The organism is Streptomyces sp. NPDC001401 (genome assembly GCF_042895385.1).
Lineage (GTDB): Bacteria > Actinomycetota > Actinomycetes > Streptomycetales > Streptomycetaceae > Streptomyces.
Genome location: NZ_JBIAWI010000007.1, coordinates 1 through 229,037 on the forward strand (window position 1 = coordinate 1; position 229,037 = coordinate 229,037).

Annotated in this window: 192 protein-coding genes and 10 pseudogenes (1 of these 202 running past the window's edge); 103 read left to right on the forward strand and 99 right to left on the reverse strand. The window is 70.9% G+C overall.

The window, feature by feature from the left end; all coding sequences use genetic code 11:
• Window positions 1–159: pseudogene (locus ACFY10_RS23445) on the forward strand (electron transfer flavoprotein subunit alpha/FixB family protein); the annotation flags it as partial.
• 58 nt (window positions 160–217) lie between these two features.
• Here ACFY10_RS23445 and ACFY10_RS23450 read toward each other — a convergent pair.
• Complete coding sequence (locus tag ACFY10_RS23450; RefSeq protein ID WP_390667128.1) at window positions 218–1,105, reverse strand: endonuclease/exonuclease/phosphatase family protein; 888 nt, start codon at window positions 1,103–1,105, stop codon at window positions 218–220.
• 117 nt (window positions 1,106–1,222) lie between these two features.
• Here ACFY10_RS23450 and ACFY10_RS23455 point away from each other — a divergent pair, with 117 nt between their 5' ends.
• Window positions 1,223–2,527 carry a DUF6986 family protein gene (locus ACFY10_RS23455; RefSeq protein ID WP_390667129.1) on the forward strand — a complete coding sequence of 435 codons (1,305 nt, stop codon included), beginning with the start codon at window positions 1,223–1,225 and terminating at the stop codon, window positions 2,525–2,527.
• Window positions 2,528–2,623: 96 nt separating this feature from the next.
• Window positions 2,624–4,528, forward strand: a complete 1,905-nt coding sequence (locus ACFY10_RS23460) for a protein kinase (RefSeq protein WP_390667130.1) — start codon at window positions 2,624–2,626, stop codon at window positions 4,526–4,528.
• Between the two features lie 33 nt (window positions 4,529–4,561).
• On the opposite strand, the pseudogene ACFY10_RS23465 reads toward ACFY10_RS23460, so the two are convergent.
• Window positions 4,562–5,305: pseudogene (locus ACFY10_RS23465) on the reverse strand (hypothetical protein); the annotation flags it as partial.
• 7 nt (window positions 5,306–5,312) lie between these two features.
• Window positions 5,313–6,362, reverse strand: coding sequence for a LacI family DNA-binding transcriptional regulator (locus ACFY10_RS23470; RefSeq protein WP_390667131.1), 1,050 nt, complete (start codon window positions 6,360–6,362; stop codon window positions 5,313–5,315).
• 249 nt (window positions 6,363–6,611) lie between these two features.
• Between ACFY10_RS23470 and ACFY10_RS23475 the strand changes: the two genes are divergently transcribed.
• Window positions 6,612–7,559 (forward strand): ROK family protein, encoded by a 948-nt coding sequence (locus ACFY10_RS23475; protein WP_390667132.1) that lies wholly within the window; start codon window positions 6,612–6,614, stop codon window positions 7,557–7,559.
• 54 nt (window positions 7,560–7,613) lie between these two features.
• Here ACFY10_RS23475 and ACFY10_RS23480 read toward each other — a convergent pair whose 3' ends face one another.
• Window positions 7,614–9,635 carry an NPCBM/NEW2 domain-containing protein gene (locus tag ACFY10_RS23480; protein ID WP_390667133.1) on the reverse strand — a complete coding sequence of 674 codons (2,022 nt, stop codon included), beginning with the start codon at window positions 9,633–9,635 and terminating at the stop codon, window positions 7,614–7,616.
• 267 nt (window positions 9,636–9,902) lie between these two features.
• Between ACFY10_RS23480 and ACFY10_RS23485 the strand changes: the two genes are divergently transcribed.
• From ACFY10_RS23485 to ACFY10_RS23535, 11 genes are all read left to right on the forward strand, one after another.
• Window positions 9,903–11,171 (forward strand): ABC transporter substrate-binding protein, encoded by a 1,269-nt coding sequence (locus ACFY10_RS23485; RefSeq protein ID WP_390667134.1) that lies wholly within the window; start codon window positions 9,903–9,905, stop codon window positions 11,169–11,171.
• Window positions 11,172–11,190: 19 nt separating this feature from the next.
• The gene (locus ACFY10_RS23490) at window positions 11,191–12,108 is read left to right on the forward strand and encodes a carbohydrate ABC transporter permease (RefSeq protein WP_390667135.1); all 918 of its coding nucleotides are present in this window, start codon (window positions 11,191–11,193) and stop codon (window positions 12,106–12,108) included.
• Window positions 12,105–13,037: a carbohydrate ABC transporter permease gene (locus ACFY10_RS23495; protein WP_390667136.1), complete on the forward strand. Its 933-nt coding sequence runs from the start codon at window positions 12,105–12,107 to the stop codon at window positions 13,035–13,037. Before ACFY10_RS23490 ends, ACFY10_RS23495 begins: the two co-directional genes overlap by 4 nt.
• A 79-nt stretch (window positions 13,038–13,116) precedes the next feature.
• Complete coding sequence (locus ACFY10_RS23500) at window positions 13,117–14,100, forward strand: TIGR01777 family oxidoreductase (protein ID WP_390667137.1); 984 nt, start codon at window positions 13,117–13,119, stop codon at window positions 14,098–14,100.
• Window positions 14,097–14,300, forward strand: a complete 204-nt coding sequence (locus ACFY10_RS23505) for a hypothetical protein (RefSeq protein WP_390667138.1) — start codon at window positions 14,097–14,099, stop codon at window positions 14,298–14,300. The genes ACFY10_RS23500 and ACFY10_RS23505 overlap by 4 nt, the downstream gene beginning before the upstream one ends.
• Window positions 14,301–14,451: 151 nt before the next feature.
• Complete coding sequence (locus ACFY10_RS23510; protein WP_390667139.1) at window positions 14,452–15,495, forward strand: NUDIX domain-containing protein; 1,044 nt, start codon at window positions 14,452–14,454, stop codon at window positions 15,493–15,495.
• A 242-nt stretch (window positions 15,496–15,737) separates the two neighbouring features.
• Window positions 15,738–17,555: an ABC transporter family substrate-binding protein gene (locus tag ACFY10_RS23515; RefSeq protein WP_390667140.1), complete on the forward strand. Its 1,818-nt coding sequence runs from the start codon at window positions 15,738–15,740 to the stop codon at window positions 17,553–17,555.
• A 69-nt stretch (window positions 17,556–17,624) separates the two neighbouring features.
• Window positions 17,625–18,611 (forward strand): ABC transporter permease, encoded by a 987-nt coding sequence (locus ACFY10_RS23520; protein ID WP_390667141.1) that lies wholly within the window; start codon window positions 17,625–17,627, stop codon window positions 18,609–18,611.
• Window positions 18,604–19,524 (forward strand): ABC transporter permease, encoded by a 921-nt coding sequence (locus tag ACFY10_RS23525; protein ID WP_390667142.1) that lies wholly within the window; start codon window positions 18,604–18,606, stop codon window positions 19,522–19,524. The genes ACFY10_RS23520 and ACFY10_RS23525 overlap by 8 nt, the downstream gene beginning before the upstream one ends.
• A gap of 17 nt (window positions 19,525–19,541) precedes the next feature.
• Window positions 19,542–20,651, forward strand: coding sequence for an ABC transporter ATP-binding protein (locus ACFY10_RS23530; protein WP_390667523.1), 1,110 nt, complete (start codon window positions 19,542–19,544; stop codon window positions 20,649–20,651).
• Entirely contained in the window at window positions 20,648–21,721 is a 1,074-nt protein-coding gene (locus ACFY10_RS23535; protein ID WP_390667143.1) for an ABC transporter ATP-binding protein, read from the forward strand. The genes ACFY10_RS23530 and ACFY10_RS23535 overlap by 4 nt, the downstream gene beginning before the upstream one ends.
• On the opposite strand, the gene ACFY10_RS23540 is transcribed toward ACFY10_RS23535, so the two are convergent.
• Window positions 21,694–22,749: a protein kinase family protein gene (locus tag ACFY10_RS23540; protein ID WP_390667144.1), complete on the reverse strand. Its 1,056-nt coding sequence runs from the start codon at window positions 22,747–22,749 to the stop codon at window positions 21,694–21,696. The genes ACFY10_RS23535 and ACFY10_RS23540 overlap by 28 nt on opposite strands.
• Window positions 22,750–22,885: 136 nt before the next feature.
• Window positions 22,886–24,241, reverse strand: a complete 1,356-nt coding sequence (locus ACFY10_RS23545; RefSeq protein WP_390667145.1) for a dipeptidase — start codon at window positions 24,239–24,241, stop codon at window positions 22,886–22,888.
• Between the two features lie 132 nt (window positions 24,242–24,373).
• Here ACFY10_RS23545 and ACFY10_RS23550 point away from each other — a divergent pair, with 132 nt between their 5' ends.
• Complete coding sequence (locus ACFY10_RS23550; RefSeq protein ID WP_390667146.1) at window positions 24,374–25,624, forward strand: geranylgeranyl reductase family protein; 1,251 nt, start codon at window positions 24,374–24,376, stop codon at window positions 25,622–25,624.
• On the opposite strand, the gene ACFY10_RS23555 is transcribed toward ACFY10_RS23550, so the two are convergent.
• Window positions 25,614–26,063, reverse strand: a complete 450-nt coding sequence (locus ACFY10_RS23555) for a nitroreductase family deazaflavin-dependent oxidoreductase (protein WP_390667147.1) — start codon at window positions 26,061–26,063, stop codon at window positions 25,614–25,616. The two genes, ACFY10_RS23550 and ACFY10_RS23555, sit on opposite strands and share 11 nt — an antisense overlap.
• Before the next feature lie 185 nt (window positions 26,064–26,248).
• Here ACFY10_RS23555 and ACFY10_RS23560 point away from each other — a divergent pair, with 185 nt between their 5' ends.
• From ACFY10_RS23560 to ACFY10_RS23570, 3 genes are all read left to right on the forward strand, one after another.
• The gene (locus ACFY10_RS23560) at window positions 26,249–26,935 is read left to right on the forward strand and encodes a TetR/AcrR family transcriptional regulator (RefSeq protein WP_390667148.1); all 687 of its coding nucleotides are present in this window, start codon (window positions 26,249–26,251) and stop codon (window positions 26,933–26,935) included.
• 93 nt (window positions 26,936–27,028) lie between these two features.
• Window positions 27,029–28,264, forward strand: a complete 1,236-nt coding sequence (locus ACFY10_RS23565; protein ID WP_390667149.1) for a sensor histidine kinase — start codon at window positions 27,029–27,031, stop codon at window positions 28,262–28,264.
• Complete coding sequence (locus ACFY10_RS23570) at window positions 28,261–28,926, forward strand: response regulator (protein ID WP_390667150.1); 666 nt, start codon at window positions 28,261–28,263, stop codon at window positions 28,924–28,926. Before ACFY10_RS23565 ends, ACFY10_RS23570 begins: the two co-directional genes overlap by 4 nt.
• Here the strand turns inward: ACFY10_RS23570 and ACFY10_RS23575 are convergent.
• Together ACFY10_RS23575 and ACFY10_RS23580 are read right to left on the reverse strand one after the other, a co-directional pair.
• On the reverse strand, window positions 28,887–29,171 hold the full coding sequence (locus ACFY10_RS23575; protein WP_390667151.1) for a DUF6332 family protein: 285 nt from the start codon (window positions 29,169–29,171) through the stop codon (window positions 28,887–28,889). The genes ACFY10_RS23570 and ACFY10_RS23575 overlap by 40 nt on opposite strands.
• 73 nt (window positions 29,172–29,244) lie before the next feature.
• A complete protein-coding gene (locus ACFY10_RS23580; protein ID WP_390667152.1) occupies window positions 29,245–30,729 on the reverse strand; it encodes an MFS transporter in 1,485 nt (494 codons plus the stop codon).
• Between the two features lie 86 nt (window positions 30,730–30,815).
• Between ACFY10_RS23580 and ACFY10_RS23585 the strand changes: the two genes are divergently transcribed.
• The gene (locus ACFY10_RS23585) at window positions 30,816–31,208 is read left to right on the forward strand and encodes a MarR family winged helix-turn-helix transcriptional regulator (protein WP_390667153.1); all 393 of its coding nucleotides are present in this window, start codon (window positions 30,816–30,818) and stop codon (window positions 31,206–31,208) included.
• Here the strand turns inward: ACFY10_RS23585 and ACFY10_RS23590 are convergent.
• Window positions 31,195–31,935, reverse strand: coding sequence for a maleylpyruvate isomerase family mycothiol-dependent enzyme (locus ACFY10_RS23590; protein WP_390667154.1), 741 nt, complete (start codon window positions 31,933–31,935; stop codon window positions 31,195–31,197). The genes ACFY10_RS23585 and ACFY10_RS23590 overlap by 14 nt on opposite strands.
• 74 nt (window positions 31,936–32,009) lie before the next feature.
• A pseudogene (locus tag ACFY10_RS23595) lies at window positions 32,010–32,222 on the reverse strand (two-component system response regulator); the annotation flags it as partial.
• Window positions 32,223–32,413: 191 nt separating this feature from the next.
• Between ACFY10_RS23595 and ACFY10_RS23600 the strand changes: the two are divergent.
• From ACFY10_RS23600 to ACFY10_RS23610, 3 genes are read left to right on the forward strand one after another with little or no spacing between them, the layout of a single operon-like run.
• Window positions 32,414–33,013: a sulfite oxidase-like oxidoreductase gene (locus ACFY10_RS23600; protein WP_390667155.1), complete on the forward strand. Its 600-nt coding sequence runs from the start codon at window positions 32,414–32,416 to the stop codon at window positions 33,011–33,013.
• Between the two features lie 2 nt (window positions 33,014–33,015).
• A complete protein-coding gene (locus ACFY10_RS23605; RefSeq protein WP_390667156.1) occupies window positions 33,016–33,741 on the forward strand; it encodes a ferredoxin reductase in 726 nt (241 codons plus the stop codon).
• Between the two features lie 12 nt (window positions 33,742–33,753).
• Window positions 33,754–34,077, forward strand: a complete 324-nt coding sequence (locus ACFY10_RS23610) for a DUF6510 family protein (RefSeq protein ID WP_390667157.1) — start codon at window positions 33,754–33,756, stop codon at window positions 34,075–34,077.
• Window positions 34,078–34,350: 273 nt separating this feature from the next.
• On the opposite strand, the gene ACFY10_RS23615 is transcribed toward ACFY10_RS23610, so the two are convergent.
• Window positions 34,351–34,959: a TetR/AcrR family transcriptional regulator gene (locus tag ACFY10_RS23615; RefSeq protein ID WP_390667158.1), complete on the reverse strand. Its 609-nt coding sequence runs from the start codon at window positions 34,957–34,959 to the stop codon at window positions 34,351–34,353.
• Between the two features lie 154 nt (window positions 34,960–35,113).
• Between ACFY10_RS23615 and ACFY10_RS23620 the strand changes: the two genes are divergently transcribed.
• A complete protein-coding gene (locus ACFY10_RS23620; RefSeq protein WP_390667159.1) occupies window positions 35,114–35,875 on the forward strand; it encodes an SDR family NAD(P)-dependent oxidoreductase in 762 nt (253 codons plus the stop codon).
• A gap of 172 nt (window positions 35,876–36,047) precedes the next feature.
• On the opposite strand, the gene ACFY10_RS23625 is transcribed toward ACFY10_RS23620, so the two are convergent.
• The 9 genes from ACFY10_RS23625 to ACFY10_RS23665 form a co-directional block, all read right to left on the reverse strand.
• On the reverse strand, window positions 36,048–36,596 hold the full coding sequence (locus tag ACFY10_RS23625; RefSeq protein WP_390667160.1) for a hypothetical protein: 549 nt from the start codon (window positions 36,594–36,596) through the stop codon (window positions 36,048–36,050).
• A 92-nt stretch (window positions 36,597–36,688) separates the two neighbouring features.
• Window positions 36,689–37,879, reverse strand: a complete 1,191-nt coding sequence (locus ACFY10_RS23630; RefSeq protein ID WP_390667161.1) for an Ig-like domain-containing protein — start codon at window positions 37,877–37,879, stop codon at window positions 36,689–36,691.
• Window positions 37,880–38,067: 188 nt separating this feature from the next.
• Entirely contained in the window at window positions 38,068–39,234 is a 1,167-nt protein-coding gene (locus tag ACFY10_RS23635; RefSeq protein ID WP_390667162.1) for an MFS transporter, read from the reverse strand.
• A gap of 116 nt (window positions 39,235–39,350) precedes the next feature.
• Window positions 39,351–41,048: a protein kinase gene (locus tag ACFY10_RS23640; RefSeq protein WP_390667163.1), complete on the reverse strand. Its 1,698-nt coding sequence runs from the start codon at window positions 41,046–41,048 to the stop codon at window positions 39,351–39,353.
• 198 nt (window positions 41,049–41,246) lie between these two features.
• Complete coding sequence (locus ACFY10_RS23645; protein WP_390667164.1) at window positions 41,247–42,398, reverse strand: ABC transporter substrate-binding protein; 1,152 nt, start codon at window positions 42,396–42,398, stop codon at window positions 41,247–41,249.
• Between the two features lie 83 nt (window positions 42,399–42,481).
• On the reverse strand, window positions 42,482–45,007 hold the full coding sequence (locus ACFY10_RS23650; protein WP_390667165.1) for an ATP-binding cassette domain-containing protein: 2,526 nt from the start codon (window positions 45,005–45,007) through the stop codon (window positions 42,482–42,484).
• A gap of 12 nt (window positions 45,008–45,019) precedes the next feature.
• Window positions 45,020–45,889, reverse strand: coding sequence for a branched-chain amino acid ABC transporter permease (locus ACFY10_RS23655; protein WP_390667166.1), 870 nt, complete (start codon window positions 45,887–45,889; stop codon window positions 45,020–45,022).
• A 163-nt stretch (window positions 45,890–46,052) separates the two neighbouring features.
• A complete protein-coding gene (locus ACFY10_RS23660; protein ID WP_390667167.1) occupies window positions 46,053–47,411 on the reverse strand; it encodes an FAD-dependent oxidoreductase in 1,359 nt (452 codons plus the stop codon).
• Window positions 47,412–47,523: 112 nt separating this feature from the next.
• Window positions 47,524–48,525 (reverse strand): NAD(P)-dependent alcohol dehydrogenase, encoded by a 1,002-nt coding sequence (locus ACFY10_RS23665; protein ID WP_390667168.1) that lies wholly within the window; start codon window positions 48,523–48,525, stop codon window positions 47,524–47,526.
• Between the two features lie 127 nt (window positions 48,526–48,652).
• Here ACFY10_RS23665 and ACFY10_RS23670 point away from each other — a divergent pair, with 127 nt between their 5' ends.
• From ACFY10_RS23670 to ACFY10_RS23750, 17 genes are all read left to right on the forward strand, one after another.
• Window positions 48,653–49,447: an SDR family NAD(P)-dependent oxidoreductase gene (locus ACFY10_RS23670; protein ID WP_390667169.1), complete on the forward strand. Its 795-nt coding sequence runs from the start codon at window positions 48,653–48,655 to the stop codon at window positions 49,445–49,447.
• 118 nt (window positions 49,448–49,565) lie between these two features.
• Entirely contained in the window at window positions 49,566–50,699 is a 1,134-nt protein-coding gene (locus ACFY10_RS23675) for an acyl-CoA dehydrogenase family protein (protein WP_390667170.1), read from the forward strand.
• A gap of 104 nt (window positions 50,700–50,803) precedes the next feature.
• Window positions 50,804–51,592, forward strand: coding sequence for an enoyl-CoA hydratase/isomerase family protein (locus tag ACFY10_RS23680; RefSeq protein WP_390667171.1), 789 nt, complete (start codon window positions 50,804–50,806; stop codon window positions 51,590–51,592).
• Window positions 51,577–51,948: a Zn-ribbon domain-containing OB-fold protein gene (locus ACFY10_RS23685; protein WP_390667172.1), complete on the forward strand. Its 372-nt coding sequence runs from the start codon at window positions 51,577–51,579 to the stop codon at window positions 51,946–51,948. The genes ACFY10_RS23680 and ACFY10_RS23685 overlap by 16 nt, the downstream gene beginning before the upstream one ends.
• On the forward strand, window positions 51,945–53,093 hold the full coding sequence (locus ACFY10_RS23690; protein ID WP_390667173.1) for a thiolase family protein: 1,149 nt from the start codon (window positions 51,945–51,947) through the stop codon (window positions 53,091–53,093). Before ACFY10_RS23685 ends, ACFY10_RS23690 begins: the two co-directional genes overlap by 4 nt.
• Before the next feature lie 31 nt (window positions 53,094–53,124).
• Window positions 53,125–54,336 carry an acyl-CoA dehydrogenase family protein gene (locus tag ACFY10_RS23695; RefSeq protein ID WP_390667174.1) on the forward strand — a complete coding sequence of 404 codons (1,212 nt, stop codon included), beginning with the start codon at window positions 53,125–53,127 and terminating at the stop codon, window positions 54,334–54,336.
• The gene (locus ACFY10_RS23700; protein WP_390667175.1) at window positions 54,333–55,304 is read left to right on the forward strand and encodes a phosphotransferase family protein; all 972 of its coding nucleotides are present in this window, start codon (window positions 54,333–54,335) and stop codon (window positions 55,302–55,304) included. The genes ACFY10_RS23695 and ACFY10_RS23700 overlap by 4 nt, the downstream gene beginning before the upstream one ends.
• A 30-nt stretch (window positions 55,305–55,334) precedes the next feature.
• A complete protein-coding gene (locus ACFY10_RS23705) occupies window positions 55,335–56,549 on the forward strand; it encodes an acyl-CoA dehydrogenase family protein (RefSeq protein WP_390667176.1) in 1,215 nt (404 codons plus the stop codon).
• On the forward strand, window positions 56,546–57,322 hold the full coding sequence (locus tag ACFY10_RS23710) for an SDR family oxidoreductase (RefSeq protein ID WP_390667177.1): 777 nt from the start codon (window positions 56,546–56,548) through the stop codon (window positions 57,320–57,322). The genes ACFY10_RS23705 and ACFY10_RS23710 overlap by 4 nt, the downstream gene beginning before the upstream one ends.
• The gene (locus ACFY10_RS23715) at window positions 57,319–58,089 is read left to right on the forward strand and encodes an SDR family NAD(P)-dependent oxidoreductase (RefSeq protein WP_390667178.1); all 771 of its coding nucleotides are present in this window, start codon (window positions 57,319–57,321) and stop codon (window positions 58,087–58,089) included. The genes ACFY10_RS23710 and ACFY10_RS23715 overlap by 4 nt, the downstream gene beginning before the upstream one ends.
• Entirely contained in the window at window positions 58,086–58,949 is an 864-nt protein-coding gene (locus ACFY10_RS23720) for an enoyl-CoA hydratase/isomerase family protein (RefSeq protein WP_390667179.1), read from the forward strand. Before ACFY10_RS23715 ends, ACFY10_RS23720 begins: the two co-directional genes overlap by 4 nt.
• Before the next feature lie 504 nt (window positions 58,950–59,453).
• Window positions 59,454–60,080 carry a TetR/AcrR family transcriptional regulator gene (locus ACFY10_RS23725; protein WP_275774759.1) on the forward strand — a complete coding sequence of 209 codons (627 nt, stop codon included), beginning with the start codon at window positions 59,454–59,456 and terminating at the stop codon, window positions 60,078–60,080.
• Window positions 60,081–60,176: 96 nt separating this feature from the next.
• The gene (locus ACFY10_RS23730; protein WP_390667180.1) at window positions 60,177–60,527 is read left to right on the forward strand and encodes a nuclear transport factor 2 family protein; all 351 of its coding nucleotides are present in this window, start codon (window positions 60,177–60,179) and stop codon (window positions 60,525–60,527) included.
• Window positions 60,524–60,904, forward strand: a complete 381-nt coding sequence (locus tag ACFY10_RS23735; protein ID WP_390667181.1) for a hypothetical protein — start codon at window positions 60,524–60,526, stop codon at window positions 60,902–60,904. Before ACFY10_RS23730 ends, ACFY10_RS23735 begins: the two co-directional genes overlap by 4 nt.
• Window positions 60,905–60,941: 37 nt before the next feature.
• Window positions 60,942–61,262 carry an EthD family reductase gene (locus ACFY10_RS23740; protein ID WP_390667182.1) on the forward strand — a complete coding sequence of 107 codons (321 nt, stop codon included), beginning with the start codon at window positions 60,942–60,944 and terminating at the stop codon, window positions 61,260–61,262.
• A gap of 46 nt (window positions 61,263–61,308) precedes the next feature.
• Entirely contained in the window at window positions 61,309–62,862 is a 1,554-nt protein-coding gene (locus tag ACFY10_RS23745; protein ID WP_390667183.1) for a class I adenylate-forming enzyme family protein, read from the forward strand.
• The gene (locus tag ACFY10_RS23750) at window positions 62,859–63,911 is read left to right on the forward strand and encodes an MBL fold metallo-hydrolase (RefSeq protein WP_390667184.1); all 1,053 of its coding nucleotides are present in this window, start codon (window positions 62,859–62,861) and stop codon (window positions 63,909–63,911) included. Before ACFY10_RS23745 ends, ACFY10_RS23750 begins: the two co-directional genes overlap by 4 nt.
• A 21-nt stretch (window positions 63,912–63,932) precedes the next feature.
• On the opposite strand, the gene ACFY10_RS23755 is transcribed toward ACFY10_RS23750, so the two are convergent.
• Together ACFY10_RS23755 and ACFY10_RS23760 are read right to left on the reverse strand one after the other, a co-directional pair.
• Window positions 63,933–64,682 carry an SDR family NAD(P)-dependent oxidoreductase gene (locus ACFY10_RS23755; RefSeq protein ID WP_390667185.1) on the reverse strand — a complete coding sequence of 250 codons (750 nt, stop codon included), beginning with the start codon at window positions 64,680–64,682 and terminating at the stop codon, window positions 63,933–63,935.
• Between the two features lie 46 nt (window positions 64,683–64,728).
• The gene (locus ACFY10_RS23760; RefSeq protein ID WP_390667186.1) at window positions 64,729–65,532 is read right to left on the reverse strand and encodes an SDR family NAD(P)-dependent oxidoreductase; all 804 of its coding nucleotides are present in this window, start codon (window positions 65,530–65,532) and stop codon (window positions 64,729–64,731) included.
• 134 nt (window positions 65,533–65,666) lie between these two features.
• Here ACFY10_RS23760 and ACFY10_RS23765 point away from each other — a divergent pair.
• Both ACFY10_RS23765 and ACFY10_RS23770 read left to right on the forward strand, forming a co-directional pair.
• Window positions 65,667–66,095, forward strand: a pseudogene (locus tag ACFY10_RS23765) (CHAD domain-containing protein); the annotation flags it as partial.
• A gap of 246 nt (window positions 66,096–66,341) precedes the next feature.
• A complete protein-coding gene (locus ACFY10_RS23770; protein ID WP_390667524.1) occupies window positions 66,342–67,124 on the forward strand; it encodes a VOC family protein in 783 nt (260 codons plus the stop codon).
• 136 nt (window positions 67,125–67,260) lie between these two features.
• Here the strand turns inward: ACFY10_RS23770 and ACFY10_RS23775 are convergent, their stop codons facing one another.
• The 6 genes from ACFY10_RS23775 to ACFY10_RS23800 form a co-directional block, all read right to left on the reverse strand.
• The gene (locus ACFY10_RS23775) at window positions 67,261–68,178 is read right to left on the reverse strand and encodes an ATP-binding cassette domain-containing protein (RefSeq protein WP_390667187.1); all 918 of its coding nucleotides are present in this window, start codon (window positions 68,176–68,178) and stop codon (window positions 67,261–67,263) included.
• A gap of 8 nt (window positions 68,179–68,186) precedes the next feature.
• Window positions 68,187–69,263 (reverse strand): ABC transporter permease, encoded by a 1,077-nt coding sequence (locus ACFY10_RS23780; RefSeq protein ID WP_390667188.1) that lies wholly within the window; start codon window positions 69,261–69,263, stop codon window positions 68,187–68,189.
• A complete protein-coding gene (locus ACFY10_RS23785) occupies window positions 69,263–70,267 on the reverse strand; it encodes a sugar ABC transporter substrate-binding protein (protein ID WP_390667189.1) in 1,005 nt (334 codons plus the stop codon). The genes ACFY10_RS23780 and ACFY10_RS23785 overlap by 1 nt, the downstream gene beginning before the upstream one ends.
• A 287-nt stretch (window positions 70,268–70,554) precedes the next feature.
• The gene (locus tag ACFY10_RS23790) at window positions 70,555–71,826 is read right to left on the reverse strand and encodes a sugar ABC transporter permease (RefSeq protein WP_390667190.1); all 1,272 of its coding nucleotides are present in this window, start codon (window positions 71,824–71,826) and stop codon (window positions 70,555–70,557) included.
• Window positions 71,827–71,830: 4 nt separating this feature from the next.
• Complete coding sequence (locus ACFY10_RS23795) at window positions 71,831–72,613, reverse strand: ATP-binding cassette domain-containing protein (RefSeq protein ID WP_390667191.1); 783 nt, start codon at window positions 72,611–72,613, stop codon at window positions 71,831–71,833.
• A 39-nt stretch (window positions 72,614–72,652) separates the two neighbouring features.
• Window positions 72,653–73,741 (reverse strand): substrate-binding domain-containing protein, encoded by a 1,089-nt coding sequence (locus ACFY10_RS23800; protein WP_390667192.1) that lies wholly within the window; start codon window positions 73,739–73,741, stop codon window positions 72,653–72,655.
• 251 nt (window positions 73,742–73,992) lie between these two features.
• Between ACFY10_RS23800 and ACFY10_RS23805 the strand changes: the two genes are divergently transcribed.
• Complete coding sequence (locus ACFY10_RS23805) at window positions 73,993–76,527, forward strand: SpoIIE family protein phosphatase (protein WP_390667193.1); 2,535 nt, start codon at window positions 73,993–73,995, stop codon at window positions 76,525–76,527.
• A gap of 44 nt (window positions 76,528–76,571) precedes the next feature.
• A pseudogene (locus ACFY10_RS23810) lies at window positions 76,572–77,605 on the forward strand (sugar ABC transporter substrate-binding protein).
• 13 nt (window positions 77,606–77,618) lie between these two features.
• Here the strand turns inward: ACFY10_RS23810 and ACFY10_RS23815 are convergent.
• The 6 genes and pseudogenes from ACFY10_RS23815 to ACFY10_RS23840 form a co-directional block, all read right to left on the reverse strand.
• The gene (locus ACFY10_RS23815; protein WP_390667194.1) at window positions 77,619–78,743 is read right to left on the reverse strand and encodes an arabinogalactan endo-beta-1,4-galactanase; all 1,125 of its coding nucleotides are present in this window, start codon (window positions 78,741–78,743) and stop codon (window positions 77,619–77,621) included.
• Window positions 78,744–78,892: 149 nt separating this feature from the next.
• Window positions 78,893–80,170: a carbohydrate ABC transporter substrate-binding protein gene (locus ACFY10_RS23820; protein ID WP_390667195.1), complete on the reverse strand. Its 1,278-nt coding sequence runs from the start codon at window positions 80,168–80,170 to the stop codon at window positions 78,893–78,895.
• Complete coding sequence (locus ACFY10_RS23825) at window positions 80,167–81,195, reverse strand: hypothetical protein (protein ID WP_390667196.1); 1,029 nt, start codon at window positions 81,193–81,195, stop codon at window positions 80,167–80,169. Before ACFY10_RS23825 ends, ACFY10_RS23820 begins: the two co-directional genes overlap by 4 nt.
• Entirely contained in the window at window positions 81,192–82,586 is a 1,395-nt protein-coding gene (locus ACFY10_RS23830; protein ID WP_390667197.1) for a vWA domain-containing protein, read from the reverse strand. The genes ACFY10_RS23825 and ACFY10_RS23830 overlap by 4 nt, the downstream gene beginning before the upstream one ends.
• Window positions 82,587–82,707: 121 nt before the next feature.
• Window positions 82,708–85,052, reverse strand: a pseudogene (locus ACFY10_RS23835) (tetratricopeptide repeat protein).
• A 40-nt stretch (window positions 85,053–85,092) separates the two neighbouring features.
• The gene (locus tag ACFY10_RS23840) at window positions 85,093–86,418 is read right to left on the reverse strand and encodes a serine protease (protein ID WP_390667198.1); all 1,326 of its coding nucleotides are present in this window, start codon (window positions 86,416–86,418) and stop codon (window positions 85,093–85,095) included.
• A gap of 329 nt (window positions 86,419–86,747) precedes the next feature.
• On the opposite strand from ACFY10_RS23840, the gene ACFY10_RS23845 reads away from it, so the two are divergent.
• Window positions 86,748–87,305: a DUF1062 domain-containing protein gene (locus tag ACFY10_RS23845; protein ID WP_390667199.1), complete on the forward strand. Its 558-nt coding sequence runs from the start codon at window positions 86,748–86,750 to the stop codon at window positions 87,303–87,305.
• A 48-nt stretch (window positions 87,306–87,353) separates the two neighbouring features.
• Here ACFY10_RS23845 and ACFY10_RS23850 read toward each other — a convergent pair whose 3' ends face one another.
• Window positions 87,354–92,567 (reverse strand): family 43 glycosylhydrolase, encoded by a 5,214-nt coding sequence (locus tag ACFY10_RS23850; RefSeq protein WP_390667200.1) that lies wholly within the window; start codon window positions 92,565–92,567, stop codon window positions 87,354–87,356.
• A 199-nt stretch (window positions 92,568–92,766) separates the two neighbouring features.
• Here ACFY10_RS23850 and ACFY10_RS23855 point away from each other — a divergent pair, with 199 nt between their 5' ends.
• The 6 genes from ACFY10_RS23855 to ACFY10_RS23880 all read left to right on the forward strand — a co-directional run bounded on the left by ACFY10_RS23855 (window position 92,767) and on the right by ACFY10_RS23880 (window position 100,732).
• Window positions 92,767–94,182, forward strand: a complete 1,416-nt coding sequence (locus ACFY10_RS23855) for a phytoene desaturase family protein (protein ID WP_390667201.1) — start codon at window positions 92,767–92,769, stop codon at window positions 94,180–94,182.
• Between the two features lie 103 nt (window positions 94,183–94,285).
• The gene (locus ACFY10_RS23860) at window positions 94,286–96,721 is read left to right on the forward strand and encodes a SpoIIE family protein phosphatase (RefSeq protein ID WP_390667202.1); all 2,436 of its coding nucleotides are present in this window, start codon (window positions 94,286–94,288) and stop codon (window positions 96,719–96,721) included.
• A gap of 2 nt (window positions 96,722–96,723) precedes the next feature.
• Window positions 96,724–97,659, forward strand: coding sequence for a LacI family DNA-binding transcriptional regulator (locus ACFY10_RS23865; protein ID WP_390667203.1), 936 nt, complete (start codon window positions 96,724–96,726; stop codon window positions 97,657–97,659).
• A 64-nt stretch (window positions 97,660–97,723) separates the two neighbouring features.
• A complete protein-coding gene (locus ACFY10_RS23870; RefSeq protein WP_390667204.1) occupies window positions 97,724–98,968 on the forward strand; it encodes an ABC transporter substrate-binding protein in 1,245 nt (414 codons plus the stop codon).
• Window positions 98,965–99,885, forward strand: a complete 921-nt coding sequence (locus tag ACFY10_RS23875; RefSeq protein ID WP_390667205.1) for a carbohydrate ABC transporter permease — start codon at window positions 98,965–98,967, stop codon at window positions 99,883–99,885. Before ACFY10_RS23870 ends, ACFY10_RS23875 begins: the two co-directional genes overlap by 4 nt.
• Window positions 99,886–99,904: 19 nt before the next feature.
• Entirely contained in the window at window positions 99,905–100,732 is an 828-nt protein-coding gene (locus tag ACFY10_RS23880; RefSeq protein ID WP_390667206.1) for a carbohydrate ABC transporter permease, read from the forward strand.
• A 2-nt stretch (window positions 100,733–100,734) separates the two neighbouring features.
• Here the strand turns inward: ACFY10_RS23880 and ACFY10_RS23885 are convergent, their stop codons facing one another.
• From ACFY10_RS23885 to ACFY10_RS23930, 10 genes are all read right to left on the reverse strand, one after another.
• Window positions 100,735–101,436, reverse strand: coding sequence for a gamma-glutamyl-gamma-aminobutyrate hydrolase family protein (locus ACFY10_RS23885; protein WP_390667207.1), 702 nt, complete (start codon window positions 101,434–101,436; stop codon window positions 100,735–100,737).
• A complete protein-coding gene (locus tag ACFY10_RS23890; RefSeq protein WP_390667208.1) occupies window positions 101,433–102,923 on the reverse strand; it encodes an aldehyde dehydrogenase in 1,491 nt (496 codons plus the stop codon). The genes ACFY10_RS23885 and ACFY10_RS23890 overlap by 4 nt, the downstream gene beginning before the upstream one ends.
• Entirely contained in the window at window positions 102,923–104,413 is a 1,491-nt protein-coding gene (locus ACFY10_RS23895; RefSeq protein ID WP_390667209.1) for an APC family permease, read from the reverse strand. Before ACFY10_RS23895 ends, ACFY10_RS23890 begins: the two co-directional genes overlap by 1 nt.
• Window positions 104,414–104,731: 318 nt before the next feature.
• Window positions 104,732–105,361 carry a TetR/AcrR family transcriptional regulator gene (locus ACFY10_RS23900; protein ID WP_390667210.1) on the reverse strand — a complete coding sequence of 210 codons (630 nt, stop codon included), beginning with the start codon at window positions 105,359–105,361 and terminating at the stop codon, window positions 104,732–104,734.
• 41 nt (window positions 105,362–105,402) lie between these two features.
• Window positions 105,403–106,248, reverse strand: a complete 846-nt coding sequence (locus ACFY10_RS23905) for a fumarylacetoacetate hydrolase family protein (protein ID WP_390667211.1) — start codon at window positions 106,246–106,248, stop codon at window positions 105,403–105,405.
• 10 nt (window positions 106,249–106,258) lie between these two features.
• Window positions 106,259–107,206, reverse strand: coding sequence for a 3,4-dihydroxyphenylacetate 2,3-dioxygenase (locus ACFY10_RS23910; RefSeq protein WP_390667212.1), 948 nt, complete (start codon window positions 107,204–107,206; stop codon window positions 106,259–106,261).
• The gene (locus tag ACFY10_RS23915; protein ID WP_390667213.1) at window positions 107,199–108,659 is read right to left on the reverse strand and encodes an aldehyde dehydrogenase; all 1,461 of its coding nucleotides are present in this window, start codon (window positions 108,657–108,659) and stop codon (window positions 107,199–107,201) included. Before ACFY10_RS23915 ends, ACFY10_RS23910 begins: the two co-directional genes overlap by 8 nt.
• A 98-nt stretch (window positions 108,660–108,757) precedes the next feature.
• Window positions 108,758–109,570, reverse strand: a complete 813-nt coding sequence (locus ACFY10_RS23920; RefSeq protein ID WP_390667214.1) for an acetoacetate decarboxylase family protein — start codon at window positions 109,568–109,570, stop codon at window positions 108,758–108,760.
• A 14-nt stretch (window positions 109,571–109,584) separates the two neighbouring features.
• Window positions 109,585–110,793 (reverse strand): NAD(P)/FAD-dependent oxidoreductase, encoded by a 1,209-nt coding sequence (locus tag ACFY10_RS23925; protein WP_390667215.1) that lies wholly within the window; start codon window positions 110,791–110,793, stop codon window positions 109,585–109,587.
• Window positions 110,794–110,795: 2 nt separating this feature from the next.
• On the reverse strand, window positions 110,796–110,984 hold the full coding sequence (locus ACFY10_RS23930; protein WP_390667216.1) for a ferredoxin: 189 nt from the start codon (window positions 110,982–110,984) through the stop codon (window positions 110,796–110,798).
• Window positions 110,985–111,152: 168 nt separating this feature from the next.
• On the opposite strand from ACFY10_RS23930, the gene ACFY10_RS23935 reads away from it, so the two are divergent.
• Together ACFY10_RS23935 and ACFY10_RS23940 are read left to right on the forward strand one after the other, a co-directional pair.
• Window positions 111,153–112,508: a glutamine synthetase family protein gene (locus ACFY10_RS23935; RefSeq protein WP_390667217.1), complete on the forward strand. Its 1,356-nt coding sequence runs from the start codon at window positions 111,153–111,155 to the stop codon at window positions 112,506–112,508.
• A 16-nt stretch (window positions 112,509–112,524) separates the two neighbouring features.
• Window positions 112,525–113,808, forward strand: coding sequence for a cytochrome P450 (locus tag ACFY10_RS23940; protein ID WP_390667218.1), 1,284 nt, complete (start codon window positions 112,525–112,527; stop codon window positions 113,806–113,808).
• Between the two features lie 4 nt (window positions 113,809–113,812).
• Here the strand turns inward: ACFY10_RS23940 and ACFY10_RS23945 are convergent, their stop codons facing one another.
• The 3 genes from ACFY10_RS23945 to ACFY10_RS23955 form a co-directional block, all read right to left on the reverse strand.
• On the reverse strand, window positions 113,813–115,984 hold the full coding sequence (locus ACFY10_RS23945) for a GH92 family glycosyl hydrolase (protein ID WP_390667219.1): 2,172 nt from the start codon (window positions 115,982–115,984) through the stop codon (window positions 113,813–113,815).
• A 164-nt stretch (window positions 115,985–116,148) separates the two neighbouring features.
• A complete protein-coding gene (locus ACFY10_RS23950) occupies window positions 116,149–117,597 on the reverse strand; it encodes an arabinose isomerase (RefSeq protein WP_390667220.1) in 1,449 nt (482 codons plus the stop codon).
• 37 nt (window positions 117,598–117,634) lie between these two features.
• Window positions 117,635–118,933 carry an MFS transporter gene (locus ACFY10_RS23955; protein WP_390667221.1) on the reverse strand — a complete coding sequence of 433 codons (1,299 nt, stop codon included), beginning with the start codon at window positions 118,931–118,933 and terminating at the stop codon, window positions 117,635–117,637.
• Between the two features lie 250 nt (window positions 118,934–119,183).
• Here ACFY10_RS23955 and ACFY10_RS23960 point away from each other — a divergent pair, with 250 nt between their 5' ends.
• Window positions 119,184–123,146: a glycosyl hydrolase gene (locus tag ACFY10_RS23960; RefSeq protein WP_390667222.1), complete on the forward strand. Its 3,963-nt coding sequence runs from the start codon at window positions 119,184–119,186 to the stop codon at window positions 123,144–123,146.
• On the opposite strand, the gene ACFY10_RS23965 is transcribed toward ACFY10_RS23960, so the two are convergent.
• Window positions 123,129–124,151, reverse strand: a complete 1,023-nt coding sequence (locus tag ACFY10_RS23965; protein ID WP_390667223.1) for a LacI family DNA-binding transcriptional regulator — start codon at window positions 124,149–124,151, stop codon at window positions 123,129–123,131. The two genes, ACFY10_RS23960 and ACFY10_RS23965, sit on opposite strands and share 18 nt — an antisense overlap.
• 250 nt (window positions 124,152–124,401) lie before the next feature.
• Between ACFY10_RS23965 and ACFY10_RS23970 the strand changes: the two genes are divergently transcribed.
• Window positions 124,402–125,877, forward strand: a complete 1,476-nt coding sequence (locus tag ACFY10_RS23970; protein WP_390667224.1) for a glutamate--cysteine ligase — start codon at window positions 124,402–124,404, stop codon at window positions 125,875–125,877.
• 61 nt (window positions 125,878–125,938) lie between these two features.
• Here the strand turns inward: ACFY10_RS23970 and ACFY10_RS23975 are convergent, their stop codons facing one another.
• Complete coding sequence (locus ACFY10_RS23975; protein ID WP_390667225.1) at window positions 125,939–127,117, reverse strand: FAD-dependent monooxygenase; 1,179 nt, start codon at window positions 127,115–127,117, stop codon at window positions 125,939–125,941.
• Between the two features lie 115 nt (window positions 127,118–127,232).
• On the reverse strand, window positions 127,233–128,972 hold the full coding sequence (locus ACFY10_RS23980) for a sigma-54-dependent Fis family transcriptional regulator (protein WP_390667226.1): 1,740 nt from the start codon (window positions 128,970–128,972) through the stop codon (window positions 127,233–127,235).
• 133 nt (window positions 128,973–129,105) lie between these two features.
• Here ACFY10_RS23980 and ACFY10_RS23985 point away from each other — a divergent pair, with 133 nt between their 5' ends.
• The 15 genes from ACFY10_RS23985 (at window position 129,106) to ACFY10_RS24055 (ending at window position 144,620) form a co-directional block, all read left to right on the forward strand.
• Entirely contained in the window at window positions 129,106–129,465 is a 360-nt protein-coding gene (locus ACFY10_RS23985) for a VOC family protein (protein ID WP_390667227.1), read from the forward strand.
• Window positions 129,466–129,586: 121 nt separating this feature from the next.
• Window positions 129,587–131,344, forward strand: a complete 1,758-nt coding sequence (locus ACFY10_RS23990) for an FAD-dependent oxidoreductase (RefSeq protein WP_390667228.1) — start codon at window positions 129,587–129,589, stop codon at window positions 131,342–131,344.
• 17 nt (window positions 131,345–131,361) lie between these two features.
• Window positions 131,362–132,228 carry an intradiol ring-cleavage dioxygenase gene (locus ACFY10_RS23995; RefSeq protein ID WP_390667229.1) on the forward strand — a complete coding sequence of 289 codons (867 nt, stop codon included), beginning with the start codon at window positions 131,362–131,364 and terminating at the stop codon, window positions 132,226–132,228.
• A gap of 31 nt (window positions 132,229–132,259) precedes the next feature.
• Window positions 132,260–133,171, forward strand: coding sequence for a YceI family protein (locus tag ACFY10_RS24000; protein WP_390667230.1), 912 nt, complete (start codon window positions 132,260–132,262; stop codon window positions 133,169–133,171).
• A 102-nt stretch (window positions 133,172–133,273) separates the two neighbouring features.
• Complete coding sequence (locus tag ACFY10_RS24005) at window positions 133,274–134,173, forward strand: SCO3242 family prenyltransferase (RefSeq protein WP_390667231.1); 900 nt, start codon at window positions 133,274–133,276, stop codon at window positions 134,171–134,173.
• On the forward strand, window positions 134,170–135,024 hold the full coding sequence (locus ACFY10_RS24010; RefSeq protein WP_390667232.1) for a sugar phosphate isomerase/epimerase family protein: 855 nt from the start codon (window positions 134,170–134,172) through the stop codon (window positions 135,022–135,024). The genes ACFY10_RS24005 and ACFY10_RS24010 overlap by 4 nt, the downstream gene beginning before the upstream one ends.
• A 95-nt stretch (window positions 135,025–135,119) precedes the next feature.
• A complete protein-coding gene (locus ACFY10_RS24015) occupies window positions 135,120–135,854 on the forward strand; it encodes an EboA domain-containing protein (RefSeq protein WP_390667233.1) in 735 nt (244 codons plus the stop codon).
• Entirely contained in the window at window positions 135,854–136,708 is an 855-nt protein-coding gene (locus tag ACFY10_RS24020) for a TatD family hydrolase (RefSeq protein ID WP_390667525.1), read from the forward strand. Before ACFY10_RS24015 ends, ACFY10_RS24020 begins: the two co-directional genes overlap by 1 nt.
• A 7-nt stretch (window positions 136,709–136,715) precedes the next feature.
• Window positions 136,716–137,900 (forward strand): metabolite traffic protein EboE, encoded by a 1,185-nt coding sequence (gene eboE, locus ACFY10_RS24025; RefSeq protein ID WP_390667234.1) that lies wholly within the window; start codon window positions 136,716–136,718, stop codon window positions 137,898–137,900.
• Window positions 137,897–139,294 carry an alkaline phosphatase family protein gene (locus ACFY10_RS24030; protein WP_390667235.1) on the forward strand — a complete coding sequence of 466 codons (1,398 nt, stop codon included), beginning with the start codon at window positions 137,897–137,899 and terminating at the stop codon, window positions 139,292–139,294. Before eboE ends, ACFY10_RS24030 begins: the two co-directional genes overlap by 4 nt.
• A 45-nt stretch (window positions 139,295–139,339) precedes the next feature.
• The gene (locus tag ACFY10_RS24035; protein ID WP_390667236.1) at window positions 139,340–140,536 is read left to right on the forward strand and encodes a cytochrome P450; all 1,197 of its coding nucleotides are present in this window, start codon (window positions 139,340–139,342) and stop codon (window positions 140,534–140,536) included.
• Window positions 140,537–140,642: 106 nt separating this feature from the next.
• Window positions 140,643–140,795: a hypothetical protein gene (locus ACFY10_RS24040; protein WP_390667237.1), complete on the forward strand. Its 153-nt coding sequence runs from the start codon at window positions 140,643–140,645 to the stop codon at window positions 140,793–140,795.
• A gap of 154 nt (window positions 140,796–140,949) precedes the next feature.
• Complete coding sequence (locus tag ACFY10_RS24045) at window positions 140,950–141,909, forward strand: LysR family transcriptional regulator (RefSeq protein WP_390667238.1); 960 nt, start codon at window positions 140,950–140,952, stop codon at window positions 141,907–141,909.
• A 173-nt stretch (window positions 141,910–142,082) separates the two neighbouring features.
• Complete coding sequence (locus ACFY10_RS24050; RefSeq protein ID WP_390667239.1) at window positions 142,083–144,044, forward strand: collagenase; 1,962 nt, start codon at window positions 142,083–142,085, stop codon at window positions 144,042–144,044.
• A gap of 315 nt (window positions 144,045–144,359) precedes the next feature.
• Window positions 144,360–144,620, forward strand: a complete 261-nt coding sequence (locus ACFY10_RS24055) for a hypothetical protein (RefSeq protein ID WP_390667240.1) — start codon at window positions 144,360–144,362, stop codon at window positions 144,618–144,620.
• Between the two features lie 344 nt (window positions 144,621–144,964).
• On the opposite strand, the gene ACFY10_RS24060 is transcribed toward ACFY10_RS24055, so the two are convergent.
• Window positions 144,965–145,258, reverse strand: a complete 294-nt coding sequence (locus ACFY10_RS24060) for a hypothetical protein (protein WP_390667241.1) — start codon at window positions 145,256–145,258, stop codon at window positions 144,965–144,967.
• Window positions 145,259–145,510: 252 nt separating this feature from the next.
• Here ACFY10_RS24060 and ACFY10_RS24065 point away from each other — a divergent pair, with 252 nt between their 5' ends.
• Both ACFY10_RS24065 and ACFY10_RS24070 read left to right on the forward strand, forming a co-directional pair.
• Window positions 145,511–146,269, forward strand: coding sequence for an IclR family transcriptional regulator (locus ACFY10_RS24065; protein ID WP_390667242.1), 759 nt, complete (start codon window positions 145,511–145,513; stop codon window positions 146,267–146,269).
• A 113-nt stretch (window positions 146,270–146,382) separates the two neighbouring features.
• Complete coding sequence (locus ACFY10_RS24070; RefSeq protein WP_390667243.1) at window positions 146,383–147,543, forward strand: PP2C family protein-serine/threonine phosphatase; 1,161 nt, start codon at window positions 146,383–146,385, stop codon at window positions 147,541–147,543.
• Between the two features lie 64 nt (window positions 147,544–147,607).
• On the opposite strand, the gene ACFY10_RS24075 is transcribed toward ACFY10_RS24070, so the two are convergent.
• Complete coding sequence (locus tag ACFY10_RS24075; protein WP_390667244.1) at window positions 147,608–148,735, reverse strand: Gfo/Idh/MocA family protein; 1,128 nt, start codon at window positions 148,733–148,735, stop codon at window positions 147,608–147,610.
• Window positions 148,705–149,415, reverse strand: a complete 711-nt coding sequence (locus ACFY10_RS24080; protein WP_390667245.1) for a ThuA domain-containing protein — start codon at window positions 149,413–149,415, stop codon at window positions 148,705–148,707. Before ACFY10_RS24080 ends, ACFY10_RS24075 begins: the two co-directional genes overlap by 31 nt.
• A 216-nt stretch (window positions 149,416–149,631) precedes the next feature.
• On the opposite strand from ACFY10_RS24080, the gene ACFY10_RS24085 reads away from it, so the two are divergent.
• Window positions 149,632–150,543, forward strand: coding sequence for an expansin EXLX1 family cellulose-binding protein (locus tag ACFY10_RS24085; RefSeq protein ID WP_390667246.1), 912 nt, complete (start codon window positions 149,632–149,634; stop codon window positions 150,541–150,543).
• A gap of 42 nt (window positions 150,544–150,585) precedes the next feature.
• Here the strand turns inward: ACFY10_RS24085 and ACFY10_RS24090 are convergent, their stop codons facing one another.
• Window positions 150,586–151,431 (reverse strand): class I SAM-dependent methyltransferase, encoded by an 846-nt coding sequence (locus tag ACFY10_RS24090; RefSeq protein ID WP_390667247.1) that lies wholly within the window; start codon window positions 151,429–151,431, stop codon window positions 150,586–150,588.
• A gap of 74 nt (window positions 151,432–151,505) precedes the next feature.
• Between ACFY10_RS24090 and ACFY10_RS24095 the strand changes: the two genes are divergently transcribed.
• On the forward strand, window positions 151,506–151,937 hold the full coding sequence (locus ACFY10_RS24095; protein ID WP_390667248.1) for a helix-turn-helix domain-containing protein: 432 nt from the start codon (window positions 151,506–151,508) through the stop codon (window positions 151,935–151,937).
• Window positions 151,938–151,971: 34 nt separating this feature from the next.
• Here ACFY10_RS24095 and ACFY10_RS24100 read toward each other — a convergent pair whose 3' ends face one another.
• Window positions 151,972–152,361, reverse strand: coding sequence for a winged helix-turn-helix transcriptional regulator (locus tag ACFY10_RS24100; RefSeq protein ID WP_390667249.1), 390 nt, complete (start codon window positions 152,359–152,361; stop codon window positions 151,972–151,974).
• A 148-nt stretch (window positions 152,362–152,509) separates the two neighbouring features.
• On the opposite strand from ACFY10_RS24100, the gene ACFY10_RS24105 reads away from it, so the two are divergent.
• The gene (locus ACFY10_RS24105; protein ID WP_390667250.1) at window positions 152,510–153,355 is read left to right on the forward strand and encodes an NAD(P)H-binding protein; all 846 of its coding nucleotides are present in this window, start codon (window positions 152,510–152,512) and stop codon (window positions 153,353–153,355) included.
• Window positions 153,356–153,425: 70 nt separating this feature from the next.
• Here ACFY10_RS24105 and ACFY10_RS24110 read toward each other — a convergent pair whose 3' ends face one another.
• Window positions 153,426–154,559 (reverse strand): S1 family peptidase, encoded by a 1,134-nt coding sequence (locus tag ACFY10_RS24110; RefSeq protein ID WP_390667526.1) that lies wholly within the window; start codon window positions 154,557–154,559, stop codon window positions 153,426–153,428.
• Between the two features lie 296 nt (window positions 154,560–154,855).
• Between ACFY10_RS24110 and ACFY10_RS24115 the strand changes: the two genes are divergently transcribed.
• Genes ACFY10_RS24115 through ACFY10_RS24135 form a run of 5 tightly spaced genes read left to right on the forward strand, consistent with a single transcriptional unit; the run spans window position 154,856 to window position 158,774 of the window.
• The gene (locus ACFY10_RS24115; protein ID WP_390667251.1) at window positions 154,856–155,026 is read left to right on the forward strand and encodes a hypothetical protein; all 171 of its coding nucleotides are present in this window, start codon (window positions 154,856–154,858) and stop codon (window positions 155,024–155,026) included.
• A gap of 58 nt (window positions 155,027–155,084) precedes the next feature.
• Window positions 155,085–156,365, forward strand: coding sequence for an ABC transporter substrate-binding protein (locus tag ACFY10_RS24120; RefSeq protein ID WP_390667252.1), 1,281 nt, complete (start codon window positions 155,085–155,087; stop codon window positions 156,363–156,365).
• A complete protein-coding gene (locus ACFY10_RS24125) occupies window positions 156,362–157,306 on the forward strand; it encodes a carbohydrate ABC transporter permease (protein WP_390667253.1) in 945 nt (314 codons plus the stop codon). The genes ACFY10_RS24120 and ACFY10_RS24125 overlap by 4 nt, the downstream gene beginning before the upstream one ends.
• Entirely contained in the window at window positions 157,303–158,163 is an 861-nt protein-coding gene (locus ACFY10_RS24130) for a carbohydrate ABC transporter permease (RefSeq protein WP_390667254.1), read from the forward strand. The genes ACFY10_RS24125 and ACFY10_RS24130 overlap by 4 nt, the downstream gene beginning before the upstream one ends.
• A gap of 5 nt (window positions 158,164–158,168) precedes the next feature.
• Window positions 158,169–158,774, forward strand: coding sequence for a hypothetical protein (locus tag ACFY10_RS24135; protein ID WP_390667255.1), 606 nt, complete (start codon window positions 158,169–158,171; stop codon window positions 158,772–158,774).
• 84 nt (window positions 158,775–158,858) lie between these two features.
• Here the strand turns inward: ACFY10_RS24135 and ACFY10_RS24140 are convergent, their stop codons facing one another.
• From ACFY10_RS24140 to ACFY10_RS24185, 10 genes and pseudogenes are all read right to left on the reverse strand, one after another.
• Entirely contained in the window at window positions 158,859–160,415 is a 1,557-nt protein-coding gene (locus ACFY10_RS24140; protein ID WP_390667256.1) for a metallophosphoesterase, read from the reverse strand.
• A gap of 128 nt (window positions 160,416–160,543) precedes the next feature.
• A complete protein-coding gene (locus ACFY10_RS24145; RefSeq protein ID WP_390667257.1) occupies window positions 160,544–160,966 on the reverse strand; it encodes a VOC family protein in 423 nt (140 codons plus the stop codon).
• Between the two features lie 66 nt (window positions 160,967–161,032).
• Window positions 161,033–161,923, reverse strand: a complete 891-nt coding sequence (locus ACFY10_RS24150) for an AraC family transcriptional regulator (RefSeq protein WP_390667258.1) — start codon at window positions 161,921–161,923, stop codon at window positions 161,033–161,035.
• Window positions 161,924–161,956: 33 nt separating this feature from the next.
• Window positions 161,957–164,233, reverse strand: a complete 2,277-nt coding sequence (locus tag ACFY10_RS24155; protein WP_390667259.1) for a Tat pathway signal sequence domain protein — start codon at window positions 164,231–164,233, stop codon at window positions 161,957–161,959.
• A gap of 178 nt (window positions 164,234–164,411) precedes the next feature.
• Window positions 164,412–164,555 (reverse strand): hypothetical protein, encoded by a 144-nt coding sequence (locus tag ACFY10_RS24160; RefSeq protein ID WP_390667534.1) that lies wholly within the window; start codon window positions 164,553–164,555, stop codon window positions 164,412–164,414.
• Window positions 164,556–164,589: 34 nt separating this feature from the next.
• A pseudogene (locus tag ACFY10_RS24165) lies at window positions 164,590–164,799 on the reverse strand (SAM-dependent methyltransferase); the annotation flags it as partial.
• 64 nt (window positions 164,800–164,863) lie between these two features.
• Complete coding sequence (locus tag ACFY10_RS24170) at window positions 164,864–167,245, reverse strand: ATP-binding cassette domain-containing protein (RefSeq protein ID WP_390667260.1); 2,382 nt, start codon at window positions 167,243–167,245, stop codon at window positions 164,864–164,866.
• Window positions 167,246–167,336: 91 nt separating this feature from the next.
• Window positions 167,337–168,623: an MFS transporter gene (locus tag ACFY10_RS24175; protein WP_390667261.1), complete on the reverse strand. Its 1,287-nt coding sequence runs from the start codon at window positions 168,621–168,623 to the stop codon at window positions 167,337–167,339.
• A 186-nt stretch (window positions 168,624–168,809) separates the two neighbouring features.
• The gene (locus tag ACFY10_RS24180) at window positions 168,810–169,559 is read right to left on the reverse strand and encodes a YqjF family protein (RefSeq protein WP_390667262.1); all 750 of its coding nucleotides are present in this window, start codon (window positions 169,557–169,559) and stop codon (window positions 168,810–168,812) included.
• A gap of 79 nt (window positions 169,560–169,638) precedes the next feature.
• Window positions 169,639–170,694: a LacI family DNA-binding transcriptional regulator gene (locus ACFY10_RS24185; RefSeq protein ID WP_390667263.1), complete on the reverse strand. Its 1,056-nt coding sequence runs from the start codon at window positions 170,692–170,694 to the stop codon at window positions 169,639–169,641.
• Between the two features lie 192 nt (window positions 170,695–170,886).
• On the opposite strand from ACFY10_RS24185, the gene ACFY10_RS24190 reads away from it, so the two are divergent.
• Window positions 170,887–171,939: a cellulase family glycosylhydrolase gene (locus ACFY10_RS24190; protein WP_390667264.1), complete on the forward strand. Its 1,053-nt coding sequence runs from the start codon at window positions 170,887–170,889 to the stop codon at window positions 171,937–171,939.
• Window positions 171,940–172,017: 78 nt separating this feature from the next.
• Here the strand turns inward: ACFY10_RS24190 and ACFY10_RS24195 are convergent, their stop codons facing one another.
• From ACFY10_RS24195 to ACFY10_RS24205, 3 genes are read right to left on the reverse strand one after another with little or no spacing between them, the layout of a single operon-like run.
• Complete coding sequence (locus ACFY10_RS24195) at window positions 172,018–172,836, reverse strand: SAM-dependent methyltransferase (RefSeq protein WP_390667265.1); 819 nt, start codon at window positions 172,834–172,836, stop codon at window positions 172,018–172,020.
• Window positions 172,837–172,886: 50 nt separating this feature from the next.
• A complete protein-coding gene (locus ACFY10_RS24200) occupies window positions 172,887–173,147 on the reverse strand; it encodes a DUF397 domain-containing protein (RefSeq protein WP_390667266.1) in 261 nt (86 codons plus the stop codon).
• Window positions 173,144–174,022: a helix-turn-helix domain-containing protein gene (locus ACFY10_RS24205; RefSeq protein WP_390667267.1), complete on the reverse strand. Its 879-nt coding sequence runs from the start codon at window positions 174,020–174,022 to the stop codon at window positions 173,144–173,146. Before ACFY10_RS24205 ends, ACFY10_RS24200 begins: the two co-directional genes overlap by 4 nt.
• Before the next feature lie 188 nt (window positions 174,023–174,210).
• On the opposite strand from ACFY10_RS24205, the gene ACFY10_RS24210 reads away from it, so the two are divergent.
• The gene (locus ACFY10_RS24210) at window positions 174,211–174,651 is read left to right on the forward strand and encodes an ATP-binding protein (RefSeq protein ID WP_390667268.1); all 441 of its coding nucleotides are present in this window, start codon (window positions 174,211–174,213) and stop codon (window positions 174,649–174,651) included.
• A 21-nt stretch (window positions 174,652–174,672) separates the two neighbouring features.
• Here the strand turns inward: ACFY10_RS24210 and ACFY10_RS24215 are convergent, their stop codons facing one another.
• On the reverse strand, window positions 174,673–175,911 hold the full coding sequence (locus tag ACFY10_RS24215) for a PP2C family protein-serine/threonine phosphatase (protein WP_390667269.1): 1,239 nt from the start codon (window positions 175,909–175,911) through the stop codon (window positions 174,673–174,675).
• Window positions 175,912–176,160: 249 nt separating this feature from the next.
• On the opposite strand from ACFY10_RS24215, the gene ACFY10_RS24220 reads away from it, so the two are divergent.
• A complete protein-coding gene (locus ACFY10_RS24220) occupies window positions 176,161–176,973 on the forward strand; it encodes an SAM-dependent methyltransferase (protein ID WP_390667270.1) in 813 nt (270 codons plus the stop codon).
• Between the two features lie 14 nt (window positions 176,974–176,987).
• Here the strand turns inward: ACFY10_RS24220 and ACFY10_RS24225 are convergent, their stop codons facing one another.
• Window positions 176,988–177,389 (reverse strand): hypothetical protein, encoded by a 402-nt coding sequence (locus ACFY10_RS24225; protein WP_390667271.1) that lies wholly within the window; start codon window positions 177,387–177,389, stop codon window positions 176,988–176,990.
• 73 nt (window positions 177,390–177,462) lie between these two features.
• Window positions 177,463–177,885, reverse strand: coding sequence for a hypothetical protein (locus ACFY10_RS24230; RefSeq protein WP_390667272.1), 423 nt, complete (start codon window positions 177,883–177,885; stop codon window positions 177,463–177,465).
• A gap of 221 nt (window positions 177,886–178,106) precedes the next feature.
• Between ACFY10_RS24230 and ACFY10_RS24235 the strand changes: the two genes are divergently transcribed.
• On the forward strand, window positions 178,107–178,949 hold the full coding sequence (locus ACFY10_RS24235; RefSeq protein ID WP_390667273.1) for an SMP-30/gluconolactonase/LRE family protein: 843 nt from the start codon (window positions 178,107–178,109) through the stop codon (window positions 178,947–178,949).
• A 9-nt stretch (window positions 178,950–178,958) separates the two neighbouring features.
• On the opposite strand, the gene ACFY10_RS24240 is transcribed toward ACFY10_RS24235, so the two are convergent.
• Both ACFY10_RS24240 and ACFY10_RS24245 read right to left on the reverse strand, forming a co-directional pair.
• Entirely contained in the window at window positions 178,959–180,131 is a 1,173-nt protein-coding gene (locus tag ACFY10_RS24240) for an acyl-CoA dehydrogenase family protein (RefSeq protein WP_390667274.1), read from the reverse strand.
• A gap of 106 nt (window positions 180,132–180,237) precedes the next feature.
• Window positions 180,238–181,416, reverse strand: coding sequence for a CdaR family transcriptional regulator (locus ACFY10_RS24245; protein ID WP_390667275.1), 1,179 nt, complete (start codon window positions 181,414–181,416; stop codon window positions 180,238–180,240).
• 205 nt (window positions 181,417–181,621) lie between these two features.
• On the opposite strand from ACFY10_RS24245, the gene ACFY10_RS24250 reads away from it, so the two are divergent.
• From ACFY10_RS24250 to ACFY10_RS24270, 5 genes are all read left to right on the forward strand, one after another.
• Window positions 181,622–182,551 carry a substrate-binding periplasmic protein gene (locus ACFY10_RS24250; protein ID WP_390667527.1) on the forward strand — a complete coding sequence of 310 codons (930 nt, stop codon included), beginning with the start codon at window positions 181,622–181,624 and terminating at the stop codon, window positions 182,549–182,551.
• A 9-nt stretch (window positions 182,552–182,560) separates the two neighbouring features.
• The gene (locus ACFY10_RS24255) at window positions 182,561–183,316 is read left to right on the forward strand and encodes an amino acid ABC transporter permease (RefSeq protein ID WP_390667276.1); all 756 of its coding nucleotides are present in this window, start codon (window positions 182,561–182,563) and stop codon (window positions 183,314–183,316) included.
• Complete coding sequence (locus ACFY10_RS24260; RefSeq protein WP_390667277.1) at window positions 183,313–184,107, forward strand: amino acid ABC transporter ATP-binding protein; 795 nt, start codon at window positions 183,313–183,315, stop codon at window positions 184,105–184,107. The genes ACFY10_RS24255 and ACFY10_RS24260 overlap by 4 nt, the downstream gene beginning before the upstream one ends.
• On the forward strand, window positions 184,104–185,369 hold the full coding sequence (locus tag ACFY10_RS24265; RefSeq protein ID WP_390667278.1) for an NAD(P)/FAD-dependent oxidoreductase: 1,266 nt from the start codon (window positions 184,104–184,106) through the stop codon (window positions 185,367–185,369). Before ACFY10_RS24260 ends, ACFY10_RS24265 begins: the two co-directional genes overlap by 4 nt.
• A gap of 63 nt (window positions 185,370–185,432) precedes the next feature.
• On the forward strand, window positions 185,433–185,774 hold the full coding sequence (locus tag ACFY10_RS24270; protein ID WP_390667279.1) for a hypothetical protein: 342 nt from the start codon (window positions 185,433–185,435) through the stop codon (window positions 185,772–185,774).
• A 19-nt stretch (window positions 185,775–185,793) separates the two neighbouring features.
• Here the strand turns inward: ACFY10_RS24270 and ACFY10_RS24275 are convergent, their stop codons facing one another.
• Window positions 185,794–187,173, reverse strand: a complete 1,380-nt coding sequence (locus ACFY10_RS24275) for a Tat pathway signal sequence domain protein (protein ID WP_390667280.1) — start codon at window positions 187,171–187,173, stop codon at window positions 185,794–185,796.
• Between the two features lie 354 nt (window positions 187,174–187,527).
• On the opposite strand from ACFY10_RS24275, the pseudogene ACFY10_RS24280 reads away from it, so the two are divergent.
• Window positions 187,528–188,454: pseudogene (locus tag ACFY10_RS24280) on the forward strand (glycoside hydrolase family 16 protein); the annotation flags it as partial.
• A 29-nt stretch (window positions 188,455–188,483) separates the two neighbouring features.
• Here ACFY10_RS24280 and ACFY10_RS24285 read toward each other — a convergent pair.
• On the reverse strand, window positions 188,484–189,194 hold the full coding sequence (locus ACFY10_RS24285; RefSeq protein ID WP_390667281.1) for a type 1 glutamine amidotransferase: 711 nt from the start codon (window positions 189,192–189,194) through the stop codon (window positions 188,484–188,486).
• Between the two features lie 142 nt (window positions 189,195–189,336).
• Here ACFY10_RS24285 and ACFY10_RS24290 point away from each other — a divergent pair, with 142 nt between their 5' ends.
• Window positions 189,337–190,056: an HAD family hydrolase gene (locus ACFY10_RS24290; protein WP_390667282.1), complete on the forward strand. Its 720-nt coding sequence runs from the start codon at window positions 189,337–189,339 to the stop codon at window positions 190,054–190,056.
• Here the strand turns inward: ACFY10_RS24290 and ACFY10_RS24295 are convergent.
• The 6 genes from ACFY10_RS24295 to ACFY10_RS24320 all read right to left on the reverse strand — a co-directional run bounded on the left by ACFY10_RS24295 (window position 190,013) and on the right by ACFY10_RS24320 (window position 196,527).
• Window positions 190,013–190,270: a hypothetical protein gene (locus tag ACFY10_RS24295; protein ID WP_390667283.1), complete on the reverse strand. Its 258-nt coding sequence runs from the start codon at window positions 190,268–190,270 to the stop codon at window positions 190,013–190,015. The genes ACFY10_RS24290 and ACFY10_RS24295 overlap by 44 nt on opposite strands.
• Before the next feature lie 229 nt (window positions 190,271–190,499).
• Complete coding sequence (locus tag ACFY10_RS24300) at window positions 190,500–191,072, reverse strand: MarR family winged helix-turn-helix transcriptional regulator (protein ID WP_390667284.1); 573 nt, start codon at window positions 191,070–191,072, stop codon at window positions 190,500–190,502.
• A 79-nt stretch (window positions 191,073–191,151) separates the two neighbouring features.
• Window positions 191,152–192,855: an amidohydrolase gene (locus ACFY10_RS24305; protein WP_390667285.1), complete on the reverse strand. Its 1,704-nt coding sequence runs from the start codon at window positions 192,853–192,855 to the stop codon at window positions 191,152–191,154.
• Window positions 192,856–192,904: 49 nt separating this feature from the next.
• The gene (locus ACFY10_RS24310) at window positions 192,905–193,903 is read right to left on the reverse strand and encodes an ABC transporter permease (RefSeq protein ID WP_390667286.1); all 999 of its coding nucleotides are present in this window, start codon (window positions 193,901–193,903) and stop codon (window positions 192,905–192,907) included.
• A complete protein-coding gene (locus ACFY10_RS24315) occupies window positions 193,900–195,468 on the reverse strand; it encodes a sugar ABC transporter ATP-binding protein (protein ID WP_390667287.1) in 1,569 nt (522 codons plus the stop codon). Before ACFY10_RS24315 ends, ACFY10_RS24310 begins: the two co-directional genes overlap by 4 nt.
• A 9-nt stretch (window positions 195,469–195,477) precedes the next feature.
• The gene (locus tag ACFY10_RS24320; RefSeq protein ID WP_390667288.1) at window positions 195,478–196,527 is read right to left on the reverse strand and encodes a sugar ABC transporter substrate-binding protein; all 1,050 of its coding nucleotides are present in this window, start codon (window positions 196,525–196,527) and stop codon (window positions 195,478–195,480) included.
• A gap of 252 nt (window positions 196,528–196,779) precedes the next feature.
• Between ACFY10_RS24320 and ACFY10_RS24325 the strand changes: the two genes are divergently transcribed.
• Window positions 196,780–197,835 (forward strand): response regulator transcription factor, encoded by a 1,056-nt coding sequence (locus ACFY10_RS24325; RefSeq protein ID WP_390667289.1) that lies wholly within the window; start codon window positions 196,780–196,782, stop codon window positions 197,833–197,835.
• Window positions 197,832–198,773 carry an LLM class flavin-dependent oxidoreductase gene (locus ACFY10_RS24330; RefSeq protein WP_390667290.1) on the forward strand — a complete coding sequence of 314 codons (942 nt, stop codon included), beginning with the start codon at window positions 197,832–197,834 and terminating at the stop codon, window positions 198,771–198,773. The genes ACFY10_RS24325 and ACFY10_RS24330 overlap by 4 nt, the downstream gene beginning before the upstream one ends.
• 315 nt (window positions 198,774–199,088) lie before the next feature.
• On the opposite strand, the gene ACFY10_RS24335 is transcribed toward ACFY10_RS24330, so the two are convergent.
• The 3 genes from ACFY10_RS24335 to ACFY10_RS24345 are packed head-to-tail and all read right to left on the reverse strand — an operon-like array spanning window position 199,089 to window position 201,436.
• Window positions 199,089–200,234: an RNA polymerase sigma factor gene (locus tag ACFY10_RS24335; protein ID WP_390667291.1), complete on the reverse strand. Its 1,146-nt coding sequence runs from the start codon at window positions 200,232–200,234 to the stop codon at window positions 199,089–199,091.
• 8 nt (window positions 200,235–200,242) lie between these two features.
• Window positions 200,243–200,656, reverse strand: a complete 414-nt coding sequence (locus tag ACFY10_RS24340) for a YciI family protein (RefSeq protein ID WP_390667292.1) — start codon at window positions 200,654–200,656, stop codon at window positions 200,243–200,245.
• 42 nt (window positions 200,657–200,698) lie between these two features.
• Window positions 200,699–201,436, reverse strand: a complete 738-nt coding sequence (locus ACFY10_RS24345; protein WP_390667293.1) for a TetR family transcriptional regulator — start codon at window positions 201,434–201,436, stop codon at window positions 200,699–200,701.
• A 113-nt stretch (window positions 201,437–201,549) separates the two neighbouring features.
• Here ACFY10_RS24345 and ACFY10_RS24350 point away from each other — a divergent pair, with 113 nt between their 5' ends.
• Window positions 201,550–202,761 carry a cytochrome P450 gene (locus ACFY10_RS24350; protein ID WP_390667294.1) on the forward strand — a complete coding sequence of 404 codons (1,212 nt, stop codon included), beginning with the start codon at window positions 201,550–201,552 and terminating at the stop codon, window positions 202,759–202,761.
• Window positions 202,762–202,807: 46 nt separating this feature from the next.
• Here ACFY10_RS24350 and ACFY10_RS24355 read toward each other — a convergent pair whose 3' ends face one another.
• A complete protein-coding gene (locus ACFY10_RS24355) occupies window positions 202,808–204,169 on the reverse strand; it encodes a pyridoxal phosphate-dependent decarboxylase family protein (RefSeq protein WP_390667295.1) in 1,362 nt (453 codons plus the stop codon).
• A gap of 117 nt (window positions 204,170–204,286) precedes the next feature.
• Between ACFY10_RS24355 and ACFY10_RS24360 the strand changes: the two genes are divergently transcribed.
• Window positions 204,287–204,781 carry a MarR family winged helix-turn-helix transcriptional regulator gene (locus ACFY10_RS24360; protein WP_390667296.1) on the forward strand — a complete coding sequence of 165 codons (495 nt, stop codon included), beginning with the start codon at window positions 204,287–204,289 and terminating at the stop codon, window positions 204,779–204,781.
• 179 nt (window positions 204,782–204,960) lie between these two features.
• Here the strand turns inward: ACFY10_RS24360 and ACFY10_RS24365 are convergent, their stop codons facing one another.
• From ACFY10_RS24365 to ACFY10_RS24380, 4 genes are all read right to left on the reverse strand, one after another.
• Entirely contained in the window at window positions 204,961–206,589 is a 1,629-nt protein-coding gene (locus ACFY10_RS24365; protein WP_390667297.1) for a protease pro-enzyme activation domain-containing protein, read from the reverse strand.
• A gap of 139 nt (window positions 206,590–206,728) precedes the next feature.
• On the reverse strand, window positions 206,729–209,662 hold the full coding sequence (locus ACFY10_RS24370; RefSeq protein WP_390667298.1) for an AAA family ATPase: 2,934 nt from the start codon (window positions 209,660–209,662) through the stop codon (window positions 206,729–206,731).
• 64 nt (window positions 209,663–209,726) lie between these two features.
• Window positions 209,727–211,172, reverse strand: a complete 1,446-nt coding sequence (locus tag ACFY10_RS24375) for a DUF2079 domain-containing protein (RefSeq protein ID WP_390667299.1) — start codon at window positions 211,170–211,172, stop codon at window positions 209,727–209,729.
• A gap of 373 nt (window positions 211,173–211,545) precedes the next feature.
• Window positions 211,546–212,613 (reverse strand): glycerophosphodiester phosphodiesterase family protein, encoded by a 1,068-nt coding sequence (locus tag ACFY10_RS24380; protein WP_390667300.1) that lies wholly within the window; start codon window positions 212,611–212,613, stop codon window positions 211,546–211,548.
• 412 nt (window positions 212,614–213,025) lie between these two features.
• Between ACFY10_RS24380 and ACFY10_RS24385 the strand changes: the two genes are divergently transcribed.
• The 3 genes and pseudogenes from ACFY10_RS24385 to ACFY10_RS24395 form a co-directional block, all read left to right on the forward strand.
• The gene (locus ACFY10_RS24385; RefSeq protein ID WP_390667301.1) at window positions 213,026–214,141 is read left to right on the forward strand and encodes a GNAT family N-acetyltransferase; all 1,116 of its coding nucleotides are present in this window, start codon (window positions 213,026–213,028) and stop codon (window positions 214,139–214,141) included.
• Between the two features lie 133 nt (window positions 214,142–214,274).
• A complete protein-coding gene (locus tag ACFY10_RS24390; RefSeq protein ID WP_390667302.1) occupies window positions 214,275–215,258 on the forward strand; it encodes a S1C family serine protease in 984 nt (327 codons plus the stop codon).
• A 921-nt stretch (window positions 215,259–216,179) separates the two neighbouring features.
• Window positions 216,180–216,359, forward strand: a pseudogene (locus tag ACFY10_RS24395) (alpha/beta fold hydrolase); the annotation flags it as partial.
• Between the two features lie 6 nt (window positions 216,360–216,365).
• On the opposite strand, the gene ACFY10_RS24400 reads toward ACFY10_RS24395, so the two are convergent.
• From ACFY10_RS24400 to ACFY10_RS24420, 5 genes and pseudogenes are all read right to left on the reverse strand, one after another.
• A complete protein-coding gene (locus ACFY10_RS24400; RefSeq protein WP_390667303.1) occupies window positions 216,366–216,914 on the reverse strand; it encodes a hypothetical protein in 549 nt (182 codons plus the stop codon).
• Window positions 216,915–217,078: 164 nt separating this feature from the next.
• Window positions 217,079–218,589, reverse strand: a pseudogene (locus ACFY10_RS24405) (amidohydrolase).
• Between the two features lie 41 nt (window positions 218,590–218,630).
• Window positions 218,631–219,284 carry a hypothetical protein gene (locus tag ACFY10_RS24410; RefSeq protein WP_390667304.1) on the reverse strand — a complete coding sequence of 218 codons (654 nt, stop codon included), beginning with the start codon at window positions 219,282–219,284 and terminating at the stop codon, window positions 218,631–218,633.
• A 140-nt stretch (window positions 219,285–219,424) separates the two neighbouring features.
• Window positions 219,425–221,269, reverse strand: coding sequence for a glycoside hydrolase family 15 protein (locus tag ACFY10_RS24415; protein WP_390667305.1), 1,845 nt, complete (start codon window positions 221,267–221,269; stop codon window positions 219,425–219,427).
• 100 nt (window positions 221,270–221,369) lie between these two features.
• Entirely contained in the window at window positions 221,370–222,149 is a 780-nt protein-coding gene (locus ACFY10_RS24420) for a DeoR/GlpR family DNA-binding transcription regulator (protein ID WP_390667306.1), read from the reverse strand.
• A 150-nt stretch (window positions 222,150–222,299) separates the two neighbouring features.
• Here ACFY10_RS24420 and ACFY10_RS24425 point away from each other — a divergent pair, with 150 nt between their 5' ends.
• Together ACFY10_RS24425 and ACFY10_RS24430 are read left to right on the forward strand one after the other, a co-directional pair.
• Entirely contained in the window at window positions 222,300–223,181 is an 882-nt protein-coding gene (locus tag ACFY10_RS24425) for an SIS domain-containing protein (RefSeq protein ID WP_390667307.1), read from the forward strand.
• 48 nt (window positions 223,182–223,229) lie between these two features.
• Window positions 223,230–224,114, forward strand: a complete 885-nt coding sequence (locus ACFY10_RS24430; protein ID WP_390667308.1) for a ketose-bisphosphate aldolase — start codon at window positions 223,230–223,232, stop codon at window positions 224,112–224,114.
• On the opposite strand, the gene ACFY10_RS24435 is transcribed toward ACFY10_RS24430, so the two are convergent.
• The gene (locus ACFY10_RS24435; RefSeq protein ID WP_390667528.1) at window positions 224,115–225,248 is read right to left on the reverse strand and encodes a methyltransferase; all 1,134 of its coding nucleotides are present in this window, start codon (window positions 225,246–225,248) and stop codon (window positions 224,115–224,117) included.
• Window positions 225,249–225,328: 80 nt separating this feature from the next.
• On the opposite strand from ACFY10_RS24435, the gene ACFY10_RS24440 reads away from it, so the two are divergent.
• Together ACFY10_RS24440 and ACFY10_RS24445 are read left to right on the forward strand one after the other, a co-directional pair.
• The gene (locus tag ACFY10_RS24440; RefSeq protein WP_390667309.1) at window positions 225,329–225,994 is read left to right on the forward strand and encodes an alpha-ketoglutarate-dependent dioxygenase AlkB family protein; all 666 of its coding nucleotides are present in this window, start codon (window positions 225,329–225,331) and stop codon (window positions 225,992–225,994) included.
• Between the two features lie 36 nt (window positions 225,995–226,030).
• The gene (locus tag ACFY10_RS24445; RefSeq protein WP_390667310.1) at window positions 226,031–227,272 is read left to right on the forward strand and encodes an ROK family protein; all 1,242 of its coding nucleotides are present in this window, start codon (window positions 226,031–226,033) and stop codon (window positions 227,270–227,272) included.
• Between the two features lie 398 nt (window positions 227,273–227,670).
• On the opposite strand, the gene ACFY10_RS24450 is transcribed toward ACFY10_RS24445, so the two are convergent.
• Window positions 227,671–229,037: the 3' portion of a YncE family protein gene (locus tag ACFY10_RS24450; RefSeq protein WP_390667312.1), read on the reverse strand. Its footprint extends 541 nt past the window's final position; 1,367 of the gene's 1,908 nt are visible here — the last part of the coding sequence; its start codon lies off the right edge, out of view; its stop codon occupies window positions 227,671–227,673.

The following is a 229,037-nucleotide window of genomic DNA, read 5'->3' on the forward strand; positions in this document are numbered from 1 at the left end:
ATCCAGCACCGGGCCGGCATGCAGACCTCGAAGACCATCGTGGCGGTCAACAAGGACGCCGAGGCCCCGATCTTCGACCTGGTCGACTACGGCGTCGTCGGCGACCTCTTCGACGTCGTCCCGCAGCTCACTGAGGAGATCAACGCCCGCAAGGGCTGATCACCCCAAGGCCGGCCGAGGCCCCCGCGACTGCACGAACAGTCACGGGGGCCTCGGCTCATTCCAGGCTCAGCGAGGCCCGCACCGGCAGGTGGTCGCTCGGGAACTGCCCGTGGGCGGAGAAGGTGGCGACCGACGCGTGGTCGACCGAGACGCCGGGCCCGACCAGGATCCAGTCGATGCGGTCACCGTCGCGCGTGAGCGGCTCGTAGCCGTGGAACGTGCCGTACAGCGGACCGCGCTCGGCGGCGGCGTCCCAGGCGTCGGCGAGGCCGGCGCCCAGCATCGTCTTGTGGACCGGGTTCTCGTGGGCCACGGCATTGAAGTCGCCGGTCACCACGATCGGCAGGGAGCGGTCGAGGCCGCCGATCCGCTGGGCGATGAGCGAGGCGCCGCGCACGCGCGCGTACTGGCTCCTGTTGTCGAGGTGGGTGTTGAGGACGTAGAACTCGTGCCCGTCGCCGCGCAGTTCACGGAAGCGGACCCAGGTGACCATCCGGGGGAATGCACCGCCCCAGGTGTTCGAGCCGATCAGCTCCGGGGTGTCCGAGAGCCAGAAGTGCTCGTACTCGACCGGGGCGAGCCGTCGGGTGTCGTAGAAGACCGCCATCGACTCGTCGTGGCTGCCGCGCTTGCGGCCGGTGCCGATCCACTCGTAGTGCTCCAGGTCCGACTGGATGTCGCGCAGCTGCTCGTAGCGGCCCTCCTGGGTGCCGATGACGTCGGGGGCGGCCCTGCGTAACAGGGCGCGCATCACGGGGCGGCGGTCGGCCCAGCTGTTGGGCTCGTCGGTGCTCGCGTAGCGCAGGTTGAAGGTCATCACCTCCAGGTGTCCCCGGGGTCTGGCTGTCGAGACCGACGCCATGCTCGACAGCGGCACGGTCAGTGCACCGGCCACCGCGACGCGGAGTCCCACGCGGCGCGTCACCCTCTTGGTGTTCGACATGTGCTCCCCTCCCCTCGCGAGTCAGGATGAGGGGTGGTGTTGACCAGGGGGAAGACCGCAGATAAGTTCATTCTACGGATTGTTGATTCCGTAGAGCGGAAAACAGGAGGGTGTGGGATGGGCCAGGGCCAGCAGGAGAAGGTGGCGACGAGCCTCGCGGGCGCGATCAGCGAGGAGATCAGCGCCTCTCTCGCCCCGGTCGACGCCGAACTGGAGCGCCGCTACCCCGGGGACCCCGGCACCCGCCAGCCCGTCCACACCGTCTACGTCCCCGGTGACGTCTTCGCCGCCGACACCATCCGCTCCTGGGGCGACCAGGCCCTTGCCGCCCTCGACGAACACGCCCCGGACGCCGCCTCCTTCGCCGCCGTCCTCGGCCTGTCCGACGAACTCGCCGAACCCGTCTACGCGCGCGTGCGCGCCAAGCTGGAGCGCGAGCCCATCGAGGACCTGCGCGTCGACTTCGAGGACGGCTACGGCCCGCGCCCGGACGCCGAGGAGGACGAGGCGGCGGCCCGCGCGGCCCGGCTGATCGCGGAAGCGTACGCGAAGGGGACGGCGGCCCCGTACATGGGCATCCGCATGAAGTGCATGGAGGCACCGGTACGCGACCGGGGCATCCGCACCCTCGACATCTTCCTCAGCGGTCTGATGGAGGCCGGCGGGCTGCCCGACGGACTGGTGCTGACGCTGCCCAAGGTGACCTACGCCGAGCAGGTCACCGCCATGGTGCGGCTGCTTGAAGCCTTCGAGAAGGCGCGCGGGCTCGAGCCCGGCCGGATCGGCTTCGAGATCCAGATCGAGACCAGCCAGTCCATCCTCGCCACCGACGGCACCGCCACCGTCGCCCGCATGATCCAGGCCGCCGAGGGCCGCGCCACCGGACTGCACTACGGCACCTTCGACTACAGCGCCTGCCTCGGCGTCTCGGCCGCCTACCAGGCCAGCGACCACCCGGCCGCCGACCACGCCAAGGCGATCATGCAGGTCGCGGCGGCGGGGACCGGGGTACGGGTGTCGGACGGCTCGACGAACGTCCTGCCGGTGGGCCCGACGGCCAAGGTGCACGATGCCTGGCGCCTGCACTACGGCCTCACCCGCCGTGCGCTCTCCCGCGCCTACTACCAGGGCTGGGACATGCACCCCGGCCACATCCCCACCCGGTACGCGGCCGTCTTCGCCTTCTACCGCGAGGGCTTCGAGCAGGCCGCCGCCCGGCTCGCCCGGTACGCCAACCGGGCCGGCGGCGACGTCATGGACGAGCCCGCCACCGCCAAGGCCCTCAGCGGCTATCTGCTGCGCGGCCTGGACTGCGGTGCGCTGGACATCGCCGAGGTCGCTCGGGTGACCGGCCTGACCCGGGCCGGTCTGGAGGGCTTCGCGGCACCCCGGCGCGGCGACCTCACCGTCTCCGCCAAGTAGCGGGCCTGTCCCAGCGGTCCCCGGCGGCTGGCGTTGTCACTCCTGCCCCGTAGTCTGTACGGCACGCATTGACGGGTCACAGGAACGGGGCGGGCGGTGTCTTCGGGGGAGACCTCCAGGGAGAACAACCAGGCTGACGGGACGGGGCGGTTGCTGGCCGGGCGCTATCGCGTCATCGCCCAGCTCGGGCGCGGCGGCATGGGCGTCGTCTGGAGAGCCGTCGACGAGGTCCTCGGCCGTGAGGTCGCCGTCAAGGAACTGCGCACCTACACCGACGCCGGCGGGCCCGAACTCGCCGACCTGCGGCTGCGGATGCAGCGCGAGGCCCGCGCGGCGGCCCGGGTCCGCCATCCCGGAGTCGTCGCGGTGCACGACGTGACCGAGGTCGACGGCCGCCCGCTGATCGTCATGGAGCTGGTCGACGGGCCGTCCCTGGAGCAGGTGTTGCGCGAGCGCGGCTCCCTCGACCCGGTCGAGGCAGCCGGCATCGGTGCCAAGGTGATGGACGCGCTGGCGGCCGCCCACCGGGCCGGCGTCCTGCACCGAGACGTGAAGCCCGGCAACATCCTGCTCGAGGGGTCCGGCCGCGTCGTCCTGACGGACTTCGGCATCGCGGCCATGGAGGACCCGGGCGACGGCGCCGCCACCCACCTGACCCGCAGCGGTGCGCTCGTCGGCTCCCTGGACTACCTGGCGCCCGAGCGGGCGCAGGGCGCCGACGCGAGCCCGGCCTCCGACGTCTGGGCGCTGGGAGCCACGCTGTACGCGGCCGTCGAGGGCTCCTCGCCCTTCCGCCGCACGTCGACGTACTCCACGCTCACCGCGATCGTCACCGAGCCCCTCCCGGAGCCGGAGCGCGCGGGCCCGCTCACCTCCGTACTCCAACAGCTGCTGGACAAACGGCCCGACACCCGCCCGGAGGCCGAGCAGGCGCGTGCACTGCTGCAGGCGGTGGCGGACGCGGGCGCCACGGACACACCGACGGCGGCCTTGCGCGGCGGCGCGGCGCCGAGGGCGGAGACGGAGCCCAGCGTCCCCTCGCTGCCTCCGGGGTTCGTGATGCCGGGGGCGTCCGGTGCCCAGGGGACGGCGCCGGCGGCGCAGGGATCCGGTTCCGCTGAGCAGCGCGGGCCGGCGGCGCCCGACTCCGACTCGGCCGGCCGGCCCGACCAGGCGGCGCCCGGCTTCGACCCCGCGCCGTACGCCGGGCACGCGACGCCGGGATTCGGCCCGCCCGCGCCGCAGGACCCGGCAATGTACGTGGCGACGGCCCCCACCGGGCCCATAGCCCCTTCGACCTCCTCGCGCCGCAAGGGCCGCGTCCTGCTCGCCGCCGCGGCCGTCACCGTCGTCCTCGCGGCGGCCGGGGGCACCGTCGCCCTGGTGAACTCGGGGCACACGGAAGCGAACGCGCGCCCCTCCTCGTCCAGTACGGGCGCCCAGGCGTCCGCGTCCGTCTCCGATCGCACAGACTCCGATCACTCGGACGGCCCCAAGCCGACGGAAAAGGGCGCCAAGAAGACCCCGACGCCGACGAAGACGGCCGGCGAGAAGGGCGGGGCCACGCCCACAAGCCGTGCCTCGGCTTCGTCCACGGGGAATTCCTCGGGTGGCGGCACCACCGGAGGCGGTACCACGGGCGGCACGTCCTCAGGCGGTACCACCGGGGGCGGCAGCGGCGGTACGACGGGCGGTGGAGGGGGCGAGACCACCGCGGCACCGGCCTGCACCTCCATAGGCGGCGGCAAGTACAACTGCACGGTCTGGCGCACCGCCAAGTCCTACACCGCCTCCGGCACCGAGGTCGGCGTCCTCGGCGCGGGCACCAACTACTTCTACTGCCAGCAGAACCTGGGCCGCCGCGAGACATACGACCAGTGGACCAACGTCTGGTGGGCGAAGACGGACGACGACAGCGGCAACACCAACGTCTACGTCAGCGACGTCTACATAAAGGGCGGCGACAACGATCAACCGGTCCCCGGACTCCCGGTCTGCTGACGTCCGCCGCGTCCGTGACGCTCAGACGTCCGCCACGTACCGCTCCAGCCCCGACACCGTCACCAGCTTCTCCTCGGCGAACACCCGGGTACCCCGCTCGCACAGCGCCGCGTCGGCGCGCGCCCGCGCGCAGAACTCCTCGGGTGTGGCACCGAACAGCTCCCTCAACCGGGCCGATCCGGCGAGGAGTTCGGTGAGCAGCGCCCGCTGGGCGAGATGCCCGCGCGGCGCCCCCGAACCGTCGCGCAGGACTCCGCGGCGATTGACGTAGATGTACGCACCGGGCAGCCGCGTACCGTCCTCCAACTCGATCCGCACCTGCGGCACTTGCAGCCAGGCGCGCCGGTAGTTGCCGTACCTGAGCGGCACGCCCTCGCTCGCATCGATCACCGCGAGTTGCCCGGCGTCCAGCCAGGTCACGAACAACTCCCGTACGGTGCCGGGCGCGTCGACCGGTGATGCGGACACGTATCCCAGGCGGCTGATGTGCGCGGAGACGCCCACCTCGATGCCTGTGACCCGGGCGCGCACCATCGGGATGGGCGAGGTGATTCCGGACTCGTGCATTTTGTGGCGCAGTTGGCCCGGGCAGGCGTTGGAGCCGACCGCCAGGACGGGGACGCGGTCCTCGTGCACCAGGCGGTCGAGGGGCAGGAACCGGTCGCCGTCGAGGAGCCCGGACTGCTCAGGCCAGGCTCCCGGGTAGAGCAGCGGGTGGTCACGCGGGGCCAGAGCGAGGCCCAGCGCTTCGAGGCTGTGGTCCGCTTCGCTCTCCACGGGCGGCTCAGTCCGCCGGCGGCAGCTCGCCCGAGCCGCGGGTGATCAGCCGGGTCGGCAGCTCGATGCGCTCCGGGGTGAGCAGGGTGCCGTCCAGCTGGCGGAAGAGGCGGTCGGCGGCGGTGCGGCCGAGGGCCGCCGCGTCCTGGGCGACGACGGTGACGCCCGGCTGCAGCAGATCGGCGAGCTCGAAGTCGTCGAAGCCGACGAGGGCGACCGGACGGGGCTGCTCGGCAAGGACACGGACCACGGTGACCGTCACCCGGTTGTTGCCCGCGAAGACCGCGGTGACCGGATCGGGGCCCAAGAGCATCTCCTCGGCGGCCCGGCGCACCCGCTGCGGGTCCGTCACGCCCAGGGACATCCAGGCGTCCTCGACCGGGATGCCCGCGTCCTCCATGGCGGCCCGGTAGCCGCGCAGCCGCTCGGCGGCCGTATGGATGCGGGGCATGTCGCCGATGAAGCCGATCCGGCGGTGGCCGTGGGCGATGAGGTGGGCGACGCCGTCGCGGGCGCCGCCGTAGCTGTCGGACAGGACGACATCGGCGTCGATCTTCCCGGCGGGGCGGTCGACGAACACCGTGGCGACGCCCGCCCTGATCTCGGGCTCGAGATAGCGGTGGTCGTCACCGGCCGGGATGATCACCAGGCCGTCCACCCGCCGCGCGCACAGGGCCAGCGCGAGCTCCTGCTCGCGGTCGGGGTCCTCCGCGCTGGAGCCGTTGATCAGCAGGGCGCCGTGCGCGCGGGCCACCTCCTCGACCGCGCGGCTGAGGGGGCCGTAGAACGGGTCGGCGAGATCCTCCAGGACCAGGCCGATGCTGGCGGTGCGGCCCTTGCGCAGCACGCGCGCGCTGTCGTTGCGGCGGAAGCCCAGCGCGTCGATGGCCTCCTGGACGCGGCGCTCGGTCTCCGGGGTGACGCCGGGCTCGCCGTTGACCACGCGGGAGACGGTCTTCAGGCCGACTCCGGCGCGCGCCGCCACGTCCTTCATGGTGGGACGGTTGCCGTAACGCGTTCCGGGGAGGGGGGCTGATCGGCGAGCGGTCTCGGGCACGATGCGCTGTCCTGTCCTGTCTCGTCCACGGGTCTCGTTCCCGGGGGATGCGTCGGACCATGAGTTTGTATGAGGATGTGGCGTCGAGCATAGAGCCTGGACAACGTTGTCATATGCACGAGAGACTGTCCACCGCAATCTCCGGCCTGCGCCCCCACCGCCAGACCGGCCCGTTCATCTCCGTACTTGAAGGGGGAACTGTCCCCCGGCCGACGGAGATCCGATGGTTTTCGGGGAGATCCGACACCGATGCAGACCGACCTCGTGGCAGCGCTCGACATCGGCGGCACCAAGATCGCCGGAGCGCTGGTGGACGGCCACGGCCAGATCCTGGTACGCGCTCAGCGTGCGACGCCCGCGGAGCAGGACGGCGAGACCGTGATGGGTGCCGTGGAGGAGGTCCTCGGCGAGCTGACCGCCGCACCCCTGTGGGGCCGCGCCACGGCCCTCGGTATCGGCAGTGCGGGCCCGGTGGACGCCTCCGCGGGCACGGTGAGCCCGGTGAACGTGCCGGGCTGGCGCGGCTACCCGCTCGTGCGGCGGGTCCAGGACGCGGCCGGAGGTCTGCCGGTCGAGCTGATCGGCGACGGCGTGGCGATCACCGCGGCCGAGCACTGGCAGGGCGCCGCCCGCGGCCACGACAACGCGCTGTGCATGGTGGTCTCCACGGGCGTCGGCGGCGGCCTGGTCCTCGGCGGCCAGCTGCACCCCGGCCCCACCGGCAACGCGGGCCACATCGGCCACATCAGCGTCGACCTGGACGGCGACCCGTGCCCCTGCGGCTCGCGCGGCTGTGTGGAGCGCATCGCGAGCGGCCCCAACATCGCCCGCCGCGCCCTGGAGAACGGCTGGCAGCCCGGTCCCGACGGCGACACCTCCGCCGCCGCGGTGGCCGCCGCCGCCCGCGCCGGCGATCCGGTCGCCGTGGCCTCCTTCGAGCGCGCCGCCCAGGCGCTGGCCGCCGGCATCGCGGCCACCGCCACGCTCGTCGAGATCGACATCGCGGTGATCGGCGGAGGCGTGGGCAAGGCGGGCGACGTGCTGTTCACACCGCTGCGCAAGGCCCTCAGCAACTACGCGACGCTGTCCTTCGTGCAGCGCCTGGAGATCACGCCGGCCCAGATGGGCACGGATGCCGGACTGGTCGGTGCGGCCGCGGCCGCGCTCGCCAGGCGGGCGGACACGGCCGCGGTCTGAGGGGCGTCTGCAGCAGGAACGTTCACGCGTGCTGCTCGGCCCGTCGGCGCGGGCTCAGCAGGTCAACTGTGCGTTCGCCCAGTCCGCATGGTCCGAGTCGATGCCGTCGCCGCCGTCGGTGACGACCAGGCGGACCACCTGGGCGCCGGTCACGTCAGCGGTGAGCGGCTGGGCGGGCATCGCGTTGGTCAGCACGCCGGTCGAGGCGACCTTGGTGCCGTCGGCCCAGACCTCGAAGGCGACGGTGCCATTGGCGCCCTTCTCGTCGTCGACGCCGACATCGGCGGTGACCGACTCGCACTCCTTGCCGGTGTAGTACGCGACGGCGCTCTCCGCGTGGACGCCGAGACCCTTGCCGTACACCACCCCGCCGATCGTGAGGGGATGACCGTCGCCCGCGGCGCTCTCCCCGTTGCTGGTGTTGCGCTCGACCGGACCGTAGCCATTGGTGGCCGACAGCCATGGCAGGTCGCCGAGTCCGGACGTCCCCGATGGCGGTGGCACGACCACGGACGCACTCAGCGGGACCGCGCTGTCGACGCGGGCACCGGCCGGCGAGCGGTAACTCGCCCTGAGCGTCAGGTCGTACGACCCCGTCGGCGTCCCCGCAGGCGCGGTGACCGACCACTTGGTGCGCAGGGAGCGGCCGGTCGGCAGCGAGGCGGCCGTGGTCCGTGAGGTCGCCTCGAGGGCCCAGCCCTGGGGCCCGGTCAGCGAGACGGACACGTGTCTGGCCGGCGTACGCCCCAGGTCGGTGACCGTCGACGTCAGCGCGACCGCCTTGCCCGCCTCGACCAACGGGCTGCCGTCCAGGCCGAGTTCGACGGCGGGCGGGTGCGCGTCCCAGTCGGGATCGGCGGAGACCCGTACCAGGACCGTTCCGTGCGCCGGTACGGTCGCCGAGATGGTGCCGGCGGTGTTGTAGCTCTGGTGCTGCCACAGGTCGCGCAGGGTGTAGGCGTCGGCGGCGGGCAGGCCCACGGCCTTGGCGGTCGTGCTGATGCGCTGGGCGGTGCCGGACTCGTTGAAGAGGGCCACCGCGCGGCTGCCGTCCTTCATCTCCTTGGCGACGACCCAGCGCCCGCCTTCGGAGGAGACGACCGTGCCCTGCTTGCCCAGCGGGTCCTGGTCGACGGCGACGACCTCCTTGTTGTCGAGGATGTCGAAGGTCGCCTGGGAGGCCTTGCGCAGGTCGGAGCCGATGAGGAGCGGGGCGGCCATGACGGACCACATCGAGAAGTGCGAGCGGTACTCGGTGTCCGTCATGCCTCCGTTGCCGACCTCCAGCATGTCGGGGTCGTTCCAGTGCCCGGGTCCTGCGTACGGCGCGAGCGGCAGGTTCTTCTTCAGGATGGACAGCATCGAGCCCCAGTTGTCGCTGATGTCACCGGTCGTGCGCCACAAGTGGCCCACGTCGGCCGCCCATTCCCAGGGTTTGTTCTCGCCCCATTCGCAGATGCTGTAGACGATCGGCCGACCGGTCGCCTTCAGGGCGTCGCGCATGGTCGTGTAACGCAACTTGGCGTCCACGCCCTGGTTATTGCAGTTGTCGTACTTGACATAGTCCACGCCCCAGTCCGCGAACTGCCGGGCGTCGCTGTACTCATGACCGAGCGCGCCCGGGAAACCGGCGCTGTTGCATGTCTTGGTGCCCGCGCTGGTGTAGATGCCGAGCTTGAGCCCCTTGGCGTGCACATAGTCGGCGACCGCCTTGATCCCGTTCGGGAAGCGGACCGGATCCGGTACGAGTCTGCCGTCCGCGTCCCGGGCCGGCAGGGCCCAGCAGTCGTCGAGGTTGACGTACTGGTAACCGGCGTCCTTGAGGCCTTTCTCGACGAAGAGGTCCGCGATTCCCTTGACCATGGACTCGTTGAACTCGGCACGGCAGTGCGTGGAGTTCCAGTTGTTGAAGCCCATCGGAGGGGTGAGGGCGAGGCCGTCGGCCAGGGTGGGCGCGACAGGCCCGGTAGCGGGTGCCGCCATGGCGGGCGCGGCGAGTCCGGCCGCGCACAGGAGTCCTGCGGTGAGCGCTCCGACCACTCTTCGGCGGGTTGTGCGGGTGTGAAGGTGACGCATCGTTACGTTCCTCCGAACACGCGAAAGGTGGGATGACGTCATGTCCGCGTCATCGGTGCGCGTTTACGGTAGGACGTGTCGGACTGTGTTGGAAGAGAACAGGTAACGGTTGTTCGATATGCCGTCAGAACCCTTGACGCCGAGGCCAGGTGGAGGTGAGATCCAAGCCACGCGTTCGGTTGTGTTGGGTGGCACTCCTGGGAGGGGCACATGGCACAGTCATCGTTCCAGCGGGTTGGTCCAGCCCAAGGATGGGCAGGTCATCCGATGTCCCGGCGAAATCTCTTGCGTGGTGCGGCTCTTGGCGTCGGCGCGGTCACGCTGCCCGCTCTCCTGTCGGGGTGCGGCGAAGGACCCGGCGGCAACAAGAAGGAAGTCACGGTCGGCTCCAACGCCTCGGACCCCGTGCCGAAGACGGCGTACGCGGCCGCGTTCCAGGCGTACCAGAAGAAGACCGGAAAGAAGGTGAAGGTCAACACCAAGGACCACAACGACTTCCAGGAGAACATCAACCGCTATCTGCAGGGCAGCCCCGACGACGTCTTCATGTGGTTCGCGGGATACCGCATGCAGTACTTCGCGGAGAAAGGCCTGTTGACCGAGATCAGTGACGTCTGGAAGACCTTCTCGGGTTTCTCGGACGCCTTGAAGGCGCAGTCCACGCACGACGGCAAGCAGTACTTCGTGCCGTACTACTACTATCCGTGGGCGGTGTTCCACCGTAAGAGCCTCTTCCAGCAGAAGGGCTATCAACAGCCCACGAAGTGGGACGAGTTCATCGCGCTCGCCAAGCAGATGCAGAAGGACGGCAATCCGGTCGCGTTCTGCGACAAGGACGGCTGGCCCGCGATGGGCACTTTCGACTACATCAATCTGCGGCTGAACGGATACGACTTCCACAAGTCCCTGATGGCGGGGGAGGAGTCGTGGACCGACACCAAGGTGAAGAACGTGTTCGACACCTGGCGCGAACTCATGCCGTACTACCAGAAGGGAGCCCTCGGCCGGACCTGGGAGGAGGCCGGGCAGAGCCTGCAGCAGCGCAAGACCGGCATGGCGGTCTTCGGCATGCCGCACCCCGGCACCCAGTTCCCGGCGAAAGAACGCGACGACATCGACTTCTTCGCCTTCCCCGAGATCGACCCGCAGTGGGGCCAGGAGTCCGTCGAGGCGCCCATCGACGGATTCCTCATCGCCAAGAAGTCCAAGAACCTCACCGGCGCCAAAGCCCTGCTGAAATGGCTCGGCAAGCCCGAGGCCGAGGACGTCTACCTCAAGTACGACCCCAACAACGTGGCGGTCAACTCCGGCGCCGACACCTCCAAGTACAGCGCCCTGCAGAAGAAGTCCGCGCAGCTCGTCTCGGGCGCCAAGCAGATCTCGCAGTTCCTGGACCGCGACACCCGGCCCGACTTCGCCTCGACCGTGATGATCCAGTCCATCCAGGACTTCATCGGCAATCCGAAGGACGTCGACGGGCTGTGCAACAGCATCGAACGGCAGAAGAAGACCATCTTCTCGCAGCCCGTCGGCTGATCACTGGGGGAGTTGTTCCGTGGCGCTCACCTTCCCGCGACGCGCCGGACGACGGCGGCGCCTGAGGCGGTTCACCCGCCGTGACGTCGCCGTCCTCGGCCTGCTGCTCGGCATTCCGGTCCTGCTCGACATCGCCATCGTCTGGGGCCCGACGCTCGCGTCGATCGGCCTGTCCTTCACCGCCTGGGACGGGATCGGCGACATCCACTGGGTGGGCCTGGACAACTACAAGAACCTCGCCGACAACTACCCGCCGTTCTGGCCGGCGGTCCGCCACAACATCATGTGGCTGCTGTTCCTCGGCCTGATCGCCACACCCTTCGGCCTCTTCCTGGCCGTCCTCATCGACCGGGGCGTCCGCTTCAGCCGCTTCTACCAGTCCGTCCTCTACATGCCGGTCGTGCTCTCGCTCGCCATCGTCGGCTTCATCGCCCAGCTGATCCTCGGCACCGACCAGGGGGTGGTCAACACCATCCTCAACAACCACGACGACCCGATCGACTGGCTGGGCAACTCCCACCTCAACATCTGGATGATGATGATCGCGGCGAGCTGGCGGCACGTCGGCTACGTGATGATCCTCTACCTGGCCGGACTGAAGTCCGTCGACCCGCAGCTGAAGGAGGCGGCGGCCATCGACGGCGCGAACGAACGCCAGACCTTCTTCCGCGTGGTCTTCCCGACCATGCGCCCGGTCAACGTCATCGTCGGCGTCATCACGGTGATCGAAGCACTACGGGCCTTCGACATCGTCTACGCCGTCAACAAGGGCCGCAACGGCCTGGAACTGCTGTCGGTCCTCATCACCGACAACATCATCGGCGAGGCCAGCCGGATCGGCTTCGGCTCGGCCATCGCGGTCGTCCTGCTCGTCGTGTCCCTCGGATTCATCGTGACGTTCCTGGTCCAAGAGCTGCGAGGTGCGCGCGACCGATGACGGCAGACATCCGCACCACCGCGTCCACCGTGCCCCGCCGCCGGGCCGCGGCACCCGCCCGCAGCCCGAAGCCCCGCCCCCGGCGCGGCCGTTGGGGCGTGCACATCTTCCTGACGGCGGTCTCGCTGGCGTTCATCGCGCCGCTGCTGCTCGCCGTCTACGCCAGCCTGCGGCCGTACGAGGAAACCGCGCAGCACGGCTACCTCTCCTGGCCGAAGCACTTGTCGTTCGACTACTACCGCCGGGCCTACACCGAGTCCGGCATGGGCAAGTACTTCACCAACACCCTGCTGATCGCTGTCCCCGCCGTCATCGTCACCCTCTTCCTTGCGGCGTTCGTCGCGTTCGCGGTCTCGCGCCTCAAACTCCGCGGCGGCATCGTCCTGTTGATGTTCTTCACGGCAGGCAACCTGCTCCCGCAGCAGGTGATCGTGACACCCCTGTACGTCCTGTTCAACAAGATCCCGCTCCCGTGGTGGATGTCCGACTCGCTGACCATGTACGACTCCTACTGGGCCGTGATCCTCGTCAACATCGGCTTCCAGATGGGCTTCTGCGTCTTCGTGCTCGCCAATTTCATGCGCACCCTGCCCCAGGAGATCCTGGAGGCGGCGATCGTCGACGGCGCGGGCGTGTGGACCCAGTTCTGGCGCATCACCCTTCCCCTGTGCCGCCCGGCCCTGGCGGCCCTGGCCACCCTCGAGTTCACCTGGATCTACAACGACTTCCTCTGGGCCCTGATCTTCATCTCGAACCCCGACAAGCTGCCGATCACGTCGTCGCTGAACAACCTGCGCGGGCAGTTCTTCACCGACTACAACCTGCTGGCAGCGGGCTCCGTCCTGGTCGCTCTCCCGACGATCCTGGTGTTCCTGTTGCTGCAGCGGCACTTCATCGCGGGGCTGACGCTGGGGTCGACGAAGGGATAGGGGAGAGCCGGCAGCAGCTTTTGAACGTGTTCAAGTTTCCGGGTTAGGCTTCCGTCACGCAAAAAAAAGGGGGAGCCTGATGAAGATCGTCATTCCCGGGGGAACGGGACAGGTCGGCACGGTCCTGCGGCGCGCGCTGGCGGCCGCCGGTCACGACGTCGTGATCCTCACCCGGCGGCCGGTGCGCAAGGGCGAGGTCCGCTGGGACGGCGAGCACCTCGGCCCCTGGGCCGAGGAAATCGCCGGCAGCGACGTCGTGATCAATCTGGCGGGGCGCAGCGTCAGCTGCCGGTACACCCCCGCCAACCTGCAGGCCATGATGGACTCCCGGGTGAACTCCGCGCGGGTCGTCGGAGAGGCGATCGCGGCCGCCGCGCAGCCGCCCCGTGTGTGGCTCCAGATGAGTACGGCCACGGTGTACGCCCACCGCTTCGACGCACCCAACGACGAGGCGACCGGTGTGATCGGCGGCAGCGAGCCCGGCGTCCCGGGCTACTGGGCCTACAGCGTGGAGATCGCCAGGAACTGGGAGCGGGCACAGGAGGACGCCGACACGCCCCGCACCCGCAAGGTCGCCCTGCGCTCCGCCATGGTGATGAGCCCCGATCGCGGCGGAGTCCTCGACGTCCTGCTGCGGCTGGCGCGGATCGGCCTCGGAGGCCCGGTCGCGGGCGGTGCGCAGTACGTGTCCTGGATCCATGAGCGCGACTTCGTCCGCGCGGTGGAGTTCCTCGTCGACCGGGAAGACCTCGACGGGCCGGTGAACCTCGCCGCTCCCGGACCGCTGCCGCACCGCGCCTTCATGCGCGCCCTGCGCACCGCGTGGGGCATGCCGGTCGGCCTGCCCGCCACGCGCCGGATGGCGGAGCTCGGCGCCTTCGCCCTGCGCTCGGACACCGAACTCCTGCTGAAGAGCCGCCGGGTCGTCCCGGGCCGCCTGCTCGACGCGGGGTTCGCCTTCGAGCACGCCCGGTGGCCGGAGGCGGCCGCAGACCTGGTGCGCCAAGTGCGCGACGGACGAGGGCGTGACCCGCGCGCGGTTTCACAGTTGAACCGGGCATGAAGAAACGCAGCATGCTCGCCATCGCCTCCCTCGCCACCGGGTTCGTCGTCGCGGCCATCACCCCCTCGCAACACGGTGACCACCAGGTGGTCGGTGATCACCAGACGCTCGGCGACCTGAGCGTCGAGGACACCGCCGGCACGGTCACCGACATGACCGGCGACGACGGCCTCGCCGGTCCCGACAAGGCCCTCGGCTAGTACGGGCGACGCGGTCGAGGTCCGGTTCGCGGCGCCGGTGTCCCTGTGGAGGGGGCGCCGGCGCTTCCTTTTGTGCGCCCTCAGCTGGGGCTGGTTTCCGTGGCAGGGTGGAGCGGGCAAGCCACAGGGGGCCAACAGAAGAGGGGGACCTGTGACCGTCGTCTGGATCAACGGCGCGTTCGGTGCGGGGAAGACCACCACCGCACGGGAACTGATCGAACTGATCCCGAACAGCACGCTCTTCGACCCCGAGGTGATCGGCGCAGCGCTCGCACACCTGCTGCCGCCCAAGCACCTCGCCGAGGTCGGCGACTTCCAGGACCTGCCGATCTGGCGACGTCTCGTGATCGACACGGCCGCCGCGATGCTCGCCGAGCTGGGCGGAACCCTGGTGGTTCCGATGACCCTGCTGCGCCAGGAGTACCGCGACGAGATCTTCGGCGGCCTCGCAGCACGCCGTATCTCCGTCCGACACGTGCTTCTCGCTCCGGCGGAAACGATCCTGCGGGAGCGAATAGCCGGGCGGGAGGTGCCGCCCGACCTCCCGGACGGCGAGATACGGGTACGGCAGTGGTCGTACGACCACATCGAGCCGTACCGTGCCGCCCTCGCGTCCTGGCTCACCGCCGATGCCTATCCCGTCGACACCGGGGCCCTCACTCCGTATGAGAGCGCGGTCCGTATCGCTGAGGCCGTCAGCGCCGGCGAGGTAGTGGTATGTGACATAGTACAGACGCCCGAACCGACCGCCGAGACGCTCGCCGCAGGCGTCCTCCTCTTCGACGAGCAGGACCGCGTCCTCCTCGTGGACCCCACCTACAAGGCCGGCTGGGAGTTCCCCGGCGGTGTCGTCGAACCCGGTGAGGCCCCCGCCCGCGCCGGGATGCGCGAGGTCGCCGAGGAGACCGGCATCCACCTCGACGAGGTCCCCCGCCTTCTGGTCGTCGACTGGGAGGCACCCGCACCCCCCGGCTACGGCGGTCTGCGCCTCCTCTTCGACGGCGGTCACCTCGACTCCACCGAGGCGGCACGGCTCCTGCTGCCCGGGCCCGAGCTGCGCGGCTGGCGGTTCGTCACCGAGGAAGAGGCCGCGGAGCTGCTGCCGCCGGTGCGCTACGAGCGGTTGCGCTGGGCGTTGCGGGCGCGCGAGCGCGGGGCGGCGCTGTATCTGGAAGCGGGCGTCCCGGTCGGCTGATCTTCTGCCGACTCCCCGCGATGGCGGCGTGATCTGTGCGGTTTCTGAGTGGTTATCAGGCGACTTTGCCCGGCGGAGGGAGTTCCTGGGGCAAAGCGAGGGTGAATTGTCGCCGTCCCGGTATGAACAGGAATCTGAAAAAGGTACACGCGAGTTCTACCGTCAGTGCGCAGCTCAGCTCTCTCGCGGCCGCTCGGCCGCCTCGACAAGGCCGCGGAGCCTCCGTCGGCCGGAGGAGGGACATGCGCGCGCAATCATCGGCCCTCACAAGGGGACTTGCTCTTGCCGCCGGGCTCGTGCTGGCTCTGGCCGCCTGCAGCAGCAGTGGCGGCGGGGGCGGCTCCAACAAGGGCGGCTCGGCCGGGCTTTCGTCGTGCAACACCCGGGGCAAGGCCAACACCTGCAACTCCGCCGCAACCAAGTCCGGCGGAACGTTCACCTATGTGCTGGAGAAGAACATCCAGCAGTGGAACATCCAGGACACCAACGGGAACACCTTCGAGAACGGCGAGGCGCTCGAGGTCGTGCTGCCCCAGGTCTTCGTCCCGCTGCCGGACTTCACCGTCGCCGTCAACAAGGACCTGGTGACCTCGGCGACCCAGACCAGCAGCAGTCCGCAGACCCTCGTCTACAAGATCAATCCCAAGGCGGCCTGGAACGACGGCACCGCCATCACCGCGGACGACTTCGTGTACTACTGGCGCACCAACGACGGCAAGGACTGCCCGCCGCCGCCCGCGAGCGACAGCACGCAGACCAAGGGCTGCCTGCCGCAGAGCACAGCCGGATACGACCGCATCAAATCGGTCACCGGCTCCGACGGCGGCAGGACCGTCACCGTCGTGATGGCCAAGCCCTTCTCCGACTGGAAGCAGCTGTTCGGCGCCGGCTATCCGCTGTATCCCGCCCACATCGCCGAAAAGCTCTCCGGTGCCAAGGCGGGCGACGCCGCACACATGACGGCCGCCCAGATGGCCCAGGGCTGGCAGTACTTCCAGAAGAACCCGCCCACCAAGTACCCGACGGCGGGCCCGTACAAGATGACGCAGTGGGTGGACAACGACCACGCCACCTACGAACCCGACCCCAAGTGGTGGGGCACGGCCAAGCCGTCCCTGCAGCGGCTGATCTTCAAGGTGATCTCGGACGCCACCCAGGAGCCCATCGCCCTGCGCAACAACGAGGTGCAGGCGATCTATCCGCAGCCCGAGGTGGACCTGGTCAACCAGGTCAAGTCCATCCCGAACGTCACCTACAACATCGGCAACGGTCTGCAGTGGGAGCACTTCGACCTCAACCTGCACAACCCGGTGCTCGGCAAGTACCCGGCGCTGCGCCAGGCGATGTTCACGGCGATCAGCATCAAGGACATCATGGCCAAGACCGTGAAGCAGTTCGATCCTTCGGTGAAGCAGCTCGGCAACCACAACTACGTTCCCGGACAGGCCGGTTACCAGGATCTGGTGACCGCCACCGGCCAGGGGTCGGGTGATCTCACCAAGGCCAAGAAATACCTGACCGACGCCAAGTTCACCGGGGTCGGCACCGCGCTGAAGACACCGGACGGCAAGGCCGTCGGACCCTTCAACTGCCGCTACACCACCGGCAACCAGATCCGGCAGAGCGAGTGCCAGATCCTGCAGAGCGACCTCGGGAACCTCGGCATCAAGGTCACCATCAAGCCGATCGGCGCCGCCGACCTCGGCACGGTGCTGGCCGGGCACCAGTACGACATCATCGTCTTCGCCTGGGTCGCCTCGCCGTTCCCGACCGCCAACGCCCAGCAGAACTGGGTCACCGGAGGCGGCGGCAACTTCGGCGGCTACAGCGACAAGAAGGTCGACTCGCTGATCGCCGAGGCGGTCGGCACCACCGACCAGTCGAAGGCCGCCGCCCTGCTCAACCAGGCGGACAAGATCATGGTGGATGCCGCCTACGTCCTGCCGCTGTACCAGAAGCCGACGTTCCTCGCCGTCCAGACGCGGTTCGTGAACATGCGGAACAACTCCACGAACGTGGGACCGCCGTACAACACCGCCGAGTGGGGCCTCAAGAAGTAACCCGATCGCACCCCTCAAGCCCGGTCCCGGAGACCCCGGGACCGGGTCCCGCCCGCGAGAGAAGACCGCATGCTCGCCTACACCGTGCGCCGCATTCTCGTCTCGATCCCCGTGCTGATCGCCTCGACGTTCATCGTGTTCCTGGTCGTCGTGAACGCCGGCGACCCGGTCGCCAACTTCGCCACCTCACGGCAGCCCCGGCCGAGCCAGGCGGCCATCAACGCGTTCGCCCGGCACATCCACGCCAACGAGCCCGCCGTGCAGCGCTACTGGAACTGGATCACCGGAGTCCTGCACGGCGACTGGGGCCCGTCGGTGCAGCCCAACCTCGACATCGGGCACGACCTGTTCACCCGCTTCCGCGTGACGGTCACCCTGGTCGCCGCCGCGATGCTCATCGCCCTGGTCCTGGCCGTGATCTTCGGTGTGTTCAGTGCGATCCGCCAGTACACCGCCGCCGACTACACCGTCACCTTCTTCGGCTTCCTCTTCCTCGCCATGCCGGTGTTCTGGTTCGCGGTGCTGCTCAAGCAGGCCGGAATCTGGTTCAACGAACAGACCGGCAGCCAGTTCCTGGGCACCATCGGCGAGAAGTCCCCGTACCTCGAAGTCGACACCACCTGGAACGAGTTCACCGACCGCATCGGCCACCTCGTGCTGCCCACCATCACCCTGGCCCTGGTCTCCTTCGCCTCCTGGACCCGCTACACCCGCGCCTCCATGCTGGAGGTCCTGAACAGCGACTACGTCCGCCTCGCCCGCGCCAAGGGGCTGCGCCGGCGCACGGTCATGGTGCGGCACGCGCTGCGCACCGCCCTCATCCCCCTGGCCACCGTCACCGCGCTCGACATCGCGATCATCCTGGGCGGCGCCGTGATCACCGAGACGATCTTCCAGTGGCACGGCATGGGGGAGATGCTCGTCGAGTCGGCCGCGACCGTCGACGTCTACCGGACCATGGCGTGGCTGCTGCTCTCCGCGGTCGTCGTCATCGGCTTCAACCTCCTCGCCGATCTCCTCTACGCCGTACTCGACCCGAGGATCCGCTATGACTGACACCGAGGCAGCCGGATCCGCGGGCACGCAACTGCCGCCCGCCGAGCGCGAGTTCACCGTCAGGCAGCGCACCCAGACCCAGCTGGTGCTGCGCCGCTTCCTGCGGCACCGGGCCGCCATGGCCAGCCTGGTGGTCTTCGTGCTGATCCTGCTGTGGGCGTTCATCGGCCCGCACCTGTGGCACTACTCGTACCAGAAGTACACACCGGACAACTCCCAACCCCCGTCCTGGAAGCACCCGTTCGGCACCAACGCCTCCGGCTACGACGCCTACGCCCAGGTCATGCGCGGCACCCAGACCTCGCTGAAGATCGCCATCCTGATCGCGCTCGGCTCCACCTTCGTCGGCGCGATCTGGGGCGCGGTCGCGGGCTTCTACCGGGGCTTCGTCGACTCGTTGATGATGCGCATCGCCGATCTTGTCCTGACGCTGCCGCTGTTCGCGATCGCCCTTGTCATCTCCTCCCGCAGCGGCGGCTCCTGGTACTGGATCGCCGCCGTCATCGCCGGGCTGACCTGGGCGTACGTGGCTCGGGTGGTGCGCGCCACCGTACTGTCGTTGCGCGAGAAGGAGTTCGTGGAGGCGGCGAAGGCGCTCGGCGCCTCGGACGCGCGGATCATCTTCCGGCATCTGCTGCCCAACGCGCTCGGCCCGATCATCGTCAACGCGACCGTGCTGGTCGCCACCGGCATCCTCACCGAGACGGCCCTGTCCTTCGTCGGCTTCGGCGTCCAACCGCCCGACACCTCCCTGGGGCTGCTCGTCTCCCAGGCGCAGACGGCGGTCGACACCCGGCCCTGGCTCTTCTACATCCCCGGCGCGTTCATCATCGCCATCGCCCTGACCATCAACTTCATCGGCGACGGACTGCGCGACGCCTTCGACCCCCGGCAGCAAAGGGTGCGCCAGTGACCACCAGCAGCCATGGCATCCAGGAGGTCCCGGTCACCGACTCGGTGCTCGAAGTCGAGGACCTCAGCGTGGAGTTCCCCACCGAGGACGGTCTCGTACGAGCCGTGCGCGGCGTCGGCTACCGCCTCGACCGCGGCGACTCGCTCGGCATCGTCGGCGAGTCCGGCTCCGGCAAGTCGGTCACCGCGCTCGCCGTGATGGGACTGCTGCCGGCCACCGCCCGGGTGCGCGGCTCGGTCCGCTTCGAGGGCACGGAGCTGCTGGGTCTGTCCGACGCGCGCCTGTCGGACCTGCGCGGCAGCGGCATCGCGATGATCTTCCAGGACCCGATGACGTCGCTCAACCCGGTCTACTCCGTCGGCTACCAGATCGCCGAGACGCTACGACGGCACAACCCCGACCTGAAGTCCCGCGCCGCCCGCACCCGGGCCGTCGACCTGCTCGGCACGGTCGGTATACCCAGCCCCGAGCGGCGCGTCGACAACTACCCGCACGAACTCTCCGGCGGCATGCGCCAGCGCGTGGTCATCGCCATCGCCATGGCCAACGATCCCGACGTGATCATCGCCGACGAGCCGACCACCGCCCTCGACGTCACCGTGCAGGCGCAGATCCTCGACGCCCTGGAGACCGCCCGCGCCGAAACCGGCGCCGCCCTCGTGCTCATCACCCACGACCTGGGCGTGGTCGCCGGGCACAGCGACCGGGTCGCCGTCATGTACGCGGGCCGCATCGTGGAGACCGGCTCCGTCGAGGACATCTTCTACACCCCGCGCATGCCCTACACCCTCGGCCTGCTCGGCTCGCTGCCCCGCATGGACCGCGAGGAGGAACGCCTCACCCCGATCACCGGCTCCCCGCCCTCCCTGCTGAACCTGCCGCCCGGCTGCCCCTTCGCCCCGCGCTGCCCCCTGCGCCGGCAGGCATGCGACGCCACGGAGCCCGCGCTGCGCAAGGCCGGGCACGACCTGCACCTCAGCGCCTGCCACTTCGCCGACGAACTCGTCGACACCGGCGCCGCGGAGGTGTTCGACGCGGTCGGAGCCGACTCCGAGGCGCTGGCCCGCTTCGCCGACACGACGACGCCCTCGCCCCACTCGACGAACGCCGAGGAGGACTCCGTATGAGCGCCCCCGCACAGGCCGCCGCCGCGCCCCTGCCCCCGCTGCCCGGGCACGGCGGAACCGGCGAACCGGTCCTCCAGGTCCGCGACCTCGTCAAACACTTCCCGGTCATGTCCCGGGGCGTCGTACGCCGCCGCGTCGGCGAGGTGCACGCCGTGTGCGGAGTCTCCTTCGACCTCTTCCAGCACGAGACGCTCGGCCTCGTCGGCGAATCAGGCTCCGGCAAGACGACCACCGCACGCACCATCCTGGGCCTGGAGTCCGCCACCTCCGGCCAGGTCCGCTACCGCGGCACCGAACTGACCGAACTAAGCAGACGCAGGATGCGCCCGCTGCGCCGCGAACTCCAGATCGTCTTCCAGGACCCGTACGCCTCCCTCGACCCGCGCATCAACGTCCACGAGATCGTCGCCGAACCCCTGCGCATCCACGGACGTTACGACGCCCGCGGCAAGGACGAGGTGCGCGAACTGCTGCGTCTGGTCGGCCTCAACCCCGAGCACGGCAACCGCTACGCCCACGAGTTCTCCGGCGGCCAGCGCCAACGCATCGGCATCGCACGGGCGTTGGCGCTGCGCCCCAAGGTGATCGTGCTGGACGAGCCGGTGTCGGCGCTCGACGTGTCGATCCAGGCGGGCGTCCTCAACCTGCTGATGGACCTGCAGAGCGAACTCGGCCTGTCCTTCCTCTTCGTCGCCCACGACTTGTCGGTGATGCGCCATGTGGCCGGCCGGGTGGCGGTCATGTACCTGGGCCGCCTGGTCGAGATCGCCCCCGCCCGCCGCTTGTTCACCGCCCCCGCCCACCCCTACACGCAGGCCCTCGTCTCCGCCATCCCGCTCCCGGACCCGCGCAAGGAGCGCGCCCGCACACGCATCCTCGTGCAGGGCGACATCCCCAGCCCGGTGCGCCCACCGAGCGGCTGCCGCTTCCGCACCCGCTGTCCCAAGTTCGCGAACCAGCTGACGGAGAGCGAGCGCGAGGCCTGCATCGAGGAGGTGCCCGCGCTGATCGACCGCGGCGGCGGGAACCCTGTGGCCTGCCACTACGCGGAGAGCGTGGAACTGCTGTAGGCGAGCCGCAGGTCCTCGTACGGGTAGGGGGTCTGCCTGCTCTCCGTGCGCAGCCGGCGGAAGAAGCCGTTGAGGACGGCGGTCAGGGGTGCGTCGCGGGCGATGATCGCGGTGGCGGCCTCGGGGAGGCCGTCGGTGTGCGCCCCGATCGCACAGGCCCGCACAAAGGCCTCCCGCTCCTGCCGGTCGTATCCGTACAGGGCGGTGACGAGCCAGTTCACCAGGTGGGCCCGCGAGTAGACGAGGTCGTAGTCGCGGTGCCGGTCGAAGAAGGCACGCTCCTGCCGGGAGAGCCGGAACCGCGGGCTGAACGCGAGGCCGTAGTCGACGAGGTAGAACTCCTCGCCGTCCGTGACGACGTTCTGGAAGTGCAGGTCGAAATGGAGCAGTCGGTGGCGGTGGAGGAACGCGGTCAGCGCCCCCAGCCACTCGTCCACCCGTGTACAGGTCCGGTCCGCGTCGTCGGTGCGCACCTGCGTGTCGAGCCAGTCGTGGAGAGTGTGCGGAAAGTACTCCAGGAACAGCGTCAGACTCGCCGACGCCGTCCGCAGGGCCTCGATGCGCTCGCGCACCTGCGGGCCGCCGCCCCAGTAGGCGACCACCTCTTCCACGTCGGCCAGCTCCACGGGAAGGGGTTGTACCGCATCCGGCAGGACCCGCCAGTGATGCATCAGCGGGAAGCCCGGGAAGCCGTCGGCCAGCACCCAGTTCGTCGTCATCGTGTGCACGGCCAGCTCGCGCCAGACGCTGCCGAAGCCCGGGCCGCCGATGCCGTAGTGGCAGAAGGACGGCAGCTCGAAGATGTCCGCCGTGGACCGCGTGTTCTCGGGCAGCCGCTCGATGTCCGTGACCGGCACCCGCTTCACGAAGACCCGGCGGCCGTCCACCTCGACCAGCGTCGAGCGCCCCCCGATCCCGACGCCCAGCGGTGTCCCCGACGCCACGAGGTCCGCCAGCTCGCGGTCGCTCAGCAGGGCCAGGAAGGTGGCGAGGTCGGTGTGGGCGGCGCGGCGCGTGGCGGAGGACATGACCTCCATGGTCAGGGTGACAGCCGTCGCGTGTCCGCCGATCCGCCGCGATTTTCCCGGACCGACTCGGAGTCCGGTCGGCAGGGTGCCGGAGGGCTCCGTCCGAAGACGAGGCCCTCCGGCACCGGCAGCGTGGTCAGCCGGCCGCGTAGTTCCGCAGAAACAGGGCCTCTGCCACCGACAGGCGTTCCAGTTCCTCGGGCGAGACGCTCTCGTTCACCGCGTGGATCTGGGCCTCCGGCTCGCTCAGGCCGATGAGGAGGATCTCCGCCTGCGGGTAGAGGGAAGCAAGGGTGTTGCAGAGGGGGATGGAGCCGCCCTGGCCGGCGTACTGCATCTCCTGTCCGGGGTAGGCGACGGCCATCGCCTCGGCCATCGCCGCGTACGCCGGGCTGGTGGTGTCGGCGCTGAACGCCTGGCCCTGGCCGACCTGTTCGGTGTGTACCCGGGCGCCCCACGGGGTGCGCGCCTCCAGGTGGGCCTGCAGCAGCTTGGTCGCCTCGGCCGCGTCCACGCCCGGCGGCACGCGCAGGCTGACCAGGGCACGGGCGCCCGCGTGCACCGACGGGGTGGCGCCGACGACGGGCGGGCAGTCGATGCCGAGGACGGTGACGGACGGGCGCGCCCAGATGCGGTCGGCGACCGAGCCGGAGCCGATCAGCTGCACGCCGTCCAGCACCTTGGCGTCCTGGCGGAACTGCTCCTCGTCGTACTGCAGGCCCTCCCAGCGGGTTTCCGGGGTGAGCCCGTCGACGGTGGTCGAACCGTCCTCCGCGCGCAGCGAGTCCAGTACGCGGATCAGCGCGCCCAGCGCGTCGGGCGCGGCGCCGCCGAACTGGCCGGAGTGCAGGTTGCCCTCGAGGGTGTCTATCTGCACACGGACGAGGGTCATGCCGCGCAGGGTTGAGGTGACCGTCGGCAGGCCGACGCGGAAGTTGCCCGCGTCACCGATGACGATCGTGTCGGCCGAGAGGAGGTCGGGGTGCTGTTCGGCGTAGCGCTCCAGGCCGCCGGTGCCCATTTCCTCCGAGCCCTCGGCGATGACCTTGATGTGGACGGGCACGCCGCCGTTCGCCTTCAGGGCGCGCAGCGCGAGCAGGTGCATGATCACGCCGCCCTTGCAGTCGGCGGCACCGCGCCCGTACCAGCGGCCGTCGCGCTCGGTCAGCTCGAAGGGCGGGGTGGTCCAGGCGGCCTCGTCCAGCGGCGGCTGCACGTCGTAGTGGGCGTAGAGCAGGACGGTCTTCGCGCCCTCGGGGCCGGGCAGGTAGCCGTAGACGGACTGTGTGCCGTCGGGGGTGTCGAGAAGGGCCACGTCCTGGAACCCCTCGGCGGTGAGGGCGTCGGCGACCCAGTTCGCGGCGCCCTCGCTCTCGCTCTTCGGGAACTGGTCGAAGTCCGCCACCGACTTGAACGCCACCAGTTCGGCGAGCTCCGCCTGCGCCCTCGGCATCAGCGAGGCGACGGTCTCGGCGACCGGATTCGACGACATGGGCACGCTCCTTGTGGGTGCGACGTTGTACGTGTGGGTATCGGGATCCTCCCACAGCGGCCTGCGGCGACGTCCGCCGTAGGATGCGGGGGACAGGTGCGGCAGCAGCTTGATCGGGAGCATTAGACCATCGTGAGCAGCGAGAACTCTTCGGCGGACGACGTGCAGCGGGTGTGGGACGTCGTCGTGGTGGGCGCGGGACCCGCGGGGGCCTCGGCCGCCTACGCGGCGGCGGTCGCGGGACGCAGCGTGCTGCTGCTGGAGAAGGCGGAGCTGCCGCGCTACAAGACATGCGGCGGCGGGATCATCGGCCCCTCGCGCGACTCCCTGCCGCCCGGCTTCGAGCTTCCGCTGCGGGACCGGGTGCACGCGGTGACGTTCTCCAACAACGGCCGTTTCACTCGCACTCGCCGCTCCAAGCACATGCTGTTCGGGCTGATCAACCGGCCCGAGTTCGACCAGCAGCTGGTCGAGCACGCGCAGAAGGCGGGCGCCGAGCTGCGTACGGGTGTCACCGTGCAGCGCGTGGAGCAGCACGGCTCGGCGGTGCCGGACCGGCGCACGGTCGCCGTGTTCCTGCAGGGCGGCGAGACGCTGCTCGCGCGGGCCGTGGTGGGCGCGGACGGCAGCGCCAGCCGGATAGGGGCGCACGTCGGGGTGAAGCCGGCCCAGGTGGACCTGGGCCTGGAGGCGGAGATCCCGGTGCCGGAGACCGTCGCGGAGGACTGGAAGGGACGGGTGCTCATCGACTGGGGGCCGATGCCCGGCAGTTACGGGTGGGTGTTCCCCAAGGGGGACACGCTCACGGTCGGTGTGATCTCGGCGCGCGGTGAAGGGGCGGCCACCAAGCGGTACTTGGAGGAGTTCATCGGGCGGCTCGGCCTCGCCGGGTTCGAACCGAGCATCTCCTCCGGCCACTTGACCCGCTGCCGGGCCGACGACTCGCCGCTGTCGCGCGGGCGGGTGCTGGTGTGCGGGGACGCGGCGGGGCTGCTGGAGCCGTGGACCCGCGAGGGCATCTCGTTCGCGCTGCGCTCGGGGCGGCTCGCGGGGGAGTGGGCGGTGCGGATCGCCGAGGCGGCCGACGCGGTGGACACCCGGCGCCAGGCGCTGAACTACGCGTTCGCGATCAAGGCGGGGCTCGGCGTCGAGATGAGCGTCGGCAAGGCTCTGCTGACGGTGTTCGAGCGCCGGCCCGGCCTGTTCCACGCGGCGCTGACCGGGTTCCGGCCGGCGTGGAACGCGTTCAGGGACATCACGCGCGGATCGACGTCCCTCGCCGAGATCGTGCGCACCCATCCGATGGCCCAGCGCGCCCTGACCGCGCTCGACCGGCGTCCGGTGGGTCCGGCGGGCGGCGAGGCCACCGAGGTCAGCTCTTGACGGTGATCCGGAAGACGGGGTGGTCGGGGGCGATGCGGCGCAGCTCGGCGTCGGGGGAGTCGGGGCCGACGCCGTTGAAGAACACCCCGACCTCGGCCTTCCAGCGCTTGAGGTAGGCACGCAGCAGCGGGACCTTGTCGTCGTCGCTCACCTCGGTCGCGGTGAACGCGTCCACGTGCTTGCCGAGGTGCAGTTCGCCGCCGCCCGCCGCACGCATGTTGTGCGTCCACTGGACGTGACCGCGCGGGGCGACCAGGTACTGCTGTCCGTCCACGACCAGCAGGTTGACCGGGGTGGTCCGCCACTCGCCGCTCTTGCGGCCGCGGACCGCGAGGACCCGGGAGCCCCAGATGCTGATCCCGCGTCGGGTCATCCACGCCACGGCGCGGTTGAAGACGTTGACGGTGAACCAGCCGGGCTTCTGGACGTGTGTGGACATGAGAACCCCCATCGAGTGAAAGAGCGTCGCTCGCTTTTGTGAGCACTGCTCTCGCTTGAGGAAGAGTCTGCACTGGATCGGTGATCCATTGCAAGAGCAGTGCTCTCTTTTTTGTTCGGCGCTCTCTTTTTGGTTCGCTGCTCTTCTTTGTGTGCACCGCTCTCGTTTCATGGGAGACTGCTCCCATGAGCACTGCACACAGCGCCCGCGCCCGAGCCAGGATCGAGGTCACCGCGGCCATCAAGGAAGAGGCGCGCAGACAACTCGCCGCCGAAGGCGCTGCCAAGCTCTCGCTGCGTGCCGTGGCACGGGAACTGGGCATGGTCTCTTCCGCGCTCTACCGCTACTTCCCGAGCCGCGACGACCTGCTGACCGCCCTCATCATCGACGCGTACGACTCCGTGGGCGCGGCGGCCGAGGCGGCGCACACCGCCGTGGCCGACGCCGGCCCCGTGCAGCGCTGGACCAGCGTGTGCGAGGCCGTACGCGAGTGGGCCCTCGCGCACCCCCACGAATACGCGCTGATCTACGGTTCGCCGGTCCCCGGCTACACCGCCCCCGACACCACCATCCCGGCCGCCGCCCGCGTCGGCCTCGTCCTCATCGGCATCGTCCGCGAGGCCCGGCAGGGCCCCGGCGTGGCGCTGCCCGCTCTCCCCGCCGAACTGCTTCCCGAGGCCGAGCGCATGGCAGCCGACTTCGCCTCCGACCTGCCGCCCGCCGTTGCACCGGCCCTCGTCGCGGCCTGGGCCCAGCTCTTCGGGCTGATCGGGTTCGAGCTGTTCGGCCAGTTCAACCGGGTCGTCGAGGACCGGGCGGCGTTCTTCCGGCATGCGGCGGGGCAGCTCGCCCTCGGGGTCGGGCTGAGGTAAGCCGGGGCAGGGCGTCGTACTTCGCGGGGAGTACCTCTGATCACCACGCCCGGCGGACGCCCCGCGCGCCCGGTGACGTCTAGCGTGGCGGTCATGGACGAGCAGCATGGGCGCGGGGGCGGGCCGCCGCAGTGGTGGCGGCACGGGCCGCCGTGGATGAACCGCTGGGGCGACGAGCACCGGGTGGCCCGGTGGCCGTGGCGCTCCACCGTGCTGATCACCGTCTTCGTGCTCGTCGGCTCCCACTTCGCGGCGCACCAGCAGGAGGGTTGGCGCGCCGACCTCGACGTCTTCGCCCGCGTGCTGCTGCTCGTCGGGTCGGGGCTGCTGCTGTGGCGCCGGCGGTATCCGGTGTTCGTCGTGTTCGGCACGGCGGCGGCCGCGATGGTCTACCTGGGTGCCGGGTACGCGTACGGGCCGGTCTTCTTCGCCGTCGCGGTGGCCGTCTTCAGCGCGATCGTCGCGGGACACCGGCGGGCCGCCTGGGGCGCTCTGGCGATGCTGTGGGCCGGGCACATGCTGGTGGCCCACTGGCTGTACCGCTGGCTGCCGCCGTCGAGGGACTCCGCGGCCGCCTGGGCGCAGGAGGCCGTGATCGCCGCGTGGGTGGCGGCGATCGTCGCGCTGGCGGAACTGGTCCGGATCCGGCGCGAGCAGTGGACCAGAGAACGGGCCGAGCGGGCGCAGGCGGCGCGGCGGCGGGCCGACGAGGAGCGGCTGCGGATCGCCCGGGAACTGCACGACGTCCTCGCCCACAGCATCTCCGTGATCAACGTCCAGGCGGGCGTCGGCCTCGCCCTCCTCGACACCGACCCCGAGCAGGCGCGCACCGCGCTCACCACCATCAAGGCCGCCAGCAAGGAGGCGCTCGGCGAGGTCCGCCAGGTCCTCGACACGCTCCGCACACCCGGAGACGCGCCGCGCGCTCCGGCGCCCGGCCTCGACCGGCTGCCCGAGCTGGTGGAACAGGCGGCGAGCGCAGGTCTCACGGTGGACGTCGAAGGGGAGCCTCCCCGCCTCGCGCCCGGCACCGACCTCGCCGCCTTCCGCATCGTCCAGGAGGCACTCACCAACGTCGTACGGCACTCGGGCTCACGCCACGCGCGCGTGCACGTCGACCACGACGAGCGGACACTGCGGCTGCGCATCGACGACGACGGGCCCGCGACCGGCGCCGACGCGGGCGGCAGCGGCAACGGTCTGGCCGGAATGCGGGAGCGGGCCGCCGCGCTGGGTGGCACGATCGAGGCGGGCCCGCGCACGGACGGCGGCTTCCGGGTGCTCGCCGTACTGCCGTTGACGGTCAAGGCGAAGGAGGACGACCGGTGATCCGTGTACTGCTCGCCGACGACCAGTCCCTGGTGCGCGCCGGCTTCAAGGCGCTGCTCGACGCACAGCCCGACATCGAGGTGGCCGGGGAGGCCGCCGACGGCGAGGAGGCGCTGCGCAAGGTGCGCGAACTGCGCCCGGACGTCGTCCTGATGGACATCCGCATGCCGACGCTGGACGGCCTGGCGACGACCCGCCGGATCACCGACGAGGAGGCGCTGCAGGGCGTCAAGGTGGTCATGCTCACCACCTTCGAGCTCGACGAGTACGTCTTCGAGGCGATCCGCTCCGGCGCCTCCGGCTTCCTGGTCAAGGACACCGAACCGGAAGAACTCCTGCGCGCCGTAAGGGCGGTGGTCGAGGGCGACGCACTGCTCTCACCGGGCGTGACCCGCCGTCTGATCGCCGAGTTCGCGGCCCGCTCCAAGGAACCCGCGGCCGAGGACGCACTCGGCGAACTCACCGAGCGGGAACGGGAGGTGATGGCCCTGGTCGGCATCGGCCTGTCCAACGAGGAGATCGCCCGCCGTCTGGTCGTCAGCCCCCTCACCGCGAAGACCCACGTCAGCCGCACCATGGTCAAGCTGGGCGCCCGGGACAGGGCCCAACTGGTCGTCCTCGCCTACGAGTCGGGGCTGGTGCGGCCGGGCTGGCTGGGCTGAGCGCCGCGCCGGAAGCGCACCAGGACGCTCACGGCCCGGACGACGAAGACGATGGGCGCGAGCGTCAGACCCACCCGCAGCAGCAGCGTGGACAGCAGGTCCGGCAGGTCGAAGAGCAACGCCGGTCCGGCGACGGCTCCGAAGACCACTCCGGCTGCGAACACCGCACTGACCAGCGCGTAACCGATCTCCACGGTCATCGCGTCCTGCTCGGCCTTGCGGCGCCGTCCCCCGTACTCGTCCATGCACCCAGTCTCACAGCGGTGCGCCCGGCGGAGCAAGCAGGCCCCGCCGGGCGCACACAGGGGAGGCGTCCCCCTAGTCGCGTACGGTTACGCGCTCCGCCTCCAGAGATGTGGACTTGGCGACCACGACGGACTGCTGCGTACGACGGGTACGCAGGCCCGTGAGCGTGATCAGCAGCCCGGCGACGGCGATGCCCGTCACCACCACCAGCCCGGGCCGGTAGCTGTCCAGCACGGCCTGCGGGGTGGCGTGTTCGGGGGCTCCGGCGGTGACCACCGCGGTCACGACGGCCAGGAAGATGGCGCCGCCCACCTGCACCGAGGTGTTGAGCAGCCCGGAGACCATGCCCTGCTCGTGGTCCTCGACCCCGTTGGTGGCCTGGATGTTGAGCGAGGGGAAGACCAGCGCGCAGGCCGCGCCGATCAGCAGCATCGACGGCAGGATGACGGCGGCGTAGACGGGGTCGAGGTTCACGCGCAGGAACAGTGCGTATCCGACGACCATCAGCGCGAAGCCCGCCGCGATCAGCCGCTGGGTGCCGAACCGGTCGACGATCGAGCCGACCTTCGTCGAGGACACCGCCACCAGCGCCCCGGCCGGCAGGAAGGCGAGCGCCGTGTGCAGCGCCGACCAGCCGAGCAGCGACTGCATGTACAGGGTGACCAGGAACTGGAAACCGACGTAGGAGCCGAAGAAGGCCATCGCGCCGAGCTGGGCACGGATCTGGCTGCCGGAGCGCAGCACGCCCAGCCGGATCAGCGGACCTGCCGAGCGCCGCTCGACGAGCACGAACACGGTCAGCAGTACGGCGACGGCCAGGAAGGACAGCAGCGTGCGGGCCGACGCCCAGCCGACCTGCGGAGCCTGTACGACGGTGAACACGAGCAGCAGCATCGACGCCGTGCCGATGACGGCCCCGGGGATGTCGTAGCCGTTGTGGTCCTTCTCGCGCTCGCTGCGCGGCAGCAGCTTCAGGCCCGCCACCAGCGCGATCAGGGCGATGGGCGCGGGCAGCAGCATGGTCAGGCGCCAACTGGCCTCGGTGAGCAGGCCGGAGAGCACCAGACCCATCGAGAAGCCGGTGGCCGCGCAGGTGGTGTAGATGGACAGGGCCCGGTTGCGCAGCGGGCCCTCGGCGAAGGTCGTGGTGATGATGGACAGGCCGGCGGGCGCGGTGAAGGCCGCGCTCAGGCCCTTGATGAAGCGGCTGGCGATCAGCAGCGGACCCGAGTCGACGAGCCCGCCGAGCAGTGAGGCGAGCGCGAACACGCCCAGGGCGATCAGGAAGACCTGGCGCCGGCCGAGCAGGTCGGCGGTGCGTCCGCCGAGCAGGAGCAGACCGCCGTAGCCCAGGATGTAGCCGCTGACGATCCATTGCAGCGCCGAGGTGGAGAGATCGAGGTCGGAGCCGATGGACGGCAGCGCGACGCCGACCATCGACACGTCGAGCGCGTCCAGGAACATCGCGGCGCAGAGCACCAGCAGGGTGCCCCACAGCCGGGGAGTCCAACGAGCCGCCGAGGACGGGGCCGCAGGGGTGGTGAGCGGAGAGGTCATGAACACAGACACTACATGCGCATGCATCGAATGCAAATGCATTTAATTCCGATGCAATAATTCTGTTTCTCTGCTACGGTGCGCGGATGGTGGCGAAGAAGGCCGAACAGGCGCTCGTGGACCAGTGGCGGGACATCCTCGCGCTGCATGCCCGCACCCAGTGCGAACTCGATCGCGCACTGCATCAACACGGCCTGTGCGCCAGCGACTTCGAGGTGCTGGACGTGCTGTCCGGCGACTCCTGCGCCTATCGCGTGCAGGAGATCTCCGAGCGGGTCCATCTCAGCCAGAGCGCGCTGTCGCGGCTGATCGCCCGGCTGGAGAAGGACGGCCTCGTCGAGCGCGCCATGTGCCAGGAGGACCGGCGGGGCGTCCGTGTGGCGCTCACCCGGAAGGGGCGCACGCTGCACGGCGAGGTGCTGCCGGTGCAGCGTGCGGTGCTGACGCGGATGCTGGCGAGCGACCTCAGCTCCAGGTGACGGCCGACCTCTCGCGCCACAGCGCGGCGGTGGCGGGATCCCCGGTCACGTTCGGGAACGGCAGCCGGTTCCACAGCGCCAGGTACAACTGCGCGGCGGGCCCGGTCACTTCGCAGTCGGCGTCTCCTGCCGCATCCCGCGCGGCCACGGGCGGCTCCTGGGACAGCCGTACGGTCCACACCGCGCCGTCCGTGTCCGTCGCCCGTACTCGCAGTACTCGCGGTTCGTCGCTGCGGACCCTGCTCCTGGAGCGGGCGTGGAAGCCGCGCAGCAGCTCGTCGATGCCGTCGGCCGCGAAGCCGGCGTCGATCCCGGTCTGCGCTCCGCCTCGCGCCGACTCCGCGTCGATCCGGTGCACGGTGGTCTCGTGCGCCTGCCGCCGGGCCCAGAACGCGAGCGGGGACGGCGCCGGCAGGAAGTGCCAGCACTCGACCTCGGGCGAGGCGGAGGCGAGGGTGTCGACGAGGTACCGGTGCCCCTCGCGGAACCAGGCCAGCAGTTCGCTGCCGTCGAGGTCGGGCAGCCCGCCGTCGGGATGGTAGGAGGTGTGCCCCTCGGCGACGAACGCGGCCGCCCACCGGTGCACCATCCCGGTGTGCCGCACCAGGTCCTTCACCTGCCAGTCCGGGCAGGTCGGCACCTTGGCACCGGTCCCGGCCTCCTCGGCGGCCGCGGCCAGCACCCGGCCCTCCCGGTTCAGGATCTCCACGAACTCGGCTGTCTCCATGAGGCGAGTGTGCCGGATGGAGCGCGGTCGAAGGGAAGTGCGCGGCCGCGCACTCGGCCGCGGACAGGGTGCCGTAGGGCGCGGCCCGGGGCGGGGGAGAACGCTCCGGCGAGTACCCGGTCGACGTCGGCCGGGCCGCGGACGACCGTGCCGAACGGGCGCCCGCGCTGGGCGGCGTACCGCTCCAGACCGGGTTCGAGGTCCTCGTAGTCGAAGGGTTTGAGCAGGTGGTCGACCATGCCGCGGCGTACGGCCCCGCGCACCGCGTCGGCTGCGCGGGCAGCACTGGTGCAGTGCTTCGACGGCCTCGATGTTGTCGGTATTCGCCAGGGCGCGGACGCCTGCCGCCCACGCAGGAGGTCGGCCGTCTCGCCGAACGGCATGCGGGCCCGGGAGGAGCGGCTCATGATGGGGGACATCCGGCTGTCTCGCCCTCGGGGCCCTCCGAGGGCTCCGAGCCGAGGAGATCGATGACGTCATGAGCTCCTTCTCACCCGGTTTCCGCGGGCGGGCCCGTTCCCTGGCGGACCGGCTGCCTCCCGGCCAGTACCCGACCGAGCAGTTCCCGGTGCTGTCCGCAGGGCCGACCCCACGCGTGTCCACCGACACCTGGGCCTTCACCATCGCCACGGAGACCGGGGAGACGTACTCCTGGACCTGGGCGGAGATGATGGCCCTGCCGCAGCAGGAGACGGTCACGGACATCCACTGCGTGACCCGCTGGTCCAAGTTCGACACCCCGTGGCGCGGAGTCTCCCTCGACGCCTTCTTCGAGGACGTCGAGACGTCCGCCGACTTCGTCGTCGCCCACAGCTACGGCGGCTACACCACCAACCTCCCCCTGGAGGACCTCCTCGACGGCAAGGCGTGGATCGCCCACACCTACGACGGTTACCCGCTCTCTCCGGAACACGGCGGCCCGGCCCGCCTGCTCGTGCCGCACCTGTATCTCTGGAAGTCGGCCAAGTGGGTGCGCGGACTGCGGCTCACGCACGAGGACGAGCCCGGCTTCTGGGAGTCCGTCGGCTATCACAACTACGGCGATCCCTGGCGCGAGCAGCGCAACTGGGGAGACTGACCATGGCCACCGCCACAGCTGTCGCCTGGCGCCGGGCCCGCCTCGACGAGCGCCGCCCGCAGACCGCCACCGCCCGCTCCCTGCTGTTCACCGTGCCCGGCTGGCCCGGCCACCTGCCCGGCCAGCACGTCGACGTGCGCCTCACCGCCGACGACGGCTACCAGGCCGTACGCAGCTACTCGCTGGCCGCGCCCGCCGACGGCGACCGCATCGAACTGGGCGTGCAGACCGTGCCGGACGGGGAGGTCTCGCCCTACCTCGCCGACGAACTGCCGCCCGGCGCCGAGGTGGAGGTGCGCGGCCCGCTCGGCAACTGGTTCGTCTGGCGCCCCGAACAGACCGAACCGACGCTGCTCGTCGCGGGCGGCTCCGGAGTCGTCCCGCTGGCGGCCATGATCCGAGCCCACCGGGCGGCACGCTCGACGAGCCCCTTGCACCTCCTGTACTCCGTCCGCACCCCCGCCGACATCTGGTACGGCGACGAGCTCACCGACCACCGCGCTCCGCACGTCGACGTCCGCCTCCTCTATACGCGTCAGGCCCCACCGGGCAGCCCCCGAGCGGCCGGGCGCCTCACGTCGGACGACCTGGAGAAACCGACGGCCCGCCTCGAACCGACCAGCCCCGTCTACGTCTGCGGCCCCACCGGCTTCGTCGAGACGGCCGGCAACCTGCTCGTCGACCTGGGCCGAGACCCCGCCACTATCCGCACCGAACGCTTCGGCTGACCGGAGGTCCCGATGGCAGACGACACCGCCCACCTCGACGGCAACTGTCTCGCCGGCCCGCTCTCGGAGATCCTCTCCGTGGAGACGACCACGGCCTGGTGGCGCTGCCCGGAGTGCGCACAGTCCGGCCCCCTCGCCCAACTCCACGTCTACGGCCCGGAACCGGGCCTGACCGCCCGGTGTCCCGGGTGCGCGTACATCGCCCTCCGGCTGGTCAAGGAGGGGGAGTACGTCTGGCTGACGTTGGGCGGCGGGACCGGGGCGTTTCGCTTCCGGACGGCGTGGAGCGGGCCTGATGCGCGTCCCCTCGGATCGCTCACGGCCAACGGCCGGTGAGGGATCCCACAAATGAGCCGACCGCTGGCGCGAGGGCGCCGGGCGGGTTATCGTCAACAGGTAGAACGACCGGTCTTCCTACCGCTTCGTCGGCGCCCTCTCGGCGTCCCTTCTGCAAGTCGAACAGAGAAGAAAAAGCTCCATGAAACCCTCCATGCAGCCGATGCGTTCCAGGACCAGGGCGGCTCCCGCGGTCAAGCCCCACGCCGGCCGGGACACCGCACGTCGTCGACGAGCCGCCCCATCCGGGATCGGTGCGCGACCCCGGCGGGTTCAGCCTTCCGACCGGATCAGCCGGACCGCGTCCAGCAGGGTCTTGTGGGCAGCCGTGGAGTCGTCCAGGTACCCGGCGGCCATCGCGCCGTCGTACAGCATCAGCAGTGCACCGGCGGCCGACTCCGCATCGGTGTGGCCGAGCCGGGTGAGCAGGTCCTGGAAGAGGCCGCGGATCCAGTCCCGGTGGGAGGTCACCAGGCTCCGGACCGGATGGCCGGCGTCCGGGTACTCGGCGGCCGCGTTCAGGAACGGCGATCCGCGGAAACCGCGCTCGCGGGCGTGCTCGGCGATCGCCTCGAAGATCAGGTCGATCGCCTCCGCGGGCGGGTGCGCGGCGGCCAGCGGTTCGGCCACCTCCTTGTAGTAGGCGTCCTTGGTCAGCAGATACGCCACGACCAGGTCGTCCTTGGCGGCGAAGTGCCGGTAGAAGGTCGCCTTCGTCACCCCGGCCTCGGCGATCAGCCGCTCCACACCGATCGCGCGTACACCCTCGTAATAGAACAGCCGCGACGCGGCCCGGACCAGGCGCTCGCGCGGCGGCAGCTCTCCCTCGATCGTGGTCTTCCGATGCTTGGCGTCGGTGCTCTTCTGCCCAGTGGTGCTCACTTCCCCATTCTGCCCTCGGCCGGGCACTGAGTGGCCTCCACCCCCCGTACGGCCCTCGCCGGCAGGGCCTTCTCTCCCTGTCCCGCACGGCCCCCAGCAAGGTGGCCGCGCTGTTTATCGAACATCGAATATCGACTATCGAAAGGCTTGAACGATGACTCGTCGTCTCGAAGGAACTGTCGCCCTGGTCACCGGGGCCTCCAGCGGCATCGGCAACGCCACCGCCCTGGAACTCGCCCGGGAGGGCGCCGCAGTGGCCGTGGTCGGACGGCGTGAGGACCGGCTTGCCGACCTCGCCGCCGAGATCTCCAAGGCCGGCGGACAGGCCCTGGTGGTGCCTGCCGACATCACCACCCCTCAGGCCGCCGCGGAAGCGGTCGAGCGGACCGTCGAGAACCTGGGCCGCCTGGACACCCTGGTCAACAACGCCGGCCTCATGCTGCTCGGGCCCGCCCCGGGCGCGGACCTGAACGACTGGCAGCGCATGATCGACATCAACCTGATGGGCCTGATGTACACCGCCCACGCGGCCGTCCCGCACCTGGTCAAGGCCGCCGCCGAGGAGCCGCGTCGGGTCGCCGACATCGTCAACATCGGCTCGCTCGCCGGCCGCAACGCCTACGCCATGTCCGCCGTGTACAGCGCCACCAAGTTCGGCGTCGGCGCCTTCAGCGAGGCGCTGCGCCAGGAACTGGCACGGCAGCACGTCCGCGTGTCCGTCATCGAGCCGGGCAGCGTCGACACCGAGCTGCGCACGCACAACCCGGACGTCATCCAGCGGCACATCGTCGCCGCCCTGGGCGACATCGAGCGGCTGCAGAGCCAGGACATCGCCGACACCGTCGGCTACATCGTCACCCGCCCCCGGCACGTGGCCGTCGCCGAGCTCCTCGTACGCCCCACCGAACAGGCCTGAGCCCCAGGCCGGAGGCCCACTCGGAGGCCGGCGGGGGGCGCGATGGACGAGTTGCCGAAGTCCGAGCAGGTCGCCGGGATCGTCGCGGAGCACACGGTTCTGGCGGCCGTTCAGGCCCACCCCGGGGAGCGGAGCGTGCTGGTCGTCCGCAGCCAGGAGTCAGTTCCCGGGCTCAGCCCTGTGTCGTGTACGGCACCACACTCACGTGCAGGGTGAAGGCGGCGCGCGGCGCGCCCGCCACGTCCGGGGCCTTCGCCAGTGCGGTGATCTCGGCCGCACCGCCCCGGGTGCCGGCGCACCGCAGCGAGGCGTGGGCCGTCCCGTCGGCGTCCAGCCGCCATCCGGAAGCCACGACGAAGACCGGCGCGGAACTGTGCACGGCCGTCCACCGCTTGTCGTCCACCCGGGGCCGCAGGACGAGGGACACCACAGTCCCGGGCCGTACGCACAGCCGCTGTTCGACCGCGTCACCGGGGGCGACGCTGATCTCCGTATGCCCGGCGGCACAGTTTCCTGCCGGAGTCGAAGGCGCCGTGGCCGACTTGCTCGGGCTTGCCCCGGACGGGCTCGCGGACGGGCCCGTCGGTGCAGTGGAGGACGGCTGCGCCGAACTGCTCCCGGACGCCGACGCCGCTCCCGAGGCTCCGCCGCCCGCCGACGTGCCGCACGCCGCCAGGGCGACCATTCCGGCGATCATCCATGCGCCGGCCCACCACCGCATCCCAGTACCTCCCGACCCGCTGTTCCCGATACCAGCATCCCGCGGAACCCGGCCGGGAGCGGCGGGCCGCCGTCATGTTCCGGTGCGGGGCTCTAGTTCAGGGCGCTGCCCTTCTTCCAGGCGGTCCAGGCGACGTTCCAGTCGCCGTAACCGTTGTTGGCCGCCACGGTGTCGACGGAGTGGACGACGGTGACCGGGTCGCCGAGGTCGACCCGGCCGTAGAACCACTCGGCGTCGCTCGTGCTCATGCCGATGCAGCCGTGGCTGCCGTTGACCACGCCGAACTTTTCCGCGTTCCAGGGCGCGGCGTGCACGTAGGTGCCGGACGTGGTGAGCTGGACGTCCCACTTGACCGCGCCCAGGTTGTACGCCTCGGGGCCGAAGATACGGACGGTCGAGGAGTCCATGCGGATGGTCGGCACCTTGCCCAGGACGACCATGGTGCCGTTCCAGGTCTCGTAGCCCTTCTTGCCGCTGGAGACCTTCAGGGTGCGCAGTGTCCTCCCGTTCCTCGCCACCGTCATCGTTTTCGTCGTGACGTTCACCGTGCTCGTCACGGCATCGCCGATGAGGAAGTTCACGACGCGGTCCTGGGTGCCGTAGACCCCGCCGCCCGCGTTCACGCCTGCCAGGTCCATGCGCAGCGTGACACGGGTGCCGGGCTGCCAGTACCTCTCGGGCCGGTAGTCGATGCGGTCCTTGCCACTGCGGTCCTTCATCCAGCTCCAGGCGCCCTGGACCGCAGGGGAGGCGGTGACCTGGAGCTTCCGCTCGACTGCCGCCTTGTCGCGGATGGGCTTGTTGAAGGTGATCGAGACCGGCATGGCGATGCCGACCGTCATGCCCTTGTCGGGGTGGTACTCGCCGACGAAGCCGTTCTTCGGCGCCTCGGTGGTGAAGGAAGCGGTCTTGTCGAGGGCCGATCCGCCGTCCGCCTTTCCGTTCGCCCGCACCGTGTAGGTGGCGCCCGGGGCGAGCGGTGTGGTCGAGGTCCACACGGACCTGTCCTCGGACCAGATGCCGGAGAGCCGGCCCGGGCCGGGTGAGACGACCTCGACGGAGGTCAGGGACCCGCCCCGTGCGCGCACCGTCACCTTCTGCCCGACCGGCACATTCCCGCTGCCGGCCTCGGGGTGCACGACTATCGCGGGCGGTCCGCCCTTGTCGCCGCCGTCCGCCCCGCCGCCGGAGCTGCACGCGGCGAGAAGGACGGCGGCGGCCGACGCGAGCGCGAGCGGAGGTGCGGTCCGGCGGCCCAACTGTGCCGGCAGGCGCTGTCGCATGGGACTCTCCCCTTCCCGAAGGGCTGAGTTGCGTTGCTTCGTAGCTTTCCTGGTACCCCGGGAAGGCATCCGGCCGACCGGCTCATCGGGTGACTGCTCAAGGATGACTGCTTGGGGTGGTCGCCACCTGCGCCCTTCCTGGGGCCGCGATTCGACCGGGGCGCAGACGGCGGGCGCCGGCCGCCGAGTCATCCGGTGGCCGCGCCGCGCGTCACCAGTCCGACGAGCGCGGCGGCCGCTGCCAGCACCGCGACGCTGGTGAGAGCGGTGGGCAGGGAGAACCAGTCGGCCATGAAACCGATCGCGGGCGGGCCGAGGAGCATGCCGCCGTAGCCGAGGGTGGAGGCGATCGCGACACCGCTGGGGCCGGCGAGCATCCCGGCGCGTTCGACGGCCACCGGGAAGAGGTTGGCGAGACCGAGTCCCGTGACGGCGAAGCCGATCTGAGCCGCCCACAGCGACGGCGCCAGGGAGCCGGCCAGCATGCCGAGCGCGGCGGTGGTGCCGCCCGCGACCACGGTCCGCGTACGGCCGAGACGCTCGAGCAGGGTCGTTCCGGTCAGCCGCCCGACGGTCATGGCGAGCGCGAAACAGGAGTAGCCCGTCGCCGCGACTCCCGCGGAGGCGCCCAGGTCCTGTTCGAGGTGCAGTGCGCCCCAGTCGGCCATGGCCCCCTCGCCGTATGCGGTGCACAGGGCGATGAGCCCGAAGACGACGACCAGCCCGCGGCCACGGCCGTCGAGGCGGCGCGGACTGCCGTGCCCGGCCCCGCCTGCGGGCTCGGGCGGCTTCGGTGGCTGTTGACGCAGCAGCGAACGTCCCGCCATGGCCGTCACGAGAAGCCCGATGAAGGTCAGACCGAGGAGGTGCCGAGTGGCGGACAGATGCCCGGCGACCAGCCCACCCAGCCCGGCGCCGAGCATGCCGCCCAGGCTGAAAGCGGCATGGAAGCTCGGCATGATCGGCCGCCGCAGGGCGGCGACGAGGTCGACGGCCGCGCTGTTGAAGGCGACGTTTATGCCGCCGTAGGCGGCGCCGAAGACCAGGAGTACGGCGCCGAGTGCGACGGCCGAGTGGGTCAGCGGCGGCAGGGCGACGCTCAGGGACAGCAGGATGCCGCAGATCACGGTGACGGCGTGGCTGCCGTAGCGGCGGCACAGGCGTCCGGTGAGCATCATCGTGATCACGGCGCCGGCGGAGACGCCGAGCAGGGCGAGCCCGAGGGCGCTGGCGGAGGCGCCGGTCTGTTCCTTGATCGCGGGGATGCGGACGACCCAGCCGGCGAAGATGAAGCCGTCGAGGGCGAAGAAGACGGTGAGGGCGATGCGCAGGCGGCCGAGGGTGTTGCCCGGCACGGCACTGTGCGTTCGGACTTTGTTTATTATCGGCACAAAATCAGGTTAGGTGGGGGCGAGGGACAGGGCAAGGAAGTTGTCGGATGCACCTGAGCGGGAGCCAGGGGCCGCCGGCATCACTCCGTGCTGCGCAAAGCGGTCCAGGTCTCGTGCCCCACGATGCCGTCGGCGTCGACCCCCTTGTCGCTCTGGAAGCTCTGCACCGCATACTCCGTTCCGGGACCGAAGTCGCCGTCCACGCCCGTGCTCCCCACGCTGTAACCGCGCTTGACCAGCATGCACTGCACCTGCAGCACACGGCTGCCGCTGTCCCCCTGGCGTGTGCGTCCGTTGCCGGAGTAGTAGGTGCAGTCGGAGATCCAGGGCGGGGCTGCGCGCTCGGTGGGCGTGCTGCTCGGGGACGCGGCGGGGTCGGCGGCGGTACTGGGCTCGGTGGCAGCGGCCGAGGGCGCGGTCGTACGGCCGGTGCCGGCGGAGCCGGAGACCTCAGGACCCGAGGAGGCGGCGTCGGCGTTCGCGGCACCGTCGGCCCTCTTGCCGGACACGGACGTCCGGTCCGAGGCCCCGGACACCGGCGACAAGGGGGCATCACCGGGCCTGGTGCCGACGCCGTTCGTCGCACCGGCCTCCGGGGAGGGAGGGGAGGAAGCGGTCGCCGGGGCGTCCTGGCGGGCGAGCAGGAAGCCCGCTGCGGCCACCATGCAGAGGACGACGCCCGCGGCGACGGCCAGCCTCGGCTTCTTCCGCTCCCAGATGCGGCCTCCCTCCGCGGGTAAGTGCCGCGGTGGTGCGACGGCGGACGGACCTGCCGCCTCCGTCTGCGGTCCGGTACCGGGCGGGGCGGGTCTGCGCAGCACCTCGTACGCCCGCTGCCGGGCCAGCACCCTGCCGCCCAGCGGCTCGGGCCAGACGGACGTCCCGGTGTGTGGCTCGGCCGCGTCGATCAGGTCCTGCGGAATGGGCCGCCGCCCGGGCTCCTTGGCCAGGCAGGCGGACAGCAGCGAGCCGAGTGCCGCGTCCGCCGCCGAGATCTCACCGATCAGCTCCGGATCCGGTTCTTCGAACGCCACCCGGTGCATCACATCGACGCCCGTGCCGTCGCCGAAGGGGGCACGTCCCGTCGCCGCGTAGACCAGCGTCCCGGCCAGCGAGAACACGTCAGACGCCGTGTCGCACCTGCCTGTCCTCAGGTGCTCCGGCGACATGTAGGCCGGAGTTCCCACCCGGTTGCCCGTGCCGGTGAGCGCGCTCGCGTCCACGGCCTTCGAAAGACCGAAGTCGATCACGTACGCGCCGCGGATGCACAGCAGTACGTTCGACGGCTTCAGATCCCGGTGCACGATCCCCGCGGCGGCCAGGCCGGCGAGCGCCCGGCCCAGCTCCGCCACCAGTCGCCAGACCCCCGCAGGCTCCAGGGCGCCGCCCTCACGTACGGCATCCGCCAGATCGAGGCCCGGCAGGTACTCGGTGGCCATCCACAGCAGTTCGTCCTGGAAGCCGGTACCGCACAGCCTCGGCGTGTGCGGGGTGCGGACCTGGGCGTGCACCGACGCCTCACGCTCGAACCGGCGCCGGAAGTTGGGGTCGTCCGCGTACTCCGGTCTGATCACCTTCACCGTGACAAGATCGGGGCTGTCCGCCGCGGGGCGTGCCAGATAGACCCGTCCCATCCCACCGCTGCCGAGCAGCGCCAGCGGCACGTAGGGGCCGATGCGGCCCGGGTCGCCGGGGCGCAGGGGTGAGGCACCGGTCTGCCGCAGTGCGGCGGCCTCGCTCGTCGCCGAGTCCGGTGGCACCGGCCGCTGTTGTGACACGGACCCCCCGAAGTGATGTTCGGCGTACGTCAGTTCGCCCCCAAGAGGAGACGAGGCTAACCCAGCCCTGGCGTGCGTTCAGGGTTTCCGTCACTTCCGTCATCCGGGTCTCGTGGGATGGCTTGTTCCTATCCAGAGGGAAGAGGCCGGCGCAGGGCCCCCGTGTCACGCTGCGGCCCCGGGTGCCGGGGCGGGCTCTCAGCCGCGTGCCGGGGGCGTGTAGAAGTCGCCGACGGATGTCCAGGCACCGTTCTTCACGACCACTCTCTGCACGCTGCGGGTGCCGAGGTGACTGCTCGCACTGAAGTCCATGACCGGCGACACCCCCGGGTCCACCTTGCTCGCCTTCTGGTACGCGGCGGTGAGGGCCTGGGACGTGACAGGCCCCTTGATGGTCTTCGTGATCTCGGCGAACACCTTCGCGTTGCTCCAGCCCCACAGGGCGAGGAATCCGGCGGCCTGACCGGGCTCGTACTTGGCCATCGCGGTCCGGAACTCCTTCACCGCGGGCTCCTTGTCGGAGGGCGCCTTCACCAGTTGTACGGCCTTCAGGCCCTCGGCGGCGTCCTTGGCCAGGGCGATCGTCGACTCGGCGGCCACTGGCGCGTAGGCGTAGGTGGGCAGCGAGAGCCCCTGGAGCTTGGCCTCCTTGAGGAAGGCGGCCGCCTCGGGGGAGGTGAGGATCACGACCACAGCCTGGGGCTTCGCGGCCTTCACCTTGCTGATCACGGGTGTGTAGTCGGTGGTCTGGTACTTGACCGGCAGCCGGTCGACCTCGACCGAGGGATCCACCTTCTTCGCGACGGGCTCCACCTGCTTGGCCACGTTCACGAACGCGGCCGGGTCACTGTGCACGACGAGGATCTTCTTCGCGCCGTCCTGCACCGCCCAGGCGGCGACCGCCGCGGCCTGGTCCTCGTACAGGGTCTGGGTGCCGAACAGGCCGGGCCGCGGCGGCTTGTACCAGTTTTCGGTGCCGCCCACCTCGTTGAGGACCGGCACCTTGGACTGGTTGAGGACGAACGGGAAGGCCGCCTCCGCCTGGGAGGTGCCGTTCGCGTTGACGATGGCCACGACCTTGTCCTGGCCGACCAGTTCACGGGCGATCTGCACGGTCTGCTGCGGGTCGGCCGCGTTGTCCTTGACTGTCCACTTGACCTTGCGTCCGTTGATGCCGCCCTGGGCGTTGAGCATCCTGAAGTACGCGTCGGCGCCCGCCTTCTCGGCCACGCCGTACGTGGCCGTGGCGCCGGTGAGGGGGAGCCACGCGCCGATATGGATCTCAGAAGAGCTGCCGGTGGCTCCTGCGGAGTCCTGACCGGCGCACGCGCCGGCGGTCAGTGCCACCACGGCAAGGACGGCTGTTGCCCCAGCCGAGCGGCGGGAATTTCTCATTGTCCGGAACACGGTCCACCTCGTTCACAACGGGATTGTCAATTCACTGGAGAAGTCCGGGCGTTGGCCGCCGCGGTCGTGGCGGCCGCGTCCAGACCGCCGCTGAAGTACGCCGCTTCCGCCGCAGCCGCGAACGCCTGGTCGCCAGGCCGGCCGTGGGCCGCGATGACGCCCTCGTGCAGCACGGCCACCTCGTGGCACACGGACATGGCGCGGCTGAGCAGCTGTTCGAGCAGCACGACGGTCAGGCCGTCGTGGGCGAGCGTGGCCAGCCGGTCGTAGACCTCGTCGACCAGGGCGGGGGCCAGTCCGAGCGCCGGTTCGTCGACGATCAGGACGTCCGGCGCGACGATCAGGGCCCGCGCGATGGCGAGCATCTGCTGCTCTCCGCCGGACAGTCCGCCCGCGGAGGCGGACAGCCGCTCGCGCAGCCGGGCCGGCAGCCACTGGACGGTCTCCTCCAGCCGTTCGCGCAGCGGTGCACCGGTGATGCCCGCCGCGTAGGCGGCGACTTCGAGGTTCTCGCGCAGGGACAGCGTCTTGAACAGGGCCCGCCCCTCGGGCGCCAGGCTGGTGCGGACGGCTCCGCTCAACTCCCTTTCTCCACGGGCCGGTTCGAGCGAGCCGTGCAGGATGCCGGCCAGCGTGCTCTTGCCCGCTCCGTTGGCGCCGGCGATACCCAGCACGACCCCCTGGCGGACGTCGAGGTCGACGTCGCGCAGGGCGACCACACCGCCGTACGTGTGGCGGACCCCGTGGAGGCGGATCATGCTCCGCTCGCCCACCTGCTCGGGCGGCCGCGTCCTGCCCTCGACCGTTCCCAGGTAGGACGACCGCACCTTCGGGTCCTGCAGAACGGTGTCCGGGCTGCCCTCGCCGATCGTGCGGCCGAAGTCGAACGCGAGCACCCGGTGCGCGACGGAGAAGAGGTCGTCGAGAACGTGGTCGATGACCACCACGGCGGTGCCGTCGGCGTGCAGCCGCCTGATGTGCCGTGCCAGCAGCGCCCGTTCGCCCGCGTCGAGGCCGCCGAACGGCTCGTCCAGGATCAGCAGTTTCGGATGCTCGGCCATCGCACGCGCCAGGTCGAGGCGCTTTTGCAGGCCGAACGGCAGCTCCCCGGGCCGGCGGTCGGCCACGCCCGCGAGACCGACGGAGTGCAGCAGCCGCGCGACCTCCGCCCGGTCCTGGGCAGTGATCCGGCGACGGGTGCACAACACGTTCTCCGCGACGGTGAGTTCGGAGAAGACCTCCGCATGCTGGAACGTGCGGCCGATGCCCAGCCGCCGCCGAGCGGTCGCCCTGGCCCGGAAGAGGGGCTGCCCCGCGAAGTCGGCGGTACCGCTCACGCGGCCATTGCCCGTCAGACCCGACAATGCATTCAACAGGGTTGTCTTACCAGCCCCGTTGGGCCCGATGACCGCCAGGATCTCGTTCTGCCGCACGGACAGCGAGGCGTCCTCCAGAGCCTTGAGTCCGCCGTACGAGACCGACACGTGCTCCAGGTGCAGCAGGACGGGGCCGTCGCCCGAGGGCACCAGCGGCGTGACATCCGTGAACTCATCGGCAGGCAGTGGTACTTCGGCGTCCGGCCCTCGCCGTACCCGCCGTAGGAGGCTTCGCGCGGGCTTGGCGAGGAACGGTACGACCCCGCCCGGAAGGAACAGGAGCACCGCGATCAACACGAGGCCCTGCACGACCGGTTGGGGCATTCCGACGGCGGACGACAGGGAGGGGTTCCAGGTCAGGTAGATGCCCCCGGCCACGGCGCCGGCGATGGTGCCGACCCCGCCGAGCACGCACGCCGCGATCAGCGAGATGCCGAAGGCCAGCGAGAACGGATCCGGGCTGACGAACCCGGTCAGCAGACCGAGCAGCACGCCCGCGAAGCAGGTTGCCGCCGCGCTCACCGCGAACGACAGCGACGACTGCGCCTCCGGAGCGATGCCGATCGTACGGGCGGCCAGGGGATGCGACTTGGCGGCCACCAGCCGCATCCGCAGCCCCGAGGAGGCGGCCGGAACGGCCAGTGCGAGTACGACGGCTGCGGCGCCGACCGCGAGGTACTGGGCCTCGGTGCCACCACCCAGGAGGGTGCCCAGACCGAGGGCGCTGCGCAGCTGGACGACCGGTACTCCCTGGTCGCCGCCGGTCACGCTGCTCCAGCGGTTGATCAACTCCAGGGTCACCGTGGTGAAGGCGAGGGTCAGCAGGGCGATGTAGAGCACCGAGAACCTGGCACCCGCGTACCCCAGGAAGGCGCCCAGGACGGCACCGGTGGCGACGGCCCCGAGGACCACCGCTTCCAACGGCCAGTCGTGGCCGCTGCCGTACGCCGCGAAGTAGGCGCCGATGGCGAAGAACGCGGGGTGGCCCACGGACCAGATGCCGGACCAGCCGGCGAGCAGGCCGACCGACAGCACGACGATCGTGTACACGGCCGCGAGGCCCACCGAGTACATCTGGTACGCGGGGATCGCGCCGGAGGCCATGAACGCCATGAGCACCGCGCCGGCGGCCGGGCCCAGGGCGGCCCTGGCCAGGAGGGAACGGTTGAAGACCATGGATGCGACCCCTCAGACCCGTTGGAAGGTGCGGGTGCCGAACATGCCCTGGGGGCGGATCAGCAGCACCAGCACGGTGAACGAGAACACGAACGTGTCCCGGAAGCTGGCGGAGACGTAGTTCGCCGCCATGTTGTCCAGGACGCCGATGGTCAGCCCGCCGAGGACGGCGCCGTACATGCTGGTCAGGCCGCCCAGGAAGATTCCGGCGAAGGCCCGGAACAGGGGCGCGACCAGCGCGGTGGGCACCAGGCCGGACCGCGGCGCGTACAGACAGGCGGCGAGCGCGGCGAGACCGAGGCCGAGGGCCCAGGAGATCCTGGCGAGCCGTTGCGAACTCAGCCCGACCACGCGGGCGGTGTCCGCCGACTCGGCCGCGGCGCGCATGGCCGAGCCGAGCGTGGTGCGGGCGAACAGATAGCCGACCAACGCCATCGCCACGGCGGCGACGGCGATCGTCACCAGGCTCTGGACCGGCACCGCGGCGCCCGACCAGCGCACCGACCCGTCGACCAGGTTGGGGAAGTCCTTGGGCTGGTCGCCCCAGATCGATCCGGCCGTGCTCTCCGCGATCAGGGACACGCCCATCGTCACGACGAGCGCGGAGAACAACTGCCCCTGCCCCAGCGGTCGGATCACCGTCTCTCGCACCACCAGGCCCGCGGCAACGGTGATCACGACGGCGGCAAGGATGCCGAGCACCGTGGCCACACCACGGTCGTGGAGCGAGAGCGCCACGTACAGGCCCAGGGTCGCGAGCGACGCCATCGCGAAGTTCACGACGTCCGTGGCCCGGTAAATGATCACCAGCCCGAGACCCATGAGGCCGTACACGGCTCCACTGGCCACACCGCTGACCAGGACAAGCAGGAACTGACTCACAGTCCCTCCCTCGGGAAAGGGCGCGTTCGCGCCACGCATGCGAGAAGCATGATCACCTCACGAACTGCAGAGCTAAAGTGAACTCACTTCAGTAAGCTAGGCACTCCGGTGCCGGGCGGGCAAGCCTCGTGCACGGGATTTGTGCCGAGCGGCCGACCGGGGGTCAGTGACCGACGGTCGTCGGGGTCTCGGTGAGTGCCGTACGCGCCGCCGCCAGGCCGAAGACCAGTGCCGGTGCGAGCCCACCCGCGTAGGCGCGCCGGTACAGCCCGCCCGCGTCCGCGCCGGCCGCGAGCAGGCCGGGTACCGGAGCCGGTCGGTCCGAGTCCGCGGACAGTACGTGCGCCCCGGCGTCGATCAGCAGGCCGCCGAACGTGAACGTGATCGCCGAGGCCGCCTCGACGACGTAGTACGGCGGTTCGTCGAGCGGTCGGCGGTCGAGCAGCCGACCGGGCGTCGTTGCGCCGTCCGTGTCCACGGTGGCATTGAACTCCTCGATCCGGTCGCGGATCGTCGCGCCGGGATAGCCCCACTCCTCGGGCATGGACGCGAAGTCCTCCAGGCTGTCCGCCACAGCGCTTCGGGCGCCGGCGCGATGGCACAGCTGGAACTTGTCCACGCCGGGGATGCCCTCCACGTACGAGGCGCTGATCCACTCCCGATGTACGTGTGCGTCGGCGACCAACAGGCCGCGGGCGCCCGGGCGTTCCAGCAGCGCCATGGTGGTGAGATGGTCCCCGACCGTCTCGTCGACGAAGCGCTCGCCGGTGGTGTCGAACAGCAGGGCGTGCTCGCTGTAGTAGAGCGCCAGGTCGACGAAGCGTGCGGGGTCGGCCAGGGAGACGCCCGCAGGCATCAGGTGCCCGTAGAACCCGGCGTCCTTCTTGCCGAACGCCGCGCCCGCGCTGCGCCCGAGCTTCAGGCCGTCGCCCCGGCTGTGCGGGTTGGCCCGCAGGCCGATGTCCGCGGCCCGGGGGTGGACGTGCTCGGCGCGCAGGCCCGGATCCCCTTGGAAACCGCCGGTCGCGAGCAGGGTCCAGGCGGCCTCGATCCGGCGCCGGGATCCGTCCGGCAGAAGGCAGTCGGTACCTTTGACCACGCCGTTCTCCGACACGAGGGAGTGGGTCCGGGTGGAGGTCAGCACCTCCTGGCCGCGGTCGCGGATCAGCCGCTCGCACGTGTCGAGGTAGTGGTTCGTGTCGACCTGGTGACCGCGGCCGAAACCGAGCACGGGCACCGGCGGCCGGCACTCCACGCCCAGCGACCGGATCCAGGCCACGCCGTCGGCGAACCCGTCCACCAGGGCGGTGGCCAGCTGAGGGTCGCCGTCCGGGTTGACCCGGTGCATCTCCTCGACCGTGGGGGTCGTCCATACGAATCCGGCGAAGCGCGCGGAGCCGCCGGTGCGTTCCGCCTTCTCCACCAGAACCACCGAGCCGCCTTCCGCGGCCACCCGGGCGGCGGCCGAGAGGCCGGCCATACCGCCGCCTATCACCAGCAGATCCACTGTCTCCGCATCCATAGCGGGTCCCACCGCCTTCGTGTCGCCGAGTGGAACAAGACGCTAATTGAACTCACTTCTGGAGTCGAGAGGGTGGCGGGCGCGGGGTGTGACGGTACGGGTTTCGGCCGGATCAGTCGGGGACCAGAACAGCGCGGCCCCGCACGTCGCCGGAGCGGAGCCTCGCGATCACCTCCACCGCGTCGGACAGTGGGAACTGCTCGACATGCACCCTCAGGGAGTCCTTGAGCGCCAGGGCGATGACCGCTTCCAGCTCGGGCAAGGTCCCCCAGAACGGCAGCGAGATCCGCGTTCCGGGAGGGAGCGCGCCGGGCTTGCGGACCGTGAGTTCCCCGCCGCCGCTGCCCACCACGGCCAGCTCTCCGCCCGCCCGCAGCACGTCCACCGCGAGCTTCAGACTGGAACGGCTGCCGACGAAGTCGAGCACGGCCACCGCACCGACCCCGTCCGTGCGGCCCCGCAGCACCGCCGCGGTGTCGGGCCGCAGGAGCGTTCCGAAGTGCGCCCCGCACTCGTCGGCCAGGGCGAGCGCCTCCTCCCGTACGTCCACGGCCAGCACCTGCGCGGCCGTCGTGGCGCGCAGTATCTGGATGGCCAGATGCCCCAGGCCGCCGATGCCGAGGACGACCACGCTCGCCCCTTCGTCGAGGGAGTGTCGAACCGAGGCCACGGCGTGGTGCGCGGTCAGGCCGGCGTCCGACAGGGGTGCGGCCTGGACGGCGGCCAGGTCGCCCACCGGGACCAGCAGCCGCCCGGACGGCACGAGCATCAGGTCCGCCATCCCGCCGTCCCGCCCGAGTCCCGCCCCCGTGCCGACGCGGTCGGCGTCCAGAGTCGCGCGCCGGTCGCAGTAGTTGTCCGCGCCGGCCGCGCAGCGTGCGCAACTCCCGCAGCCCCAGGGTCCGTGGACCACCACGCGCTCGCCGACCGCCGGCCCCACGGCCAGCGGGCCGCGCTCCACCACCCGGCCCGCGACCTCGTGTCCGAGGGTGAAGGGAATCCGGTACGGGAGGTCGCCTGGGCGGGCGTCGATGACGTGGAGGTCCGAACGGCAGAGGCCGGCCGCCTCCACCTGGATCAGCACCTCTTCGGCTGTGGGGGTGGGGCGTTCCACCTCGGTGAGGATCGGTGGGCCGCCCCACCGGGTCAGTCGTACTGCTCTCGTCCTGCCTGTTGACATACCTGGGACATTAACAAAAATGAAGTCAGTTCAGTAGATGGCTGTGAGGTGGTGGTCGTGCATGGATGGTGAGCGCGTGGGGCGCTTCGACGGGCAGGTCGCCCTCGTCACGGGCGCGGGATCCGGCATCGGCGCGGCGGTCGCCCGGCGACTCGCCGCACAGGGGGCCGAGGTGTGCGCCGCGGATGTCGACGGCCCGGCGGCGCAGGCCCTCGCGAAGGAGCTGCCGGGAGCGCGTTCCCTGACCGTCGACGTGGCCGAACCGGCGCAGGTCGACGAGGCCTTCGACGAGGTCGTACGGCGGCACGGGCGGCTCGACATCGTGGTGCACGCGGCCGGAGTCGACGACCCAACCGCCAAGGAGTGGATCGCCGAGGCCCTGGTCGCGGACCGGCCGCCGGAGGTGACGGCGCGGCTCGGCGACGACGCCTGGCGGCGCGTGATGCGCGTCAACCTGGACGGCACGTTTCATGTGCTGCGCGGCGCTTTGCGGGTCATGGTGCCGCACCGGTCCGGAACCGTTGTGACCGTGGGCTCCTCGTCGGCCTTTGACGCACAGGCCGGCTATCCGCACTACGCGGCCTCGAAGGCCGGGGTTCATGCGCTGAGCCAGTCAGTGGCCAAGGAGGCGATCGCGTTCGGGGTTCGCGTCAACACGGTGGCGCCGGGGCCGACGGAGACGGGGATGGCGGCGCGGACGCCTGCGGCGCTTCGGCGGGGGTTTGCCGATCCGCGGGTTCGTCCGTATGCGACGGCGGAGGAGATCGCCGACGTTGCGTTGTTCCTGGCGAGTTCTGAGGCGGCGAATCTCGTGGGGGCCGTGCTGCTTGCGAATGGTGGGCGGTTCACGGTGTGAGGAGCCAACTCGGAGTGGTCGGCTGCGGGTTGTTGGTGGCTGGTCGCGCCCACGCGGCGGAGCCGCACGATGACACAGCCCCGCGCCCCTTAGGGGAGTTCAGGCGAAGGAGGTTTGGATGTTTCGGCCCGATGGTGATCCCGCGCTGCTCCTGGAGACCGATGAGCAGCGTCAACTGCGGGTGGTCCTACGGGACTTGCTCGGCGAGGCCTGCGGGCCCGAGGAAGTTCGCAAGCAGGCCGAGAGTCCGCGCGGATACGACCAGACGCTCTGGAACCGCCTCGCCGGCGAGATCGGAGTGCATGGGCTCGCCCTGCCCGAAGAGTACGGCGGGGCCGGGTACACCTTTGCCGAACTTGCCGTTGCGCTGCAGGAGGCCGGGCGCGTGCTGTGTCCCGCGCCGCTGCTGACAACGGTCGTACTCGCCGGACACGCCTTGCTCGACAGCGGCGACCGGCAGACCTGCGCGCGCTGGCTTCCGGGTATCGCCTCGGGCGCGCTCACGGCAACGGTCGCCGGATTCCTGCACCCCGCCGATGTGACGGCCGAGCGCGGTCCCGACGGCTGGGTACTGCGCGGAGACGCCGACTTCGTGCCCGACGGAGCAGGCGCCGATCTGCTGCTGGTCGCCGCCCGCGCACCGGACGGGGAGCGGCTGTTCGCCTGTGAGCCGGACGGCGCCACCTGCGAGCGCAAGGCTCGTAGGGTCCTCGATCCCACGCGCCGCCAGGCACTCGTCCGCTTCCGGGGAGCGCCTGCCGAACCGGTCGGTGAGCCCGGGCAGGCGGCGGGAGTCGTCGACGCCGTGCTCGACGCCGGTCGGGTGGCTCTGGCGGCCGAGCACGTCGGAGGCAGTGCGCACGCCCTGGACGCGGTACTGGCCTACGTGTCCGAGCGGACCCAGTTCGGACGCGCCATCGGCTCCTACCAGGCCGTGAAGCACCGGCTGGCCGATCTGCTCCTCGAGATCGAGGGTGCGCGGTCGGCCTCGGCCTACGCGAGCGCCTGCCTTGCCGGAGGTGCGCCGGAACTGCCCGTGGCCGCGAGTGCCGCAGCCGTCGCCTGCACCGGCGCCTACCGCCTCGCCACCACGGAATACGTGCAGCTCCACGGCGGAATCGGCTTCACCTGGGAGCATCCGGCCCATCTCTATCTGCGCCGGGCACGGGCCGACGAGGCGCTGTTCGGCACGGGCGACGACCACCGTCTGCGCCTGGCCGGCCTGCTCGGCCTCACCGGCCGTACCGGCTGATCACGCACCGGCGGATCGGAGCGGTCACTGCCTCCCGATCCATTGACAGGGGCATCTGTCCGCCCACAGAATCGAACTCAATTCAGTTCAGTTTGGAGGAGCTCATGGCAGTCGAAGACGAGATCCAGTTCGAGCGGGACGGGCATGTGGCGCGGGTCTGGCTGAACCGGCCGCACAAGAAGAACTGTGTGACCGTGCCGATCCTGAACCGGCTGGACGAGATCATCACCGAGGTCGACGCGGACCCCGAACTGCGCGTGCTGGTGCTGCGCGGGCGCGGCAACACCTTCTGCTCCGGGTTCGACCTGGACAGTCTCAAGGCCGACTTCGTCGGCAGGTCCAACGCCATCGACGTCGCCGTACTGTCGGCGAAGGTCTGCGACCGGCTCTACTCGATGAAGACCCCGTCCATCGCCGTCCTCGAGGGCCATGTCACCGCGGGCGGCTTCGAGTTGATGATCTCCTGCGACTTCGCGATCGCCGCGGACGACGCCCTGATCGGTGACTTCCACATCCGGCGCGCACTGTTCGGCGGCGCCGGCCCGATCTACCGGGTGCCGCGCATGATCGGCGTCCGCAAGACCAAGGAGCTGATGCTCACCGGCAAGCTGCTCACCGGGGTCGAGGCCGCCGAGTTCGGTCTCATCAATTCCTCGGCGCCCGCCGACAAACTCGACGCCACGGTCGAGGAGTTCGCCGACCAGCTCATCGACAAGAGCCCGTTCACCATGTGGATCACCAAGATGACCATCGACCGGAGCCTCGACGCGGACATCCAGTCGCTGATGGTCATGGAGCACCTCGCGGTCGGCGTGATGCTCAACTCCGAGGACGCGGCGGAGGGCGTGGCGGCGTTCCTGGAGAAGCGGGAGCCGCAGTGGAAGGGCCGCTGAGCACCGCGGAGGAGACCGGGAGCCGGCTGCGCGGCTCCCGGTGCACCGACTGCGCGGTGGCCACCTACCCCGCCGACCCGGCGTGCCCGCGCTGCGGGGGGCCGGCCCAGCCGGTCGTGCTCTCCGGCGCGGGGACGCTGTGGACCTGGACCGTGCAGCGGTACGCGCCCAAGTCGCCGCCGTACGTTGTGCCCGCCTCGGGATTCGCTCCGCTCACTGTCGGATACGTCGAACTGCCCGAAGGAGTACGGGTGTTGGCCGTCCTCGACATCCGGCCCGAGGAGGCGGAGATCGGTATGCCGCTCACGATCACGGCGGGGGACGGCGTGCCCAGGGCCGCGGGAGTCGCCGTATGAGCGGCGAGGAGGTGCTCGTCTGCGGCGCCGGGATCACCTCCTTCGGCCGTACGGAGGCGAGTGGCCGGCAGCTGGCCGTGCAGGCCGTGCGGTCCGCTCTCGCCGATGCCGGACTGCCGTGGTCCCGGGTACGGGCCGCGTACGGCGGGAGCGATGCGGCCGGAAACGCCGACACGCTGGTCGCCGAACTCGGCCTGACAGGCGTGCCGTTCACCAATGTGCGCAATGGCTGCGCGACCGGCGGCAGCGCGTTGGTGGCGGCCGTGAACGCGATCCGGTCCGGGGCGGCGGACGTCGCCCTGGCCGTCGGTTTCGACAAGCACCCCCGCGGCGCCTTCGACCCGCGGCCCGCCGACTGGGGGCTCGACGAGGCCTACGGCCGCGACGGGCTGATGGTGACCACGCAGTTCTTCGCCATGAAGATCCAGCGGTACATGCATGACCACGGCATCAGCGCACGCACCCTCGCGCTGGTCGCCGAGAAGGCGTACGCCAACGGAGTGCTCAACCCGCACGCCTGGCGTCGCAAGCCGCTCGACGCGGACGAGATCCTGGCGTCCGGGATGGTCAACGACCCGCTGACCCGGTATATGTTCTGCTCGCCCGGCCAAGGTGCCGTGGCCCTGGTCCTGTGCAGCCGCGCGGTGGCCCGCGAGCTCGGCGGAACGCCGGTCGCGCTGCGGGCGGCGGTCGTGCGGACCCGCCGCTTCGGCTCCTTCGAGGTGTTCAGCCCCTGGGCACCGCCCGGGACACCCACGAGCGTGAGCGCCGATGCTGCTCAACTCGCCTTCGAGGAAGCCGGGTTGGGACCGCACGACATCGACGTGTGCCAGTTGCAGGACACCGAGAGCGGTGCCGAGGTGATGCACCTGGCCGAGTGCGGGTTCTGCGAGCACGGCGAGCAGGAGTCGCTCATCCCGTTCGGGGCGACCGGGATCGGCGGCTCGCTGCCGGTCAACACCGACGGCGGGTGCATCGCCAACGGCGAGCCCATCGGCGCCTCCGGACTGCGCCAGGTCCACGAGGTCGTGCAGCAGTTGCGCGGCCGTGCGGGCGAACGGCAGGTGCCGGGGGATCCGTCGACCGGCTTCACCCATGTCTACGGGGCACCGGGCGTCAGCGCCTGCACCGTGCTGACCCGCTGACAGACCGTGCTGACCCGCTGAAGGGAGGATCATGGACGGCATACCCGGCCCGGACGAGTTCCGTGCCAAGGCCCGCAACTGGTTGACCGGCGTGGCGAAAGAACGCGCCGCACACCAGGAATGGGGCCGCGGCGACGACTCGGTGGCCGTCTTCGAGAACTGGACCGAAGCCGAGGAGCGTGCCCACACCGACCGTATACGGGACTGGGAGCGCACCCGGTACGACCAGGGCTGGGGCGCTTTCGGCTGGCCGTCCGAGTACGGAGGGCGTGAACTGCCTCCGTACTACGAGCAGTTGTACCGTGCCGAGGAGGACGCCTTCGACGTTCCGCGGCGCACCGAGATCTTCCCGGTCACCCAGCAGCTGGTGGCACCCGCCATCCGTATCTGGGGCACGGAGGAACAGAAGCGCCGCTGGCTGCGCCCCATGCTCCGTACCGACGAACTCGCCTGTCAGCTCTTCTCTGAGACGGAGGCGGGTTCCGATCTCGCAGCCGTCCGTACCCGGGCCGTCCGGGAGGGCGATGGCTGGATCCTGCGCGGCCACAAGATATGGACGTCCGGTGCCCGGGTCGCCACCTGGGGTGTGGCCGTCTGCCGTACCGATCCCGAGGTGCCCAAACACGCGGGCATCACGGTCTTCCTGGTGAGGATGGACGCTCCCGGCGTGACCGTACGCCCCATCCGGCAGATGACCGGCGGCGCCAGCTTCAACGAGGTCTACCTGGACGACGTGTTCGTCCCGGACACCGACCGGCTCGGTCCCGTCGGCGAGGGCTGGCGGGTCACCCTCACCGTGCTCGCCGCCGAACGCCTCGACTCCGGCGGACTCGGCCTGGACAACGCCGATCGCGCTCTCGACCTCGCCCGGCACCTGCCCCGCCCGCTCACCGGCGGCGAACAGCAGCAGGCGGCCGACCTGTTCGTCCGTGCCCTGGTCCAGCGGCTGATCGGACTGCGTGTGACGTCGGCCCTGGCGGCCGGTCGTGAACCGGGCGCCGAGGCCTCGGTCGGCAAGCTCCACGCCACCGCGACCATGCGCGCCACCACCGACCTCGTCCAGCAGCTCCTCGGGCCGCTCCTGGCCGCCGACAAGGGGGAGTGGGGCACGTTCGCCTGGACCGAGCACCTGCTCGGCGCCCCCGGCTACCGCATCGCCGGCGGCAGCGACGAGATCCAGCGCAACATCCTGGCCGAACGGGTGCTCCGGCTGCCCAAGGAGCGCAAGGGGGCGGGCAGTTGAATACGACGACCGAGGTGAACGAACTCGGGCGACGGGTCCGCGATCGGCTCGCCGAGCGACACCCTGGCGAGCCGTTCGGCGACCTGCGCACGCTGCCCGGCGGCCACTCCGGCCTCACCTATTCCATCGCGGCGGGACCGGTCTCGTACGTGGTGAAAGCGGTCCCACCGGGACAGCGGCCCGTCGGTCGCAACGACGTGCTGCGTCAGGCCCGGGTGCTGCGCGCGCTCGCCGGATCACCGGTGCCCGTGCCGGGTGTCGTCGCCGTCGACGAAGGCGAACCGGCCTGGTTCGCCATGGAGTTCGTGGACGGCGAGGCGATCGAGCCGGTCCTCGACGAGCACCGGCTCGATCCGGGGCTGTGCCGGGCCCGGATGCTGGCCCTGGCCGACGTGTTGCGGGATCTGCACGGCACGACCGGAGCGGAGTCCGCCCAACCGCTGGGCCCGGCAGGGGAGTTGGACAGGTGGAGCCGCACCATGCGGGCGGTGCCGCCGGAACTCCGCCCCGGGGCCGAGGCCGTGCTGGACGCACTGGCTTCAGGAATCCCCGACGGCATTCCCCCCACCCTCACCCACGGCGACTTCCGCCTCGGCAACGTCCTGTGCCAGGGCGAACAGCCGGCCGCCGTCGTCGACTGGGAGATCTGGGGATACGGCGATCCGCGCATCGACCTCGCCTGGTTCCTCCTGTTCGCCGACCACCGCAATTTCCCCCGGGTGGGCCGTGCCGTCTCCGGCCTACCCGGTGAGGAAGAGCTGCTCACCGCCTATCTGGACGGCCGTCCCGACCCCCTCGCCTTCGACTGGTTCCGTGCCCTGGCCCGCACCAAGATGGCCGCGATCATGGGCCACAACCTGCGCCGGCACCGCGAGGGCAAACACCACGACCCCGACCAGGAGCGGCTGCCGCCGACCATCGCGGCGATGATCCGCACGGCCGGAGACATCCTCGTCCGACGCACTTGACGGACTCGACGGTCCTGAAGGAGCCACACCATGGATTTCGGACTCTCCCCGAGGGCCGACGAACTCCGCTCGCGCATGGCCGCGTTCATGGAGGAGTACGTCCTGCCCGCCGAACCCGTCTACGATCGGCAGCTCGCCGAGGCGGACAATCCCCATGAACTACCCTCGGTAATGCGCGAGTTGAAGGAGAAGGCACGCGCCGAAGGGCTCTGGAACCTCTTCCTCGCACATGGCGACTGGGGCGCCGGCCTCAGCAACCTCGAGTACGCGCCGCTCGCCGAACTGGCCGGGCGGTCGGTCATCGGGCCGGAGGTGTTCAACTGTTCCGCCCCCGACACCGGCAACATGGAACTGCTCGCCCTCTTCGGCACATCAGAACAGCAGGACCGCTGGCTGCGGCCCCTGCTGGCCGCCGAGATCCGGTCCTGCTTCGCCATGACCGAGCCCGAGGTGGCCAGCTCCGACGCGCGCAACATCCGCACCCGGATCACCCGTGACGGCGACGAGTACGTCGTCAACGGCCACAAGTGGTACACGTCCGGAATCCTCGATCCGGACTGCCGGCTGATCATCCTGATGGGGGTCACCGACCCGGACGCACCCACATACAGGCAGCAGAGCATGCTGCTGATCCCGCGCGACACCCCTGGCATCACCGTGCTGCGCGATCTGCCGATGTTCGGCTACACCGACCGCTGCGGCCACGGCGACGTGCTCTTCGAGGACGTACGAGTGCCGGTGTCGTCCCTGTTGGGCAGCGAGGGAGAGGGATTCGCCCTGGCACAGGGGCGGTTGGGACCGGGACGCATGCACTACGCCATGCGTGCGGTCGGATTCGCCGAAAGGGCACTGGAGTTGATGTGCCGACGGACCCTGACCCGCACCGCCTTCGGCGGCCCGCTCGCCGAACGGGGCGTCGTGCGCGAATGGATCGCCCGCAGCCGCATCGAGATTGAGCAACTGCGGCTCCTGGTCCTCAAGTCGGCCTGGCTGATGGACACCTCCGGCAACGCGGCCGCCCGTACCGAAGTCGCCGCGATCAAAGTGGCCGCGCTGGAGGTCGCGCACCGGGTGGTCGACCGGGCCGTCCAGGCACACGGCGCCGCGGGCGTCAGCGACGACACCGTACTGGCGCGGCTGTACGCGATCACCCGGGCACTGCGGATCGCGGACGGACCGGACGAGGTGCATCTGCGGACGGTCGCACGACGTGAACTGGCCAAGTATCCGGAGGAGTCGGCGTGAACGGACAGGAACTGGGCGGCCGGGTCGCCGTGGTCACCGGCGGCTCCCGAGGCATCGGTCTCGGCATCGCCAAGGCGTACCGCGAGGCCGGCGCCCATGTGGTCATCGCCTCCCGCAAGGCGGACGGACTGGCCGCGGCCCGCGAGGAACTGCTGCGGGTCAAGGGCGACGGCGAGGTCCACGAGGTGGTCGCCAACGTCGGGGAGCCCGCGGACGCCGAGCGCTGCGCCGAGGAGACCGTGTCCCGCCTCGGCAGCCTCGACGTCCTGGTCAACAACGCGGCCACCAACCCCTACATGGGCGATCTCCTCGACCTTGATCTGCCGCGCGCGGAGAAGACCGTACGGGTCAACCAGTACGGCATGGTCGCCTGGACCCGGTGCGCCTGGCGGGCGTGGATGCGGGAGCACGGGGGAGCGGTCGTCAACATCGCCTCCGTCGGCGGACTGGTCGTCGACCCGCACATCGGCTGGTACAACGCCACCAAGGCGGCCATGCTGCACATGACCCGGCAACTCGCCTACGAACTCGGGCCGAAGGCACGTGTGAACGCGATCGCGCCCGGGCTGATCAAGACCGAGCTGGCCCGGGCCGTCTGGGAGCCGCGTGAGCCGATCCTGACCGCGAAGCTGCCGCTGCGCAGACTCGGGACGGTGGAGGACGTGGCGCACGCGGCCGTCTTCCTCGCGTCCGAGGCCTCCTCCTGGATGACGGGGCAGACGCTGGTCCTGGACGGCGGGGCGACTGTGCTGCCGATCGGGGTGGAGGGGTGACTCGCGCCGAGGAGTTGTTTTCGCTGGAGGGGCGGACCGCAGTGGTCACGGGGGCGTCGTCCGGACTCGGAGCCCGGTTTGCCACGGTGCTCGCGTCGGCCGGAGCCACCGTGTTCGCCGCCGCCCGGCGGCTGGAGAAGCTTAAGGAATTGGCCGACGAGGACCCGCGCATCCATCCCGTCGTCTGTGACGTCTCGCGGGAGGCGGACCGTGTGCGGCTGATGGAGGCGGCGCTCGACGAGAGCGGCCGGATCGACGTGCTCGTCAACAACGCAGGTGCGCCGGGTGCCGTACGCGCCGAGGACGAGAGTGCCGACGACTTCGCGGACGTACTGGCGGTGAACCTCGTGGCGCCCTTCCACCTCGCGCGGTTGCTGGCCGAGGCACCGGTGCCGGACCCCGGTCGTACGCGATCGGTCGTGAACGTCTCGTCCGTCCTCGGCCTTGTATCAGGCGCTCCCCTGGGTGGTGCCGCCTATGCCGCCTCCAAGGCCGGGCTGGTCGGGCTGACCCGCGAACTGGCGGGCCAGTGGGGAAGGTCGGGGGTGCGGGTCAACGCGCTCGCCCCCGGCTGGTTCCGCTCGGAGATGACCGACGGGCTGTTCTCCGACGAGCGGTCCCGGCGCTGGGTCGAGCGCGGCACGATGCTGGGCCGCGGCGGTGAGCAGGGGGAACTGGACGGGGCGCTGCTCTATCTGGCCTCGGAGGCGTCCTCGTACTGCACCGGGCATGTGCTCACCGTCGACGGCGGGTGGACGGCGCGATGAGGGTCACGGTCGACATCGACGGCGACGGGCTGGCGCGGGTCGAGATGTGCCGTGGGTCGGGCAACGCGATCGACCTGGCGATGGCCCGGGCGCTGCTGGACGCGGCCCGGGAGTGCGAGAAGGCGCGGGTACGGGCGGTGCTGCTCACCGGGCGAGGGCGGTCCTTCTGCGTCGGCGGTGATCTGAAGGAGTTCGCCGCGCTGCCCGGCGAGCGCCTTGCAGCACATCTCACCGACGTCACCGACGCGCTCCACGGGGCGCTGCGGATCCTCGCCGAACTGGACGCTCCGCTGGTGGTCGCGGTGCAGGGGGCCGTCGCGGGGGCCGGGCTGGGGCTCGTGGGAGCGGCGGACGTGAGCCTCGCTGCCAGCGACGCCGTCTTCACGGCCGCGTACACCGCGATCGGTTACACGCCGGACGCCGGGGTCAGCTGGTCGCTGCCCCGGCTTGTCGGGCCGCGGCGGGCCGTGGACCTGCTGCTGACGAACCGGCGCGTCCCGGCCGCCGAAGCACTGCAGGTGGGGCTGGTGAGCCGGGTCGCGCCACCGGAGCGGCTGAACGAGGAAGCCGTGCACGTGGCGGGCGCGCTGGCGCGCGGAGCCACGGCGGCCTACGGGGCGACGCGGCGGCTGGTCGGGGAGGCGCTCTCCGCCGGCCTCGACGAACACCTCGACGCGGAGGCCCGTCAGCTGGCCGTCGCCGCGGTGTCCGCGGAGGGCCGGGAAGGCGTGGCGGCGTTCCTTGACACACGCCGGCCCGACTTCGCCAGGCCGGAGGGGGCAGGGTCGGATGCCGCGAGCCCCGGGGCTGCGAGACCGGTGGCCGCGAGATCCGAGGCCGCGCTGCCCGGTTCGCCGTGACCGGAAGGTGCGCGGCTTGGCTCGGCCCGGTCGGACGGCAGGTGACGGATCCGCTGGCTCCATGTCCGGGGGGCTGGACGCCGGTGGCCACGAGCCCCGAGGCCGCGCCGCTCGGTCTGTCGCGACCGGGACTCGCGCGACCTGGCTTCGCCCGGTCGGACGGCGAGCGATGGATCCGCTGGCTCTACGCCGGAGGGCGCGATGCCGCGGGGCGCGGGATTCGGGACCGCGGCGCCCGGTCCGTCGCGACCGGAACTTGCGGGGGCCGACTTCGCCCGGTCGGACGGCGAGTGACGGATCCGCTCGCTCTACGCCCGGGCCTGCGACATCCGAGGCCGCGCCGTTCGGTCCGTCGCTCCGCGAAGTCGCGGTGCCCCGCTCCGGGCAGTCGGCCCGCGCGTGACAGATTCGTCCGATCTTCGATTCGTAGCCGACTTGAACTTGGGTCTACTCTCGGACGACCGGACGGTGATCGGTACCGGCCGTGGAGGAGAGGGAGAGACGATGGCAAGGGCGCGGATCGTGGATCCGGAGGAGGGGCCCAGGTCGAAGCGCAGCGCGATCCTCGTGGCTGCCGTGGAGCGGTTCGGGGAGGACGGGTACGAGAACACCAAGTGGTCGGAGGTGGCCGACCGGGTCGGCATCGGGCAGACCGCGCTGTACCACTACTTCGAGTCCAAGGCCCACTGCCTGCTCACCATCATGCGCCTGGAACTCCAGCGCTCCCACGACCAGTTCGTCGAGGCCACGACCGACGAGACGGACCCGGTGGAGGAACTGCGCGCGGCGGTGCGGGCCGCCTTCGCGGTCACCGAGCAGGAGATCCGCCAGATGCGCATCCTGCAGGCCAACATGTCCCTCCTGGCCACCCCGCGGAAGTCCAAGCGCGAGGAGACCGAGCGCGTCGCGGCCCGCCAGCTGGTGCAGATGGTCGAGCGGGACTGGACGAACCTGCTGATGCGCGGCATGTCGAAGGGCGCCTTTCCGGTCCGGGACGCGCACACCCTCGGCCTCGCCGTCCTCGGCATGATCGTGAGTGTCTGGCGGTGGTACCGCCCGACCGGTGCGATTCCCCTGTCGGAGATCAGCGAGATGATCGAGGGGTGCGTGGTGCGGATGGTCGCGGAATAGTCTCCGGCCCGCCCCTTGTCGGGGGCGGGGCGGCCGTCTTACAGTCAAACTGAACTGAACTCAGGTTGTTCATGGCGTGAGGGAGAGCGATCGGCAATGGTGCTTCGCGAATACATGGCCAGAATGGACGGCCAGGACCCGGAAAAGGCCCTCGAACTCCTGGAACCCGGCTTCCGGTTCCTGATCGCCCTCCCGGGCGGCCAGCGGACCGGCACCTCCCGTGACGACTTCGCCGGCTACATCGCCGGGCGGAACGCGGTGGACCGTAGGCACGAGATCGTGCGCTACTCGGTCGACGGCGACGTCGAGACGGCGTACGGCTTCGTCGTCGACGGGGGCGTGACGACCGGGGCTTTCCTGTCCGCCGTACAGGTCTCGCCCGCCGGCCTGATGGCCCGCTACCAGTCCTTCTTCACCCCCGACTTCGACCTCGTGGACCGGCTGTGAGCGCGCCGGCCACGTCCGCCGCCCCGTTCCTGACCACCTGGTTCGGGATTCTGGACAGCGATGACGCCGACCGGATCCTCGGCCTGATCAGCGACGACTTCTCCTTCACCATCCTGTTCTCCACCGGCGGCGACGCCGGCACCGACTTCCACGGCGGCCGGGCCGAGATGGAGGGCTACCTCGCCCAGCGCGAGGTCGGAGTGCGCACCCACCACCTGCTCACCGCGTCCGCCGTCGGCCGGGACGAGCTGTACCTCGGTGAGGTGCGCAGGTCGGGTGTACCGGAGGCGACGTTCGTGGCCGCGGCCCGGCTGGACGACGAGGGCAGGGTTCGGCGCCTGCTGATCGGGCGCTCGCCCGCGGTCCTGTTCACCTGAGAAGGCGTGATCGAGAAGGCGCGATTGAGGAGGCGCGATGTACAACCTCGTCCTGCTGGCGGCCCGGCCGCCCGAGTGGACCCACGAGCGGTTCATCGACTGGTGGCGCGGCGAACACGCCGAACTCACAAGGCAGTTGCCCGGGCTCAGGGCTTGGCGGCACACCGACATCGACGCGGCTCTCGAACCGCGCTCGGAGGGCTGGGACGGCGTCTCCGTCCTGAGCTTCGACACAGCCGAGGACCTGCGCAAGGCGCTCCAGAGCCCGGAGTGGGCGGCGGCCGTCGCCCAGGTCGGCGACATGCGCGGACGCCGGATCGCCGTCATGGGCGTCGAGCTGGAGATGTACGCGGACTGAGCACACCGGGGCGTGGAGCCCCCTTCGCAACGAGGCGAGGAAGCGGATGCGACAGACAGTGCGGGAGTTCTACGACCGGTCCGAACAGGCCGACTTCACAGCCGTCGTCGACGACCACGGACACCACGGTGCGCGCGAACTCCTGCGGCGCGCGACCGAGTTGGCCGACGCGATGACCCCGGACGGCACGCCGGGCGGCACCGTGCTCCTCCAGGCCGACAACTCCTGGCGCACCGTCGCGGCGACCCTCGCCGTGGGGCTGACCGGCGGGGTGCTGGCCCTGGTCAACCGGCATACGACCCCTGCCGAGTTCGCCGCCGCCGTGGAGGACATCCGGCCGGACGTCCTGATCGCCGAACCGTCCGCGATCGAGGAGTGGGGCGGCGGCCAGGCCCTGCCGGACGCGCTGGCGTCCGAGGCCCTCGACGGCTGGACGGTCCGCGCCGGACGCGGCCCGCGCGATATCTCCCGCTGGTCCGGCGGCACCCTCATCGGTCTCACCTCCGGCTCCACCGGACGGCCCAAGGGCGTCGTCCAGTCCGAGAGCGCCCTGAGGTACGCGTGCTCCTGCACGATCGACGTCAACGGCCTGCGTGAGGGGGACGCGGTGGCCGCCGTCGTCCCGCTCTCCTCTACCGCCGCCTACTGCTTCGGGGTCTGTCTCTCGCTCATGCTGGGCGGACCCCTCGTCCTGTCCGGCCACTGGGACCGAGAGGAGGCGCTCGCGCGGATGGCCGCCCATGAGGTCCGGTGGACCATGTGCGTGCCGACCATGGCGCTCCAGATGGGCTCCGCCGCGGCCGGTTCGAAGGTCCTCGACGGGGTTCGCTCGATCACCGTCGGCGGCGGCCCCATGGACCGCGGAGCCCTCGCCCGTGCCGAACGCTCGCTGGGGACGACGATCCTGCGCGTCTTCGGCATGTCCGAGTGCCTCGGACACACCTCGCCCCGGCCCGAGGACCCCGAGGAGATCCGCCTCGGCCGCGACGGACGGCCCTTCCCCGGCACCGACCTCAGGGCCGTCGCCGCCGACGGCACCGTCCTGGGGCCCGGGGCGACCGGCCGTGCCCAGGTGCGCGGCCCGTCCCTCTTCCTCGGTTACGCCCGTGACGGCAAGGTCGAGCCGCCGGCCCTCACCCCGGACGGCTACTTCCCCACCGGCGACCTGCTGGTGACCGGCGAGGACGGCACGGTCACCGTCATGGGCCGGGAGAAGGACGTCATCATCCGCGGCGGACGCAACCTCGACATCACCGAGATCGAGCGCGCCGTCGCGGCTCACCCGGCCGTGGCCCGCGCCTGCGTGGCCCCCGTACCGGACCCGCTCCTCGGCGAACGCGCCGCCGTGCTCGTCGTGGTCGAGGACGGCAGCGGTGAACTCGGTCTCGACGAGATCACCGCACACCTCGCCCGCACCGGCCTGTCCAAGGCCAAGTGGCCCGAATTCGCCTTCACCGTCGGCGAGTTGCCGCAGACCACCGTCGGCAAGCTCGACCGGTCGGGCGCCCGCAGGCTCGCCCACGACCTGCACGCGGAGCTCGCAGTGCACCCCGAACAGCACGGGCAACACCCCGAACAGCACCGGCAAGGAGATGCATGACCACCCCCACGACCCGCACCACCCGTTTCGACCGCGGCCGATGGGCGCAGGGCGGACCCGAGACCGTACGACCCGGGGTCCACCGCATCCCGCTCCCGCTGCCGGAGGACGGACTGCGGGCCGTCAACGTCTACGCCCTGGAGGGGCTGACGGAGGGGCTGGTCCTGATCGACGGGGGCTGGTCGATCCCCGAGTCCCGCAAGGCACTTGAGGACGCGTTGGCCGAACTCGGCCACGACATCGGCGAGATCACCCACATCCTGGTCACCCACATCCACCGCGACCACTACACCCAGGCCGTCGAACTGCGCAGGCTGCTGGGCTCTCGGGTCTACCTCGGTGCCGGCGAGCGGCGCGGTCTTGAGCTGCTGGGCGAGTTGCGCACGGACGAACCGGTCGGCTCGCTGGAGACCCTGCGCCGGGCCGGAGCCCACGACCTCGCCGAGCGGGTCGCCGGGATGTACGACGGCGAATTCGACGCCACCGTCTGGGAGGCGCCGGACCGCTGGCTGCGGGCGGAGGAACTCCGCTTCGGGGACGCGCGGTTGACGGTCGTCCCGACGCCGGGCCACACGCAAGGGCATGTCGTCTACCTCGACCAGGCGCGGGGACTGCTGTTCTCCGGGGATCACGTCCTGCCGCACATCACCCCGTCCATCGGCTTCGAACTCGGGGGCCCCGCCCTGCCGTTGGGCGACTACCTCGACTCACTGCACCTGATGACCACGCTCGCCGACGCGCGACTGCTGCCCGCGCACGGTCCGGTCGGCAACAGCATGCACGCCCGGGTCGGAGAGCTCCTGGCCCACCACGACGACCGGCTCGCCGAGACGCTGGCCGCCCTCGGCGACCGCAGGCGTACCGCGCACGACGTGGCGGGGGAGCTGGGGTGGACCCGGCGCAAGGTGCCCTTCGCGGACCTCGGCGCCTTCGACCAGATGCTCGCCGTCAACGAGACCGCGGCACATCTGGACGTGCTGGTGGCCCGCGGACGGGCTCACTGCACACGGACCGACGGGGTCAACTGGTATACAGCCACGGCTGGTTAGAGGTTCTGGCTGCAGCCGCATTCAACGCGCCGTCCAGCCTCCGTCGACGTAGAGCTCGGACCCGGTCATGAAGCTCGCGTCGTCGGAGGCAAGGAAGGCCACGGCAGCCGCCACCTCCTCGGGCGTGCCGAGCCGGCCAAGAGGAGTCCCCTCGACCATCGCGGTCAACCGGGGCGTGTCCCGCCACAGTTCGCGCGACAGGGGCGTCTCGATGAAACCGGGGTGCAGGGAGTTCACCCGGACGCCGCGCTTCGCCCAGTGCAGGGCGGCGTTCTTCGTCATCAGACGTACGGCGCCCTTGGCCGCGTGGTACGAGAACTGGGCGCCGAATCCGCCGACCGTGCCGAAGATCGACGCGACGTTGACGATCGAGCCGCCGCCGGAGCGTTCGATGGACGGGCCGCCGTACTTCATGCCGAGCCAGACACCGGTCTGGGTCACGGCGAGGACCTGCTCCCAGGAGTCCATGGTCTCGCTCTCGACCGTGTGCATCGTGGCGATGCCGGCGTTGTTGACGAGCACGGACAGCTCGCCCAGCTCCGCGGTCGCCGTGGCGACGACCTCGCGCCAGGCCGACTCGTCAGAGACGTCCAGGGGCAGGCCCAGGGCGCCGCCGCCGACCTCCTCGGCGAGTTTCTCGCAGCGATCGGCGTCGAGGTCGGTCACCACGACCGCCGCGCCCTCGGCCGCGAGCCGTCGCACGACGGCGTCACCAATGCCTCCCGTGGCACCGGTCACCAGCGCCGTCTTTCCGGACAGCCTCGATTGCATGGGGTCCCCTCACTTCTCGATGGTCCGCAGTACTTCTCGGTGGTCCTCAGTCCCGTACGCCGAGCCAGGCGAGGGCTCCGCCGTCGATCACGTACGACGATCCCGTGATGAACGCGGCGTCGTCGGAGGCCAGGAAGCACGCCAACTTGGCGACCTCCTCCGGGCGTCCGAGCCGTGGCACCAACTGCGGTGCGGTCAACTCACGTTCCATGGCGTCACGGTCCGGCGCGGCGGCGAAGTAGTCCCGGGCGAGCGGAGTTTCGATGACACCGGGACAGAAGCAGTTGCAGCGCACCGGGGCGAGGTCGACCGCGGTGACCTTGGTCAGATGGATGACGCCGGCCTTGGTGACTCCGTAGGCCGGGGCGTTGGGGAAACCGGTGAGGCCGGAGACGGAGGCAGTGTTGACGATGGCCGGCCCGCGCGGCGAGCGGCGCAGATACGGTGCGGCGAACTTGGTCGTCAGCCACACCGCCTTCAGGTTGACCTCGTACACCGCGTCCCAGACCTCTTCGGGGAGCGAGTCGACCCCGCGGGCCGGTTCGGCCGTGAATGCGGTCTCGATCACCCCGGCGTTGTTGACCAGGACGTCGAGGCCGTCGAAGCGCTCCGCGGCACGCGTCACCATCTCGGCGATGCTGTCACGATCGCGCAGATCGCAGACGATCGCCTCGGCCTGTGCCCCGGCGGCGCGCACCAGCTCGGTGGTCTCGGCGGCGGTGTCCTTGTTCCGGTCGGCGACGGCCACCGCTGACGCGCCCTGGCGGGCCATCTCCACGGCGATCGCCCGCCCGATACCTTGCCCCGCACCGGTGACGAGCCCGATCTTGCCGTCCAAGGAACCCATCATGAGTCTGCTCCCGAGCGCTCGTCGCAAGACCTGAACTGAACTTGCTTCACTTACGCTGAGTCTAGAGACGCAGAGCGGCGCGCGACAAGGCTCAGGGCAAGCCGGGCGGCGAGCCGTGCGCGGAGCGCGACCAGGAGGTCCTCATGGAACGGCTCGGTTCACGCATCGAGGCCTTGCCCGGGGAACTGGTCCTCGAGCCTGTCGCCGCCCGCTTGAAGGCGTGGAATGTCGCCCGCACCGACCAGGTGCGTCAGCGCACCCTCGATGCCCTGCGCACATCCCGCTACCTGGCCTTGCTGAACTCCCTGGCCGCACTGACGGAGCAGCCTCCGCTGCGACGTAAGGCCGCCCGCACACCGGAGAAGGTGATGGCCAAGACGATGTTCAAGGAGCACGACGGGTTCGCCTGCCGGGTGGCACAGGCGCTGGAGCTCTCGCCCGGAACGGACCGCGACACGGCTCTCCACCAGGCCCGCAAGGCGGCCAAGAAGACCCGCTACGCCACCGAACCGACGCGTGCCTCGCTCGGCAAGCCCGCGAAGCGGCTCGGCAAGCGTGTGAAGGCCGTGCAGAAGGTGCCGTGGCCACAGAGCGCGAACGGGAACTGCCGGCCGCGTGGGCCGATGCGTCGAAGCCCGGCCTGCGCAAGGCGCTCGCCCCCTGACATCTGCCCTGCGCGTGGGTCCGGCCGTTCTCGGGACGCCTGCCCGGGTGAAACCCCCTGGGCATCCGGGCCGGTGCACCGGGCCCCGTCCATGGGGGCGGCATCGTGGCGGAGTCTCGACACCGGACTTCGTAGGAGGAAATGCATGCTCGGCACCGACTTCCGCACCGGATCGCCCAACTGGATCGACCTCGGCAGCCCCGACACGGAGGCGGCCGCCGCTTTCTACGGCGCCGTCTTCGGGTGGCAGTTCGTGTCCGCCGGACCCGGCGCCGGCGGGTACGGGTTCTTCCAGAAGGACGGCAAAACCGTCGGCGCCGTCGGGCCGCTGAGCGAGGAGGGCGCCAAGTCGGCCTGGACGACGTACTTCCAGAGCGACGACATCCAGGCCACCGCGCGCGACGTGGTTGCCGGTGGGGGCGCTGTGCGCGCCGAACCCATGGATGTCATGGGTGAGGGCTGGATGGGTCAGTTCACCGATCCCCAGGGTGCCCAGTTCGCCGTATGGCAGCCGGCGAAGACGAAGGGCCTGGAGAAGGCGTCGGAGGACAACACGCTGCTCTGGGTGGAACTGCACGTCGGTGACCCGGAGGCGGCGATCCGCTTCTATGCCGGGCTGTTCGGCTGGCGTTCCCAGGAGATGCAGGCGCCTGGCATGACGTATCGGGTGCTCAGCATCAAGGACGGCGACCAGCAGGAGGGCTCCTTCGGCGGTGTTGCCCCGCTCCAGGGCGAGGGCGAGGAGACGCGCTGGGTGCCGTACTTCGCCGTGGCTGACGCCGATGTCATCGTCACCAAGGTGCAGGAGAACGGCGGGTCGGTGCTCATGCCTGCCGCGGATGTGCCGGAGGTCGGACGGATCGCCTGGCTGGTCGACCCGGGCCAGGCGGTGTTCGCCGTGCTGAAGCCGAACCCACGTCAGGGGTGACCGCTCCTGAGTCGCGACTGGGATGCCGAAGCGGCCTTGGTGGTCACGGCCGACGAGCGGTCGCCCGCGAACACTGTCGCGAGGTGCCCCCGTGGACACCCGCGACAGGTACGGGTAGCTGCCGCGTTCGCCGAGGTCAGGAGGCCGCTTCGGCAGCGCTCTGCACGGGTGCGGTGAGGTCGGCCTCTTCGGGGAGTTCCTCGACGTCGACGCCGCGTACCTGTGACAACTCGTGCTTGAGCGCGGCGAGTTCGGCGCCGCCTGCCATGTGATTGGTCAGTTCCTCCAGGGTGATGTCGGCGCGCTCGGCGGACAGTTCCATGGTGCCCAGGCGCAGCACGCTGAAGTGGTCGCCGACCATGTAGGCGTGGTGCGGATTGTGGGTGATGAAGATGACGCCCAGGCCGCGGTCGCGGGCCGCGGCGATGTACTTCAGCACGACCCCCGACTGCTTGACGCCCAGTGCGGCCGTCGGCTCGTCGAGGATCAGCACCCGGGCGCCGAAGTAGACCGCGCGGGCGATGGCCACGCACTGGCGCTGGCCGCCCGACAGGGTGCCGATGGGCTGTTCGAGGTTGTCCAGGACGATGCCCATGTTGCGCAGTTCCTCGTCCGCGGTCTTCTTCATCTTCTCGATGTCGAGGCGGCGGACGGGCCAGGGGCCCTTGGTCATCTCGGAGCCGAGGAAGAAGTTGCGCCACACCGGCATCAGCGGGACGGTCGCCAGGTCCTGGTAGACGGTGGCGATGCCCTTGTCGAGGGCGTCACGCGGGGTGGTGAAGCGCACTGCCTGGCCGTCGACGAGGAACTCGCCCTCGGTGTGCTGGTGCAGCCCGGAGATGATTTTGATCAGGGTGGACTTGCCGGCGCCGTTGTCGCCCAGCACGCAGGTGACCTGGCTGGGGCGGACCTGCAGGCTCACGCCGTGCAGGGCGCGGATGTTGCCGTAGGCCTTGCCCGCGTTGCGCAGTTCGACGATCGGCGCTTCGCCCTTTTCGGGGGCGGTGTCGGCGAGGATGGCGCCGTGTGTGCCGGTTCCATTGGTGGATGTCATGGGGTCGGTCACCTCCTGGTCGCCGACTGGCGGACCCACAGATTGATGAGCACGGCGCCGAGGAGCATCACGCCGAGGAAGGCCTTGAACCAGTCGGGGTTCCAGCCGGCGAACACGATGCCCTGGTTGACCATGCCGAACATGAACGCGCCGAAGACCGGGCCGATCGCCGAGCCGAAGCCGCCGGTCAGCAGACAGCCGCCGATCACCGCCGCCGCGATGTAGATCAGCTCCTGGCCGACGCCCTCGCCCGACTGCACCGTGTTGAAGGTGAACAGCTGGTGCATGCCCACGAACCAGGCACCCACGCCGACCAGCATGAACAGCGAGATCTTGGTGAAGGCGACCGGCACACCGACGGCCCGGGCGCTGTCCTTGTTGCCGCCCACTGCGAAGGTCCAGTTGCCGTACTTGGTGCGCAGCAGCACCCAGGTGGCGATCGCCGCGAAGGCCAGCCAGTAGAAGACGGTGATCTTGACGTTGACGCCGCCGATGTCGAAGGACGACGCGAAGACCTTCTTGGCCTGGTTGAAGCCGTCCATGTTGCTGATGTCGTCGGTGGCGACGTTGCCGGTGACCAGCTTGGTCACCGCGAGGTTGACGCCCTGCAGGATCAGGAAGGTGCCCAACGTGACCAGGAAGCTGGGCAGTCCGGTCTTGACCACCATCCAGCCGTTGAAGAAGCCGACGGCCAGCGACACCAGCAGGGCCACGAACACACCGACCCAGACATTCATGCTCAGCTGATAGGCCAGCATGCTCGCGGTCAGAGCCGAGGTGATGACAGCGACGCCGGCCGACAGGTCGAACTCGCCGCCGATCATCAGCAGCGCGACCGGCAGCGTCATGATGCCGATGGTCGACGACTGGTACAGCACCGTCGCCATCGAGCTGCCGTCGCGCACCGGCGGAGCGGCGATCAAGAAGAACACGTACACGGCTGCGGCGCCGAGGAAGACGCCCACCTCGGGGCGGGCCAACAGCCTTACCGCCAGGGGGCGTTCGGCGGTGCGCCCGTCGGTCTGCTTGGGGCCGGAGGCCGGCGGTGTGGTCACCGCCGGCTCAGCATGCTGGGTCATGCCCATCACCGTGTGCCCTTGGCCGCGAACTTGGCGACGGCGTCGACGTTGTCCTTGGTGATGAAGGCGGGGCCGGTGAGGACGGGGGCGGTGGAGCCGCCGCTGAAGTTGCCGTTGGTCTTGTACAGCCACAGGGAGTCGACCGCCAGGTAGCCCTGGAGGTAGGGCTGCTGGTCGACGGCGAACTCGATGGTGCCCTGCTGGATGGCGGAGACGAGGTCCTTGTTGAGGTCGAAGGTGGCGACCTTGGCCTTGGAGCCGGCGTCCGAGAGGGACTGCACGGCGGTCAGGGCGATGGGGGCGCCGAGGGTGACGACCTGGTCGATGGAGGAGTCCTGCTTGAGCTTGGCGGTGATCGTCGACTTCACCGAGGGCATGTCGGTGCCGTTGACGTAGAGGATGTCGGTCTTGCCGGTGAAGCCCTTCTTCAGGCCGGCGCAGCGGGCCTCGAGGGCGACCTGGCCCTGTTCCTGGATGACGCACAGGGCGTGTTTGGCGCCGAGTTGGTTCAGGCGTTGGCCGAAGGCCTGGCCGGCGATGTTCTCGTCCTGGCCGAAGTATTCGAGCATGCCGAGTTTCTGCCAGTCGCCGACGCCGGAGTTGAAGCCGACGACGGGGATGCCCGCCTGGTCGGCCTTGTTGATGACGTCCTTCATGGCTTGCGGTTTGGCGGCGGTCAGGGCGATGCCGTCGACGTTTTGGTCGATGGCGTTTTGGACGAGGTTGGCCTGGTTGCCGGCGTTGGGGTCGGAGGAGTAGACGAGTTTGATGTTGTCCTTGGCGGCGGCGGCCTGGGCGCCCTTGCGGATGAGGTCCCAGAAGGTGTCGCCGGGGGAGGCGTGGGTGACCATGGCCACCGTCATGCGGGGGGTGGTGGCCTTGCCTGCGGAGGCCGCCGCGTCGCCTTCCTCGGACTTCTTGCCGCCGGAGCTGCTGGAACAGCCGGCGGCGAACAGGGCGCCGACGAGAACCGTGGCGGTCAGAGTGGCGGCTCGGTGGTGTCTGTGCATGTCCCTTGCACCTCACTGTGCTGGTCAGGGGGATGGGAATGGGATTTCGGCCTGGATGGACCTGGATGAACCTTGATGAAGGAGCTCCGCCCGGTCCGGCGGGGCGGGGTGAGCGGCTCGGGTGCGCCGTGTGCGGCGGGGTGTCGTCTGCGGCAGCCGTGGGTGTGGGCCGCCTGCCGGATTGACTAGAGCGCGTTACTAGCGCGCGCTAGGTGCTCGTACTATGGAGCGCCGCACGGGTGATGTCAATAAGTTTGTCAGGACGTATCGACAACAAGGCCGATGTGTCAGGCCCGCCCGTGTGCCTCCTGCGAGCGCCGTGACAGGGCGTCGATGACCACCGCGGCGAAGAGCACCCCGCCCGTGATGACGAACTGGATGGCTGTGGGGGTGTCCGTGATCGCCATGCCGGAGGCGATCGACTGGATGACCAGCATGCCGAGCACTGCGGACCAGGTCGTACCCCGTCCTCCGAACAGGCTGGTGCCGCCGATGACGGCTGCCGCGATGGCATTGAGGAGCAGGACGCCCGATCCCGAGCTCTGGCTCACCGAGGTGATGCGCGAGGCCAGGAACAGCCCGCCGACCGCGGCCATCGTCCCGGAGAGCGCGAGCACCGCGGTCTGGATGCCAGTCACATTGAGGCTGGCGCGACGGGCCGCCTCGACGCCGCCGCCGACTGCGTAGACCTGCCGGCCGTAGTGCGTGTGGCGCAGGACGATGTCGAGGCCGGCCACCACCACGAGGAAGATCAGGAGGGCGAGCGGCAGGCCCTGGAAGCGGTTGAGCAGATAGGCGGAAGTGAACGCGATCACCGCGAGCCCTCCCGTGCGCACTGCGATGTCCCCCAACGAGCGGTGCGGCATGCCGGCGGCCATGCGGCGGCGCCGGTCCAGGTACGACAACAGGAAGACGGCGCCCGCGCAGAGCGCCGCCAGGCCGTAGGCGACGGCGTCGTTGGTGAAGTAGTAGCTGGTCAGCTCGGCGACCAGCCCGTTCTCGTCGAGGTTGACCGTGCCGCTGGTGCCGAGGACGTAGAGCATGAGGCCGTTCCAGGTGAGCAGCCCCGCGAGGGTCACGACGAACACGGGCACCCGGGTCTTGGCGCAGGAGAATCCCTGGACGGCTCCCGCCGCGGTGCCCGCGAGCACCGCGAGGATGAGGGCGAGCCATTCGGGCACTCCGTTGTTCACGTTCAGCACGGCGAAGATGGCCGCGGCGAAGCCGCTGATCGAGCCGACCGACAGGTCGAGTTCACCGAGCAGCAGCACGAAGACGATGCCGACCGCGATCAGACCGGTGCCCACGATGTCCACGCTGAGGTTGGACAGGTTCCGGGGCGAGAGGAAGTTGTCGTTGAGGGACTGGAAGATGATCCAGACCGTGGCGAGGACGAGGACGACGGGGAGCGAGCCCAGTTCTCCGGCCCGGAACCTGCGCCGGAGGGAGCCGGCCCAGTCCTTCAGGGCGAGGGCGACGGCCTGCCGGCGGTGCGGCCCGGGGGCCTCGGTGGCGGATACGGCACCTTCGGTGCGCGTGTTGTCCGTCATGCGGCGCATCCCTTCACCACCCCGCCTCGTGGGTGGCCGGCCGGCGGGGCACGTTCTCCGTGGCGCCGGTGATGGAGGAGATGATCTGTTCCTGGGAGGCGGTGTTCACGTTGAAGAAGCCGTTGTTGCGGCCGAGCCGCAGCACGGCGGCCCGGTCCGCGAGTGCTTTGACGTCCCCCATGTTGTGGCTGATCAGCAGCACTCCCATGCCGCGCTCGCGCAGCGCGTCGACAAGGTCCAGGACCTCGGTGGTCTGCTCGAAGCCCAGCGCCGCGGTCGGTTCGTCGAGCAGGAGGACCCGGGGGTCGCCGAGGAGCGAACGTGCGATGGCGACCGCCTGGCGCTGGCCGCTGGACAGGGAGACCACCGGGGCGCGCAGCTCGGGGATGGTCCTGGTGAGGCGTTTGAGCAGTTCGATGGTGCGGGCCTCCATCTCCATCTCGTCGAGGAAGCCGAACCTGCGGATCTCCCGGCCGAGGAAGAGATTGCCGACGACGTCGAGGTTCCCGCACAGCGAGAGGTCCTGGTAGACGGTGGCGATGCCGAGGTCCCGGGCGTCGTGCGGGCGCCTGATGTGCACCGTCCGGCCCTCCCACTCGATGACGCCCTTGTCCGCGGGGGCGACGCCGGAGATCACTTTGACGAGGGTGGACTTGCCGGCCCCGTTGTCGCCGAGCAGGGCGACGACCTGGCCGGCGTGGATCTCCAGCTCGATGTCTTTGAGGACCTCGACGGCGCCGAAGCGTTTGCACACGCCGCGCAGCGCCAGCAAGGGGGAATCCGGCACGGAGATCATCTCCTTCCCGGGGGCTCGGGATCGGTCGAAGCCGGTTCGTCAGGTCAGTCCGGACCTGCTGCAGGCGGCCTCGAGTCGGGGGATGCAGATCTGCTGGACGGTGTAGAAGCCGTCGTTCACCAAGGTTTCCTTGATGTTGGCGGCGGTCACGGACACGGGGGTGAGCAGGACGGCCGGAACGGTCTTCCCGCCGCTGGTCCTCACCTTGTCCTTGGCGACCCGCTCGAGGGCGCTCCGACGCGCCGCGGCCACGGCCATGGCGGCGCCGGCGGAGGCCTCCGGGCCGAAGGGCTTGTAGACGGTCATGTACTGATCGCCGGCGACGATGCGCTGCACGGCGCCGAGTTCGGCGTCCTGCCCGGTGACCGGGGGCAGCGGGGCGACCTTGTTCGCCTTGAGGGCGGAGATGCTGCCGGCGGCGAGGCCGTCGTTGGCGGCGTAGACCCCCTGGATATTGCCGACGCCGAGGGCGGCGAGGGCACCGGACATGTTCGTGTTCGCGATCTCCGGCCGCCACTGCAGCGTGTCGTACGCCTTGCCGATCTTCACTCGCCCCGTCAGCACGGACAGCGCACCCTTCTTGAACGACGCCGTGTTGGGGTCGCTGGGATCGCCGTTCATCATGACGATCTGGTGGGTGTGCCCGCCGGTGCCCATGGCCTTCAGCAGCGCCCTGCCCTGGAGCCTGCCGACCTCCTCGCCGTCGAAGGAGGCGTACCCCGAGATCGGGCCCTGGGAGAGGCGGTCGTAGGCGATCACCGGGATGCCCGCCTGAGCCGCCTTCCTGACCGAGGCGCCGAGCGATCTGCCGTCCACCGCCACGAGCACGATGGCATCGACACCCTTGGTGATCATGGAGTCCATCTGTTCCTGCTGGATCGCCACATCGCCCTTGGCGTTGGCGTGCTCGATCGTGCAGCGGCCGCACAGCTTCATGATCTTCTTCTCGAGCAGGGGCCTGTCCTGTGTCTCCCAGCGGGCCGTGGTGGCATCCGGCAGCAGCAGGGCGATCTTCGGTGAGTTCCCCCCGCCGGAGTCGTTTCCGGCGTCCGACCCGCAGGCCGACAGGGCAACGGCCGTCGAGACCGCGGTCATGGCGAGGGCCGCGCCCCGTATGCAGGCCTTCATGAGCGAGACCTCCCTCCGTGCGCGGGTCGGGTGGTCACGCCGGCATGGAGATCCAGAAAAACACTGGTCGCTGCCCGCACGCGGCGACACCTGGCCCTCTCACGTGAGCGGCAAGACGACCATGCCGTCAGTGTGGCACCGGCTACGACGATCTGCGAATGCAGTGGCGGTTTGCCCTTATATACGATTCTGTTGAGGGGGTGCCCGATCTCAGCCGCATCCGCGGCACGGACGGGAGGTAGGTTGCGGACATGCCTCATGACGGCCGTGCCCGGGCCGGAGTCTCTCAGCTACGGGCATCCGGAGCCGACGCCGCGGTCTCGGGTGGGTTGCCCGCGGTGCCGGAGGCGGCAGCGGGCGGTCGCGCTCTGACCTTCGCCGGAGCGGCCATGGCCGCCGTCTATGTGCCCGCCGGCGACAAGGAAGAGCTTCGACTGGCGGAGACGGCCCGCGGGGCCGTTTCCGACTACCGGCTGCCCGAGCGTCTGCCCCTGTCCGGAGGCTCACCCGCGGTGCACGCCTTCCGCACCGACCGGGCGCTGTGGCTCAACCCCGCACAGCTGGCAGCCTTCCCCGAGGGCGCGCCGACACCGCCGCACACGGAGGCGTCGCTCGGTGCCCTGCCGCTCGAGGCGGACGGCAGCCGGCTCGGCTGCCTCGTCGTCGTGGGGGCTTCCGCGGACGGCTTCGAGGACGAACAGCGCCGCTTCCTGGAGCGGTACGCCGACGCCGTCGCCGGCCTTCTGCTGGCCGCTGCCGGCCGGTCCCCGCCCTCGCCGCTGCTGGGTCCCGCCCTGCGGAGCCTGCACGTCGGCTCGTTCGTACTGGTGCCGGACACCGGCCTGATCGAGGCGGACGACACCCTGCTCGAACTCCTCGGCATCACGCCCGCCGACTTCGACGGCAAGGCGGACACGCTGCTCGCCCATGCCCTGCCCGAGGACATGCACGCGCTGGTGTCGGTCCTCGAGCCTGCTCCCCAGGCGTTCGGCCGTCGGGAGCTGGAGTTCCGCGTCCGCGGCCCCACGGGGGAGATGCGCTGGCTGGCCCTGAGCTGCCGGGTCGTGCCGGGCACCGAAGAGCGGCCGGAGCAGGTTCTGGGCGTGGTGACGGCGACCTCGGTGCTGCGCCGGGGCCCCGACGACGTCTCCAGGATCCAGTGGCTGACGGCCGCACTGGACGACGCCACAACGGTCCGTGACGTCAGCCGCGTCGTGGTCACCGCGCTGCGCGAGCCGCTGGGCGCCGACCGGGTGGCGCTCGCCGAGCTGCAGGGCGACCGGCTCATGGTCACCGTGCTCGACCCGCCGCAGCCCGCCGCCTGGCCGGAGGGATGGCGTGCCGAGTGGCGTACGGAGTGGCCCGACGCACCGGTCAGCGCCCTGCCCACCCTTCAACTGGCCCTGCGTGACGGACGGTTGGACCTGTGGCCCGCCGGCACGGCCTTCGAACCGAATCTCGCGGGCATCGGCAACGGAGGCCTGGCCGTCCTGCCGCTGCCCGCCAGGGGCCGGGTCGCCGGCGTCTGCATGATCGGCTGGGACCAGCCGCACGAGTTCGCCCCCGACGAACGGTCCCTGCTCACCGCCACCGCGGCGCTGGTCGGACAGGCCCTCAAACGGGCGCACGAGCACGACGCCGAGCAGGAACTCGCCACGATGCTGCAGCGCAGCCTGCTGCCCCGGCGCCTGCCGACGCTGCCCGGCGGGACGGCCGTGGCCCGGTATCTGCCCGCCAGGCGGGGCCTGCAGGTCGGCGGCGACTGGTACGACGTCATCGCCCTGTCCGAGGACCGGGTGGCGCTGGTCATCGGCGACGTGCAGGGGCACAGCGCGGCAGCCGCGACGATCATGGGCCAGATGCGTACGGCAGTCAGGGCCTACGCGGTGGAGGGCCATCCGCCCGACGTGGTCGTCTCCCACGCCAACCGCCTCCTGGTCGGCATGGAGACCGACCTCTTCGCCACCTGCTGCTACGCCGAACTGGACCTGGAGCAGGGCAACACCCTCTTCGTCCGGGCCGGGCACCTCGCCCCGCTGGTGCGCCATCCCGACGGCAGCACCGAGGAGATCGAGGTCGAGGGCGGCCTCCCGCTGGGCATTCTCGAAGAGGCGGAGTTCCCCATGACCGCGGTCGAGCTGGCCCCCGGCACGGTGCTCGCCCTGGTCACCGACGGCCTGGTCGAGGCCGCCGGCCTGCCCCTCGACGAGGGCATGCGTCAGACCCGCACGGCGCTCACCGCGGCTGATCCGGCGGATCTGGGGCGCATGGCCGACCAACTGCTCGGCGACGTCGGCCGCCGTGAGGACGACGTGGCGGTGCTGCTGCTGCGCTACGACGGCATGGGAACCCGCCCGATCCGGGCCGGCTGGGTGGTGTGGCGGTTGCCCGACGCCGTCATGCACGCCCGCCGCTTCACCGCCCGCACACTGCGAAAGTGGAAGGCCGAGGACGTGGGCGACGCGGTACTGCTGGTCGTGTCCGAACTGGTCACCAACGCCCTCGTGCACACGCAGGGCCCGGTCCGCCTCGACCTCATGCTCCGTGGTGACCGGGTACGGGTCTGTGTGACCGACTCCTCGCCCCGTGCACCCGCCAAGCCGGTGATCGTGGACTGGGAGTCGACCGGCGGCCGGGGCCTGCTCCTGGTCGAAGCGATGTCGGAGTCGTTCGGCTCGATGCCGGTGGCCGGCGGCAAGCAGGTGTGGAGCGAGATCGTCCTGCCGGACCGGGCACCGCTGCCCGCCGCCCCGGACCCGGCAACGGAACAAGGGAGTCGGCGGTGAGTACCCGCCTGTGGCACGTCGTCGCCGCCCTCGTCGCGGGACTCATGACGCTGTCCCAGGCCGGCTGCGGAGGCGGCAGCCAGTCGCAGCCGGACAGCTTCACCGTCGGCCTGCTGCTGCCGAGCCGATCGGTCCCCCGCTGGGAGCACTCCGACAAGCCGCTGATCGAGAAGCGGCTGAAGGAGCTGTGTCCGCGCTGCGCCATGGAGTACGCCAACGCCGAAACGACGCGGACAGACAGCGGCAACAGCTGACCACCATGATCACCAAGGGGGTGAGGGTCCTGATCCTCGACGCCGCCGACGCGAGGGCGCTGCGTTCCTCCATCGTCGAGGCCCACCGGGCGGGAGTACCGGTCGTCGCCTACGACCGGCTCGCGCAGGGCCCGGTCTCGGGCTATGTCACCTTCGACGGGGCGCAGGTCGGCAGGCTCCAGGGCGAGGCGCTCCTGAAGGCCATGGGCGAGAAGGCGAACAGCAGGCTGGTCGTCATGCTGAACGGCGATCCGATCAGCCCCAACGCGGCCTGGTTCAGAAAGGGCGCGCTGTCCGTCCTGGCGGGCAGGGTCACGATCGGCAGGTCGTACGACACCCAGGGCTGGAGCACGGGCGACGCCAACGCCCAGATGTCCGCCGCCATCGCGGCCCTGGGCCCGGACCGGATCGGCGGGGTTCTGGCGGCCAACGACGCGATAGCCGCGGGCGCCATCTCCGCTCTCAAGCGCGCCGGTGTCCGGCGACTTCCTCCGGTCACCGGTCAGGACGCCGACCTCGACGCCGTACGGCGCATCATCCGGGGCGAGCAGTACATGACGGTGTACAAACCGTTCCGGGCGGAGGCGGACGCGGCCGCCGCCATGGCCGTGGCGCTGGGGCGTGGCGACGATCTGCGCAACGTCGCCACGACCACCACCGACAGCCCCACCACCAGCCGTATCCCCTCCGTGCTGCTCACCCCGAGAGCCGTGACGGCCCGCAACATCGAGCAGACGCTCGTCAAGGACGGCGTGTACACCATCGGCGAGATCTGCACCCGCGAGGTCCGGCGCGCCTGCGACCAGGCCGGACTCGCGCGGTAGGGGAGCAGACTCGTCACGGCGTCCACTTGATGTTCGGGTTCACCTGGCCGGTCCAGTTGAAGGTGGCCATGTTGTCCCAGCCGTCTCCGCTGTTGTTGATGTCGGCGGGATCCCATCCGTTGCCGGGGACCGCGTACCAGGTCGGCTCCCAGTAGAAGACGCCGATCGCGCCGGCGCTGCGGGCCGTGTTCTGCACGGCGGTGAAGTTGTCCGCCTGGCCCTGCCAGGTGAGCGGGTAGCCCGAGCAGCCGGAGGTGACCGAGTTGGCTGTGCCGTCCGCGTTCCCCGTGGTGAACGGGTACGCCGTCTCGGCGATGATCACGTCCTTGCCGTACCGGGACTTCATGTCGGACACGACGCTGCCCATGTTGGCCAGCGTGCCGTGCCACATGCAGTAGTAGGACAGCCCGGTGACGTCCCAGTTGACGCCCTTGGCCTTGATGCCGTCGTAGAACCAGCGGGCGTGCGCGTCGCTGTCCGCGTCCGCGGTGTGAATGACCACCTTGGTGCCGCTGTTGCATGCCTTGGTCGCGTTGTAGCCGGACTTGAGGAGCAGGCCGAGGTTGGTGAAGTCGTTGTTGATCACCTTGCCGTCGTCCCACAGCATGCCGACATTGATCTCGTTGCCGATCTGCACGCTGTCCGGAGTGGTGCCCTGGGCCTTGAGGCTGTTGCAGACGTCGTAGGTGTAGTTGTAGACGTCCGTCTGCAACTGGTTGATGCCGTGGCCGGACCAGGCCGCGGGCTTGTACTGCTTGCCGGGATCCGCCCAGGTGTCCGAGTAGTGGAAGTCGACCAGCAGCTTGAGGCCCTTCGCCTTGACCGTCTTCGCGTACGCCAGGACCTTGGCCTTGTTGTTGTAGCCGCTGGCCGGGTTGTTCCAGATCCGCAGGCGGACGTAGTTCACGCCGGCGCCCTTGAGGATGTCGAGCGGGTCCTTGGCGTTGCCGTTCGCGTCGTAGTACTTGGCGCCCAGGTCGAGTGCCCGCTGTGCCGTCGAGACGTCGGCGCCGAGCATGCTGAGCGAGCCCGCGGCGGCGGCGCTCGTCGGCGTGGTGAGCATGGCCGCCGGCAGCGCGGCGGCCACGGCGAGCAGGGCGGCGACCTTCATGGTGCGCCTGGAGCCGTGCACGGACATCCCGATCCCCTTTGACCCGGCGTTGAGTTGACGCGATGCATCTGCTGAGAACGTGCACAGTAGAGGAGCCCATTGTCATGGGCAATGCAAAGCGCAAGCCGGATGAGAAGGCACGAGAGTGTGGGAGCGTGCACAGGATTCGGGCGCGCTCACTGCGCGCTGCAGACCGTTTTCGGTGCCGCGGTTCTGCCGGGTTGTGCGTTCTGCACCGCCTGCACGTCGTCGAGGAGAGCCCCGATGTCGAGGTCCTGTCCGGTGGCGGCCCTTGCGATGGTCAGCAGGACGGCCTCGTAGAAGGCGTCCCGCACGGCGGGTGCCATGACGTCCGAGGCGTCCAGGCAGCGCGGGCCGTCACCGGTCAGCCGTTCGGCGATGTCGCCTTCGACCGGGCCGCCCTCTGGTTTCACCTGGCGGTTCGCCGAGAAGACGTGCGCCAGCTCGGCCCATTTCTGCTGGCCCTCCTTGGAGGCCAGCCGTTCGATCAGGTCTTTGGCCGGGCGGCGGTCGCTGAACAGCGCGGCGAAGTCACCGGTCACCTCGTGGGCCCGGACCGGGCCCGGGCCTCCGGGCAGCAGCGGAGCGGAGTCCATCAGCTCTGCCTGCTTCGAGTCGGCCTCTCCGTAGAAGGAGCGGGCGAAGGAGCCCTGGTGCTCCAGGGTGCATCCGCGCCAGCCGCCGAACAGCAGCCCGGGGCTGCCCGGGGCGCCGCGGTGATCGGTGAGCAGGGCGTGCGCGGCCGCCGCCTTGTTCTGCTGGAGCAGAGCGGCCCATGCCTGCCAGGCGTTGCGCACCGGAGCGCTGGTCCACCACGTCGTTTTCCTGTCCTTGCCCGGTTTCCTGCCCAGCGCCCACTTTCCGTAGATGTCCGGGCCCGCGTGCTGCAGCACCAGGTCCTCGATCCAGTCGGTGCCGGGCCAGCCGGAGGCGCCGTCGTCACCCATGCCGATGCACCAACTCTGCAGTCGCGCCGGTGAGTCGGCGGGCCTGTGGCCCTGGCGGTACCAGACGATGCTCTTCAGGTCCGCCTTGACCGGGACCCAGTACACGTTCGGGGAGACCGCGCTCGCCGCATTCCAGGGGGAGCCGTACTGGTGGGGGTCGTAGAGGTCGTTCAGTCGCTTGAGGCGCTTCTGGCCCGCGTATTCGGCGAGTTCGCCGATACCCGGCATGATCACGATGTCCGGGGGTTCCCCCGACTGCACCTTGGAGAGCAGCACCTCGCGTTGGGCTGCGGTGCCCTGGTAGCGGAAGGGGATTCCGAAGCCCTGCAGCACCTCCTTGAACTGCTTTTCCTGGGTGCCGGTCCACGTCCCGAGGATGGTCACCGGCTGCTGGTCGTCCCGTTCCGCCCACACCACCACGATGCCGGTGGCAGCGGTCAGCAGCAGTACCACGACGAACACCAGCACCTTGAACCGCCGGGTCACCGTCGCCTCCAGTAGTCGCTGTCGAGCCGGAGCACGAGCCCCGCCGCGGGCAGGAGGACGACCAGCAGGCCGCCGATCAAGGTGCCCCGGTACACCCTGTCGGTCCAGGTGTCGTCGGCCAGTTCCCGCCGGACGTCCTCGGACTTCTCCGAGACCTGCTGCTGCGCACCGTCCAGCCCCCCGCTGCAGCAGCCGTGATGGGAGGCCTTGGTGATCGTCTGCAGGTCCCTGAACGCGCTGTCGAGGTCGTCCTCGGTGGAGGACGTCGTCAGCAGCGGGAAGACCGCGAGCAGCACGGTGAGGACGAAGCCTGCGAGCAGGTACGGATTCCAGTCGCGGCCGCAGCGGTCGCGCAGCACGAACAGCGCAGAGAGCAGGGCCAACGCCAGGGCTGCCAGGGCGAGTTCGGCGATCCACCAGCCGCTGCGCTGCAACCACCCCATGGCGGCGGTGGCTTCGGCATGCTTCATCTGGGCCTGCTGCAGTTGGTTCAGCCGGGGCACGAGTCCCACGCCCGGGCGGGTGAGCAGCGAGTGCGCCTCTTTGAGTTTCTGCTCCTGCATGAGGGGCTGGTCCCGGTACATGGACGTGCCGAGGTTGAGCGAGTTGCTGTAGGTGGCGAGCAGACCGTTGACGGTGCCGAGGTCCTGGTTCGTCCGGTCCGCGATCCGGGACAGGCCCTGGTCGGCGGCGGAGAGCTGGGACCGGTAGGTCTCGCCCGAGCCCGCGACGTGGATGAGATCCTTGTGCAGCAGGACCTGGGTCTCCCAGTCGGCACGCAGCACTGCGAGCCGGGCCGCGGCGAGCCCCTGTACGGCCGGCGCCTCCCGGGACGAGAGCGCCTCGGCACCGCGCTGGGTCTGGTGGTAGGAGAGCAGCAGGGCGCCCACCGCCACCAGCGCGCACATCGTCAGGGCCAGGAGGTGCACCTCCAGCAGCCGGCGGGTCCGCCAGCGGCTCAGGCATCCCCGCCAGAAGGCGGCAGGGGAGTATCCGGGCAGGGAGGCGGTGCGTCCGCTCGTCACAGCAGCTCCTTCCCGCACCTGATGCAGTAGCGGGCCTCGCTCCCGGCCGGGTTGGAGCAGTGTCTGCACCGCGGACCGGGGCGCACAACGACGGTGTCGATCAGGGTTCCGCCGGGATAGGACCCGGCGCGCAGGATCCTCGGGCCGAGGGCGCCGGCGTCGACGGGGGTGCGCAGCCGGACCCGTCCCGCGGCAGCGTCCTCGATGTCGGCGACCGCGCGGATCTCATCGAGCACCCACCCCGCGTTGTGCTGCACCGCCAGGCTTGCGGCCTGCCCCAAGTAGCGTTCGGCGACCTCCCGTCGGCCCTTTTGGAGAGCCTCGAGTCCTTGGCGCAGGGCACTGCGCATGACGGCGGTGTCGGTCAGGGCACGCACGCTGTCGGCGCCCGCCGAGGCGTGGGCCGGGGGCGGCCCGGGGCGGTGCCAGCGGGCGGTGACCGAGGCATGGACATCGCCGATGGAGACCATGGCGAACTGCAGGTCGGTCTCCAGCGGGTCGGCGTCGGCGTCGGCGACAAGAGTGAGCAGGTAGTCCCGCCTGCCCTGCTCCTGCCACTGGTAGGTCGGGAAGCTCCAGCAGCGCGGCCGGTCGGACTGGAGCAGCCCGCCCAGGCGGCGCGGCCGGGGCGCCTTCTCGCTGAGCGAGACCTGGCGCACGGAGGGCCGCACGGTCACCTCGATCGGCAGGTGCGGAGTGTGCACCCGGCGCAGCCGCTCGATGGCGCCGGTGATAGCCGCGCCGAGCCCTTCGTCCACGAACTCGGCGGTGCCGTGCAGCCGTTCGGCGAGGGCCAGCAGCGGGTCGGGGTTCCAGTCCGCGCCCACGGCGAACACATCGCAGGTGAACTGCCCGGCGCAGGCCTCCAGTTCCTCCTCGAGACGGGTCTCGCCCTGGGCGCTGCTGCCGTCGGTGATCAGCACCAGATGGCGTACGGACAGCGGGCGGCCGGTGAGCAGGGCGCGTGACCTGGCCGCCCAGACGGCGTACCCGGCGGGCCGCGGACCGTCCCGGTGCAGCGGGAGCGGGCCCGCGGCGAAGACGGCGCGGCGCTTCTGGGCGTGGTCGGCGACGGCCCACTCGGCATCGCCCCGCGGATAGCACCGCACCGGCTCGGGGCCGCTGCCGAGCACGGTGAAGGAGATGCCGTCGGGCAGCGCGCGCAGTGCGGCCGGCAGGGCGTGCCGGACGGCCGGCCGGTTGGCCTCGGCGACGTCCACCGCGATGATCACGGCGAGTTCGACCGCGGGCAGGTCGACGGGAGCGCTGGCGGCGGCCACGTCGACCTGCAGATGTGCCTCGATCTTCGCGCTGCGGTGCGGGCGCAGGTCACCGTCGAGGCCGACATGCAGCTGGATGTCCGGCTGTGGCGGCAGGGTGTGGCTGCTCATGCCGTACGTCACCGCTCCTTCCCCTTCGGCGCCGTTCGCGCTGTCGTTGCCGTGCGGTCGGCCCGTCGGCCCGTCGGCCCGTCGGCCCGTCGGCTCGTCGGCCCGTCGGCCCGCCGGACCGTCAGAACACGGTCTGAGGCCGTACCGCGTGCAGGAGGTCCAACAGGTGCTCGTGGGCGGCGGCCGACTCCCGGTTGCGTGCGGCCAGTTGCCGGTAGTGCGACTCCATCTGTCTGCGCAGATCGCGTTCCGGCGCGCTCATGCGTCTCAGGCTGCGGGCGTACAGCCGTCCGGCATCCCCTCCCGCAGGGCCGGGCCGGTCGCTCAGGCTGCGCAGCGCGTCCAGTTTCCATTCGTGCAGTTCGGTGCTCAGGCGCAGCGCCTCGTCCTCGGACAGGCTCGGCTCGCCGGCGCCGGGTGTCTGGTGCACGAGGCGGGCCAGTTCGGCCAGCGCCGCGTCGACGTCGGCCGGCGCGGCGAGCGAAGCGAGATGGGGGTCCCCCCGGACGAAGTCTGGGGGAGGATCGCCGTCTCCGGGCAGCCGGGCGGCGCGGATGCGCAGGGAGGCGATCCGGGCGACGGTGTGGTCCAGGGTGCCGGGGCGGACCCGGCCGAGCACGTCGAGGGCTGCCCTGCGGTCGCCCGCGCGCAGCGCCAGCCGGGCCAGGCCGAGGGCGGCGCCGCCGTGCGCCTGGTTGCGGGCGAACACGGCCTCGTACAGCTCCTTGGCGGTGGGCCCGGCCCGGTCGTCGCCGAGCTGCTCCCCGCAGTAGGCGAGGGCCAGTTTGGGCGCGTACTCGCCGGGCAGCTCGAGGTGGACCTGCGCGAAGTGGGTTCTGGCCTCGGCTACTTGCCGCGGGTCGGCGTGGAGGCCGGCGCTGCGCAGCGCGAGCAGCGCGCGGTGCCACTCCAGCCGCCACCGGCGCACGGCGGACGGCCCGGGGATGGAGTCGGCGGTGTCGAGCTCCAGCTGGGCCCGGTTCAGGTCGTCCTCCGTGTTGCGGTCCAGCAGGACGCGCACATTGTGCAGGCAATCTCCACCGAGCGCGGCTCCTTGCCCTCCTGGTCGAGGAGTTGGCCCGGGTCGTAGCCGCTGCTCACCTCGAAGCGCGCGGTCTGCGGATCGCCCGGATAGCGCCTCGGCACCGGCAGACAGCGGGCGATCTCGGAGGGGGTGGGGGCGCCCAGGTCCAGGGCGGGGGCCACCGGTGGCTCGTACCGGAAGCGGCGCGGGCGCTCCAGCCAGTGCTCGATGCCCGGGACCGTGCCGAGCCGGGCGCCGAGCAGCTGCGGGGACGGCCGGAAGTAGTCGGAGGGCTCGGGCGGGTCGCTCTTGCCGCGCAGCGCCCGGATCTCCCGCAGCGCGCCCCGCAGTTGGCCGGCCATCTCCCGGGCGTCGGCGAAGCGCTTGCCCGGGTCGGGTCGCACGGCTCGCTCGACGACCTTCCAGAAGGAGGCGGTGCCGAGACCCGGTACCTCGGCGACGGCCCAGGTCCCGAGTTCCCGCAGGGTGACGCCGACGGTGTGCAGGTCGTGGGCGACGGTGGGTCCGGCCGAGAACGCGGTCTCGGGCGCCATGTACGGCGGCGTGACATGGGCAGGGGGCCGGCTCTGGCCCTGTTCGCGCATGCCGCCGAGATCGATGACCTTGACGCCGTCCTCGTGGTGCACGACGTTCGAGGGCTTCATGTCCCCGTACACGAAGACCCGTTCGCTGCCGGCGTGCAGATGGACGAAGGCCTCGAGGATCTGGCAGCCGTACGCGGCGACGTGCTCGATGTCGAGGACCGTCTCGCCGCGCCGGGTCTCTTCGACGACCTTCTCGAGGGTGCCGTCGCCGACGTCGTCCATGACGATGTAGCCGCCGGTGACCTGACCGTCGTCGCTGCGGGCGACGAAGTCGCGGATCTGCACGATGCGGGGGTGGCGGATCGCGACGAGGTTCTGGCGTTCGACGTCGGCGAGCCGGGCGCCGTCGTGCTCGTAGCGGTTGAGCAGTCCCTTGACGGCGACGACGTCACCGAGATGGGTGTCCTCGGCGAGGTAGACCCAGCCCTGGCCGCCGTGCGCGATGGGCCCCATGATCCGGTACTGGTCGCGCAGCTTGTCGCCCTCGGCGAGTTCGGGACGGTACGAGTAGGGCGTGCCGCAGACGGGGCAGTGCCCCTCGGCCGGCACCGGGCCCTCGGTGTAGGGCGGGGCGAACGTGATGCCGCATTCGGCGGCCGAGCAGGCCATGGTGATGCGCAGTGGTGCTTCGGGGTCGATGAGGCGTTCCTCAGGGGAGCTCGGCGCGCGCTCGGGCAGCGCGAGGAGCTCGCGGGGACCCAAGTCCTGTGGGGCCTTGGGCAGTTCGGGCAGCTCCGGGGCGTTCTCCGCACGGCCGCAGTCGGAGCAGTAGCCGGTGGGCAGCACGGTGCCGCCGCAGGGGGCTCCGCTGAAACGCCGGTGCGGGCAGGCCGTCATCCTCTCGTCCTCCTCCGCTGCCCGGGCCGGGCCGAGCCCCTCATGCCTGGCCTCCGTGGTGCCGCAGATCGGCACGGAGAGTCTTGATCAGCCCACGCAGCCGGGAGAGTCGCTCGTGCGGATCCTTGAGCACTTCGATCAGGCGGAGTTCACGCCGGCGCTGATCGGCCGTCTCGGTCGCGCGGCTGAGGGAGGCGCTGTCGACGACGTCGCGGCGGATCGCGCGGCCGAACTCCTCGTCCTGCAGACGGGTGATCAGCGTGTCCGCATGGGCCAGGAGCGCGGGCCGCAGGAGCTGGTCGCGGGCCGCGTTCCAGCCGGTGCCGCCCTCATGGCGGAAGACGAGCAGCAGCCGGAAGCCGAGCACCCGTAATCGGACCAGGAGTTCGATCAGGGGGCCCGGCTCGGGTTCCTCGTCGAGGCCGTCGACGAGGACCGCGACCGGGCGGACGGGCGCGCGGTCGGCCGCGTGCGCGGGCTGGGGCTTGGTGCCCAGCAGCCAGTACCAGTACGCCAGGTACTCGCCGGCCGGGAAGGTGATCTGCTCCAGGGCGTGGTCGGCGAGCTCCGGCCTGCTCGAGCCGCCGCGATGGACGACGTGGGCGCGGTGCTGCAGATGGCGCAGCGAGCGGTCCTTGCCGCTGCCCGGGGTCACCACGGTGATCTTCACCGGATCCTCGTCCGGGTCCTCGAACCACCGGATCGACCGCTTCTCGAAGGCACGATCCCATGCGGACGAGCCGCTCAACTCATCGACGAGCGGGGAGAGTTCGGCGATGCGCTCGATGGGGATCAGATACGAGAAGGCGAGCCGGTTCCTCTCGGGCAGCGGCTCGCTCGTGTCGCCGCGCCAGCTGACGACGAGGCCGACCACGCGCGCCGGATGCCCTTCGTAGGGCCGGGTGCACACGGCGGCGCCGCTGAAGCCCCTGCGCACCACTTCCGCCTTGGTGACGGCGTCGAGCTGCACCAGATCGCCGCTGGCCCCGCTGATCCGCCCCCACAGGTTCATGCCGTCGTCAAAGCCCACCGCGTAGCCGGTCGCGTACACCTCCATGCCGCCCCGCAGTGTGCGTTCCAGCGGGGCGGGGCGCGCCTGCGGGCGCGGGCTGTCCAGGCGCAGCACGGCCACGTCCTCGCCGCTCTCGCCGTCCGGCAGCCAGCCGCCGGGCAGGACGCGTGCGGCCACCGGTTCCAGGTCGCCGTTCTCGGCGAACTCCACCCACATCACGGCGTCCGGGCGGTCCACGACATGTGCGCAGGTCAGTGCCGTGTGCTGGTCGACAAGCACACCGGCGCCACAGATGGGCCCGTGAGCGCCCTCGCGCCGCAGCCTGAGTCTCCAGTCCGCACGCAGTTCCCCCATGGTGTCTCAGACTACGCTCGGGGCATGCTGCGTCCCTAGACTTGTGACCAGGTTTGATCGGTCAATCAACAGAAGCCGGCGGTGAGTTGGGGCGCGGGCCCGCGCGGATGCCTTGGACTGGCTCGGCGCAGCCCTGGTGGTGAGGCGCTCGAAAACCAGTGGAGCGTCACCGCTGTGCGCCGTTACCGTGCTGCCGAGCCGAGTCGCCCAGGTAAGGACGTGCCGTTGTACACCCTGTGAGACCCCCCGAGTGCTGATTGGTCGCGCGTCGCGCATCTGCGCCGCGCTTCTTTTTGCTGCGGTCTTCTCACTGGAACCGGTGTACTTCTGTGCTCAACAACTGGGTTGTCATGCCCACCTGCCTGCCGCTTGTCCTCCGTCGTTGCCACACCTGCGCGTCCGAGCGCTTCCGGGCGAACGGCAAATTTCGCGTCAACGCCAACCACAAGCTTCTCGATGCCTGGCTCCTCGTGCTCTGCACCTCTTGCGGGGAAACGGCGAAGCTCACGGTCCTGGAGCGGATGCACGTGCGCTCTGTACGGCCTGAGCTGCTGGACCGGCTGCATGACAACGACCCGGGCCTGGCAGCCGAGCTGCTCCAGGATCCGGTCGTGCAGCGCCGTAATCGCATCGCCCTCGACTGGGACAACGCCTGGCGCCTCGACACCGGCGGATCGGATCACCTGGACCGCGAGGTGAGCGATGCGATCGATGTATCGGTCCGCTTTGCCGCGCGGATCCCGGTCCGGCCGGTACGGCTGATCGCGGAAGGCTGCGGTCTTTCGCGGGCCGAGGCCGAGAGACTGATCACCGAGGGGAAGCTCGTTTCGGCAGTCCGGCTGAGCGGCAAGCTCTCCGGCGACTTCACCTTCACGCTCAAGCGCTGAGCCCCCTCGGGACCAGGGGCCCGTCCGGCAGGATCTGCCGGACGGGCCCTAGTGCCGGCGGTCCCCGACGGTCACGGTGCCGCTGGTCCTCGTCCCGCCCTGGTTGTCGTAGACGACGTCGCCGGTGGACTTCTTCCAGATCCTGATGCGGTACGTGTCCGGGGCGTCGGTGGCGGTGATACGGAACCCGTAGCCACCGCTGCCGTCGACCGTGCCGGAGCCCTGGTAGACGGCCCGGGAGCCGCTGATCACGAGCCAGTCGGAGCCGGTGGAGCGGAAAGTGAACCGGGCGGCGCCGAAGGCGAAGGTGGCCTCGCCGGTGGGGGTGTTGGCGCCCTTCCGGTACCGGGCGGCGAAGGCGAACGCCGCCTTGCCGGTCAGCCCCGGCCCGGCCGCGTAGGCGCCGGGCGGTGATGTGATCGTGCCGGCACCGAACGCCGGACCGGCGTCACGGTCGTAGACGATCACCTCGGGGAGCGTCGTGCTGTCCGTACCCCCGTCGTCGTCGGAGACGGTGATCACCGGGCGGTGGATGCCCGCCGTGGCGTAGACGTGCTCGGCGCGGCAGTCGCCACCGGAGTCGGTGAGCCTGCCGGATGCCGGGTCGGTGCCGTCCTTCCAGCCGATGGTGCAGGTGTGGCTGTCGGATGTGCCCGGGTCGGTGAAGGCGGCGGTGACAACTACGCGTTGTCCAACGGGAGTTGGGGCGGCCGGACCTGTCGCCGAGGTGATCGACGGGGCCGCGTTGGAGACCGTGACCGTGGTGGTGTCGGTGCTGCGGCCGCCGGTCAGGGTGAGCTTGAAGGTGCCGTTGTCGGTGCAAGTGACGGTGGTCCGGGCCGCGTTGGGGTCCGTGACCGTGCAGGGAGCTCCGTTCTCGACCGTCCACTTGGGCGCGCCGGCCCCGGAGACGGTGCCGGCGAGCGGGATGGCGTCGCCCTCCGCGCCGGTGGCGTCCGGGCCCGCGTGGACGATGGTGACCGGGTCGATGCTCGTGAGCGTCGGGACGACCTTCTCGATCAGGCCGTCGGAGTCGAACTCCATCTTGTCGATGGTGGTTTCACGGTGGGTGCCGTCGCCGCCGGGGATGGCGAAGCGGTGGTAGGCGATGTACCAGTCGTCGGTGTTCGGGACGTGTACGACGCTGTGGTGGCCGGTGCCCTTGATGCCCTGGGAAAGGTCCTTCGACAGGATCACGCCCTGCTTCGTCCAGGGGCCGGTGGGGGAGGAGCCGGTGGCGTAGGCGACCCGGTAGTTCTCGTCCCGGGTGTCGTTCTCCGACCACATGAAGTAGTAGGTGCCCTTGCGCTTGATGACGAAGGAGCCCTCGTTGTAGCCGCTCGGGGTGATGTCCTTGACCTTCGAGGTGTCGATGGACGTCATGTCGGCGCCCAGCGGGACGACGTACGCATGGCCGTTGCCGAAGTACAGATACGACTGGCCGTCGTCGTCGGTGAAGACCGCAGGGTCGATCATCTGGCCGCTGAACTGCCCTGCCTTCAGCAGCGGTTGACCGAGCGCGTCCTTGAACGGTCCGGTCGGCGAGTCGGAGACCGCGACGCCGATGTTCGCGTCGGCGCAGAAGTAGAAGTAGTACTTCCCGTCCTTCTCGGCGATGGTCGGCGCCCAGGCCCTGCTGTCCGCCCACGAGATGTCAGGACCCAGGTCGAGGATGACGCCGTGGTCCTTCCAGTGGACCAGGTCGGTGGAGGAGTACGCCTTGAACTGCGTACCGCTCCAGCCGTCGAAGCCGTCGGTGGTCGGGTACATGTAGAAGGTGTCGCCGAAGCGGACGATGTTCGGGTCGGCGTTCAGCCCCGGCAGGACCGGGCTCTTCATGTTGAGCGCCGAGACCGTCCAGGTGCGCTTCTTGCCGTCGGAGCCCGTCACCTCGTACGTCACCGGCTTGCTGAAGTCCTGGACGCTGCCCGAGGCGGGGCTGATCGCCGCGCCGTGGGCCAGGGTGAACTCCGGTGCCAGCGCGGTGAGATCGGTGCCTTCCTTCATCGGCAGCGTGATCCTGCCGTCCGCGTTGTCGATGATCGCGTCAACCTTCAGCGCCGGGTCGGTGGCGCGCGCGATGCCCGCCGTGTTGCCGCTGAGCTCCATGACCTCCGCGGCCGACAGGGCCCGGTCGTAGATGCGGAAGTCGTCGACCTCGCCGCCGAAGTACGGGTCCGCCGGGTACAGCGAGCGGCCGATGTAGCCGCTGTAGTCCTTGTTCGCGTCGTACAGCTCGGACGGCTTGATGGTGGTCGTGGTGCGGGCCGCCTCGATGCCGTCGACGTAGAGGACCATCGTGCCGGTCGAGCCGTCGAGGGTGACGGTGACGTGCCGCCACTCGCCGGGCGTGAGCTGCGAGCCGGCCGTCAGCTTCGACTCCGCCGACCAACTGGCCTTCGTTATCGCCGAGTAGAGGCTGGAGCCGCCGTTGGACGGGGTGGCGAAGAGGTACTTGTTGCTGTCCGGGCCGAGCCCGAACAGCCACTGGAAGCTGTCGCCGCCCTTCCACTTGGCGTACGTCGACACGGTCACGCTGTCGGCGTTCTTCAGGACCCCGTTCGGGATCTTCACATACGGCGAACTCGACGCGTCCCCCGACATCTTGAACGAGCCGCCCTCCACGCCCGTGCCGAAGCCGGGCGTGCGGACGTAGGTGCCGTGGTAGCCGTGTCCGCTGGAGTCGTGGGCGATGCTGCCGCCCGTCTCGTCGAAGTCGTAGTGCAGGAGCAGGTCGGCCGGGACGTCGGCGCCCTCCTCCGACACGGTCACCTCGGCCTGTACGGGGACGGCGGCGCCGTCCGGCAGGCTGCCGGTCACGGTGAAGGTGCCGGCCTGCGCGTAGGCCGACGCGGGGACGTCGTCCCAGGTGACGGCGGTGGGCCGGTCCACCCCGTCGGCGTACTTCGCGATCACGGTGGCCGGCAGGACCGGGGCCTGACCGGTCTTCGTCCTCACCTTCACGCCCTCGACGCTCTCCACCAACTGATCGGGCTGGTAGGCGCGCAGCAGGCGGTCGTACTCGGCCTGGGTGACCGGCAGGACGGTGCCGTGGCGGGGCTTGGCCGGCAGGTCGTAGCCGGTGGACGGGGTCCAGTTGCCGGAGGCCAGGTCCGTTGTCTCGAACGGGATGTAGCCGCGGCCGCCGAACTCGTCGAGGAAGGCGTACCACTTCTCCTCGGTGTTGGACTTGAACACCAGCGGCCCTTCGGCCGCGCTCATCGCGCCCTTGCCGATGCCCTCGGCGACCGGGTCCCAGGAGCCCAGGATCGAGTCGCTCTTCTCCTGGAAGATGAACTTGCTGTTGGGGGTGGAGGAGGTGTTGTTCCGCTCGTCCTTGGACAGGCGGTAGTACGTCCCGTCGTGCTGGATCATCGTGGAGTCGATGACCGAGTAGCCGCGGTCGATCCACACCTTGGGCTCGCTGAAGGTGTAGAAGTCGCGGGTGGTGGCGTACATCATGCGGTTGTACGTGTCGCCCGTGTGGTCGGCGTTGTCGTACAGCTTCGACGCCCAGAAGACCACGTACTCGCCGCGCTTCGCGTCGTAGAACGCCTCCGGGGCCCAGGTGTTGCCCGCGCTGTCGGGGGAGATCTTCACCAGCCGCTGGTTCGTCCAGTGCACCAGGTCGGTGGACTCCCAGATCATGATGGACCTGCTGCCGGTGCGCTGGGCGGCGTCCCAGTCGCCGTTGCCGTAGATCCTGAGGTCGGTGGCGATCTGGTAGAACTTGTCGCCCTCGGGGGAGCGGATGATGAACGGGTCGCGCAGGCCCTTCTCGCCGAGCGTGGAGGTCAGGACCGGCTTGCCGTCGTCCAACTCCCGCCAGTGCAAGGGGTCGTTGCCCTTGCTGAGGGCGTTGTAGATCTGTTCGCCGTCCGCGGTGCCCTCGCCGGTGAAGTAGCTGAACATATAGCCCTTGAGGGCTGCCTTGGCGGGCAGTTCGGGCACGTGTGCGGTGAAGGTGCGGGTCGCGGTCGCCTCGCCCTTGGTGACGGTGGCGGTCAGGTCGACGGTGGTGGCGCCGGCGCCGTGCGCGGGGCGGTGGACCACACCGTCGGCGGAGACGACGTCCGGGGCGGTGGAGGACCAGGTGACCGTCGTGGCGTACGAACCGCTCGTCGGGAGGGTGAGGTTGCCGCGTGCGTCGTCGAGGTTGTGGACGCTCAGCGCGTCGGCGGCCTGCCGGGTGGCGGTGGCGTCGTCGAAGTCGGGCAGGACCGTGACCTCGAAGGTCCGGGTGTCGGTGACCGTGCCCTTCTTCAGGGTCGCCGTGAGGGTGGCGTGGCCGTCCGGTGAACCGGCGGCCGGGCGGGTCACCTTGCCGGAGTCGGAGACGACAGCGGTGTTGTCGCTGACCCAGCTGATCGTGGAGCCGCCCGCCGTGCCGGTCTTCGGCAGGTCCAGGTCGGCGGTGACGGCACTGGTGTCACCGAGGCTCAGGGCCGCCTTGTCGTCGGCGACGCCCTGCGTGTCGACGGGGAGGGCGAGTTGCTCGACCTCCGAGCCGGCCAGTGCGCGGTCGTAGACGCGGAAGTCGCGGATCCGGCCCTTGAAGAGTTTGTCGCCGGAGTACACGGACTTGCCTATGTAGTTGGCGGTGGTGGTGCCGGAGCCGATCGCGCCGGGGGTGATGGTCACCGACGTGTTGCGGCCCACCTCGACGCCGTCCTCGTAGAGCACGCCCGTGGTGCCGGTCTGGGTGTAGGCGAGGTGCTTCCAGACCGCGCGGGTGAGGTTGTGGGAGTCGGACGGCTTCGTGGTCTGTTCCGTCGACCAGTTGCCGGTCGCCACCGAGGTGCGCAGGGAGTTGCCGGTCGTGAACAGGTAGCCGTTGCCGCTGCTGCCGCTGGAGTTGCCGAAGCCGTAGAGGAAGTAGGGAGTGGTCTGCGCGGAGTCGATGAGCACGTCCAGGGAGACGGTGATCGAGTCCATCCCCTTCATGACGTCGTCGGGCACCTTGAGGTAGGTGTCGGACCCGTTGAAGGCGAGCCCCTGACCCGACGCCGACCAGTCGGCGGTGCCGTTGACCGTGCCGTCGCGGCCGTTGCCCGAGGCGTCGTTCACGGTGGTCCCGGAGCCGGCGTCGAGCTTGTACCACAGGGCCAGGCCGTCGGTGAGGTCCGAGGCTTCGGCGGTCTGTGCCGCCTGGGCGGGGAGGGCGGGTCCGGCGAGGGTCAGGAGCAGCGTGGCTGCGGTCAGTCCGGCGAGATGACCCGCCAGGCGTCTCGCGCGGCCGCGAAGTCGTGCGCTGTGCGTCATGTCGGGATTCCCTGCTGAGACATGGCTGATGACGGAAAGTCAGGCGGGATGCGGGCAAGCTGGAGCGGGCCGACAGCGCGTTCGCTGCGGACCTGGTGTTACGTGGAGGTGACGTCGTGTTGCGAGAGTGTCAATCGGCGTCCTGTGCAGCGTCAAGAGGTTTCGAACAATGTGCGACAGGCCGAACGGACGGAGTGGGATGAGTACAGCGACCGTCGTCGGCGCCGGGCCCAACGGACTGGCCGCCGCCGTCGCCCTGGCCCGCGCCGGCCTGCGGGTCACGGTGCTGGAGGCGGCCGACCGGATCGGCGGCGGCACCCGCTCCGGTGAGGCGATCGTGCCGGGGCTGCTGCACGACCACTGCTCGGCCATCCACCCCATGGCCGTCGGCTCGCCGTTCCTGAACGAGCTCGGCCTCGACCGATACGGGCTGCGGTGGGCGTGGCCGGAGATCGACTGCGCGCATCCGCTCGACGGCGGCACGGCCGGGGTGCTGCACCGCTCGGTGGCCGAGACCGCCGCCGGTCTCGGCGCCGACGGCCGCACCTGGCGGCGGCTGTTCGAGGGCCCTTCGACGGCGTACGACTCCTTCGGCGACGACATCATGGGCCCGCTCCTGCGCCTGCCCCGGCATCCCGTCCGCCTCGCCCGCTTCGGCGTTCCCGCGCTCGCCCCCGCCTCCCTGCTGGCGAAGGCGTTCAGGACCGAGCAGGCCAGAGGGCTGTGGGGCGGGGTCGCCGCGCACGCCTTCCACCCCCTGCAGCGGCCGCTGACCGCGAGCATCGGGCTGGGCATCGTCACCGCGGGCCACTGCTACGGCTGGGCCGTGGCCGAGGGCGGCTCGCGCCGCATCACCGACGCGCTGGCGGCGCTGCTGCGCGAACTCGGCGGGACGATCGAGACCGGGGTACGGGTGCGGTCGGTCGCGCAACTCCCGCGCGCGGACGTGACCTTGTGGGACGTGGCGCCCACCGCCCTGGCCGACATCCTCGGCGCTCTGCTGCCGCCCCGGATCGCCCGCGCCTACCGGCGCTACCGCTACGGACCGGGCGCGTTCAAGGTCGACTTCGCGGTCGAGCGCGGAGTCCCCTGGCGGGCCGAGGCGGCACGGCGGGCCGGCACGGTGCACCTCGGCGGCACCTACGCCGAGATCGCGGCCGCGGAGCGGGACATCCACACCGGGCGGATGCCGCAGCGGCCGTTCGTCCTGGTCGGGCAGCAGTACCTGGCCGACCCGTCGCGGTCGGCCGGCGACGTCCACCCCGTGTGGTCGTACGCCCACGTCCCGAACGGCTACACCGGCGACGCCACCGCGGCGATCATCGCCCAGATCGAGCGGTTCGCGCCCGGCTTCCGGGAGCGCATCATCGGCACCGCGGTGCGCACCACGCCCGGGTTCGCCGAGTACAACCCCAACTACGTCGGCGGCGACATCATGACCGGCGCCATGGACATCCACCGGCTCGTCCTCGGCACACGCCCCACCCTGCAGCCCTACGACACCGGAGTGCCCGGCCACTATCTGTGCTCCGCGGCCACCCCGCCGGGCGCGGGCGCACACGGAATGTGCGGGGCCCATGCCGCGGCACGGGCCCTGCGGCGGCTGCGCGCGTGACGCTCCGACGACCGTGCCTTGCCGACTTCATCTGACTTGTCCGATTCCGGCGCGACGCGCACGCTGGGTCTGTGAGGACCCTCACCGCGCGAATAGAGCAAGAATGGCCACTTACGATCAGGGAGACGGTCACCGCAGGTGGTCAGCCGAGGTCGCGACAGTCACCGTCAGCCTGGGCGGCATCGTCACGGGATGGAGCGAGGGCGCCCGGCGGCTGCTCGGCCACCGCGCCCCGGACGTCGTAGGACGTGCCGCGGCCGATCTGCTGCTCGGCCGGGAGGCTCCCCAGGCGGCGGGGCTCGCCCTCACCGGCTCCCAGGAATGGAGTGGCACGGCGGCACTGCGGCACCGGGACGGCCACCGTGTCGAAGTGACCCTGCACGCCCATCCGTCGCTGGGCGGTGACGGCACACCCCAGGGGTTCGTCGTCGCCGTCACCACTACTCCCGCCGATTCCCGGCACGACCGGACCATGGTGGAGTGGGCGTTCGCACAGGCCTCGATCGCACTCTCCGCCTACTCCACCGCCTCCCGCTCGTGGCACCTGAACGCGGCCGCGAAGGGCGGCGAGCACGTCTCCGGGGCGGGCAGGGCCCCGCTCGGGGCGGCCCCCGCGGACGAGGGCTTCCTGCGCTGCGTCCGCCGGGTCGCCGACGAGGCCACGCCGATGCGGTACGAGCGCTTCGCCCCGGAGCCGTCCTCCGGCCCCGCCCCCGCTTCCGCCTCCGCGCGTCACCGGGCCTGGATCGTCGAGCTCTGGCCGGTCCGGGACCCCGCCACCGGTGAGGTCGTCGGCGTGGGCACCGCCGCGTTCGACAGCAGCGACCAGCACTCGGCACGGCAGCGGCTCGCCCTGCTGCAAGAAGCGGGCACCAGCATCGGCACCACCCTGAACGTGACCCGCACCGCCCAGGAACTCGCCGCTCTCGCCGTCCCTCGGCTCGCCGACTTCGCCAGCGTGGACCTGCTCGACTCCGTGCTGCGCGGGGAGGAACCGGTACCCGGCCCGGTCGAGGCGACCGTGGTGCTCCGCAGGGTCGCCCACCGGTCCGCCACCAGGGGCGAAGTGGTGCCCGACGCGGCCGTCGACCTCGGCGGGATCGACGCCTACCCCCCGTTCTCGCCTCCCGCGCGCTGCCTGACGAGCGGGCGGCCGGTGCTCAGCGGCGCCGACGATCCCGACTTCGCCCGCTGGATCGCCGGGCACGAGTCGCGCACCGCGGCGGTTCAGACGTACGGAATCCACTCCGTCATAGCGACCCCCCTGCGCGCCCGCGGCATCACCCTCGGGGTCGCGGTCTTCGTCCGGACCGAAGGCTCCCCGCCCTTCGAGCAGGACGATCTGATCCTCGCCGAGGAGCTCGCCGGCCGGGCGGCCGTCGGCGTGGACAACGCGCGCCGCTACACCCGCGAACGCACCAACGCCCTCACCCTCCAGCGCAGTCTGCTCCCCCGTGACCTGCCCAAACAGGCGGCCGTCGAGGTGGCGTACCGCTATCTGCCGGCCGGCCGGGGTGCCGGAGTGGGCGGCGACTGGTTCGACGTCGTACCCCTGTCCGGCACCCGCGTCGCCCTCGTCGTCGGCGATGTGGTCGGGTACGGCATCCACGCCTCCGCCACCATGGGACGGCTGCGCACCGCGGTGCGCACCCTCGCCGATGTGGACCTGCCCCCGGACGAACTCCTCACCCACCTCGACGACCTGGTCATCCATCTCACCTCGGACGACGACACCGTCGACGGCCGCATCCGGGAGGACAGCGGTGAGATCGGCGCGACCTGCCTCTACGCGGTCTACGACCCCGTCTCCCGGGTCTGCACCCTTGCCAGCGCCGGCCATGTCCCGCCCGCCGTGCTGCTGCCCGACGGCACGGTCAGCGTGGTCCGCCTCAGCCCGGGACCGCTGCTCGGCGTCGGCGGGCTGCCCTTCGAGCCCACGGAGCTGGAGCTGCCCGAGGGTAGTCTGCTCGCCTTCTTCACCGACGGCCTGATCGAGGCGCGCGACCGCGATGTCGGCCTCGGGCTCGAACGGCTCTGCGAGGCGCTGGCCGCCCCCGTCCCCTCCCTCGAAGTCACCTGCGACACCGTCCTCAAGGCCCTGCTGCCCGAGTCTCCCGCCGACGACGTGGCCCTGCTCCTCGCCCGTACCCGCGCCCTGCACGCCGACCAGGTCGCCGCCTGGTCCCTGCCGTCCGACCCCGCGATCGTCGCCGACGCCAGGGCCCAGACCGCCCGCCAACTCGCCCTCTGGGGGCTCGAGGACGCCACCTTCGTCACCGAGCTGGTGGTCAGCGAACTGGTCACCAACGCCATCCGCTACGGGGCCGTCCCCATCGGCCTCAGGCTGATCCGGGACCGGACCCTGATCTGCGAGGTGTCCGACGCCAGCAACACCGCCCCGCACCTGCGCCGGGCCCGCACCTACGACGAGGGCGGCCGCGGGCTGCACATGGTCGCCCAGCTCACCCAGGGCTGGGGCACCCGGCAGACCCCGGTGGGCAAGACCATCTGGGCCGAGCAGACCCTCCCGGCCGGCTGACCATGGCCGGGCGCACCAAGAACGAGCGTTCCGGCAGCGGAACCCACACGCTCGGACTGCTGTACCCGCCGGCCGGACGCAACCGCGACTACACCACCATGCAGCTCGCCTTCGTCGGCGGGGTCGCCGAAGCCGCCACCGCCCACGGTTACGACCTGCTGCTCTCACCCGGCGACCGGCCCGACGACCCCTCGTTCCTGCGGATGATCAGCGACCGGCGGGTCGACGGCGTGATCGTCATGGAGATCCGCCGGGAGGACGACCGGGTCGAGCGGCTGGCCGAGGAGGGCTTCCCCTTCGTGGCCATCGGCCGCAACCACCGGGCCGACCAGTCCGGCTGGGTCGACCTGGACTTCGCCGGTCTGGCCGGCGGCTGCGTCCAGCACCTCGCCGACCTGGGACACACCAGGATCGCCTTCGTCAACCGGTCCGAGCAGCTGTTCAACAGCGGGTACGGGTTCGCGCGGCTCGGCGACGAGGGCTACACCGAAGCGATGAAGAAGCTCCTGCTCACCCCCCGCGCCCATCTCTGCGGCGACGACCTCGCCTCGGGGGAGCAGGTCGTGGAACGAATCCTGCTGGACGACCCCATGACCACCTCCCTGGTCACCCTGAACGAGGCGGCCCTGGAGGGCGTCTACCGCGGCCTCACCCGGCACGGCCGCAGCGTGCCGCGCGACTTCTCGGTCGTCGGCGTGGCCGCCAGCCCCTGGGCCGAGCAGGTGACCCCGGCGCTCACCGCCGCCGAGATACCCGCCAAGGAGATGACCCGGGTCGCCGTCGACCTGATGATGCAGCGGCTGCGCTCACCCGACTCGCCTCCCCGGCACGTCCTGCTGAAACCCCTGATCACCCTGCGCGCCAGCACGGGCCGCTGCCGTCCCGTGCCGGGTTCGGAACCCGAGCACGATTTCCCCGATTTCGACATGGATTTCTGATACGTCGGTTTCTGGCACGTCGTCCTCCGTGTCCCCGATCTCCGACCCTCCCCGGGAGCAGTCCATGCCGTACCCCCTCGACCGCCGCGGCTTCCTGCGCACCTCGGGCGCCGCAGCGACAGCGGCTGCCCTCGGCCTCGGCACAGCCCTGACCTCCTGCAGCTCGGCCGAGTCGGGCCCGGTCACCCTCACCTGGTGGGACTACTTCACCCTGGACAACTTCCAGCCCGGAATGAACCGCCTGATCAGGGACATCGAGGCAGGCGTCCCCGACGTGAAGATCGAGCGGCGGACCTTCCCGTTCGCGGACCTCGACCGGCAGATCACCCTGGGCGCCATCTCCGGCGACCTGCCGGACATCGCCATCGTCGACAACGTCGCCATGAACACCCTGGGCGGCAACCATCTGCTCGCCGACCTCACCGCCAGGGTCGAGAAATGGGGACAGGCCGACGACTACTACAAGGGCCCCTGGGACGGCTGCCAGGTCGGCGGCAAAACCCTCGGCATCCCCAACAACAGCAACTGCCTCGCCCTCTACTACAACACCGCGATGCTCAAGTCCGCAGGCCTGAAACCCCCCACCACCTGGGACGAACTGGCCTCCGCCGCCCACCGGCTGACCAGCGGCAACCGCTACGGCCTGGCACTGAGCGCGATCAAGACGGAGGAAGGCGTCTTCCAGTTCCTGCCGTTCTTGTGGCAGGCGGGCGGTGACCTGGACACCTTCGCCACCTACGGCGCCACCGCGCTGTCCTTCCTCGACGGCCTGATCGCCAAGGGCTCCCTGTCCGAACAGTGCGTGGGCTGGACCCAGCAGGACGCCAACACACGCTTCCTCAACCAGCGCGCCGCGATGCAGATCAACGGCCCCTGGCAGATCCCCACCCTGAAGAAGGCGGCCTTCGAGTGGAACGTGGTGGCCCTGCCCCGCGACAAGGAGGCCGCCACCTGCCTGGGCGGGGAGAACTGGGTGGTGATGGCGAACAGCAAGCACGTGGACAAGGCATGGGAGGTCCTGGAGTACACGCAGCGCCCGTCGGTGCTGGTGCCCTACCTGGAGTCGTTCGGTGAACTGCCCGCCCGCAAGGACCTTGCCAACCAGGGCACTTGGGCGTCCGACCCGGCCCTGCGGCTCTTCCTCAGCCAGCTGCCGCTGGCCCGCCCGCGTCAGTACGGACCGCACTACGCCGAGGCCTCGCAGGCCGTCGCGGAGGCGGAACAGGCCGTACTCGCCGGGTCCGCGTCCCCCTCCGCGGCGGCGAAGGCCGCGGCCGTCAAGATCGACAAAGCTCTGGGCGACCGATGAGCCGGCCTCTGTCTCCGTCCGCACGCCGCCGACGCGAGGGCTACCTGTTCTGCCTCCCGGGAATGGCCTTCCTCGCCCTCTTCCTGGCCTACCCGCTCCTCTACAACGTGTGGACGTCCGTCCACGACGTCGACCTGGGCCAACTGCTGGGCGGGACCGAGCGGTTCAACGGCCTGGACAACTACCGGACCGTGGTCGACGACCCGGCCTTCTGGCACTCCGTACGCCTCTCGCTGATCTTCACCCTCGGCTCACTGCTGCTCCAGTTCACCATCGGTTTCGCCCTGGCCCTGCTCTTCGCCCGCCCGTTCCCGCTGGGCGGTCTGCTGCGCTCGCTCCTGCTGGTGGCCTGGCTGCTCCCGCCCGTGGTCAGCGGCACCCTCTTCCGCTGGCTGCTGGACGCGGAGTCCGGCGCCTACAACGCCCTGTTCGAAGCGATCGGCCTGGGCGCCCTGTCCCACGACTGGCTCACCGACCCGTCCACCGCCCTGGCGGGCGTCGTCTTCGCCAACGTCTGGGTCGGCGTGCCCTTCAACATGCTGCTGCTCCTGGTCGGACTGCACACCATCGACCCCGAACTCCACGAGGCCGCCGCCCTCGACGGCGCGGGCGCCTGGCGGCGCTTGTGCCACATCACGCTCCCGCTGATGCGGCCGGTCTCGGTGACGGTCCTGCTCCTCGGCCTCGTCTACACCTTCAAGGTCTTCGACCTCGTCTTCGTGATGACGGGCGGCGGCCCCGTCGACGCCACCCGCGTGCTCTCCCTCTACGTCTACGAGGTCTTCTTCACGTTCTTCCGGTTCGGCGAGGGCGCCGCCGCCGGCCTGCTGCTGCTCGTCGTACCGCTGCTCGCGGGCGTGTTCTACGTACGACGGCTGCGGCGCGAGGAAGAGGCGTCGGCGGGCGGTGCCGTATGAACGCGGCAGGAGGCGCCGTATGAAACCACCACGCCACCCCTGGCTGCTCACCGCGATCGCCACGGTGATCACGGCGGCCTTCCTGCTGCCGGTGTACTGGATGGCGAAGACCAGCCTCACCCGGCCGGACCGCATCGAGGCCCCGAGCCCGCAGTGGGTGCCCGCTCCCGTCACCGGCGAGAACTACTCGACGGCACTGGGCTATGCGGGACTGACCAGGGCCCTGCTCAACAGCCTGGTGATCTCCTGCGGGGTCGTGGCGCTGACCCTGCTGCTGGGCGTTCCGCTCGCCTACGCGCTCGCCCGGATCCGGATGCGCGGTTCGGGGGCCATGGTGCTCGCGCTCCTGGTTGCGCAGTTGCCACCCGCCATCGTGCTGGCTGCACCCCTGTTCATCCTGGAACGCCGGGCCGGTCTCGCCGACACCTACCTGGGCCTGATCTTCGCCGACACGACGCTCACGCTCCCCTTCACGGTGATCGTGCTGCGTCCCGTACTGCGCAGCGTGCCGCCCGAGTTGGAGGAGGCCGCCGAGATCGACGGCTGCGGACTGCCGGGTGTGCTGCTGCGTGTCGTCCTTCCGCTCATGGTGCCCGGAGTGGTCGCGGCGGCCGGTCTGTCCTTCCTCATCGCCTGGGGCGAATTCCTGTTCGGCCTCACGCTCACCCAGGGGCCCGACGTCCAGCCCGTCACCGTCCTGCTCAACTCCTTCGTCGGACAGCACGGCACGTCATGGGGCGCCCTGATGGCCACGGCCACGCTCATCAGCATTCCGGTGGTCTGCGTCTTCACCGTCTTCCAGCGCTTCATCGTCGGCGGACTGACCTCGGGCAGCGTAAGGGGCTGACGTCATTGCCCGTCTCGGGCGGCTCGTACCAGGGCGTCGAAGAGGCCCTGCTGCGCCGCGTCCTCGTGGGCGGTGTCCTCCGGGTGCCATTGAACGGCCGTGAACCACCCACGGCAGCCGGGGAGTTCGAGTCCCTCCACGGTGCCGTCCGCGGCCCGCGCGGTGACTGCGAGGCCCGTGCCGGGGCGGTCCACCCGCTGATGGTGGTAACAGGACGCCTCCACCTTCTGCGCGCCGACCGCCTGCTCGAGCAGGGTGCCGTACTGGACTGCCACCGGGTGCACGAAGTGCCGGTGTTCGCGCTCCGGGCCGCCCATGTCCTGGTGCAGGGTGCCGCCGAGGGCGACGTTGACGACCTGGAGGCCGCGGCAGATCGCCAGCAGGGGCAGGCCCAAGTCCAGGGCTGTACGCGCGAGTTGGAGGTCGAAGGCGTCCTGGAGGTCGTCTACGTCGTACACGGTGTCGTGGGTGTCGGTGGCGCCGTAGCGGTGCGGGGCCAGGTCGCCGCCGCCGGGGAGCAGGACGCCGTCGAAGCGGGCGAGGCGGGTGGTGACCTCGGAGGTGTCGGGGTGGATGCTCGCCGGTTCGCCGCCGGCCCGCCACACCGCCTCGATCAGCGCGCGGGCGTTGACCTCGGCGGCGTACCGCAGAGCGGAGGTGGTTGCGGAGAAGCGCGCGGGAATCGCTATCAAGGGGCGGGTCACAGCTGGATCCAGGTCGTCTTGAGCTCGGTGTACTTCTCCATGGCGTGCACGGACTTGTCACGCCCGTTGCCCGACTGCTTCATGCCGCCGAAGGGCACGGTCAGGTCGCCCTCCTCGTAGCAGTTGACCCAGACCGTGCCGGCCTTCAGCGCGCGGGAGACCTTGTGGGCGGTGGACAGGTCGGAGGTCCACAGGCCGGCGGCGAGGCCGTACTCGGTGGCGTTGGCGAGTCGTACCGCCTCGTCCAGGTCGTCGAAGGTGAGGACGGAGAGGACCGGGCCGAAGATCTCCTCGCGGGCCAGTCGCATGCCGGGGGTGACGTGGTCGAAGACGGTGGGGTGCAGGAAGCTGCCGCCGGTCTCGACCCGTGTGCGCTCGCCGCCGACGCGCAGCCGCGCGCCTTCCTCGCGGCCGGTGGCGATGTGGTCGAGGACGCGGTCCAGGTGGCTTTCGCCCACCAGCGCGCCCATCTCGGTCGCCGGGTCCAGCGGATCACCGACCCGCAGTTCGCGGGCCCGGGCCACGATCGCCTCGGTGACGCGTTCGGCGATGGAGGAGTGGACGAGGAGCCGGGAGGGTGCGGTGCACATCTCGCCCTGGTTGAAGAAGATGCCCCAGGCTGCGGTGGCGGCGGCCTTCTCCAGGTCGGGGGCGTCGGGGAGGATGATGTTCGGGGACTTGCCGCCCAGTTCGAGCCAGACGCGCTTGAGGTTGGAGTCGGCCGCGTAGTGCAGGAAGTGGCGGCCGACCGCGGTGGAACCGGTGAACGCCAGGACGTCCACATCGGGGTGCAGTCCGATCGCCCGGCCGGCCACCGGTCCGTCACCGGTCACGACATTGAGCACGCCTGGCGGCAGCCCGGCCTCGGTGGCGAGCCGCCCCAGCAGCAGGGCGGACAGGGGGGAGTTCTCGGACGGCTTCAGTACGACCGTGCAGCCCGCGGCCAGCGCCGGAGCGACCTTCCAACTCGCCAGTGTCAGGGGGAAGTTCCACGGTACGACGGCGGCTACGACACCCGCCGGCTCCCGGGTGATCAGGGCGAGGGCGTCGGGGGCGGTGTGCGGGGACTCGTCGGTGAGTTTGTCCGCCAACTGCCCGTACCAGCGGAAGGTGTTGACGGCGGCACGCAGTTCGATGTCGTACGCGTCCGTGATCGGCTTGCCCATCTCCAGGCTGATGGTCAGCGCGAGCTTCTCCCGCTGCTCTTCGAGCAGTTCGGCGATGCGCAGCAGGATCCGGCCGCGGTCGGCGGGCGCGAGGCGTGGCCAGGAGCCGGAGTCGAAGGCCCGGCGGGCGGCGGCCACGGCCAGGTCGACCTCGGCGGGCCGGGCGTCGGCGATCTCGGCGAGGACCTGTCCGTCGCGGGGTGAGACGACGGCGAAGGCGGGGCCGCCGCCCGGCTCGTCCACCCCGTCGATGTGGTGCTGGGCGGGCAGGTCCAGCTCCTTGGCGCGACGCAGCAGGTCGTCGTGGGTGAGGGGCGGCATCAGCTTTCCGCTCCCTGGTCCTGGGGGTTTCCGGATGGTTCGCCTCGATGCCCGTGCCTGGTCAGCCGTGCCGCGACCAGCCCCAGGACCAGCACCGCCGGGACGGTGAGCTGGAGCCAGACGGCGGTCGTCCGGTCGCCGCCGATGAGCGTGGTGAAGTTCTCGATGATCAGCCAGATCGCACCGGCGATGCCGAGTGCGCCCAGAACCGGTGCGATCAGCGTGTTCCAGGGCCGGGTGTCGGCACGTGAGCGGCGGAAGTAGACGACCACGGAGACGGAGGTCAGGAAGTAGAGGAGCATGATCGCCAGTACGGCGACTCCGCTGAACCAGGAGAAGAGCGTCAGCACCGGATCCTTGCCCAGGAGCGCGAACGGCATGACCAGCGCCACCGCGATCACTGTCTGGACCACGCCGGCGGCCCAGGGGGAGTGGCGCCGGTTGAGCGCGGTCAGCCCGTGCGGCAGCAGGCCCTCACGGCCCAGGGAGAACAGGTAGCGGTTGGCCGAGTTGTGGAAGGCCAGGATTCCGGCGAACAGCGAGGTGGCCAGCAGGATGGGCAGTACGTCGCCGGCCCATGCGCCGAACTGGGCGGTGATGGGTGCGAAGACGAACGACGTGGCATCGCCCGACGCCAGTGCCTTGCCCGCCTCCGCGGTCGCCTTGGATGCGCCGTGCGCGGAGACCAGCATCCACGAGGTGAAGGCGAAGAAGCACATGATCACGCCGACCGACAGATAGGTGGCGCGCGGGACCGTCTTCCTGGGCTCCCGGGCCTCCTCGCCGTAGATGGCGGTGGCCTCGAAGCCGAACATCGACGCCACGGCGAACATCAGCGCCACCCCGGGAGCGCCCTGGAGCGCGGCGTGGGGCGAGAAGCTGTCGCCGAAGCCGAGCCCCTCGGGTCCGCCGCCCTTGGCGAAGGTCACGAGCGCGAAGGCGATCAGGATGCTGAACTCCGCCAGGACGAAGACGGCCAGCACCTTCGCCCCCATCTCGATCCCGGCGGCCCCGAGGAACTGGACGATCACCATGGTGACCAGCGTCCAGACCCACCATGCGATGTGTACGCCGCCGTAGTGCTCGACCAGGCCGCTCACGGTCGCGCCGTAGAGCCCGTACATGGCGGCCTGGACCGCGCAGTAGGCGAACAGGGCGACCCCGGCGCTCCCGGAGCCGGTCGGGCGCCCCAGTCCTTTGCCGATGTAGGTGTAGAAGGCGCCGGCGTCCACGACGTGGCGGCCCATGGCGACGAAGCCGATGGAGAACAGCAGGACCACGACGCCGGCCGCGAGATATGCGGCGGGGGTGCCGGCCCCGTTGCCGATGGCGACGGCGATGGGGACGGCTCCGGCGATGCCGGTGAGCGGTGCCTGGGCGGAAAGGACGAAGAAGAGGATGCCCAGGACGCCGAGGGAATCGGGCTTGAGCCTGCCTGCCATGGATGAATCCTGAGCGGTGTGCGGGGTGACCGCCGTCTGACTGTCCATTCGGATCACCTGTCGGGACGGGGAGAGGTGGGTGTCGTTTCGGGTCAAACGAGTTGCCTCATGGTGGGCTGGAACTATCCGTTTGGCAAGGGGGTCTGCGGAGATTTCCGCCCGGCGGTCGGCTTCTTACAGAGCCGTAACTCGGGATGGGGCCCGTCTGCTGGTGCACGGTGATGGCCGGTGTCCGCGGCCACGGCCCTCAGGGTGAGCCGTCCCTGCTCGTCGAGGGCGAGAGATCCGGTGCTCAGAATGCGAAAGGCCTCGGACGCAGAACGTCCGGGGCCCTGAAAAATGCAGGAAAAAATGCAGGTCAGAGGGTCATGCGCCAGCTTTCCCCGAGGCGCTGCCGCCGTTTGCGTCGAGGAGCCTGAGCAGGGAGCGCAGCTGCTCCAGGGCGGCGTCCGTGACCTCGGGCTCGCCGAGGACGAGCTGATGCAGCACCAGACCGTCGAGCGCGGCGAAGACCAGCCGGGTCATCGCCTGGTCCGCGCCGGCCGGCAGCATACGGTTCAGCTCGCGCTGCGTGGCCTCGAAGTACTGGTCGTACAGCGCCCGGAGCTGCGGCAGCAGCTCCGGGCGGCGGCGCGACTCCAGCAGCAGCTCGTACTGGAACGCCTGCGTGTCCGGATCCGCCGTGACCATGTCGGACAGACCGGTCGAGAAGTCCGCGACCTTGCCGGTGCCCGGTTCGAGGGCGCTGGTACTCAGCGAGGTGCGGATCGTGTGGGCGAGAGCCTCCTCGATCAGCGCGTCGCGGGAACCGAAATGGTGCACCACCAGGCCGTGGGTGACCCCGGCCTCCTCCGCCACGGCCCGATAGGTGAGCTTGCGCAGTCCGCCCCGCGCCACCACCCGTACGGCCGCGTTCAGCAGCGCCTCGCGCCCCTCGCCGTAGTGCAGGCGCTTGCGTGGCTGTCGGCTCTTGGGGGCGTCGGCGGAGTCGGTCATGCCGGTGACCCTACCGTTGCGGCTCGAGGAGCCTTTCGGCGTCAGCGCCTGGGCGGGCGGATACCGCGGAACTCCCAGTCGCCGCCGAGCGCGGTGGACAGCACCTCCTCCGACTCGGTGGGCCGGGCGCCGACATCGGTGCGGATCGGGGTCGGTCCGGTGACGATGCGGTTGGTGAGCCTGCCGAGGCCCTCCACCTCGACCTCTACGACGTCGCCGGGCTCGACCGGGCGGGAGTTGGCCGGGGTGCCGGACAGCAGGACGTCGCCGGGATACAGGGTGATCGTGCGGGCGATGTCGGTGACGAGATAGTGCATGTCCCACTTCATCTCGTCGGTCGAACCGTCCTGCACGACCTCGCCGTTGACGTACGTCCGCAGGCTCTTGCCGTGGAAGTCCCAGTCGGTCACCAGGCCCGGGCCGAGCGGGCACAGCGTGTCGGAGCCCTTGACGCGGAGCATGGAGCCGGCGTCGGTGTCGCGGAAGTCGTGCAGGCCGTAGTCGTTGGCGACGGTGTAGCCGGCGATGTACTCGCCCGCCTCTTCCGGGGAGATGTTCCGCGCCGTCCTGCCGATGACGATGGCGACCTCGCCCTCGTAGTTGAGCCACTTGCAGCCCTCGGGGCGGACGACGGCGCCCTGATGGGAGTTGAGGGAGGAGGTCGGCTTGTGGAAGTAGGTCGGAGTGTCCGGGAGTTCGATCCGGAACTCGTCGACGCGGCTGCGGTGGTTGAGGTGGACGGCTATCACCTTGGACGGCACCACCGGCGGCAGGTGGTGCGCCTCCTCGATCTTCACGCGGCGGCCGTCCCCGGCGACGAGCTCGTCCCCGTCGACGGTGACCTGGACGGTGGCGCCGTCGAGCAGGATGCGGCGGTATTCGGGCATGGTGGCCTTCCTAGGAGCGGCGGTGCGGGTTGTGGGGTGCGGCGGCCGTCACGGGCTCGTCCGTGCCGGTCCAGCCGCCGGCGGGGCGGTCGAACCACAGGTGGACCTGGCCGGTGCCGATGGAGTTCTCGTACTCCCCGTACTGGCGGGCCTTGGCCGTGCAGGCCTGCTCGCCGAGGGCGCCGGCCATCATCAGGTAGTGGAAGAACTTCGCCTCCGGCTTGAACTTCCAGAACTCGTCCATGGTGTCGAGGACCTTGTCGTGCCGGCCCTCCTTGAACCAGGCGATGCGCTCGTGATCGGCGGCGCGGGCCTCGGGCGTGCGGATGTGCACCGGATCGCCGGCCTCGTGGTCGCGCAGTTCGCGCAGCGGCCAGAAGGTGTGCGACAGCGCACCGGAGGCGATCAGCAGCACCCGGCGCCCAGGGGTGGCGGCGATGCCGTCGGCCAGCGCACGCCCGAGCCGCAGATGGTCCTCCATGTCGCCGGTCTGGCAGACACCGATGGTCACCCACCGCTTGTCCGGCAGCCCTTCGCCGAGGAACTTCCAGAGGTTGATGGTGGCGTAGTAGATGGGCAGGTAGTCGTCCTCGATCGCGGTGATCCAGGTGCCGTGCTTGTCGGCGAACTGCTCGATGTTGCGGGCGAGTTCGGGATCCCCGGGAAAGTCGTACGGCATCCTGCACATGCCCCGCGGCAGCTCCTCGGAGGTGAACAGGCCGGCCCGGCGCTGCTGGGCGGTGACGACGAACTCGACCGTGGTCGCCCAGTGCGAGTCGAGGACGACGACGGTGTCGTATTCCTCGGCGGCATCCCGCTCGAAGACGTCCTTGCGGAGCTGCCGGAGACCGGTGACGAGAGTGATCTCCTTGCCACCGTTCAGCTCGAGCCGGTCTTCCTCCGGGAGCACGATGGTGGGGACGTGGGCGAGCAGGCCCGCCCCGACGATCTCACCCATGGTTCTTCCATCCGTTCGGGGCGGTCACCGTGTTCTTCAGGTCGCAGTAGAAGTCGAAGCTCCAGGTGCCGCCCTCGCGGCCGACACCGGAGAGGCGGGAGCCGCCGAAGGGGGCCTGCAGGTCGCGTACGAAGAAGCAGTTGACCCAGACGGTGCCGGCGACGAGCTGTGCGGTGACGCGTTCGGCGCGCTCGCGGTCGCCGGTGGCGAGCGTGGCGGCGAGCCCGAACCGGGTGTCGTTGGCGAGACGGACGGCCTCTTCCTCTGTGCTGAAGGTCTGCAGGGTCAGGACCGGCCCGAAGACCTCCTCCTGGACGATCTCCGAGTCCTGGGCGACGTCGGTGAGCAGGGTCGGCGCGTAGTAGTGGCCGTCCTTGCGGTGCCCGCCGATGACCGCGCGCGCCCCGGCCGCCACTGCCCGCTGCACGAAGCCGTCGATCTTCTCCAGCTGGCGGGTATGGATGTTCGGGCCGATGTCGGTGGCCTCGTCCCGGGGATCCCCCTGCCTCAGACCCGTCGCCTTGTCGACGAAACGCCGGGTGAATTCCGCTGCGATCGACTCCTCGACCAGGAACCGGGTGGCCGCGAGGCACACCTGCCCGGCGTTGTCGTACTGCTCCACCGCCAGGTCGACGGCGAGCTCCAGGTCGGCGTCGGCGAAGACCAACAGCGGTGACTTGCCGCCGAGTTCGAGGCTGAGCGGGGTGAGGTTGGCGGCCGCCGACTCGGCAATCCGCTTGGCCGTCGGAACCGACCCGGTGAAGCTGATCCGGCGCACGTCCGGGTGCGAGGTGAGGGCGTCGCCGATCTCGGAGCCGTAGCCCTGCACGACGTTCAACACCCCGGCGGGCAGCCCGGCTTCGGCCGCGATGTCGGCGAGCAGGGAGGCGGTCAGCGGCGACCACTCGGCGGGCTTGAGGACGACGGTGTCGCCGGCGGCGAGCGCCGGGGCGACCTTCCAAGTGGCCAGCATCAGCGGTGCGTTCCACGGGGTGATCAGCACACAGGGGCCCGCCGGGTCCCAGCTGACGTGGTTGGCGTGCCCGCGCGTCTCGAAGTCCTCGTGGTCCAGCTTCAGCAGCCAGTCCGCGAAGAACCGGAAGTTGTGCGCCACGCGGGGCATCACACCCCGTCGGTGCGAGCGCAACAGCGCGCCGTTGTCGGTGGTCTCGACGATCGCGAGTTCTTCGATCCGCTTCTCCACACCGTCGGCGATGGCGTGCAGGATGCGGGCGCGTTCGGCGCGGGGGGTGGCGGCCCAGGAGGGGAAGGCGGCATTGGCGGCGGCCACCGCCGCAGCGGCCTCGGCGGAACCGCCGCGCGCGATCTCGCCGATTGCACCGCCGTCGATCGGCGATACGTCGGTGAAGGTCCCGGCGGAGGCGACGCGTTCGCCACCGATCCAGTGCCGGGTGTCGACGGAAACTCCGGCTACGACGATCTTGTCAGCCATAAGAAGGGGCTCCAAAGAAACGAAGGGAATTGCAACTCACCTAGGGGCGCGGGGAACTGCGCGACCAGCCACAACGAGCCCGCAGCCGTTGACCGACCTCACTCGGCAGACGCTCCGGACGTGCCCGACTCCAGAAGCCGCCCACCGTCCCAAACCACGCCGACTTGGCGGAAATACGCAGCGATCGGTTCCTGAATCTCCAACCGCGCCAACTCCTCCGTAGGCGCCTCGAAGAGCTCCAACTCCGCGTCCCCGACCCACGGTTGGCCACCCTCGAAGGAAGCCGCACCGGTCTCGATCAGCTCGTCGAGAGCAAGCCCCTTGCCCTTCTCGATGGACGGCAGCCACCGGTGATGGACCATCGGATGCCCGTTCACGAACCCGTTCGTCTCCGACGGCTCGCGCAAGGTCACCACGGCTTGGGCGAGCCGACGGTCCGCAGCGGCAAGGGTGGCTCCGAAGCGGGCGCCCGCCTCGATCCGCGGAGCGGGTCCGTAAGGATGCGGCCGCGTCTGGTGGATGGACCCGAGCTTCTTCGGGTACCCCTGGTGCAGCCCCCGCGCGATGGCGAAGTCCTTGTCGACCCAGATGTACACGCACCGCGAGTACGTCTGCCCCCGGTACTGGCAGCGGACGACCGCGAAGGCCTCCTTGTACTGGGACAGCACGGGGTCCAGCAGCTCCGCCCCGGAGGCCGAGCAGGACTGCCAGTCGGCCCAGATCAACGCGACCGCACCGGGGTCCTCGTCGGCCAACTCCAGTGGCTCGGGCAGCAGTTCACGCACCCGAGAGGGATCCGTGCGGTATTCGACGGTGAGCAGGTCGCCCGAGTAGCGCCAGGGCGGGGAGGGGATCAGCGACGAGACACCCGTCGCCGTCTTGGGGTGGAAGTATCCACGGACGGTGGTCATGGCCAGGAGATTCCTTACGCGGTGAGGGCGGGCTGCTTGAGCAGTTCGGCGCGGTGGCGGGCGGCGGCGGACATGGCGGCGGGGCCGCCGAGCGCCACGACACCGACCAGCCGGCCGTCGTGGTGGTAACCGACCAGGACGTCCGCGGCCGGGTCGCCGTCGAGGACCCGCACGTCGCCGGCGCCGAGCGCGGGCGCGCCGAAGGACTGCAGCCGGAAGTCGTGCTGGTCGCTCCAGAAGGAGGGCAGCGGACCGAAGGGCGCGGGCTGGGCGTCGGCGCCGGTGAGATGGGCGACCAGCACCTTCGCCGCGTGCTTGGCGGTGTCGGCGGGGATGCACCAGTGCTCGACCCGGCGCGGTACGCCGTCGTAGCGGGCGTTGGGGAAACGCGCCACGTCGCCCACCGCGACCACGTCCGGCCGTCCGCCGACCCGCAGATGCTCGTCGGTGAGCACCCCGTCGGCCAGGTCGAGGCCGTTGCCGTCCAGCCATTCGGTGTTGGCGAGCGAACCGACCGATTCCACCACCACGTCGGCGGGCAGGACCGTCCCGTCGCCCAGCACCACGCCCGTGACGCGGTCCTCGCCCTCGAATCCGGCGACCCCCGTGCCGAGTGCGAAGCGCACCCCGCGCTCTTCGTGCCGCTCGAGCAGCGCATGCCCGAGCAGTTCGCCGAGCGGGCCGACCATGGGCAACGGCAGCGGATCGACCACCGTCACTTCACGGACGCCGAGTCCTACGGCGGTGGCGGCCACCTCGCAGCCGATGAACCCGGCGCCGACGACGACCAACCGGGCGCCGGGACGGGTCAGTTCGTCCCTCAGGCCCCGGGCGTCGGCCAGCGTACGGACCGTGTGGCGGCCGGCGAGCGGGCCGGGGCAGCGCAGCCGACGCGGCCGCATGCCGGTGGCGACGACGAGACCGTCGTACGAGAGCGCCTCGCCGTCGTCGAGCTCGACGATCCGTTCGCAGAGGCGGGATGCGACGACCTTCGTGCCGAGGCGCCATTCCACGTCGGCCACGCTTGCGCGGGGGCGGAAGGCCAGCGACTCGAAGGGCGCCCTGCCGGCCAGCACCTCCTTGGAGAGCGGGGGCCGGTTGTAGGGCATGTGCGGTTCGTCGCCGACGAGTGTGATCGCACCCGTCCAGCCGGCTGCGCGCAGCTGCTCGGCGGCGCGCAGGCCGGCCATGGAGGCGCCGGCCACGAGGATGCGTGCGGCCATGCTCAGGCCTCGATCCGGATGGCCTGCAGCGGGCAGACGTCGGCGGCTTCCTCGACCTCGTCGCGCAGCGCGTCGCCGGGGTCGCTGACGTAGCCCAGTCGGCCGTTCTCGTCGAGCTGGAAGACGTCGGGGGCCGCGAAAACGCACTGGCCGTGGTCCTGGCACTTGTTCATGTCGACGACGACCTTCATGGCCGGTCCTCCCGTATCTCGTTTGACTTCAAACAACATAGGAAGCCGCTCGTCCCCGGTCAATACCTGTCCAGGTGGATAATTATTTGGTGCCGACCCCTTGCGGGTGGCTGAAGCCGTTCATATCGTTTGACATCAAACAACATGCCGGCCGCCGAGGAGACAACGGTGAGCGCATCTCAAACACCGGACGCCCGTCAGTACCAGGAGCGGCTCGCCGCCGAGGGAATCGACGTGGTCCGGGTGACCTACCCCGATCTCATCGGCACCGACCGGGCCCGCGACGTTCTGCTCGACCAGCTCCCGACGGCGTGCGAGCACGGGCTCGCCTTCTGCCGGGCGGTCTACCACACCTCACCTCAAGGGGACGTGGTTCCCGTGTCCGGCGGTCTGGACGCCGGACTGCCCGACATTCACGTGCGCCCGGACCTCGACACCCTGGTTGCACTGCCCTGGGAGCCCGGAGTCGCCGCCTGCCTCGGCGAGGCCATCGACCCGGCGACCGGGGCACCCGCCCCCGAATCGCCCCGCGACCTGCTGCGCTCGGTACTCGCCCGGTGCGCCGAGCAGGGTCTGCGCCCGGTGGCCGGCCCCGAACTCGAGTACTTCCTGTGCGACGAGGACCCGGCCTCCCCGAGCGGATGGAAGCGGTACTCCAAAGCCACCGGAGTCGTCTACACGGCCGGTCTGCGCGCCGACCCCGACAACCATCTGCTGCGCACCCTGCGCCTGCTGCGCGACCTGCGCGTCGGCGTGACCAACGGCAACCACGAATTCGACGGCGGGCAGTTCGAGATCAACCTCACCCACTCCGAGGCCCTGTCGGCCGCCGACCGCGCCTTCCGTTTCAAGGCCGCCGTGAAGGAACTCGCGCGCAAGGAGGGCCGGCTCGCCACCTTCATGGCCAAGCCGTTCAACGACGCCGGCGGCTCCGGCTTCCACCTCCACCTGTCCTGCGACGACGAGCAGGGCCGCAACTCCTTCGACGACCCGACGGGCGCCTACGGCCTCTCGGCCACCGCCCGCCACGCGATCGCCGGCATCCTGGCGCACGCCCCGGCCCTCGCCGCCCTGGCCAACCCGACGATCAACTCGTACAAGCGCTTCGGCCCGGACACCCTCGCGCCCTGGCTGATCGACTGGGGGCTAGACAACCGCAGCGCCATGGTCCGCATCCCGCCCGAGCGCGGCTCCGGCGCCCGCCTGGAGCTGCGGCTCGGCGACGCGAGCGCCAACCCGTACCTGCTGATCGCGGGCACGATCGCCGCCGCGCTGCTCGGTGTCCGGGCGGGGGAGGAGCCGCCCGCCCCGCTGGAGGGCTACGGCTACGACACCGCACGCGCCGCCGTGCTGCCGATGAGCCTGCCCGCCGCCCTCGACGCGCTGGAGGCGGACACCGCCCTGGCCGAGGTGCTCGGCAAGGACTTCACCACCTCATACCTCAGCTACAAGCGCAACGAGGTCGAACGCTTCCAACGGCACGTCACCGACTGGGAGTTCACCGAGTACGCCTACCACCTGTGACGTCTTGGAGCCACCGATGACCGAAATCCTGTCCGCTGCCGTGAACGAGCCGATGCCGCTCGCGAACGTCGATCTCGCCGACCTCGACAACTTCACCGACGGCATCACCCCGTGGCGGATGTTCCACACCCTGCGCCACGAGGACCCGGTGCACTGGCAGCCGGAGCAGGCGCCCAACTCCGGTTTCTGGGCGGTGACCCGGCACGCCGACATCGCCCGCGTCGACCGCGACGCCGAGACCTTCACCTCGACCAGGTTCGTCAATCTGGAGGAGGTCGACGACGACCAGATCAAGAAGCGGGCCTCCATCCTGGAGATGGACGGTGTACGCCACCGTGCCCTGCGCAGCGTGATCCAGCGGCAGTTCGGCGCGGGCGTGATCAGCGGTTACACGGACTTCCTACGTGGCCTGACCGCCACCACGCTGGACGCGGCCCTGGCGAAGGGCAGCTTCGACTTCGTCTCCGACGTCTCCGCCGACTTCCCCATCAACGTCCTGGCCCGGCTGCTGGACGTGCCGCCGCAGGACAACCAGCGGCTCATCGACTGGGGCAACCGGATCATCGGCAACACCGACCCCGACTACGCGGACGTGCTGCTGCACAGCGAGGAGAGCGAGAAGTACCGCGACCTGCCCTTCCGCTCACCCGCCTCGCTCGAAGTCTTCGACTACGGCCGCGAGCTGGCCCGGCAGCGGCGCGGCAAGGACGGCACCGACCTGGTCTCACGCCTGGTCAACACCACACCGCGCGACGGCATCCCGCTCTCCGGGCAGGACTTCGACAACTACTTCCTGCTGCTGGTCGTGGCCGGCAATGAGACCACCCGGCACACCATCACGCACTCGATGCTGGCCCTGCTGCAGCACCCCGAGCAACTCGCCCGCCTCCAGGAGGACCCCTCCCTGATCCCGGTCGCCGTCGAGGAGTTCCTGCGCTGGGCGTCGCCGGTGTACCACTTCCGCCGTACCGCCACCCGTGACGTGGAGCTGGGCGGCAAGCAGGTCAGGGAGGGCGACAAGGTCGTCATGTGGTTCGCCTCCGGCAACCGTGACGAGGAGGTCTTCGGCAACCCGTACGACTTCGACGTCACCCGGCAGGACAACGACCACGTCACCTTCGGCAAGGGCAGCCCCCACCTGTGCCTGGGCAACCTGCTCGCCCGCACCGAGATCCGCATCATGTTCGAGGAACTGATCCCCCGTCTGGCGGACATCCGCCTGGCCGGCGACGTCCCGCGCGTACGGTCCAACTTCGTCAACGGCATCAAGAAGCTGCCCGTCGAGGTGACTCTGGCCTGAGGGATCAGGGCGTCAGCCGGTAGCGGAGTACACCCCCCGAGGTCAGGACCTTGCCCGGCAGGAAGGGGCCGCTGACGGGCCGTTCGCCCAGCCGCAGGGATCGTACGTGGGTGTTGGTGGCCGATGCGTGCGGGGCGAGGAGGGTGAGGCTGACCCCGTTGCCGCGGCGCACGGTGGCGGCGGGGAAGAGCGGGCTGGCCAGGGCGAGTTGGGGACTTCCGGGGACCTGGGGGTACATGCCCAGGCTGGCCCAGACGGCCCAGGATGACATTTCGCCCAGGTCGTCGTTGCCGACGAGACCGTCGGGCCGGTCGCTGAAGAGGGTGGTGAGGGCCCGCCGTACGACGTCCTGGGTGCGGTCGGGGCGGCCCGCGTAGTCGTACGCCCAGGGGATGTTGAAGGAGGGTTCGTTGCCCAGATAGGCGTACGGCTTGTCGGCGCCCGCGTTGAGCTGGGTGAAGAAGGTGTCGAGACGGGCGGTGGCCGCGGCGTTGCCGCCCATGGCGGTGAACAGGCCGGGCAGGTCGTGCGGGACCAGCCAGGTGTACTGCGCCGCGTTGCCCTCGACGTACTCGCTGTGTTGGGTGGGGGTGAAGGACGGCCAGCTTCCGTCGGCGTTGCGGGGCTGGATGTAGCCGCTCACCGGGTTGAACAGATTGCGCCAGTTGCCGGAGGCGCGGGTGAGGGCCGTCTGGGTCTTCGTGTCGCCGAGGCGTCCGGCCAGGCGGGCCAGCGCGCCGTCGGCGACGGCGTACTCCAGCGTGGTGGCCGCGCTGCCCCAGACGCCCTTGGTGCCGACCGGGACGTAGCCGAGGGTGTCGTACTGCCGGTGCCCGGGTCGCTGCCGGTCGTCCTGCCGGCCCGCCACGGCGGCGCGCAGCAGCGCCCGGGCGTCGAAGTCGGTGCCGCCGAAGGCGTGGATCGAGGCCGCCATGGCCGGCAGCGGGTCGCCGACCATGACGCGGGTGCCGCCGTTCGCCACCGTCCAGCGGTCGAAATACCCCGCCTGGCGGCCCTGCTCGAGGATCGACTGGGCGACGTCGGACGCCTCGCGCGGCGCGAGCAGGGCGAGCAGCTGGCCCTGGGAACGGTAGACGTCCCAGCCGGAGAAGTCCGCGTACTGCACATGCCCGGGCCGGGTGCGGTGGACCCGGCCGTCCATCCCCCGGTAGCGGCCGTCGGTGTCGCTGAATGCGCTGGGGTGCAGCAGCGCGTGATAGAGCGCGGTGTAGAACACCCGGCGCTGGGTCTCGGTGCCGCCGCGGACGGCGATCCTGCCCAGCCAGTCGTTCCAGCGGTCGCGGGCGGCACTCCGGAGCACGCCGTAGGAGCGGCTGCGCTGCTCCGCGGTGGCGTTGCGGCGGGCGGCGTCGACGTCCACGAAGGACACACCCACCCGCGCGGTCACCGTGCGGGTTCCGGGAGCGAAGGAGACGTACGCCCCGGAGGTCTTTCCGTCGAGGGGCTCGGTGTGCGCGAAGGGGCGGTCGAAGACGGCGTGGAAGTAGAGCCGGTAATGGTTCGAGGAATGGCAGAAGCCACCGCTGTCGGTGTAGCCGGACAGGGTGCGCGAGCCGATGCTGATCTTTCCGGTGGCCTTGTTGAAGGCTCGTCCCGCGTCCACCGTCAGCCCGGCGGGCCGCGCGTCGTGGGCCGGGTAGGTGAAGCGGGCGATGCCGGAGCGCTGGGTGACGGCGATCTGCGTACGGATGCCGTTGTCGAAGCGGACCCCGTAACTGCCCGGTGACGCCTGCTCGTTGGCGTGGGAGAAGGTGGCGTGGCGCGCGGCGGGGTCCGGGTCCGGGCGGCCGGTGAGCGGCATGAACGGCACATTGCCGTAGTCGCTGCAGCCCGCGCCGGAGATGTGGGTGAGACTGAAACCCCGGATCCGGTTGTCCTTGTAGGCGTACCCGCCGTGCTGGCGGGTGACCGTGTCGGGGCTCCACTGGATCCCGCCCAACGCCGCCGTGGCGCCGGGGAAGGTGTTCCCGGCCCCTCCGCCGTGGCCGAAGTCGGTGCCGCCCGGAGCGGTGCCGACGAACGGATTGACGTAGCCGGCGGGATCGTCCGTGGCGCGTGCGGGCCCGGCCGTGGCCGGGGCGGCGGACGCCGCCGGGAGCGGCGAGGCCAGCAGCACGGCCGAGGTCAGTGCAGCCGCGACAGGGTGCAGGCGCAAGAAGCTCTCCTCGAGACGGTGGGACGTCGCGGTGTCGTACGACGACGGACTGCCCACCTTCCCGACCGGACGGCGTGGTTGCGCGGCGCCTTGCCGTGGAACGCGCGCGGATCAGGCTCACGGCGCAATGCACCGGAGTGAAGGGAGGCGCGCGAGGGGGTGCTTCACACCTCCCGGTGGTCGATTCCGAGCAGGCTCGCCGCGGCCCGGAAGTCGGCGCCGTGGTGGCCGAGCGCGAGGGACCAGTGGTGGCCGACGCCCGTGGCGCTCCACGCGTCGACCCATTCGCCGGGGTCGCGGCCGAAGTCGACGCGGCTGGTGGTGTTGCCGATCTCCAGCAGGGGGCCGGGGACGACGGTGCCCTCGGAGGTGATGAACGACAGGCTGCCGTCGGCGTCCTGGCCGAGGCCGAGGAGGGTGACCGGGCCGTGCCGGACATCGAACTCCACGCTGACGCCCCAGCCGCGCTTGCCGTGGTAGACGCCCAGCCCGCGCAGCAGCGGGTCGCGGGCGCTGACGGCGAGGTGGGCGGGCCCGTCGTGGCCCATCTCCACCACGCCGTCCTCGAAGTCGAGGGCCTGGATCTCGGTGAACGACCCCCCGGCGCCGACGCTCTGCGAGGCCAACTGGGCGACGCTGGTGCGCAGTTCGTACTCGCCGGCCGCCGGCACGCCCCGGGCGGTGAGCAGGGAGGCGCCGAGGATCATGCCCGCGCCGAGCCGTTCGTGCAGTTCGCCGTCCAGACCGCGGTGGTAGTAGGCGAGCGTGTCGAGGCCGAAGTCCTCGACCAGCCGGTCGAGCCCGACAGACACCCTCGCGCCCCAGGCGAAGTCCTCGTCCGCCACGCTGTCGTCGAGGGTGAAGACCTGCCGGGCCAGCGCCATGCGGTCGCGGGTCTCCGCCTCGGTCACCTGCTCCACCCGGTGGCGCAGGTCGTCGAACTCCAGTACCTCGACGTGCGAGCCGAAGGTCGTGGGCAGCAGGGTCAGATCGGTCGACACGTCCAGCATGCCGGGATACAGATGCCCCATCAGGCCGTGCCGGGCGTGCCGCAGCGCGGCCCGGACATGGGCGGCGCGGATCCACTGCCCGATGCGCCGCCAGGCGGACTCCTGGCGCAGCCAGCCCGACACCGACCGGAAGGGGATGCCGGCCCGGCGGAAGACGTTGCCGACCTCGGGCACCGAGCACTGCGCGCAGTACGCCAGCCAGGCGCCCGTGTCGAAGGTGGCGTGGTCCATCCGCTCGGACGGCTGGAGGTCGACGACCAGCACGGGGGTGTGCGAGCGCCGGGCGATCGGCAGCACCATCGACGAGGTCAGATACGTCGTCAGGAACAGCACGATCAGGTCGCAGTCGGCCCGGCGCAGCTCCTCGGCGGCGACCGCGCCCTCCTGCGCGTCGGAGATGAAACCGACGTCCGTGACCTCCGCGTCCAGCTGCCCGAGCCGCTCGGCGACGTACGCCGCCGACTCCTTCAACTGCGGCAGCAGACCGGGGAATTGGGGCCAGTATGTGCCGAGTCCGCCGGAGACCAGGCCGATACGGGTGCGGCGGCGGTGCACCGGAGGAAGCAACTCCTGCAGGGACATGGAGTGTTCGGCAGTCGTCATGGCTTTGGGTAGCTCCTTCGGGGGTCCGCAGTCGGATTCAGGCCCGGGCCACTCCCAGGTCCGCCGGGGCGGCAGCGGCACCGGGGGAACGCTGGATGAGGACACGGACGATGTACACGCCCGCGACCGCCGACGCCGCCATGCAGGCGGTGATCGACCAGAGCAGGACGGACGCGCTGTACTCCATCAGGGCGGGCGTGACGAACGCGACGCCCGCGAAGACTCCGCGCGACACGGCGTAGGTGAGGCCCTGGGTGGTGCCGCGGGTGTCCGGGGGCAGCGTGAGTTGCGACCACACCTTGTAACTGGCCTCCCCCGCGAAGGGGTTGGAGATCTGGTAGAGCACGAAGAAGACCAGCATGCCGACCAGGGCGCCGGCCGTGAGGGAGGCGATGCAGAAGGCGACGATCTGCACGATGGTGAACACGTAGAACAGCCGGTCGCGCCAGGGGGTGTCGGCGATCCGGACGAAGACGAAGGTCAGCACCAGTGCGATCGGCAGGAAGGCCAGGTTGATCCCGGTGGCCAGGCTCTGCGAGGCACCGCTGACCGTGACCAGGAGGTAGGTGCCGAACTGGCCGAAGGTGTTGGCGCCGACGCCCCAGGTGACGTAGTAGGCGAAGGTCGCGGCCATCGGCAGCAGCGCGGCACGGTTCCACACGTTCTTCAGCTCGATACCGCGCGGGGCGGCGAGCGCTGCCGCCTCCTGGGCCACCTCCGTGTCCGACGGCTCGTCGGCCAGGTCGAGCCGGGAGCGGAGCTGCCAGGTGACCAGCGCGGCGACGGCCAGATGGCCGGTGATGATGCGCGCCCCGGTCATGCCCGTGTCCGACAGGAGGTAGCCGAGGAAGATGACGACGACGATGCCCGCCACCCACATGACCTGGGTGAAGGACACGAGACGTGCCCGGCCGTCGGCGGGTGCGGCGTCCGAGACCACGGCCAGGGAGGTCGGCAGATCGGCACCGGCCGCAAGCCCCGCCACGAGCACACCGGCGAAGAGCACGATGTCGTTCGGCGCCAGCGTGATGACGACCGCGCCCAGCGCAAAGCAGAAGATGTCCCAGTTGTAGACCCGGCGGCGCCCGAACATGTCGGCCAGCCGTCCGCCGACGAGGGAGCCGACCGCGATGCAGCCGGTGACGATCGCGCTGATCGCGCCCGCCATCCATACGCCCATGTCGTAACTGTCGCGGTAGATGGCCAGGTTGACGGCGATGCTGACGATGAGAGCGGCGTCGAGGTAGGAGGCCATGCCCGACAGGGCCGCGACCTTCCACAACCGCCAGGGGATGGGGTGTTCCGAGCGTTCGGGAGCAGTGGGGGTTCGGACCATGATGCGACTCCGTCGTCTGGGGATGGGCCGAGCGGAGGGGGACGTCGCGGCTCTGAGGCCGATTTGCAGTGATTATGGGGTGGGAAAAACGTTCCAACAACCCCTCGTGCGCCCATTTGCCGGAAGACGCGCCTGCCTCCTTCCCGCCCCTCGGATCCGGTGCCAACATTCCAGGTTGTCGGCGATTTGGCCGATGTAAAACGTTTTGATCCGCGAGGGTGCCCCAGCCGTACTCGGAAGGACCGTGTCCGTGATCTCCTCCGCGCTGCAGCAGCTGTTCGACGACCCGCCCCGGGACTTCGGCCCCACGCCGCTGTGGTGGTGGTCGGGCGCGAGGGTCACCCGCGAGCGCCTCGCCTGGCAGATGCGCAGGTTCGCCGACGGCGGCGTCCACAACCTCGTGGTGATCAATCTGGCGCCGGCCGGGCCGAGCTTCGGCGCCCGCGCCGACGAACCGCCCTGGTTCGGCGAGGAGTGGTGGGCACGCTTCACCGACGGCTGCGAGATCGCCCGGGACCTGGGCATGCGCCTGTGGTTCTACGACCAGATCGGGTTCTCCGGCGCCAACGTCCAAGGAGGCGTGACCCGCCTGCATCCCGAGGCGGCCGGCCTCACCCTGCGCTGCCGCAGGGCGACCGTCTCCGACGGCGCCGTCTCCCTGCGGAGTCCGGAGACCCTGGTGGGCGCGTACTCGGCGGAGGGCCGACGCCTGCCCGTCACCGGGAGCGCGCGGATCGCGGCCGCCGACGGCAGCGAGCTGCAGCTCGTCACCGCAGTCCCCACGGCCTTCGACTACCTGGACCCGGACGCCGTCCGCCTGCTCCTGGACGCCGTGCACCACGAGTACGACCGCCGCGTCCCCCAGTACCTGGGCAATGTCATCGCCGGAAGCTTCCAGGACGAACTGCCCGGCACCAACGCCTGGAGCCGCCGCTTCCCCGAGGAGTTCCTCGCCCGTCGCGGCTACGACCTGCTCGACCACCTGTCGGCCCTCTTCCACGACACTCCCGACCTCCCACGTGCGGCGAAGATCCGCGCCGACTACTACGCGGTCCGCGCCGAACTCACCGAAGAGGCCCTGTTCAAACCCCTCGCCGCCTGGCACGACGAACGCGGCATGCTCCTGGGCTGCGACCAGAGCCACCCCGCCCGCTCCGGCTTCCCGGCCCAGTCCACACAGATCTACACGGACTACTTCCGCACCCACCGCTGGTACGGCGCCGCAGGCAGCGACCACCACGGGGACTCCAAGGTGCACTCCTCCATGGCCCACCTCTACGGACACGAGCGGGTCTGGCTCGAGGCGTTCCACTCCTCCGGCTGGGGCGGCACCCTCGAGGACACCTACGACTGGCTCCTGCCGTTCCTGCGCAGCGGCGCCAACCTGTACAACCCGCACGCCAGTTACTTCGGCACCGCGGGCGGCTGGTTCGAGTGGGCGCCGCCGTCCACCGACTGGCGTCAGCCCTACTGGCCGCAGTACCCGGCCTTCTCCCGGGCCGTCGCCCGCATCTGCTCGATCCTCTCCTGGGGCACCTACAGCGCCGACGTGGCGGTCCTGCACCCGACCGCCACCATGCAGGCCCTCATCCCGCTGGACGCCCCCGTCAAGCACTTCGGCGACGGCCGCCTCGGCGAGAGCCACGCCGACGTCGACGAGACCCAGCGGCACTACCTCGACCTGTGCGGCACCAACAACTGGCTGCGGCCCCGCATCGGCACCCTCGACCGACACGGCATCTCCTACGACGTCATCGACGACGCCTCGGTGCAGCGGGCCACGCCCGCCGACGGTGCCCTGCGGGTCGGGGACCTGGCCTACACCGCGGTGCTGCTGCCCTCGGCGAGCGTCCTGGCGCAGGACACCGCACGACGGCTGACCGAACTGCTCGACGCCGGCGGACGGGTGGTGGCCGTGGGCCGTCCGCCGGCCGCTGCGGCAGGCCTCGCCGGTGACGACGCCGTCGTAGCGGCGCTGTGCGCTCATACGCGGCTGGAGCGGGCGGGCGACGCCGAGGCGGGCGCGGCGGCCGTGGCGGACACCGCCGGGTACGCGAGGGGTGATGTGCCGCTGCTCGTGCGGCGAGAGGGCGGGCAGGCGGTCGCCCTGGTGACGGGGGCCTTCCCCGACGCCCGTGCGCATCCGCCCCGGGGCAACCATGACGTCGACCCCGCCCGCTACGCCCCCACCAGGTCCCTCACCGTGCGCGCACCGGTCGCCGAGGCCGAGGTCTGGAACCCCGCGAGCGGCGCCCGGCGCCCCGCGCGCGTCACCGCCTCCGACGGCGTCTCGACCATCGAGGTGCCACTGGACGGCGCCCCCGCCGCCCTCGTCGTATGGCGCGAAGGCACCCCGGCGGCCCCGACGCCCGCGCCGTCTGTCGAGCCGGACCGGGCCATCGACGTGTCCGGCGGCTGGGCGGGCCGCCTGGTGCCCACCATGGACAACACCTGGGGCGACCTTGCGCTGCCCGCCGGGTCGTCCGTCGACGAGCCGCAGATCTGGACCATGCGGTGGACCGAGAGCGACGCACCGGACGCGCGCTGGGTGCAGACGCGGGCGACGTACGGCAACCGGGCGCGTGTGCTGCCCCCGGTGCCCGCCTCGAAGGCCCCCGACCCGCTCGACCGGGCGGCCGTGGCACGGGTCCTGGACGGAGAGCTGCCCCTTGTGCCCTGGGACGAGAGCTGGCCGGTGGCGCTGTTCTCGTCGAGCCGCGGGATCCCGGATCCGGACGGGCTGCTGGGCAACAAGGGACTGGTGGCCGAGGAGTTCGTCCGTGTCCCGGTGCCCGGCCGCGGCACCGTCGCCCGGGTCCGGTCGATCGTCGAGACCGACCACCGCGGGCCTGCCGATCTGCAGGTCGGCGCGGCGGCGGCCAAGCGCGTGTGGTGGAACGGCGAGCGGCTGCCCACGGGCGGCGGCTATCTGGCGTCCGCCCGGGTGGAGGTGGAACAGCCCCGCAACGTCCTGGAGTACGAGCTGTCCGACGCCGAGGACCGCCCGTCCATGATCTCCGCCAAGGCCCATGCCCCGTTGGGCAGTTACTTCTGTCTGTCTCCTGCGGGCGGGTTCGTGCCGCGTCCGCAGTTCATGTGTCTGCCCGACGGTGTACGGCCGGACGGCGGTGTCACCTACCGGGGGCGTCTGCGTCTTGCCGACGGCGGTGCGCGGGCGGTGCTCGTGGTGGGCGCCGCGGCGGGAGTCACCGTGCTGCTCGACGGCGCGGTCGTGGCGCGGCAGGAGAAGGTGGAGTACTACGAGTCCGACTGGGGCGCGGTACCGATGTTCTTCCGCCACGAACTGACCCTCTCGGCGGGCGAGCATGTGCTCGACGTCGTGGCCGACAGCGTCCGCGCACGGGATGCCGTGTTCGTCGACCTCGTGGCGGGAACAGGTGTGACCGCGCTGGTCAGCGGGGCCGGCTGGGAGGCCGAGACGGGCCAGTGGCGCGGGCGCACCGTCGAACACGAGGGCAGGTGGGGGGAGTTGCAGCACTGCCACGCCGCCGTACGACCGCACCCGTTGCCGGACACCGGGTGGCTGACCGGCGGACCGGTGCTCGGCACCGCCGTACTGCCGCTGCGGTCCACCGACAAAGTCCGCGCGTATGCACAGCGTTTCCGCTTCACGGTGCCGCCGGGAACGGTGTCGCTCGACCTGCCGCTGGCGCTGCCCGCGCGGGTGCGGGCCGCGGGCGGCCCGGAACGGCCCCTCGACGGACGGGTGCTGACGCTGGCTCAACCACTTTTGAAACCAACGGAGTTCGAGGTTGTCACCGAGCCCACTGCCGTGCTGCGGGGCGGCTCCGCCTGGTGCGGGCCGGTGCGTGTGCATACCGTGGCGGCGCCGCTGCCCCTGGGGGACTGGCGGTCGCTGGGGCTGGGCGGCTGGAGCGGCGGTGTGACGTACTCGCGTGATCTGGAGGTGCCTGCCGGACCGGACCCGGTACTCGACCTGGGGCGGGTGCGGGGGAGCGTCGCCGTCCTTCTCGACGGGGAGCGGGCCGGCGAGGCGTTCTGCGCCCCGTACCGTTTCGAACTGCGCGGTGCCGCCGGGCGTACCGTACGGATCGACGTGACCGTCCACAACACCCTGGCCCCGTATCTTGCCGAAGCCACCCCGACCGCCTGGGCCTTCCCCTCCCAGCTGTCGTCGGGACTGCTGGGGCCGGTGACGCTGCGGATGCCGGGCTCAGACGTCGGCAAGTGACGAGCGGGTGGAGTCCCGTAGGACGAGTCCGGGCGCGAACACCCTTGTCTCGTGGGCGTGTTCGGGGCGGGCCTCCACCTCGTCGAGGAGCATCTCCACGGCCGCTCTGCCGAGATCCTCGACGGGCTGGCGGACCGTCGTCAGGGTCGTCCCCACAAAGCTTGCGATGTCGAGGTCGCCGTACCCCACCACCTGCACGTCCTCGGGAACCTTCACACCCCGCTCGGCAAGGCCCCGGCACAGCCCCGCGGCAAGGAAGTCGTTCGTGCAGAACACACCGTCGGGCAGGTCTTCGAGCCCACGGGCGATCTCCATGCCGTACGCCACCGTCATCTCCTCGGCGACCACCTGGCCGAGCCGCGCCTCGCGCCGGGTGCGCACGGCCTGCCGGGCGCCCTGGTGGCGGTCGGCGCACTGACGTATCGACCGTTCCCCGTTCACGACGAGGATGTCCCGGGCCCCGCAGTCCAGGAGGTGCTGCACGGCGATACGGCCGCCGGCGACGTCGTCGACGGAGACGGAGCAGCCCTCCTGGGCCGGCATCGCACGGTCCGCCAGCACCAGCGGGATGCCGCGCTCGCGCAGCCTTGTGAGCCGGGTGGGGTCGGCGCTGAGCGGAACCACCACGGCGCCGACGGCCCGCTGCTGGACGAGCATGGTGAAGTAGCCCTGCTCGCGCTCCGGTGCGTCCCCGCTGTGGCAGAGCACGAGGGAATACCCGTGGTCGTACGCCGCGTCGGCGGCACCTCGCGCGATCCGTGCGTAGAAGGAGTTGGTCACGTCCGGCAGCACCAGGCCGATCGAGGACGAGTGTCCCGTGCGCAGCCCGGCGGCGCCCGGATGGGGTACGTAGTCGAGTGCCGCGACCGCGTCGCGGACCCGCTCGGCGGTACGCGCGTTGACCCGCTCGGGACGGTTCAGCACGTTGGACACGGTCGACACCGAGACTCCGGCGGCGGCTGCGACGTCCTGGATGCGGGCGGGGCGAACCGGAATGGCGTCCACCCCCTCGCTGTGACAGCCGTGCGACCAGGCACGACGTGGTCCTCATAGGCGACGCAAGTCTACCCTGACGGTGACTAAAACGTTTTTTACGCTCGGACAGCGGGAGCCGGTCGCCGAGCTGCTCACCCCGTGTCGTTTCGGCGGGCACGTTTTGTGGGGGAAGCCGTTTCACCGCACTGACTGTCCGGGATCCCTCCGAAGTGCGACGCTGGGACGAGAGGTATCCGCCGAGGGGACTCGGGAGGGCACTATGGGACGTGACGTGCCGGCCCTGGTGTTCACGCGGGAGGACCGCCGCAGATACCGGGAGAAGATGCACACCTGCCTCGATGTGCTGGCGCAGATGCTGCGCGAGTCGGGCTTCGAGAGCGAGCGCCCCCAGGTCGGCCTGGAGATCGAGCTCAACCTGGTGGACGGCGACGGGCGGCCCGCGATGCGGAACACCGAGGTGCTCCAGGCGATCGCCGACCCCGCCTGGTCGAGCGAGCTGGGCCGCTTCAACCTGGAGATCAACATCCCGCCCCGGCAGCTGACGGCCGGCGGCCCCGGTGCCTGGGAGCAGGCGATCCGCGAGGCCCTCAACCACGCCGAGGAACGCGCCTCGGCCCTGGGCGCACACATGATCATGATCGGCATTCTGCCGACGCTGGGGGAGTCGGACGTGGGTGAGTCCGCCCTGTCCGGCGACCCGCGGTACAAGCTGCTCAACGAGCAGATCTTCGCGGCACGCGGCGAGGACCTGCGCATCCGGCTGGACGGTGTGGAGCACCTGTCGATGTACGCCGACGCCATCACCCCCGAGGCGGCCTGCACCAGCACCCAGTTCCATCTGCAGGTCGCCCCGAAGGAGTTTCCGGACTACTGGAACGCGGCCCAGGCCATCGCGGGCGTACAGACCGCCCTGGCCGCGAACTCGCCCTTCCTCTTCGGCCGGGAGCTGTGGCGCGAGACCCGCATCCCCCTGTTCGAGCAGGCCACCGACACCCGCCCGCAGGAGATCAAGGCCCAGGGCGTACGGCCCCGGGTGTGGTTCGGAGAGCGGTGGATCACCAGCGTCTTCGACCTGTTCGAGGAGAACGTGCGCTACTTCCCGGCACTGTTGCCGCTGTGCGACGACGAGGACCCGCAGGAGACACTCGACCGCGGCGGCGTCCCGCAACTGGGCGAACTGACGCTGCACAACGGCACGATCTACCGCTGGAACCGCCCCGTGTACGCCGTCACCGACAGCGGCCCGCATCTGCGCATCGAGAACCGCGTCCTGCCCGCGGGCCCCACGGTTGCCGACATCATCGCCAACGGCGCCCTCTACTACGGCCTGACCCGCGCCCTGGTCGACGAGGACCGGCCGGTGTGGACGCGGATGTCCTTCGCGGTCGCCGAGGAGAACCTGCAGGCCGCCGCCCGCGACGGCATCGACGCCCGGCTGTACTGGCCCGGCGTGGGTGAAGTGCCGGTCACAGAGCTGGTGTTGCGGCGCCTGCTGCCCCTGGCCCACCGGGGTCTCGAGCTGGCCGGCATGGACGCGACCTGGCGCGAGCCCATGCTCGGCATCATCGAGCAGCGTTGCGTCACGGCCCGCAACGGCGCCCTGTGGCAGGCGGAGACGGTCCACCATCTGGAGAAGACCGGCGCCGACCGGACAGAGGCACTGCGGCAGATGACGAAGACGTACATGGACTACATGCACCTGAACGCGCCCGCGCACACGTGGCCCGTGGACTGACACCCGACGGCTGTTCACCCGATGGGTTCTCGGCGGTGCCACCGGGCTCGTGTGCCGCCGCTCACCCTGTCGCCCGCTCGTCCAGGGCGTCGACGGCCCATGCTGCCGCCTGCGGCAGGAACCGGTGCCCGGCCGCGTGCGCCGCCATCCGGGCGTTGCGCGCCTCGGCCTCGGGCCCGTCCGGCAGATGGAACTCCTCGCCCGCCTGCGCGGAACGGGCCTGCATGTTCGTGGCGCCCGCCAGCCGCCGGCGCACGTACCGGTCCAGGGCGCCGCCTACGTCGGCCGAGGTTGCACCGGTGAGACAGTCACCGAGCACGGCCGCATCCACGATCGCCTGCGCCGCGCCCTGGGCCTGGAACGGCGCCATCGCGTGGGCGCTGTCGCCCAGCAGCGTCACTCGTCCGACGTTCCACCGGGCGAGCGGGGCACGGGTGTGGATGCCCCAGCGGAACACCTGCCCCGTGCGTTGCAGGACGCCGAGGACCCGGGGGTCCCAGCCGTCGAACGCGCGCAGTTGCTCTCCCGGCTCGGCCTGCGCGGTCCACGACTCCTGTGCCGTCTCCGTGCCGAACACGGCGACGACGTTGAGGAGTTCCCTGCGGCGCACCCAGTAGTGGACGAAGTGCCGGTCCGGTCCGAGCCAGACCCCGGTGTCCGGCAGGTCCAGGTCGGCCACCTCGTGGGCCGGGACCAGGGCTCGGTAGGCGGCGGTCTTCGAGAAGACCGCCTCATCCGCACCGAAGAGCTGCCGGCGGGCCGCGGACCGTATCCCGTCCGCGGTCACGACCAGGTCAGCGGCCAGGCGCTCGCCGCTCGCCGTTGTCACGTACGCGGACTCCTCGTCCTGGTCGACTCCCGCGACGACGGTGTTCAGGCGCACCGACCCGGATGGCACCGCGGCGGCCAGGGCCTGCTGCAGATCGGCCCGGTGGACCTGCAGGTAGGGCGCCCCGAACTCCTCCTCGACCGCGCGTCCCAGCGCGTAACGGCAGATCTCGGCCCCGTCGGACCAGGTGCGGAAGCTCAGCTCGGCGGGACGGGCGGCATGTGCGTCGACCGCCTTCAGCAGGCCCAGCCGGCGCAGGACGCGGGTGGCGTTGGGGGCGAGCTGGATCCCGGCGCCGGTCTCGGTGAAGTGCGGAGTCTGTTCGACGAGCGTGACGTCGTGGCCTGCGCGGCGCAGGCTCAGCGCCGCGGCGAGTCCTCCGACGCCCGCACCCACGACGATCGCTCTCATGGCACGACCTCCTTCGACGGACTCGCGTCCACGCTCGACGGCCGGCCCGGTCAGGGTACGAAGACAACTCGGCTGGTGTACAAGGTGTTTCCGGCCAGTCGAGTGCTGCCGTTGTTCAGCCTCGATAGCCCCGCAGCTTGCGGTACAGCGTGGCGCGGGCGATGCCCAGAGTTGCCGCTGCGCGGGCCTTGTTGCCGCCGTGGAGGCGGAGGGCGTCCAGGATGGCGGCGCGCTCCGCGTGCTCCATCGGGCTCAGCAGCCGGGGCGCGGGGCCCTCGCGTACGGGGTCCGGCAGCTCGCTGCGCCGGACGGGGCCGGTCGCGCGACGATGCTCGGCCAACGCCCGTACCAGATGGGCGAGTTCGGTGACATTGCCGGGCCACGGGTGCTGCTCCAGAGCGCGCAACGCGTCCAGCGTCCAGGTGAGCGGGGGCCGTCCCGGCGCCGGCTTGGGAGCCAGGGCCGTGAGCAACTCCCTGATGTCGTCGGGCCGTTCGCGCAGTGCGGGGAGAGTGACCGACCGTGCGGCAAGGGTGTCGAGGAGCCGTTGGAGACATGGGCCCGGCGGTGTTCCGGGGGTGTAGGTCACCAGCAGAGGTACTCCCGGATGCGAATCCAGCAGCGAGTTGAGGGCCGCCGTGTCGGGCTGTGCGAGACGCTCGACATGACGGATGAGGAGCGGACGGCCGATCATCAACTCGTCGCCCCCGCCGCTGAGTTCACCTTCTGCCGCGTCCATGATCAAGGGGTTCGTGGTCAGTTCCCGTGCGAGCGAGGTCTTGCCGGTGCCGCGCTCGCCGACGAGCAGCAGGGGCTCGGGAGATCCGGCCAGCTCCGCCGCACGACCGACCGCATGCCGCCACGGCGCCGATCGCCCGGCCAGCCCCACGACGTCCCGTACGGCCGATGCCACGGCCGCATGACCCACCGGCTCCAGCACGGCGACCACCCCGACAACCGAGCCCAGGTGGGGAACGGGGGTGAGCACCGCGGCACACCCCGTGCCGTCCGGGAGCCGGATGCGGTCCGAGGTGTCACAAGGTGCTCCGGGGCCGCGGCCCCGTTCCCGCAGCAGGGCGACCGCGCTCCGCTCCAGCACCTCCAGCCCCTCCGGTGACAGCAGCTGTCCCGCGGTCTCGCTGATGAGCCGGTTGCGGCCGTCGAGGGCGACGACAGGGCGTGTCTGCTCTCCCACGGCCCGCAGGTACGCGTCCAGCAGCACCCGTTCGGCCACCAGCGACCGCGAGAGGAGCTCTGCCTCGACGGCGCTCGCCGCGGCCTCGGCGAGCGGGGCTCCCGGATGCGGCCCGCACTCGGCGCACAGGCCGGAGGTCACCGTCACCGTGCCCAGCAGCCGTCCGGTCTCCGGCGCCCGCACCGGCACGCTGACCGCGGAGATGTCCTGCCACAGGTCGAGGAAGTGCTCGGGGCCGTGCACCTCGGCGCGGTGATGAGTGTGCAGGGCGAGGGCCGCGCTGTTGTGGCCGACGACCTGCTCGGAGAGGTCGTAGTGGGCATGGTCCGACGGGAAGCCGGCGGTCCACAGCACCCGCAGCCGCTCGTCGGTCAGGACGAGCGAGGTCTGCCCGGTGCCGAGCGTGGGGGCGATCCGCTCGAGAACCGGGCGGGCCGCATTGAGCAGAGGAGACTCCGGCACTCGCAGTGAAAGCCGGGGAGCGTCCGCCGCCGGGTCCTTCACGTCGTGCCGTACGCCGAAGAACCGGGCACGCTTCCAGGCGGCGGCGACGTCCTCCGGTACCCAGTCCGGCAGTTGCTGCCCCAGCAGGAACAGCTCGCGGGCCCTGCGCAGCGAAGCGAGGGCAGGGCGGACGGCAGGGCGTTCGGCGGTGGTCACGGCACCGCCCACCCTACCGGGAACGGTTGAACACACAACAACTTCCGCTCTGCGCGTTACCTTCGCCGGTACTGCCGCCGGGTGGCAGAGTGCGAAAGCCATGAGGGACAAGGCGGAGCAACGAGGAGTGACGATGAAACCCACCGGCATCACCGCCAACCTGCTCGTCCCGGACATCGCGGCCGCCCGCGACTTCTACACCGGCTATCTCGGCCTGAGCGTCCAGGGCTTCGACCTGGGCTGGGTCGCTCAGTACCGGTCGCCCGACGGCCGCGCGCAGATCCAACTCCTCACGCACGACGCCACCGCGCCCGCGAACCCCGTCGTCTCGGTCAGGGTCGGCGCGGCCGTCGACGAGGCCTACGCCGAGGCGCTGCGGCGCGGATACGAGATCTCGCATCCGCTCACCGAGGAACCGTGGGGCCTGCGCCGGTTCTTCGTCCGCGCGCCCGACGGCAACATCCTGAACATCGTCAGCCACCGGGACGACTGAACCGTCTCGTATTGAGACACCCGACTGTCTCGTATTGAGACACCCACGCTCCGGCTCCCGCCTACATGATCTTGAACAGCAGGTGCCTGTTCTCATTCCCCGGAGCCCTGGAGCGTCTCCCGTGCACACCGTCGAGCCCGATGTCGTGACCGACGTACTGATCGTCGGCAGTGGCCCCGCCGGCGCCTCCGCCGCGCTCGCCCTGAGCACCTACGGCGTGCCGAACATCGTCGTCACCCGCTACGCGAGCCTCGCCGACACGCCCCGCGCGCACATCACCAACCAGCGCACCATGGAGGTGCTGCGCGACCTCGGCGTCGAGCAGGAGGTCGTGGCCAAGGCGACACCCCAGCACCTCATGGGCAACACCACCTTCTGCACCAGCCTCGCCGGCGAGGAACTCGGCCGGGTCCGCTCCTGGGGCAACGACCCCCTCGTCCAGGCCGCGCACGAACTCGCCAGCCCCACCCGTATGTGCGACATGCCCCAGCACCTCATGGAGCCGGTGCTCGTCGACGCGGCGGTCGCGCGCGGCACTCAGCTGCGCTTCAGCACGGTCTACAAGTCCTTCGTCCAGGACGCCTTCGGTGTGACGGTCACCGTCGAGGACCGGCTGCGCGGCGACGAGTACACCATCCGCGCCAAGTACCTGATCGGCGCCGACGGCGGCCGCTCCCAGGTCGCCGAGGACGCCGGGCTGCCGATGGGCGGCCAGATGGGCGTCGCCGGAAGCATCAACATCGTCTTCGACGCGGACCTGTCGAAGTACACCGCGCACCGGCCCTCCACCCTCTACTGGGTCCTGGCGCCCGGTGCGACCGTGGGCGGCATCGGCGCGGGCCTGGTGCGCTGCGTCCGGCCCTGGAACGAGTGGCTGATCGTCTGGGGCTACGACGTCACCGCGGGCGCCCCCGACCTGACCACCGAGTACGCCGAGTCGGTCGTACGGCAGCTGATCGGCGACGACGACATCCCGGTGACCGTCAAGTCGTCCTCGGCGTGGACCGTCAACGAGATGTACGCCGAGACGTATTCGAGCGGCCGGGTCTTCTGCGCCGGAGACGCCACGCACCGCCACCCGCCGTCCAACGGCCTCGGCTCCAACACCTCCATCCAGGACTCCTACAACCTGGCCTGGAAGCTCAAGCTCGTCCTCGACGGCACGGCCTCCCCGAAGCTCCTGGACACCTACACCGCCGAACGCGCCCCGATCGGCAGGCAGATCGTCACCCGCGCCAACAAGTCCATCGGCGAGACCGCCCCGATCTTCGAGGCGCTCGACGGACTCTCCCCGCAGACCCCCGAGCAGCTGTGGGCCAACATCGCCGCCCGCAAGGACGACACCGAGGCGGCCCAGAAACAGCGCGCCCGGCTGCGCGAGGCCATCGCCTTCAAGGCGTACGAGTTCAACGCGCACGGCGTCGACCTCAACCAGCGCTACACCTCCGCCGCGATCGTCCCCGACGGCAGCCCCGACCCCGGATTCGACCGCGACCCCGAACTCCACCACCAGCCCACCTCCCGCCCCGGCGCCAAGCTCCCGCACGCCTGGATCACCTCGGGCCCACGCACCCTGTCCACCCTCGACACGGTCGGCCAGGGCCGCTTCACCCTGATCACGGGCATCGGCGGGGCGGACTGGCTACGGGCGGCCGAGGCCCAGGACCTGGAGATCGCCACCGTCGTCATCGGCCCCGGCCGGCAGTACGAGGACCCGTACGGCGACTGGGCCCGCCTGAGCGAGGTGGCCGACGGGGGAGCGCTCCTCGTACGGCCGGACGGTTACGTCGCCTTCCGGCACGCGACGGCGGCGGCGTCCGGCGAGGACGCCGAGCGCCTGCTGACCGGAGCAGTGCGGCGGATCCTCGGGCATGCCTGACCGGAAGGACCTCGGACGTGACCACCGAATTCACCAGCCACCACCTCACCGAGGCCGTCGTGGACAGCATCGAGGCCACGGCCGACCCGCGCCTGCGCGAACTCCTCGCCGCCCTCACCCGCCACCTGCATGCCTTCGCCCGCGAGAGCCGTCTGACGCAGCAGGAGTGGGAGCGGGCGATCGGCTTCCTGACGGCGACCGGGCAGACGTGCACGGACACTCGGCAGGAGTTCGTCCTCCTGTCGGACGTCCTCGGCGTCTCCATGCTCGTCGAGACGATCAACAGTGACGGCCGCGCCGGGGCGACGGAGTCGACGGTCCTCGGCCCCTTCCACATGACCGAGTCCCCGGTCCGCGAACTCGGCGCGAACATCGATCTGGTGGGCGGCGGCGAGCCGTGCGTGGTCAGCGGCCGCGTCCTGTCCCGGAACGGAACTCCGCTGCCGGGCACGGTCGTTGACGTCTGGCAGGCGAACGACCAGGGGTTCTACGACGTCCAGCAGCCGGAGGTCCAGCCGCCGGGCAACGGGCGCGGGCTGTTCACCGCGGACGCCGAGGGCCGCTTCTGGTTCCGCACCTGCGTGCCGAGCCCGTACCCGATCCCCACGGACGGCCCGGTCGGCGACCTCCTGCGCGCGACCGCCCGCCACCCCTACCGGCCCGCCCACATCCATTTCATCGCGTCGGCCGTCGGCCACACCCCGGTGACCACGCACATCTTCGTCGCGGGCAGCGACCACCTCGACTCGGACGCGGTCTTCGCCGTCAAGCCGAGCCTGGTCCAGGACTTCACCACGACGGACGATCCTTCCCTGGCCCGGGAGTTCGGCATCCCGAACCCGTTCCGCCACGCCCGCTTCGATCTCGTACTGAACCCGGCCTGAACCCGGCCCGAAAGACTGAAAGGTGAAATTCATGCCCCTCGGACTGCTCCGGCGGCGACTGAAGAATGCCCCCGGAAGCGCCGCGGGCCTCACGCTTCCCGTACCGACCGGCGCGGGTGTCGTCGTCCGCGAGGTCCTGGACCCGGTGAACCAGCCCTTGGGCGGGGCTGATGTGACGGTGACGGAACTCCGCAGCCACCAGGTCGCGGCACGCGGCACCACGGACCCGTACGGCCTGTTCATGGCTGTCCTGCCGCCGGGCAGCTACAGCCTGATGGTCATGGCCGAGGGGCTGGAACCCCACCGCGAGACGGTCGAGGTCGTCGCCGACGCCGGCGTCGAGTCGCAGCGCGTATGGCTCCAGCCGGCCCGGCAGGCCGAGCTCCCGGTCCCCGGCACCTGGCTCTTCGACCCGCCGCACACGGCGATCCGCTTCATCGCCAAGCATGTCGGCATGGCCCATGTGCACGGCCGTTTCGAGCGTTTCGAGGGCGGTATCCAGGTCACCCAGGACGTGTCCGACTCCCGGGTCCATGTGCGCATCGACGCATCGAGCATCACCACGGGCAACAACACCCGGGACACACATCTGCGTTCCGCCGACTTCCTCGATGTCGACCGCTTTCCGTACATCGATTTCAGGAGTACCCGCTTCGCCTACCGGGGCGGCAGCAAGTGGTCACTGCTGGGCACCCTGACGATGCACGGCGTGAGCCGATCGGTGTCCCTGGACACGACCTACCTCGGCATGGTGAACGGCGGCTACGGCGAGGAACTCCGCTGCGCCGCCCTCGCCAAGGCCGAGCTGCACCGCGAGGACTTCACGCTCAACTGGCGTTCCATGCTGGCCCGCGGCATCGCGGTGGTCGGCCCGACGGTCCAACTGGAGCTGGACGTCCAGGCGATGTACCGCACGCATGACACACCGACACCGCCCCAGTAGTTCACTCAGCGGAGTCACGCGACACACCCTGCGCACCAATTCTTCACAGGGATGAGAGTTGGAAGATGTCCAAAACTGAAGCATTGGGCGTAGGGTCCGATCATGCACGGCCCGAACGACCGAAATTCCTCCCCCCGCCTGGCTGATCTGGCGCAACTCGTCCGTCTGCCTGCTGCGTTGAGCGTGCCCGGTGACGTCCTGGCAGGGGCCGTCGCGAGCACCGGGACACCCCCGCCCCGCATCCTCGGCACCATGGCGTCGTCCGTTGCCCTCTACTGGGCCGGAATGGCGCTCAACGACTACGCGGACGCGACCGTCGACGCGGTGGAGCGCCCCGAACGCCCCGTACCGTCGGGGCGAGTTGCCCGCCGCACCGCGCTGGCGACCGCATGCGGGCTCACCGCCGCCGGCCTCGGTCTCGCCGCGCTGACCGGCGGGCGGCGGGCGCTCGGCGTGGCTCTTCCGCTCACCGCGCTGGTCTGGGCGTACGACCTGGGCCTGAAGTCCACCCCGGCGGGTCCCGCCGCGATGGCGGGCGCACGGGCGCTGAACGTCCTGGCCGGGGCGGAGCCGGGACGCAGGGCGTCCGCGCTGCCGGCCGCCCTGCTGACCGGCGCGCACATCTACACGGTCACGGCACTGAGCCGCCACGAGGTGTCCGGCGCGACGCGTGTGCTGCCCGCCACCACCCTGGCGGGCAGCACCGCAACCGCCTTGGCCGCCGCGGCACTTCCCGGCGTACGACGACGTAACAGGTCCGCCCGGATCGGCGCCGCCGTCGGAGCGCTCGGCTACCTCGCCTCGTACGGCACCGCGCAGGCGCGCGCGGCCCGTGAGCCATCCGCGGTGAACGTCCGCAATGCCGTCGGCACCGGGATCATGTCGCTGATGCCCCTGCAGGCGGCGCTCACCGCGGGCGGCGGGGGAGCGGGGTTCGCCGGGGTGCTGGCCGCGGCGCATCCGCTGGCGCGCAGACTCGCCCGGAAGGTGTCGCCGACGTGACCCCGATATCCGCCGAGCGGCTCCGGTTCGGTTTCGGCACCAACGGCTTCGTCAACCACCGCCTCGACGACGCGCTGACCGTACTCGCCGACCTGGGCTACGACTCCGTCGGCCTCACCCTCGACCACGCCCACCTCGACCCGTTCGCCGCCGACCTGCCCCGGCAAGTCGCCCACCTGGCACGGCGGTTGGACCGCCTCGGCCTGGCAGTCATGGTGGAGACCGGGGCGCCGTACCTGCTGGATCCCTGGCACCAGCACCTCCCCACCCTGATGTCCGCCCCCGGCGCCGAGCGGCGCATCGACCTCCTGGCGCGCGCCGTGCGCATCGCGGCCGACCTGGGCGCCCCGGCCGTCCACCTGTGCAGCGGCCCGGCACCCGAGGGAGTGCCGGAAGAGGAAGCCTGGAAGCGGCTGACGGCGGGCTGCGAAGAGGTCCTGGACATCGCCCGCGAGCACGGCGTGGCCCTGGGGTTCGAGCCCGAGCCGTACATGTTCGTCGACACCGTGCAACGGGTGCTGGACCTGCGGCGACGGCTCGGCGACCCCGATCTGTTCGGCATCACGCTCGACATCGGCCATGCCCACTGCGTCGAGGACCTGCCGCTGCTCGACTGCATCGGGCTGGCGGCGCCGCATCTGGTGAACGTGCAGATCGAGGACATGCGGCGCGGCGTGCACGAGCACCTCGAACTCGGCGCGGGCGAGATCGACTTCCCGCCCGTGCTGGCCGCGCTGAAGGCCGCCGGCTACCGGGGACCGGTCTCGGTGGAGATCCAGGGCGCCTCCCTGAACGCCCCCGAAGTGGCCCACCGCTCCCTGGAGTTCCTGAAGGCCGCCGAGCCCATCTGACGCCGCGCCGTCAGGGCGAGTTCGGCGTACAGCATCAACCACCCGCCCAAGTAAGAGCGTTGCCGTACCCATATCCGAAACAGGAGGTATGCGCGGTGGACCCCCACATCCCACCAACCGCCCTCGACCGACAGCTCACCGCCGAAGCGCAGCGCTGGCTGACGGATGCCGTCGCCCGCGTCGGCCAGGACCCGGCCGCCGTGCGCGCCGTCTTCCCGGCCGTCGGCCGGCGCTGCGGGCGCGGACCGCTCGCCGCCGGCTGGACGGTGGCCGACGCCGCCCGCGCCCGACTGCTCGCCGCCCTGCCGCTGCGCGGAGCAGCACTCGCCGAGGAGATCACCGCCCTCCACCGCTACGGAGACGCCGCCGAACAGCGGGCGGTGCTGCGCTCGTTGGCCTTGCTGGAGGACGCAGACGCCTCCTTCGGCGACCTCGGACTGCCGCTGGTGCGCGCGGCGCTGCGGGGCAACGACACGCACCTGATCGAGGCCGCCCTCGGCCCCTACGCCGCACGCCACCTCGACTACGACGGCTACCGGCACGCCGTGCTGAAGTGCGCCTTCTGCGGCATCCCCCTGGACCGGGTCGCGGGCCTGGCGGAGCGGGCGGACCGTGAACTGGCCCGCATGCTGGCCGACTTCGCCCATGAGCGGGTCGCCGCCGGCCGTGACGTACCGGCCGACGTCTGGCCGGTCCTGCGCGCCCACCCCGGCACGCTGGAGGCCTCCGGGCTGCCCGCCGAGACCGACTCACCCGTGCCCGACCGCCGCGAGGCAGCCGTACGGGCCCTCGCCGCCTACTCCGCCACCGCGCCCGCAGGAGCCGCATGATGCGCATCTTCGACCCCCATATCCACATGACCTCACGCACCACCGACGACTACGAGGCGATGTACGCGTCGGGCGTCCGCGCGGTGGTGGAGCCGTCCTTCTGGCTCGGCCAGCCGCGCACCTCGGTGGACAGCTTCACCGACTACTTCGACGCGCTGCTCGGCTGGGAGCCCTACCGCGCCGCGCAGTTCGGCATCCAGCACCGCTGCACCATCGCCCTCAACCCGAAGGAGGCCAACGACCCACGCTGCACAGGGGTGTTGGACGTCCTGCCGCGCTACCTCGCCAAGGACCGGGTGGTGGCTGTCGGGGAGATCGGCTACGACTCCATGACCCCCGAGGAGGACGAGGCGCTGGCGCGCCAGCTCGAACTCGCCGTCGAGCACGACCTGCCGGTGCTGGTCCACACCCCGCACCGCGACAAGGCCGTCGGCACCCGCCGCACCCTGGACGTGGTCCGCGAGTCCGGCATCCCGCCCGAGCGTGTCCTCGTCGACCACCTCACCGAACTCACCGTCGCCATGGTCGCCGACAGCGGCTGCTGGATGGGCTTCTCCATCTACCCGGACACCAAGATGAGCGAGGACCGCATGGTGCGCATCCTCCAGGAGCACGGCACCGAGCGGAAACTCATCAACTCGGCGGCCGACTGGGGTCGTAGCGACCCCCTCAAGACCCGGAAGACCGCGGACGCGATGCTCGCCGCCGGCTTCGACGACGACACCGTGGACCAGGTCATGTGGCGCAACCCGGTCGCCTTCTACGGCCAGAGCGGACGCCTGGACCTGGAGGACGTCAAGGCGGACGACGTCGCCCTCTTCGAGGGCAACTCGATCAAGCGCGGCGGAGAGTGAACCGGAGTTGCGCTTCCGACACGCCGACGGCACGACCGTCCACCTCGCCTACTGCAGCAACGTCCACCAGGCCGAGGACCTCGACGGAGTGGTCGGCCAACTCGCCGCCTACGCCGAGCCCGTACGCGAATCGCTCGGCGCCGGCCTGCTCGGCATCGGCCTGTGGCTGGCCCGCGACGTCGTCACCGAACTGTCCGCCCGGCCCGACGCCGTACACCGCCTGCGCACCGAACTGACCGCACGCGGCCTGGAGACCGTCACCCTCAACGCCTTCCCCTATGGCGGATTCCACCGCGAGGTGGTGAAGAAGGACGTCTACCTGCCCGACTGGGCCGACCCCGCCCGCTTGCGCTACACCGTGGACTGCGCCCGGGTGCTCGCCGGGCTGCTGCCCGAGGACGTACGGCGCGGCAGCGTCTCGACCCTGCCGCTGGCCTGGCGCACACCCTGGCCGGCCGACCGACGTGACTCCGCGCGCCGCGCCCTGGACCAACTCGCCGTAGAACTTGCCGAGTTGGAGCGCCAGTCGGGCCGTACGGTCCGCGTCGGCTTCGAACCCGAACCCGGATGCGTGGTGGAGAACACCGTCCAGGCCGCCCGGGAACTCGGGGGAGTGGACCCCGAACGGCTCGGGATCTGCCTGGACACCTGCCATCTCGCCGTGCAGTTCGAGGAACCGGCCGCGGCACTGCGCCGCCTCGCCGACGCCGGCCTGCCGGTCGTCAAGGTGCAGGCGTCCAGCGCCCTCCAGGCCGACGACCCCGCCGACCCCGAGGCGCGCCGCGCACTCGCCCGGTTCGCCGAACCACGCTTCCTGCACCAGACCCGTGCGGCCCCCGGCGGTGCCGTCACGGGCGTGGACGACCTCCCCGACGCCCTGGCCGGTGGCCTGGACCCCGGCTCCCCCTGGCGGGTGCACTTCCACGCCCCGCTGCACGCCGAGCCCGAACCGCCACTGCGTACCACGGCAGCCCAACTCACCACCGTACTGGGCGAGTTGTTCGGCGGCCCGCAGGCCCTGTGCGACCACATCGAGGTCGAGACCTACACCTGGTCCGTCCTGCCCGAACACCTGCGGCCGCACGACCGCGAAGGCCTCGTCGCCGGGCTGGCCGCCGAACTGGCCTGGGCCCGCGACCGGTTCGAGGAACTCGGCCTCAAGCCCCTCACCCGAACGGAGCCCGTCTCATGACAAGACTGGTCGTCCTCGACATCGTCGGCCTCACCCCCCGCATGCTGCGCCACATGCCCGCCGTGTCGGCCCTCGCCGCACAGGGCTTCCAGGCCCGCCTGAACACCGTGCTGCCCGCCGTGACCTGCTCCGTGCAGTCCACCCTCCTCACCGGCGCACCGCCCTCGGAACACGGCGTCGTCGGCAACGGCTGGTACTTCCGCGACCAGGGCGAAGTCCTCCTGTGGCGCCAGCACAACGCCCTGGTCGGCGGCGAGAAACTGTGGCACACCGCGCGCCGCGCCAAGCCCGGCTTCAAGGTCGCCAACGTCTGCTGGTGGTACGCCATGGGAGCCGACGTCGACTACACCGTCACCCCGCGCCCGATCTACTACTCCGACGGCCGCAAGGAACCCGACTGCTACACCCGCCCACCCGCCCTGCACGACGAACTCACCAGCAGACTCGGCCCGTTCCCCCTGTTCACCTACTGGGGGCCCAACGCGGGCATGCCCTCCAGCCAGTGGATCCTCGCCGCGGCCCGCCAGATCTTCGACGAGCACCGCCCCGACCTCACCCTGGTCTACGTACCGCACCTGGACTACGAGCCCCAGCGCTCCGGCCCCGGCTCGGACGCCTCCGCCCGCGAGGCACGCCGGCTCGACGACGCCCTGCGCCCCCTGCTCGACCACTTCCGGCGCGAGGACGCCACGGTCGTCGTCCTCAGCGAGTACGGCATCGCACCCGCCTCCCGCCCGGTCGACATCAACCGCGCCCTGCGCGAGGCGGGGCTGCTCGAGGTCCACACGCAGGACGGCATGGAGTACCTCGACCCGTGGACCTCCCGCGCCTTCGCCGTTGCCGACCACCAGATCGCCCACGTCTACGTCCGCGATCCCGCCGACACGGACGCGGTCGCCAAGCTGATTGCCGAACTCCCGGGCGTGGACCAGGTGTTGGGCGCCGAGGGCAAGGCGGCCAACGGGCTGGACCACGAACGCTCGGGGGAGCTGGTCGCCGTAGCGGACTCCGACGCCTGGTTCACGTACTACTACTGGCTGGACGACGACCGAGCCCCCGACTTCGCCCGCCAGGTCGAGATCCACCGCAAACCCGGATACGACCCCGCCGAACTCCTCTACGACCCCACCGTGCCCGGCGTGAAGGCCCGCGCCGCCGCCCAGGTCGCCCGCAAGAAACTCGGCCTGCGCTACCGCATCCGGACCGTCCCCCTGGACCCCTCCGGCGTCCGCGGCAGCCACGGCCGGCTGCCCACCGACCCGCAGGACAGCCCCGTCCTGCTGTGCTCGCGGCCCGGTCCCGCACGCGACGAGATCGACGCGACCGACGTCAAGGACCTTCTCCTCGACCTGGCCGGCATCACCGCCCCCGACCACCTGAAACCGTCCGTCTGAACCCGTCCGTCTGAACCCGACCGCTTGATCGCTGGAGCCCCCCACATGCACGCGACCGACCCCTCGCCTCCGCCCCTGCCCAGCCACCGCCCCCTCCTCGATCCGGCCGCCGAGTACGGGCGTTGGATCACTGAACGGCCCCTCGCCCGGATCAGCCTCTGGGGCGAGACCCACCCCTGGCTCGTGACCCGGCACGAGGATGCCCGAGCCGTCCTCAGCGACGCCCGGTTCAGCTCGGAGAACGTCCGGCCGGGCTTCCCCGGGCTCCAGCCGACGCCGCCGCCGCGCACCCCCGGCCAACTGTTCGCCATGGACCCGCCCGACCACACCCGGCTGCGCCGCATGCTCATCCCGGAGTTCACCTTCCGCCGCGTCGAGCAACTGCGGCCGGCCGTCCGGAACATCACCGGCGAACTCCTCGACGGCCTCGTCAAGCAGCAGCAGCCCGCCGACCTCGTCGAGCACTTCACTCTGCCGCTGCCCCTCCTGGTCATCTGCGAACTGCTCGGAGTGCCGTACACGGACCGGGATTTCATCCACCGGCAGGCCGCCGCCTTCGCTACCGTCTCGGCCGGACCGGAGGCGATGCGGGCCGGCTGGGCGGCGCTCTTCGGCTACCTGCAGGAACTCCTCTCCGCCAAGTCGCGCGAACCGGCCGACGACCTGATGAGCAAACTCGCCACCGAACGGGTCGCCACCGGCGAGGCCACCCCGGCGGAGGCGGCCGGCCTGCTCGTCCAACTCCTCATCGCCGGCCATGAGACGACCGCGAGCATGCTCTCCCTCGGCGTCGTGGCACTGCTGCGGCATCCCGACCAACTCGCGGCCCTTCGCGCAGACGAGGAACTCGTTCCGGGCGCGGTGGAGGAACTCCTGCGCTACCTGACGGTCGTGCACATCGGCCTGCGCCGCATCGCCACCGAGGACGTCGAGGTCGGCGGGGTCACCATCCGGGCCGGCGAGGGCGTGGTGATCGCGCTGCAGGCGGCCAACCGGGACCCCGCGGTCTTCGCCGATCCGGAGGCGCTCGACCTCACCCGGGACGCCGGACAGCACCTGGCCTTCGGCCACGGCCTGCACCACTGCCTCGGCCAGTCGCTGGCCCGGGCCGAACTCCAGATCGCGCTGCCCATGCTGTTCCACCGCCTGCCCGGCCTGCGCCTGACCGGCGCGGCAACGGAGGACTACGCGTTCGAGGGGCGCGCGATCCACGGCGTGCGGGAGTTGCCGGTGGCCTGGTGATGCCTCAACTGCCCGCTCACAACGGCAATTTGACCGTGACTTCACCCTCACCCTTCAGGTAATCTAAAGGCAAAGAGATGCTCGATGTACGGCAAAGGAGGCAGTGATGTTCGATCTCCGGACAGAGGCAGAGATGAGGCTGCACTCGGAAAGGACGGCCAGGGAGCTCGCCCTGAAAAAACAGCGGGCAGAGGCCGACGAGGCGCGCGCAACCACTGAAGTGACAGCCGCCGCCGACATGGACCCGCCGAAGGCGTAATTCCCGACAGGCGCCGTCACGGTGCGCCGCCGCGAGGTGGCTGACCTGCGTCTTGTGCGTGCGCCCGCAGGGTGGAACGCTTCCTGTCCGCCGGCCGAGACCACGGAACGGCATCGGCCCGGTGCGAAGCGCCACGGCGGCGGGGAGTCGGCGGATGGACCTGGAGCTTCGGCATCTGCGCGTCCTGTGCGCGATCGCCGATGCAGGGAGCGTCGGCCGCGCCGCCTCGGACCTCGGCTACTCGCAACCCGCCATGAGCACCCAACTGCGGCGGATCGAGCGCCACTTCGGCCAGCCGCTGTTCGAGCGCGGGACGACGGGAGTCAGGCCGACACGGTACGGCGTGGAGGTCGTCGCCCAGGCACGCGACGTCCTGGCCCGCGCCGCGGCGATCGGGTCCCGTCCGGCCGCCGAAGCCGCGAGCACCCGTAGGACCCTGCGCGTCGCGGCGACCAACTCACCGGTGCTGTCCGGCATGGTCTCCCGGGTCCGGGCCCGGCTGCCGGACGTCACGCTCGCAGTGAGCAGCGTGTACTCCTCCTCGCGCATCGTCGAACTCCTGGAGGACGGCGACGTGGACGCGGCCGTCGCCGCGGACTACCCCGGGATGGAACTGAAGCATTCGGACACGGTGACGCACCGGGGAATCGTCACCGAGCCCACATTCGTGGCGCTGCCCGCCCGCCATCGCCTCGGACACCGCGCCCAGGTCTCCCTCGCGGACCTGGCCGAGGACGCCTGGTTCCTGACGCCGGACGACGGAGCAGGCTGGCCGGGAGTCTTCTACACGGCCTGCGCAGCGGCCGGTTTCTCACCCGTCGCCGTACACGAATTCCTCGGTGACCAGCTCCAGTTGCAGAGCATGATCGCCGACGGTCTCGGAGTGTCCGTCGTGCAGGCGACGCTGCGGCCGACCCCGGACGTGGTGATCAAACCGCTGATCGGTACGCCGCTTTGGTGCCGCTATGTGCTGGCCTGGCGGCGCGACACGGTTGCCGAGGAGGTGGTGGAGGCGCTGTTCCACTCCGCCGCTTCCGCCTATCGCGAACTCGCCGGGCGCTCACCGCACTTGAGGGCGTGGGCCACGCGCACTTGGCGGGGGAGCGGAGCGTAGGCGGGGCCGGGGTCGGCGGCGGAGTCAGGGGCAGGGTCGAGGCCGGGTGTTATGGCCGGTCGCCGCAAGGTGCTATGTCACATTCCATTGTTGGGGGCAGCCGGCGTTGAGAAGGTGCCTCACGCGCCTCAACACCCGTATCGAGGCGCATCCCTCCGCAGAGGAGTCCAGAGATGCGCTACCTCTTCGCGCTGCCCAGACGCTCCGCCGTCACCCTCGCCGTCTGCACCACCCTCGCGGGCCTGCTGTCGGCGCCGGCGCTCGCGGCCACCCCCGCCCGGCACGGCACCACCCCCATGACCGTGTCCCGGAAGGCGACGCCACCCCCGCCGACCGGCTCGACCACCGGCACCGCCGATCGACCGGCCCTGCAGGACCGACGGCTCACCGCGGCCCAGCTACCGCCCTTGCAACCGGCGCCCTCCCGGACCCGGACCATCACGGGCACCGCACCGAAAGCCGCACCGAAGACGGCCTCGTGCAGCCCGGCCGACTTCGCGGGCAGGACAGGTTCGGCTCTCGTCGCCTTCGTCCAAGCCTCGACCACGGGCTGTGTCAACACCCTGTTCGCCGTGACGGGCACCAACGCCCGCGACATCTTCCGCCAGTCCCAGATGGTCACCGTGGCGAAGGCCTTCACGCGAGAGGCGCAACGCTATCGGGGCGACAACTCGTCCGGGGTGTGGCAGCTCGTCCTGTTCCTGCGGGCCGGCTACTACGTGCAGTTCAACAACGCGTCCGACGTCGGCCCCTACGGCGCACCCCTGGCCCAGGCCACCACCCGCGGCCTGGACGCCTTCTTCGCGGGCCGGCACTCCCGGGACGTCACCGCGGCGAACGGGGACGTGCTGGGCGAGACCGTCATCCTGACCGACAGCGCCGACCAGCAGGCCCGCTATCTGACGGTCTATCAACGCCTGCTCGACGCCTACGACAGCTCCTACGACTCCGTCGCCAGCATGGTCGCGGCCGTCAACGACGTCTACACCCCGCTCTGGCGCGGCAATTGGAATCCCGACTACGTCAAAGCGGTCACCGCCGACCCGGGCGTGGTCCGGACCCTGCACGCCTTCGCGCTCAAGCACCTGGACCTGCTCGGCACCGACCGCGCCTACCTGGACTCCAACGCCGGGATGAACGTGGCCCGTTACGTCGAGCACACCGCGCTGCGCGCCACGGTCCAGCCCCTGGCCAAGGACCTGCTGAACGCCTCGGAGATCACCGGTCCCACCGCGGGGCTGTGGGTCGCGGTGGCGACCCAGGCCGACTACTACGACCGCCCCAACTGCTCGTACTACGACATCTGCAACCTGCCCGCCCGGCTGACCGACGCGGCCCTGCCGATCACCCACACCTGCGACGCGGCCCACACCGTCCGGGCCCAGGCGCTCACCTCCGCCGACCTCGACGCCGTATGCGCCAACCTGCGAGACCAGGACCCGTACTTCAACGGCCTCGTCAAGGACGACGGCCCCATACCGGGCCAGTACCTGTCGACCGTGCAGCTCGTCGTCTTCGCCCACCGCGCGGACTACCAGACCTACGCCGGGGCGATCTTCGGCGTCAGCACGGACAACGGCGGCATCACCCTGACAGGAGACCCGTCCGACCCCGCCAACCAGCCGCTCTCGATCATGTACCAGAAGGACGCCGACGACGGCTTCACGGCCCGCATCTGGAACCTCAACCACGAGTACACGCACATCCTCGACGCCCGCTACGACATGAAGGGCGACTTCGCCCGGCAGACATCGGTGCCGGACGTCTGGTGGATCGAGGGCCTGGCCGAATACGTGTCCTACGGCTATCGCGGCATCACCGACGAGCAGGCCGTCGCGGAGGCGGGCAAGCACACGTACCGGCTGAGCACGCTGTTCCAGAACACCTACGCGAACAGCGACGTGATCCGCACCTACCCCTGGGGCTATCTCGCCGTCCGCTACATGTTCGAGAACCACCCGGCGGACATCCAGCGCATGCTCGCCCGCTTCCGAACCGGCGACTACGCGGGCGGATACGCCGTCTACAACTCCGACATCGGCACCCGCTACGACGCCGACTTCGACCAGTGGCTCACGGCATGCGCCGCCGGCGCCTGCTCCGCACCCGGTCATGCCGGGGCGCACACGTCATGACACCGTAGCCGTCGCCCCGCACCCGGCCTGCGGGAGGGCCGAGTGCGGGGCGACGTGAGGCTCGGCCGACACGCGCGCCCCGGAAGGCCTAGCGCGTGGGGCATGTAGGCCGGACGGGGCGAGGGCCGGTACTGGGGCGGCGTACGGCGTAGTGGATGCGGAACCCGGGGCGTGTCACCGGACTCCTGAGGGTGCGCCGCGGGCCGACATGGAGTATAGGACGTGCCCAAGATCCCAAATTACTACTTAGTGCATGTATATGCTCACATTAAGTAGTCAATCCAGGGCTCACGCCCAGGTGAGAAAGGGTCAACCATGCGCAAGTTTCAGCGCGCTGCGGTCGTAGCCGCAGCGGTGGCGGGGCTGTCCATCCTTGGCGCCGGTATCGGCTTCGCCGACGACGCGGATGGGCCGCGGCAGGGCACCGAAGTCACCCCGCAGTGGCACTTCGCGCCGGTGGAAAGTTCCAAGAAGGCAACGCCGGAGGTGGCTCCCAAATACGTTCTGCCCGAGCTGGATCTCAATCGGTTCATCGATCCGTTCGTCGCCCCGGCCAAGGAATCGAACGACAAGTAACCCGGCGTCGGCAGCCCGGACGCGCAGAAACCCATCAGGGTGCGCGCCCGGGCTGCGACTGTTTCCACTTTCTCCAGGGCTCGGGCGCATGCCGGTCGACGGCACAGGCGCCCGGGCCCCTATTGCTGCCCGGGAAACGCGGCACATGTTCTGCAGCCCACAGGTCTGCGATGGAAAGACCTCCGCCGAGCGGGAAATCATCTGAATTCACAAATGCCGGACCGGGCTGGTTCCCGGTCCGGCATTTCGGCTTTCTGAGGCGGCGCCGGCCGCCCGGTTTTTCCGGGCATGCGAAAACCCCGGTGCCCCGGCTTGTGGCCGGGGCACCGGGGTGAGCTTTTGTCCTACTTGCCGCCGACGCTGTTGTTGCAGCCCATGGACGAGCCCAGCGAGGTCGACTGTGCGCCCTCGTTGCCCTCGCCGTTCAGCGCGCCGCCCAGCAGGCCGTTGAGCAGCCCGACTTGGCCGAGGACGTCCAGGTTCAGGTCGTGTGACCTGCAGGTGGTGCTCTGCAGGACCGTGTTGCCGCCGTGGCCGTCGCCGCCCCGGCCCTGGTCGGCGTGAGCAGCGCCGGCGCTCACGAGTCCGACGGTCCCGAGGGCGGCGACCAGGACGGCAGCCTTGCGAAGCTTGTGCATGTCATCTCCGTGGAGTGAAGTGGATGCGACCTGCGATAGATCGACTTCGTTCAGTTGTGGAGGTTAATAAGAAATATCCCCGGAACATCCGGCGGCGCGCCGAATTCGGGGAATCCTCACTACCCTGGTCGATGGCCGGAAAATAGGCCCTGTGAGTGAATCGCGACATGAGAAGATATTGAGGCTCTTCCAACTTGGCCGAGCGCCGGGCGAGTTGTTGCGCGCTCTGTTCGCGTGACGCACGCTGGTCACATGGGTGCGCACGACGGCCCCACGCTGATCAGTTCCGTCCAGCGGGCCTTCCGGCTGCTGGAGGCGGTGAGCGCGCACGAGAACGGCGCGCCGGCGAAGCAGCTGGCACGTGAGACGGGTCTGCCCCTGGCCACCGCGTATCACCTGCTGCGGACGCTGGTCCACGACGGATACGTGCGGAAGCTGGGCGACGGCGGATTCGTGCTCGGCGACAGGGTGCAGACGCTGCAGACCATGGGCCGTGGACAGGCGCTGCTCAGCCGGGTCCGGCCCACGCTCGCCGCTCTGCGGGACGAATTCGCGACCGCCGCCTACCTCACCTTCTACGAGGACGGCGAGATCCGGGTCGCCGAGATCGTCGACAGCCCCCGGGCGCCCCGCGTCGACCTGTGGGTGGGGTTCGAGGACGCGGGGCATGCCACCGCGCTGGGCAAGTCCGTGCTGCGGGAACTGGACGACGAGGCCCGCAAGGACTACCTCTCCCGGCACCACCTGGCCGACCTCACCCCGCGGACGATCACCAGCCGGCCGGAGCTCATCCGGCGGCTGGACTCCTCACCCGTGGCCCCGGCCGTCACGGACCTGGAGGAGTACACCCTGGGCACGGTCTGCGTCGCCGTACCCGTCTACAGCGGCGACACCCTCGGCTCGCTCGGCGTCTCGATGCCGGCGGAACGGCTCTCCCGGCTGCCGGAGATCCGGGCACGGCTGCTCCCCACCGCGAGCCGTGTGACCAGGAGTCTGTCGCTCACTATCTGAAATCCCGCTTCTTGTGGCAACCGCGCCGACCCCGTTTCCTGGATGAAACAGACATTTCATCAGTGGGCCCCCGGACCGACGTGCCCCACACAGGTGAGGACCGCAGAAGAAACATGAGTCAGGCCCGAGAGCATGGCGGCGACCACTGGCCGATACGTTCGCTCAGGCGCGCCGTCGCGCAGCTGGCCGCGGGGGCACCCGTTCTGCCCGTACTGATCGTCTCCGTGATCGTGCTCGCCGACCTGGCCGGCGGAGCGGGGATCACCTGGCTGCCGATGCTCGCGGCCGGGCCCGCCCTGGCCGCCACCACCAACGGGCCGCGCGGTGTCCTGTGCGTCGGTCTCCTCGCCGCGGTGCTGGGCGCGACGCTCGGCACCCGCAACGGCGTACCGGGCAGCGAACTGGCGGCCGTACTGTCCGCGCTGCTCGCCGTCACCTTGGCCAGCGGTCTGGCCAGCGTCCTGCGCGGGCGCCGCGAACGGGTGCTCGCTGCCGTCCGCTCGGTCGCGGAGACCGCCCAGCATGCGCTGCTCAAGCCCGTCCCGGCGACCGTCGGCCCGTTCCAGGTGGCCGTCCGCTACAGCGCCGCGGCGGCCGAGGCCCGTATCGGCGGCGATCTCTACGCGCTGATCCCCACCCCGTACGGGGTACGGCTGATCGTCGGCGACGTGCGCGGCAAGGGGCTGCCGGCCGTGAGCACCGCCGCGCTGGTGCTCGGCATCTTCCGCGAGGCCGCCTACGACGAGCCCGATCTTCTCGCTGTCGTCGACAGGATCGAGCGGAGCCTGGCACGCAATCTCGGCAGCGACGACTTCGTCACCGCCGTGGTCGCCGGATATCCGAGGGCAGGGCAGCTGGAGGTGGTGAACTGCGGACACGCGCCACCGCTGCTGGTGCGCGCGGACGGCAGCGTCACGGTGGCGGAGCCCACGCAGCCGGCCCCGCCCCTCGGACTGCGCGCCCTCACGGATCACACCCCCGGCCTCCAGGTGCTGTCCTTCGCCGACGGGGATCAGCTGCTGCTCTACACCGACGGCGTCACCGAGGCCCGCGATCGCGGCCGCGAGTTCTATCCGCTCGACGAGGGGCTCGCGCGCCATGTGTCCGACGACCCGGCCCGCACCCTCGACGCGCTCCATGACGAACTGCAGGCACATGTCGGCGGCCGCCTCCACGACGACGCGGCGCTGCTCCTGATCCGCAAACCGGCCCGCACCGAGCCCGCTTCCGAGGCCGAGCCCGGCGGCAGGAACCTGGCCTCCGAAGCCGCGTGACGAGCAAGTCCCTTGAGGGGGAGGCAAGTTGACGACGGTGCGCCGGAGTGCCGAGCTGCCGGCTTCACCGTGAGGCGGTTCGGCCGGCGGCCGGTCCTCTCCACGCCTCGGCGGCCGTGAGCGGAACCAGGGCCGGCGGCGGTGTCGAGGTCGTCAGCTCGATGCGGCGCCCCTCGGCCGACGAGCGGAGGAGGGCGGTCATCGTCTCCAGCACGTGCAGGGCGAGATCGCCGCTCGCGCGCGGCGCCCGCCGCCCGTCGGCGGCAATGAAGTCGAGCAGACCGACGCCCCGCGCGCCGCCCACGTAACCCGCCGACGGCGGGAGCGTGCGCCACCCGGTGTCGCCGAGCTCGAAGAGCCGCACCTCGCCGTCGAAGCCGTTCGGATCCGGCACCGTGAGCGTGCCCGTCTCACCGTGGACCTCGATCGGCGCGGCCGTGGTGGCCACCCCGTCGAAGCTCGTCGTGATCGTCGTCAGGGCCCCGCCGACGTGCTCGAGCACACCGGAGACATGACTGTCCACCTCGACCGGAATCCGCTCGCCCGTGCGCGGGCCGGAGCCGATCACGCGCTCGGTGCGCAGCCGCCCGGCCGCCCCGATCACGGCACGCACCGGACCCAGCAGATGGACCAGGGACGCGAGGTAGTACGGCCCCATGTCGAGCAGGGGGCCGCCCCCGGCGGTGTAGTAGAAGTCGGGGTGGGGATGCCAGCGTTCATGTCCCGGGGTGACCATGACGGCGGAGGCGAACTGGGGGCGTCCGATGCTCCCCGCCTCCACGGCCGCCCGCGCCGTCTGGACTCCCGTGCCCAGGACGGTGTCCGGCGCGCATCCCACGCCGACTCCCGCCTTCTCGGCGGCCTCCATGACGGCCTGGGCGTCGACGAGAGTGGCGGCCAGCGGCTTCTCCCCGTAGACGTTCTTCCCGTGGCCGGCGGCGCCGAGCGCGATCTCGGCGTGGGCCGCGGGGACCGTGAGGTTCAGCACCGTGTCCACGTCCGGGCTGCTCAGCAACGCCTCGACGGTCAGCGCCCGGGCGCCGGGCAGCTCGGCGGCGACAGCGGCCGACCGCGCGGCGTCGAGATCGGCGACCGCGGTGACGCGTATGGCCGGATGGCCGAGGAGGGTGTCCAGATACGCGCGGGAGATGACACCGAGGCCTACGACGCCGATGCGGTGCGCGTCGCCCACAGCATGCCCCTCTCGATGACGGTGCGGACGTTCGCGTTCTCCAGCACGTCCAGACTGTGCCCCGGTGTCGTCACCACGATCCGTCCGGCGCCCCACTGCCTGGTCCAGATCGCCGGTGATGTGACGGGCCGCTGCCAGGGCTGCCAGGGGCGGGCGGGATGCGTCGTGGTGGCCAGGACGTCGATCAGGTCGTCGTGGAGCACCCAGTACTGCTCGGTGCACAGCTCGAAGTCGTCGAGCCCCTCGGTGACGGGATGCTCGCGGCCGAGCTCGGTGATGTCGATGGTGTGCGGAACGAAGTTGTCCTCCGCCTCCCCGCGACGCTCGCACGGCTCCTTGCCCGGGTGGCATGCGAACTGGCCCCCCACCAGCTGGAGATAGTCGGAGGAGGCGCGGAACGAGTCGGCGATACCGCCGTGCCAGCCGGTGAAACCGGTGCCGGCCGCGACCGCCGCGCTCAGACCCGACAGCTGCTCGGCGCTGATCTCCGACATCGAGATGCACTGCACCACGAGGTCGGTGCCGGCCATCTCGGCGGCATCGGCGTAGACATCGGTCGACTCCTCGACCCGGACCGTGAAACCGCTCTTCTCGAGGAAGGGCAGGAACAACTCCGTGGCCTGGACCGGCCGGTGCCCCTCCCATCCGCCTCGGACCACCAGGGCTTTCTTCGGTTGCATCGCGTTCCTTCACCCCGTCGTAGAGAGCCCTCACTATGCGCCAGTCGCCCGTGCCCGGCAACGTGCTGCCGGATGCGCGAAAGTTTCGCGGCCGCACGCCGGGACCGTCCGCGGCCCGGCCGGTCCCCGAATTCGGGCTTGTCGGCGTGCTGCCGGGGCTGGCACGATCGCTGCTCCCGTCATTCGGGCCACGGTGGCGGCCCTGGAGGAGGTCCGGTGCACAGACGGTGGCTGTTCCTGTCGGCGGCCGCGGCCCTCGTCGTCGTCTCCCTGGCCGTGGTGCTCCTGCCCGGCCACAAGGCCGACGCCGGGCACGCCGCCGCCACACCCGCTGCCCGAACCCGGTCCAGCGGCCCGTCCACGACCGGGGCCCCGACCGCATCCCACCGCGCGACCGCTTCGGCGAAGGCGTCGCCCGAAGCCACCCCGCACAAGTCGCCCGGGCATGCGAGCACCGCGCCCGCGAAGCCCTCGGCCACGGACACCCCGCAAACCGCGTCCGGCGCCGCGCCGTTGGCGGGCCGCATACGGCCAGGCGTCGCCTACCGGGGCGTCGCCACCTTCTACGACGCAGACGGCGGCGGCGCCTGCCTCTACGACCCCAGCGATGACGTCATGACCGGGGCGATGAACCACACCGACTACGAGACGGCCAAGGCGTGCGGGGCGTACGTACTCGTCCGCGCCGCCAACGGCGCCTCCGTCACGGTCCGCATCACCAACGAATGCCCGGGCGATTGCGCGCCCGGTCAAATCGACCTCAGCGCACAGGCGTTCGCAAAACTCGCCGCCCCCTCGGCCGGCCGGATCCCGATCACCTGGCAGCTGGCCAGCCCCGGCACGGCCGGCACGATCTCGATCCGCTACAAGACGGGCTCCACCCGTTACTGGTGCGCAATCCAGGCGATCGGCCACCGCAATCCACTGGCCCGGCTCGAAGTCCGCACCGGCAGCGGCTGGCGTCAACTGCCGCGTACCGACTACAACTACTTCCTCTCCGAGGACGGCAGCGGCTGCGGCGGCCCGATCAGGATCACCGACATCTACGGACAACAACTCACCGTCGACGCAGTCGCGATCCGGCCGAACGTCACGCAGCCGACCCGGGTCCAGTTCGCCAGGCACTGATCGCGCCGGTCGCGGGCCGGACGGTCGGGTAGCGGCCGAGGCTCACGCCGCGTGGGCGCCCACCAGCCAGCAGGCCGCGGTGAAGCGGACCTCCGTGCCCTGCACGAAGGGGTCGAACGCGGCGCGGACCGTGTCGACGACGCGTGCGCGGGTCTGCTCGTCGACCCCGGCCAGGGCCAGACCGACCGGACCGAGCCGGGTGAAGTAGTGGACCAGTTCGCCCTCGGGCAGGGCACAGGCCACGTCGACCGGCCGGATGTCGATCCCGGCCCAGCCGCTCTCCGCCAGGATGCGGCGGATCCGGTCCGGGTCTGCGAAGGCGAACTGCCCGGGCTCGTCCGGGCGGCGCACGGGAAGGCCGGGCAGCAGCGGCGCCGCGGCGTGTTCGGCCGTCGTCATGAACGGGTTCTCCGCAGGGCCGCGCCACGTGAGGAACCGCAGCAGGGCCTCGTCCGTCGCGGCACGCCGGAGGTTCGCGAAGGCCCGCACGGAGTCGTTGAAGAACATGACGCCGAAGCGCGAGATGACGGCGTCGAAGGCGGCCTGCTCGAACGCGTGATCCTGCGCGTCGGCGAGGACGAAGGAGGCCGGTGTGCCCTCCCGCTCGGCGCGCGCCCGGGCGGCGGCGATCACCGGTTCGGAGATGTCGACGCCGACGCTGCGGCCCGCCGGACCGAGCCGCCGCGCGACGGCCAGCGTGATGCCGCCGGTGCCGCAGCCGACATCGAGCACACGGCCCGCGTGCCCGGCGGCCACGGCATCGACGAGCAGCTCTTCGAAGGGCTTGAACATCCCGTCCAGCACCGCCTGCAACTCGACCCAGGCATTGCCGCCGGGCCCCTTCCAACGGGCCGCTTGTTCGTCGTCGCTCCTGCGCGTGACGTCCATGATCGCCTCCTCCGCTTGCCTTCGTCCGGCCGAGATGACACCGTGCCACTTCAAGTCGACTTGAGGTAAAGAGGATGACAGAGCTGGACATCGCCGAGGTGGTGCAGCGCGCCGGAGTCCCCGCCTCCACACTGCGGTTCTACGAGGAAAAGGGACTGATCGCCGCGAGCGGCAGACGGGGCCTGCGCCGTCAGTACGACCCCGCCGTACTGGAACGCCTGGCGCTGATCGCGATGGGGCGCACGGCCGGCTTCTCGCTCGACGAGATCGCGCGCATGTTCGCGCCGGACGGACAGCCGCGCATCGACCGCGAGGTGCTTGCGGCCAAGGTGGCGGAACTGGACCGGACGATCCGTGAACTCGGCGTCCTGCGCGACTCCCTGCGACATGCCGCCGCCTGCCCTGCGCCGAGCCACATGGAATGCCCCACCTTCCGCCGCCTGCTCAGGTCCGCGGCCTCCGGCGCTGTCGCCGTACCGAGGAAGCGGGTTCCGCGGTCACCCTGAGACCGATCGCGAAGTCGTCGGGCCGACAGTGCCGTCAGGCCGAATCGGTGTCGTAGTCATGCCGGGACCGCTCGACCTTGTCGAGGTTGTCGGCGGCCCATTCGGAGAGATGCGCGAAGAGCGGGGCGAGGCTGCGGCCGAGCTCGCTGATCTCGTACTCGACCCGAGGCGGGACCTCTGGGTGGTACGTGCGGACAACGAGGCCGTCGCGTTCCAGCTGCCTCAGCCGCTGGGTCAGCACCTTCGGCGTGATCCTCGCGATGCGCCGCTCCAGCTCGACGAACCGCTGCCGGCCGTGCGTGTGCAGGCTCCACAGGATCGGAGTGGTCCACCGGCTGAACACGATGTCCACGACCGGTCCGATCGGACAGGCAACTTCCGGATCGGTCCCGGCAGTTGCCGCCCGCATCCCCTTGCCCGCCATGCGCACCCCTTAGGGATAGCCACTTTCCTCTAGGTACCTACTATACCGGCGGTGTTAGCGTCCCGTAGGAGCCCGGGAAAACAGCACTCCGCGGCGCTCTCGCCCGCTCGGGCATCGACAACACACCGAATCGACAGGGGAGTTGCTCGTGATCGTAGTGACGGGGGCGACCGGCAACGTAGGCCGATCGCTCGTGCAGAGCCTCGCAGCAACCGGCGCGCAGGTGACCGCTACATCCCGGTCCGTCTCGGCCGCGGACTCCCCTCCCGGCGTCCGGCACCGACAGGCGGACCTGACCGATCCGGAGAGCCTCCGGCCCGTGTTCGACGGAGCCGAGGCACTGTTCCTGCAGAACGGCGGCCCCAGCGCGCACCTGCTCAGCCCGCAGGACATCCTCGACGCCGCCAAGGCCGGCGGCATCGGGCGAGTGGTGCTGCTGTCCTCCCAAGGCGTCGCAACCCGGCCGCAGTCGGCCTCGCACGGGGGTACGGCACGCGTCATCGAGGACGCCGTCCGGCAGTCCGGTCTGGACTGGACGATCCTGCGGCCCGGCGGCTTCAACTCCAACACCTACGCCTGGGCCGAGTCGGTCCGCGCCCGACGTGAGATCGCCGCGCCCTTCGCCGACATCGCCCTGCCCACCGTCGACCCGGACGACATCGCCGAGGTCGCCGCCGCGGCACTGCGCGAGGACGGCCACGCCGGACGGACCTACGAGCTGACCGGGCCCGCCCTCACCACGCCCCGGCAGCAGGCCGAGGCGATCGGCGACGCGCTCGGCGAGCCGGTCCGCTTCGTCGAGCAGACCCGCGACGAGGCCCGCGCACAGATGCTGCAGTTCCTGCCCGAGCCCGTGGTCGACACCACGCTCGACATTCTCGGTGAGCCCACCCCCGCCGAGCAGCGCATCAGCCCCGATGTCGAGCAGGTCCTCCGCCGCCCGGCCCGCACGTTCGCAGTCTGGGCGCAGAAGCACGTGGCCGCCTTCCGGTGAGCCGTCCCGGCCGGAACGGGCTTCGCCGGCCGTACCCCGGCGAAGCCCGCTCAGCCACGGCAGCGCGGGCTCAGGCCGTCTGCAGCGTCAGCCCGTACCGGTTGAGGATCTCGTTGACGGGCTGGTACCAGGTCTCGCCGCCGGAGCTGCAGTTGCCCCAGCCGCCGGAGGTGACGCCCTGCGCCTGGTCGCCGCTGATGAAGGAGCCGCCGGAGTCACCGGGCTCGGCGCAGACGCTCGTCTTCGTCAGCTCATGGACGGCGCCCTGGCTGTAGTTGACCGTCTCGTTCTTGGCCAGGACGGTGCCGCAGTGCCAGTGCGAGGTGGAGCCGGAGCGGCAGATGGACGCACCGACGGGGGCTTCGGCGGAGCCGCGGACGAGCTGGTCGGACACGGTGCCCCAGCCGAGCACCACCGGTACGGTCCACCAGCCGCTGCCGACGTTCACCCAGGCGTAGTCGTTGTCCGGGAACGACGAGCCCTGGAAGTCGCCGACGTAGGAGTGGTCCCAGCCGTACACCGCGCCGGTGTGCTGGTCGCAGTGCCCGGCGGTGACGAAGCCGCCGTACACCGAAAAGCCTATGGAGCAGCGGACGTTGCCGGTGTAGTACGGGTCGCCGCCCACCGTGCCGGCAGCGAAGGTCCGCGGTGCGGCGGCGGTCTGCTTCACCGTGACCGGGCCGGCCTGGCGGGCGCGGGCCAGGAAGGCCCGGACATCGTTGTCATCCTGGTGCGCGGCGACGACGTTCACGACGACCTTGTTGGCCTTGGTGTCGACGTACCAACTGCCCACGCCGACAGGCGCCTTCAGTGCGTCGATGCGTGCCTTCGCCGCGTCGAGCTGCCGCGCGCTGTGCTGGACGAGGCGTACGGTCGCGCCGGTCGCGCGTACGGCCTCGGTGTCTGCGCCACGGGTGACGGCGACGGTCAGTTTGCCGCTTCCGGCGTCGAACCAGGAGCCGCCGTACGACGACCCGGCGGCCCGCTTGGCCCTTCGTTCCACGGCCGTCGCCGTCTTCTCGGCGGCCAGACGCGCTGCGGCCTGACTCTTCGTCAGGCCCAGGTCGTGCTGCATCGCGGAGAGGAGTGGGGCGGAGGCCGGCGGTTCGGTGGAGCGTGAGGGGGAGTCCGCGGCGGAGGCCGGCACGGTACTCGCGGTGGCCCAGCTGCCGAGCAGGAGAAGTGCGGACAGGGCTGTGCGCATGGCTGTTGTGCGTCTCAAGGGAGTGGCCCCTTCGTTGTTCCAGCAGGGTGGGGATGGAACAGCAGAACGTTGAGAGCGCTCTCACTTCATGCGCGGCAGAGCCTAGCGGGGGAACACGGGCAGGTCCATACCAATTTCAAGTGGGTTGCGGATTCAGGGTGTTGGGTCGCCTCGGTGCATGGGGGTTGTCCTGACATTCCCCCGCGCCTAGGGTCGCCTTCGAGTGCAAGCGCTTTCCAAATGCCTTGTTGGTCATGCCGTGTTCGTCGGTCGTCCGAGGCTCCCAAGGAGTGTGTATGAGCATCCGCGTCAGCCACGCGTACGGCGACCACATCGCGGTCGCGGCGGCGGACGGCACCGAGATCCTCCGCTACGTCCTGGGACCGCGACCGGGTCGCAGGCTGTCTGGAGGGTCTGCCATGGTGATCGAGCGGGAGAGCAAGTGGCCGCACTGGCAAGGTAATTGAGGGTACGTCAGGGGGATTCCGACCGAAGGTCCGAGGAGAAGGAAGGGGTGACCTCGGCATGCCCGGACACGGGACAAAGGGGTTCTGCGTGGCCGCCGCACTCGTGCTCAGTGCGGTGCTGGCCGGCTGCGGGGGATCCGGGGAGTCGGCCGGTGGCGGCAAGGTCGTGCTGCGTTACACGTGGTGGGGCAACCCCGACCGTGCGGCACGTACCGAGCAGGCCGTCGCCCTGTTCGAGAAACAGCACCCGAATGTGCGGGTGCAGACGTCGTTCTCGGGATACGACGCCTACAAGCAGAAGCTCGCCATCCAGGCCACGGGCGGCGACGCACCCGATGTGATGCAGCTCGACTACCGCCAGATCGACCAGTACGCCTCCGGACACGTCCTGCTCGACCTCGGCAAGGCCAAGGACGTCCTGCGCACGGCCGAGATCGACCCGGGTCTGCTGGCCACCGGCCGAGTGCACGGCACCCAGTACGCCATTCCGCAGGGCCGAGGCACCGAGACCGTCGTCTACGACATCGCGGCCTGGAAGGCGTCCGGCGTGCCCCTTCCGCGCAAGGGCTGGACCTGGAGCCAATGGGCCCACGACATAAGGGAGTTGGCGAAGAAGGCCGGCAGGCCCGGCGCCACCGACCCGGGCCAGAGCGAGGACGCCTTCGAGGTGTGGCTGCGCGGCCGGGGCAAGGCCCTGTACGCCAAGGGCGGTGGCCTCGGGTTCACCGCCGAGGACCTTGCCCGCTGGTGGACCTTCACCGACCGGCTCCGCCGGGAGGGCGCCGTCTCCCCGGCCGAACAGACCACCCAGCTCGACGGCTCCGTCGAGAACACCCCGCTCGGCCGCGGCAAGGCCACCGCCGACTTCAACTGGGACGCCCCGTCCAGCGGTTACCTCGCGCTCGTCAAGGGCGGCGTCGCGCTGGCGCCGATGCCGTCGGGCGAGGACGGCACGCCCGGCCAGTACTTCAAGCCGTCGATGTTCCTCGGTATCGGGGCCCACACCGGTCACCGCAAGGAAGCCGCCGCACTCGTCGACTTCCTCCTCAACGACGAGCAGGCGGCGAAGATCCTCGGCGCGACGCGTGGCATCCCCGTCAACGAGACCATCCGCAAGCAGACCGCCCCGCAGCTCAAGGACTTCGACAAGACCGTCGCCGACTACCAGTCCTCACTCGAAGGCGCGCTCAAGGACCCGCCGCAGGCCCCGCCCTCCGGCGACAACGCCCTGCAGACCACCTTCCAGCGTGACTACGACCAGGTGTCGTACCAGCGCATGTCGCCGCGCGAGGCGGCCGAGAACTATGTCACCGAGGCGAAGGCGGAACTGAGGTCATGACCACCACCGACGTCCCCGCACCCACCGCACGCGTCCCCCGCTCCGCGCCCGCCGCCAAGCGCCGCCCGGGGCGCGAACGCGAGGGTGCCGCCTGGGTGTTCCTGTCCCCGTGGGTGCTCGGCGCCACCGTCCTGACGCTGCTGCCGATGGCCGTGTCGCTGTATCTGTCGTTCACCGACTACGACCTGTTCAACCCGCCGCACTGGGTGGGCCTGCGCAACTACACGCAGATGTTCACCGAGGACCCGCGGTACTGGCGGTCGGTCGTGACGACCCTGACGTACGTCGTCATCGCGGTGCCCCTGCAACTGGCGCTCGCCCTCGTGGTCGCGCTCGCTCTCAAGACCATGAAGCGCGGCAAGGGCTTCTACCGCTCCGCCTTCTACGCCCCCTCGCTGCTCGGCGCGTCCATGTCCATCGCCCTCGTCTGGCGCGCGGTCTTCAACGACGGCGGCACGGTGGACAACCTCTTCGGCACCGGCGGCTGGGTCAACAAACCCGGCTGGGCCCTGGTCGCCGTAGCGCTGCTGACGGTGTGGCAGTTCGGCGCGCCGATGGTCATCTTCCTGGCCGGTCTGCAGCAGATACCGGCCGAACTGTACGAGGCGGCGGCCGTGGACGGGGCGGGCAAGGGGCGGCAGTTCCTGTCCGTCACCGTGCCGATGCTGTCCCCGGTGCTGTTCTTCAACCTGGTCCTGCAGACCATCCAGGCGTTCCAGGTGTTCACGCCCGCCTTCGCGGTCAGCGGAGGCAAGGGTGGTCCCGCCGACTCGACCCTCGTCTACACCCTCTACCTCTACGACCGCGGCTTCGTCGCCTCCCACATGGGCTACGCCTCCGCCATGGCCTGGGTGCTGCTGCTCGTCATCGGCGCCGTCACCGCGGTGCTGTTCCGCACCGCACGCTCCTGGGTCTTCTACGCCTCCGAGGGGGACCGATGACCACAACTGCCATGGCCCGCAAGCCCGTTCGCCGGGGCCGGATCGCCGTGCATGTCGGCTGTCTGGCCGCACTGCTCGTCATGCTCTACCCGCTGGCGTGGCTGCTCGCCACCTCCCTGAAACCGGCCGACGAGATCATCGCGAGCCTCAACCTGCTGCCCAGCCACCTGGAATGGTCGAACTACAAGACCGCCCTGGACGGCGTGAACGACGTGTCCGTCTGGCGGCTGCTCGGCAACTCGCTGCTGATCGCGGGCGGTGCGGTCGTCGGCAACGTCATCAGCTGCTCACTCGCGGCCTACGCCTTCGCGCGGCTGCGCTTCCGGTTCCGTGGGCCGATGTTCGCCTTCATGATCGCGACGATCATGCTGCCGCACCATGCGGTGCTGATCCCGCAGTACATCATCTTCAACAAGCTCGGCATGGTGAACACCTACTGGCCGCTGATCCTGCCGAAGTTCCTCGCCACCGAGGCCTTCTTCGTCTTCCTGATCGTGCAGTTCATGCGCGGTCTGCCGAGGGAGCTGGAGGAGGCGGCCCGTATCGACGGCTGCGGCCCGTTCCGCAGCTTCTTCCAGGTGATCCTGCCGCTCACCCGCCCCGCGCTGATCACCACGGCGATCTTCACGTTCATCTGGACCTGGAACGACTTCTTCACCCAGCTGATCTACCTCTTCGACCCGGACAAGTTCACCCTCACGCTTGCGCTGCGGTCGTTCGTGGACGCCTCCAGCCAGTCGGCGTTCGGCCCGATGTTCGCGATGTCGGTGATCGCGCTGCTGCCGATCGTGCTGTTCTTCCTCGCCTTCCAGCGGTTCCTGGTGGAGGGCATGGCCAGCTCCGGACTGAAGGGGTGAGCGGGATGAGCGGGACGCGTATGCGTGAGCCGGGTGAGGTCTTCGGGCCGCGCATGACCCTGTTCGCCGACATGCTGAGCGTCGGCCTCGCCACGGCCGCGGCCTGTCTGCCGCTGCTGACCGCCCCCGCCGCGCTGTCGACGGCCTGCGCGGTGCTGCGAGGCGCTCGGGAGGACCGACCGGCCACCGCCGGCCGCTACTTCGCCCTGCTGCGGCGGCGCCTGCGGGCGGGCGACCTGGTGGCAGGGGCCGCCGCCCTGGCGGGTGCGCTGCTGTTCGCCGCGGACCTGGCACTGGCGGGGGCGGGGCTGCCCGGGGCACCGCTGTTCGCGGTGACTGCCGCCGCGATCGGCGCCTGCGCCACCTTGGTCGCCCTCAGGGCCTGCGCCCGCCCCGAGTCCCTCGACGACTGGCCGACCGCCCTGCGCGAGGCCGCCCGGGATGCGGTACGGGACGTGGGCGGCAGCGGCTTGGTGCTGCTCGCGGTGGTGACGGCCGCTGTGTGCGCGTGGGCGCTGGTGCCGCTGGTGCCGCTGGCGCTTCTGGCGCCGGGGCCGCTGGCGTTGGCGCTCACGGCGGTCGACGTACGGTGTGCCGCTGCCCGTTCTTGATCGGGTATGCGGAGCGGGGCGCGGCGGCGTTCGCGGGGATACCGGCACTCGCTTTCCCGCCCTCAGGCCCGCCTGCGCGGGCGGTTACTGCTGTGGACGCACCGCGTGCGCCTGGGGCCGGCGCTGGGAGGGAATCGCCGGTGTCGGGCGGGTGATGCCGGACAGGTCGCGGGCGGTCATGCTGTTGCGGTCGGTGACCGAGCGGCCGAGGGCGTGGTGCGGCCACAGTCCTGCGGCCACCCGGCGGCTGCGCTCGGTCCATTCGCGGGCCGGGGCGCTGCCGGCCTTGTAGTGGTTCACGGCGTACCCGCCCGAGTGGATCCGCAGCAGGCAGAAGCCGCCGGGATAGTCCTTGACTGCGCTGACCTCCTGCATCGTGACGTGCGGGGCCTGCGGCAGCACGGTGCGTTTGTTGCGGTGGGTGTGGCCCGCGTGGTGGAGGAAGACGCCGGGGGCGTTCGCGTAGGCGTCGAGGATGGAGCGGGCCTGGCGGCGGCCGAGGCGCTGCCCGCCGGTCACCGGGAACACGGAGTCCCGCACGGCCAGCGGATGGTGCCCGAACACCACGGTGGGCTGGTCCTTGTTCTCTCTCAACCGGGCCCGGAACCACGCCAGTTGCTCGGCACCGAGTCCGCCCGAGTCGGCGCCGTTGCCGTCCTTCTCGTATGTGTCGAGTCCGACGATCCGCAGCCCTCCGAGGTCGCGCGCGAAGTACGCGGGCCCGTCGCCGTCGAGGAACCCGTCCCGGAAGGAGTCCCCGCAGCCGCCGTCACAGGAGCGGCAGTTGCCGTGCCCGGGCCGGTCGTGGTTGCCGCGTACGACGAAGTAGTCCTGACCGTGGGTGCCGAAGCCGTCCAGGATCTGCTTGGCCTCGGCCAGGTCCTGCGCCGCGCCGCCGGCCGAGATGTCTCCGGCGGCCAGCAGCACGTCCGCTCCGCGCCGCCGGGCCTCCTCGACCACCGCCCGGCTCATGATCTCGGGATACGGTGCGCGGCCGTACTCCTGTGTGATCCCGCGCATCAGCGGGATGCCGGTCACCAGGCCGGCGGTGGTCTCGCCGAGGTGCAGGTCGTTGCAGAGCGCGATCGACAGCAGGTGCCGGCCGGGCGGCGGCTGCGGCGTGGTGAAGGAGTACGGACCGCCGCCCGAGCCGAGCCCGTGGCGATTGGTGCCGACGGCGTTGCCGCGGACGAGATGCAGCGGCGTGGGCGTCGCGGCCACGCCCCGAGAGCGGGCCTGGTAGTAGTACGTCTGCCCGGGCTCCAGGTCCGTGAGCTCCACGTAGTGGTGCGCCACCGGGCCGTCCTCCGCCGCGACGCGGGTGAGGCGGCCGGGATGGGTGCCGTAGACGACCTCGCCCTCCGTGACCGCCGGGAGCATGTGGCCGAAGCCGTCGTCGGTGCCGGGCACCCCGGTGTACCAGGTGATGACGGCGCGGTCCTCGGTCAGGGTGACCAGTTCCAGATGGACGGCGGCCAGGCCGTCGCGGTGGCTGTGCCTGCTCCTGCCCGCCGGGCCGCGCAGGGCATCGGCGGCGGTCCGCAGCAGGGCGGGCGTGAGCAGGGCACCGGATCGCAGGATCTGGCAGGGATCGGGGAGCGCCGACAGGGCGGCAAGAGGAGCGGACAGGCAGCAGCGCATGCCCTAGTGTGCGCGCCCGCAGTGAACGACGGCAGTGGTGTCGACGGCGGGTCAGGGTACGGAGGGCGACAATTCCCAGGTCGGCACGCCTGGGACCGGTCCGGGTGAGAATGCTCACCTCGTGATGATCAGCGTGGTTCGCCCTGATATGTACCGAAATACCAACGGTTGCCTTCAGGGTCGCGGGCGGCGAAGTCGCGGGAGCCGTAGTCGGTGACGTGCAGATCCGTGGTGATCTCGGCGCCGGCGGCCTTGGCGCGGGCGTGGACGGCGTCCGGGTCGGCGGTGACGACGTAGGCGCTGAAGGCACCGGGCGGTGTCGGGCCGGTGGCGGGGTCCTGGTCCTCGCGTACGGAGCCGAGCATGACGCCGCCGCCCTCGGGCCAGCTGAGCTGGGCGTGCTCGACCCGGTCGCCTTCGCCGTAGACCACGGTCTCCTCGAAGCCGAAGGCGTCGACGAGGAAGCGGATCAGCGCGCGGGCGTCGTGGGCGCGCAGGGTGGGCCAGACCTGCGGGGCGGGCGGCTGCTTGGCGGTGTCACTGGTCGTCATGGTGATGCGCCTCCGTTGCGCGGGAGTCGGGAGCCTGCCGGGGTCGTCCGGCCGGCCTCACCAGGGTCACGCGGGCGGATGGTGCCCGGATTGGATGTTTCGGAACTCCTGCGCCAGCCAGGCGCTCGGCGTGCAGGAGGCCAGGGCGGCGAACTCGCGGTCGAGGTGGGACTGGTCCGCGTAGCCGCAGTCGGCGGCCAGGCCCGCGAGGTCGGGCAGGCCGATCGGGGTCTCCCCGCTCGAGCGGAGCCGAGCGTGCGGGAGGCAGGCGAGACGGCGCCGTGCCAGGTCGAAGCGGATGACCCGGGCGGCCGCCTTGGGGGTGAGGCCGATCTCGGCGCGGAAGAGGTTGCGCAGGTGCCGCTCGCTGAAGCCGACATCGGCGGCCAGCTTGTCCACGCGCAGGCGACCGCCGGCGGACAGCAGCCGCTGCCAGGCGTCCGCCACCGGGGAGGCGGGGGCCGTCCCCGCGTCGTCGTGTCGGGACATGCGGTGCAGCAGCCAGTCGTCGACGACGGCGAAGCGGGCGGCCCAGTCCGGCGCCTCGCGCACCTTGTCGTGGACCTCGCGCACTCCCGCGCCCAGCACGTCGTCGGCGTGTACGTCGGTCCCGGCCAGCTCTCCCGCGGGCAGTCCCAGCAGGACGCGGGCGCCGAGCGGGCTGAGCGCGACCTGGATGCCGGACTGCCGTCCGGGGATGTCGATCAGCGCGGGTGTGAGGTGCAGGCCGCCCAGCAGGGTGGGGTAGTCGCCGGGGGCGGCGTCCGGATCGGGATGGGCGGCCATGGTCAACGGCTCGTCGAGCGTGATGATCAGGGTCAGCCACGGCGACGGCAGCCCCCGGTGCCGGCTGTGCGGGATGCCGCGCTGGCGGTAGCCGGAGTACCAGCCGACCAGCCCGCGCAGCGGCGGCGCAGGCACCACCCGCACCGCCTCGTCCACGAACTCACCGCCCATGCGGCCATTGTCCTGTGCCGGACGCGGACGGCGCTACGGCAACCCCCAGGCCTGACCGGGCTCGCTCACGCCCACCGGAGCGATGACGAGGTCGGGCCGTTCGCCGGTGTACAGCAGGACCTCGCGGCCCTGGGGGAGGTCGATGGCGAGGGTGCCGTCGGAGGTGGTGCGGGTGTGCGCCGGGCGGCCGTCGTCGAGGACGGCGGTGAGCGCGCCGACGGGCAGTCCGTGGCGCAGTTCGAGCGGCTCGCCCGCCAGGCTGCGTACGCGCACGAAGCGGGTGACCCCCTTGGTGCGGACCGCGCTGACCAGGAAGGCGCCCTGGGTGCGGAAGTCGTGGAGGGTGACGTCGGCCCAGGAGGACGGGACGGCGGGGAAGACCCGGACGACACCGCCCCAGCTCTGGCACAGCATGTCGTGCACGGACTGCGACGCCGACAGGGGTGTCTCGATGACCGGGCCGGCCTCGGTGTAGTGGGTGTTGGCCCGGCACGGGTAGCGCGTGGTGGGGTCGAAGAACTTCTTCAGATACGTCAGCGCCGTGTCGCCGCGGCCCATCATCGCGTACATGGACGCGGCGCCCGTGTAGCTGTAGCCGCGGTGCGCACCGGTCAGCGCGTGCCAGCGCACCAGCGTCTTCTCGATCAGCTCCCGCTGCTCCGGCTGGTCCCAGTTCACGAGGTACAGCGGATAGACCATCAGCAGATGCGAGTAGTGGCGGTGGGACTGGGCGTACGGAGTCTCCGCGCCGATCATGAAGCCGTTCTCGTCGACCGGATACGGCGTGAGCCTGGCCAGTATCTCCTGCCAGCGCTCCTTCAGCGGATCGTCGACTCCGAGGCGCTCGGTCGCGTCCAGGAGCGTGGTGCAGCCCCAACGGATCAGCGCCAGGTCGTAGTTGGTGTCCCGCGGGGGGACCACCGGGTACTCCGGCGAGAGCGTCGACGGCAGGTGGAGTCTGCCGTCGTCGCCGGGCTGGAGGAAGTGCCAGTAGTAGTTGATCGCGCGGCGCAGCAGCGGGTGGACCGTGTCGCGCAGCAGGGCCTCGTCCATGGTGTGCCGGTAGCTCAGCCACGCGTTGTGCAACGCCCAGGTCAGGTCGCCCACTTCGGCGCCGGTGCCGGGCGTGCCGACGGTGCGGTCGGCGAACATGTCGGAGCTGCGGCCGATTCCGGCGCTGTCCGCGCGGTAGGCGGAGGGCACGTTGGCGACCAGCTGTTCCTGACTCTGCCTCAGAGTGCTGACGAGCGAGTCGAGTTCGAGGTGGTTGGAGCCGTGGATGAGCCAGTACTCGAGCTGGACGTTGAGGTTCCACCACACGGCGGGCCAGGGTGTCGGTTCCAGCCACGGCCCGGAGGTGGCCATCACGGGGCCGCCCGCGCGGCTCGCCGACGCGACCTTGTACAGCTGGATCCAGTGGAAGCTCTGCAGCCGCTGGTCGGGGATGGAGAGGAAGCTCTTGCGGTAGAACGTGTGCCACCAACGGGTGTGCTGCGAGCGGAGCTCGCCGTAGGAACCGGCGCGCTGGATCTTCTTCAGCGAGGCCTCTCCGGCCCGGGTGCCGGAGGGGTGGCTGTGGGCCACGCTGAGCAGGAGGGTGTCGCCGGAGCGGCGGTGGGCGGTCGCGGTCTGGCCGCCGCCGGTGAGCGGCTGGAGGACCTGTTGGACGTCGCCGGTGCTCTGCGTGGTCCAGGGCGGGTTGGCGACGTATCCGGCCGGTGGTGCCTCCTGGATCCTGCGGGGGCTGATGGCCTCCTCGGGGTGGAAGGTCCAGCGGACCTGCTCCTCGCCGTCGGCCCTCACACGTGCGGCGAGGATGCCGTCGTGGATGAGGGCGGAGAGCGTCAGGGTGCCCCTGTCCGTGGTGACGGTGCCGGTGAGTTCGGCGTTCCACAGGCTCAGGCGCCAGTCGACGGAGGTGATGGTGCCGGCCGGCTCCAGGGTCAGATGCCCCACGGGCAGCCGGGCGGTGCCCCACCCGCTGCCGAATTCGGGCCGGTGGTCCTGCACTTCGCCGTGCTGCACGGTGAAGCGGATGCTGTTCGCGTCCGGCTCCTGGTACACCATGCTGCCCAGCCGCCCGTCGCCCAGGAACGGGCCCTCGTACCAGACCGTGGGCAGCCGGTGCCACACCAGATCCTGCCCGCGCAGGAAGCCGGCCCAGGCGCCGTCGGAGTCCATACGGTTGCGGAGCCGCCAGGGGCCGCCGGGTGCGGGGTCTTCGGGGGTGGCGGCAAGGGCTGCGTGAGGTAAGGCGGCGGCGGTCGTACCGCCGAGCACTGAGCCGAGCACGGCTCGTCTAGAGGTCATTGCGGGGTGCCTCCACGATGCGACGACAGTTCCTGTGATTCTTCGGCGATTCATCGGATCTATCTGCTCGCGCAGCGTAAGAGCGGCCCACAGAATGCGTCAACGGTCTCAACGTGCCGAAGATTGATCCGATGTACCTGGGTGTCGGCACTCGCAATCGCACCCGTGGCCTTACCCGTCACGCGGACGGCACCCTCGGCGGTTCTGCGATGCCGACGAAGTTCCCGGCCACCGGCCGGATCCGGACCGACCACACCAGCGCGGTGAGCTCGTCCGTGAGCGTCCGGGCGTCGTGGAAGACCTTCTGCCGCGGCGCGGGCACGTGCCATGGCCGGCACTTCGGCCGGCGCGTCGACAGCCGTCACCGAATCTGCCCGCTCTGCGAGCAGCAGGGTCCACCGGCCCGTGCCGCAGGCCGGCTCCAGCACGTGCCCGGCGACCGGGATTTCGTCGACGGCGGCCGGCAGCGCCCGCAGCTCCGCGTGTTCGGCACAGGGCCGGTCGTACTCGGCCGCCCCCGCCCGGTAGTAGGCCAACTGCTCGGCAGGAAGAGGGTTGTCATCCATGCGGACACGGTCGGCCTTGGCCTTCGGGCAGGGGCAAGGCCGACCGGGACTTGGGCCGCAGAGGTCAGGCGCTGATGTACGCCGCCAGGTGCTCGCCGGTGAGGGTCGAGCGGGCGGCGACCAGGTCGGCCGGCGTGCCCTCAAAGACGATTCGGCCGCCGTCGTGACCGGCGCCCGGGCCGAGGTCGATGATCCAGTCCGCGTGCGCCATCACCGCCTGGTGGTGCTCGATGACGATCACCGACTTGCCGGAGTCGACCAACCGGTCGAGCAGGCCGAGGAGTTGCTCGACGTCGGCGAGATGGAGGCCGGTGGTCGGCTCGTCGAGGACGTAGACGCCGCCCTTCTCTGCCATGTGCGTGGCCAGCTTCAGGCGCTGCCGCTCGCCGCCGGAGAGCGTGGTGAGCGGCTGGCCGAGGGTGAGATAGCCGAGCCCGACGTCCGCGAGGCGCTCGAGGATCTTGTGCGCGGCCGGGGTGCGGGCCTCGCCCTCGGCGAGGAAGCCCAGGGCCTCCGACACGGGCATCGCGAGCACCTCGGAGATGTCCCGGCCGCCGAGCCGGTACTCCAGGACCGAGGCGTCGAACCGCTTGCCCTCACAGTCCTCGCAGGTGCTGGCGACCCCGGCCATCATCCCCAGGTCGGTGTAGATGACGCCCGCGCCGTTGCAGGTCGGGCAGGCCCCCTCGGAGTTGGCGCTGAACAGCGCGGGCTTGACGCCGTTGGCCTTGGCGAACGCCTTGCGGATCGGTTCGAGAAGACCGGTGTACGTCGCCGGGTTGCTGCGCCGCGAACCCCGGATCGGGCTCTGGTCGACCGAGACGACTCCGAGATCCTCGGGGATCGACCCGTGCACGAGCGAGCTCTTGCCGGACCCCGCCACACCGGTGATCACGGCGAGCACACCGAGCGGGATGTCCACGTCGACGCCCTGCAGGTTGTTCGCCGTGGCGCCGCGGATCTCCAGGGTGCCGGTGGACTCGCGCACCCCGTCCTTGAGGGAGGCGCGGTCGTCGAGGTGGCGACCGGTGACGGTGTCGCTGCCGCGCAGCCCGTCGAGGGTGCCCTCGAAGCAGACGGTGCCGCCCGCCGTACCGGCGCCCGGGCCGAGGTCGACGACGTGGTCGGCGATCTCGATGACCTCCGGCTTGTGCTCCACGACGAGCACCGTGTTGCCCTTGTCCCGCAGCCGCAGCAGCAGACCGTTCATCCGCTGGATGTCGTGCGGGTGCAGCCCCGCGGTCGGCTCGTCGAAGACGTACGTGACGTCGGTGAGCGAGGAGCCGAGGTGGCGGATCATCTTGACGCGCTGCGCCTCACCGCCGGAGAGCGTGCCGGCGGGCCGGTTCAGCGAGAGGTAGCCGAGACCGATCTCGACGAACGAGTCGAGCGTCTGCTGCAGCGCGGTGAGCAGTGGCGCCACCGACGGCTCCGCGAGTGCGCGCACCCAGTCGGCCAGGTCCCTGATCTCCATCGCGCAGGCGTCCGCGATGGAGATCTTCTTGATCTTCGAGGAGCGGGCGTGCTCGGCGAGCCGGGTGCCGTCGCACTCGGGACAGATGGTGAAGGTGACCGCACGCTCCACGAAGGCCCGGATGTGCGGCTGCATCGCCTCCTTGTCCTTGGACAGCATCGACTTCTGGAGGCGCGGGATCAGGCCCTCGTAGGTCATGTTGATGCCCGCGATCTTCATCCGGGTCGGTTCACGGTGCAGGAGGTCGTGCAGCTCCTTCTTCGTGAACCTGCGGATCGGTTTGTCCGGGTCGAAGAAGCCGGACTCCGCGTACAGCCGGGAGTTCCAGCCGCCGCCGGTGTAGCCGGGGATGGTGAACGCGCCGTCGTTGATCGACTTGCTGTCGTCGTAGAGCTGGGTCAGGTCGAGGTCGGAGACCGACCCGCGGCCCTCGCAGCGCGGGCACATGCCGCCGACCCGGTTGAAGGTGACCTTCTCCCTGACGCCGGTGCCCACCTTGATCGCGCCGGACGCCGAGACCGAGGGGACGTTGAAGGCGAACGCCCCGGGCGGGCCGACGTAGGGCTTGCCGAGCCGGCTGAACAGGATCCGCAGCATCGCGTTCGCGTCGGTGGCGGTGCCGACCGTGGAACGCGGGTCGGCACCCATCCGCTGCTGGTCGACGCTGATCGCGGTGGTCAGACCGTCCAGGACATCGACCTCGGGCCGCGACAGGTTGGGCATGAAGCCCTGCACGAAGGCGCTGTAGGTCTCGTTGATCAGACGCTGCGACTCCGCGGCGATCGTGTCGAAGACCAGCGAGCTCTTGCCCGAGCCGGAGACGCCGGTGAACACCGTCAGCCGGCGCTTAGGGATCTCGATACTGACGTCCTTGAGGTTGTTCTCGCGCGCGCCGTGCACGCGGATCAGGTCGTGACTGTCGGCGGCGTGCAGCACGGGCGGCTGCGAGTCGGTCCTCTTGGCCGTGGTCATCGTCTCTCCATCTGTCGGGCTGGGCGGGCGCGGGAGGCGGTCGGTGCCGGCGGCCGCCTGATGGCCGCGCCAGCGTCGGCACGCGGCCACGTTAGCTGCGGCTCGCGGGCCGGCGCTTCTCGATTCCTGATCGGTCCGGGCACCGGTTTCGCCGCCGGCTCCTGCGCCGGGCCGACAGCAGGACGCAGGCGACGGCGCCGAGCACCACGGTGGCCAGTCCCGAGGCGCCGAGCGTCGCGCGCGGGCCCAGCGCCGTGGTGATCGGCCCGCCGAGCGCCGTGCCCAGCGGTGATGCGGTGAGCAGCACCGCGCTGCGGGCCGCGAGCATGGCGGCCAGGTGCTGCGGGGGCGACTTCGCCTGCATGAGCGTGACCGAGAGTGCCACGAACGGTCCGTAGATCGCGCCGCCGAGCGCGAAGCACGCGACGGTGACGGTGGTCGGCGCGCCCGCCCCGAACGGCACCAGTACGAGCCCCCAGGCCGCCACGATGCCGACCGTCACGGGCCACAGCGGCAGCTGCCGCAGCGCGCCGACCGCCAGCGAGCCGAGCACCGCGCCGCAGCCGAACAGCATCCAGTACAGGCCGAGCAGGGTGCCCGGTGCGTGCAGGTCGTCGGTCACGTGCAGCGGCAGGGCGACCTCGACCGGGCCGTAGAGCAGGTTGAAGAACCAGGTGAGCGCCAGCAGCCCGAGCAGCTCGGGACGGGACCGCAGCAACGCGAGACCGCCGCGGGCGGCCGTCGCGTCGACGGGGGAGACGTGCCCCGACTGCGGCAGCCTGGTGCGCACGACGAGCACCGCGAGGAAGACATAGGTGAGAGCGTCCAGGCCGAGTACGAGCGCGGAGCTCGCGAACGTCACCAGCACTCCGGCGACGGCGGGCCCGGCGATCGTGGCGGCGAAGTCGAGGGAGCCGACGAGGGTGTTCGCGGCGAGCCGCTGCTCGTCCGGCAGCAGTTCGGCGAGCAGGGTGTACTTGCCCGCGCTGCCCCATGCGTGCAGCAGTGACGAGACCGCGAGCAGCACGACGTACAGCGGTGGCGAAAGCAGCCCGGCGAGCCAGACGAGCGGTACGGCGCCGAGAAGCACACCGCGCACCACGCTGTCGGCGATCAGCAGCCGCTTGGCCGGCACCCGGCGCAGCCGGCGGCCGAACACCAGCGCGCCGACCACGCCCGGCAGGGTGTACGCGGCGACCGCGCCGCCGACCCACAGCCCCGCGGTCTGCTGCGGCGCGAGCTCGATGGCGAGCCACGCCACGGCTACGAAGCTCATCCCGTCGCCGAGGGACGAGACCGCGAAGCCGAGGATCAGCCGCCGCAGCAGCCGGTGGGCGAGGACCGGCCGGTAGGTGGCGGGAACGAGGCGTCGGATCACTCCGGTCACGCTAGGTGCGGCCGCGGGGCCGGCGCTTCTCGATTTCTGATCGTTGTGGATGTGGCGGCCGGTGAACAGCCGTCGGTGTCACCTCATACCCCTGTGGTACGCCGGTCCGTCCGGGGCGAGCCGGACGGCGGTAACTGCCGCCCCGGAAGGCAGGTACCTCTTGGGCTCCCGCATCCTCTAACGGGCGGGGGACGGCCGCACGGCGGACGGTGTCCCGAACCGGACCGAGACGCCCGGCGAGTAGAGCACGCTGACCGGCGCGTCGGTCATCCGGGGCAGGCCGGCGGCTGTGATCAAGTCGTCGTCCAGGTCGAGCAGTTCGGCCCGGTGCAGCGGCCAGGGTGCGTGCTCGTTCGGCAGGTGGACCGTGCGGCCGTGCCAGGGGACGTGCATGCCCCAGCGGGCGGTGAGGAACAGCTCCAGCGGCGTGGGCTGGGCTATGGGCGCGCCGGGTCGCACCACGACCCGGCTCCTGGGGCCGCGGCCTGCGGATCGTCCGCGGCGGCAGGTGTAGGTGAGCGTGTCCTTCTCGCGGTGCAGGCGCATCGCCGACCAGACATAGGGCAGCCGTACGCCGAGCCGCCCCACCAGCACGGGCAGCAGCCGGGTCGCGTCCAGCGAGCGGAACACGACACCGCGGCGGCCCTGCTCGTCCACCGAGTACAGCCGCACGTTCGTCTCGCAGAACGTTCCCAGATACGGCAGACCGGGCCCCGGGCCGAGGCCCACGCCGCGCATCAGGAACGGCACCAGCCCGACGTAGGTGAGCCCGTCGAGGGTGTCGGGCCGGGTCCCGGCGGGCAGCAGTCCGGCCACCCGCTGCGGCTCCACCGGCCAGTGCAGGAAGGTCAGTCGGTGCCAGCCCTGCACCAGCGTCGGGCGGCGCACGGGCCGCGGGGTGGACGGGGTGACCGGTTCGATCTCCATGCCCAGCCTTGTAGCACGCGGGCAGCGGCCGTCCGCTCGAACGGGCCCGGGTTTCCCTGCGCTGTGCGCAAGAGCACAGTCATGGACGCCGGTCGGGCGGCGCCGCGGTGCTGTGCCTGATCACCAGGCTGGTGGGGACGAGATCGGTGCCGGGCTGCGAGCCGCCGCGGGTGCGGATCTGCTGCAGGGCGCCCTGGACGCAGCGGCGGCCGACCTCGGCGAAGTCCTGGTGGACGGTGGTGAGGGGCGGCACGAAGAAGGCGGCGTCGGGGATGTCGTCGAAGCCGACGACGCTGATGTCGTCGGGCACGGTGAGGCCGCGTTCGTGGAAGGCGCGCAGCAGCCCCAGCGCCATCTGGTCGTTGGAGGCGAACACGGCGGTGCAGTCGGGCTGTTCGGCCAGTGCGAGGCCGGCCGCGTAGCCGGACTCGGCCGACCAGTCGCCGTGCAGGGGCGGCGGCGCCGGGCGTCCCGCCTCCTCGAGGACCGTGCGCCAGGCCTGGGTCCGGCGCTGTCCGGCGAAGGACGTCTCCGGGCCGGTCACGTGCCAGACGGTGCGGTGGCCCAAGTCGAGCAGGTGGCTGACGGCCTTGCGGGCGCCGTCGGCCTGGTCGGTGTCGACCACGCTGTAGCGGTCGCCGGCGTCGGAGTCCACGACGACGACGTGCACGCCGGGCGGCAGCTGGACCGTGCCGGTGTCCAGCAGATGGATCTCCATGATGACGATGACGGCGTCGACGGCCAGCTCGCCCATGCGTGTGAAGGCGCCCAGCACGTTGTCCTGGGTCGGGACGTCGATGGGGATCAGGGTGATCGCGTACCCCTCGGCCGCGGCATGCGTGGCGATCGCCTCCACGGTGCGGCTGTTGCCCGTCGAGGACAGGCTGAAGAGGATCACGCCGATGGTGTTGAACTGCCCGTAGCGCAGGGCGCGTGCCGCGCTGTTGGGCCGGTAGCCCAGGTCCCGCATCGCCGCGAGCACCTGCTCCCGGGTCGAACTGATCACCCCGGGATAGCCGTTGGAGACCCGCGAGACCGTTTGGGACGAGACGCCCGCTCGCTGGGCGACATCGGCCATGGAGACCCGCTGCTTGCGGCGCCCGCCCGGAACGCCGGTGCTGCCCCGTTCCACCACTGGTGCCTCCCTCGGTGCCCCGACCTGTTGCGCGACGCACCGGATGTTACGCGTGAGGAGCCTTGACGGCCGCTGGGGCGGATGCCACGATTCCGGCGCCGCCGAGTTTACGTAAACATCCGTTGCGACGACAGCGCATGTTTACGTAAACACGCGGGGCGCCGAGCCGCCGTCTCCTGAAAGGCCACGTCGATGCGCAAGACCCCCGCCACGAACCGCCTCGCTCCCCGGCTGCGTGCCGCCTGTGCGGCGGTCGCGATCGCCGCGGTCGGCGGCGCGACCCTCACCGGCAGCCCCGCCTCCGCCGCGCCGGCCGGCACCACCCAGTTCAAGGGCGTCAACTGGGCCGACCCCCGCGACAACTACGCCAACGACCCCGTCGTCCTGTCCGGGCTGTCGCTCTCCGACACCTACGCCCAGACCTACGCCAAGGCGAGCCGGGTCATCTCGGCGTTCCGCGCCAACCTCGGTGCCAACACCGTCCGCCTGCCCATCAACCCGTACACCGTCAACGGCTCCTACTGGAAGTCGTATCGCGGCGTGATCGACGCGGCGACGGACAAGGGCTTCAAGGTGATCGTGTCCTACTGGGAGGGCACCGGCGCCCAGAAGGACGGCTTCATCGACGACGAGGCCACCTACTGGCCGATGTGGGACACCGTCGTCAAGGCCTACCAGGGCAACTCGAAGGTCTACTTCGAGCCGATGAACGAGCCGCACGGCTACACCGACACCCAGTGGGCCGACATCGCCGCCAAGTGGCTGTCGACGTACGGATCCGTCCCGCGGGGCCGCGTCTTCGTCAGCGGCGCCGGCTACAACGACCACGTCACCTCGGTCTGCGCCGACCCGCGGCTGAAGGGCACCTATCTCTCCCTGCACCACTACGGCTTCTGGAAGGACTACGCCACCTACGACCAGTGGGTGGCCGACCTCAAGGAGCGCATCGGGAACTGCGCGAGCCGTACCGTCGCCGACGAGTTCGGCGCCCCGATGACCACCGGCCTCGACTACAACAAGCCGGACGCCACCAACAACTCCATCAACTTCATCCAGGCCGACACCGACACCTTCCGCAAGCTCGGGATGGGGTCCGTCTACTGGCCCGGTCTGCGCACCGACGACACCTACTCGATCCAGAAGCTGATCGGGGACGCCGCCCGCCCCTGGCTGGCCACCACCAACCAGTCCGGCGCGGACCGCCTCGCCTGGGCCTGGGGACACGGCAGGCCCGTCCAGCCCTGACCCGGCCGACGCCGGGACGCCGGACGGCCCCGGACCTGCTCGGGTCCGGGGCCGTCCGGCGCCCCGTTCACCTCGCGGCTACGGCTTGATGCCCACCCCGGTCCAGAGGCTGACCTCGATGTCGGTGGGCTCCGTCGCCCCCTCCTCCCGCGGCTCGGGGCGCCAGCGGTGACCCACCTCGATGCCCGGCTCGAGCAGCTCGAGCCCCTCGAAGAAGCGGCCGACCTCGTCCCGGGAACGGACCTGGGCGGGCGTCCCGGCGGCGACGTAGATGCCGACCAGCGTCTGCCAGGTCACCGGGTCGAAGTCCGGCGTGCAGTGGCTGATGGCGAGCGCACTGCCCGAGGGCAGCGCCTCCATGAGGCGGGCCACGATGCCGTACGGGTCGAGAGCGTCCGGCACGAAGTGCAGCAGCGCGTTCAGGGACAGCGCGACCGGCTGCGTCAGATCCAGTGCCTCGTGCAGTTCGGGGGCGGCGAGGATCGCCTCGGGGTCGGTGAAGTCGGCCTGGATGTACGTCGTGCGGCCCTCGGCGGTGGAGCGCATGAGGCGTTCGGCGTACTTGAGGACGAGCGGGTCGTTGTCGGCGTACACCACCCGGGCATCCGGCACCACGGCCTGCGCCACCTGGTGCAGGTTCGGCTCGGTGGGGATGCCGGTGCCGATGTCCAGCCACTGCCGGATGCCGTGCTCCCGGGCCAGCACACGGGTGGCGCGGTGCATGAACGCGCGGTTCTCCCCGGCGCACACGAAAATCGCCGGGAACACCTCCGCGACCTTCTCCGCGGCCTGCTTGTCGACCTCGAAGTGGTCCTTGCCGCCGAGGTAGTAGTCGTACATCCGGGCGGAGTGGGGCCTGCTGGTGTCGATGTCCCGCGCGGCGTGCGAGTTGGTCATGCTGTCCCTTTCGGTGGTGTGCGTGGGGGTGTGGGGGCGTGCCGGAAAGGTCAGCCGGCCGTCAGGTGGTCGGCGAGGCCCCGTTTGACTCCCGCGACGAACGCGGTGATCTCCTCCGGGGTGTAGATCAGCGCGGGGCCGGCGGGATCGGTCGACTGCCGCAGGGCCACCCGGCCGTCGGCCAGCTGCTTCGTCTGCACGCACTGGCCCCCGTTGGGACCGCTCCACGGAGACTCCCAGCCCTGTTCCCCGAGGTCCGACGCCGGCATGCCGTTGTAGACGTCGCGGACACTGCCGTCGACGCTGGTCATGAGTACTCCTTTCGCATGCGGTTCAGGAGCGCCCTGCTGTCCGTGTCCGAGGTCAGCAGGGACATGCGGTTGTGTGCCTCGAGATGGGCCGCGACGTCCGAGCGCTGGTCCAGGTACATGGCACCGGAGAGGATCTCGCTGTAGACGATGTCGGGCAGCTCCGGCTCCTTGAACCGGAAGTAGGTGAAGGGGGCGCACGCCCCGACGTGGGCGCCCGCGGCGAACGGCACGACGTCGACGCTGACGTGCTCCAGCTCCGAGACCTCCAGGAGCCGGTCGATCTGCTCCCGCATCACCTCGGGGCCGCCCACCACCCGGTGCAGCACCGTTTCTTCGAGCACCACCCACAGCGTGGGCGCGTCCGGTCTCTCCAGCAGGCCCTGGCGGCGCAGCCGCAGATCCACCCGCCGCTCCAGGTCCTCCTCGCTGCCGCCCGGGAAGCCGCCGCGCAGGACCGCGCGCGCGTAGTCGTGGGTCTGCAGCAGCCCCGTCACATAGTGCGGCTCGTACGTGCGCAGCGTCGTCGCCCCGCTCTCCAGGCTCACGTAGCCGCTGAACCAGTTCGGCAGCACATCGCGGTACACGTGCCACCAGCCGGGCTCGTTGGCCCGCTCGGCGAGATCGACGAACTCGTCGATCTCCTGCCGGTCGGCCCCGTACGTCTCCAGCAGCTTGTCCACGTAGATGGGCTTGAGGCCGACCTCCGCCTTCTCCAGGCGGCGGATCGTCAAGGACGTCACCCGCAGGGCCTTGGCCGCGTCGTCCAGCGTCAGGCCCGCATCCTGGCGCCGCTCCTGCAGCCGCCGGCCGAGGATCATGCGCAGAACGGTGGGTGCGCTGGGGCCGCTGCCCGCGCTGGACCGACCTTCGTTCACGCCCTACCTCCTGAGTGACCGTCACCGGACCGCTACCGACAGCGACTTGGGGAAGTCGCCGGACCGATACCGGCCCCATGAAATTATCAGGCAGCTGGTTGCAGCTTGAACTGGCCTGTGAGCATAGTTACTTGTGTGAATCGTTTCGGCGATTCACTGCGCGCCCGCTCCCCACGGAAGGCAACTGCGTGTCCCCCCACACGACTTCCTCCCCGCAGCTGTTAGACGCCCCGAACCCGGAGCGCACCCACTGGCTCGAACTGCCGCCGCACCGCTCCAGCATCAGGATCGCCCGCCGCTCCGTCGCCGCGCGGCTGAGCTCCTGGCGCCTGCCGGGCGACCTGTGCGCGGACGCCGTCCTGCTCGTGTCCGAACTGGCCACCAACGCCGTACGGCACACACTCAGCGCCCGCATCCTGTGCGGCATCGGGCTCATCACCGAGGGGTGCCTGCGCCTGGAGGTGCACGACCACGACCGCACGGACCGCGGCCTGCCCCGCTGCGAGCCGGACCCCGACGACGAGAGCGGCCGTGGACTGCTCATCGTGGAGGAGATCGCGGACAGCTGGGGAGTCGACCGGTCCAGACTCACCGGCGGCAACGCCGTGTGGGCGCACCTGACGGCCTGAGAGCCTGCCGGGGAAGGGCGTTCAGTCCTTCTCGGGCGTCAGCTCGGCGAGCAGCAGGGTGCGGTCGTCGGCGGCGGCCGTGGCGGAAGGGGTGCGCAGCAGCCGCCGGCACATGGACTGCAGCGGGTCCCGCTCGCCGGCGGTCACGGGCTCGACGGCCGCCGTGTCCAGGGCGCGGGCGAGGCGGATGATCTCCTGGTCGATGTCGGCGTCCCGGGACTCGACCAGGCCGTCGCTGTAGAGCCCGAGCAGGGAGGGTTCGTCCACGGTCAGTACGGTCGCCTCGTAGCTGCCGGTGCCCAGCCCCAGGGGCAGGCCCGGGCTGGCGAGCGCGACCGGTGCGGTCCGGCCGTCGGGGCCGCGCAGCAGTGGGGGCGGGTGGCCGGCCCCCACCAGGGTGCAGATGCGCTGCCGGGGGTCCCACTCGGCGTAGATGCAGGTCGCGAAGGAGGCGCCGGGGGTGTCGCAGGCGAGTGCGTCGAGGCGGCGTATGAGATCGGCCGGAGGGATGTCGAGGGCGGCCAAAGTGCGGACGGCGGTGCGCAGCTGGATCATCGCGACGGCGGACTCCGGGCCGTGCCCCATGGCGTCCCCGACGACGAGACTGACCCGGTCACCCGGCCGTTTCAGCACGTCGAACCAGTCACCGCCGATGATGTTGCCCTGCCCGGCGGGCAGGCAGCCGTGAGCGATCCGGCAGCCCTCGACCTCCTGTGCCGTGCCGGGCAGCAGGCTGCCCCGGATGGCCAGGGCGGTGCGGCGCTCGCGCTCGTAGCGGCGCGCGTTGTCCAGGGCGATGGCGGCCCGTGCGGCCAGCGACTCCACGGCCACGACGTCGGGCGGCCGGAAGGGGGCCCGGTCCGCGCTGCGCGAGCAGGCGACGAAACCAACTGCGGTGCCCCGCAGTTGAAGCGGCACGACGAGAAAGGAAGCCACCCGCAGCAGGTCCTCGATCCGCGCGTCGCCGGCCCCGGAAGCGACCAGCCGCTCGGACGTGTGCGGGTCGACCGCGTCGAGCAACTGCGCGTGCCCGGCGGCGAGAGCACGGGCGTACGGCGTCTCGCGCGGGAACACGATCACCTCGCCGACCGGCAGCACACCCGCCCAGTCCTCCACCGCGTCCGTGCCGATGCGCAGCGCCAGGCGGCGCGCCTCTATCTGGGGCGGGTCCGCGACGGCGTACGCGTTCTCGTCGCGCAGCCAGCGCTCCAGCAGGTAGATCGATGCCGCGTCGCAGAAGCCGGGAGTCAGCGCATGCACGACATGGCTGCCGGTCAGCCCCAGGTCGAGTTCCGAGCCGATGGCGTCGGCCGCGGGGGAGAAGACCGACCGGCGGGGGGAGGGCGGTACGGCGGGGGGTGCGTCGGTGCGGCTGCGTGGTTCGTTCCGCAGGGGTCGTGCCTTTCCGGGTGGGGGGCTCCGGGCACGCGGCGATGAGGGTGGCTCGTCGTGTGTCGTCGGCCACTATATGATGACGCGTCAAGGCCCCTGGTCGGAAAGGGAGTTGTAGTGCTCGACAACGAACGAATTCCGCCGGGGACCGATCCCGACAAGGCGAGTGTGGCCCGCATGTACGACGCCATGCTCGGCGGGCAGCACAATTTCGCCATAGACCGGGAGGCGGTGGCGGCCGTCACGGGCATCGACCCTCAGGTGCGCACGCTGGCCCGGGCCAACCGCGCCTTCCTCGGACGAGCCGTGCGCCACCTGGTCGACGCCGGGGTGCGGCAGTTCATCGACCTCGGCTCGGGCATCCCCACCCAGGGCAATGTGCACGAGGTGGCCCAGACGGCGAGCCCCGGGGCCCGGGTGGTCTACGTGGACAAGGACCCCGTGGCCGTGGCCCACAGCACCTCCCTGCTCGCCGACAACCCGGACGCGGACATCGTCGACGCCGACATCCGCCGGCCGGCCGACGTCCTGGCCTCCCCGAAGCTGCGCAAACTGATCGACTTCGAGCAGCCCGTCGCCGTCCTGATGGTCGCGATCCTGCACTTCGTCACACCCGAGGAGAACCCCGCCGGCATCGTCGCCGCCTTCCGCGACGCCCTGCCCGACGGCAGCTGGCTGGCACTGACCCACGCCACGAACGAGGACCGCCCGGAGACGGCCGCCGCCGTGAGCAAGCTGTACAGCGCCAGGGCCACCTCCCCGGTCACCGCCCGCTCCCACGACGAGATCCACGACCTGTTCACCGGCTTCGACCTCGTCGAGCCGGGCCTGGTCCACGTACCCCTGTGGCGCCCGGACCAGGGCGACCGGATCCCGGACAAGCCGTCGGAGTACTGGGTGTACGCGGGAGTCGGCCGCAAGTCTGCGTAGCCCGGCGGCACGGCTCAGCACTGCGGGATCTGTGACTTCCAGGTGTTCGGGCCTCCGGTGTCCAGGTACCAGTCATTGACATAGCCGTCGCCGATACCGTTGTCGACCCGCATCCAGTAGCGGTAGCCGTGGCCGTCCGCGTCCGGGTCGCCGGTGGTCCAGCAGATCAGGCCGAGTTCGTCCCCGTTGTGGTGGTGGCCGAAGACCGGCGACTCCGCGGCGCCGTAGCCGGGGGCGGTGCGCACGGCCAGATAGGAGCCGGCGTCGATGCCGGTGACGTTGGCGCACACGGCCGGGTCGCCGGAGATGCTGCACGAGTGGATCGCGGCGCCGGCCGGCCCCGCGCCGGCGAGGACGGCCGAGGCGGCGGCGGTCAGGGCGATGCCCGTCGCGGTGAGAGCACGCAGACGAGTCATGAGGGTTCCCTCCGTTGGTTCGGCTGGTTCGACTGGACCGGTTGGATCGGTTGGTTCGGTTGGACCGAAGGGATCAGGCGCACTGGGGGACCTGGGACTTCCACACGCCCGGGCCGCCGCTGTCGAGGTACCAGTCGTTGACGTAGCCGCTCGCGCTGCCGGTGGAGACCTGCATCCAGTAGCGGTAGCCGTGGCCGTCCGCGTCCGGATCGCCGGTGGTCCAGCAGTCGAGCTCCAGCCACTGCCCGTTGCCGAACCGGGCCACCGCCGCGGCGCCGTAGCGCGGTGCGGTGCGCATCACCAGGGACGAGCCCGCATCGATGCCGATCACCTGGGCGCAGCGCGCCGGGTCGCCCGGGCCGGCGCCGGGGCACGGGCGCGGATCCGCCTGCGCGGGCGCGGCCGTGAGCAGTCCGGCCCCGGCGAGCAGGACGACGGCCGCCCCCGCGGCAGCCGCCGATCCCAGCCGGGAGCCGATCGGTCGTGACGTCAGCATCGGTTCCTCCAATCGATTGCCGATGATCAATGACCATGGCATCGAAGGAGGGAGGAGACATCCTGTGAAGTCTCAGGGTCCCCGCTGACCAGGGGCCGGCGCCCTGTGTCCGGGCCGTGGAGCCCTCCCGGCCCACGCGCCTGTCGAATCGGCGCACCGCTCTTCGTGTAGAGAGTGAGAGGCCGGCCCCGGGCCGGCCCGAGCGAAGGGCTGTGAGGACGATGACCCAGGTATCCACGCTGCTCACCGGCCGAGGCCTGGTCGAGTCACCCCGCTGGCACGGCGACCGGCTGTATTTCTCCGACTGGACCGCCGGCGAGGTCGTCGCCGTCGATCCGGCCGGCCGCAGTGAGGTCGTCGCACGGGTGCCGTCGCTGCCCCTGTGCACCGCCTGGCTTCCCGACGGCCGACTGCTGATCGTCTCCTCCGCGGAGGGGCGGCTGCTGCGCCGCGAGCCCGACGGCAGCCTGGCCGAATACGCGGATCTCTCCATCCCGGGCTGGAACGACATCGTGGCGGACGGCCGCGGCAACACCTACGTCAACCGCGCCCACTTCGACCCGATGGCGGGAGAGGACGTCAAACCCGGCTCCGTCCACCTGGTCGCCCCCGACGGCTCGGTGCGCGAGGTGGCCGACGACATCGCGTTCCCCAACGGCATGGCGGTCACCGCAGACGACGCCACCCTGATCGTCGCCGACTCCTACCGCCACCAGCTGCTCGCCTTCGACATCGAGGCCGACGGCACCCTGTCCCACCGCCGTGTCTGGGCCGACCTGGGCGAGGGCGTCCCGGACGGCATCTGCACCGACGCCCAGAACGCCGTCTGGTACGCGGACGTGCCGAACCGGCGCTGCGTGCGCGTCGCGGAAGGCGGCACCGTCCTGCAGACCGTGACGCTGGACCGCGGGGCGTTCGCCTGCGCGCTCGGCGGCCCCGACCGCAGGACGCTGCTCATCACCGCGGCACGCTGGCAGGGCATGACCGAGACCGAGATGGTCGCACCCGGAACCGGTCAGGTGCTCGCCGTTCCGGTCGAGGTGCCGGGAGCGGGACGGCCGTAGGGCCGTGCCTCACAGGAACGGCGTGCCCGCATCGAGCCCCGACAGGACCCGGCCGTAGATCTCCAGATTGGTCGCGGGATTGACGAAGGAGTGCAGATTCAGGGCCTGCACATCGCGCACCGCCCGCTGGATGGGCACCTCCCGGTGCAGCGAGGACGCCCCGGAGGCGGAGGCGATCAGGTCGACGGCCTCCTTGCACAGCCGTGCCACATAGCCGCTCTGCGCCCGGATCCTGGCGCGCTCCTGAAGCGTGTACGGCTCGCCGGCCTCGATGCGGGCGACGAAGTCGCTGGTCAGCAGCTCGGCGCAGGAGATCTTCAATGCCGCCTCGGCCGCCTGGAGATGGGTGACGGTCGCCTCGTGCTGCCGCTGGTGGAACGTGTAGGTGATGCCCCGCCGATGGATGCGCCCGGTGAACTCCTCCAGAGCCGCCCGCGCCAGGCCGAGTGCGTTCGGTGCCGTCCAGGCGCAGAACATCAGCAGGACGGGCATCCGGTAGAAGGGATCGTCGGCGTTGGACTTGGAGGGGAACTCGCCGTTCAGGAGAGGCCCGACGGGCAGCACACGGTGCGCGGGCACGAAGACGTCACGGGCCACCACGCTGTTGCTGCCGCTGCCCGCAAGACCCGAGACGTGCCAGTCGTCGAGGATCTCCAACTCGGCCATGGGTACGGCGGTCCACAGCACCTCGGGCGGCCCCTCGCCGGATTCCACACGGGTCGTCAGCAGGTGCCAGTCGGCGTGCCGGCAGCCGGTCGCGAACCCCGAGGTGCCGTTGACGACGTAGCCGTCAGCTGTGGCGACCGCCGTGGCGTCCGGGATGAGGGTGCCGCCCACTCGTACGTCGGGACTGGTGAAGATCTCGTCCTGTGCCTCGTCGGGGAAGAGCGCCGCGATGAAGGCGCAGCCGGCCTGGATCAGGGCCGTGAAGGCGGTCGAGCCGCACGCGGCGGCGATCTCGGTCAGCGTGTCGACCTGGGTGCGCGGCCGGGTCTGGTAACCGCCGTACCGCCGGGGGACGTTCATCCGGTAGATCCCGGCGTCCGTGAGCGCCGCGACGACCTCGCCCGGCACGCTTCGCTCCTGCTCGGTACGGAGTGCGTGCTCGCGGATGAACGGAGCGATCGCCGTTGCGCGTTCGACGATGCCGGCGTCGGAACGTGGTGCTGACGACGGAGCCATGGACGACCTCCGGGCACTCCGGACACGACGGGCCCTCACCGTGACCCGGATCGTGTGCAGTGTCAACGCCGCGTGCAGTGGCCGGAGTTGAGAAAATGGGGGCGCGTCAGCCACTGCCCATCTGGTCCGCCAGACAGGCAAGGTAGAGGGCCGTCGTGGTGCGGTGCTCGCGCAGCGGCCGTCCCGTGATCTGCTCGATCTTGTTCATGCGGTAGACGACAGTGTTGCGGTGGATGTGCAGGGCGGCGGAGGCCCGTACGAGGTTGAAGCCGCTCTCGCACCAGGCGGTGATCGTCTCGCGGAGCGCCGGCCAGTCCGGCTGGGCGCGCAGATCGGCAGTGGTGAGGTCGACCAGACGGTTGCGGGCGGACTGGTTGACCGCGGCCAGCACCTGGTGGACCCGCAGACCGGCGATCAGCTGGACGGGGGAGTCCCCTGCCGAACGCCCGCCCAGGCGCAGCGCGTCGCAGGCGTCCTGGTAGGAGTCGTGCAGACCGCCGACCGAGGAGGCGGGCTCGCCGATGCCCACGCGGGCCGTGAGACCGTCCTGCGCGGCGATGACGTCGACGACCCGTCGGCAGTCCGCGACCAGGGAGTCCGTGCGGCGGCGGGCCGGAACGCGGTGCAGGACACCGATCCACCCGGGCGCCGTACCGGCGACGACGTCCTGCGGGTCGGCGAAGACCTCGCGGACGGTGCGCAGCAGTTCCGTGCGGACCAGCGCCACATCCTGGGTGGGGGCGCCCCGGCGGCGCGCGGTCCCCTCCGGCACGGTCACCTCGATGGCCACCGCGACCCGCTGCAGCCGCAGGTCGAAGCCGAGTTCGGCGGCGCGGAACGCCAGGAAGTCGCCCTCGACGACCTGGGGATCGTAGGAGGCGATATCGGCAAGCAGCTTCTCCGCCGCCCGCTCCGAGAGCAGACGGGAGCGCAGCATCACGGACTCCCTCAGCAGGATCTCCGTCTGCCGCTTCACCAGCAGCCCGAAGCGGCGTACCTGGGCGGGGGTGCCGGTGATTCCGACGGTGCCCACGGCCTGGCCGCCCGCGACCAGCGGCAGCGTGACGCCGGGGCGTACCCCGCGCAGCTGCTGGGCCTGCGAGGCGTTGTGCGTGGCGGGTTCCTGGGTGCGGACCACCTCGACCGACGCCTCGTGGAACGAGCCGACCCGGCTGCTGTCGCCGCTGCCGATGACCATGCCCTCCGCATCGGTGATCAGCACGTTGAAGCCGATGACGGCGGAGGTGTCCCCGGCGATCTCCTGCGCGAGTGACGGGCTCAGCACGATGGTTCCTCCCGGGTGCGGGAGCGGTTCGGGGTTGGACGCACCGTACAGGGGGTCGCGCGATTCCGGCCACAAGTTCGTACGAAGTGAACGGTGACGCGCCGCCGGACCGATCTCTAGCGTATGGGCCCAATCAACCTCCCGCCGAGGGCACAGCGCGGTGAACGGCGGGCCCCCTCAGTGCCGATACGGAAGGCCCGTGCCGATGATCCGTGTGCGCTCAATCGCTGCCGCTCTGTCCGCGATGTTCATGTTGTCCACTGTCGCCGCCTGCAGCTCCGGCGACGACTCCCCGAAGAACGTGTCCGCCAAGACCGCAGCCCTGGGCACGCTCACGCCCGGCGTCCTCAAGGTGGCCGTCCAGCCGTACGCGCCCTACACCACCGTCCAGGGCGGCAAGATCGTCGGCCTGGACGGCGACATCCTCACCCACGTGGCCAAGAAGCTGGGCCTCCAGGTCAAGCCGCAGGTGACGGACTTCGCCGGGATGCTCGCCGGAGTGCAGACCCGCCGCGTGGACATCACCATCGGCGGTGTCGCCTGGACCGCCGACCGCCAGAAGCAGGGGCTGTTCACCGATCCGCCCTACTACTCGCCCCCGGCGATGGCCGTCCGCAGCGGCAAGACCTACAAGACCGTCGACGACCTCAAGGGCCTCAACCTCGGCACCGTCGAGGGCTACGTCTGGGTCAAGTCCATCCAGTCCGTGCCCGGCGCCGAGCTGCACGCCTACCCCGACGCCACCGGTGTCTTCGACGACCTCGGCGCAGGCCGCGTCGACGTCGGCTTCCTCGACCCGCTGATCATCATCGCCGCGCAGAAACAGCGCCCGGAACTGAAGATCAGGACGGAGTACCTGACACCGCCGACCGCCGCCGAGGTCAAGGCCAAGCCCGCCTACCAGTACTTCCAGCCGTACCAGACCGGCTTCTACCTCCCCAGGAAGACCACCGGGCTGGAGAAGGCGATCTCCGCGCAGATCGACGCCATGTACAGCAACGGCGAGATGGCCGAGCTCGTGAAGAAGTACGGCGGCGACCCCGAACAGTTCCTCAAGCCCGCCGCCGACGTCGCCACCGCGCGCCGCGGAGTGGACCGGCCGGCCAACTGGACGCCGCCGTCCATCGGCCAGTGAGGAGCTGACATGTCCGGCCTCTTCCAAGTCCCCTGGTCCGACTACCGGTCCGACCTGCTCGACGCGCTCTGGCGCACCGTCTCCTACACCGCCGTCAGTTTTGTCGGAGCGGTCCTCCTCGGCCTGGCCGTCGCGCTGCTCCGGCTGAACCGGGCCTGGCCCGCACGGGCCGTGGCCGCCGTCTACACCGAGGTGTTCAAGAACGTCCCGCTGCTGGCCATCATCTTCCTGACCTACTTCGGCCTGGCCTCGGCCGGGATCCGGCTGGACGTGTTCACCGCCGGCTGCCTCAGTCTCGTCGTCTTCTACGCCGCCTACCTGTCGGAGATCTTCCGCGCCGCGATCAGCGGCGTGCACGCCGGACAGACGGAGGCGGGCGAGGCGCTCGGCCTGGGCAGGGCGGGCATCTTCGCCCATGTCGTCCTGCCGCAGGCCGTCCGGCAGGCCCTGCCCGGCACCAACACCATGCTGGTCGACCTGCTGAAGTCCACCTCGCTGCTGGTCACCGTCTCCGCCGCCGAGCTGATGTCGGAGGGCCGCCTCATCACCTCGGCCACCTTCCGGGCACTGGAGGTGTACCTGGTCATCTCGGCCATCTACTTCGCCCTGTGCTACCCGCTCTCCCAACTCCTGCTGCTGCTGGAGCGGAAGGTGCGCGCCGGCGTCCCCCTGTCCCCCTGGCGACGGCGCCGGGTGCGCGCCGCGCGTGCGCTGCTCGCCGCCGACCCCGTCGCGGCAGCCAACCCGAAAGAGGCGGCCGTATGACCGAGCCCGTCACCACGGCGAAGACCGTGCCAACGGCCCCCACCGAGGCCGTCGTACGGATCGAGGGCCTCAGCAAGTCCTTCGACGGCCGTCTGGTGCTCGACAAGGTGAACCTGGAGGTCGACCGCGGCCGCATCGTCAGCGTCATCGGACAGAGCGGAGGCGGCAAGACGACCCTCATGCGCTGCGTCAACCTCCTCGAACGCCCCGACCAAGGAACGGTGGAGGTGGTCGGCGAGATGGTGCACAGCGGAGGCCGCACGGTCTGCCGCGACCTGCCCAGGCTGCGCCGCACCGTGGGCATGGTCTTCCAGCGCTTCAACCTCTTCCCGCATCTGACCGCCGTGGAGAACGTCGTCCTGGCGCAGCGCAGGGCCGGCGTCCCGGAGCAGGAGGCGCTGGAGCGGGCTGTCGCACTGCTGCGCCGGGTCGGTGTGGCGCACCGCGGCCTCGCCCAGCCGGACCAGCTCTCCGGCGGAGAACAGCAACGCGTCGCCATCGCCAGGGCGTTGGCGCTCCGCCCCGAGGTGCTGCTCTTCGACGAGCCCACCTCCTCCCTCGACCCGGAGGCCACCCGTGAAGTGCTCGGCGTGATGCGCGAACTGGCCGCCGACGGCATGACGATGCTGCTGGTCACCCACGAACTGCCCTTCGCCCGCGAGGTGTCCGACCACGTCGTCTTCGTCGACGGCGGCCGCATCGTGGAGGAGGGCGCGCCCCAGGACGTCCTCGACCGCCCCGCTCAGGCCCGCACCCGGGAGTTCCTCGCCGCCTACGAGTCGGCGTCATGACCGCCCCCGTGGTGGTGCTCGGCGGCGGCGTCGTGGGCCTGTGCACCGCGTACTACCTGGCCGAGGCGGGCCTCGAGGTGGAGGTCGTCGAACGGCGCGGCCTCGGCTCCGGAGTCTCCCGGGGCAACGCGGGCTGGATCTGCCTCAGCCACTCAACACCCGTACCGGCACCAGGAGTTGTCCGGTACGCACTGCGCTCGCTCGGGCGACCGGACTCGCCCCTGTACCTGCGCCCCCTGCCCGACCCGGCCTTCGTCCGCTGGCTGTGGCGTTTCTGGCGCAGCAGCACCCCGGCCGCGTTCAGGCGCGGCTACACGGCGATCGCCGAGCTGAACCGCACCACCTTCGATCTCTTCGACGGCCTGCGCGAGGCGGGTGTCGGGACCACCCTGACCCGCCCCGGCATGGTCCACGCCTTCCTCTCCCCGGCCGAGGCCCGCCACCACCTCGCCGTACAACGGGAGATGGCCGACGGCCGCTACCCGCTGCCCGACGACGTCACCACGGGGGAGGAGGCGCGGCTGCTGGACGACGCGCTGTCGGCCGGGGTGCGTGCGGCGTATCTCGTGGAGGGAGAAGGCGTGGTCGACCCGGAGGCATTCGCCCTCGGGCTCGGACAGGCGCTGGCCACAACCGGAGTCAAGATCCACGAGAACGCGGAGGCGGTGGGCTTCCGGACGACAAGCGGCCAAGTCACCGCGGTACGCACCGACTTGGGTGAGATTCCCTGCTCCTTTGTCGTGATCGCGGCCGGCATGCGGTCCTCGCGCCTGCTGGGCGCCCTGGGCCACCGACTGCCCCTCCAGGCCGGCAAGGGCTACAGCTTCTCCGTGGATCTGGACCCCGCCCCCCGGCACACCCTGTACTTCGGTGAACGCCGGGCCGTCGCCTCGCCGATCGGCGGCACCACCCGCATCGGCGGCACGATGGAGCTGAGCGGCAACAACAACCGCCTGGACTGGCGCCGAGTCGTCGCCGTGGCCCTCGCCAGCCGCCACTACCTGGGCCGCTGGTTCGACGACCCGGACGACCTCGTCGGCCTGATCCGCGACCCCTGGGTCGGCGGCCGCCCATTCCTCCCCGACGGCCTCCCGGTCATCGACCGCGTCCCCGGCCACGACAACGCCTACGTGGCCACCGGCCACGGCATGCTCGGCGTCACCCTGGGCCCGGTCACCGGCCGCCGGCTCACCGAGTACGTCCGCACCGGGCGGCGCCCCGAAGCCCTGGAGCCGTTCCGCTTCGACCGGCTGCGGCGCTGATCCCGACGTGGTTCAGTGGGCGGGCGGCGTACCGGTATCGCCGCGGGGCACGGGAGGAGCCGTATGACGCCGGCGGAAGAGCACTTCGACGACCTGGTGACCGAGCTGCTCGGCCTCCCCGGGGTCACTCCTCCCGGCGGCACCGGCTTCGGCCGGAGCGCGCTGCGGGTGCACAACAAGATGTTCGCGATGCTGGTCCGCGGGCGGCTGGTGGTGAAGCTGCCCAAGGAACGGGTGAACGCGCTCGTCGATGCAGGGGAGGGGGACAACTTCGACGCCAACAAGGGCACGCCCATGAAGGAGTGGTTCACCCTCTCCCCGGAATCCGCCCTGGACTGGTCACCACTCGCCCGGGAGGCCCTGGCGTTCGTCGGCGGACAGACGAAGGGCGCCGCCGGCGGTTGAGGCCGGCCGCCCGGAGGGCTCAGTGACCCCGCAGCGGATTGGCGCGGGCCGCCGCCAGCAGGTACCAGGCCGTGGCGCCCGTGTGCCGGTACGGGTAGTAGCCGAAGCCGAAACCGGTGTCCAGCGGACTGCTGGCCGAGACCACACCCGACCGTTCGGGAAGGGCCTTGCTCCCCACGGTCTGACCCGCGCCGAGCCGGTCCTGGGCCCGCTCGATCGAGGCGATGAGGCGCGCCGCGCGCCGTTCGTCCCCCGCCGCGCCGCGCTCCCGCAGGGCCAGCGCGAGGTGGGCGGTGCCCTCGAACCACACGCCGTTGCGGTCGGGTCTGGGCTGGGAGGGTGCGATGGGCGCGTCCTCGTTCGCCAGGAGTGATGCCGAGCTGAAGGTGACACCTTCGTACGACTGCCCGGCGGGGACCGTGCTGTTGGGTCGGTCGGCGGTGTCCAGCACCGCGAGGTTGCCCGCCGCCCAGTCCACCGACCGGGCACGACGGCGGTCGTGGAGCGAGAGACAGCTCCAGGTCTGGGTGTCCTCGGGGACCGGGGAGGTGTTGACGGTGACGCCGTCGTTGGTGCCGGTGTGGAAGAACCCGCCGGCTTCGTTCCACATCTTGTCGAGGAAGGCCTCGGCGCGGGCGCGCCGCTCCAGCCAGACGCCGTCCCCGGTGAGCCGGGCGAGACGCAGGAACAGGCACGTCAGATCGATGTTGTGCTCGGTGGAGGTGAAGGGCAGTTTCTTGTCGGCCCCGTCGACCCCGAACTTGTAGCCGCCGAGCGGCTCGTCGGTCCGGGCGTGTGCCTCCACCCATTCACCGATCCGTACGGCACCTGCGAGGAAGCGGGCCGCCTTCGTACGGCCGGCCAGTGCAGCGAGCGCGATGCCTGCCCACGCCATGTCACCGACTGCCGTACCGGTGAAGCCGAATTGGGTGCCGACGTTCACGGTGCCGTCCGCGCGCACAAAGCCGTCCGGCTGCGGTGAACCGTCGTAGAAGACGTAGGGCCCCACGTTGTACGCCTGCCGAAGCCTGCCGTCCGTGTGCTGCGGGTCGTGGGCCTGGGCGTAGAGCAGCGCGTCCCCGAGAGCGATGGCTCTGGCGCGCGACCCGGGGCTGGAGTGGGCGAGGTGGGCCAGGATCGCGAGGGCGTTGTCGTAGGTGAACGCGGTGCTGAAGAGCCCGGCCTGATCGGCGTAGCTCTGGGCCAGGCGGATGCTGCCGTGGTCGGGGTAGCCGTCCATGGCCGCATCGAGGAAGGCATAGCCGCGCATCCTGGCATCTTCCGCCTCGGCGGCGGGAGTTGGGCCGGTGGCCGCGCGAGCCGTGCCACCGCCGAACACGGCCAGGGCGGCAGCGGCGCTCCCGGCCCCGATGATCGTCCGGCGGGCGATCTCGGCCATGGCTGCTCTCCTAGGGGTCGGTGACGCTGTCCGGTCCCAGAGCGCTCTGAGAGCGCTCTCAAGTGGCCACATTCTGCTGGCGCGGGCGGGGGTGGTCAAGGTGATGTGCGGGGGAAGTGGTGTCTGGGTGTCGGGTGTGGCGGTGGGGCGACTCGCGCCCCAACTCCCCGCGTCCCGCCCGGTCTTCACCAGTCGGTCACAAACGTGTAGTTGAGAGCGCTCTCAGTCATAAGCATTGACGGCCTCCACGACGAGCACCACAGTGACGGACGCGGTTTCTGCTGAAGCCGTTACCTCCTGTTCCCCCCACCTCGTGGAGGTCATCCCGTGTTGCGCAACAAACATGCAAGGAAGATGCGTCGGCCGCTGAGGGCGGCGATCGGAGTGCTGGGCGGGCTCGCCCTGCTCGGCGGCGGTCTGTACGGCCTCGCCAGTGCCGACGTGCCGCCAACTCCGGGCGGCTGGAGCCTGGTCTGGAGCGACGACTTCTCCGGCTCGGCGGGCGCCCCGCCCTCCGGTGACAACTGGATCACCGACACCGGGACGAGTTACCCGGGCGGCGCCGCGCACTGGGGCACCGGCGAGGTGCAGACCTACACCTCGGACCCGGCCAACCTGCAGCAGGACGGCGCCGGGCATCTGAAGATCACCCCGATCAAGGACGCGTCCGGCAACTGGACCTCCGCCCGGATCGAGACCCGGCGCAGCGACTTCGAACCGCCGGCCGGAGGCAAGCTGCGCATCGAAAGCCGCATCCAGGTCCCCGACGTCACCGGCGACGCGGCCGACGGCTACTGGCCCGCCTTCTGGACCCTGGGCGCCCCGTTCCGCGGCAACTACCAGAACTGGCCCGGCATCGGCGAGTTCGACATCATGGAGAACGCCAACGGCGTCAACAAGGTCTTCGGCACCCTCCATTGCGGCACCAACCCCGGCGGCCCCTGCAACGAGACCAACGGCCTGGGCGCCAACAGGGCCTGCCCCGACACCGCCTGCCCCGGCAACTTCCACACCTACGCCTTCGAGTGGGACCGCAGCGTCTCCCCGCAGCAACTGCGCTGGTACGTCGACGGCGTCCAGTACCACTCCGTCAACGCCTCCCAGATGGACGCATCCACCTGGAACGCCGCCACGGGCCACGCCCACTTCATCCTGCTGAACCTGGCGATGGGCGGCGCCTTCCCCGACCCGCTCGCCGGACACGCCACGCCGAGTTCGTCCACTCGATCCGGCGTGCCGATGCTGGTGGACTACGTGTCGGTCTCCAGCTCGGCCGGCGGTTGAGGCGTCCCCGGTGCGGCGTGCGTGCGTCAGCCCGTTGCACCCGCCACCCGATCGAGGAACCTGTCGACCAGGTGGCGGGCGTTGGCCCGGGCGGTCGCCTCCAAGTCGCCACTCCGGGCGAGGAGTTGGACGGGGTCGACGCCGTGCCGCAGCGCCTGCTGCTCACCGCCGTTCGCCAGCCACCCGCGCAGCATCCACAACGTGACCTCCGGATGGAACTGCACCCCGAGACTCCGCCCGACCCGGAACGCCTGCACGCCCACCTCGTTCCGCGCCAACTCCTCGGTGCCCGGCGGCGGTACGCAGCGGTCGTAATGCCACTGCATCCAGGGGCCCCGGCCCACCAGCGAGGCGTCGTACGTGTCGATCTCGGTCCAGCCGATCTCGGCGCGCGGCGACGGCTCGACCGAGCCGCCGAGGGCAGTGGTCAGCGCCTGCGCGCCGAAGCACACCCCGAGCACCGGTACGCCGAGGTGGTGGGCCTTGCGCAGCAGCGCGAGCTCGCCGCCGATCCAGCTGCCGACGGCCGCCTCGTCGTACACCGACCAGGGCGCGCCGAGCGAGACGACGAGATCCCAGTCGGCGGCGTCGGGGAAGTCGAAGACCACGTCCGGCGCGTGGTGGCGGTGTTCGGGCACGACGGTCACGGTGGTGAGCTCGTAACCGCGCTCCACGAGCCGGGCTCCGACCAGGCCGGGCTCGGTCATGTGGTCGTGCTGGATGACGAGTGCGCGCACGGCGGGGCTCCTCGGCTGGCGGCGGGAATTCTGCAAGCGTGTCCGAACCTGTTGTTTGAGGTCAAATGATAGCGATGTTGTGGGCCGGGAGCCATGGTTGCCGGACATCGCGTACGACGAGGGCCACTGACATGATCAAGGCATGACCAGTGACCTTGACCAGCCCGGTTCCGGCAAATGCGTCCTCTTCGACGTGGACGGCACATTGATCGATGCCGTGGACAACCAGCGTCGGGTCTGGGCGACGTGGGCGGGACGATACGGACTGGACGCGGCTGAGGTCCATCAGGTGGCGCTGCGGACGCGACCGATGGAGACCTTCGCAAAGGTGGCTCCGGACCGGGATCCGGGGGAGTGCCTGGCTGCCCTGCACGAGTTGGAGGACGACGACGTCCGGTCCGGCGTCTATACGGCCTTCGACGGCGCGTCGGAGTTGCTGGGCGGTCTGCCTCCGGGGTCGTGGGCGCTGGTGACCTCCAACTACGAGCACCGGGTGCGCGGGCGATTTGCCCGGACGGGCCTGCCGTTCCCGAGCGTCATCGTGGACGCCGCCGCGGTGGACGAAGGCAAACCCTCGCCCGTCCCTTTCCTGCTGGCCGCAGAGCGGCTGGGTGCCCGGCCCGAGGACTGCCTGGTCGTCGAGGACGCGCCGTCCGGAGTCGAGGCAGGACTGCGGGCCGGCATGACGGTGTGGGGCGTCAACTCCGCGACTGCGGTGGTTGGCGTGCACCGTCACTTTGTGAGCCTGCGGGCAGCGGTCGCCGACATCTTCGCCTTCGCCGGGCTGGAGGCGGTGACGAGTGCGGTGCCGAGACTGCTCACTGACCGCGACGGCGACGGCGCACGAAGAGAATCGCCGTGATCGCTACCGCGGAGGCGCTCAGTGCAACGACGACCGCCCCCAGCGCAACGGCCTCGTTGCCCTTCGCCCCGTCCGGAACCGTCGCCGCGGGTGCGGGGCCGACCGACTCGATGTCCAACTCGGCGATCTCAGCACGCAATTGGTGCGTGAGTCGCTCGGCGGGCTCCGGGTCCAGCTCGGGATCGAACGCGATGGACAACAGCACCTGCATCACGCCATCCGAACCGGATCTCCCCGGTCCGTGGTCCGTGGTCCGTGGAATCCTCAGCCTGCACGAGTCCCCCGATTACGAAGAGTCTCAATGCCGTTCCTCACAGTGTGACGAAGGGCGACTGCCGACGGCAGCCCTTCGCCCTCATTTGCCCATCGGACAACCCGATGCATGATCCGCTGGACAGAACCGCAGTCACCGCTCGCCGTTGGCACGAACAGCCCGCCGAATCTCAGCCCTTGGCCCGCCGCCCACTCCGCCGAGGCGCCGGCTCCGCCCCGTTCAGCAGGGACTGGCGGCGTTCCTCGCCGTTCTCCTCCACCTGGAGCACCACCCGGCGCAGGCCCTCCGCGAGGGTGCGGCACTCCTCGTCCGTCAACTGGCCCGTGACGAAGGCTTCTTCCTCGTTGAACGCCGGGAACAGGCGCTGCATCAGCTGCTCGCCCTCGTCGGTGAGGCTGAGCAGGACCAGCCTGCCGTCCGACGGGTGGCCGGCCCGCCGGATGAGTCCGCGTGACTCCAGGGTGCGCGACACGCCGGTGAGCGTCCCCTTGGAGATGCCCGCCTCCTCGGCCACGTGCCGGGTCTCCGACTCACCCCACACCCATACGACCCACAGCACGACGAACGCCGTCCAGGTCAGATCGGAGCCGCGCAGTACGGAGTTCTCCACGTGCTGGCGCACCGCGGAGGCGGCCCGGTAGATGTTGGCCACGGCCGCCATCTGGTCCCGGCGTATCGGGGTGCCGCCGAGTTTCGCCGCGGCGAGCTTTTCGGCTTCGGTGATGGATCGCTGGCCGGGCACGGGCGCTCCCTCGCTCTTCTTCGAACGCTTTCTTCGGCCGTCTTCTTTGACCGTTCGGGATCAAATTGTACGAGGGGACCTAGCGCTCGTGGACGATGCGTCCGTCGAACACCGTCAGGTCCACCTCCGCGTCCGTGATCTCGTGCGGGTTCAGAGCAAGCAGCGGGCGGTCCAGGACGCACAGGTCCGCGACCTTGCCCGTCTCGATCGAGCCTTTCCACTCCTCGGCGAAGTCCTGACGCGCCGCATTGATCGTGTACGCCCGCAGGGCCTCGGCCAGACTGACGCACTGCTCCGGTCCGCTCCTGCGGCCGCTCGCCTTCGACTCCCGCAGCATCATCGCGGCCACGCCCTGCCGCCAGTCGGGCTCGGTGATCGGCGCGTCGGAACTGGCGCAGACCGCGACCCCGGCTTCGACGGCGGACCGAACGGGCCACTGGTACGCGGAGCGCTCGGGCCCGACGACCTCGTCCATCAGGTCGGAGATGGTCCACTTGATGGCGGGGTTCATGTTGATGCCGTAGCCGTGCGCGGCGAGCTTGGCGAGGCTTTCGGCGCCGACGAAGTCGCCGTGGATGACGTAGTGGCGGGCATCGGGCCGCGGGGCGGCCTCGTTCGCGGCGACGAAGGCGTCCACGACCGTGTCGATGGCGCGGTCGCCGGTGACGTGCACGCCGAGCTGGAAGCCCGCCTCATGGGCGATGCGGATCATCTCGCGCAGCTCGTCGACCTGGAGCGCGGGGGTGTCGCCGTGCACGCACAGCGCGCCGTGGCCGCCGTCGGCGTAGGGCTCGTTCATCCAGGCCGTACGGTTCGGCGGTACCCCGTCGCCGAAGATCTTGACGCCGATGGCGCGCAGCAGGCGCGGGTCGGCGGACTCGGGACGGCGCAGCTCGGCCAGCCCTTTGCGCAGGTCGTCGGCGGAGCCGCCCATGGGCGCGGGCAGCAGCAGGACGCTTACCCGGGCCCGCAGCTCGCCGGCGGCGGCGAGGTCGGCGTACGCGGTCCAGTTGTCGGTGCTCAGGCCGCCGAAGAGGGTGGTGGTGCCGCCGGGGCCGAGACCGGGCTCCGTGTAGCTGGTGATGCCGCGGGAGTGGAGCTCGGCGATCACGTTCTGGATGGCGTGGCGGCGCTGGGCCAGGGTGGGGGAGGGCAGCGCGGCCTGGACAAGGCCCTGGGCGGCCTCGCGCAGGATGCCGGTGGGTTCGCCGTCCGGGTCCAGGTCGATCACGCCGCCCGGCGGGGGCGCGCTCGCCGCGTCGATGCCGCACTGCCGTAGCGCCGCGCTGTTGACCCACACCATGTGCGAGGAGAAGTCGGTCAGACAGACCGGATTGTCCGGCGCGACCGCGTCCAGGTCCCGGCGGTGCGGAAAGCGGCGCGGGTCGGCGAGACACTCCGCGAGATAACCGGGGTCCCAGCCCAGCCCGACGAGCCACTCACCGGGCCGGGCCGCGCGCACCGCCCGTTCCACGGCGGCCGCGATGTCGGCGATCGAGCCCACCGCCGGGTGCCCGACGGCGATGGCGAACGGCGGCTTCGTCATACCGTACGCCGCCCCGTGCAGATGGGAGTCGTTGATGCCGGGCAGGACGGTCCGCCCGCCCAGTTCGACGACCCGCGTGCCGGGCCCGGCCAGGGCGCGGATCTCGGCGTCGCCGCCGACGGCGACGATGCTCCGGCCGCGCACGGCCACGCCCTCGGCCACGGTGAAGCCGTCGTCGACGGTCAGGACCTGGCCGCCGGTCAGGATGAGGGTGGGGGTGGGAATGCTGTCGTTCACGCGATACCTCTCTGCGATACGAAGGTCGGGGACGGGGGCGACGGGGTGGTCACCGGGTCAGCCGCGGGCCGAAATAGGCGAGGGCCGCACCGGCCACGAGGGCGACGCCCTGGGCCATCTGCTGCCAGAAGGCGGGCACGTTCAGCAGGGTCAGGCCGTTCTGCAGGCAGCCGAGGAAGAGCACGCCGAGCAGCACCCCGAAGACCGAGCCCGAGCCGCCGGTCAACGCGACTCCGCCGAGCAACACGGCGGTGAGCACGGTCAGTTCGAACCCTGCCCCCGAGGTCCCGGCGACGACACTGTCCAGCACTGACGCCTTGATGGCCCCGGCCAGAGCGGCCGCGACGCCCGTGACGACGAACAGCCCGAAGGGCGTACGGCGCACGCCGATGCCGGAGAGGTAGGCGGCCTCCCGGTTGACGCCGATGGCGAAGACGTGCCGCCCGGCCGGGGTGAGCGCCAGGAACAGCGCGCCCGCCACCAGCACCAGCGCGGCGATGACGACCGGCGCGTCGATCCCGGCGATGCGCGCTCCTCCGAGCCAGGCGAACCCCGCCCCGAAGCTGCTCAGCGGCAGCGGAAAGAGCTGCTGCGCCAGCCCGCGCACCGCGGTCAGCATGCCCAGCGTCACGATGAAGGCGGACAGCCCCAGGTAACAGCACAGGATGCCGTTCACGACGCCGACCGCCGCGCCCACGACGAGCGCGCCGAGCACCGCCACGACCGGCGACTGGTGCTGCTGCCCGGCGAGCCAGCCGGCCACCAGCCCGCCCAACGCGAGCGTCGAGCCGACCGACAGATCGAGGTAGCCACTGATGACCAGCAGCGCGAGCGGCACGGCCACGATGGTCAGCGTGGCCGCGTCGGTGGCGATCCCGCGCAGATTCCCCGCGTCGAGGAAACTCCCGGTCGTCAGCTGGAACACCAGCACCATCAGGGCAAGGACGACGAGCAGCGGATGCCGCCGCACGGCGGTGAGCCCTCCGCCGGCCAGGGCACGCGGCCCCGGAACGATGCGGTCGGCAGGTGTGGTGGTCGCGGTGGTCATGCCGCTCCTTCCGAGGTCGCGGGGTTGTCCGGATCGTGTATGTCTACGTCTGCGTTGTGTACGGCCGACAGCAGCGCCGCCTCGGTGAGTTCGGCCCCGCTCAGCTCGCCCACGATCCGTCCCGCGGCGACGACCAGGCAGCGGTCGGCCAGCGCGACGACCTCCTCCGGGTCGCTGGAGGCGAACAGCACGGCGGTGCCCCGCTGTTCGGCGAGTGAGGAGACGACCTGGTAGATCTCCTGCCGGGCGCCCACGTCGACGCCCTGCGTGGGCTCGTCGAGCAGCAGGACGTCCACGCTGCGAGCCTCGTTGATCCACCGGCCCAGGACGAGCTTCTGCTGGTTGCCTCCGGAGAAGGCGGCCGCAGGCAGCCGCGGCCGGGCGGGTCGCAGCCCGACCGCCTCGGACAGCGCGCCGAAGATCCGCCGTTCACGGGCCAGCGCCCGCACACCCCGCCGGGCCAGCGGACGGACCGACGGCAACAGCGCGTTGTCCTGGGCGCTCAACAGCGGGAACAGCCCCTGTCGGCGCCGGTCCGCCGGCACGAGCGCGATCCCCGCGGCCAGCGCCTCGGCCGGGCGGATGGCCGCGACGGCACGGTCAGCGACGCGCACCGTTCCGCCGGACGCGCGGCGCCTGCCGTACAAGGTCTCCAGAATGCGCGTACGGCCGGCGCCGATCAGCCCGTACAGCCCGACGATCTCGCCGTCGCCGACATTGAGGTCGACGGGACCGAATCCGGGACCGCGCAGCCCGTCCACCGTGAGGCGGGCCGGGCGCACACCTTGCGCGGCGCGCGCCCGCACCCGACCGGCAGGGACGGCATCGCCGGTCCCCGGGCCCACGATCGCGTCGGCCAACTCCCGCCGCGTCCGCCCCGACACCACCGACCGATGGGTCACCCGCCCGTCCCGCAACACCGTCACGGCATCCGCGAGCCGCTCCACCTCGGCCAGCAGATGGGTGACGTACACGATGGCCAGTCCCTGGCCGCGCAGATCCTCCACCCGCTCGGTCAGGGCGTCGCTCTCCGCCTCGGACAGCGCGGCCGTGGGCTCGTCGAGCACCAGCACCGAGGCGCTGCGGCTGAGCGCCTTGGCGATCTCCACCAACTGCCGCTGCCCCATGGGCAGTTCGCCCACCCGGTCGCGCGGCGAGCAGTGCGCCGCGACGCGCTGCAGCAGCCCGGAAGCCACCTCTTCCTGGGCCCGCCGGTCGATCCGCCCGTACGGGGTCCACTCCTGGCCGAGGAAGATGTTCTCGGCCACCGTCAGCGAGTCGACGACGCTGAGCGTCTGGAAGATGACCGCCACACCCGCGGCGATCGACTCGCGCGGACTCAGCCGCGTATGGCTGCTGCCGCCCACCTCGATCGTGCCCGCGTCCGGCGGGAAGGCACCGCCGAGGCACTTGATCAGGGTGGACTTGCCGGCGCCGTTGTGGCCGAGCAGGGCGTGCACCTGGCCCGCCGGGACGGTGAGGTCCACGCCGTCCAACGCCCGTACGCCGCCGAAGGACTTGCTCAGCCCACGCACACGAAGGTTCGGCACTTTCGCTTCGGACATGACCGGTGCCTACGAGTTCTGTGCGAGCAGCGCGTCGATCCGCGCCGTGTCGCCGTGCTGGACGAGCGTGATCGGCACCTGGACGCTGGGGTTCTGCTTCCCGGCGGCGACCGCGAGCGGCACGTCGACGACGGCGGACGCGATGTCCTGCGGCGCCAGGGCGGCCGAGGCGCGGTAGAACGTGCCCTGCTTGACGGCGAGCAGCGAGGGAGCGGCACCGTCCTGCCCGCCGACGAAGGTCTTGGCGTCGTCCTTGGCCCGTCCCGTCTGCTGCAGGGCCTTGAAACCGCCGTAGGCCGCGGCGTCCGTGACGCCGAGGATGATGTTCAGGTCGGGATGCTTGGCGAGGACGGCGCGGGACTTCGACAGCCCCGTGTCCGGATCGATGGCCTGCTCCTTGGCAACGACGTCGATGCCGGGTGCGTGCTTGGTGAAGGCGTCGATCATGCCCTTGGTGCGCTCGCGGCCCAGCTGGATCGTGCTGTCGGTGAGGAAGGCGACCTTGCCCTTGCCGCCGAGCTGCTGGTTGGCCCACTTCGCCGCGGCCTCCCCGAGCAGCGTGCCGCCCTTGAGGAAGCTGAACTGGATGTCCGCGCTCTGGTGCTCCAGCGTTCCGCCGTACGTCACCCAGATCAGCCCGGCATCCAGCGCCCTCTTGGCGATGGCCTCGGTGGCCTCGAAGACCATCGGGAACGACACGATGGCCGGGACCTTCTGACTGACCCAGGTGCCCAGGTTGGTGGCCTGGGTGTCGGCGTTGCTCGCGTCGCTGGTGGTCAGCAGCGAGACGTGGTGTTTCTTCGCGGCGGCGGTGGAGAGCTTCACCAGCGTTGCGTAGAGCGGGAGTTGGGTGAACGGATAGTCCAGCCCGATCCTGCCCAGGGCCTTCGCGCCCGACGACGATCCGGCCGCCGCGTTCTCGGCCTTCGCCGATCCTGCGCCATCGTCCGGCGCCGAACAGCCCGCCGCGGCCAGTGCGGTGGCCGCCGCGACACCGCTCGACCATGCGAGGAACTGCCGGCGTGAGGCCGGGGGAACGGCCTGCGGGAATCTGGTCATGGCGGTGCTCTCCCAGGAAAACGGGCCCGTCACGGCGGGCGTCCGGCTGTGCCGAACAGAAAAGCCCCGGGCCCCCGGCCCCGCCATCCGTACAAATACCGACTCTCCGAACCGCCGGGCCCGACCAGGAGGAGCCGGGGCGCGGCAACAGCCGAGGGGTTGCCCGACACTCACCCCATCCCTATCGTTAGGGTCCAAACAATCTCGCCGTAACAGTTCCTCCGTGGTTACAGGGGCCCTCGGGAGGCTCACATGCTCAGCCACCAGCAGATCGCCGCCGCGACCCGCATCGGCATGCTCACCCGCGAACGCGACACCGCCACGGCCTGCGGCCAGGCCCTGCAGGAGCTCGGCGGGGCCCTGCCGTTCGACGCCGTGACCCTGCTCGGCATCGACCCCGTCTCCGGCAGGCATGTGCAGATCGCCGGCGTCGGCTACACCGCCGAGACCTCGCAGGCGCTGGCCGCCGAGTTCGTCTCGACTCCCTGGTACGCCAATGTCGTACGACAGGAGTTGCCGCGCTCAATCTCCGAGGACGCCGACGATCCCGGGCCGCGCTTCCGGCACGGCTGGTTCTACGCCGAGCGGGTCCGGCCGGCCGGTTTCCGTGACGGGCTGACCGGGGCGCTGCGCCACGACGGGCGCCTGGTCGGCCTGATCCATCTGTCCACGGAAGGCGCCGACACCTATGACACCGAGGCGCGGCAGCTCCTTGCCTCGATCCTGCCGGCGCTGGGCGTCCTGACCGACCCCACGGCCCCTGTCGCGGGTCTCGGCGATCTGCCGCCCGGGGCGGGCGCGAACCTCGTCACGGCCGAGGGCGTGATCGACGTCCCGGGCCGGGCGCCCGCCGGGGCCTTGCAGGACGAGGCCTTCGCCCGGCTCGTCGAGGTGTTCGCCCTCTCCCGCGGCCTGCGCCTACGGGCCCTGTGGCCGGTCGGGGCCGAGTGGCACCGCGTGGTGCTGCGTCGCTGCGCGGTCGGGCCGGGGGCGGCGACGCGGACGGCGGTGCTGGTGCACGAGGAGCGCGCCGAGCTGCCGTACGGACTGAGTCCGCGGGAGCTGGAGGTGCTCACGCGGGCGGCCAGGGGGCAGACCAACCAGGCCATCGCGCAGGCCCTGTTCCTGTCGCCGCGGACCGTGCACAGCCACATCGAGCACCTGCTGCGCAAGACCGGCTGCGCCTCGCGCGCCGAGGCCACGGCGCTCGCCGTGCGGGACGGCGTGCTGCGGCCCGCGCCGGAAGACCTGGAGTACTTCGTGGAACGGGCGCCCGCCGCCCGGGAACAAGGAGCAAGCCGACGATGACCCACGCACCCCGCATGCTGCTCGTCCTCAGCGAGAACTGGACCCTCACCGGCGGCCGCGCCGATCTGCCCACGGCCGTACGGTGGGCCCGCGAGGCCGAGGACGCCGGCTTCGACTCGGTCATGGTCAGCGAACACATCGTGCTCGGCCCCGACGCGGGCGCCGACGGCATCATGGGCAACGCCCGTGAGTACGCCCTGCCGGGAAACCAGGATCCGTACACCCCCTGGCCCAACTCGCTGCTCCTGCTCGCCGCCATCGCCTCCGTCACCGAGCGTCTGCGACTGGCCGCCGCGGCCGTCCTCGCCCCACTGCGCCATCCGCTGCTCATGGCAAGGGAGTTGGGCACCCTCGACCTGCTCAGCGAGGGCCGCCTGCTGGTGCAGCCCACGGTCAGCTGGAGCAGGGACGAGTACGACGCCCTCGGCGTGCCCTTCGGCATGCGGGGCCGCCTGCTCGACGAACACCTGGAGGTGTGGGCCAAGGCCTGGGGCCCGTCCCCGATCTCGCACGAGAGCGAGCACTACCCCTTCCGGGACGTCTACTTCGAGCCCAAGGCCTACCGCCCGGACGGCCCGCGGCTGTGGTTCGGCGGCCAGCGCCTGCACGGTCCCGTCCTGCGCCGACTCGTCCGCTACGGCCACGGGTTCCACCCGCTGGGCAGGCCGACACCCCCGGACATGCAACTGCTCAAGGACGCCATGGCCGCCGCCGGCCGGGACGTGTCCGACCTGGAGATGATCGGCGGCACCCAGGCCGTCTTCCCCGACGACCACTCACCGGCGGACCTCGGCGCGGCCCTTGCGCCGATTGCCGAACAGCTGGAACAGGGCTTCACGACGTTCTGCATCAAGCCGAACCAGTTCATCGACGACCCGGACGGGGTGGGGGAGTTCTGCCGTGAGGTGATGCGCCGGGTCGAGGCGCTGACCCGGTAGCGTGCCGAGCATCTTGACGTGTACTTGGCAGAGTCGTTCTTTGGAACGCTCCCACACTCTGTTCATCCCGATGCCTGAGTTTCTTGGCGCTCACTCCTGGAGTCGCAGTGAGAAGAACAAGAAGCACGACACGAAAGAGTTCCTTGGCCAAACTGCTCACCGGCCTGGTGAGTCTGGTCGGCCACCCCGCCGCGCCGCCTTCGCCACGGGACGTTCTCGCACGGCTGAGTTGTACGGCGTGGATACGTCCCGGGGTGTGCGGGAGTCGTGCCGTGCTCATCTCAGGACGTACCGTCTGCGGCCCAGGACGTACCGTCAGCGGCGCCGGCGGGCGTTGAGGCGGGCGGCCTGGCGGGTCAGGTGGTCGCGCTCGGCGAGGGCGGGTGCCTTGTGGGCCGCCTCGGCGTACAGCTGTGCCGCCGTGGCCAGGTCGCCGTCGCGCTCGTGGAGGTAGGCCGCCACCGCGGTGTGGCGGGGCAGTGAGTCGTCCAGCTCCGCGAGCGCCGCCAGGCCGGCGCGTGGTCCGTCGGCCTCGCCGACGGCCACGGCGCGGTTGAGTCGGACGACCGGGCTGTCGGTCAGGCGCGTGAGCTCGTCGTACCACTCGACGATCTGCACCCAGTCGGTTTCCTCGGCGGTGGGCGCATCCGCGTGGAGGGCGGCGATGGCGGCCTGGGCCTGGTACTCGCCCAGCCGGTCGCGGGCGAGGGCCGCCTGCAGGATTGCGACGCCCTCGGCGATCGACGCGGTGTCCCACCGGCCGCGATCCTGCTCGGCGAGCGGTACCAGGCTGCCGTCGGGCGCGGTGCGGGCGGCGCGCCGGGCGTGGTGGAGCAGCATGAGGGCGAGCAGCCCCGCCACCTCGGGGTGGTCGATCGCCGCCGCGAGCTGCCGGGTGAGCCGGATGGCCTCGGCGGCGAGGTCGACGTCGCCCGAGTAGCCCTCGTTGAAGACCAGGTAGAGGACGCGCAGCACGGTGGCGACGTCACCGGGCTGGTCGAATCGCACACCGGCCACGGTGCGTTTGGCCCGGCTGATCCGCTGCGCCATGGTCGCCTCGGGCACCAGGTAGGCCTGGGCGATCTGGCGGGTGGTCAGACCGCCGACGGCGCGCAGCGTGAGCGCGACCGCCGCCGACGGCGTCAGCGACGGGTGGGCGCACAGGAAGTAGAGCTGGAGCGTGTCGTCCACGGCGGGTGTGGGCCCGGGCGGCGGCTCCTCGTCGACGAGGTCCTCACGCCGGCGGCGGGCGGTCTCCGCCCGCCGCGTGTCGAGGAACTTGCGCCAGGCCGCGGTGATCAGCCAGCCCTTCGCATCCCGCGGCGGATCGGCCGGCCACACGCGGACCGCCTCGATGAGCGCGTCCTGCACGGCGTCCTCGGCCGCCGCGAAGTCGGCTCCGCGGCGGACGAGGACGGTGAGCACGCTCGGTGTGAGGCTCCTGAGCAGGGCCTCGTTCATCGATGAGATCACTCCGTGCCGGTGCAGTGCGAGTGCCCGGCCAGGAACGGGCGCAGCTCCAGCCACTCGTGGATCGGCTTCCCGCCCGCGCCGGGGGCGGCCGACAGTTCCCCGGCCAGCTCGACCGCGCGCTCGTAGCTGTCGACGTCGATGATCATCCAGCCGGCGATGAGGTCCTTGGTCTCGGCGAACGGTCCGTCGGTGACCGGCGGACGCCCCTCACCGTCGTAGCGGACGAACGTCCCGTCGGGGGTGAGTGCCTGGCTGTCGACGAACTCGCCGGACTTCTCGAGCCGGGCCGCGAAGTCGTTCATGTACTGCACGTGGGCCGAGATCTCCTCCGGCGTCCACTGGGCCATGGGCACGTCGTTGACCGCCGCCGGGGCGCCTCGGTAGTGCTTCAGCAGCAGGTACTTGGCCATCGTGGTTCTCCTCGGTGCTCGTGCGACCCATTGTGGTCGCGTTCACCCCCGGGACGGAGCCGGACGCGGGTTCTCGACATCGCCGACAGATTTTTTTCCGCGAGACGGGGACCGGCTGTTCGAGGGGGCCGCGAGCCCCCGGGTGACCAGGCTGAGCGCGCCCGCGAGTTGTTCGCGGTGCCGGTGCAGGGTTTCCGGGGTGATGCCGGTTTCGGCCGTGTCCTCGGCGAAGTGGTCGGCCGCCACTTTGAGTACGGCGTTCATGGCGGCGGCCTGTGCGCGGACCTCGAACGCGTCGGCCGGCAGGCCCGTGCGTTCGGCGAGCACTTCGGCGAACGTGTCCTCCGCGCGCTCCCGGAGCATGAGGTAGGCGGCGCGCAGCGCGGGTTCGTCACGGGTCAGCCGGACCACGGTGTGAACTGCCTCGATGTCCGTGCTGGACGACGATTCGAGGACGGGGCGGTAGGCCGCTCGCAGGTGCTCTGTCAGGTCCGTGTCGGCCGGCCAGGCGTGCAGGACCGCCCGGAAGGCGTCGATCATCTTGGTGAGCAGGGGCTCCACGCAGCTTTCCTTGGTGCGGAAGTGGCGCCACAGTGTGCGTTCGGAGACGCCGGCCGCCCGTGCGATCTGCTCGCCGGAGGTGGCGGCCACGCCCTGTGCGGCGAACAGCCGGACCGCGTGACGGGAGATGTCCAGGCGTTGCCGCTCGCGTTGCTCGTCGCTGACCGGCGGCCGCCCCCGGCGGGGTGCACGGCCGCCGCCCACTCTGAAGTCCTCCATCGGCCGATCTTAGACACGCCTGGCGGGGTGGGCCGATTGGCGCAAACTTTATTGGCAGTGACTGACAATAAACTGCTACGGTCGAACCACCGGAAGATCACCGGAGGAGAGCCATGAGCGTTGCCGCCGAGCGTCCGCAGCTGCCCTTCACCCGTCCCAACGTCCTGGACCTCGCGCCGCTGTACGAGGTGCTGCGCCGGGAGGCCCCGGTCACGCCGGTCACCACACCGGCCGGGGATCCGGCCTGGCTGGTCACCCGCTTCGACGAGGTCCGCGACCTGCTCGGCGACAAGCGGCTCGGCCGCTCCCATCCCGAGCCGGAACGGGCGTCGCGCATCACCTCCGCCGCGGTCCTGGACGGGCCCTCGGGCAATTACGACACCGAGGAGGCCGACCACACCCGGATGCGCCGGCTGCTGACCCCGGCGTTCTCGGCCAAGCGGATGCAGATGCTCTCCGACCACGTGCAGCAGCTGGTCGACGACTGCATCGACCAGCTGCTCACCGAGCATGCCGCCGCCCCCGACGGCATCGTCGACCTGCACACCGGGCTGGCCTTCCCGCTGCCCGTCGCGGTCATCTGCCGACTGCTCGGGGTGCCCCAGGACGACCACGAGTACTTCGCTTCGCTCTCGGAGCGCATGGCCAACTACGCCATCGGCGACGGGGCCCACCAGGCACGGGACGAGTTCAGCCGCTACATGAGCGAACTCGCCGAGACCAAACGCACACAGACCGGCGAGGACGTGATCTCCGACGTCGTCCGCGCCCAGAGCACCGACCCGGACTACGACTACGACGAGATGATCCGCCTCTGCGTCGGGCTGCTGTTCGCCGGGCACGAGACCACCGTCAACCGCATCGGCCTGGGCACGCTCTTCCTGCTCACCCACCGCGACCAGTGGCAGGCGCTGACCGCAGACCCCGCCGCCCGGGTCAACGCCACCGTCGAGGAGATCATGCGCATGGGCGCGCCCGGCGACCTCGGTCTGCTCCGGTACGCCCACACCGACCTCGACGTCGCCGGTGTCACCATCCGCCGCGGCGACGCCGTGATCCTTTCGGTCAACTCCGCCAACCGCGACGCGTCCGTCTACACGGACGCCGAGAACTTCGCCCCCGACCGCCCGGAACGGGGCCACCTCGGCTTCGGCCACGGCGTGCACTTCTGCATCGGAGCAAGCCTGGCCCGCGTCGAACTGCGCGTCGTGTTCGCCGCCCTCGCCCGCCGCCTGCCCGGTCTCCGGCTCGCCAAGGCGCTCGACGAACTGGAAGTGCGCACCACCCTCACCGGTGGCGTGACGGAGCTTCCCGTGACCTGGTGACCACTGACTCCTCCGTGCTGGACACGCCCCGCTGCGCCCGGCCCCCTCAAGGCCGGGCGAGCTGCTCCACCCGTGCGTGCAGGTGCTCGGCAGCGTGCTCGGACTCCGGCTTCATCAGCACGCTGCGCAGGATCCGGGCGCCTTGGGCGTCCGCGGTGACCTTGGGATGGCGTACGGCGAACGCCTCGCGGCTCGCCTTGAAGGTGCTCAGGAACACCGGGTCGGGGCCGGACATGCCGTCGGCGAGGATGCGGGCGGAGGTCGCGTCGATGCCGGACAGGGCGGCCGGTTCGACGGTGGGGAAGTAGCTGACGATGTCCAACTCGGGCCGCTGGTACAGCTCCAGGACGTCGGACGCCTCGATCAGATCCGCCCAGTGCAGGGCCGCTCGGCGCCCTGCCGCCAGGACCTGGCCGAGGCCGTCGGGGGTGGGCGGCAGCAGCCGGAAGGTGAGCCACAGGGCTGCAGCGGAGGCGCCGGCGCGCGAGCACTCCAGGCTGATCTCGCCGAGATGGAGTTCGCCGGAGGTGAAGTACGTGTAGGGGGAGTCGTGGAGGTAGAAGCGGCCGACCCCCGGGTCGCGGAAGAGGACGGCGCCGCAGCCGTAGGGCTGGAGTCCGTGCTTGTGCGGGTCGACGACGATCGAGTCGCACCGTGCGAGGGCCCGCCAGGGGTCGGGCGGGAGCCCCTCGGGGCCGTCGGCGCCGGCGAGCAGCGTGAAGAAGCCGCCGTAGGCGGCGTCGACGTGGATGCGGACGCCGTGCCGCTCGGCCAGGGGCAGGACCTCGTGGACGGGGTCGACGGCGCCCAGTCCGGTGGTGCCGGTGGTCACGACGACCGTGCCGACCTCACCGGTCCGCAGGACGTCCTCCAGCGCGTGGAGGTCGATGCGGCCCCGGCTGTCGGTGCGCACGGGGTGGCCGGTCATGTCGAGGACGTGGCACATGCGGCCGTGGGTGTAGTGGGCGTCCTCGCTGTAGGCGACGCCCCGGCCCGGGTGGAGTTCGCGGGCCACGAAGAGGGCTTCCAGGTTGGCGATCGTGCCGCTGGTGGTGAGGTGGCCGAGGTGGGTGTCGTAGCCGAACATCGCGGCGAGCCGGGCGACGGCCTCGCGTTCCATCGCCGCGGTGGCGGGACCGCCGTCCAGGGCGTGGTTGTTGGGGTTGATCAGCATGGCGGTGAGGTAACCGACCACGGCCGCGGGGTGCGGCGGCTTGAGCATCTGACCCGCGTAACGCGGATGGAAGAACGGGTAGTTGTCCTTCAGCCTGCCGGTGAACTCCTCGAAGGCCGCGCCGAAACGCTCGTCGTCGACGAGGAGCGACGGGTGTGACCGGTACGGACCGAAGGTGTCGGCCCAGTCCTGTATGGCGTCGGTGGCGCGGCCGAGCCAGTGCTGCAGATCCACTGTGCTCTCCCTCTCTCGCGGGTGATGTCGCACACCATAGGATTTAGCTGACTGCTCAGCAATTGATTGCTCAGCAATTGAGACAGCAGTAGGTGATCTGGCAGTAGAGTTCGATACGTGAATGCCAGGAGCTCCCGGAGCCACGAGGCCGCCGCAACCCGTGCCGCGAACAGCCCGCTGGTGCGCGACTTCGGCCTGCTGATCAGGTCCGCCACCCGCCTCGAGCAGCGGATCGACGGCGCGGTGCGGCGGGAGTGCGGCATCAGCCACACGATGCTGGAGGTGCTGATACGGCTCTGCCGACAGCCCGGCGACGAGGTCTCACAGAGGCAGCTCGCCGATGACCTCACGCTCACCAGCAGCGGTACGACCCGCCTGGTCGACCGTATGGAGGAGGCCGGGCTGGTCCGCCGTGTGCCGTCACCCGGGGACCGCAGGGTGGCCCTGGTGGAGCCGACCGAGGAGGGCCGGGAGGTGTTCGTGCGGGCCGCGGCCGTGCACGCGCGCGTGGTGGAGGAGTACTTCGTCAAGCCGGTGACCGCCGCCGACTACCCACGACTGACGCGTGCGCTGGGCGAGATCGACAGGGCCCTGCGCTCGGACGGCGGATGACCCGGTGGCCCGGAGGGCCGCCTTCCGGCCGTTTCCGCGGACGGGTGGCTGCTCCGAGCAGGCCTCAAGGGCCGCTGGTCTTCCGGTGCGGATACGGCGACTGCACCGGCGTACGCCGCAGCGCGGGCCGGAAGTGATCCCGGCCCGCGCCTTGTCGTTCGGTTTTCAGCCGCCAGGGGTCAGCCGAGCAGCTTGCTCGCGAGGGTCGCGGCGTTGTACGAGCCCCAGCCGGTGGTGAAGTCCCAGCCGGTGGCGGCGGAGTAGGCGCCGTTGCTGCCGCTGGTGATGTCGTGGAAGCCGGTGCCGCTCGCCGAGTAGAGGGCGGGGTTGGCGAAGCCGAGGTTGGCCTTGCCGGCTGCCGCGGCCTGCTGGTTGTAGAGCGCGGCGAACGCCGCCCACTCGGGCGCGGCGGCGCTGGTGCCGCCCACCGAGGACCAGGAGCCCTGCGAGTAGATCGAGACGCCGGGGCTGGGGTTGGCGTGCGCCGAGACGTCCGGGACCTGGCGGAAGCCGCCGCCGGCGCTCTTCTGCACCGCGGTCTGCCAGCTGGGGATCTTGAAGACGGAGGACTTGCCGCCACCGCCGCCGGACCAGGCCACCTCCTTGCTGAAGGCGTTGGACGAGGTCACGGTCAGCTTGGTGCCGCCGACGCCGGTGACGTACGGGTCGCTGGCCGGGTAGTCGACGGAGGTGCCGCCGTCGCCCGCGTCGTCGGAGCCGTCGTCGCCGGAGGCCGCGTAGAAGCCGAGGCCCTGGGCGGCGCCCGCCTTGAAGACGGCGTCCACGGCGTTGAAGCCGGAGGTGGTGCGGGCGCTCTCGGCGGCGCCCCAGCTGATCGAGGTGGTCGGGATGCCGCTGTCGACGATGGCCTGATAGGTGTCGACCTCGCCGGCGTCGGAGTTGGGGCCCTCGAAGACGGTGACGTTCGCCTTGGGGGCGATCGCGTGCAGGACCTCGATGTCCAGCTCGACCTCGACCTGCCCGTCGCCGAGCGCGCCGGAGCCGCCGTCCACCTTCTGCACGGTCGGCGTGGGCGAACCCAGGCTGTAGTTGGTGTCGTACTTCGTGATGTTGGACTGCTGGAAACCGTCGAACTCCAGCAGCGCGATCTTCTGGCCACTGCCGGTGTACGTTCCGGAGACGTTGTAGCCGCCCTTGAGCTGGGCCGGGGTGTAGCCGCCGCCCGGGCCGTTGTGCGGGGTGACCGTGGAGGGCGCCTGGTGGTGCAGGGTCAGGCGGTTGTTGAGGCCGGCCACGTCGCTGACGAGGGAGGCGACGGAGGCCGGCAGGGTCGGCGTGGTGTCGTTGGCGTAGAACGAGCGCCCCGACGCCGTGTCCTTGAAGGTCGACAGCTTGGTGCCGAAGGCCTTCTCCAGCTGGGCGGCGGTGCCGCTGGCGTCGACCAGCAGGTTGCCCGAGTGGACCTTGCCGATGGTGAGCCCCTGCGCGCGCAGGTAGTCCTTGAGCTGCTCGACCTCGGCGTCGGTCCGGCCGAAGCGGGCCGCGAACTGGGCCTTCGTCAGGTAGTGGCCGTAGGAACTCGACCGCGGATTGCTGACCTTGGCGACGAAGGTGTCGAGTGCCTTGTCGTTTCTGGGGGTCAGGCTGATCGCCACCGATATCCGCTTGCCGGCGGCGACGTTTCCGGTGCGGGAGGCGTTCTTGTTGAGGCCCTTGAGGACATCTCCGGTGATCGCGGCGCGAGTCGCGTGCGGCTGGACGGTGCCGGCGGCGTAGGCGGCGGGTACGGCGGCGGCGAGCAGGGCCGGCACGGTGACCAGACCGAGCAGTTTCAGGCGTGACTTCACTGAGGTCCTCCGGAAGGTGGGGGGTGTGTCCCGGAAGCGGAACGGCTTCAACGTAGGAACATCAGCCCCACCCGCATAAGCGGGGGAACCCTTGCTTCACGTGTTAACAACTGATGTCACGTGAACGGCGGATGTCACGTCAGCGGCGGCTGTCGAGCGCCCGGGCAGTCCGCACCCGGCCGGGCTGACTCACCGTCACGGCCTGGACTGCGGTCCTGACTTGGTCGTCGTCGCCGGAGTTCACGGCCCCCGCGCCGGACGCGATGACGGCGACCGCCATCGCATGGGCGAGCGCGGTGCGCGAGCGGACACCGACCTTGCGGTAGACCCGCGACAGGGCGCCTTCCACCGTCTTGACGCTGATGAACAGCTCTGCGGCGACTTCGCGGTTGGTGGCCCCGCCGCCGACCAGTTCGGCGATCCTGGCTTCGGTGGGGGTGAGTTCGGGTCCGCCCGCGCCCGCCTCACCGCTGCGCTCCCCGGCCTCCAGCCGCGCCAGCTCGTCCCCGGCCCGCGCCGCCAGCGGAGCGGCGCCGATGCGTGTCGCGGTCTCCAGTGCCTCGCCGAGGGCCGCCCGCGCCGCGGTCCTGCGACGTGAGCGGCGCTCGACCGCGCCGAGCGCGATCAGGGTGCGCACCAGCTCCACGGGCAAGGGGAGTTGACGCAGGCGGTCCACCGCGGCACGCAGCCGTACCGCCCCCTCCTTCGCCCGCCCGAGCCCCGCCTCCCGCAGCCCCTCCGCCCGTTCCAGAGCCGCCAGTACGCTCCCGGGCGCATCGCCGGACACACGCGTGCGGGCCTCACGGAGCACAGCCCCGGCGGTATCCGTCTCGCCCAGGATCACCAGGGCTTCGGCGAGGTCGCCGTACCAGTGCAGCAAGGGCGGATCGGCGGCGCACATCGCCTCACCGAGCTCCTTGACGCGGTGCAGCGCCTCGGCCGCGGCCGCTGCTCCCCGCGGGTCGCCGGCGAGCAGCTCGGCCTGCCCGAGCACCGCCAGCGCGCGCAGCAGGAACAGCCGGTCGCCGTCCGCCTCCGAGGCCCGAACCGCCTGCTCGGCCAGGCGCCGGGCCTCGTCGGCGCTGCCGCCCGCGGTCGCCGCGAGCGCCGCCGCATACAGTGCGGGCGCCGCCTGTACGCCCGTCTCGGCCAGGGCCCGCGAGCAGCGGGCGGCGGTGCGCAGTGCCTCCCGGCAGTGCCCGGCGCGCACCTGGATGCGGGTCAGCGCCACCAAGGTCGCCATGACCTCCTCGACCCCGGCGAACTCGCCGATGTCCGCGAGGAGTTCGGCGACCTGCTGCCCGGCCTCGGTGACCCTGTCGGAGTCCAGGGCGAGGATCGCCCGCATCCGGATCAGTCCCCAGCTCTCCGGGCCGGCGTCGGCGCCACCGGCCAGTGCAAGGGCCTCTTCGAGCGCGGCGCCGGCGGCGGCCGTCTCCCCGGCCAGGGACCGCACCCGGGCGAGGGTGGCGAGGGCGCCGATCCGGGTGTCGGTGTCGCCTGCCCGGGCCGCCTGCCGGGCAGCGCGCCGGGCATGCCGTGCCGCCTCCGCCAACTCCCCGCACAGCAGCCCCCGTACGGCCGCCCAGTGATGCAGCCATCCCTCGGCTTCCGGATCGCCGTCGGCGTCCTGCAGGCCTTCCTCGATCAGGTCACGGGCACCCCCCAGCGCCTGCCCGGCGTTGCGCAGCAGGATCAGCCGGGCCCGCACCCGCTGCCGTGCGGAGCCCGAACCGGCGAGCACGGTCTCGGCCGCCTGCCCCGCCTCCTCCAACTGCCCGGCGTCACAGGCGTATTCGGCCGCGGCCAGCAGCCGGTCGGCGCGCTCGCCGGGATGGTCGCCGGGAGTGTGCCGGGCGGCGAGCCCGGCCAGTTCGCAGGCGGCGTCGGGTGCGCCGTCGCGGCGGGCGGACTCGGCCGCGGACATCAGCGTGCGGGCGGTGGCCTCGTCCTCGTACGGGTGCGCGAGGGCGAGGTGGCGGGCCTGTCCCACGGGCTCGGTGACGGCGCGGGCCAGCAGGGAGTGCGCCTGCCGGCGGCTGTACTCCGGGGCGTCGGCATAGACGGCGGCGCGGATCAGCGGATGTCTGAAACGTACGGTTCCGTCGGCGTCGGCCGCCGCGACGCCGAGCCGTTCGGCCTCGGCGAGGTCCGCGGCGGGGTCGGGAAGCCCGGCGGCTCGCAGCACGGTGAGGCTGGGGCGGGCGGCGGCGCTGGTGACGAGGAGCGTGTGCCGCACCGTCTCCGGCAGCGTACGCACCTGGGCCAGCAGCAGGGTGCGCAGCCTTATCGGTATGGGCAGCGGCCGGCCGAAGCCGACGGACGCCGCATCGTGCGGGGCCGCCCGCCCCAACTCCAGTGCGTACGCCGGGTTTCCGGCAGCGGTGTCCTGGATCGCCCGCAGCACCGCCGGCGGCAGATCGGCACCGACGGCCGTGCGCACGAGGTGGGCCACCTCGCCGTCCACCATGGGCGGCACCGGCACTTCGACGGTGCCCGGCGGGCAGCAGCGCAGCCGTTCGGGCTGCTCGGCGTCGGCCACCCGCTCGGCGGCCACCACCCGAATGGGGAGGCCCTCGACGCGGCGTACGGCGAAGGCGAGCACCTCGGCGCTCGGACCGTCCAGCCACTGGAGGTCGTCGACGACCAGCAGCACGGGGCCGGCGGCGGCGAGGGAGCGCAGCACCTCGACAACCGCGACACGCAGCGCGAGACGGCTTTGGTCGCCGGCCGGTTCGGGGCCGCGCAGCAGGACCGCCCTCAGCGCCTCCCGGGGCTGGGGTGCCAGTGCCTCCAGGCAGCTCTCCGGCACCCGCGCGAACAGGTCGACGAGGCCGACGAACGCAAGCCGGGCGTCCTCCTCCGCGGGCGAGCAGTGCAGCACCGTGCATGACGCGTCCTGCGCGGCCAAGGACGAACGGAGGGCGGCCAGGAGCGTGGACTTGCCGATCCCCGCGGGACCGTGGAAGAGCACTCCGGGGCGGGCCGTCAACTCGGCCAGGGCGGCGTCGAGCAGCGCGCGGCGCCCGGTCAATGACGGTACCCGCGGCGAGTGCAGCAGGTCCCAGGGCATCGCAGCATGTGCACATGACAACCTTCGCGGATCACCCTTGTCAATGACGTCCGGCGGCTGCCGATCACGAACTGCGCTTGAGGACGACGTAGCCGTAGGCGGCGTCGTCGATCGTGTAACGCGCGTTCGGGTGGAGCCGGCGAGCGTATGCCTGGACGTCGCCCACCCACCTGCTGGTGTTGTTCAGGGCGATGTAGTCGGGGGTGACGCCCCGGGTGTTGCCGATCCAGAAGACGCGACAGCGCGAGGTGAGGCGGCTGATGGGGCCGATGTCGGCCTCGACCGTCGCGTCGTCCGGGATGCGGTCCAGGGCGCGTTCGATGCGGGGGACGCCTTCGGGGGTGTCGTAGGTGGCGGACTCCGTCAGCGTGGACAGCGGGAGGGTGGTCGTGAGTGCCAGTGCGGCTCCGGCGACGGCCGCGGGCACGTGCTGGGCGTACGAACGCAGCCAGGGCCGGGAGCTCACGCGCGCGAGGGCGAGCGCGTCGACGAGGGCCAGCGCGACGATCGGCATCAGGACCGCGCTGTAGTGCCAGTCGGTGCCCCAGTAGTGGTCGTCGGCCGAGTAGAAGCGCCAGCCCAGGGTCGGCAGGGCCACGGCGAGCAGGGGTGAACGCAGGGCGAGCAGACCGCTGGTGGGGATCAACAGCCAGGCCAGCGTGCGGAGTTTCGTGCCCGTGCCGTCGAAGAGGGAGAAGCCGCTGTCGACCTTGGTCCAGTAGTCGTAGCCGCCGCTGGTGTTGAACGAGGGGATGACGACGGTGAGAGTGACGAGGGTGGCGGCGATGCCCAGGACCGCCACCGCGAGGGCGTACCGGAGCGTGCGCGGGGAGGAGCGGCGGGAGCGCACGGCGACGACCAGCGCGATGGCCGCCGCCGTCATCCCCAGGTCCTCCTTGACCAGCACCAGCGGCAGCGCCCACAGCAGCGCGGGCCGCCAGCGGCCGGCCAGCAGCGCCTCCAGGCTGAAGGCGATCAGGGGTACGGCGAAGCAGATCTCGTGGAAGTCGAAGTCGACGGCCCGCTGGAGGCCCCAGGACACGCCGTACGCGATGCCGAGGGCGAGCCCGAGCCGCCGGCCCAGCAGCCCGGCGGCCGCGCGGGTCACCGGCACGGCCGACAGCGCGAAGAGGGCCGCCTGGGCGACGAGCAGCGTGAGCGGCGAGGGGAAGAGCCGGTAGACGGGGGCGAGAAGCACGAGGACCGGGCTGAAGTGGTCGCCCAGGATGTTGAACCCCGGCCCCTTCAGATCGACGACGGGCGCCTGCAGATGGGCGTACGCGCGGACTGCCTGCTCGAAGATGCCGAGGTCCCAGGAGCGGGTCGCCAGATGCTCGTACCGGGTGATGGACAGGGCCGCGTACACGGCGAACAGGGCGGTCGCCAGGAGGTAGGGGTCGCGGCGGCCGGGCGGACGGGGGCGCCGGTCAAGCGGGGGAGGCGTGACCGGCACCTGTATGGAGGGCCGGGGGAGGAGCGAAGTGGGGGCGTCCTGCTGGGCGTGGGGCACAGGGGGGTGTCCTTATGAGCCGGGAGGCGGCGCGATCACGGCGGCGGACCTCTCCGCGCACGGCTCGCCCGTCGCCCGCCCCTGGGACCGTGTCGTGGTGGCGGGATCGCCGGCAGAAGGAACGGGGTCGTGGACGACTGTGGTGGGGAGGGGCACGGATCATCCGCCTCGGGCACTCGATGGCTACGTCATCTCCTGTGACCGTGTTCGCCGCACTGCGGTTCACCTGCTGAGACGTAGATCACTTGCGCCGTCACCCATGTCGTCTGGTCGGCCGGTGCCGCGCTGCAGAACGGGCGGTGGCACGCGAAGTGCCGCGCCACCGCCGGCGCGGTCGGACAAACGGGTCGGGACGCCGCCGCTTTGCCCTGTGTCAACGCGGCTCGTACGGCTGGGGCAGGCGCATGCCCCGGTCGGCCATGATCTGCCGGACGTGGTTGGGATAGTTGGTGATGATGCCGTCGAGGCCCATGTCCATCAGCGCCTCCACGGTGGCCGGATCGTCGCAGGTCCACGGGATGACCTTCAGGCCCCGTGCGTGGGCCTCCTCGACCATGGTCCTGTCGGAGTAGAAGCGGAAGTCCGGGTCGCCGACCTTGCCGGCCTGCGGGAAGCCGTAGTTGGGGGAGAGGGCCCCGACGCCGGGGATGGTGGCGGCCGCCTTCACGAAGTCGCCGCCGTAGTCGTCGGCGTCGATCCCGCCGAGCCACGGGGAGGCACCGGGCCGGCCGACCTGCAGGAAGTCGTAGTTCGTGAGCGCGACGAGGGGCCACTTCGGGGCCAGCTTGTGCATCGCCATCAGCGCGCCCCAGTCGAAGGACTCGATGGTGACCTGGCGCTCGATGCCGGAGCGGTGGATCTCCTCGTAGACCCGGCGCACGAACAGCGCGCGCGGCGCGGTCTGTTCGGGGGCGCCCGCCTCGACCTTGGTCTCGATGTTCAGCTTGAGCTGCCTGGCCCGGTAGCTCTTGACCAGGTTCAGCACGTCCTTCAGCTCGACCATCCGGAACCCCTTGACCACCTCCTGCTCGGGGAATCCGGGCAGTTGCTGGTAGCCGCAGTCCATGGTCTTGATCTGGGCCAGCGTCAGGTCCTTGATGTATTTCCCGACGTACGGGTACATCGGGTCGCCCGGCGTGACGGGTGCCGTGTCACGGCACTTCTGGGCGCTGATCTGCCGGTCGTGGTTGACGACGACCTTCTCGTCCCGGGTGATCTGGGTGTCCAGTTCCAGGGTGGACACGCCGAGGCGCATCGCCTTGCCGAATCCCTCGAGGGACTCCTCGGTCGTCATGCCGATGCCGCCGCGGTGGGCCTGCAGATCGAAGTGCGTCTTCTGGGGCGGCACGCGGGAGCCGTCGTACGCCGTCGCATGGGCCGCCGCCGGGAAGGCGAGCACCGGAGCCAGCGCCAGGGCGGCGAGGGTGTGTCTTGCGGACATCGAAACCTCACTCGGGTCGGGTTCGGGCCACGGCACGACGCTAGTTGGACCTTGGCCCGGCTCAACCGACCGCACATGAGGACGGCGTGAAATGTGCGTGCGGCGGCCCGAGGGGCACCTCGCGGTCTTTTGTTGCGGCAGGCACTCTTGACAACATGCGTACTGTTTCGCGACGTTTGATCCTCGGCGGACGGTTCGGAGCCTGAGGGTCAACCGCGGAACGACCGTGTACACGGCGTGGAATCGGCTGATACTCAAAGAAGTGGTAGGACGCGGACAGCGCGCCGCGGGGGGACGTCACGGGGGGAGCGGTCGCCGATGCGATCAGTGAACAGGGGTCCACACGCTCTACCGGCCTGCGCTGCGGCCGGGTCGTCCCTCGCGGAGCCTGTGGAAGGGCGGATGATCTGACGTGGACGTCACGATCCACAGAGTCGACGAACTGAGCACCTCGCTGCGCACGGCGTGGCACGCGGCGATGGACGAGTCCCCCGAGTACGCCAACCCTTTCCTTGCTCCGGAGTTCGCGCTCGGGATCGGCAGGTACCGCGCCGGCACGCGGATCGCCGTCCTGCGTGAGGACGGGGCGCCGGTCGGCTTCTTCCCGTACGAGCGCAACGCTTTCGGCGTCGGCCGGGCCGTCGGGCTCGGCCTGTCCGACTGCCAGGCGCTGGTGCACCGCCCCGGAGTCACCTGGGACGCCCAGCAGCTGCTGAAGGCCTGCGGGCTGTCCATCTTCGAGTTCGACCATCTCGTGGCGGAGCAGAAGCCGTTCGGCCGGCATGTCACGGGGCTGTTCGCCTCCCCGGTTGTCGATCTGAAGCCGGACGAGAGCGGCTATGCGCCGTGGCTGCGCGGCGCGTATCCGGGGCTGGCCAAGACGACGCTGAAGAAGGAACGCCGTCTCGGGCGCGACGTGGGCGAGGTGCGGTTCGAGTTCGACGAGCGCGATCCGCGGATGCTGCGCCGGCTCATGCAGTGGAAGTCCGCCCAGTACCGCAGGACCGGACGGATGGACCGCTTCTCGCGGCCGTGGATCGTCGACCTGGTGGACCATCTCTTCGAGGTCCGCGAGGAGCACTTCACCGGCGTGCTGTCGGTGCTGTACGCGGGCGACCGGCCGGTGGCGGCGCACTTCGGGCCCAGGTCGCGCACCGTGCTGGCCGCCTGGTTCACCGCGTACGACCCCGACCTCCACTACTACTCGCCCGGGCTGATGATGCATCTGCGCACCGCCGAGGCGGCAGCCCGGCACGGGGTGACGCTCATGGACCTGGGGCGCGGCGACAAGGAGTACAAGGACTGGCTCAAGACCCGCGAGCTGCGCGTGGCGGAAGGGTTCGCCAGCCGCCCCCACCCGGTCGCGGCGGCCCACCGGCTGTGGCGCAGACCCGTGCGGGGCCTGCGGAACACCGTCAACGCCCACCCCGAGCTGCGCACACCTGCCGACCGTCTGCTGAAGACGGTCGGCACTCTGCGCACATCCAGACGGATGGACTCCGGCACCACGGGCCCCCGCACACGCTGACCAGGCCACGGCGCTTTCCTGCTGTCACCGAGCCGATCACCCTGGCGTCAGCCCCCAGCGAAGTCCGGCCCGCCTGCCCAAGCAAAGGTGTAAGCATGTAATACAAGCCTTGGGCCAGCGGAAAGGTCGACTCGTGGCCGAGACACTTTCCGAGCCCGACCGCTCCCCTCAGGAGCAGGCCGCGCTCGACTCCTATTCGCAGATCGTCACCTCCGTCGCCGTCGAGCTCACGCCGAAGGTGGCGGCCCTGAACGTCGCGCACCGCCGCTCCAGAGGCCGATTCGTGATGGGGACGGGCTCCGCGGTGGTGTTCACCGAAGACGGCTTCCTGCTCACCAACGCCCATGTCGTCGGGCGCTCCGATGCCGGTACGGCGTCCTTCGCCGACGGCACGACCACCCCCTTCCACGTCATCGGCGCCGACCCGCTCTCCGACCTCGCGGTGGTCCGCGCCGACGGACCGACCCCGCCCCCGGTCCAGCTCGGCGAGGCCGACGCACTACGGGTGGGACAGCTGGTCGTGGCGGTCGGCAACCCGCTCGGGCTGACCGGCAGCGTCACCGCCGGCGTGGTCAGCGCGCTGGGCCGGTCACTGCCGGCGAGCGCGGGCCGGGCGACTCGCGTCATCGACGACGTCGTCCAGACCGACGCCACCCTCCACCCCGGCAGCTCGGGCGGGGCGCTCGCCACGGCCGACGGCGCCGTCGTCGGCATCAACACCGCCATCGCCGACGTCGGCCTGGGCCTGGCCATCCCGGTGAACGGCACCAGCCGCCGGATCATCGCGACCCTGCTCTCCGAGGGCAGAGTCCGCCGCGCCTATCTCGGCCTCGCCGGCATCCCCGCCCCGCTGCCGCCACTGCTGCGCGCCCGCACCGGCCGGCCCACCGGCCTGCGGATCGTCGAGGTCGTACCCGCTTCCCCCGCCGCCCGCGCCGGCCTGCGGGACGGCGACCTCCTGCTCACCGCCCACGGCGAACCGGTGACCAGCGCCCAGGCACTGCAGCGACTGATGATCGAGGACGCCATAGGACGCCCCCTCGCCCTCACCGCACTGCGCGGCGACGCCCTCGTGGACGTCATCGCCACACCGGTGGAACTGATCGCCGACGACTGAGCGGCGACATCCGAACCCGGGCCGGACGCCCGCTGCCTGGGACACCGGCTCGGCGTCGGGCGCGCAGGCTTGCGGCCCGGCACGCGCTCGTCGCCCGGTATTCGGGGTTGCGGCCTGGCGCCTGAGCTTGCGGCCTGCCCATGCGCCTGCCGCCCGGCACGGGCCCGCCGCCCGGCGCCCGGGCTTGCCGTCCGGGAAAAGCACCTGCCGGGTGGCGCCTGCGCTGGTTACGCGGCATGCGGCTCGGAGCTCGCGCTTGCGGCCCCGCGTGCTGCTCGGCGCGGGCGGGGTGGGCGTCCGGAACGGGCATCCGCCGGTCGGCGCCTGCGCGTCGCCCGGTATGCGGGCTTGTGGCTGGGCGCCTGGGCTTGCGTCCCCGCCTGCTGCTCGGCTCGGGGTGGCCGCTTGGTGTGTGGGGTGGGCGTCCGGAACGGGCATCCGGCCGGTTCGCGCCTGCGCTCGTCACGCGGTATGCGGGCTTGCGGCTCGGGGCCCGCGCTTGCGGCCCGCCCGCTGCCCGGCACGGGCCCGTCGCCTGGCGCTGGAGCTTGCCCCGGCAATGCGCCCTCTGCCCGGCGCGGGCTCGCTGCCTGGCGTGCGGGCTTGCCGTCCGGGATAGGCGCCCGCGGTCCGGCGTCCGTGCTCGTCGTACGGCATGCGGGCTTGCGGCCAGGCGTCTGGGCTTGCGGCCGGCGATGCGCCCGTCGGCCCGGGGCGGGCCCGCCGCCCGGCTCCGGAGCTCTCCGTCCGCCGCCGGGGCCTCCCGTCCGGCACACGCATCCGCCCGTTTGCCCAAACGGCAACAGGCATCGGCCGCACCATCCCGCGCCCTGCATGATCGTCGCCCCCGCGCTTGGCCACGTTCGCCCGGGAGGGACCCATGCCGCAGACCCCCGCCGTCGACCGCACCCGCCACCGCCCGACGCGATCAAGGCGTACCCCACCATCCTTCCCGGTCTGACCTCCTCTCACGTCCTCGATGGCTGCGGCCACTGGATTCAGCGGGAACGCCCCGAGGAGGTCAACCGGCTACTGATCGACTGGCTGGGCTCTCTCGACTGTCTCGGCTCTCGTGGTTCTCTCGACTCTCTCGGCGCCTGATGCGCTTCAGGGTTTGCCGGTCCAGTTGTGGGCCACGTCCACGACCACGTGGCCGTCCAGCCGCAGCACGCGGAACGGCAGCCGTGCCCGGACGCCGAGCCCGAGTTGGGTGTCGCCCTCGAAGCTTCCGGCGAACCGGGTGTCCCTGAAGGTGCGGTACCCGGTGAGGTCGACGCCCGGCAGCGGACGGCCCGCCCGGGCGGGATAGGTGGGTGCCCCGGTGTTGGGGTCGTAGCTGGGCGCATGCACCCGTACCTCGAGGACGGCGCCGCCGCCGACGGGTATGAGTCGCCCGGATCCGTCCTGATAGAGGTGGCTGACGTACCTGACGGAGTAGCCGAGGCTGCTCCGGCCCGCGCCGGGGATGTCGATGACCATCCGGTCGTAGCAGGTGTGGCGGCCGGTCCTGACGTTCCTCACCGGCGTCGTCGTTGATGCTGCGCGTGTCTTGGCGAGGCTGCCCCAGCCGGTGGGGCAGGTGACGGTCTGGGCGGTGGTGACCGCTGCGGCGTCGGCCGGGATCGCGGTCGCTCCCATCGCGGTGCCCAGGAGCATGAGCGCTGCCCATGCGATTCTGCTGCGTGTTGCTCTGCTTCGTCTCATCACGTCCCCCGAAGCGTATTTCGTACTGATATTTGAAGAGACATAGAAGATGGCTGAAAGGTTGCGGTTTCTGACCGATTTTCTCGGGGGTCTGCTGCGGCCGCCGCGCCGGACCGTCAGTAGGGGCCGTGTGTCCAGCGCCCGCCCAGCATGGTGGCGTGCACCGGCATCTCCCGCAGCGTGCGCGCGTCCGCCTCCGAGGGATCCACGTCCACCGCCACCAGGTCGGCCGCGTCACCGACCCGGAGCTGTGAACGTCCCCGTGCCGACGCGGCGAGCGCCGCCGCTACTGGGACCCGCTGCTCCGGATGCCAGGCGGGCCGCCCGTCGTCCGTCCGGTGCACGGCCGCCGCGATGCCCAGCCACGGGTCGAGCGGCGAGACGGGCGCGTCGGAGCCGAACTCCAGCCGGGCACCCGACGCCAGCAGGTCGCCGTAGGCGAAGGCGCGCCCGGTGCGCCCGGCCCAGTGCCGGTCCGCCACATCCCGGTCGTCGGTGGCGTGCGCGGGCTGCACCCCGGCGGTGACGCCCAGCTCCGCGAACCGCGGCACATCGGCAGCCGCCAGCAGCTGGGCGTGCTCGATGCGACCTTGGCAGCCGACGGCCGCGAACGCGTCCAGCGCGAGGGTGTTGGCCCGGTCGCCGATCGCGTGCACGGCGGGCTCGATGCCGTGGGCGAAGGCCCGCCGCATCAGCCGGACCAGCTCCTCGTACGAGGTCTCCTCGATGCCGTATGCCTCCTCCGTTCCCTCCAGCCCGGGGTAGGGGTCGCAGCACAGCGCCGTCCGCGTGTTGAGGGATCCGTCCGTGAAGAGCTTGAGCGGGCCGACTGGACCAGGCCTCCGGTGCCGGGCAGCACGTCACCCGTCCTGAAGCCGCGTTCGACCGCCGCGTCCAGGTGCCGCGGATAGACGGCGGCCTGCACCCGCACGGCGAGCGGCGAACTCGCCGCCCGTCGGCTCCAGTCGGCGAGGTTGTCGGAGAAGTGGAAGTCGATGACGCCCGTCACGCCCCGCGCGGCCGCATCCCGGCAGGCCTGTGCCACCCACTGGTCGAGGACCTCGGCGGACACCTCGGGCAGCGCCTGCATCGCCTCGAAGCACTCGTGCTCGCGCAGCAGGCCCGTCGGGTGATCACCCCGGCCGACCAACGCCAGGCATGCCGAGTTCAGCCAGGCGGCATGCAGATCGGCGCTGATCAGCGCGACCGGCCGATCCGGGCACACCGAGTCCAGCAGTGCCTTGTGGGGCACGTCCGGCCACAGGCCGTCCCGGAAGCCCTGCCCCATCAGCACCTCGCCCGCGGGCAGGCCGGCCGAGTGCAGCCGTACCGCATCGGCGACCTCCCGCGCGGAGTGCAGGCCGGCCAGATCCACCCGGTGACGGTTGCCGGCCCACTGTGCGGCGTGCACATGCGCGTCCCACAGACCTGGCAGTACGGTGCGACCGTCCAGGTCGAGCACCGGGCCCTCCGGCTCGCCCTCCACCGCGACGCCTACGACCTTGCCGTCGGCGATGCGGACACTGCCCAGCGGCCCGCCCGCACCCAGCCGCACCCGGGCGAGCGTCAGTGCAGACGCGCCGAGCTCGTCCGCCGAGAGGCCGGGTCCGCCGTCGAGGCTCGTCATCAAGGCTCCAGTCGTGAGGTCCCGGTGATCTGCTCCTGAGGCTACGCGGCGACCGAGCTGGGCAGGCGCGTGGAGCTTCGGTAGGTGGAGATGCCCACGGCCAGCAGCCAGTAGCTGAGAATCGCCCCCATCAGGGCGGTCGTGCCCCAGCCGTTCGCCGCGTAGAAGTGCGCGGGTGTGTTGCCGAAGAACAGCGACGGCACGAAGGCCAGGTTGATCGCGGCGAGGACGTAGGCCGAGCGGCTGATCCAGCGCGGGAGCAGGCCGGTGCGCGAGACGACGTAGCCGATCGTGGTCAGGAAGAGCCCCAGCATCAGCCGGGAGATCGACCCGTAGAGGATGTATGTGCCGTTGACCGTGATGGTCGGATCGATCGGATGGTCGGTGGCGATGACCGCGCCGGCCTCCAAGCCCATGGAGACCAGGGTGATCGTCGCGTAGACCAGCCCGGTGGCGAAGGCCATCGAGCCTGCCCACTCGTAGTCGGGACGCGTGTGCTTGACCAGCTCACGGAACGCCGTCACGAACACGACCAGGCACGCGAGAGCGACGATCCCGAGGAGCAGCCTGGCCAGCACGTTCGCGTCCGGCGGCGGGCCCGAGTAGACGAAGTACAGGGGCACTTCGACGATGAGCGCGGCCGCGGCGGCGATGCCGGCGACGCCCGTCAGGCGCCTGGCGAAGGTTTCGTTCATGGGTGTTCCCCCGAGTCCGGTGGTTGATTCCGAGTCGGTCCGTTTGCCGACGTCATGAATCCTTCCGGCCGCGCGGCTTGTCGTCCCTGGGCCTGGGCGGCGGATGCGGGGTGGTGCTGGCGACACCTGCCGTCGGGTCCTCAGCCCAGCGCCCGGTCCAGGTTGAACGCCGCGCTGATGAGTGCGAGATGGGTGAACGCCTGTGGGAAGTTGCCCTGTTGCTCGCCGGTGTGGCTGATCTCCTCGGCGTACAGGCCCAGATGGTTGGCGTAGGTGAGCATCTTCTCGAAGGCGAGGCGTGCCTCGTCTATGCGGCCGGCGTGGACCATGGCCTCGACGTACCAGAACGAGCAGATGGAGAAGGTGCCTTCGTCGCCGCGCAGTCCGTCGGGGCTGGCGATCGGGTCGTAGCGGTAGACGAGGGAGTCGGACACCAGGTCGTGGGTGAGGGCGTCGAGGGTGGACAGCCACTTGGGGTCGGTGGGGGCGATGAACTTCGTCAGCGGCATCATCAGAACGGCCGCGTCGAGCACGTCGTCGCCGTCCTCGTGCTGGACGAACGCCTGCCGGGTCTCGGACCAGCCCCGCTTCATGATCCGCCGGTAGATGGTGTCGCGGCACTCGCGCCAGCGGAGCAGGTCGGCGGGCAGGCCGCGCCGGTTGGCCATGCGGATGGCCCGCTCGATCGCCACCCAGCACATCAGCCGCGAGTACAGGAAGTTCTTGCGGCCGCCGCGGGTCTCCCATATGCCCTCGTCGGGCTGGTCCCAGTGCTCGCACACCCAGTCCACCAGCGCGCACACGTCGTCCCACTGGGCGCTGGAGATGGGCTTGGCCCACTTGTCGTAGAGGTAGATCGAGTCGATCAGCGCGCCGTAGATGTCGAGCTGGAGCTGGTCTGCGGCCGCGTTGCCGATCCGTACCGGCGCGGAGCCCTGATGGCCCTCCAGATGGTCGAGTTCCCGCTCGGTGAGGTCGGTGCGGCCGTCGATGCCGTACATGATCTGCAGGGGCGCGGAGTTCCCGTCGGCGCTCGGACTGACGTGCCGGGTCAGGAACTTCATGAACGCCTCGGCCTCTTCGGTGAAGCCGAGGCGCAGCAGCGCGTACACGGCGAAGGCGGCGTCGCGCACCCACACGTACCGGTAGTCCCAGTTGCGTTCGCCGCCCAGCTGCTCGGGCAGGCTCGTGGTCGGCGCGGCCACGATCGCGCCGGTGGGCGCGTAGGTGAGCAGCTTCAGGGTGAGGGCGGAGCGGTGCACCATCTCCCGCCAGCGGCCACGGTACTTGGACGCCGAAAGCCAGCGCCGCCAGTACGCCACCGTGGTGCCGAACTGCTCCTCCGCCTCCAGCTTGGCGCACCGGCGTGGCTCCACGTCGCCGCCGACCTGGTCCAGCGCGAACACCGCCGTCTCGCCCTCGGAGAGCTTGAAGTCGGCGCGCGCGTCCGGCCCGTCGGCCTCCAGCGGCACGGTCGCCGTCAGCGCGAGCGACAGCCCCTCGGATGCAAACACCGCGACGTCGCCGACCAGGCGCACGGTGTGCGGCCGGGTGCCGTAGTCGAAGCGCGGGGCCACTCGGGTGCGGAACGGGATGGAGCCGCGCACGCACACCACCCGCCGGATCAGCCGGTGCCGCTCGCTCTCGACGTTCCCGCCGTTGAGCGGCATGAAGTCCTGCACCTCGCCGACGCCGTCCTCGGTGAAGAACCGGGTGATCAGCACGTTGGTGTCGGGGAAGTAGAACTGCTTGGTCTTGGCCGGCACGGACGCGGCCAGTTCGAAGGAGCCGCCGCGCTCCGCGTCCAGGATCGCCGCGAAGACGCTCGGTGCGTCGAAGGCCGGGCAGCAGTACCAGTCGATGGTGCCGTCGGTGCCCACGAGGGCCACGCTGCGCAGGTCGCCGATCAGACCGTGCTCGGCGATCGGCAGATAGCGGGGAGCACCGACCCCCGGCACGTCCTGGTCGATCGCTTCTGAGCCCATCGCAGCCTCCCTGCCCCGACACGCATCCCGCTCTGCCAGCCTAGGCGGAATCAGCCACCCGGGCGCATGGATCGCCAAGGCCGGTGCGCACTGTCGTGAGTCAGACCATGAGGACCGCGATCCCCGCCTCCTCGAGGCGGCGCACCGTCTCCGCGCTCGCCGCCGTGTCCGTGACCAGGGTGTCCACCGACTCGGCGGCGCAGATCCGGGCGAACGCCCGCCGGCCCAGTTTGCTGGAGTCGGCGGCGACGATCACCCGCTCGGCGCGCTCGCACAGCAGCCGGTTGATCGCGGCCTCCGCCTCGTCGTGCGCGGCGGCGCCGTGCGTGACGTCGAAGGCGACGACACCGAGCACGGCCACATCGAGGGTGATCTGGCCCAGCACACCGTCCGCGAGCGGCCCGATGAGCTCGTACGACTGCGGGCGGGCCACCCCGCCGGTCACCACGATCTTGAACTGGGGGCGCACCGCAAGCTCGTTGGCGATGTTGAGCGCATTCGTGACGACGGTGAGCGCCGGGGAACCGGAGGCGAGATCGCTGCGCACGGCCAGGGCACGCGCCACCTCGGTGGTGGTCGTGCCGCCGGTCAGCCCCACCGCCTCGCCGGGCGCGACGAGGCCGGCCACCGCCTTGGCGATCCGCTGCTTCTCGGAGGCGTGCCGGGCCGTCTTGTAGCGCAGGGGCAGCTCGTACGACACCCCGTGCACGACCGCGCCGCCCCGGGTGCGCACGAGCATCTGCTGCTCGGCGAGCTGGTCGAAGTCGCGCCGGATCGTCGCGGCCGAGACCGCCAGCTCGGCGGCCGCCTCCTCGACGTCCAGCCGGCCGCGCTCGACGAGCAGCTCCAGCAGCGCCTTCCAGCGGGCATCCCGCGACATGCCCACCCTCCGTTCCTCGATCTCCCGGCGACCCTAGCGCACCCCGCATGCGCTCGATTGCTTGATTCTGCTCGAAAGCTGGCTATATCTTGCAAGAACAATCACGCGACGGGTTGTCGAGTGAGGGATCGAATCAGGGGAGGGCCCGGCATGACCCATGTCGAGGACGAGCTGACCAGCCAGCCCGAATGCTGGATACGGGCCGCGGCGCAGGCGGACCGCCACCGCGGGGCGCTCCCGGCGCCGGGGGAGCGGGTCGCCATCGTCGGGTGCGGCACCTCGTACTTCATGGCGCAGGCGGCCGCCGCACTGCGCGAGGGCGCCGGACAGGGGGAGACGGACGCCTTCGCCGCCTCCGAGTTCCCCCACGGCCGCTCGTACGACCGCGTCGTGGCCCTCACCCGCTCCGGCACCACCACCGAAGTCCTCGATCTGCTCGGCCAGTTGAGGGGGCGCACGCGAACGACGGCGATCACGGCCGACCCGGACACACCGGTCATGGCGGCCGCCGACGACCTCGTCGTGCTCGACTACGCGGACGAACGGTCCGTCGTGCAGACGCGGTTCGCCACGACCGCCCTGACCCTGCTCCGCGCCCAGCTGGGCCTGCACACCGACGCCGTCGTCGCCGACGCCCGCACCGCCCTCGCCACCGAGCTGCCCGAAGGGCTTGTCGGCTGCACGCAGTTCACCTTCCTGGGCCGGGGCTGGACGGTGGGCCTGGCCAACGAGGCCGGGCTGAAGATGCGCGAGGCCTCACTCGCCTGGACCGAGGCCTACCCGGCGATGGAGTACCGGCACGGCCCCATCAGCATCACCACCCAGGGAACGGCGACCTGGATGCTCGGCGAAGCCCCGGACGGCCTGGCCGAACAGGTGCGCGCCACCGGCGGGTTGTGGATCGCGGGCACGCTCGACCCGCTCGCCGAACTGGTCCGCGCCCAGCGCCTCGCGGTCGCCGTCGCCGCTGCCCGCGGCCTCGACCCGGACCAGCCGCGCCACCTCACCCGCTCGGTGATCCTCGCGCCCTGACACGCCCCGTCGAAACCCCCTGACGCGCCCCGTCGAAAGGGAGAAGCCGTGCCCCTCGTCACCACCGGCGAACTGGTCACCCGGGCCGCCGCCGAACACTCCGCCGTCGCCGCCTTCAACATCATCACCCTGGAACACGTCGAGGCCGTCATCGCCGGCGCCGAGTCCGCCGAGGCCCCCGTCGTCCTCCAAGTCAGCGAGAACGCCGTGAAGTTCCGCTACGGGCGGCTGCTCCCGCTGGCCCGCGCGGCCGTCGTCGCCGCCGAACGCGCCGGTGTGCCCGTCGCGTTGCACCTCGACCACGTCCAGAGTGACGACCTGCTGCGCCAGGCCGCGGACGCCGGATTCAGCTCCGTGATGTACGACGCGGCCGGCCTGCCCTACGACCAGAACCTCGCAGCGACCGCAGCCGCCGTCGACTGGGCGCACGCCCAAGGCCTGTGGATCGAGGCCGAGTTGGGGCAGGTCGGCGGCAAGGCAGGGCCGGGCGGGTGGGAGAAGTCTGCCGAGCCCCCGCTGGACGCGCACGCGCCCGGCGCCCGCACCGACCCCGCCCAGGCGCGCGCCTTCGTCGACGACTCCGGCGTGGACGCCCTCGCCGTCGCCATCGGCAGCACGCACGCCATGACCACCCGCACCGCCACCCTCGACCACGACCTGCTCAAACGCCTCGCCGCCGCCCTGGAGGTGCCGCTCGTCCTGCACGGCTCCTCCGGGGTGCCGGATCACGAACTCGCCGCGGCGGTCGCGGGCGGCATCGCCAAGGTCAACGTCGGCACGGCCCTCAACATCGCCATGACAGGCGCGATCCGCGACTTCCTCGCCGCCCACCCCGAGGCGGTCGACTCGCGCAAGTACCTGAGTGTGGGCAGGGAGGCGATGGTGCGGGCGGTGACCGGGATCATCCGGACCGTCGGCCGGCCTGCCGCCTGATCACTTCTTGACGGCCTTCAGCACCACGAACTTGGGGTCGCTGGCGACCAGTTGACTGTTGCCGAACACCTTGCGCAGCTTCACGTGGTACCCCAGGTGCCGGTTGCCGACCACCCACATCTCGCCGCCGGGACGCAGCACCCGCCGCGCCCCGGCGAACATCCGCCACGCCGTCGCGTCGGTCGTCGCCTGGTGCGAGTGGAACGGCGGATTGCTGAGCACCAGGTCGACGCTCCCGTCCGGCACCCCCACCAGCCCGTCCCCGACCCGGAACTCGGCGTGCCCCGGCACCCCGTTCGCCTTGTACGTCGCCTCCGCCGAGGCCACGGCCTGGAACGACTCGTCCACGAACAGCACCTCGGCCGCCGGATCGGCCACCGCCACCGCCGTACCGACCACCCCGTTGCCGCAGCCGAGGTCCACCACCCGACGGCCGCCGAGCGCGGCCGGCAGGTGCTGCAGGAAGAAGCGGGTGCCGATGTCGAGGCGGTCGGCGCAGAACACGCCCGCATGGTTGACCACCGTGCGTCCCGAGACCGGGCCGACGCCGCCGGGCAGCGCGTAGCTGTACGGCCACGGGTTCGCGGGGCGCGGCAGCGACGGATCGGGCGTGCAGAAGATCAGCCGGGCCTTCCGCTCGGCCAGCGAGGTGCGGGTCGGTCCCAGGATCCCCTCGAACAGCTGCAGCGTCGAGGTGTGGATCTCCTTCACCATCCCGGTGCCGACGACGACCGTCCCCGCGTGCACCGCGGGCGCCAGCCGCTGCAACTGGTCCTCCAGGAGCGCAAGGCTCTTGGGCACCCTGACCAGAAGGACGTCGACCCGGTCGGGCGGCGGATCCTGGGTGGTCAGCAGCCGCACGGCACCGGTCTCGACGCCCGCCCGGGCCAGGTTCGCCCGGGTGGCTTCCTGGGCGAGGAACGAGTCGGTGATCTGCACGGGCCGGTGCGCCGCGAGCGCGGTGACCAGGGCGCCCCAGCGGTCGCCGAGCACCACGACCGTGCCGGACAGCGGGACCTTCTCGGCCGCGAGGTGCCTGAGCAGGTACTCGTCGGAGGCGTCCCAGGCACGCAGCCTCTCGCGCGGATCCTCGGGGAAACGGGCCAGCGCGAGCTCGCCCCACGGCGTCGTCATACGGTCGTTCATCGTGCGTCAAGGCTAGCCGAGCCCCAGCTCAGGCCCGGTCGGCAGGTGCTTCGGGCAGGATGGAGGCCATGGACGCCGAGCTGTTTCCCAGAGCCCGCACGGAGGTCGCACCGGGCGCGGTGCACGTGCCGGACTGGCTGGACACGGGGCGCCAACGGGAGCTGCTGGAGGCCTGCCGCGCCTGGGCGCGACCGCCCGCGGGCCTGCGCACGGTCCATACACCGGGCGGCGGCACGATGACCGCCCGACAGGTGTGCCTGGGCCGGCACTGGTATCCGTACGGCTATGCCCACACGGTCGTCGACGGCGACGGTGCTCCGGTGAAGCCGTTTCCGGGGTGGCTCGCAGAGCTGGGGCGGCGGGCGGTCGCCGATGCGCTGGGGACGACGACAGTGGCATGTGACATGGCACAGCCGGTGCCATATGACATAGCACTGATCAATTTCTACGACGGCGACGCCCACATGGGCATGCACCGCGACAGCGACGAGAACTCGGACGCGCCGGTGGTGTCGCTCAGCCTCGGCGACACCTGCGTCTTCCGTTTCGGCAACACCGAGACCCGCACCAAGCCCTACACGGACGTCGAGCTGCGCAGCGGCGACCTGTTCGTGTTCGGGGGGCCGTCCCGGCTCGCCCATCACGGCGTGCCGCGGGTGTACGCGGGCACCGGGCCCCCGGAGTTGGGGCTGACAGGACGTCTCAACATCACGCTTCGGGTCAGCGGCCTGTAGCTCGACGTGACTGCGGATCATGGGAGACTCGCCCTCATGAGCGGCAAGGCGGACCCCCGGCCGACGGGGGAAGGGACCAGCTCGAGAACGCGGTTGGACCGGGGGCGCGGTGCGCTCGGGCCCGCGTTGGAGCTCGTGCACACCGGACGCGCGCCCACGAGGGCGGTGCTCACCGCCGAGCTCGGCGTCACGCGGGCCACGGCCGGCGCGGTCGCCGCCGAACTGGAGGCGCTCGGGCTGATCCGTGTCGACGCCCGGCCCGGCGCGGCGGCCGGCTCGCAGGGCAGGCCCTCGCACCGGCTCGCGGTCGCCGAGGACGGCCCGGTCGTCCTCGCGGCGCAGGTGCACGCCGACGGGTTCCGGGCCGCGCTGGTCGGACTGGGCGGCCGCATCGTCGCCACCGCGCCGGGCTGCGAGACCGTCGACGCCGACCCGGCGAAGGTCCTCGGCTCGGTCGTGGAGGCGGGCGCCGAGCTGCTGCGCTCGACCGGACGGCGCTGCGTCGGCGCCGGACTTGCCGTGCCGTCCGCGGTCGCCGAGCCGGACGGGCTCGCCCTCAACCCCCTGCATCTGGCCTGGCCGGCGGGCGCGCCCGTCCGCCGTATCTTCGCGGAGTGCGTGCGCGAGGCCGGCATCACCGGCCCCGCCTTCGCGGGCAACGACGTCAACCTCGCCGCCCTCGCCGAGCACCGGCACGGCGCTGGCCGCGGCGCCCGGGACCTGCTGTGCGTGGCCACCGGGCACCGGGGGGTGGGCGGCGCGCTGGTCCTCGACGGCCGCCTGCACACCGGGAGTTCGGGCCTGGCCCTGGAGGTCGGCCATCTCACCGTCAACCCCGAGGGCCGCCCCTGCCACTGCGGCAGCCGCGGCTGCCTCGACGTCGAGGCCGACCCGCTGGCCCTGCTCACGGCGGCCGGCCGCGACCCCGGCCCCGAGGTCTCCCTCCTCCAGCAGGCCATCGACCTGATCCGCAACCACTACGACGACCCGACGGTCCGCACCGCCACCGAGGCCCTCATCGACCGCCTCGGCCTCGGCCTCGCGGGTCTGGTCAACATCCTCAACCCCGACCGCATCATCCTCGGCGGCCTCCACCGCACCCTCCTGGACGCCGACCCCGAGCGCCTCCGTGCGGTCGTCGCCGACCGCAGCCTGTGGGGCCAGAGCGGCGGCGTCCCCATCCTGGCCTGCACCCTCGACCACAACAGCCTGGTCGGCGCAGCCGAGTTGGCGTGGCAGCCGGTGCTGGACGATCCGCTGGGGGCGCTCAGCCGGTGACCTGAGTCGGAGATCCGAGACCTCGACCACGGCGTGGAGCTCGGCCCCCCGGTCGGCATCCTCGCCCGGTCCGGTCCTCCCGGGCCGAGGACTACGTCCGCGATTTCACCACCGCCTTCGCCCCCGGCGGCGCGATCTGGCCGTCCGCGAGTTCCTCCACGCACCCGCGCCGAATTCGGCGTCATGGGCTGAGCATGCTTCCATTCGCGCCACCAGGTCAGCAGTGCCGGCCTGGTCGAGCCGTTGCCGGAGCCGTATGCCGGCGGGGATGTCGATCGGGTCGCCCTGCCACGCCATGGCACAGGCGGGCATGAGCACGCCATCGGTCACCTGAGCCCGGCAACCGACATGTTCAAGGCATCCATGCCCGCCCGCCCACCGCGAAAGAACGTCCTGCGCTACGACTTCGCCGAGGTGTCGGGCAGCACGCCGGAGAGCCGCAACAGCTTGCCCTGCCGATTGCTGACGTAGATCCAGCCGTTGTCGCGGTCGAGCCCGACGCCGCAGACCGTGCCGAGACCGTCGGCCACCACGCGCTGAAGGCCCTTGGCCTCGCCGTCGGCCACGGCGACCTCATGCAGCTTGCCGCCGCTCGAGTCGGAGACGTATGTGTTGACCGCGCCGTCCAGCGCTGCACGGACGCTGTTCCCGAGGTTGGTGGCCACGTTCCGCGGTGCGGCACCATCCGCGTTCAGGTCGACCTCGTACAGGCCGCCGAGGTCGTACTGCCCGATGTACGCCCTGCCCCCGTTCAGTGCCACTCCGGCGGCCCTCGGCACGTCCCAGGTGCGCTGCTTCGCCGCCGGAGCGCTGTTCAGGTCGTACTCGATCAGCTTTCCGTTCTCGACGTCGGTGACATAGGCCTTGTTGCCCGGCAGGTCCAGCGCGACGCCGTAGGCGAACATCCCATCGGCGACCGTGACCGGGGAGGCGGAGCGGTCGGACAGGTTCACCGTGAACAGGCGCTTGCCGCTGTAGTCGGCGATGTAGGCCTTGTTGCCCGGCAGATCCAGCGCCACATCGTTGACTTGTCCCAGCTTCTCCAGGACCCAGTCCGTGCCGCCGCCGGCGAGATCGACCTTGTACAGCTTGCCGCCGTTGTACCGGTCGGTGATGTACGCCTTTTGGTTCATCAAGTCCAGCGCCAGGCCATCGGCCGTCCCCAACCCGGTGGTGAGCTCGACGGGAGCCTCTCTCGGGATCTTTTGCTCTCCGCTGCCGCCCTTGTGAAGAGGGTGATTTTTCTTGTCGAAAACGAGCGTTTCAAGCTCGAAGACCTCGTGCACCCCGGCGAGGGTGGACACGACCTCGGCTTCCCCTTTCTGCATGAACGGCTTTCCTTCATCGGTCAAGTCGAAGGTCTCCGTGGCCGTGCCGGTCTCACCGAGTTTCCAGGCGATCACCCTGGAGTATTTCGGCTCCCGAGCCTGCGGGCCGTCCGGACGGGTTTCCTTGACCTCTACCGGCTCGGGGTAATACAGAGCGACCCACCCGCCGAACGAGATGGGGTACTCGTAGTCGAACCTCCTCACCTGACGTCGCTGCGTGGCCAGGACATCCACCCGGCTGGCAACTTCCCCGCTCAGCGTGGACGACGTCTTGAACGAAGTGGTCAACGAACCGCTGACGGAAGCAGTGATCCCAAGCATCAGCTGTGCCGACAATTCCCCGGTGCCCGTGGCGGTGCTCGTGGCCGTCGTGGTATTTGTCATTTGTGACTGGGACTCTGCGTCAACACCCTGGTTGTCTTTGCTGTTCTTCCGGG

Excerpts from the sequence above, each read along its gene's own strand:
- ACFY10_RS23450 (WP_390667128.1), bottom strand. The coding sequence starts at position 1,105 with ATGTCGAACACCAAGAGGGTGACGCGCCGCGTGGGACTCCGCGTCGCG.
- ACFY10_RS23455 (WP_390667129.1), top strand. The coding sequence starts at position 1,223 with ATGGGCCAGGGCCAGCAGGAGAAGGTGGCGACGAGCCTCGCGGGCGCG.
- ACFY10_RS23475 (WP_390667132.1), top strand. The coding sequence starts at position 6,612 with ATGCAGACCGACCTCGTGGCAGCGCTCGACATCGGCGGCACCAAGATC.
- ACFY10_RS23480 (WP_390667133.1), bottom strand. The coding sequence starts at position 9,635 with ATGCGTCACCTTCACACCCGCACAACCCGCCGAAGAGTGGTCGGAGCG.
- ACFY10_RS23485 (WP_390667134.1), top strand. The coding sequence starts at position 9,903 with ATGTCCCGGCGAAATCTCTTGCGTGGTGCGGCTCTTGGCGTCGGCGCG.
- ACFY10_RS23495 (WP_390667136.1), top strand. The coding sequence starts at position 12,105 with ATGACGGCAGACATCCGCACCACCGCGTCCACCGTGCCCCGCCGCCGG.
- ACFY10_RS23500 (WP_390667137.1), top strand. The coding sequence starts at position 13,117 with ATGAAGATCGTCATTCCCGGGGGAACGGGACAGGTCGGCACGGTCCTG.
- ACFY10_RS23505 (WP_390667138.1), top strand. The coding sequence starts at position 14,097 with ATGAAGAAACGCAGCATGCTCGCCATCGCCTCCCTCGCCACCGGGTTC.
- ACFY10_RS23515 (WP_390667140.1), top strand. The coding sequence starts at position 15,738 with ATGCGCGCGCAATCATCGGCCCTCACAAGGGGACTTGCTCTTGCCGCC.
- ACFY10_RS23520 (WP_390667141.1), top strand. The coding sequence starts at position 17,625 with ATGCTCGCCTACACCGTGCGCCGCATTCTCGTCTCGATCCCCGTGCTG.
- ACFY10_RS23525 (WP_390667142.1), top strand. The coding sequence starts at position 18,604 with ATGACTGACACCGAGGCAGCCGGATCCGCGGGCACGCAACTGCCGCCC.
- ACFY10_RS23535 (WP_390667143.1), top strand. The coding sequence starts at position 20,648 with ATGAGCGCCCCCGCACAGGCCGCCGCCGCGCCCCTGCCCCCGCTGCCC.
- ACFY10_RS23540 (WP_390667144.1), bottom strand. The coding sequence starts at position 22,749 with ATGTCCTCCGCCACGCGCCGCGCCGCCCACACCGACCTCGCCACCTTC.
- ACFY10_RS23545 (WP_390667145.1), bottom strand. The coding sequence starts at position 24,241 with ATGTCGTCGAATCCGGTCGCCGAGACCGTCGCCTCGCTGATGCCGAGG.
- ACFY10_RS23555 (WP_390667147.1), bottom strand. The coding sequence starts at position 26,063 with ATGTCCACACACGTCCAGAAGCCCGGCTGGTTCACCGTCAACGTCTTC.
- ACFY10_RS23560 (WP_390667148.1), top strand. The coding sequence starts at position 26,249 with ATGAGCACTGCACACAGCGCCCGCGCCCGAGCCAGGATCGAGGTCACC.
- ACFY10_RS23565 (WP_390667149.1), top strand. The coding sequence starts at position 27,029 with ATGGACGAGCAGCATGGGCGCGGGGGCGGGCCGCCGCAGTGGTGGCGG.
- ACFY10_RS23575 (WP_390667151.1), bottom strand. The coding sequence starts at position 29,171 with ATGGACGAGTACGGGGGACGGCGCCGCAAGGCCGAGCAGGACGCGATG.
- ACFY10_RS23580 (WP_390667152.1), bottom strand. The coding sequence starts at position 30,729 with ATGACCTCTCCGCTCACCACCCCTGCGGCCCCGTCCTCGGCGGCTCGT.
- ACFY10_RS23585 (WP_390667153.1), top strand. The coding sequence starts at position 30,816 with ATGGTGGCGAAGAAGGCCGAACAGGCGCTCGTGGACCAGTGGCGGGAC.
- ACFY10_RS23590 (WP_390667154.1), bottom strand. The coding sequence starts at position 31,935 with ATGGAGACAGCCGAGTTCGTGGAGATCCTGAACCGGGAGGGCCGGGTG.
- ACFY10_RS23600 (WP_390667155.1), top strand. The coding sequence starts at position 32,414 with ATGAGCTCCTTCTCACCCGGTTTCCGCGGGCGGGCCCGTTCCCTGGCG.
- ACFY10_RS23605 (WP_390667156.1), top strand. The coding sequence starts at position 33,016 with ATGGCCACCGCCACAGCTGTCGCCTGGCGCCGGGCCCGCCTCGACGAG.
- ACFY10_RS23610 (WP_390667157.1), top strand. The coding sequence starts at position 33,754 with ATGGCAGACGACACCGCCCACCTCGACGGCAACTGTCTCGCCGGCCCG.
- ACFY10_RS23620 (WP_390667159.1), top strand. The coding sequence starts at position 35,114 with ATGACTCGTCGTCTCGAAGGAACTGTCGCCCTGGTCACCGGGGCCTCC.
- ACFY10_RS23625 (WP_390667160.1), bottom strand. The coding sequence starts at position 36,596 with ATGCGGTGGTGGGCCGGCGCATGGATGATCGCCGGAATGGTCGCCCTG.
- ACFY10_RS23630 (WP_390667161.1), bottom strand. The coding sequence starts at position 37,879 with ATGCGACAGCGCCTGCCGGCACAGTTGGGCCGCCGGACCGCACCTCCG.
- ACFY10_RS23650 (WP_390667165.1), bottom strand. The coding sequence starts at position 45,007 with ATGGTCTTCAACCGTTCCCTCCTGGCCAGGGCCGCCCTGGGCCCGGCC.
- ACFY10_RS23660 (WP_390667167.1), bottom strand. The coding sequence starts at position 47,411 with ATGGATGCGGAGACAGTGGATCTGCTGGTGATAGGCGGCGGTATGGCC.
- ACFY10_RS23670 (WP_390667169.1), top strand. The coding sequence starts at position 48,653 with ATGGATGGTGAGCGCGTGGGGCGCTTCGACGGGCAGGTCGCCCTCGTC.
- ACFY10_RS23675 (WP_390667170.1), top strand. The coding sequence starts at position 49,566 with ATGTTTCGGCCCGATGGTGATCCCGCGCTGCTCCTGGAGACCGATGAG.
- ACFY10_RS23680 (WP_390667171.1), top strand. The coding sequence starts at position 50,804 with ATGGCAGTCGAAGACGAGATCCAGTTCGAGCGGGACGGGCATGTGGCG.
- ACFY10_RS23690 (WP_390667173.1), top strand. The coding sequence starts at position 51,945 with ATGAGCGGCGAGGAGGTGCTCGTCTGCGGCGCCGGGATCACCTCCTTC.
- ACFY10_RS23695 (WP_390667174.1), top strand. The coding sequence starts at position 53,125 with ATGGACGGCATACCCGGCCCGGACGAGTTCCGTGCCAAGGCCCGCAAC.
- ACFY10_RS23705 (WP_390667176.1), top strand. The coding sequence starts at position 55,335 with ATGGATTTCGGACTCTCCCCGAGGGCCGACGAACTCCGCTCGCGCATG.
- ACFY10_RS23720 (WP_390667179.1), top strand. The coding sequence starts at position 58,086 with ATGAGGGTCACGGTCGACATCGACGGCGACGGGCTGGCGCGGGTCGAG.
- ACFY10_RS23725 (WP_275774759.1), top strand. The coding sequence starts at position 59,454 with ATGGCAAGGGCGCGGATCGTGGATCCGGAGGAGGGGCCCAGGTCGAAG.
- ACFY10_RS23730 (WP_390667180.1), top strand. The coding sequence starts at position 60,177 with ATGGTGCTTCGCGAATACATGGCCAGAATGGACGGCCAGGACCCGGAA.
- ACFY10_RS23740 (WP_390667182.1), top strand. The coding sequence starts at position 60,942 with ATGTACAACCTCGTCCTGCTGGCGGCCCGGCCGCCCGAGTGGACCCAC.
- ACFY10_RS23745 (WP_390667183.1), top strand. The coding sequence starts at position 61,309 with ATGCGACAGACAGTGCGGGAGTTCTACGACCGGTCCGAACAGGCCGAC.
- ACFY10_RS23750 (WP_390667184.1), top strand. The coding sequence starts at position 62,859 with ATGACCACCCCCACGACCCGCACCACCCGTTTCGACCGCGGCCGATGG.
- ACFY10_RS23755 (WP_390667185.1), bottom strand. The coding sequence starts at position 64,682 with ATGCAATCGAGGCTGTCCGGAAAGACGGCGCTGGTGACCGGTGCCACG.
- ACFY10_RS23760 (WP_390667186.1), bottom strand. The coding sequence starts at position 65,532 with ATGATGGGTTCCTTGGACGGCAAGATCGGGCTCGTCACCGGTGCGGGG.
- ACFY10_RS23770 (WP_390667524.1), top strand. The coding sequence starts at position 66,342 with ATGCTCGGCACCGACTTCCGCACCGGATCGCCCAACTGGATCGACCTC.
- ACFY10_RS23775 (WP_390667187.1), bottom strand. The coding sequence starts at position 68,178 with ATGACATCCACCAATGGAACCGGCACACACGGCGCCATCCTCGCCGAC.
- ACFY10_RS23780 (WP_390667188.1), bottom strand. The coding sequence starts at position 69,263 with ATGGGCATGACCCAGCATGCTGAGCCGGCGGTGACCACACCGCCGGCC.
- ACFY10_RS23785 (WP_390667189.1), bottom strand. The coding sequence starts at position 70,267 with ATGCACAGACACCACCGAGCCGCCACTCTGACCGCCACGGTTCTCGTC.
- ACFY10_RS23790 (WP_390667190.1), bottom strand. The coding sequence starts at position 71,826 with ATGCGCCGCATGACGGACAACACGCGCACCGAAGGTGCCGTATCCGCC.
- ACFY10_RS23795 (WP_390667191.1), bottom strand. The coding sequence starts at position 72,613 with ATGATCTCCGTGCCGGATTCCCCCTTGCTGGCGCTGCGCGGCGTGTGC.
- ACFY10_RS23800 (WP_390667192.1), bottom strand. The coding sequence starts at position 73,741 with ATGAAGGCCTGCATACGGGGCGCGGCCCTCGCCATGACCGCGGTCTCG.
- ACFY10_RS23805 (WP_390667193.1), top strand. The coding sequence starts at position 73,993 with ATGCCTCATGACGGCCGTGCCCGGGCCGGAGTCTCTCAGCTACGGGCA.
- ACFY10_RS23815 (WP_390667194.1), bottom strand. The coding sequence starts at position 78,743 with ATGTCCGTGCACGGCTCCAGGCGCACCATGAAGGTCGCCGCCCTGCTC.
- ACFY10_RS23830 (WP_390667197.1), bottom strand. The coding sequence starts at position 82,586 with ATGAGCAGCCACACCCTGCCGCCACAGCCGGACATCCAGCTGCATGTC.
- ACFY10_RS23840 (WP_390667198.1), bottom strand. The coding sequence starts at position 86,418 with ATGGGGGAACTGCGTGCGGACTGGAGACTCAGGCTGCGGCGCGAGGGC.
- ACFY10_RS23850 (WP_390667200.1), bottom strand. The coding sequence starts at position 92,567 with ATGACGCACAGCGCACGACTTCGCGGCCGCGCGAGACGCCTGGCGGGT.
- ACFY10_RS23855 (WP_390667201.1), top strand. The coding sequence starts at position 92,767 with ATGAGTACAGCGACCGTCGTCGGCGCCGGGCCCAACGGACTGGCCGCC.
- ACFY10_RS23860 (WP_390667202.1), top strand. The coding sequence starts at position 94,286 with ATGGCCACTTACGATCAGGGAGACGGTCACCGCAGGTGGTCAGCCGAG.
- ACFY10_RS23865 (WP_390667203.1), top strand. The coding sequence starts at position 96,724 with ATGGCCGGGCGCACCAAGAACGAGCGTTCCGGCAGCGGAACCCACACG.
- ACFY10_RS23870 (WP_390667204.1), top strand. The coding sequence starts at position 97,724 with ATGCCGTACCCCCTCGACCGCCGCGGCTTCCTGCGCACCTCGGGCGCC.
- ACFY10_RS23875 (WP_390667205.1), top strand. The coding sequence starts at position 98,965 with ATGAGCCGGCCTCTGTCTCCGTCCGCACGCCGCCGACGCGAGGGCTAC.
- ACFY10_RS23880 (WP_390667206.1), top strand. The coding sequence starts at position 99,905 with ATGAAACCACCACGCCACCCCTGGCTGCTCACCGCGATCGCCACGGTG.
- ACFY10_RS23890 (WP_390667208.1), bottom strand. The coding sequence starts at position 102,923 with ATGCCGCCCCTCACCCACGACGACCTGCTGCGTCGCGCCAAGGAGCTG.
- ACFY10_RS23895 (WP_390667209.1), bottom strand. The coding sequence starts at position 104,413 with ATGGACAGTCAGACGGCGGTCACCCCGCACACCGCTCAGGATTCATCC.
- ACFY10_RS23900 (WP_390667210.1), bottom strand. The coding sequence starts at position 105,361 with ATGACCGACTCCGCCGACGCCCCCAAGAGCCGACAGCCACGCAAGCGC.
- ACFY10_RS23905 (WP_390667211.1), bottom strand. The coding sequence starts at position 106,248 with ATGCCCGAATACCGCCGCATCCTGCTCGACGGCGCCACCGTCCAGGTC.
- ACFY10_RS23910 (WP_390667212.1), bottom strand. The coding sequence starts at position 107,206 with ATGGGTGAGATCGTCGGGGCGGGCCTGCTCGCCCACGTCCCCACCATC.
- ACFY10_RS23915 (WP_390667213.1), bottom strand. The coding sequence starts at position 108,659 with ATGGCTGACAAGATCGTCGTAGCCGGAGTTTCCGTCGACACCCGGCAC.
- ACFY10_RS23920 (WP_390667214.1), bottom strand. The coding sequence starts at position 109,570 with ATGACCACCGTCCGTGGATACTTCCACCCCAAGACGGCGACGGGTGTC.
- ACFY10_RS23925 (WP_390667215.1), bottom strand. The coding sequence starts at position 110,793 with ATGGCCGCACGCATCCTCGTGGCCGGCGCCTCCATGGCCGGCCTGCGC.
- ACFY10_RS23930 (WP_390667216.1), bottom strand. The coding sequence starts at position 110,984 with ATGAAGGTCGTCGTCGACATGAACAAGTGCCAGGACCACGGCCAGTGC.
- ACFY10_RS23940 (WP_390667218.1), top strand. The coding sequence starts at position 112,525 with ATGACCGAAATCCTGTCCGCTGCCGTGAACGAGCCGATGCCGCTCGCG.
- ACFY10_RS23950 (WP_390667220.1), bottom strand. The coding sequence starts at position 117,597 with ATGACGACTGCCGAACACTCCATGTCCCTGCAGGAGTTGCTTCCTCCG.
- ACFY10_RS23955 (WP_390667221.1), bottom strand. The coding sequence starts at position 118,933 with ATGGTCCGAACCCCCACTGCTCCCGAACGCTCGGAACACCCCATCCCC.
- ACFY10_RS23970 (WP_390667224.1), top strand. The coding sequence starts at position 124,402 with ATGGGACGTGACGTGCCGGCCCTGGTGTTCACGCGGGAGGACCGCCGC.
- ACFY10_RS23975 (WP_390667225.1), bottom strand. The coding sequence starts at position 127,117 with ATGAGAGCGATCGTCGTGGGTGCGGGCGTCGGAGGACTCGCCGCGGCG.
- ACFY10_RS23985 (WP_390667227.1), top strand. The coding sequence starts at position 129,106 with ATGAAACCCACCGGCATCACCGCCAACCTGCTCGTCCCGGACATCGCG.
- ACFY10_RS24000 (WP_390667230.1), top strand. The coding sequence starts at position 132,260 with ATGCCCCTCGGACTGCTCCGGCGGCGACTGAAGAATGCCCCCGGAAGC.
- ACFY10_RS24005 (WP_390667231.1), top strand. The coding sequence starts at position 133,274 with ATGCACGGCCCGAACGACCGAAATTCCTCCCCCCGCCTGGCTGATCTG.
- ACFY10_RS24020 (WP_390667525.1), top strand. The coding sequence starts at position 135,854 with ATGCGCATCTTCGACCCCCATATCCACATGACCTCACGCACCACCGAC.
- ACFY10_RS24030 (WP_390667235.1), top strand. The coding sequence starts at position 137,897 with ATGACAAGACTGGTCGTCCTCGACATCGTCGGCCTCACCCCCCGCATG.
- ACFY10_RS24035 (WP_390667236.1), top strand. The coding sequence starts at position 139,340 with ATGCACGCGACCGACCCCTCGCCTCCGCCCCTGCCCAGCCACCGCCCC.
- ACFY10_RS24040 (WP_390667237.1), top strand. The coding sequence starts at position 140,643 with ATGTTCGATCTCCGGACAGAGGCAGAGATGAGGCTGCACTCGGAAAGG.
- ACFY10_RS24045 (WP_390667238.1), top strand. The coding sequence starts at position 140,950 with ATGGACCTGGAGCTTCGGCATCTGCGCGTCCTGTGCGCGATCGCCGAT.
- ACFY10_RS24050 (WP_390667239.1), top strand. The coding sequence starts at position 142,083 with ATGCGCTACCTCTTCGCGCTGCCCAGACGCTCCGCCGTCACCCTCGCC.
- ACFY10_RS24055 (WP_390667240.1), top strand. The coding sequence starts at position 144,360 with ATGCGCAAGTTTCAGCGCGCTGCGGTCGTAGCCGCAGCGGTGGCGGGG.
- ACFY10_RS24060 (WP_390667241.1), bottom strand. The coding sequence starts at position 145,258 with ATGCACAAGCTTCGCAAGGCTGCCGTCCTGGTCGCCGCCCTCGGGACC.
- ACFY10_RS24065 (WP_390667242.1), top strand. The coding sequence starts at position 145,511 with ATGGGTGCGCACGACGGCCCCACGCTGATCAGTTCCGTCCAGCGGGCC.
- ACFY10_RS24070 (WP_390667243.1), top strand. The coding sequence starts at position 146,383 with ATGAGTCAGGCCCGAGAGCATGGCGGCGACCACTGGCCGATACGTTCG.
- ACFY10_RS24080 (WP_390667245.1), bottom strand. The coding sequence starts at position 149,415 with ATGCAACCGAAGAAAGCCCTGGTGGTCCGAGGCGGATGGGAGGGGCAC.
- ACFY10_RS24090 (WP_390667247.1), bottom strand. The coding sequence starts at position 151,431 with ATGGACGTCACGCGCAGGAGCGACGACGAACAAGCGGCCCGTTGGAAG.
- ACFY10_RS24095 (WP_390667248.1), top strand. The coding sequence starts at position 151,506 with ATGACAGAGCTGGACATCGCCGAGGTGGTGCAGCGCGCCGGAGTCCCC.
- ACFY10_RS24100 (WP_390667249.1), bottom strand. The coding sequence starts at position 152,361 with ATGGCGGGCAAGGGGATGCGGGCGGCAACTGCCGGGACCGATCCGGAA.
- ACFY10_RS24110 (WP_390667526.1), bottom strand. The coding sequence starts at position 154,559 with ATGCGCACAGCCCTGTCCGCACTTCTCCTGCTCGGCAGCTGGGCCACC.
- ACFY10_RS24115 (WP_390667251.1), top strand. The coding sequence starts at position 154,856 with ATGAGCATCCGCGTCAGCCACGCGTACGGCGACCACATCGCGGTCGCG.
- ACFY10_RS24120 (WP_390667252.1), top strand. The coding sequence starts at position 155,085 with ATGCCCGGACACGGGACAAAGGGGTTCTGCGTGGCCGCCGCACTCGTG.
- ACFY10_RS24125 (WP_390667253.1), top strand. The coding sequence starts at position 156,362 with ATGACCACCACCGACGTCCCCGCACCCACCGCACGCGTCCCCCGCTCC.
- ACFY10_RS24130 (WP_390667254.1), top strand. The coding sequence starts at position 157,303 with ATGACCACAACTGCCATGGCCCGCAAGCCCGTTCGCCGGGGCCGGATC.
- ACFY10_RS24135 (WP_390667255.1), top strand. The coding sequence starts at position 158,169 with ATGAGCGGGACGCGTATGCGTGAGCCGGGTGAGGTCTTCGGGCCGCGC.
- ACFY10_RS24140 (WP_390667256.1), bottom strand. The coding sequence starts at position 160,415 with ATGCGCTGCTGCCTGTCCGCTCCTCTTGCCGCCCTGTCGGCGCTCCCC.
- ACFY10_RS24145 (WP_390667257.1), bottom strand. The coding sequence starts at position 160,966 with ATGACGACCAGTGACACCGCCAAGCAGCCGCCCGCCCCGCAGGTCTGG.
- ACFY10_RS24150 (WP_390667258.1), bottom strand. The coding sequence starts at position 161,923 with ATGGGCGGTGAGTTCGTGGACGAGGCGGTGCGGGTGGTGCCTGCGCCG.
- ACFY10_RS24155 (WP_390667259.1), bottom strand. The coding sequence starts at position 164,233 with ATGACCTCTAGACGAGCCGTGCTCGGCTCAGTGCTCGGCGGTACGACC.
- ACFY10_RS24170 (WP_390667260.1), bottom strand. The coding sequence starts at position 167,245 with ATGACCACGGCCAAGAGGACCGACTCGCAGCCGCCCGTGCTGCACGCC.
- ACFY10_RS24180 (WP_390667262.1), bottom strand. The coding sequence starts at position 169,559 with ATGGAGATCGAACCGGTCACCCCGTCCACCCCGCGGCCCGTGCGCCGC.
- ACFY10_RS24190 (WP_390667264.1), top strand. The coding sequence starts at position 170,887 with ATGCGCAAGACCCCCGCCACGAACCGCCTCGCTCCCCGGCTGCGTGCC.
- ACFY10_RS24195 (WP_390667265.1), bottom strand. The coding sequence starts at position 172,836 with ATGACCAACTCGCACGCCGCGCGGGACATCGACACCAGCAGGCCCCAC.
- ACFY10_RS24200 (WP_390667266.1), bottom strand. The coding sequence starts at position 173,147 with ATGACCAGCGTCGACGGCAGTGTCCGCGACGTCTACAACGGCATGCCG.
- ACFY10_RS24225 (WP_390667271.1), bottom strand. The coding sequence starts at position 177,389 with ATGACTCGTCTGCGTGCTCTCACCGCGACGGGCATCGCCCTGACCGCC.
- ACFY10_RS24230 (WP_390667272.1), bottom strand. The coding sequence starts at position 177,885 with ATGCTGACGTCACGACCGATCGGCTCCCGGCTGGGATCGGCGGCTGCC.
- ACFY10_RS24235 (WP_390667273.1), top strand. The coding sequence starts at position 178,107 with ATGACCCAGGTATCCACGCTGCTCACCGGCCGAGGCCTGGTCGAGTCA.
- ACFY10_RS24240 (WP_390667274.1), bottom strand. The coding sequence starts at position 180,131 with ATGGCTCCGTCGTCAGCACCACGTTCCGACGCCGGCATCGTCGAACGC.
- ACFY10_RS24250 (WP_390667527.1), top strand. The coding sequence starts at position 181,622 with ATGATCCGTGTGCGCTCAATCGCTGCCGCTCTGTCCGCGATGTTCATG.
- ACFY10_RS24255 (WP_390667276.1), top strand. The coding sequence starts at position 182,561 with ATGTCCGGCCTCTTCCAAGTCCCCTGGTCCGACTACCGGTCCGACCTG.
- ACFY10_RS24260 (WP_390667277.1), top strand. The coding sequence starts at position 183,313 with ATGACCGAGCCCGTCACCACGGCGAAGACCGTGCCAACGGCCCCCACC.
- ACFY10_RS24265 (WP_390667278.1), top strand. The coding sequence starts at position 184,104 with ATGACCGCCCCCGTGGTGGTGCTCGGCGGCGGCGTCGTGGGCCTGTGC.
- ACFY10_RS24270 (WP_390667279.1), top strand. The coding sequence starts at position 185,433 with ATGACGCCGGCGGAAGAGCACTTCGACGACCTGGTGACCGAGCTGCTC.
- ACFY10_RS24275 (WP_390667280.1), bottom strand. The coding sequence starts at position 187,173 with ATGGCCGAGATCGCCCGCCGGACGATCATCGGGGCCGGGAGCGCCGCT.
- ACFY10_RS24290 (WP_390667282.1), top strand. The coding sequence starts at position 189,337 with ATGACCAGTGACCTTGACCAGCCCGGTTCCGGCAAATGCGTCCTCTTC.
- ACFY10_RS24310 (WP_390667286.1), bottom strand. The coding sequence starts at position 193,903 with ATGACCACCGCGACCACCACACCTGCCGACCGCATCGTTCCGGGGCCG.
- ACFY10_RS24315 (WP_390667287.1), bottom strand. The coding sequence starts at position 195,468 with ATGTCCGAAGCGAAAGTGCCGAACCTTCGTGTGCGTGGGCTGAGCAAG.
- ACFY10_RS24320 (WP_390667288.1), bottom strand. The coding sequence starts at position 196,527 with ATGACCAGATTCCCGCAGGCCGTTCCCCCGGCCTCACGCCGGCAGTTC.
- ACFY10_RS24325 (WP_390667289.1), top strand. The coding sequence starts at position 196,780 with ATGCTCAGCCACCAGCAGATCGCCGCCGCGACCCGCATCGGCATGCTC.
- ACFY10_RS24330 (WP_390667290.1), top strand. The coding sequence starts at position 197,832 with ATGACCCACGCACCCCGCATGCTGCTCGTCCTCAGCGAGAACTGGACC.
- ACFY10_RS24335 (WP_390667291.1), bottom strand. The coding sequence starts at position 200,234 with ATGAACGAGGCCCTGCTCAGGAGCCTCACACCGAGCGTGCTCACCGTC.
- ACFY10_RS24340 (WP_390667292.1), bottom strand. The coding sequence starts at position 200,656 with ATGGCCAAGTACCTGCTGCTGAAGCACTACCGAGGCGCCCCGGCGGCG.
- ACFY10_RS24345 (WP_390667293.1), bottom strand. The coding sequence starts at position 201,436 with ATGGAGGACTTCAGAGTGGGCGGCGGCCGTGCACCCCGCCGGGGGCGG.
- ACFY10_RS24350 (WP_390667294.1), top strand. The coding sequence starts at position 201,550 with ATGAGCGTTGCCGCCGAGCGTCCGCAGCTGCCCTTCACCCGTCCCAAC.
- ACFY10_RS24370 (WP_390667298.1), bottom strand. The coding sequence starts at position 209,662 with ATGCCCTGGGACCTGCTGCACTCGCCGCGGGTACCGTCATTGACCGGG.
- ACFY10_RS24380 (WP_390667300.1), bottom strand. The coding sequence starts at position 212,613 with ATGTCCGCAAGACACACCCTCGCCGCCCTGGCGCTGGCTCCGGTGCTC.
- ACFY10_RS24400 (WP_390667303.1), bottom strand. The coding sequence starts at position 216,914 with ATGCTCCTGGGCACCGCGATGGGAGCGACCGCGATCCCGGCCGACGCC.
- ACFY10_RS24410 (WP_390667304.1), bottom strand. The coding sequence starts at position 219,284 with ATGAACGAAACCTTCGCCAGGCGCCTGACGGGCGTCGCCGGCATCGCC.
- ACFY10_RS24415 (WP_390667305.1), bottom strand. The coding sequence starts at position 221,269 with ATGGGCTCAGAAGCGATCGACCAGGACGTGCCGGGGGTCGGTGCTCCC.
- ACFY10_RS24420 (WP_390667306.1), bottom strand. The coding sequence starts at position 222,149 with ATGTCGCGGGATGCCCGCTGGAAGGCGCTGCTGGAGCTGCTCGTCGAG.
- ACFY10_RS24425 (WP_390667307.1), top strand. The coding sequence starts at position 222,300 with ATGACCCATGTCGAGGACGAGCTGACCAGCCAGCCCGAATGCTGGATA.
- ACFY10_RS24435 (WP_390667528.1), bottom strand. The coding sequence starts at position 225,248 with ATGACGACGCCGTGGGGCGAGCTCGCGCTGGCCCGTTTCCCCGAGGAT.
- ACFY10_RS24440 (WP_390667309.1), top strand. The coding sequence starts at position 225,329 with ATGGACGCCGAGCTGTTTCCCAGAGCCCGCACGGAGGTCGCACCGGGC.
- ACFY10_RS24445 (WP_390667310.1), top strand. The coding sequence starts at position 226,031 with ATGAGCGGCAAGGCGGACCCCCGGCCGACGGGGGAAGGGACCAGCTCG.